Origin of the sequence: Roseateles sp. SL47 (assembly GCF_026625885.1) — a bacterium.
In the GTDB taxonomy this organism is placed as follows: Bacteria; Pseudomonadota; Gammaproteobacteria; order Burkholderiales; family Burkholderiaceae_C; genus Roseateles.
Genome location: NZ_CP113068.1, coordinates 3,022,723 through 3,253,408 on the forward strand (window position 1 = coordinate 3,022,723; position 230,686 = coordinate 3,253,408).

Consider the following 230,686-nt stretch of genomic DNA (forward strand, 5'->3'; position numbering starts at 1 on the left):
AGCCTTCGCCGTTGGCCCCGGTCCGCGCGGTGGGCGCCGCTCCTGCTCCTGCTCGCCATCCCAGTTCCGCTCTCGATTCCGGTTTCCCGGGGCATCCGCATCCGCTCCCGGATGGAATTTCTCGCGCTTTCGTCGGTTGATTTGCTCAATGCGTGTTGTCGAAGGAATCTGGTCGTCTGATCATTCCGGGGTGTGATTCATCGAGCGATATCTTGACTCCCGAGCGTTATCAGGACAGCGCCGCGCAGGCGGTCCGGCCCCGAGCCCCCGCCGCGACATCGGCCCCTTGTCCCTCCATCGTCGGCGCCCCGCTGCCGCGCCGCTGGGCCGGGCCGATGATCCCGCTCCCGCCCGGCAGCCGTCTGGCGCGGTGGGTGTTGGGCCTGTTTGGCTGGAAGGTCCAGGGGCGGGCGCTCCCTGCGCGGCAGGGCGTCGTGATGGTCTATCCGCACACGTCCAATTGGGACTTCCCGATCGGGCTGCTGTCCAAATGGAGCATGGGCTTTCAGCTGAAGTTCTGGGCCAAGGACAGCCTGTTCAAGCTGCCGCTGTTCGGCCACTGGATGCGGGCGGTTGGCGGGGTTCCCGTGAACCGCCGAGCCGCCAACGGGCTGGTGGGCGAGACCGTGGCGCAGATGCAGCGGGCACGAGCGCGTGGTGAGCAGTTCTGGCTGATCGTGGCGCCGGAAGGCACCCGTGCCTACACCGACAGCTGGAAGTCGGGCGCCTATTGGGTGGCAGTTCAGGCGCAGGTGCCGGTCGCCCTGACTGCTTTTGACTACCCCAGCCGCACGGTGGTGTTCACCGAGTTTGTGGAACTCAGCGGCGACCCGGACCTGGATTTCGCGCTGTTTGCGGAGATCCTCAAGGGCCGGCAGGGCAAGCATCCGGACCAGGCGGGTCCGATCCGGCTGCGGGGCTGACCTGCACCGCGATTTTTGACGCAATTTCCACCGTCAACCTCACCGCTTCAATTAGGACCGACAATCCGGCCATCTGGAAGACCGAACAACGGCGGGGCAGACGCGCCCGTACGTTGCTCAAAACCCCATGGAACGCCGGGCGGCTGGAGCGTCCTGAAGAAAGGTGAATCGATGAACACTCAGTTGGTGCGCGACTATCTGCTGGGTCTGCAGCAGCGCATCGTGGCCTCAATGGAGGCACTGGACGGGCATTCCTTCATCGAGGACGTCTGGCAGCGGGAGCCCGGTGGGCGACTGGAAGGTGACGGCCGCGTCCGTTTGATCGAGAATGGCGGGTTGTTCGAGCGTGGCGGGGTGAACTTCTCGCACGTGCGGGGCCGGGTGTTGCCCCCTTCGGCGACGGCGCATCGGCCAGAACTGGCGGGCGCGCCGTTTGAGGCCATGGGGGTGTCGCTGGTGCTGCATCCGCACAATCCGTTTGTGCCGACCGTCCACATGAATGTGCGGATGTTTGCGGCATTGCCGCTGGAAGCGCCGCCGGTGGTGTGGTTTGGCGGCGGCATGGATCTCACCCCCTATTACGGTTTCGAGCGAGATGCCCAGCATTTCCATCGCACTTGCCGGGCGGCCCTGGAGCCGCATGGCGAGGGGCTGTACCCACGCTTCAAGACGTGGTGCGACGAGTATTTCTATCTCAAGCACCGCAACGAGCCGCGTGGCATTGGAGGCATCTTCTTCGACGACTACGCCGAAGGCGGCTTTGACGAGGCGTTTGGGCTGATGCAGTCGGTGGGGGATGCGTTTGTGCCGGCCTATCAACCCATCGTTGAACGCCGTCACGGGGTGGCCTACGGTGAGCGGGAACGGGATTTCCAGGCCTACCGCCGTGGCCGTTATGTGGAGTTCAACCTGGTGTTTGACCGTGGCACCTTGTTCGGGCTGCAGTCGGGAGGCAGGACGGAATCCATCCTGATGTCGATGCCGCCGATGGCGCAGTGGCGGTACGACTGGCATCCCGAGCCCGGCACGCCGGAAGAACGGCTCTACACCGACTTCCTGCGTCCGCGCGATTGGGCGGATGAGGAAGCGACACATCTGTGGTTCTGACAGGCAACGGTCTGCCGGGGGCCGGTCAGTCTGGGCAGCCTGGCCAGGCCGGTCGGCAGGTCGGCTGGTTCGGCGGGTCGTTTGACCCGGCGCATGGGGCGCATCGTGCGTTGGCCCAGGCCGCGCTGGATCAACTGGGCCTGGACGAAGTGCGGTGGGTGGTGGCCGGACAGCCGTGGCAGAAGGCCGGGCGGCCACTGGCAGCCGCCGAGCATCGGGCGGCGATGGTCCGGTTGATGATCGAGGATGAAGCCCGCTTTGTGCTGGACGACAGCGAACTGCGGCGCGCCGGCCCCAGCTACACCCTGGAGTCGGTGAAGGCCTGGCAGGCACAACACCCCGGGGATGCGCTGTGGCTGATCCTGGGTCAGGATCAATTGGCGGGTCTGCCCACCTGGCGAGGGTGGGAAGACCTGATAGGACGTGTGGGGCTGGCGGTGGCCGCCCGCGCGTCCGACGAGGTAAGGGCGCCGGCGGCGCTGCTGGAACGGCCGCATCGGCTGGTCCGGCTGCAGATGCCGATGCTTGAATGGTCATCCACCGAGGTGCGCCGACGGGCGGCCTCGGGCGGGGACGTGAGGCCCGTGGTGGGCGAAAAGGTTGCGGGTTATATTGGCCTGCACCGTCTCTACAGTGAGCACTGAATGGACATCAAGAAACTGCAACGTGCCATCGTCGATGGTCTGGAAGATGTGAAGGCCCAGGACATCCTGGTGTTCGACACCGAACGGCTGTCGCCCTTGTTTGAGCGCGTGATCATCGCGTCCGGCACGAGCAACCGTCAGACCAAGGCCCTGGCGTCCAGCGTGCGGGAGACGGTGAAGAAGCGCGGCATGCAGGTCATGCGGACCGAAGGCGAAGACAACGGCGAATGGATCATCGTGGACTGCGGCGCTGCCGTGGTGCATGTGATGCAGCCGGCCATCCGCCAGTACTACCACCTGGAAGAGATCTGGGGCGGCAAGCCGGTGAAGCTGAAGCTCGGCGAGGGCGGCACGCGTCTGGTGAAGGCGTCCGAGCCGATGGACGAGGAAGATGAGGACGGCGTGGCCGTCAAGAAACCGGCTCGCAAGGCCAACAAGGGCGACAAGGGCGACAAGGGCGACAAGGGCGCCACTGCGGCGGCTGCACCCGCCAAGAAGGCGCCGAGCCGGACCGCAGGCACCAAGTCTGCGGCAACCGGGAAGGCCCCGGCGAAGACAGCCGCCAAGACTGCCACGAAGACCACTTCCAAGTCGGCTGGCAAGACCACCGTCAAGACTGGCACCAAGGCAGCCGGTACCACCGCAGCCAAGCCCGCAGCCCGCAAGACCACCGGTCGCTCGGCCCCCAAGGAAGTGATCGCGCAGACCATCAAGGTGGGCACGAAGAAGCCTGCTGCGAAGAAGGCCGCTGCCGTCAAACCTGCGGCCAAGTCCGCCGCCAAGCCGGCAGCCAAGCCCGCAGCGAAGCCGGCAGCCAAGAAGCCAGCGGCCCGCAAGACCACGGTCACCTCCGGCACCAAGTCCAAGCCCAAGGCTTGAGACCGTGCGGCTGGTCCTGTGTGCGGTCGGCCTGAAGATGCCGGCCTGGGCGGACGAAGCGTATGAAGATTTCGCCAAGCGCTTCCCGCCCGAAATGCGTCTGGAGCTGAAGGCCGTGAAGGCCGAGCCCCGGACCACCGGCAAAAGCACCGAGCAGTTGATGGCGGCCGAGGCCCAACGGCTGGAGGCCGCATGCCCCAAAGGGGCGCGCCGGGTGATCCTGGACGAGCGGGGTGACCGTGTCACCTCTCGTCAATTGGCTCAGCGCATGGAGGTCTGGCGCGGCGATGGCCGTGACGTGGCCATTTTCATCGGTGGTCCGGACGGGCTGGACCCCAGCCTCAAGGCCACCGCCGACGACATGCTGCGCCTGTCGGATCTGACCTTGCCGCACGCGTTTGTCCGGGTGCTGCTGGCCGAAGGCCTGTATCGGGCCTGGTCGGTCATGGAAGGCCACCCCTACCACCGCGAATGAGCCTTTTTGCTGCTGCCTGCTGATGCCACTTCTCTACCTCGCCTCCCAAAGTCCGCGCCGCCGCCAACTGCTCGATCAGATCGGCGTGGCGCATGAATTGCTGCTGCCTGATGCGGATGAAGATGCGGAGGCTTTGGAAGTTGTGCTGGCGGGCGAGACTCCGGACGACTACGTGCAGCGGGTGACGGCCGCCAAGCTCGATGCTGCGCTGCAGCGTCGGGAGCGGCGCCAGTGGCCGCCCGCTCCCGTACTCTGCGCCGACACGACGGTCACGCTGGACGGCGACATCCTGGGCAAACCAGACAATGCTGCCCATGCGTTGGCAATGCTGCGTCGGCTCAGTGGCCGGGAGCACCGGGTGTTGACGGCGGTGGCGCTGGGGCTGCCGGATGGGCGGTCGTTGGCAGCTTTGAGCGTGTCGACCGTCCGTTTTGATCCGGTGCCGGACGACCGCTTGCAGGCCTACGTCAACGCCGGCGAGCCGATGGGCAAAGCCGGCAGCTATGCGATACAAAGTCATGCGGCAGCATGGATCAGCCACATCGCCGGCAGTTATTCGGGCATCATGGGCCTGCCGCTGTTTGAAACGGCGGGTCTTTTGAGGGCTGCCGGCTGGGTGCTGTAGTCGCTGTCGGGCCGCTGTCGGGCCCTTGGCGGCCTGGAGGCTGCCGCCGGCCACACCACAGGACGGGCGGGCGAGTGACCGACAGGGGTGTGACCAAGGTGTGTGACCAAAGAATGGGCAGAGCGTTGCCGTGAGCCTGGAGGCTGACGGGAGCGCTGGAGCACAACAATATGGAAGATATCCTGATCAACTGGACCCCGCAGGAGACGCGGGTAGCGGTGGTCGAAAATGGGGCGGTGCAGGAACTGCATATCGAGCGCACGCTCGAGCGGGGCCTGGTGGGCAACGTGTACCTGGGCAAAGTGGCCCGGGTGCTGCCCGGCATGCAGTCGGCGTTTATCGACATCGGTCTGGAGCGGGCGGCCTTTCTGCACGTGGCTGATTTGCATCTCAACGGCGTGACGCCGCGCGGCCATCACGGGGATGGTTCCCAGCCGGTGCCGATCGAGCGGCTGGTCTATGAAGGGCAGGCGCTGACGGTGCAGGTCATCAAGGACCCGATCGGCACGAAGGGCGCCAGACTCTCCACCCAGATTTCGATTGCAGGCCGCTTGCTGGTTCATCTGCCGCAGGACAACCACATCGGCATCTCCCAGAAGATCGGCTCGCCGGAGGCGCGTGATGCTCTGCGCAGCCGCATGCAGACGCTGGCGTCGGTGGGCGTGCAGGACGGCAACACGGGGGGCTTCATCCTGCGCACCAATGCGGAAGAGGCCAGCGACGACGAGCTGGCCGCCGACATTGCCTATCTGCGCAAGACCTGGGGCTCGATCCGAGAGAAGAGCCTGCGGCAGCCGCCTGGAACGCTGTTGTTCCAGGATCTGAGCCTGGTGGAGCGGGTGCTGAGGGACCTGGCCAGCGAGCGCACCAACTCCATCCGCATCGACTCCAAGCTGCAATACGACGTGCTGCGGGGCTTCGGCGAGACCTACATGCCGGCGGCCACGGCCAAACTCGACCTCTATCGAGGTGAGCGGCCGATCTTTGATCTGCACAACATCGATGCCGAAGTGGCCCGGGCCCTGGCACGCCGGGTGGACCTGAAGTCGGGCGGTTATCTGATCATTGATCAGACCGAAGCCATGACCACCATCGATGTGAACACCGGCGGCTTTGTGGGTGCTCGCAACTTCGACGACACCATCTTCAAGACCAATCTGGAGGCGGCGGGTGCCATTGCCCGCCAACTGCGCCTGCGCAATCTGGGTGGAATCATCATCGTCGATTTCATCGACATGACGAAAGAAGAGCACAAGACCTCGGTGCTGCATGAATTCCGCAAACAGCTAAGCCGCGACCGTACCAAGGTCACGGTGGGCGGTTTCACGCAACTCGGTCTGGTGGAACTGACGCGCAAGCGCACGCGGGAGTCGTTGTCTCGCATGCTGTGCGAGCCGTGCCCCACCTGCGAGGCACGCGGTCAGGTCAAAACGGCGCGCAGCATCTGCTACGAGATCATGCGGGAGATCCTGCGTGAGTCGCGGCAGTTCAACCCCAAAGAGTTCCGCGTGGTGGCCGCCGCCAACGTGGTGGAGATGCTGCTGGACGAAGAAAGCCAGCATCTGGCTGGCCTGTCGGACTTTATCGGCAAGCCCATTTCACTGACCGCTGAGCCGACCAACCAGACGGAGCATTACGACATCGTGCTGATGTGATGGGTGATCGGGTCGGGAGATGCGGGCGATACGGGAGATGCCAGGCGGACTACCTCGATAGCCTGTCCACCTGAACCGGTAATTCGGGCGGGATCTCCTCCCAAAGGTCACTGCCGGCTTGCGCCACCGCCCAACGAACCTCCGGAAGCGCCAGGATCGTGGCGAACTGGCGTTGCAGGGCGTCAACCCGAGCTGCGGGCATCTGGGCCGACACCAGCAGACCGTTCCAATCGGTTCGGGGGACATCGTCCGGTCGGCTGAACGGGCGTGGGAATACGCTGGGGCGAGCCGCATCTGGCCGATCCGATGGGTCTGCGGACAGGTCATCCAGCCGCGACAGTGCCGCCAGTACACGCGGATCCGCTGGCTGCTCGACCTGCGGGTCGGCCCACCGGGTGGCACGCCGATCTGCAGTCTCCGCTGCACCCCCATGCAGGGCCAAGCGGGGCCGCATCGGACTGGGGCTCAGCCCATGCGGAAAGACCGACATGAAGGGCAGTTCGCCCACCCGCGCAATCAGCTTGAAGCGCTGCAGGCTCAGTGGGGGTGAGGACACTGGCCGCTGGCGCTGCGTGCGGGGCACTGCCGGCCCGGCATCCAGCATCCGCGAACTGGTGAGCAGCAGCAGCCGGCCGTCCGTGGCGTGCTCCGATACCCACCGGGCCGCCGTCCGCCCCTGGTTCTCCGGCATGTTGATCACCTGGACCGCTTCACCGCTGCGTTGGGACCACTCTCGGGCCAGCGTCCGCGCGACATGATCCGGGCCACTGCCCGGAACAAATGCGGTCACCAGCGTCAGCGGCTCGTCGGCGCTCCAGGCGGGCGCGGGCCAGAGCAGCGGGACGATCAGCCCCATGAAGGCCATCAGCGCTGCCCCGCAGTGCAGCCCCGGTCGGTGTGCTCGTCGGTGTGCCAGTCGGTGTGCCAGTCGATGTGCCAGTCGGTGCCGCAGCCACCCCCTCAGCCCAGTGGTGCCCCCACCGAAGGTGCGCAGTGCCTGACCCGCAACGCCGCTGACACCCCCGCCGCCAGTGCCTCCACCGGAGCCGGGCAGGGCGTTTGCCAAGGCAGTTGCCAGGGCCAGGGCGTTTGCCAGGACGTTTGCAAGACCGTTTGCCAGACCGTTTGCCAGACCGTTTGCCCGGGCCAGCCTGCAAACCTGAGCCGCTCGCCCAGGCGAGCCGCCTGCCAAACCGCTCAGCTGTGCGGACAGCGTCGCTGCTGCAAAACCGTGTGTGGTCCGCTGCGGACTGACAGCCGTTAAGTCTGACGACGTGGTGCGGTGTTGGAGGCAAACCTGGGCGGACATGATGAGGACGATGACAAAGGGGAGCTGATGACGAAGTGTCGTGAACGGTTAGGGACATTCTGGGCAGCGCCTCGCACCGGCAGCCATGGCCTGCTTACACAGAAGCCTCGCGCCCGCCTCCTGATCTCTTGCAGGTACGCCCCAGGAATGACTAGTCACCGTCACGGTCCCTGAGCTTCCGCCTGGACAATTCGTAGCCTCTTGCGATGCCCTGCGCGCAAACACTGCGTGCGGCTCGTGCACAATTCGGACTCCATTCATCGCGCAAGCCATGATCACCAAGACAACTGCCAAGCCTTCGACGACATTGACGCGCCGCGCCCTGCTGGGCAGCGCCGCCGCCGGGCTCGCCGTACCCGCCTGGTCTCCCGCCTGGTCCCAGTTCCGTGTGGAAATTGCTGGTGTGGGCGCAACCCGACTGCCCATCGCGATCAACGACTTCAAGGACGAAGCCGCCACTGGACAGACGCTGGGCGCCATCATCCGCGCCGACCTGGAGCGCAGTGGCCAGTTCAGCATGGTCCCGGGCCAGCCCGGCATGACCGAAACCAGCGTGCCCCAGTTTGGGGACTGGCGTTCCCGCGCGGCCGACGCATTGGTCGCCGGCTCCGCCACGCGCCTGGCCGATGGCCGGTTTGACGTGCGCTACCGTCTGTGGGATGTGGTGAAGGGGCAAGACCTGGCCAGCGAAAGCCTGCCGGTGGTTACCGCCGACCTGCGCCTGGCCGCCCACAAGATTGCGGACGCCATCTATCAAAAGCTGACCGGTGACCGCGGCGTCTTCGCCACGCGCCTGGTCTATGTGAACAAGGCCGGCCCGCGCTACAGCCTGCGGGTGGCCGATGCGGACGGTGAGGGCGAGCAAACGGTGCTGGCCAGCCCGGAGCCGATCATTTCTCCGGCCTGGTCGCCCGACGGGTCCGAACTGGCCTACGTGTCCTTCGAAACCCGCAAGGCCGTGGTCTGGATCCAGGACCTGCGCACCGGCCGTCGTCGCAAGATCGCGGATTTCCGCGGCAGCAACAGCGCTCCGGCGTTTTCGCCCAACGGCCAGCAGCTTGCGCTGACCCTCTCCAGGGACGGCGGTTCGCAGCTGTATCTCATCGGCCGCAATGGTGACGGGGTGCGCCGTCTCACCCAAAGCCAGTCGATCGACACCGAACCGGTGTTCACCCCGGACGGTGCCCAGATCTACTTCGTCAGCGACCGAGGCGGCGCGCCGCAGATCTACCGCATGCCGGCCGGTGGCGGCAGCGCCGAACGCGTCACTTTCAACGGCAACTACAACATCAGCCCCACCATCAGCCCGGACGGCCGCACCCTGGCCTTCATCACCCGTGTGGGCGGGGGCAGCTTCAAACTGTGCGTGATGGACCTGGGCAGTGGCCAGGTGCAGCAGATCACCGATACCACCGACGACGAAAGCCCCAGCTTCGCGCCCAACGGGAAGCTCATCGTGTATGCCACCCGCGCGGGCGGTCGGGATGTGTTGATGACCTCCACCCTGGACGGCAAGGTCAAGGCCAAGCTGGCCACACCCACGGTGGCTGACATCCGCGAGCCGGCCTGGGGCCCCTTCGGCAACTGAGACGCTTCGGCCTTCCTACCGTGATTTCCACACCGTCAGGCATGTTATTTGCCCAACCTACCTTCGCGCCGGTGTTCTTTGTGCGAGACGCGAATCTATCCCCTGCAGGATGGGGCGGTCTGATGCGCCTGGGTGTCACAGGATGGCCGGCGATTGCTTCACAATTCACTTTTTTCCGGCGGTTGCCGGTTTTTCGGCGTCCTGCCGACACTCGCTTGCCTTTGATCAATAGGAGCGCTTCCTCATGAAAATCGAAAAACTGATGCTGAGCCTGGTGGCTGCCGCCGCCCTGGCTGCTTGCAGCTCGACCAAGCTGGACGAAAAGCCGCCGGTCGAAACCGCCCAGCCCGTGACCCAGACGACGCCTCCCCCGGTTGCTCCGCCGGTGTCTCAGCGCCCGGTGACCACCGTGGACCTGGGTGCCCAGCTGGACGCCGCCGTTGCCAACCAGCGCGTGGTGTACTTCGACTTCGACAGCTTCGTGGTCAAGGACGACTACCGCAGCCTGATCGAAAACCACGCCAAGCGCCTGAACAACAAGAAGTCGCTGACGCTGAGCCTGGAAGGCCACACCGACGAACGCGGTGGCCGTGAGTACAACCTGGCCCTGGGCCAGAAGCGTGCGGAAGCCGTGGCCAAGTCGCTGACCCTGCTGGGCGTGGCGTCGAGCCAGGTCGAGCCGGTGAGCTTCGGCAAGGAACGTCCGGCTGACAACGGTCACACCGAAGAAGCCTGGGCCAAGAACCGTCGCGTCGAACTGCGGGACAAGTGAGATGAGCATGCTGCGTTTTCCCCGTTTCTCCACGCTGATGCTGGGCGTGGCCCTGGCCTGGACCGCTGCCGGTCCGGCGCAGGCCGCGTTGTTTGAGGACGATGAGGCCCGCAAGGCCATCCTGGACCTCCGAGCCAAGCAGACGCAGACCGAGGAAGCGCAGCGTGCACGAATCGAGCAGCTCCAGAACCAGCTGGCCACCGTTCAGCGGGGCCTGCTGGATCTCTCCGGCCAGATCGACGGGCTTCGCTCCGAGATCGCCAAGCTGCGTGGCCAGAATGAACAACTGGCCCGCGACCTGTCGGAAACCCAGCGCAAGGTGTCCGACCAGTCCGCCACCCTGGACAACCGCCTCCGTCCGCTTGAGCCTCAAAAGGTGTCCGTCGACGGCAAGGAATTCCAGGCGGATCCCGAAGAAAAGCGGCAGTTCGATGCCGCGATGGGCCTGATTCGCAACGGCGACTTCAACGAAGCCGTGTCGGCCTACTCCTCTTTCCTGCAGCGTTATCCCGCCAGCGGCTACGGTGACACCGTGCGTTTCTGGCTGGGTAATGCGCAATATGGCAAGCGCGACTACAAGGGCGCGATTGCCACCTTCAAGGCGTTTGTGGCGGGTAACCCGGACCACCCGCGCGCGCCTGAAAGCCTGCTGGCCATTGCCAACTGCCAGGTGGAGCTCAAGGACAACAAGAGCGCCCGCAAGACCCTGGACGACCTGATCAAGGCCTATCCGAACTCCGAGGCGGCCCGTGCCGCCAAGGAGCGGATCGCTTCGCTGCGCTGAAGCGCGCGGCATGATTCCGAGAAGCCGGTGTGTCTGCCGGCTTCGTGACCGAAGCCCCGCCGGACACCCAGCGGGGCTTTGCTGCTTCTGAGACGATGATCGGCATGACCGAGACTGCCCTCCCTTCCGCCGCCCCTCAGGGTGAATTCGATGCCGACAGCGAACGACGCTTCGGCGGCCTGCAGCGACTGCACGGCGAGCGGGACTATCGCCACCTGCGTGCCGGCCGCTTTGCGGTGGTCGGCCTGGGCGGGGTAGGGTCCTGGGTGGTGGAGGCCTTGGCGCGCATGGGAGTGGCCCGGCTGGTGCTGATCGATCTGGACCATGTGGCCGAATCCAACATCAACCGGCAGGTGCAGGCACTGGGCAGCACGCTGGGCATGGCCAAGGCCGAAGCCCTGCGCCTGCGGGTGGCAGACATTCACCCGGGCTGCGAAGTCATCACGATAGAAGAGTTCGTGGATGATGATAACTGGCCGGCGTTGCTGGGCGACGTGGCCATTGATGGCATCGTGGACGCCTGTGATCAGGTCCGGGCCAAGGCGCAAATTGCAGCCTGGGCTCGCAAGAAGAAGCTGGCTCATCTCTGCGTCGGGGCGGCGGGTGGCAAGCATCGTCCGCAGGATGTGGAAGTGTTGGACCTGTCCGAGACCACGCACGACCCCTTGCTCGCGAGCCTGCGCCAGCGGCTGCGCAAGCATCATGAGCTGCCGAAGCAGGGCGCCATGGGCGTGCGGTGTGTGTTCTCGCGCGAACCAGTGCGCCGCCCTGACGAGTCCTGCAATGTGGATGGCAGCCTCAATTGCCACGGCTACGGCTCCAGCGTGGCGGTGACGGCAGGCTTCGGCATGGTGGCTGCAGCGGACCTTGTGGCGCAGTATTTGAAGGCACTTGCGCGGCGCGAAAAAAGCGCTCTATAATCTGCGGCTCTGCTGAGGGGCAAACACCTCGAAGAGTAAGAACAAGTGGTGCGAAAGCTGGGCTTTTTGCGGTCAAGCACGAAAGTCAAGACACATAAAGTCAAGCACGCATCACGAGCGGGTCGTTAGCTCAGTCGGTAGAGCAGCGGACTTTTAATCCGTTGGTCGCAGGTTCGAATCCTGCACGACCCACCATGTTTTGAAGGCTTTGGTATTCAAGCATGGGGCATGTGTGGATAGTTCGCGGTTTCCTCGAGTTCTCGTAGAAGTCTGCGGAATATTTACGAAAGATGACGTCGGCAGGCCATAATATGATTCATAATATGGTTTGCAGTGGATCCAGGGGCTCTTAGCTCAGTTGGTAGAGCAGCGGACTCTTAATCCGTTGGTCGAAGGTTCGAATCCTTCAGGGCCCACCACTCCAGACGTTTCAGGCATACACCCTCGTGGCATTCCCGCGAGAGGTTGCAGCCACATACCGAATATCGGGCTCTTAGCTCAGTTGGTAGAGCAGCGGACTCTTAATCCGTTGGTCGAAGGTTCGAATCCTTCAGGGCCCACCAACATTCTCAATGGCGCGCAGTAAAGGTATCGTTCGGCAGTAGTTTCTGCCCTACCGAGCTACCGAGTTCAGCGCCCGTTGATACCCCGAAAGGGCACAGCTTGCTGTGCCCTTTTTTGCATTTGGGCGCCTAGCGCCAGCGGGTTGCCAAACCCCCGCAGTTTCGAGGCCAAGCCCCCTGGGCTAGACTGACGGCCTACATTGAGGTAACCATGTCCCAGATTCAAGAAGCCACTCTGCTGGCCGCGCTTCAACAGGTGATTGACCCCAACACCGGCCGTGACCTGGTCACGACGCGTCAGCTCAAGAACCTGCGTGTGCAAGGCGACTCCGTCAGCTTCGATGTGGAGCTGGGTTATCCCGCCGCCAGCCAGATCGACGGACTGCGCGCCGCCCTCGTGGCCGCCGCGCGCAGCGTGGCCGGTGTGGGCAATGTGAGCGTCAGCATCACCAGCAAGATCATTGCCCATGCGGTGCAGCGTGGTGTGCAGTTGCTGCCCGGTGTGAAGAACATCATCGCGGTGGCCTCCGGCAAGGGTGGGGTGGGCAAAAGCACCACCGCCGCCAACCTGGCGCTGGCCTTGGCTGCGGAAGGCGCCCAGGTCGGCCTGCTGGATGCGGACATCTACGGCCCCAGTCTGCCCCTGATGCTGGGCATCCAGGGCCGCCCGGAAAGCACTGACGGGCAGACCATGGAGCCGCTGGTCTCTCATGGCCTGCAGTTGATGTCCATCGGTTTCCTGGTGGAAGAAGACCAGGCCATGGTGTGGCGCGGGCCCATGGCCACCCAGGCGCTGGAGCAGTTGCTGCGCCAGACCCGCTGGCGCGACCTGGACTATCTGGTCATCGACATGCCGCCTGGCACCGGAGACATCCAGCTGACCCTGTCGCAACGCGTGCCGGTGAGCGGGTCCATCATCGTGACCACCCCGCAGGACATCGCCCTGATCGATGCCAAGAAGGGCCTGAAGATGTTCGAGAAGGTGGGCGTGCCCATCCTCGGCATCGTTGAGAACATGGCTGTGCATGTGTGCAGCCACTGCGGCCATGCCGAGCACATCTTCGGCAGCGGCGGTGGCGAGCGCATGGCGCAGCAGTATGGGATGGAGCTGCTGGGCTCGTTGCCCCTGGCCCTGTCCATCCGCGAGCAGGCGGATAGCGGCAAGCCCACCGTGGTGGCCGAGCCGGACAGCGCACACGCCGCTGCCTACAAGGCGATTGCACGCAAGGTGGCGGTGAAGTTGGCGGGGCAGGCCAAGGATTATTCTTCCAAATTCCCCACCATCACCATTTCCAAAACCACCTGAAGCCAAGCCGCCTGAACCCAAGCCAACTGAGCGCGTCCGAACTTTTCAGCCGCGTCGGTTTACCCGCTCTTCAGCCCGTCTGCAGCGGGTCAGGTTTTGCCTGAGTTAGAGGCTTGGTTTTTGTGCGGTGCAGTAAAGATTTGGCGTCGTTCCGGCCCCACAAACACAGCCCCAGGCGCTCTTCCAAACGGGAGAGCGCCTTTTTCATTGCACCGCACAAAATACGATGAACAGGGCCCTTTGCGCGGTCGGGCAATATTGATGCGGACGACTGTGCGGGTGGCGTGTGCCACTGCACACTTGAGTGCGCCCTGACATTGGACAAAGCGCTCGCTTTGTGTGGAAATAATGAATGCGGGCCGCGTGCCGGCCGTGATTTTTTCCCAGGTGGCCAAGAAGTCACCTCAGGAGGCATCGTCAACATGGACATGAACCGGAGGCACTTCTTCCGGGTGAGCGGGGCGGCCGTCATGGGCTCCAGCCTCGTGGCGCTGGGTTTTTCACCCACCGCTGCACTGGCGGAGACCCGCCAGTTCAAGCTCTCCCGGGCGACAGAAACCCGCAACACCTGCCCGTACTGCTCGGTGGGTTGCGGTCTCATCATGTATTCGCTCGGTGACAAAGCCAAGAACGTCAAGAGCGAGATCGTTCACATCGAAGGGGATCCGGACCATCCGGTGAACCGCGGCACCTTGTGCCCCAAGGGCGCGGGTCTGCTGGACTTCATCCACAGCCCCAACCGCCTCAAGTACCCGGAGATCCGGGAAGCGGGCGCGAAGGAATGGAAGCGCGTGAGCTGGGAAGAGGCGATGGATCGCGTCACCAAGCTCATGAAGGCCGACCGTGACGCCAACTTCATTGCGACCAATGCGCAGGGCCAGACCGTCAACCGCTGGTTGACCACCGGCATGCTGTGTGCATCGGCATCCTCGAACGAATCGGGCTACATCACCCACAAGGCGATGCGCTCGATGGGCTTGCTCGCGTTCGACAATCAAGCACGCGTTTGACACGGACCGACGGTGGCCAGTCTGGCCCCGACGTTCGGACGCGGCGCGATGACCAACCATTGGGTGGACATCAAGAACGCTGACCTGATCCTGATCATGGGCGGCAATGCCGCCGAGGCGCATCCCTGCGGTTTCAAGTGGGTGATCGAGGCCAAGCACAACAACAAGGCGAAACTCATCGTCGTGGACCCGCGCTTTACCCGCTCGGCCGCGATGAGCGACTACTACGCGCCCATCCGCGCGGGGTCGGACATCGCCTTCCTGGCGGGCCTGATCAATTACTTGTTGTCCAACGACAAGATCCAGCACGAGTACGTCAAGCACTACACCAACGCCAGCTTCATCGTCGGCGAGGCCTACAAGTTCGAGGACGGTCTGTTCTCGGGCTATGACGCGGCCAAGCGCAGCTACAACAACGCCTCCTGGGCGTATGAGCTGGACGAGAAGGGCTTTGCGAAGGTCGACCCGACGATGCAGCATCCGCGCTGCGTGCTGCAGTTGATGAAGCAGCACTACGCGCGCTACACGCCCGAGATGGTCAGCCAGATCTCCGGCACGCCAAAGGACAAGTTCCTGAAGATCTGCGAATCCATCGCAGAGACGTCGGCGCCGGGCAAGGTGATGACCATCATGTATGCGCTGGGCTGGACCCAGCACAGCCAGGGCTCGCAGATCATCCGCACGGGTGCGCTGGTGCAGCTGCTGCTGGGCAACATCGGCCTGCCGGGTGGCGGCATGAATGCGCTGCGTGGTCACAGCAACATCCAGGGTCTGACCGACCTGGGACTGCTCTCCACCGCCCTGACCGGCTACATGAGCCTGGCCAAGGACTCCGAGCAGGACCTGGACGCGTACTACAAGACCCGCGCGCTCAAGCCGCTGCGTCCCAACCAGATGAGCTTCTGGCAGAACTATCCCAAGTTCTTCGTCAGCCAGCAAAAAGCCTGGTGGGGCAAGGCCGCGACCAAGGACAACGACTGGGCCTTCCACTATCTGCCGAAGTGGGACAAGGGCTATGACATGCTGCAGACCTTCGACCTGATGCATCAGGGCAAGGTCAACGGCTACATCTGCCAGGGCTTTAACCCGGTGGCGTCGCTGGCCAACAAGACCAAGGTGGTCGAGAGCCTGTCCAAGCTGAAGTTCCTGGTCATCATCGACCCGCTCGAAACCGAGACGGCCAACTTCTGGAAGAACTACGGCGAGTACCACGACGTCAAGACCGAAGAGATCCAGACGGTGGTGTTCCGCTTCCCGAGCACCTGTTTCGCGGAAGAAGACGGTTCGCTGACCAACTCGGGTCGCTGGCTGCAATGGCACTGGCGCGGCGCCGAGCCTCCGGGCGAAGCCAAGCAGGACGCCGAGATCATTGCCGAGCTGTTCCTGCGCATGCGCAATCTCTATCAGAAGGAAGGCGGCGCGTTCCCGGACCCGATCGTCAACCTGAGCTGGCCGTACAAGATTCCCAACAGCCCCTCGGCCGAGGAGCTGGCGATGGAGTTCAACGGCAAGGCGCTGGCGGACGTGCTAGATCCGAAGGACCCGACCAAGGTACTGGCCAAGGCCGGCGAGCAGCTCTCCGGCTTCGGACTGCTGCGCGACGACGGCTCCACCTCCAGTGGCTGCTGGATCTACGCGGGTGCCTGGACGCAAGCGGGCAACCAGATGGCGCGCCGGGACAATTCGGACCCGTGGGGCATCGGCCAGACGCTGAACTGGGCCTGGGCCTGGCCGGCGAACCGCCGTGTGCTCTACAACGCGGCTTCGTGTGATACGTCCGGCAAGCCCTGGAATGCCAAGCGCCGCCTGATCGCCTGGACCGGCGACAAGTGGACCGGCTCCGACGTGCCCGACATCCGTCCGGATGCGAATCCGAACGATCCGGACGCGGTGCGTCCGTTCATCATGACCGCCGAAGGTGTGGCGCGCCTGTTCGCGCCCAGCGGCATGGCGGATGGTCCGCTGCCGGAGCACTACGAGCCGTTCGAGACGCCGCTGGAAGTCAATCCGCTGCATCCGAACAATCCCAAGGCCAAGAGCAATCCGGCCGCGCGTGTGTTCAAGAGCGACTTCGAACAGTTCGGCAAGCCCGACAAGTTCCCGTATGTCGCGACGAGCTATCGCCTGACGGAGCACTTTCACTACTGGACCAAGCATGCGCGGTCCAATGCGGTGATCCAGCCGCAGCAGTTTGTCGAGATCGGCGAGGAACTCGCCAAGGAGAAGGGCATCACCAACGGCGATACCGTGAAGGTCAGCTCCAACCGCGGCGCCATCAAGGCCGTGGCGCTGGTGACCAAGCGGGTCGCTTCGCTGGACGTGGGCGGCAAACGGGTCCATACCGTCGGCCTGCCCAATCACTGGGGCTTTGTGGGGCTTGCTCGCCCCGGCTTCCTGGTGAATACGCTGACCCCGTTTGTGGGCGACGCGAATTCCCAGACGCCGGAAGTGAAGAGCTTCACTGTCAACATTGAGAAAGCCTGATCATGTCCTCGCTTCAATCGCTCGATATCGCGAAGCGCTCGGCCACGACCACGCCCAGCCCTGACGCCCGCCGCCAGGTCATCGAGGTGGCCAAGCTCATCGACGTGTCCTCCTGCATCGGTTGCAAGGCCTGCCAGGTGGCCTGCATGCAGTGGAACGACCTCCGCGACGAGGTCGGTCACAACGTCGGTGTGTACGACAACCCCGCAGACCTGTCGCCGCAGTCCTGGACGGTGATGCGCTTCTCCGAGGTGGAGGTCCAGCAGGACCGCCTTGAATGGCTGATCCGCAAGGACGGCTGCATGCACTGTGAGGACCCAGGCTGCCTCAAGAGCTGCCCGTCCCCGGGGGCGATCATCAAATACCAGAACGGTATTGTTGATTTCATCTCGGAACACTGCGTGGGCTGTGGCAACTGCGTCACCGGCTGCCCGTTCGATGTGCCGCGCATCTCCAAGGTCGACAACAAGGCGTACAAGTGCAGCCTCTGTTCCGACCGTGTGGGTGTGGGCCTGGAACCGGCCTGCGTGAAGGCCTGCCCGACTGGCGCCATCCGCTTCGGTTCCAAGGAAGACATGCATGAGTTCGCCGAAGAACGCATTGTCGACCTGAAGGAACGCGGCTACGACAAGGCCGGCGTCTACGACCCGCAGGGCGTGGGTGGGACGCACGTCATGTATGTGCTGCAGCATGCGGACCAGCCGGAGCTCTACCACGGCCTGCCCAAGGACCCCAAGATCAGCCCGTTGGTCTCCTTGTGGAAGGGCGCGGCCAAGCCCTTGGCTGTTGCGGCCATGATTGGCGCTGCGGTGGCGGGCTTCTTCCACTACATGAAGGTGGGTCCGATCGAATCGGGGCATGACAACCCCGATGAGGACGAAGAACTGGCCGATGAACGTGCGCGCAGTGAGGCGCACAAAGCCCCGCGCGGCTGAGGAAGGAGCACATCATGTTGCAACGCTATCCTGACGCACAGCGGATGAACCACTGGCTCATCGCCCTGCTGTTCTTCGGTGCCGGCCTGTCCGGCCTGGCCTTCTTCCATCCCAGCCTGTTCTTTCTGAGCAATCTGTTCGGCGGCGGCCCCTGGGCCCGCATCCTGCATCCCTACATGGGGCTGCTGATGGTGCTGGCCTTTGCGGTGCTGGCCCTGCAGCTCTGGAAGCAGAACCGCTGGACCGCCAGCGACACCGAGTGGGTGCGCCACAGCAAGGACATGCTGGCCGGGGACAAGTCCAACATGCCGCCGGCTGGCAAGTACAACGCCGGCCAGAAGGGCATCTTCTGGCTGATGGTGGTGTGCCTGGTGGTGCTGCTGGTGACCGGGTTCATGTTCTGGCATGCCTGGTTCCCGGAAGGCAACATCCTGATGCGCCGGATGGCCGTGCTGCTGCATGCGGCGGCGGCCACCGGGCTGATCCTGGGTGTCATCGTGCATATTTATGCTGCGATCTGGGTGAAGGGCACCATCCGCGCCATGACCCGTGGTACGGTCACTGAAACCTGGGCCAAGCACAACCACCCGCTGTGGTACAAGGAAGTCAAGGAGCGTCCGCGCGCATGACGGCCAGCAGCCAAATCCGCCTGATGACACCGGAGGAGATCGCGGTGAACGCGGGGGCACGCCCCGCGCCGCTGCGACTCCCCGAAGCCGGTGTTTTTGCTGAGCGCGCCCTGCGCCTGCGCCAACTGGCGCAGGACCATCCCATGCGGGACTACCTGCTGTTTGCCGCCGAGCTGGCCCAGCGCCAGCACGATCAGCTCAAGCAGCCCCGCCCGCTGCCCCTCCCCAACGAAAGCGTCCTGGCCGAAGCCATGGCCGCCGGTGTACCGCCACTGGACAGCCGCAGCTTCCCTCGCCAGCCCGCCTGGCGTGAAGAGCTGCGTGAACTGCTTGGGCACCTGAGCACCGCCGGGGTGCCGGCTCCGGTGCAGACCCTGGCCGGTGAACTGCTGAAGCTGGATGATGCCGAGGTGGAACGTCAGGCGCAGGCATTGCTGGCGGGTGGCGGGCCGGGTCTGGACCCGGCTGCAGCGCCTCTGCTGGCGGCCGCGTTGCAACTCCACTGGGTCCGCCTGGTGCAGCAACTGCAGGACCGGTATGAACGCGCCGGCAAGACCGAACATCTGGCCCCGTTTGGTCTGATCGACGATCCGACCGTCTGCCCGTGCTGCGGCTCGCGCCCGGTAGCGTCTGTCACCCGCATTGCAGCGGACGTGTCGGGCCAACGTTTCCTGGCGTGCTCGCTGTGCGCCACGCAGTGGCATTACGTGCGCATCAAGTGCACCCACTGCCAGAGCACCAAGGGCATCAGCTTCCGCCAGTTGGTGGATGACGAAGGCCGCAAGCCCAATGAAGCCGTCCAGGCCGAATGCTGCGAGAGCTGCGGCCACTATCTCAAGCAGGTCCACATGGAAAAAGACCTGCACGTGGAGCCGTTGGCCGACGACCTGGCCTCGCTCACGCTGGATCTGCTGGTGGGAGAACTGGGCCTGGTGCGGCAGGGGTTCAATCCGCTGCTGATCCTGGGCGAGCCGGAGGCCGGCGATGACCGTCCCCCGGGCAGCGACACCGAGGCGCCAGGCACCGCTCACAGCGGCGCGGCGCCACCGGATCCCGGAGGGCACTGAGCATGAAGCCCGAGGCATCCATGGTCCATGGTCCGACGGCGAGTCTCCCGGCTGAGTCTTCCGCACTCCCGTCGGCGGCCCCCAAAGACCTTCCTTCCGTTGATCGGCTGTTGCGCGATGCGGCGGTGACCCCACTGGTCACCGCGCATGGCCACGCCCTGGTTGCCGCACAGGCGCGTGAGCTGCTGGACCACTGGCGGGCCGAGGCGCTGCAGGGGCGGCTGCCGCTCAGCCAGTTGGCCGGCATCGCAGCCGCGCTGGCCCAACGCTGCGAGGCGCGGCTCACCCCGCGCATGCGCCGGGTGATCAATCTCACCGGCACGGTGCTGCACACCAATCTCGGCCGGGCCCTGTTGGCGGACGAGGCGCTGCAGCAGGTGCTGGCCTGCATGGGCTCGCCCAACAATCTCGAATTCGATCTGGCCCGGGGCGCCCGAGGGGATCGCGACAGCCTGGTCGAAGGCTTGCTGTGCGAGATCACCGGCGCCGAAGCGGCCACCGTGGTCAACAACAATGCGGCGGCCGTGCTGCTGGGCATTGCCGCGCTGGCCGGGGGCCGTGAGGTGATCGTGTCCCGCGGTGAGCTGGTGGAAATCGGCGGCGCCTTCCGCATGCCCGATGTGATGGCCGCCGCCGGCGCGCGTCTGGTGGAAGTGGGCACGACCAATCGAACCCATGCGCGCGACTATGAATCGGCCATCGGCCCGGCCACGGCCCTGCTGATGAAGGTTCACACCAGCAACTATGCCATCCAGGGGTTCACGTCCTCGGTGGACGAAGCCACGCTGGCCCCGATCGCAAAGGCGCGTGGGGTGCCGCTGATGACCGATCTGGGCAGTGGCTCCCTGGTGGATCTGGCTCAGTGGGGATTGCCCGCCGAGCCGCTGCCGCAGCAGATGCTCAAGGAGGGGTGCGACGTGGTGACCTTCAGCGGCGACAAGCTGCTGGGCGGCCCGCAGGCCGGGTTGATCGTGGGCACCCGGGAGTCCATCCAGCGCATCCGCAAGTTCCCGATGAAGCGCGCCTTGCGGCTGTCCAAGCTGCCGCTGGCGGCGCTGGAGGCCACGCTGCGTCTGTACCTCAAGCCGGACCGTCTCACCCGCGACCTGCCCACGCTGCGACACCTCACCCGTCCGGTGGCGCAGATCGAGGCGCAGGCGGCGCGGTTGCTGTTGCCGCTGCAGCAGGCGGTGGCGCCGCGTTTTGAGGTGCGTGCCGCGTCGATGCGTGGCCAGATCGGATCGGGCTCCTTGCCGGTGGAGACCTTGCCGTCCGCGGGCCTGGCACTGGCGCCGCCATTGAACGGCAAGCGGGGCACCGGCCGCGCGCTGGATGAGTTGCAGGTCGCCTTGCGGTCCCTGCCGCTGCCGATCGTGGCGCGGGTGCAGGCCGACGAGCTGTGGATGGATTTGCGCTGCCTGGATGAAGGCCCGCGTGAGGCCGAGTTCCTGGCGCAGTTGCCCGCTCTGGCGGAGGCCCTGCGGTGAACCGGCGAGGGCGGCCATGATCATCGGGACGGCCGGTCATATCGACCATGGCAAAACCACGCTGGTGAAGGCGCTGACCGGTGTGGATACCGACCGGCTGCCGGAGGAGAAGCAGCGCGGCATCAGCATTGCGCTGGGCTATGCCTATCTCGACACACCGGACGGCCAGCGCCTGGGGTTTGTGGATGTGCCGGGCCATGAGCGTCTGGTCCACACCATGCTCTCCGGCGCAACCGGCATTGACCATGCGCTGCTGCTGGTGGCCGCCGACGACGGCGTGATGCCGCAGACGCGGGAGCATCTGGCGCTGCTTTCCCTGCTGGGGATCGATCACGGCACGGTGGTGCTGACCAAGATCGACCGGGCCGACGAGGCGCTGCGCACGCAGCGCCGGGCGGAAGTGGCGGAGCTGCTGGCGCACACGGCGCTGTGCGCATCTCCCGTGTTCGAGGTGTCTGCCGCGACCGGGCAGGGCGTGGACATCCTGCGCGCCCACCTGCTGGCGCAGGCCCGCACCTTTGGTCGGCGCGCCGTGGCCGGGCAGGGATTCCGGCTGGCGGTGGACCGGGTGTTCAGCTTGTCCGGTGTGGGCACGGTGTGTACGGGCACGGCCTATGCGGGTGAGGTGTCGATCGGCGAAGAGCTGCACCTGGTGCCGCCCGCCATCGGCCAGGCCCCACGGACGGCGCGGGTGCGCAGCCTGCATGCGCAAAATGCCGCCGCCACGCAGGCACAAGCCGGCCAGCGCGTGGCCATCGGCCTGGCGGGTGTGGACAAGGATCAGGTGCTTCGCGGGCAGTGGTGGGTGACGCCCGAGGTGGCGTTGTGGTCGGACCGCATGGATGTCCGGCTGCGGCTGTGGTTTGATGAAGCGCGCCCGCTGCGCAGCGGCATGGCGGTGCACGTGCATCTGGGGGCGTCGCAGACCACCGGGTCGGTGGCGGTGCTGGGCTCGCTGGACGGTGAGCCGATGGATGCGATCCAGCCCGGCAATGAAGCGTTGGTGCAGTTGGTGCTGCATCAGCCCTTGTGTGGCTGGGCCGGAGACCGGGTGGTGCTGCGGGATGCGTCAGCCACACGGGCGCTGGCCGGGGGCACGGTGCTGGACCCGTTTGCACCGGTGCGGTACAGACGCACGCCGCAGCGGCTGGCAGAGTTGAAGGCGCTGATGGCCCCCACTGTATCGGAGCGGCTGCAGGGGCTGCTGGCGCAGGCGCCGCTGGGGGTGGATGTGCAGCGGTTCTCGGCGGCCCAAGGGCTGGCCCGTGCGTCCCGGGCGGCGTGGGTGAGGGAAGCCCTGCCGGATGATGATTCGGTGTGTGTGGTGCCTGGGCTGGAAGGGCCGCTGTGGGCCCTGGGGCCGGTGCAGACGGCGCAGGGGCGGCAGGTGGCGCTGGAACGGTTGGCGCTGTATCACCAGCAGCAGCCGGATGAGCTGGGGCCGGATCTGGCGCGCTGGCGGCGTTTGAGCCTGCCCCGCCTGGCCGAGCCGCTGTGGCGGGCGCTGGTGCATCAGCTGGTGGCGCGCGGGGAGGTGGTGATCACCGGGGCCGCGGCGCATTTGCCTGAGCATGGGGTGCAGTTGTCGGCGCTGGATCAGCGGCTGGCGGAACGGGTGACCCCCCGGTTGCTGGAGGCCGGGTTTGAAGGTGCGTGGGCACGGGATCTGGCCAAGGACGCCGGGGAGTCCGAAGCTTTGGTGCGGACGACGTTGTCACGATTGGCGCAACGGGCAGAGTTGTTCCAGATCGTGAAGGACCTGTACTATGCACCCGCTCATGTGGAATCACTCGCCCGGCTGGCACGTGGGGAAGCAGTGGCGCACGGGGAGGTGACTGCGGCCGCGTTTCGCGATCTCACCGGGCTCGGAAGGAAACGCGCCATTCAGGTGCTGGAGTTTTTCGATCGCGTCGGGCTGCTCCGTCGCGTGGGCGATGCGCATAAGCTGCGGCCCGATTGCAGACTGTTCTTGGACGAAGATGCGGACGGGTCCCAGTGACCGACGCACCAGTTTTTACCCCGGAGGGGGAACGATCCCGGTGGATCGGCCAGGCTTCAAACCTGGTGGGTGGCGCCATGCGTTGCCGGGTAGGTTCGACTCCCACCCCCCTCCGCCGGAAGCATTGGCTTGCCTACTGCGCGGGCCGATCTTGCGTCTGCGGTGCTCGCCGTACGGGAGTACGGCTCCGCTCCTCAACGCAAGCTCGGCCCGCTCGCTACGGCAATCCAACGCTTCCGGCCCTCGGCGGGACGCGACGGCGCAGAGCGCGTCGCGTGGGCACGCTGGGCGTGACCCACTTGCGGGGATGCGACGGCGCGAAGCGCGTCGCGTGGGGACGCCGGGCGTCTAGGGTTGATCGTTGATGTGAATGGAGAGTGTGATGAGTGGGTTCAATCAAGTGAAGAAACTGTTAAGAGGCTTGGCTGTCGCCGGTGGCGCAGCGCTGGCTTTGGCCTCCGCGCACGCACAGACCGTGCTGCGAGTCACCGCTATTCCCGATGAGTCACCAACCGAGTTGGCTCGGAAGTTCGCGCCGCTGGGGAAATACCTCGAAAAAGAACTCGGGGTCAAGGTCGAGTGGACCCCAGTGACCGACTACGCCGCCGCCGTCGAGGCCGTCGTGAATAAGAAGATCGATCTGGCCTGGTTTGGGGGCTTCACCTTCGTTCAGGCCAATGTGCGGTCCGGCGGAAAAATCATTCCCCTGGTGCAGCGCGAGGAGGATGAAAAGTTCCGGTCGGTGTTCATCACCGAAGCCAGCAGCAAAATCAATAAGCTGGAAGACCTCAAGGGCCACACGCTGTCTTTCGGCTCCGCTTCCAGTACCTCCGGCCATCTGATGCCGCGCAGCTTTCTGCTCGCCGCCAAGATCAATCCGGACACCGATCTGAAACGCATCAGCTTCTCCGGCGCCCACGACGCCACCGTCGCCGCCGTCGCCGGCGGTAAGGTGGACGCCGGTGCGTTGAATATCTCCGTGTGGGAAAAACTGGTCAGCGAGAAGAAGGTGGATCCGAAAGAGATCCGCGTCTTCTACACCACGCCTCCGTATTACGACTACAACTGGAGCGTGCACGCCGAGATGCCCGCCGCCCTGCAGGAAAAGCTGAAGCAGGCCTTCCTCAAGCTGAATGACAGTACGCCCGAAGGCAAGGAAATCCTCGCCCTGCAACGCGCAACCCGCTTCGTGCCCACCAAGCCCGAGAATTACGCCGGCATCAAGGCCGCCGCCGAGAACGCCGGGCTGCTGAAGTAATCCCCATGGCCCTGCTTTCCCTGGAAAGCCTGCGGCTGGATGCAGGCACCCGCTGCCTCATCCAGCCGCTGTCCTTGCAGATCCATGCCGGGGAGCAGGTCGCCCTGATCGGCCCCTCCGGCGCCGGCAAGACGTCCCTGCTGCACGCCCTGGCCCTGGCCACCCGCCCCAGCGCCGGCCAGTTGACCCTGGACGGCCACAACGCCTGGGCACTCTCCCATCGGGACCGCCATCGCCTGCGCCGCCGCCTGATGCTGGCCCCACAGCATCCGCCCCTACCCCCGCCAACGCGTGGCCGTGTCCGTGCTCGCCGGCCAGTTGCCCGGCGCCAGCCTCGGCCGCAGCCTGCGCATGCTGTTCAGCCCCTCAGCCTCCCAAGCCCAACAAGCCCATCAGGCCCTCGCCGCCCTGGAACTCGGCGACCGGCTCTGGTCCCGCGTGGACCAGCTCTCCGGCGGCGAGCGCCAACGCGTGGCCCTGGCCCGCCTGCTGGTCTCACAAGCCCCCCTCTGGCTGGTGGACGAGCCGCTGTCGGCCCTCGACCCCCAACGCGCGCAGCGCAGCCTGTCCGTGCTTCAGGACGCCGCACGCCGCGACAGCCGCACCATCGTGTGCAGCCTCCATCAGGTCGATCTGGCCCGCCAACTGTTCCCCCGCATCATCGCCCTGCGCGATGGCCGACTGTTCTATGACGGCCCCCCGCAGGGCCTGGACAACGCCACCATCGCCGCGCTGTATGCGGGCGATGAGGCCCATGCCCTCACGCCCGGGGCCACCACCACACCCAACGGATCACCTGCGTTGGATTCCTCAGGCTCATCGTGTCCATCGGGGTCATCCGGGTCATCCGGGTCGTCCGGGTCGTCCGGATCGTCCGGATCGTCCGGATCGTCCGGATCGTCCGATGGGGTGGGCTCGGAAGTGTCCCCCGCCAGGGGCGGGGTCGACGGGGCCGCCGCACCGCATTCCATCTGCCGATGAACACCTCGGCCGTCCTGTCTTCGCCGCAGCCCTGGCAGCGGGACCCCTTGGCACTGCGCCGCACCGCTACGCTGGTGGCCCTGCTGGTGCTGATGTGGCCGCTGCTGGTGCTGTGCGAGTTCCGGCCCTGGGAATTGCTGGAGCCGCGCAGTCTGCGCGCCACCGGCCGGTTCCTGGTGCAGTTCCTGACGCCGCGCCTGGACGCGGAATTCCTGATCATGGTGGCCGGCGATACCTGGCGCACCGTGGCCATGGCCTCGGCGGGCCTCGCCCTGGCCTGGATCATCGCCATCCCGATGGCTCTGCTGGGCACGGCGCGCCTGTCGATCTCCGCACTGACCGGCCGCATGGCCGCCTGGCCCGCCACTCTGCGTTTCGTGGTCCGTGCCGTGCTGGTGATTCTTCGCTCGGTGCCGGAACTGGTGTGGGCGCTGATGCTGGTGCGGGTGATCGGCCTGGGGCCCGGCGCCGGTGTGCTGGCCATTGCACTGACCTACGGCGGCATGCTGGGCAAGGTCTATGCCGAGATCCTGGAGAGCGCCGATGGCACGCCCACCCGCGCACTGCTGCGCAATGGCGCCGGGCGCCTGCAAGCCTTTTTCTTTGGCACGTTGCCGGGTTGCGCGGATGAGCTGGTGAGCTACACGGTGTACCGCTGGGAATGCGCCATCCGGACTTCCGTGGTGCTGGGTTTTGTGGGCGCCGGGGGCCTGGGCCAGCAGCTCGACAATGCCAACAAGATGCTGGCCGGCAATGAGGTGATCACCTTGCTGCTGGTGTTTGTGGCGCTGGTGGCCGCAGCCGATCGTGTGAGCGCGTGGCTGCGTCCCAGCCGTCGGGGTCAGGAGGAGGGCGGCCCGCAGCGGCCCGCGCCGCGCTGGGGCCTGTGGCTGCTGCTTGCGGCCCTGCTGGTGATGTTTGCGGCGAGTTTCGCCACGCTGCCGATGCGCTGGTCCGAATGGCTGAGCCCGCAGGCGTTTGTGCTGATGGGCCACTTCCTGGCGGAGTTCTTTCCGCCGCAATGGGCGCCGGAGTTCCTGCAACGCGTCGGGCAGGGCGCGCTGGAAACCCTGGCCATGTCCGCGCTGGGCAGCCTGCTGGCTGCCGTGGCGGGCCTCGCCATTGCACTGGTGGCCAGCCGCCCTTCGGGGATGCTGCGCATCAGCGCCCGCATGGTGCTGAACGCCTTGCGCAGCGTGCCGGAACTGGTCTGGGCTTCGCTGCTGTTGATCTCCGCCGGCCTGGGCCCCATGCCAGGCACCCTGGCCCTGGCCTTGCACACCACCGGCGTGCTGGGGCGGCTCATGGCCGAGGCGCTGGAGAACGCGCCGCCGGCCAACGCCCTGGCGCTGCGCTGGGCTGGATCGTCTCGTTGGCAGGTGTTTTTGTATGCAACCCTGCCGCAGGCCGCGCCGCAGTTGCTGAGCTACAGCCTCTACCGCTGGGAAAACAACATCCGCGCCGCGACGGTGCTGGGCGTGGTGGGCGCGGGAGGATTGGGGCAGATGCTGACCGTGCATCTGGGCCTGTTCCAGATGCGTGAAACCGGCACCGTGGTGCTGGCCATGCTGTTGCTGGTGATGGTGGTGGACGCCTGTTCCTATGCGGCGCGGCGGCAGTTGAACCGGTGATCAAACGGTGATGAACGGATGATGACCGGCGATGAATCGGTGATCGAGCGATTTCAAGGAGCACAGTGCATGACTCTCGATGCCATGACCTTGTTGACCACGCGTGCGTCCATCGGCCCCAAGCATCTGACGGAGCCGGGCCCGGATGAGGCGCAATTGCGGCGCATGCTGGAGGCGGCGCTGCACGCCCCGGACCACGGCGAACTGGTGCCGTATCGATTCAAGGTGGTGAGCGGCGCTGCGCGGCAGGAGATGTCCCGGTTGTTCGGGGAAGCCGCGCGCCGCGCTGGCAAGGATGAACAAGGCATTGCGCTGGATGAGGAACGGGCGCTGTTGCCCCCGGTGACGGTGGCGGTGGTGGCGCGCGTGGATATGGGTCATCCGCAGGTGCCTGCGCATGAACAGTGGGTGGCGCTGGGGGGCGCCCTGGCCAACTTCCTGAATGCGGCGTATGCGTTGGGCTTTGGCGGCAAGATGCTGTCCGGCGCCAAGGCGCGCGACCCTGGCCTGGTGGCCGCCTTCTGCGAGCCCGGTGAAACGCTGGTGGGCTGGATCGCATTGGGCACCCCGGCGCGCGCACCGAAGGCGCGGCCAGCGAAGGCTGGCGCCGATCAGGCGCTGGTGCAGTGGCAAGCGGGCTAGCGGCTTAGCGGCCTGGAGCGTGCCCGATGGCCGACTTCGGCATGTGCTGGGCCTGTGAGTGATCCGTCACAGCTGGTCAAGAGACGGGGTAGACCGGACAGACACGTCTTTCGTGCGTTCAGCGGCATGGGCGTCACTTCGCCGTGACGGCTGATCGCCCCGTGGTCAGGGGTTCGGCGTCTCGTGCCCCGCAACCCGTAAAGTTTTCACCCATCGGCGGATGCGCGCGCCAAGCCTGCGCTTCTCGGCATCGTCCAGTGGCATTGACGGCACCAGAGCCAACGCTTCGGTGGCGCAGACAAAGCCATGCTTGAGAAGCCCCATGTTGAATTCCCGATCCTTGTCCCGGTCGGCTGCAGCTTTCGACATGAAGAGGTCGACGACGGCCAGGCAGTACCCCACGCGGTCATTGGTGGCCGAGCTCTGGACGCGATAGACGCTTTGCAGCCAGCCGGCTGGCAAGGTCGCCGTTTCCGGACCAACCCCCTGGGCGTAATAGCCGTAGGTCTCGTGGAACTGCGAGCCCTCGCCGATGGCCGCATCGATCTGGTCTGCCAGCTCCGGGGCGTTGAGCGGATAGATGTCGGCCTCGGCGGACATGGTGAACATCTCGGGCGGATTCGGGATCGGCCCCAGGATGGATTGACGGCCGACGATCATGAACTCGTACTGGTTCGTGATGTCGCTGCAGGCGCGGATGATGTGTTCGAGGTCTTCGCGGTTCATGGCGTGATGTCGTCGCCCAGCACGACGCCTTTCTTGAGCTCGCTGACTTGCGCCAGCACGGCTTGCCGCACCTGCTCGGGCAGCACGGTGGGCAGGGGCGAGGCCTGACGCAGTTCTTGCGCTCGCCGGGTGCGGCCCAGCGCCTTGCGCCACTTGCCCTCGCGAAGAATCTCCTGCCATTCCCTCCACAGGCCTGCGGAGCGGGAATTGCCGGCACGGAGCCAGCGTTCGAGCGTGTCCTGGGCCTGTTGCAGCAGGGCGGGGTCGGCGCGCACCAGGCGCACTGCCTCGGTGTGCAGGGCCATGCTTTGCAGGTCCTGGGCCTGGTGCCGCGAGGCGTCAGCGGACACAAGCACTTGAACGGCGGGCCGCGTGCGGCGCGATTGGGCGGCGGCCGAGCCCGGGGTAGCGGGCTGCATCACGTCGCTGGCCAGCAGCGCCAGGTCGGCGCCGACACCCAACACCGACATGACGCGCAGGTAAGTACCCATGGACGGCCCGGGGTCGCCGGACTCCACGGCGCTCAACGTGGTGCGCGAGATGCCGACGCGCTGCGCCATCTCGACGGTGCCCAGGCCTTGCGCCTTGCGCAGGCGCTTGAGCCGGTCGCCGAGTTGGAACAGCAGTTGGCGCTCCAACACGATGGAGCTGTCTTGCGGGGTTTTCATTTGTTCAGAATTTTGGTCAAAAAGCCGCCTTTTGACCAATATACTGAACAAACGATGAGGGCCATGCAGCGGGTCCAGGTGCCCCGGCAAGCTGTCCCGTACGTACCAGCCGCGCTCAACCGACTGCGCGCAATGGGCCGGCGGCGGGGTGCGCCGCATCGGCAACTCCGGCCTGTTCGAGTATCGATGCGCCCATGGTGCATGCGCAGCAGGTCCAGCGCTCGTACGGTGGAGTGCTTCTTCGCCGTCGCGCTGGGCCTGTGGCCCATGATCTGGGCGACAACGCCGGCCGGAATTTCTAGCCATTCGTGAGCTGTCGGGTATCTATCGCCCGATGCACACTCGCCAGTGGTCGTCCAGTTGGATGATAGGACAGGGACCCAAGGCCGGGTTCGAAATGGAGTATTCAGGCGTACTCGTGTTCGACATCCACAAGGTGAGTGATTTCCAGCGTGCTGAATTGAACAAACGCAGCGCCGACAAAAAGACCGATGGTTTCTGGTCACAACTGCAGAGGCGCGCCGGCTTTGAGAAGCGCCAGATCTTGTTCACGGCACCCGGCAACACGTGGGAGGGACAGGCGGACTCCACACTGAGTTGCTCCAACCTTGAATTGGTCACCAAGCCATTGACGCGTGAGCAGTGGCAGCAGCCAGGCGGCCCTGCGGAACAGGACGCAGCGGCGCTTGAGCGGTTCACACAAGGAATCAAGGGCGCAGCGGAAGGGGCCTTGCTGATGCCCAGGGAGATCGAACCCGATTTACTGCTGCAGGAGAGCGGCACGTGGCTCTACAAGAAGGGGCCTGCCGATGGGCCACAAATCCAGATGACGGCCGCCGTTGCCGCCGTCGATAACGGTGAGCCTCTACCTGCCTGGTGGTTGGAGGGCATGACAAGCACCCACTGGGGCAGGCAGAGGAATCCGAAGTCCGGCGCGTTCGGCCAGGGAGGATTCAATGTGCTGGTCAAGACTCCGATGCACAGGCTGTTGGGGACACCCAGCGGGAACGTGGACGCCGACCAGAGGGACGCCTGGGTGCAAGGCATGATGGCAAGGTTCGGGGTGGACCCGGAGGTCCAAGCCAGCGCGCTCATCAGTCAGCTCAGCGTAGATCTGAACAAAAGCAACCGCAGCATGCACCTCCGACCAGGCCACTTCACCTGGCGCCAGTATTTCCTGGCATTGATCAATGGCGAGGATTTGATTGCACAGTGGGCCGCGACCGCATTCGGTTGCGAAGAGGCCCCCGAGGACGCAGGCGTGGGTCAACTGGATGACCCGTCCTTGGATCACACCATGGTCATCGAAGAACACCGGCAAACCGAGGATATGACCTCAGGTAACTACCTCGACAAGGCACGTCATTGGGCAACACACGGCAGGGTGCCCTACAAACCCCGAGTAGAGCCGGCCGGCGATTGAATCCTTCCACGCCCGCCGCCTGGCCAATCACCCGCAGCGAAGCCACCCGCTCAGCCGTAGATATAACTCTGCAACTGCGCAATCGTCATCTCGTCGTCCGCAATGATGTCGTTCATCAGATCGCGGATGGAGAGCATGCCAATGACCTTGTCGCCCTCCACCACCGGCAGGTGGCGAATCTTGCGCTGACCCATCAGGCTCATGCAGTCCCGCATGTCGGTCGTTGGTTTGACCACCAGTACATTGGGTGTCATGACTTCGCTCACTGTCGTATGGCGTGAATCGCGACCCTGCAAGGCAATCTTGCGGGTGTAGTCGCGCTCCGAGAAGATGCCTTGCAGACGGTCGTCCTGCATCACCAGCAAGGCCCCCACGTCATGCTCGGCCAGCAGATGCAGGGCATCAAACACCGTCGCTTCCGGCGTGATGCGCCAGACGCTGGGGCCGCGGTTCTTCAGCAGTTCGGACACCGGTTTCATGGATCCTCCTGACCTGTCGTCGAAGCAGCACGATCATTGGCGATGTGCTGGCAGCCAAGATAAGCGCATGGCCCTTCGGGCGCAAGACCCGACACCGTTCGTGGCGGGCCTCCTCCCCCGCGAATCAGGCGGGGTGCGTGAGGTCGCGCAGGTGCGTCGGGCCGGCGCGACGCTCGATCTCCGCCAGCAGTTCCTGGCCCCAGCCCAGGGCAAACAGGGCTTCACCCACCACAAACATCGGGCCGACCAGCAGCCCGATCAGGTCGTCCACAAAGGCGGGCTTGCGTCCCTCGTAATAGTGGCCGACGAATTGAATGATCCAGCCCACCACGAAGCTGCCCAGGCCCCAGCCCAGCCAACTGGCCATGGTGCCCGCTGCCAGGGGATGGGCCAGTGCCATCAAGATGGCATTGACCAGGGCCGTCGCCAGGCCCAGCACCAGATTGCCCCGGGTGAGGTACCACAGGGTGGCCGCCGCCCAGGCGAGCCAGCCCAGCGTGACCGTGTAGTCGCCCACATGGAATTGGCCACGCGCCAGCAACACCCCGACTGCAAACACAATCAGCGGAATGCCGACGAAATGAGTGGCAATGTTGCGGCGGTCGCGGTGGTAGGTCGCGTACTGTGCCATCAGGTCAGTGGCTTGACGTGCCATGTCAGGTCTCCAGATTGCGTCATTGTGGCGGCGGCACTCGGCGGTGCGCCAGGGACTCGTCATCCCACCCGGTGAATGGACCAGCGGATGGGCGGCAAGAAGTCCCTGGTGATCAATGCTAGTGCGATCCCGGGCTGAATGGCGATCAAAATGCAGAAATTCGAACTCTCGGTTGTCCCTATGCGGTGCAGGAAGTCTCAATGGGGGGCAGAACCCGGGCAGCGGCTGGCCCCGACCCGGGTGGGGCGACCGACGCTGCACAGGCTCGCCGCAGCCAGCCTCGTCACCATGACGCTGGCCATGGCAGGCTGCAATCTGCCCGTCGTTTCAGGCAGCGGCGTGCCGGCCCCATCGGCGCCTGCTGTTGTGCCGCAAGCCCAATGCAGCGACTGGCTGCGCCTGCAGCACACCGGCCAAGGCACGCTGTATGGCCTGGACGCCACAGCGTCCACGCTGCGAATGCTGGTCTTTCGCGGCGGTCGGCTTGCGTCGCTGGGGCACAACCATGTGATTGCTGCAGAGCAGCATGCGCAGGGCCAGATCTATCTTCCGAAGGACGGATTGACCACTGCTGGCGCCGAACTGGCATTCCGGCTGGATCAATTGGTGTTGGATGCACCCGTCTGGCGGACCGCCATGGGCGATGAATTCGCCAAGACACTCTCAGACGCGGACATCGCCGGGACACGCGCCAACATGCTCAAGGCATTGGATGCGGACACTTTCCCGCTGGTGAAAGCGTCCACGGTGGCGGTGACCGGCGGCTGGCCCCGCCCGGTCTTGACCCTGGGCGTGTGGCTGCACGGGCAATATCGGACCGTGGAGCTGCCGGTGGAAGCCATTCGGCCGGAAGGAGAGGCCCCCCTGCGGGCCAAGGGGCGCATGGTGGTGAGGCAGTCCGACTTTGGGATTCGTCCCTTTACCGTGCTGGGGGGGCTGCTGGCGATTCAGGATGCGCTGGTGGTGGAACTGGATCTTGTTGCACGTCCCACCAGCGCCTGCGCTCCGCTACCGGACGCTTGAGCCGCATCGCTTTAGCCGCAACGCTTGAGAGCCGACGCTTGATACCGGAAGCTTGAGCTCACCAGGAGAGGCCAGGCCCTGGCGCCGCTTGGGCGGGGCCTGCCGATCAAGCGCGCAGATCCAGGCTCATCAGGTCCTTGGCGACATAGCGGCCATTGCTCAGACGCAGCGCCCGCGGCAAGTGGCCATATCGCGTGAAACCGAAGCGGCGGTAGAGCGCCATGGCCGGCGTATTGCCGGCGCTGACGCTCAGCGTCACCGTCTCCAGCAAGGGCTCGCGCCGCAGCATGTCCAGTGCCCGACCCAATAGTTCGCGCCCCACACCACGCCCCTGATGGGCGTCCGCCACCATCATGCCCACCAGGTGCGTCACATGCTGCACCTTCAGCCGGGATTCATGCTCGCAGGTGAGCGCGCCCACCAATTCCCCGTCGACCCAGGCGCCCAGCGTGAACAGCGCCCGCCCACCGGCCTGCGGATGCAGCCGGTGCCGGTAGCTGGCCGCATCGCGCTGGAGTTCGGTCGCCGCGTCCGAGGTGAACGCCGCTTCATGAGCGGCCAGCATGGCGTCGCGTAGCCGCTTGTACGCGGGCAAGTCATGCTCGGTCAGCAGACGCAGCGTCAACGGCTGTCCGGTGGACTCAAGAGGCGGGCGGGAGGCGCTCAAGCTGACTCCGATCATTGATGTTGGCAAATGCGAAGGCGTCCTCTGGCCGATCAAAAGGCACTTCTGCCAGCGGGAGCGATCGTAGCCAAGCTTCAACACGCCGCTCACCCCGCGCCAGAGCATCTGCCAGCGACTGCTGGTGCCGCGTGTGGATGAGACTGGCCAGCGGCTGGCTGCGCAGGCGCTCATCCGGCGCTTCGCGGCCCAGCGCCATGGCACTGTCTGTGGGCGCCTTTTTGTGATGGACGGCGGTGTCGCCCTGCGCAGAAAGGTCGGGCCTCGCGCCTTGGCCGTCCGCATTCGGCTGTGTGTGCGTCGCTGAACACGCGCGGGCCATCACGGCCCACAGTCGATCCACCAGATCCAGTGGCAGCCAGGGGCTGTCGCCGCTGACGCACAGCAACCAGTGGTCGCCCCCTGCGGGCAGTGACGGATGCGTCTGTGGCGCCGTCGGCCGGTGAAGCGGGTCATTCACATAGGCCAGCCCCGCCAGCAGGCCCGCCAGCGGACCTTGGAAGTCCGACAGGCTGTCGGGCAACACCGGGCACCCCAAGCGCGCATAGTCGTCCAGATGCCGGTTGGCGCTGATGAGCACGCGGCCCTGCACCTGCGGCCCGATCCGGTCCAGCACCTGCTGCACCAGCGGCCGTCCCTGAAACCGCTCCAGCGGTTTGTCCACGCCCCCCATGCGGCTGCCGCGGCCCCCGCACAGGATCAGGGCGGTGACAGGGCGTGCCACGGCCAGCCCCATCAGCCGCCGATGTAGTGCATTTCCACCCGCCGCGCACTGCCGGGCTCACTGGCCGGCAGGGACGCGCGGAGTTCGGAATAGCGGTCGGCACGGCGGCCCCACAAGGCCCCCAGTGCGGCGCTGATTTCTTCATCGCTGCGGGCCGGCGATTCGCCGCGCCCCCGCAGCAGTGCCCGCAGGTCATGCCCTTGTGATGCAAACAGACAGGTGTAGAGCTGCCCTTCGGTGGACAGCCGGGCACGGTTGCAGTCACCGCAGAAGGCCTGGGTCACGCTGGAGATCAAGCCGATTTCGCCGCTGCCATCGGCATAAGCCCAGCGCGTGGCCGTTTCGCCTTCCACCGTCGGGGCCAATGGCACCAGGTCCACGTCCTGCCGCAGGCGGGCCAGCACTTCGGAGGAGGGCAGCACTTCATCCATGCGCCAGCCGTTGCTCATGCCGACGTCCATGAATTCGATGAATCGCAAGGTCACGCCGGTGCCGCGGAAGTGGCGCGCCATCGGCAGGATCTGGTCGTCGTTGGTGCCGCGCTTGACCACCATGTTCACCTTCACCGGCGCCAGCCCCACCGCCATCGCGGTGTCGATGCCGTGCAGCACGTCGGCCACCGGGAAGTCCACATCATTCATGCGGCGGAAGATGGTGTCATCCAGCGCATCCAGGCTGACGGTTACGCGCTGCAGCCCGGCATCCTTCAGCGCCCGAGCCTTGCGGGCGAGCAGCGATCCATTCGTTGTCAGGGTCAGATCCAGCGGCTGGCCTTCGGGCGTGCGCAACGCGGCCAATTGCGCAATCAGCGCTTCAATGTTGCGGCGCAGCAGAGGCTCGCCACCCGTAATGCGAAGTTTCTGCACCCCCAAACCGGCAAAGATGCTGGCCAGCCGGGTGATTTCTTCAAAACTCAGCAGGTCGCGATGCGGCAGAAATTGATAATGCTTGTCGAAAACTTCCTTCGGCATGCAATAGCTGCAGCGGAAGTTGCAGCGGTCAGTGACCGAGATGCGCAGGTCGCGCAGCGGGCGGCCGCGCGCATCCAGGCGGCTGCTGCCGGGCGCCGAAGGGGAGGGGAGCGGAAAGGGGACGGCGGGGATGTTCCCCAACTGCCGCACATCCAGCAATGGAATGACTGCATCGGTCATGCGCGGATTGTGCCGTCCCTGGAACAACCTCGTGGAATCAGGGGCTGGCCATCTGCATCAACACGGGCTGAATGTGCTGCATTGCCGCACAGCCCCGTCCGGGCGCGCATTTCGTCACCCTGTAGGACTTGTCACTTGCGCAGCGGCGTCATAGTCGATTGAATCGCGCCATGACGTTCGCTCCCACCCCTGTGTTGCATGCAGACCTCGCGAATTTCGTGTGTTTTGGTGAAGCCCTGACGGAGATGCGGCGGGTCGGGCCGTCCGAATGGCGCAGCTACTGCGGGGGCTCGCCCTGGAAGGTGGCCATTGCTACCGCACGGCTCGGGCAACTCGGCGCCTTTGCCGGCGGCATCAGCAAGGACGCCTTTGGCCAGGAACTCTGGCAGTGCAGCGTGGATGCGGCGCTGGACCTGCGCTTCATCCAGCAGTTTGCACGGGCGCCGCTGATGGCGTTTCTTCATGACCCGGTCCCGCCGTCCTACCTGTACGTGGGCGACGACAGCGCAGACCTGCACTTCCGCCCTCATGCCCTGCCCGCCGGCTGGCGCCATGCGCTGCGATGGGCTCATTTCGGGTCGATCAGCCTGACGCGCGAGCCGCTGGCCGCACGGCTGGTGGCCCTGGCCGAGTCGCTCAAGGATGACGGCGTGCGCATCAGCTACGACCCGCTGTACCGGCTCAGCATGGACTCTCGCTACGACCGGACGCTGGAACGCATGTGCAAGATTGCCGATGTGATCCAGGTGTCGGAAGACGACCTGTGTGGGCTGTTCCGTTGCCGGGACTATCACCTGGGCCTGGGCCAACTGGCCGCCTGGAACCCCAAGGCGGTGGTGTTGCTGACGCTGCGGGAGCGGGGCGCACAGCTCTTCCATCCAAAGGGCGACGTCAGCGCGACCGGCCCGAAGCTGCCGCCCCCGACCGACCCGGGCGGCCTTGTTGACTGGATGGATGCCGGAGACGCCACCACCGCCGGGCTGCTGTTCAGCCTGATGCGCACCCCCGACGGCGAGCCGGAAGAGCACCTGCGCTGGGCCATGGCCACCGGTGCGGCGGCCAGTGATGGCCAAGGGGTGCACGGCCTGACCTACCGTCGCGTGGAAGACCTGCTGGAGCAGGTGCAGGTCGCCCGTGCTGAACTGGCATAGGCTGACCTGACCTCCGCTGCCTGAACGCTGCGGGCTGAGCTTCGCTGGGCTCACCGGAGCGGTCTTGAAAGGGCGAGAGCCCCCCGCCGTATTGGGTCAATCTCGGTACAAACCCTAAAGAATTGGGCTTGCTCCCGCTCGACTTGCGTCCTACTATCTACCGACCGGTCGGTAAATAAACTGAACACGGTGGATCAAGCCTCTGGCTGGATCTATCCGGAGGCAGCCGAGGAGACAAACCCGACATGACCAACATGACCGACAGGAGTGGCGCCCCGACCCCAGGGCCGGGGCTTGGTGTAACCCATCAGCCCGGTGAAGCGCCTCACGGCGCCGACCCGGTGCTGCTGGTGTCCACGGAAGGCGCTGTCCGTGTGCTGACGCTCAATCGTCCGCAAGCACTGAATGCCTTCACCACGCCCCTGCTGGGGCAACTGCGTCACGCGCTGGACGACGCCGCAGCGGACACCTCCATCCGGGCCGTCCTCATCACCGGTGCTGGCCGTGCTTTCTGCGCCGGTCAGGATCTGAACGACCCTTACATCAAGCCGGAGTTCGAGCCCGAGGTGGCGCCGTCGGCCGGCGCTTCGACGGCTCCTACCACTCCTACTGCTCCTACTGCTCCTACCACTCCCACCGCTCCTCCTCGACGTCCCAAACCCAAGGACATCGGCCATCTGCTCGACCACTACTACATCCCACTCGCCTTGCGCCTGCGCAGCATGCCGGTGCCCACAATCTGCGCCGTGAATGGCGTGGCCGCCGGGGCGGGCGCCAATTTTGCGCTCGGTTGCGATCTGGTGATGGCGGGCCGGTCCGCTTCGTTCATCCAGGCGTTCTCACGCATCGGCCTGGTGCCGGACTGCGGCGGGACCTGGCTGCTCACCCGCCTGGTGGGGCGCGCCCGCGCGATGCAACTGACCTTGCTGGGTGAGAAATTGCCCGCCGAGCAGGCCCAGCAGTGGGGCCTGATTGCCCGATGCGTGCCAGACGAGGAATTGGCCAGTGCTGCCATGGCCATGGCCCAGCAACTGGCCGGCATGCCCACCCGTGCCCTGGTTCAGACCCGCGCTGCGCTGGACGAGGCCATGCACCTGGAACTGGAGGACGCCCTGCGTCTGGAAGCCCGGCTGCAAAGTCAGCTGGGTTATGCGCACGACTATCTCGAAGGCGCAGCAGCCTTCCTGGACAAGCGTACGCCGCAATTCAAGGACCGCTGATTCAAGGACCCCCGGATGGCCGTACTCCCGAATGACGAGGCCCGCACCGTGGCCCGGAGGGTCTCTCGCCAGGCCCTGGCCGAAGCGGTGCGCGACGCCCTCTTTGCCAACGACCGCGCCACACGCGGCCTGGGCATCGAAGTCCTGGCCATCGCTCCTGGCAGCGCCACGCTGCGCATGGCGGTCCGCGCGGACATGCTCAACGGATTCGACATCTGCCATGGTGGTTGTGTGACCACGCTGGCCGATTCCACCTTCGCCTTCGCCTGCAACTCACACAACGAGATGACGGTGGCCTCGGGCTTCGCGATCGACATCGTCGCGCCGTCCCGGTTGGGCGATGTATTGACCGCAGTGGCCGCCGAAACCTCACTGGCCGGCCGCACCGGGGTCTACGACATCACCATCACCAACCAACGCGACGAATTGATCGCGGTCTTCCGTGGACGGTCCTATCGCCTCAAGGGCAAGCCCGTGGTGGCCGGGCTTATCGCTGGACCCAACGCGGAAGCGCCCGGAGACGAACCCTCATGCCGGTGAAACATCCCAGCCCTTCGGACCTGGAGCCGATTGAACGCGCCAGCCAGGACGAACTCCGCGCCCTGCAATTGCAGCGGCTGCGCCAGACCTTGACCCAGGCCTACGAACGGGTGCCGCATTACAAGGCCGCCTTTGAGGCCAAGGGCGTGCATCCGTCCGACCTCCAGGACCTGTCGGACCTGCGCCTGTTCCCGTTCACCACCAAGCAGGATCTGCGGGACCACTATCCCTTCGGCCTGTTTGCCGTGCCTCGCCAGGAGGTGGTGCGCATCCATGCATCCTCCGGCACCACGGGCAAGCCCACGGTGGTGGGCTACACGCGCAGAGACATCGACACTTGGGCCGACCTGGTCGCGCGATCTCTGCGTGCCGCCGGCACCCGCGCCGGGGACATCGTGCATGTGGCCTATGGCTATGGTCTGTTCACCGGCGGGCTGGGCGCGCACTACGGCGCTGAACGCCTGGGCTGCACCGTCATCCCGATGTCGGGCGGGCAGACCGAGAAGCAGGTGCAGCTCATCCGCGACTTCCAGCCGCAGGTCATCATGGTCACGCCCAGCTACATGCAGGTGATCGTCGAGGAATTCGCCCGCCAGGGCCTGGATGCGCGCGACAGCTCGCTGAAGGTGGGCATTTTCGGCGCCGAGCCCTGGACCGAAGCCATGCGCCGCGAGATCGAAACCCGGGCCGGCATGGACGCGGTGGATATCTACGGGCTGTCCGAAGTGATGGGCCCGGGTGTGGCCAGCGAATGCATCGAGAGCAAGGACGGCCCGGTCATCTGGGAGGACCACTTCTACCCCGAGATCGTCGACCCGGACACTGGTGAAGTGCTGCCCGAAGGCGCTGAAGGCGAGCTGGTGTTCACCTCGCTCACCAAGGAAGCGCTGCCGGTCATTCGCTACCGCACCCGGGACCTCACCCGCTTGCTGCCGCCCACCGCCCGCAGCATGCGCCGCATGGGCAAGATCGTCGGCCGCAGCGACGACATGCTGATCATCCGTGGTGTGAATCTGTTTCCCACGCAGATCGAGGAACTGGTGCTGGCCCAGCAGGGACTGTCTGGTCAGTACCAGATCGTGGTGTCGCGTGAGGGGGCGCTGGATGAGATGGAGGTGCGTTGCGAGCTGTCCTCCACGGCCATCGGCACCGATACGCATGCGGTGTCGACAGCCTTGCAGCATCGCATCAAGACCCTGATCGGTGTCTCCACCCGTGTGACGGTGGGTGCGCCGGATTCCATTGAACGCACCCTGGTGGGCAAGGCCCGCCGTGTGGTGGACAAACGCCCGCGCAGCTGACGCTGCGGCATCGGGCAAGGAGACGCCATGTATACCCAGGCCATGAGCATTGGTCCCCAGGACGAAGTCCGCCGGCTGCAGTCGGCGCAGGACCAGGCCCGCAATGCGGCGTTTGAGTCCCGCATCGATGACGGTGATTTCATCGAGGCCAAGGACTGGATGCCCGATCACTACCGCAAGACGCTGGTGCGGCAGATCAGCCAGCATGCCCATTCGGAGATTGTCGGCATGCTGCCGGAAGGCAACTGGATCACCCGCGCGCCGACGCTCAAGCGCAAGGCGATTCTGCTGGCCAAGGTGCAGGATGAAGGGGGCCATGGGCTCTATCTCTATTCCGCCGCCGAGACCCTGGGTACCAGCCGCGACCAACTGCTGGATGCGCTGCACACCGGCAAGGCCAAATACAGCTCCATCTTCAACTACCCCACGCTGACCTGGGCCGACATCGGCGTCATTGGCTGGTTGGTGGATGGTGCCGCGATCATGAACCAGGTGCCGCTGTGCCGCTGCTCCTACGGCCCTTATGCCCGCGCCATGATCCGCATCTGTCGCGAAGAGAGCTTCCATCAGCGCCAGGGCTATGAGAGCCTGCTGACCATGATGCGCGACGGCACGGCCGCGCAGAAGGCGATGGTGCAGGATGCGGTGAACCGCTGGTGGTGGCCGTCGCTGATGATGTTCGGCCCGGCGGACAAGGACTCTCCCAATTCCGAGCAGTCGATGCGCTGGGGCATCAAGCGCCTGAGCAATGACGAACTGCGGCAGAAGTTCGTGGACGCCACCGTGCCCCAGGCCGAAATCCTGGGCGTGACGCTGCCCGACCCGCAACTGGCCTGGAATGCCGAACGCGACCACCATGACTTCGGCCCGATCGACTGGAGCGAATTCTGGCGCGTGGTGGGCGGCGACGGCCCCTGCAACCGCGAGCGGCTGTCGGCCCGTGTGAAAGCCTGGGAAGAGGGTGCATGGGTGCGCGAGGCCGCGCTGGCCCATGCCCGCAAGAAGGCGACCCAGGCCGAGGCGGCCTGAATCAATGCTGCCGTCCCGTTGCTGCCGTCCCCGCATCCTGCACAGCCATCAGCGCCCACACGACACCTCATCCGGAACCTCACCATCATGACCACCAATCAACAGACCGGCGCCCAGGAATGGCCCTTGTGGGAAGTCTTCGTCCGAAGCAAGGCGGGCCTGGACCACAAGCATTGCGGCAGCCTGCATGCGCCCGATGCACCGATGGCGCTGCAGATGGCGCGGGATGTCTACACCCGGCGTCAGGAAGGCGTGAGCATCTGGGTGGTCCCGTCGTCCGCCATCGTGGCGTCCGACCCCGGAGAGAAGTCCATGTACTTCGACCCGATGGAGGACAAGGTCTACCGCCATCCGACCTTCTATCAGTTGCCCAAGGAACTGGACCACATGTGAGCGCCTGCCGGCCCACGATGACTACCGAGGTGATGATGGTTGCGAATGTTGTGGATCACGCCGGGGCGCGCTATTTGCTGCGCATCGGCGACGCCTGCCTGGTGCTGTCGCATCGGCTCTCCGAATGGTGCGGCCATGCCCCCATGCTGGAAGAGGACCTGGCCCTGGGCAATATCGCGCTGGATCTGCTCGGCCAGGCCCGCGCGCTGCTCACGCATGCGGGCCAACTGCCGCAATCGAAGGGGAACACCGGCGCCCCCGTGCTGGATGAAGACCAGCTGGCCTACCTGCGAGAGGAACGCCATTTCCTCAATCCGGTGCTGATGGAACTGCCGCGTGGTGACTTCGCTTTCACCCAGGCCCGCAACCTGATGGCCGCCTGCTGGCTGCTGCCGCTGTGGGACCGCCTGCGTGAGTCCAGCGACCCGGAAGTGGCCGCCATTGCAGCCAAGGCCTTCAAGGAAGTTCAGTACCACCACCAGCATGCCGCCGACTGGGTGCTGCGGCTGGGCGACGGCACCGAGGAATCGACCCGTCGCATGCAGGCCGCGCTGCACCAGCTCTGGCCCTATGTGGGCGAGTTGTTTGCGTCGGATGAGGTGGACGAGGCGGCGGTGGCTTCCGGCCTCGGCCCGGCCTGGTCCGAACTGCGGGAGGACTGGGACAGCGCCATGGCTGCCGTGCTGGCGGAGGCCCAGTTGCCCCGCCCGAAGGACACTGCACATGTCTACGCCGGCCGGCAGGGGGTGCATAGCGAGCACATGGGGCACATGCTGAGCACCATGCAGTCCCTGCAGCGCACCTACCCCGGCGGCGTGTGGTGACCCCCATGCAGCAGCCCCAGGACCGCAGCTGTGGCCGGCTCCCGGCTGCCTGGGAGGTGCTGGCGCAGGTGCCCGACCCGGAAGTGCCGGCGATTTCGCTGGTGGAGCTGGGCATCGTGCGCGACCTGCAGGAAACCGCCGACGGGCTGGAGGTGGTGCTCACGCCCACCTATTCCGGCTGCCCGGCCACTGAAGCCATTGAGCAGCAGGTGCGGGAAGCCTTGTCCCGCTTTGGCACGGTGACGGTGACGATGCGCCGCGCGCCCGCCTGGACCACCGACTGGATCACCCCGGAAGGCCGCGACAAACTGCGCGCCTACGGCATTGCACCGCCAGGGCCGGTGTCGGCGGAGGCGGGTGTCCCCATCCGGCTGCTGCGCCGCGCCAGTGCCGCGCCCGTGGCCTGCCCGCGCTGCGGCAGCGTGCAGACCGAGCGCCTGTCGGCGTTTGGCAGCACGGCCTGCAAGTCGCTGTATCGCTGCCTGTCCTGCCGTGAGCCCTTCGAATTCTTCAAGCCGTTGTAGACCTTCTTCATCATGAGCCTGCACTTCCATCCCCTGCGCCTGCGCGCCAAGCACCAGGACACCGACGATGCGGTGGTGCTGTCCTTTGAAGTGCCCGAGGCGCTGCGCGACACCTTCCGCTTCACCCAGGGCCAATACCTCACGCTGCGCGGCGAGGTGAACGGCCAGGACCTGCGCCGCTCCTACTCCATCTGCGCCGGCGTGGACGACGGCGAACTGCAGGTGGGGGTGCGCGAGGTGCCGGGCGGTGCTTTTTCGTCCTGGGTCCACCACAGCCTGAAGCCGGGTGACACCGTGCAGGTGTTTCCGCCGCAAGGCCGCTTCCATGTGCCACTGGACCCGTCGGCGCAACGCCATTACCTGGGCATCGCGGCCGGGTCGGGCATCACGCCCATCCTCTCCATCATGAAGACGGTGCTGGGCCGCGAACCCCACAGCCGCTTCACCCTGATCTATGGCAACCGCCGCCCCGCCAGCGCCATGTTCAAGGAGGAACTGGAGGACCTGAAGAATCGCTATCTGACCCGGGTGTCGCTGCACCACGTGTTTTCTCGGGAGCATGTGGATTCGCCGCTGATGCAGGGACGTCTGGACCAGGACAAGCTGCGCGACTTCCTTCAGGGCCCCGTGCCGGCCCGGAGTGTCGACCAGGTGTTTGTCTGCGGCCCGTTCGAGATGAATGAGCAGGCCCATGCTGCCTTGACCGAGGCCGGCCTTCCGGAGGAGCGTATCCACATCGAACGTTTTGGCACGCCGGACATGCAGCAAGGCCGGCCGGCCCCGCATGAGGTGCTGGCGCAGGATGCGGAAGCCGCGCGGGTGGTGGTGATACGGGACGGTGTCTCCCGTGAGATCGAATTCCGTCGCAGCGACCCCAGCCTGCTGGAGGCGGCGGCCCGTGCCGGCATGGACGTCCCGTACTCCTGCAAATCGGGCGTGTGCTCCACCTGCCGCTGCAAGCTGCTGGAGGGAGAAGTGCGCATGGACAGGAACTTCGCCCTGGAAAAACATGAGGTGGCCGCTGGCTTCATCCTCAGTTGCCAGGCGCATGCGCTCACACCGAGGGTGGTGATTTCCTTCGATGAGCGCTGAGCGCTCTAGACTCGCGGACCTTTTGCAACGGAAGAACGATTGATGGCCCGCGGACGCGCCCCCGGATTCGATGCCAGCCGCGAGGAGATCCTCGCCCAGGCGGCACGCCTGTTCGCCAACCATGGCTTTGCTGCCACCTCGATGAATCAGGTGGCGGAGGCCTGTGCGGTGTCCAAGCCCACGCTCTATCACTATGTGCGGGACAAGCATGAACTGCTGGCCCTGATCTGCCAGACGCATCTGCAGCATCTGGCTGATCTGGTCGATGAGGTGTCGGCCCGCCAACTGCCGCCACAGGAGCATCTGCGGGCGCTGATCCTGAGCTTCGTGCGGGCGTATGGGGAGTCACAACATCAACATCGGGTGCTGACCGAGGACATGAAATTCCTGGACGACACGCACCGCGCGCCGCTCATCGATGTGGAGCGCCGGGTGGTGGCCCGCTTTGCCGATGCCGTCGCCACCCTGCGGCCGGAGCTGCGCGACGTCCATCTGCACAAACCCTTGACCATGCTGCTGTTCGGCATGATCAACTGGACCTTCACCTGGCTGCGGCCGGACGGCGCCCTGACCTATGAGGCCATGGCACCGATGGTGGCGGATCTCTTCTTTGGCGGTCTCGGGTCCGTCAAGGCGGAGCTGCCCAGCTCTGCGGGCATGGCCGCACCAGCCTCATGAAGGCTGGCCCCTCCCTTGCGTTCTAGACACAAATTCCAAGGAGACAACATGAAACGCATCGAGAAGACCCTGCTGGCCCTGGCCGGTGCCGCCCTGATGGGCCTGGGCGGCAGCGCCTGGGCAGATATCAACATCGGCGTCAGCGTGTCGGCCACCGGGCCGGCCGCGTCCCTGGGCATTCCGGAGAAAAACACGTTCAGCCTGATGCCCACGACCATCGCCGGGCAGAAGGTCAACTACATCATCCTGGATGATGCCTCCGACACCACCACGGCGGTGGCCAACACCCGCAAGCTGATCACCGAGCACAAGGTGGATGTGGTGGTGGGTTCCACTGTCACGCCCAACTCGCTGGCGATGATCGACGCGGTGTCCGAGGCGCAGGTGCCGATGATCTCGATGGCCGCATCGGCACGCATCGTCGAGCCGATGGATGCCAAGCGCAAGTGGGTGTTCAAGACGCCGCAGAACGACATCATGATGGCGCTGGCGATTGCCAGCCACATGCAGGCCCAGGGCGTGAAGACCGTGGCTTACATCGGTTTTGCCGATGCCTACGGGGAAGGCTGGTATGGGGAATTCAACAAGGTGGCGGCCAGCAAAGGCCTGAGCATCGTGGCCAACGAGCGCTACAACCGCACCGACACCTCGGTGACCGGTCAGGCGCTGAAGATCATGGCGGCCCGTCCGGATGCGGTGCTGGTGGGCGGCAGCGGCACGCCGGCCGCGCTGCCGCAGAAGACGCTGAAGGAACGCGGGTATGCCGGCAGGTTCTATCAGACCCATGGCGTGGCCAACAACGACTTCCTGCGCGTGGGCGGCAAGGATGTGGAAGGCACCTTCCTGCCCGCCGGACCGGTGCTGGTGGTGGATCAATTGCCGGCCGACCATCCCGCCAAAAAGAGCGCCAAGGAGTACGTGACCCGTTATGAAGGTGCGTTTGGCAAGGGCAGCGTGTCCACCTTCGGCGGCCATGCCTGGGATGCCGGGCTGCTGCTGCAGGCGGCGATTCCGGTGGCCCTCAAGAAGGCCCAGCCGGGCACGCCGCAGTTCCGCGCCGCCCTGCGGGATGCGCTGGAGTCGGTGAAGGAACTGCCGGCCGCCCATGGCGTGTTCACCATGTCCCCCAATGACCATCTGGGCCTGGACCAGCGCGCCCGCGTGATGGTGAAGATCGACAACGGCACCTGGAAGTATCAGCCATGAGCATGTCTCCTCCCGTCCTCCAAAGCCTCATCGCCGGCCGCTGGGTCGGCGCCACCGCCGCGCGCGGGCTGCACAGCGCCATCAACGGCCGGCTGGTGGCGCAGACGCATGCGGAAGAGATCGACTTCGGTGAAAGCCTGGATTTCGCGCGGCGCCAGACCCTGCCGTCGCTGCTGGCGCTGGACTACCAGCAGCGGGCCGCGCTGTTGAAGGCCCTGGCCACCTATCTGATGGAGCGCAAGGAGGCGCTTTACGCCATCTCCGCACACACCGGGGCCACGCGCGCCGATTCCTGGATCGACATCGAAGGCGGCATCGGCACGCTCTTCGCATATGCCTCGATGGGACGGCGCGAGTTGCCCTCCAGCAATGTGGTGCATGAAGGCCCGGCGACGCCGCTGGGCAAGCAGGGCCAGTTCATGGGCACCCACGTGCTGGTGCCCCGTCGCGGCGTCGCGGTGCACATCAATGCCTTCAATTTCCCGATGTGGGGGATGCTGGAGAAATTCGCCCCCAGCTTGGTGGCCGGCATGCCTTGCATCGTCAAACCGGCCACTGCCACCAGCTATGTGGCGGAAGCCTGCGTCCGCATGATCGAGGCGTCCGGCCTGCTGCCGGCCGGTGCGTTGCAGCTGGTGATCGGCAGTTCCGGGGATCTGCTGGACCGGCTGCTGGAAACCGATGTGGTCACCTTCACCGGCTCGGCGGACACGGCAGCGCAGTTGCGGGTAAATGCCAATCTGGTGCGCCGCTCCATCCCGTTCAACGGGGAGGCGGACAGCCTGAATTGCGCCATCCTGGCGCCCGACGTGCTGCCCGGGGACCCGGAGTTCGACCTCTTTGTGAAGGAGGTCCATCGCGAGATGAGCGCCAAGGCCGGCCAGAAGTGCACGGCCATCCGCCGTGCCATCGTGCCGGCCGCGCAAGTGGAGGCCGTGGCCGCCGCGCTGCGCGAACGCCTGGCGAAGATCAAGGTTGGCGACCCGGCCATTGAAGGTGTGCGCATGGGCGCTTTGGCCTCCAAGGCCCAGCAGGCTGACGTGGCCGAACGGCTGGCGCAACTGGCGCGGGGCAACGAGATCGTGTTTGGCGAGCGGGATGGCTTTGCCCCGGTGGGGGAGGGCGTGGGTGACGGCGCTTTCTTCGCCCCGACGCTGCTGCTGTGCCGCGATGCCCTGCACAACGAAGCGGTCCACAACGTGGAGGCGTTTGGCCCGGTCTCCACGCTGATGACCTACACGGATTTCGACGAAGCCCTGGCCCTGGCTGCCAAGGGGCGCGGCTCGCTGGTGGGCTCGGTCATCACCCGTACGCCGGCCCTGGCGGCGCAGGCGGTGCTGCATGCCGGTGCCTTCCACGGCCGTCTGCTGGTGCTGGACCGCGAGGCGGCCGCCGAATCCACCGGCCATGGCTCTCCCCTCCCCATGCTCAAGCATGGCGGCCCGGGACGCGCCGGCGGCGGCGAGGAGCTGGGCGGCATCCGTGCGGTGAAGCACTACCTGCAGCGCTGTGCGGTGCAGGGCTCCCCCACCATGCTCACCGCCATCACCGGGGAATATGTGCGCGGCGGTGCGGTACACGAGGATGTGGTGCATCCGTTCCGCAAGTACTTTGAGGAGATCCAGGTGGGCGATTCGCTGCTCACCCATCGGCGTACGGTGTCGGAAGCAGACATCGTCAACTTCGGTGGCATCTCCGGCGACTACTTCTACATGCACTTCGACGAAGTGGCCGCCAAGGACACCCAATTCGGCAAGCGCATCGCCCACGGCTACTTTGTGCTGTCAGCCGCCGCCGGGCTGTTCGTGTCGCCCGCACCGGGGCCGGTGCTGGCCAACTATGGGCTGGACACGCTGCGCTTTGTGAATCCGGTCGCCATCGGGGACACCATCCAGGCACGCCTGACCTGCAAGCGCCGCATCGACCGGGGCAACCGCCCCGACCAGCCCCCCCAGGGCGTGGTGGCCTGGGACGTGCAGGTGACCAACCAGCTGGGCGAGCTGGTGGCCAGTTACGACATCCTCACCCTGGTGGCCAAACGACCGGCGGGATGACCTGTGCGGGCCGGGGGCTTGTTGTGTCCTTAGAATCGCCAGCTCCCAAGCGATGACGCCCTGTTGAACGGGCGATGACGATGAGTGCTGCTGTTCGTACCGCCGCCGCCCCGGCGCCGGTGGTGATCGTGGGGGCCGGCCTGGCCGGCTTGACCGTGGCTTTGCATCTCGCGGACCAGGTGCCGGTGATCGTGCTGGCCAAGCGTGAGCTGACCGAAGCGGCCACCGCCTGGGCGCAGGGCGGCATCGTCGGGGTGCTGGGCAGTGACGACAGCATCGACAGCCATGTGCGCGACACCCAGGAGGCTGGCGCCGGTCTGGTGGACGAAACCACCGCCCGCTTCATCGCCGAACGCAGTGCCGATGCCGTCGGCTGGCTGGTGGGGCAGGGTGTGCCCTTCACCGCCGACGAGCAGGGGCCGCTGGGCCTGCATCTCACCCGCGAAGGCGGGCATGCGGTGCGCCGCATCGCCCACGCGGCGGACGCCACCGGCAAGGCCATCCATGACGCCTTGCTGGAGAAGGCGCGGGCCCATCCCAACATCGAGCTGCGCCAGCGCTGGATGGCGCTGGACCTGATCACCTCCCGCCATGTGCAACGTGAGGAACCGTCCCGCTGTTATGGGATCTACGCGCTGGACATGGATGCACAGCGCGTGGAGGCCATTGCCGCCCGGGCGGTGGTGATGGCCACCGGTGGCGCGGGAAAGGTCTACCGCTACACCACCAATCCGGACACCTCCACCGGTGACGGCATTGCCATGGCCTGGCGGGCGGGCTGCCGCGTGGCCAACATGGAATTCATCCAGTTCCATCCCACCTGCCTTTACCACCCGCAGGAGCGCAGCTTCCTCATCACCGAGGCGCTGCGCGGGGAGGGCGGTCACCTGAAGCTGCCAGACGGCACCCGCTTCATGGCCGCGCATGATGCCCGCATGGAACTGGCGCCGCGTGATGTGGTGGCCCGCGCCATCGACTTCGAGATGAAAAAGCATGGGCTGGACCATGTCTGGCTGGATGCGACCCACCTGGGCGAAACCTTCCTGAAAGAGCATTTCCCGACCGTGCATGCCCGTTGCCTGGCCCTGGGCATCGACATCGCCCGCCAGCCGATTCCGGTGGTGCCGGCGGTGCATTTCACCTGCGGTGGCGTGGTGGCCGACCTCAGCGGTCGCGCCGACCTGCCCGGCCTATATGCGGTGGGTGAAACGGCCTACAGCGGGCTGCATGGGGCCAATCGCCTGGCCAGCAATTCGCTGCTGGAATGTGTGGTGTTGGGCCGGACCTGTGCGGACGACATCCTCGGCCAGCCCCTGGGGGAACCGGCACCGCTGCCGGCCTGGGATGAAAGCCAGGTGGAAGATGCGGACGAGCAGGTGGTCATTGCCCACAACTGGGATGAGCTGCGCCTGCTGATGTGGAATTACGTCGGCATCGTGCGCACCACCAAGCGGCTGGAGCGGGCCCTGCACCGAATTGACCTGCTGCGCGGCGAGATCGACGACTACTACGCCAACTTCCGCGTCAGCCGCGACCTGCTGGAACTGCGCAATCTGGTGGACTGCGCCGAGCTGATCGTGCGGTCTGCGTTGCTGCGGCATGAAAGCCGCGGGCTGCATTTCAGCCGCGACTATCCGCGCACGCTGCCGGCCAGCCTGCCGACCGTGCTGGTGAAGGGGCCGGGTAACCGCTGAGGGGGCGCTGAGTGCGCTGAGTGCGCTGAGGCGTCATGGACGCTTGGCACGCAGCACACTACGGGCCTGCACGAAGTTGAAGGCGTAGTTCACCGCCTCCTTGATGGCGGCGTCCACGTCCAGCCGCTCCTGTTCGGTGAGATAGAAGGAGTAGTCCACCGCATGGCGGATGTAGCGCGGGGGCAGCCGGTTCAGCGCCACGCAGGCCACGTCCGCCATCAGTTCAGGGTCCGCCTGGATGGCGGGGTAGGTGGCGGCGGTATCGATCACCGCAGCGAACACTTCACGTTCGTGATGGTTGTAGAGCGAGGTGAAATCCATGGTGGGTCTCGGCAATGCTGCCTGGCTGCAGCGATGCCCCCAGCATAGAGGCCGGATGGCCTTCATGGAAAGCCCCGGTGGACGCCAGTTTGCGCGGGGTCAGGGAAGGCGCACGGCACCATGGGGGCGCCGTGGCCCCTTGGCTTATGCGGCGCCGATACCCGGCGTCATGCCGGCGGTGCGCGCCTTCAAGGCGGCAGTGAAGTCCAGCATGCGGGTGATGCAGGACAAGGCCTGGCCGCGCACGGGTTCGGCCACCTGAATCTCACCGACACCACGCTCCAGGCACTCCACCACGCCCTGCAGCCCGTTCATGGCCATCCAGGGGCAATGGGCGCAGCTCTTGCACGTGGCGCTGTTGCCAGCGGTGGGGGCTTCGATCAGCCGCTTGTCCGGTGCCAGTTGGCGCATGCGGTGAAGAATGCCGTTGTCGGTGGCCACCACATATTCGCGGGCCTTGCCTTCCACCACGGCCTTGATCAGCGCGGAGGTCGAGCCCACCACGTCCGCCTGCGCCACGACCGACGCCGGGGATTCGGGGTGGACCAGGATCATGGCGTCTGGATGCTGCTGCCGCAGCAGTTCCAGCTCCAGGCCCTTGAATTCGTCGTGGACGATGCAGGCACCGTTCCACATCAGCATGTCCGCGCCGGTCTGGTCCTGGATGTAGCGGCCGAGGTGGCGGTCCGGTGCCCACAGGATCTTCTCGCCGCGCGCCTTGAGTTCGGAGACGATCTCCAGCGCGCAGGAACTGGTGACCATCCAGTCCGCACGGGCTTTCACGGCGGCACTGGTGTTGGCATAGACCACCACGGTGCGGTCCGGATGGGCGTCGCAGAAGGCGGTGAATTCGTCCACCGGGCAGCCCAGGTCCAGTGAGCAGGTGGCGTCCAGATCGGGCATCAGCACCCGTTTTTCGGGGCTGAGGATTTTGGCGGTCTCGCCCATGAAACGCACGCCCGCCACCACCAGGGTGCTGGCGGCATGGTCGCGGCCGAAGCGGGCCATTTCCAGCGAGTCGGAGACGATGCCGCCGGTTTCCTGGGCCAGGTCCTGCAAGTCTCCATCGACGTAGTAATGGGCCACGAGCGCGGCGCCTTTGGCAGCCAGCAGCTGCTTGGCGCGTTGCTTGAGGGACTGTCGCTGGCTGGCCGTGAGCGGCGCCGGCACCGTGGCCCAGGCCTGGGCGGTGCAGGTGGCGCCTTGGGCGTCCTGGCGGGCGAAATCGAGCAATACCTGATCCATGGTGCGATTTTAGGGAATCCCGGGAGCACTCCAGGCCGGAAGGGGTTCTGCGAGCGGGGTCACACCTGCTCGAAGAACCGGCTCGGCGGCATGCCCACGGTGCGGGTGACCATGGCGGAGAAGGCGCTGGGGCTGGCATAGCCCAGTTCGCTGGCGATCACACCCATGGGCTTGCGATGCGCAGCCAGGCGCAGCGCCTCGGCCAGCAAGGCCTGCTGGCGCCATTGCGCGTAGCTGCTGCCCAGCTCCTGCCGGAACAGCCGCGATACGGTGCGGGCACTGGCGCCCACCAGCTCGGCCCAGTCTTCCAGCGTGGCAAAGCGCTGCGGATGCGCCAGCACAGCCTCGCAAAGGCGTCGCAGGCGCTTGTCCGTGGGCAGGTCCACCCCCAGGCGCAGGCTGCGCGCACGGCGGATCTCGTCCAGGATCAGATGGGCCAGCCAGCGCTCCCGGTCGCCGACGGTGCTGTCCAGCTGCACATCGTCCTGGGCCAGTTGCACCACCAGCTCCCGCAGCAGCGGGGACACCTCCAGCACCCGGTTGTCCTGCCAGACAGCGTTCTGGCAGGGCGGGCGATGCAAATACAGCGTGCGCAGTTCACAGCGCTCAACGGCCGTGACGGCATGTTCCACGCCGGCCGGAATCCAGACCGCCCGGGACGGCGGAAGGAGAAAGGTGGCCCGCTCGGTGTTCACGCGCACCACGCCACTGACGGAAAAGACAAACTGGCCCCACTCGTGGCGATGGGCCTGGATGTCCATGTGGCTGCCCATGCTGCGGGACTTGGCCCGTACCGGCCGTTCGTCGCTGGGGGCGTAACGACGCGGGTCCAGCGGGGGCACGCTGGTGCGGGGCCGCCGGGTGTCGTCGGCCAGGGCCGCAGACGGCCGCAGGGCCTGGGAAGACCGGGGCGTGCGGGAGGGGGGACGGGCCATGGCGAGATTTCGATAGAACTTGTCCGCCTATCGTAATTGCGTCGGCGCCAGCCTGACAACATCGCCACCATGAATACCGCCACCCTGCCGCTGAGCGCCGAACAGAGCGCCAAACGAGACATCCAGACGATCAGCCTGATCGGCCTGGCCCACGGCACCTCGCACTTCTTCCACATGCTGCTGCCGCCGCTGTTCCCCGTCTTCATGCGGGAATTCGGCCTGAGCTATTCGGAGCTGGGCCTACTGGTGACCATTTTCTTTGTCATCAGCGGGGTGGGGCAGGCCTTGTCCGGCTTCCTGGTGGACCGCACCGGCGCCCGGCCCATCCTGTTTCTGGCGCTGAGCTGTTTTGTGCTGGCCTCGCTGGCAGCGGGCACGGCGCATGGGTTCATGGGGCTGGCCTTGGCTGCAGCGCTGGCCGGGCTGGGCAATTCGCCGTTCCATCCGGTGGACTTCACCATTCTCAACAAGCGGGTGTCGCAGGCCCGGCTCGGGCATGCCTTCTCGGTGCACGGCATCACCGGCAACATCGGCTGGGCGCTGGCGCCGGTGCTGCTGCTGTGGATCTACGAAGGCACCGGCGGGCAGTGGCGGCTGGGTTATGCGGCCACGGCCGCCTGGGCGCTGCTGGTGATGGCGCTGCTGGCGTTCAAGCGTGACGCCATTGACGACCGGCAGGGCAGTTGGGGCCATGAGAAGCCGGGTGCTGCGGCCGCACCGAATGAACATCCGATGGCCTTTCTGAAGCTGCCGTCGGTGTGGCTGTGTTTCTCCTTCTTCTTTTTCACAACGGCCGCGCTGAGTTCCATCCAGAGCTTTGCATCCCCCGCCTTGAATGCGATGTACGGGCTGGACCTGTCGGTGACCAAATGGGTGGTGACCGGCTATATGGTGGCCGGTGCGATCGGCATGATTCTGGGCGGCTTCTGGGTGGCGCGCTCCCAGCAGCTGGAGCGCAATATCGCCTGGGCGATGACCGGCGCGGCCGCACTGCTGGCGCTCACCGGCACGGGCTGCTTGCCCGCCGGCCTGGCCTTGGTGGCGGCGGCGTCCGCAGGTTTTGGCACGGGACTGGCCGGCCCCTCCCGGGACATGCTGATCAAGAAGGCCGCGCCCCCGGGGGCTACCGGGCGGGTGTATGGGACGGTGTACTCCGGTCTGGACACCGGTTTTGCGGTGGCCGCGCCAATTTTTGGTGCATGGATGGATCGCCAGTGGAACAACGCCGTCTTTCTGGGCGCTGCGGTGGCGCTGCTGGCCGGCATCACGGCGGCCAGCATTGTGCGCAAAGCCTGAGTCCCCCATTTCTTGATGCATTCTTGAGAGTCCGGGGCGTAGACTCAATGCCACTCAGGAGAGGCACATGGCCAACAACAGCTATTGGTTTCCGGCAAAGCGTTACGGCTGGGGCTGGGGCTTCCCCGGCACCTGGCAAGGGCAGGTGACGCTGCTGGGGTTCTTGGCGCTGCTGGTGGCGGGGATATTTGTATTCCCGCCCCAGGACTCCTACCTGGGCTTCATGACCTATGTGGCGCTGCTGAGCGCGATGCTGCTGGGCGTCTGCTACCTCAAGGGCGAGCCGCCGCGCTGGCGTTGGGGCGACAAGGGGCGCTCGGTCTGAGTTCGCAAGCTCCGCAAGGTTTGCCTCCTCAGCAGAGTCAGCAGGGTCAGCCGAGTCAGCCGAGTCAGTCGAGTCAGTCGTATTGGCCGCTTCAAGGCATCACAAGCCTCAGCCGAACACCAGGGTATGCCAGCGCGTCCCTGCGGTTTGAAGCACGGCATCACTCACTTCATGCACACGTAATGCGAGCTGGTGAGGCTGCAGGCACGCGATGATGGTGTCGGGCGGGTGGTTGTAGAAGAGCCGCCCGTCCGGATCGCGGTCCTCGCGCAGCAGGTCCCGGGACATGTCCGGGATGGACAGCAGCAACTGGCTGCCCGCCCCGGGCCGCTTCAGCAGAGCCGCCATGGCGCTCAAAGCGGCCACGAGCGAGTCAGGTGCAAGGTGCATCAGCACCGCGCTGCAGACCACCGCGTCAAAGCCATTGGGTTGAAGGTCCTCAAACGGCCGACCCAGTGCAGGCAGCGAGGCTTCCCTTAGCCGCCCGAGGAGGCCCGGGTGGCGGCTGAGCGCGACCGCTCGCATCTCGGCGCTGGGTTCCAGGCCGAAGACCTCCAGGCCGGACCACTGCATGGCGGCCATGTCCCGCCCGGCACCGGCGCCCACATCCAGCACCACGTCCCCGGGGTGCAGGCAGCGCTCCACCATGGGCAGCATCGCACTGCGGCTGGCCTCCGGGTGGGCAGTCAATCGCTGGGCGTAATCGGCATAAAAACGGGTCGTTGGGGAGTCCACGGTCGGGAGGCTGCAGCAACAGGGTGGATGGGACGGTCAGCGCTTGGGAAGTTGATAGCTGAACGCGTAGAAGTGCTGCCCGTCCTTGATGTCGATGTTGAGCGTGCCGGTGATGCCGGTGAGTTCGCCGGTGCCGGAATCGGGGACCACCTGCACATTCAGGCGCTGTTGGCCACGATTCATTTCGCCCATGTGCATGAGCACAAAACTCCCGCTGCGTCCGGCCAAGGTGGCTTCCACCCGTTCCATGGCCACATAGCCCGCGGAGCCCGGCACGGCGGTGCGCACGCCCAGCATTTCCCCGAGGCTGCTGCCGTCCAGATCCCCATGGAACTGCTTGCGAAGGGCCATGCGGCCCAGTTGCGCCGGCTCGGTGCCGTCGGCTGCAGGCGCGTTGGACAACTTGACGTCGAAGGTGCCTTTCGCGATGGCAGCAGTGCCGGCGGCAGGAGCAGCGGGGGCTGTAGCAGGAGCAGGAGCAGGAGCAGCGGGAGCAGGAGCAGGAGCGGGCGGGGGCGCCGACGGGGCCGCCTGCGCGATCGTCGGCATCAGGCTGAAGATTCCCACGGCCCAAAGCGCCTTCAGCAAGAGCCGGTGGGGTGGGGAAGACAGGGCGTTTTGCAGGGGCCAGTGACGGTTCAACATGGGCGACCTGGAAGTTATTGGATGACACCAAGCATAGTCAAAATATGTATGTAAATACAGTGTTTTTCTAGGGGTGGCCGCCATTCTTGCCGGGAGTTCATCGTCACAGCACGCACCGCAGAAGGCGGTGCATCAACCGGAGACGAAGCATGAATTACGTAGACGGATTCGTGATCCCCGTGCCCACCAGCAAGCGTGAGGCCTATCGCCAGCTGGCCCAGGACGCTTCAGCCGTGTTCAAGGACCACGGCGCGCTTCAGGTCGTTGAATGCTGGGGGGATGATGTGCCCGAGGGGAAGCTGACGTCGTTCCCGATGGCCGTGCAGCGGACGTCAGACGAGACGGTGGTCTTCTCCTGGATCATCTGGCCCTCCCGCCAGGTGCGCGATGAGGGCATGAAAAAGGCGATGGAAGACCCGCGAATGAATCATGACGTCAAGACCTTGCCCTTCGACGGCAAGCGCATGATCTTTGGCGGGTTCGAGGTGATCGTGGACGCCTGATCGGTGTTGCGTCAGAACTCGGTCTGATCGCCAGGCTGAAGGACTCGCACCTGGGTGCGGGTCTTGCCCAAGGCCTGCATAAAGGCTTCCGGCGTGCCGCTCAGTTGCGGGTTGGTGCCGTAATGCATCGGAATCACCGTCTTCGGTTTGATCATGTCCCGCGTCACCATGGCCGCATCCTCAGGGTTCATGACAAACGGGCCGCCGCCAATGGGCATCAGCACCAGGTCTGGCCGATACATCTGGGCAATGAGTTTCATGTCGCCAAAGACGCCGGTGTCGCCCAGATGCCAGACCCTGAACCCGTTCTCGAATTCAATGATGAAACCGCCGGGCTCCCCGCCCACATGCACTTCGTCCTTGCCGCTGGCCGGATTTTTCCAGAGGACTTCGCTGCTGTGCTCCGCATGCACCAGCGTCACCCGGATGCCGGCACCGATCGGCGTGAGCGAGCCGCTTTTGTTGATGCGCTGGGCTTTTGGGGCCATTTCCAGCGCCACCAGCGTCTGAGCCAGCCCGGCCGGCGCGATCAGCGGTGCGTCATTCATTCGCGACAGCGCGGGCGCATCGGCCATGTGGTCGTTGTGGCCGTGGGTCACCAGCACCAGATCCACCTTGCCCAGCGACTCCAGTGTCTTGAAGGCCGGTGGCGTCTTGGGATTGGTGGTGAGCCAGGGGTCCGTCACGATCACCTTGCCGGTGGGGCTGATGAACTTGAAGGCGGATTGGCCCAGCCATTGCACTTGTACCTTGTTCTCGGCCCAGCTGGGCAGCGCAAAGACAAGGGCGGCGAGCAACAGGACGATGCGTGGCATGGTGGAGATCCCGGTTGGCGTGAATGGAAGCGACATGCGGTGGAAGCGACATGCGGCAAATTCGATACCGCTTGGGGATAGGAGATTCCTGCCGAAGCGGACACAATGAACTGTGCCAGAGCCTTTTCGTTTCTCAATGGGAGGTATGCATGTTCCCGACGACCACGATCCGGCAGCGCATGCTGCTTCTCAGTCTGGTTGGCCTGTTCTTCGTGTTGCTCGTGGGCGGGCTTGGATATGCCGCCGTGGAACGAATGGATGCTCAGGCGCATGCGCTGATCCGTGCCGGGGCGGCACTTCGCGCGCAGGTGGAAGCCGACATGATGCATGACGCCTTGCGGGGCGATGTTTATGTGGCGCTTCGCTCGGCCGCCAACCCTCAAGAGGCAGACGAGCAGGGCGTCCGGGCCGAAACGGCCGAGCACGTCAAGCAATTCCGGGAGCACATGGCGGCTTTGAAGTCGCTGTCTCTGGGGACTGACATCGACGCGTCCATTGCCAAGACCCAGGGCAGCCTGGACGCCTACATCAACAGCGCCACGCAGATGGTCGCCTTGGCCTTCAAGGAACTGCCAGCGGCCGAAGCCCGACTCCCGGCCTTCTCCAAAGACTTCAAGGCGCTGGAGACGGAGATGGAGTCCCTGAGCGATCAGATTTCTGAACTGGCTGAAAAGACTCGGGAGAACAGTGAGTCGTCTGCGAAAGGCGTTCGCCTGCTGCTGCTGGCGGCCGTGGTGGTGGCCGCAGCCATTTTGCTGGTGCTCAACACCCGGGTCGGCCACAGCATCGCGCTGCCGCTGAACCGCGCGGTGGATGTGACACGTGCCGTGGCGGCGGGGGATCTCACGGCACGCATCGAATCCGGCAGCGGGGATGAAACCGGACAGCTCATGACGGCGTTGCGGCAGATGTCGGATGACCTGGCGCGCATTGTGGGCCAGGTGCGCGACAGTGCGGCGCTGATCGCCACGGGCTCCTCCGAGATCGCCACCGGCAGCATGGATCTCAGCCAGCGCACCGAAGAGCAGGCGGGCAGCCTGCAGGAAACGGCGGCCACCATGGAGCAACTGACCGCCACCGTGAAGGCCAATGCAGAAGCCGCAGGCCGGGCCGCCTCCCTGGCTGCCAGCGCGTCGGAGGTGGCGGGCGAGGGCGGTCGCGCCGTCAGCGAGGTGGTACAGACCATGACGGCCATTGCCGCCAGCTCGCGCCGCATTGGCGACATCCTCGGTGTGATCGACAGCATTGCGTTTCAGACCAACATTCTGGCGCTCAACGCTGCGGTGGAAGCGGCCCGGGCGGGTGAGCACGGCAAGGGCTTTGCGGTGGTGGCGTCCGAGGTGCGCATGCTGGCAACCCGCAGCGCGGATGCGGCCCACGAGATCAAGTCGCTGATTGCCGACAACGTCAGCGGGGCTGAGACCGGCACCAAGCAGGTGGATGCGGCGGGTGCCACCATGAGCCGCCTGGTGGGCGAGGTGCGGGCCGTGAGTGAGCTCATTGCCCAGATCAACAAGGCCAGCCACGATCAGAGCCAGGGGCTGGTGCAGGTCAACGAGGCCGTGACGCAACTGGACCGCATGACGCAGCAAAATGCCGCGCTGGTCGAAGAATCCGCAGCAGCGGCGGAGACATTGCGTCAGCAGTCTGAACGGCTGAGTGGTGTTGTGGGGCAGTTCCGGCTGGGCTAGCCACTCGTGGTGGCAGTTCCACATCGGGTCGTTACCGGGGGGCGGGGAGCGCTGGCGTCGATAGACTGGCGGCTGGCTTTGCAGTGGATCCCAACACCCGCGCCATGCGCCCTCCAGAAGAATTTGACTATGTCGTGATCGGTTCCGGCTTTGGCGGCAGTGTGTCTGCATTGCGCCTGGCCGAGAAGGGCTACCGCGTCGCCGTCCTGGAACAGGGGCGGCGCTGGACGCCCGAGTCTTTGCCCACTTCCAACTGGGACACCGCACGCTGGATTCACCGGCCGGCGCTGGGGCTGCGGGGCTTCTTCAACATGCGCTTCTTCCGCCATGTGGTGGTGCTGCATGGCAATGCGGTCGGCGGTGGTTCCATCACGTACGGCAACACCCTGCTGGTGCCGCCCAACCGGGTGTGGAACGAAGGCACCTGGGCGGGCCTGGCCGATTGGCAGGCGGAGATGCCGGCCCACTATGCCCGTGCACAACACATGCTGGGGGTGACCACCAATCGGCGGCTGGGGCATGCGGACCATCTGCTCAAGCGCATGGCCAAAGAGGTGGGCGCCGAGGGGACGTTTTATCCGACCGAAGTCGGCATCTTCTTCGGGGACGATGGACGCGCCCCGGGGGCGACGTATCCCGACCCCTATTTCCAGGGCGAAGGGCCGGCGCGGAAGTCCTGCATTGCCTGTGGCGGTTGCATGGTGGGCTGCCGGCATGATGCAAAAAACACACTCGACAAAAACTATCTCTATCTGGCGGAGCGCAAGGGCGCCCAGGTCTTTGCCGAGACGAAGGTGGTGGATGTGCGGCCGGTTGGCGCAACCGATGGCGAGGGCCGTGGCGCAGAACACCGCCAACATGGCGGTGTTGGTGCTGCTGGTGCTGCTGGCGCTGGTGCTGTGAGTGCGGGTGGCGAGGACGGCGCGGCGGGCTATGTGATCGATACGGTGTCCACCGTTCCTGGTGACAAGGCTTCCCGCCGCACGCTGCGGGCCAAAGGTGTCGTCTTTGCGGCCTCATCGCTGGGCACGCAGGAACTGCTGTTCCGCCTTCGCGAGCAAGGGTCGTTGCCACGGATTTCGCAGGCGCTGGGCCAGCGTGTGCGGACCAATGCCGAGTCCTTGATTGCGGTGCGTTTTCCGGGGTCGACACGCGATTTGTCGGAGGGCATTGCCATCGGCTCCGGCATCTACATCGACGAGCACACCCACATCGAAGCGGTGCGTTATCCCAAGGGCTCGGACGCGATGGCGCTGCTGACGACCGTGATGACGCTGGGCCGCCCCGGATGGACGCGCATCTTCACCTGGATGGCCACCTTGCTGCACCAACTGTTCACGCAGCCCATCATGACACTGAAGACCCTGTCGCCCTTCAAGTCGGCGCAGGAGACGGTGATCTTCCTTTGCATGCAGACGCTGGAGGGGCATCTCACCATGCGCTGGCGTCGGCGCTGGTATTGGCCGTTCTCCAAGACCTTGACCACGCAGGGTGATCGCATTCCCACCTTCATTGCGGCGGCCAATGAGTTCGCGGTGAAGGCTGCACGTGCTACCGGGGGCGTGCCGCAGACCACGCTGACGGAAATCCTCTTGAATGTCCCCATGACCGCGCATTGCATGGGCGGAGCCGCCATGGGGCGGACCGCAGAGGAGGGCGTGTGTGACCGGCACAACCGGGTGTTTGGCTATCGCAACATGTACATCGTGGATGGCTCCATGCTGGCGGCCAACCTGGGCGTGAATCCCAGCCTGACGATCACGGCATTGGCGGAGCGCGCCATGGCGTACATCCCTCCGGCACGGGTGTCGGAACCGCAGGTCTCGATGGAGACAACGCCATCGTGAAGACCGATCACCTCAGAGGATTCACCGCGCAGAAGCCCTTGGGGGGGGCGGTCCCAGTCCAGCGACCACGGTCGATGCGGCCCCCAGGGACACGGCAATGATGCCCACGCGTGGGCCAGGCTGTTCCCGTCGAAGATAGGCCCCCGCTGCCTGGACGCCGAGGCTCAGGGGGAGCCGTGGGGCGAACGAAAGCCAGGTTCTGCAGAAATAACCGCAAATTGTGTTTGCCTAATGCTGGTTTTTTCTCCCCGCTGAGGTCCTCACACTCCACCTATCCCCTTTGTCGGAGTGCGCCATGTTTTATGCCATCAGCTGGTTCTCGGTTGTTCTGCTCCTGGCCCTGTGGTCGCTGACGGCCTGGGTCTTGCATGCCGTGGCTGTGTGGGCCGTGTCTCACGCGGGTGCGTGGTCCGGCGCAGCCTCGCAGGCCATCTCGCCCACGCTGCCGGACTGGTTGTCCCCTTGGGTGCCTTCGGCGGTGATGGAAGCGCTCACGCAGTCCCTCGCCGCGCTCGGGCCGATGGTGGACAGTCTGTTGCAAGCCGCTCCGGCGCTGGCCGGCGGGCTGAGCTTCGTGACCTGGGCCGTCTGGGGGATCGGCAGCGCTTTGCTGCTGCTGATGGGCGTGGGCCTGCACCTGCTCATCGCTGCGGTGCGACGCCATGCGCGTCGCGCGGCGGAGGGTGCTTCGCAGGTGTCGCCAGCGGTGTGACGCTGGCTTCAACGCCGGTGGTCGAGCGGTGGAATAAGGCTCCAGGGCCGCGCCGGTGGAGCGGCCGCTTCCTCAGGCAAATGCCTCCACCGATGCCTCCAGCGACCGCTTCACACGCGCCAGATAGTCCGCGCGGAATCGGCGCAGCACGTAGTCCCGGTGGTTGGTCTCCGCCAGCTTGGCCCAGGCTTGCCGCCGGCCACGCTCGGAAACCTGCGCACAGCTCGCCAGCGTCGTTGCGTCCGGATAGGGCTTGGACGCTGTGGTCATGCATTCGTAGCCGTAGATCGCCATGTACTCCTGGGTCAGCGACTCGATGATCTCGATCTCGTCCATCGACAGCTGCGCCTTGAACTTGTCCGTCATTGCCGGGATGGGGGCAAAGCAGTTGGATTGCCAGAGATCGGACAACTTCGAGAGCTGGCGTGCTTCATCGGACGACGTCACATCCAGCATCTGCGGGAGGAAATCAATGCCGATGAAGCTGCATACCCGGCGCAGGATCTGCTCCTGGTCGGTGATGAAATCCTCGAAGCGGATGGTCAGCACGCGGTCCGGATGCGCCTGCGCAAGTGCATGCCCCGCGCGATGTGCGTTCAACCAGCTCAGGGCATTCAGGGTGGTGTCAAAGTCGTGAATGATGGCCCGATTCATCGACGCCACCTGCGCCCGCGGGTCTCGCACCACGTTGAGGAACCGCATCTGTGGAAACAATGCCAGTTGCTCCTCGGCGTAGTGAATGCTGTCCAGCGACTTGTCCATCACCACCGTCGCCCCATGTCGCTGCCCCGCCCGCAACAGCAGTTCCCAGGCAATCCGGTGCACGCTGCGCCCTTGGTCCTTGATGGCTTCAAAGATCTCCACGGGGTCAAACGCCATATCCGGCCACTTCACCACCCCTGAGGCCTGCAGGCCCACCACATCCACGACCAGCTGGAAATAGCGATGGTCATCGTTCAAGTCGCCGTAGAGCGGCACCAGCGGCATGAAGTCAACAATGTGCAGCGGATAGGGCGAGTAGAACTTTGGGTTGAAGTTCAATCGCAGCCGCAAGGCATGGCTGCCGCAGCGCCTCAGAGGCGTCATGAGCAGTGGCAACGGGGTTGAAACGCCGTGATCAGTCAGAGCCATTACACACCTCCCTCGATGTGTTGAAGGACGTCGCAGCTTTAGTGCAGAACGCCGGAGGACCAGAGGAGTTGCATCAATTCATCTGCCGCTTCGTCCAGGTTCATCCGCCCGGTGTCGATGCACAGGGTGGGCGCTTCTGGTTCTTCGTAGGGTGAGGTGATGCCGGTGAACTGTGAAATCAGTCCCGCACGGGCTTTCGCATAGAGCCCTTTCGGGTCGCGCCCTTCGCAGGTGGACACATCCGCGCTCATGTAGACCTCCACGAAACGCGCGTCACCGACGATGGCACGAGCCATGGAGCGATCTTCGCGGCTCGGAGAAATGAGCGCGCTGAACACAATCAGCCCCGCGTCATTCATCAGCGAAGCGACTTCGGCGGTGCGGCGAATGTTCTCCCGCCGATCCTGGGCACTGAATCCGAGGTCACTGTTGAGATGGTGGCGGAGGTTGTCGCCGTCCAGCACGTAGCTCAGGCGCCGCTGCGCGAGGAGGCGGCGCTCCATTTCATAGGCCAGCGTGGATTTGCCGGCGCCACTCAGGCCGGTGAACCAGATGGTGGTGGCGCGTTGGCCCAGGAGGCGCGCGCGGTCCGGTGGAGAGACAGCGCCTCTGTGTTTGAAGATGTCTCTGCCGAACGAGACCGACGCTTCAAATGCTGCCCGACCTTCAGTGCCGTATGGATGACCCATGACATCAGCCTCCCAGCCGTTTCCCGACCGTTATGAGGAAATTGTTGCTCTTTATGAGGAAAACGCAATACCCTTGGCCCAGGGATGGCTGGGATTCGCGATGGATTACCTGTTATTCAGCATTTGTGCCGGATTGGCCGCCTATGTGCAAACGCTCACGGGCTTCGCTTTTGCGCTGGTGCTGCTGGGATTGACGGCGTCGCTGCAATTGGGGCCGGTGGGGTGCTCGGCCGATGCTGCGAGCCTGCTGGTGCTGTTGAACGTGGCCGCTTATTTTTGGTTCCATCCCTTGACGCCCGAATGGCGGCGGGTGCTGCCCGCGCTGCCCAGCAGTGCCATTGGGGTGGCTGCGGGGCTGGTCTTGCTGCACTGGCTGAGTGCTCAGGCCGGGCGCCAATTGGCGGCCGCGCTGGGCGTGACCATCATGGTGTGTGCCGGGCTGATGTGCCTGCCGCGCCAGGCGCAGGCAACGCCGTCCGGACGATGGAGCTATGCAGTGGCGGGGGGCTTTTCGGGTCTGCTGGGCGGGCTCTTCTCTGCGGCGGGGCCACCCCTCGTGTTCCACATGTATCGACAGCCTTTGTCGACACAGGTGGTGCAGCAAGGCTTGATGGTGGCCACCGCCTTCAACAGTGCCTTGCGGCTGGTGATGGTGGCGGGGAGTGGGCAGTTGTCCGCCGATGCCCTCTGGCTCGGGCTTGCTGCAGCGCCGATGGTGCTGATCGTCCACGCACTGCATCGGCGCTTTCCGCTCCGGTTGAATTCACAGCACGTGCGCCGATTGGCGGCTTTGCTGCTGGGCGGGGCCGGACTTTTACTGGCGTTGCACGCCTGAGTGTTCAGTCAAGCCTCTCACGGAGCGCCAGCATCGCCACGATTCGAGCGAGCCCAGGCCATTCATCCAGAAACTCCGAGCAGTGAATGCTTCGAGTCAACTCAAGTCCAAGCCGAGCATCTGGCCAAAGCTGAGCGTCACGACCACCAGCCCGGCGACCAGCAGCAAGAACACAACGGCCACGATGGCACTCGTGCGTAGCACTTCGCGCTGCTTGGCCGCACCGTCCTTCTTTCTCGCCTGGTCGTAATGCCACTTGATGGCGAAGAACATGCCAATGCCCAGCACGATCAGCTTGAAGGCAATGAAGACTGTAGGGACCCATTCCATGATTTCGACGCTTCCAGGCTGTTGCTTGACACCATCTGCCGTGAGGGGAGCGACCCCGACACTCCGGTCCGGGCTGGAGCCGTGGGGCGCGCTCAGCACTGTGCGCGCGGCAGTCGGTAAAGTACAGATGCAGATTATTTAAAAAACACCAGATCAGATGGGTGGCTGGGAGGTCATTTCACTCGGGGATGCGGATGCCCATACAGTGGGGCTGTTCCACGCAGCAGGCCATATCAGCAGCCCACCCCATGAAGCGTTACGAAGTTCTTGCCGATGACCTGGCGGCGTCCATCGCTGCGGGTCAGTTGCGCCCTGGAGACCGCCTTCCATCGGTCCGCGAAGCCAGCAAGGACCGCAGTGTCAGCCCCTCGACCGTCTTTGAGGCCTACTACCTGCTGGAGGCCCGCGGCCTGATCGAGGCGCGGCCACGGTCCGGCTATTTTGTCAGCCAGGCGGCGATTTCTCACCCGGAGCCCCACGCCTCCGATCCGCTGGCCGAGGAGCGCAGCGTCGAGGTGTCAGAGCTGGTGTTTCAGGTGCTCGATGTGGCGCGCAACCGGGCTGTGGTGCCGTTGGGCTCGGCGTTTCCCAGCCCGACGCTGTTCCCGCTGGACAAGCTGGCCCTGGCGCTCGGCAAGGCCACGCGCGGGCTGGACCCTTGGCGCACCGTCGAAGACCTCTCACCGGGCAGCGCCGAACTCCGGCGCCAGATTGGTCTGCGTTACCTGAGTGCCGGCTGCAAGGTGGATGCGGATGAGGTCGTCGTGACCAATGGGGCGATGGAGGCATTGAACCTGTGCCTGGAGGCGGTCACCAAGCCCGGCGACCTTGTGGCCATCGAGTCCCCGACCTTTTATGGCGCCCTGCAGGCGCTGGAGCGGCGTGGGCTCAAGGCCGTTGAGGTGGCCACCCACGCGCGTACCGGCGTTGATGTGCCTGCGTTGGCCGCCATCATCGACCGGCATCCGGTGAAAGCGTGCTGGCTGATGCCGAATTTCCAGAATCCGTTGGGCAGCCTGATGCCGGATGCCGCCAAGGCAGCGCTGGTGGCATTGCTGGCGGAGCGAGACATTCCGCTCATTGAAGATGACGTGTATGGAGAGCTGTACTTCGGACCACGCCCACGGCCCGCCAAGGCCTGGGACAAGAGCGGCTGGGTCCTGCATTGCAGTTCCTTTTCCAAATCTCTGGCGCCTGGTTTTCGCGTCGGCTGGGTGGCCGCCGGTCGGTTCGCCCGGAACGTCAGCCGCCGCAAACTCATGAGTTCATTGGCGACACCTGTCCCCATGCAGGAGGGCCTGAGTGAATACCTCCGGCGAGGCGGTTATGACCGGCACTTGCGGCAGCTTCGGCAAGCGCTCGTGACCAACCGCCAGGTGGTGTTGAGGACGATTGCCAAAAGCTTTCCTTCAGGCACCCGAGTCACCCAGCCGGAGGGGGGATATTTCGTGTGGGTGGAATTGCCGGCCGAGATCAACACCCTGGAGTTGCACCGGGTGGCCTTGTCGCATGACATCAGCATTGCGCCGGGGCATTTGTTTTCGGCCGATCACCGCTTCACGCATCACCTGCGGCTGAATTTCGGACATCCCGACCATGCGCAGGTGGTGGAGTCGCTGAAGACGCTGGGGAAGATTGCAAAGGCGCTGGCGCAGGAGGGCTTCACCGAGCAACGGTGAGCCGCGGTGAGCAGAGGTGGGCAGCGGTGAGCAGAGGTGGGCAGCGGTGAGCAGCGCGAGTGCAGCCCTGCGGGGCACGCCCCTCGATGTCACCTCACTTCGGCCTTGCGCTCCCCCGCCCACTCGCTACAGTCGGGCTTCATGACCCTCCGCCCCAACATTTCCGGCGAGCGTCTCGCCGGTCACGCCCTCGTTGAGGCCCTCATCGCCCAAGGCGTGGACACCGTCTTTGGTGTCCCCGGCGAAAGTTATCTCGCCGTCCTGGATGGTTTGCATGAGCATCAGGAGCGCATACGCTTCATGGCCTGCCGCCACGAAGGCGGCGCAGCGTTCATGGCCGAGGCGGCGGGCAAGCTCACGGGCCGGCCCGGCGTCTGCCTGGTGACCCGGGCACCGGGCGCGACCAATGCCAGCATCGGCCTGCACACGGCATTTCAAGACTCCACACCCATGGTGCTGCTGATCGGCCAGGTGGCGTCGGATCAGCGGGACCGCGAAGCCTTCCAGGAAGTCGACTACCGCCAGATGCTTGGCCCCGGCACCCTGGGCATGGCCAAATGGGTGGCCGAAGTGCAGGACGCCGACCGCCTGCCCGAATACCTCGCCCGAGCGTTCCACATCGCCCAGCAAGGGCGGCCCGGCCCCGTGGTGCTGGCGCTGCCTGAGGACATGCTCACCACGGTCACCACAGCGCCTGTGTTGCCCCGCGTCACGCCCGCCGTGTCGTGGCCGTCCCCCAGCGATCTGCTGGCCTTGCAGGCGCGGCTGGAGAATGCCGACCGACCCTTGCTGTTGGTGGGGGGCGGGGGCTGGACGCCGCAGGCCTGCGAAGCCCTGGAGCACTTCGCACGCACCTGGCATCTGCCAGTGGCCTGTGGGTTCCGCCGCCAGGATCTCTTTGACAATCGAGACGCGCTGTATGCGGGTGATGTCGGCATTGGCATCAACCCCGCATTGGCGCAACGCGTGCGGGATGCCGACCTGATCATCGCCCTGGGCCCTCGCCTGGGCGAAATGACGACCGGTGGCTACGAACTGCTGCAACCGCCGCGCCCGCATCAGCAGTTGGTGCACATTCACGCAGGAGCGGAAGAACTCGGGCGCGTGTATGCAGCGGACCAGGTGATCCAGGCCAGCATGAGTGTGGCGGCGCTGGCCTTGCAGACGCTACGGCCCGAGGATCACTTTGTCTTCCCATGGACCGAGTGGACATGCTCGGCCCACGCCGATTACCAACGCAATCAGCAGGGGACACCGGTGCAGCCGATGGACATGACCGCCGTGATCCAGCTGCTCAACCGCCTGCTGCCGCCCGACACCATCTTCACCAACGGCGCCGGCAACTACAGCGGCTGGCTGCATCGTTTCCATCGTTACCCCGCCCTCCATCAGAGCGGACGAACCCAACTGGCCCCCACCAGCGGCGCCATGGGGTATGGGTTTCCGGCTGCAGTGGCGGCCAGCCTGCTGCAGAAGGACCGTTGGGTGGTCAACATCGCCGGCGACGGCGACTTCCTGATGACCAGCCAGGAGATGGCCACGGCCATGGCCCATGGGGCGCGCCGGCTGATCTGCCTGGTGGTGGACAACGGCAGCTACGGCACCATCCGCATGCATCAGGAGCGGGAGTACCCCGGCCGCACCAGCGGCAGCGACCTGCACAACCCGGATTTCGCTGCGCTGGCCCGCGCCTACGGCTGGGCCGCCCATACCGCCGAACATACCGAGGCGGTGGAGCCGGCGCTGCGGGACGCCGTACGGACCCAGCAACCGACGCTCATTCACATCAAGTTGCCTGTCGACATCTCCACCAGCCGCACGACACTGACCCGCATCCGGGAGGCAGCCCTTCAACGACAGGCCCGGCCTCGGGGAGAATGAGTGGATGCCTGCATCCGACTCCTCCTCCACTCCCTTCATCCCCTTCACCCTGCGCGGCGAGTTCATTGAACTGGACAAGCTGCTCAAGGTGTGTGGCCTGGTCGACAGTGGCGGCGCCGCCCGCCATCTGATCAGCGAGGGGCAGGTGCAGGTGGACGGTGCGACCGAGTTGCGCAAGACCGCCAAGATCCGCGCCGGCCAGGTGGTGGAATTCGGCGGGCAGCGCATCGAGGTGGCGGCCGCGCCCTGAGCGCGCCTGCAGCATCCGCGGACACCCCCACCATGGTCCGGCGTCGTCGCTCAGTCGAGCCTTTCAGCCGGCCGCAGCCCAGGAGTTTTCGATGACCACCCCCACACCCAGCATCGGCTTCTCAACCTGCGATCTCTGTGATTCGCTGAAGGCGGACACCAGCGGTGCCATCCGCTGGCTGCCGGGCAGCCTCTACCGCAGCTATGGCGGTTTCGCCCGCTTCGCCGGCCCGATCGCCACCGTGCGCTGTCTGGAGGACAACTCCCTGGTGAAGGCCGCCGTGGAAAGCTTTGGCGCTGGTCGTGTGCTCGTGGTGGACGGTGGCGGCTCGCTGCGCCGTTCGCTGGTGGGGGGCAATCTGGCGGCCAGTGCCGCCAAGAACGGTTGGGCCGGGCTGCTGGTTCACGGTGCCGTGCGAGACCTGCAGGAACTCAAGGCGGCCGACATCGGCATCTTTGCCCTTGGCCATGTGCCCATGCCCACCGACCGGCGAGGCCAGGGCGTGGAAGACGTGCCCGTGCAGATCGAAGGCCATTGGCTTCGTCCGGGCGAGTGGATCTATGCGGATGAGGACGGCGTGGTGGTCACCACCGGCCCGGTGCATCCGGCTGGGTGAGTGGTCGAGGCGGCCCACACGTCTACGGGACGGCGGTGACGACGGCTACGGCGATGCCGGCGGCTGCGGCGGTGACGGGCTTGGGGCTGTACGCCCACCTGCGCCCACCTGCGCCCACCTGCGCCCACCTGCGCCGACCTTAGTTGAACAGTGTCAACAACCGATCCAACCCACCGTCCTGAATGGCCACCATGGCCTGGGCGCGCACTTTGGGCTTGGCGTGATAAGCCACCGACAGCCCGGCCGCACCCATCATGATCAGGTCGTTCGCGCCGTCTCCCACCGCGATGCATTGCGCCGGGGTCGCTCCGATCTCCTGCGCGCAGGCCAGCATCATCCGGCGCTTTTCTTCACCGTCGCAAATGTCACCCCAGGCTTGCATGTGCAAGCCGCCCGTGAGCTGTCCGTCGATGATCTCCAGCGCATTGCTGCGCATGAAATCGATGCCCAAGCGCTCGGCCACATGCTGGGCAAAAAACGTGAAGCCGCCCGACACCAGCACCAGCTTCAAACCCGCCGCCTTCAGCGCGGCACACAGTTCCACCGCACCCGGATTGAACTGAAGCCGCTGGGTGAGCACCTCTTCCAGTGCCGAGGCCGGAACGCCCTTGAGCAGGGCCAGCCGGCGGCGCAGGCTGTCCTTGAAATCGGTGATCTCGCCGCGCATGGCCGCTTCAGTGATGGCGGCCACCTCGGCCTTTTTGCCGGCCACGTCTGCGATTTCATCGATGCATTCGATGGAGATCAGGGTGGAGTCCATGTCGAACGCCGCCAGGCGGTAATCGCTCAGGCGCAGCGGCGGGGTGACGTTCTGGAGGACCAGCGGAGACAGCTCGGCAGACATGCAGGATCAGCAGGTTGGGGGCAGGGAGCGTCAGCTTAACCGACGCCAGGGGTGAAGGAGGGCGGTTTCCCTCATGCGGTGGTCGTGGGGGCCCCCAACAGACGGAGTACTTCCCGCACCGCCTGGGCCCGGTCCTTCGGATCGGTCAGGGCCTTGTCGATGCGCAGCTTTTCATTGCCCACCAGCTTGATGTTGCGGTTCTTCTGCACCAGCTCAATCACCCGCAAGGCGTCAATCGGCGGATTGGGGCGGAAGTTGATGTTGATGACGGTCGGTGCCGCATCGATCTTCAAGACGCCATACGGCTTGGCCAATACGCGCAGGCGGTGGGTGTCAAACAGCGTCTGGCCTTGCGGCGGCAGCTTGCCGAAACGGTCGGTGATTTCTTCCAGCATCGCATCGATCTGGTCGGTCTTGTCCGCCGTGGCCAGCCGCTTGTAGAGCGACAAGCGTTGATGCACGTCGCCGCAGTAGGCATCCGGCAGCAGGGCCGGGGCATGCAGGTTGATTTCGGTGGTGGCGGACAAAGGGCTGAGCAGATCCGGTTCACGCCCGGCCTTCAGCGAACGCACCGCTTCCGAGAGCATGTCGTTGTAGAGCTGGAAGCCCACTTCCATCATGTTGCCGCTCTGGTTTTCACCCAGCACTTCACCCGCGCCGCGAATCTCCAGGTCATGCATGGCCAGATAGAAGCCGGACCCCAGTTCTTCCATGTTCTGGATGGCCTCCAGCCGCTGGGCGGCCTGTTTGGTCAGACCTTCGATGTCCGGCACCATCAGATAGGCGTAAGCCTGGTGGTGGGACCGGCCCACACGGCCGCGCAGCTGATGCAATTGAGCCAGCCCGAACTTGTCGGCACGGCTGATCACGATGGTGTTGGCGCTGGGGACGTCGATGCCGGTCTCGATGATGGTGGAGCACAGCAGCAGGTTGTGCTTGCCCCCCACGAACTCCCGCATCACCCGTTCCAGTTCCCGCTCCGGCATCTGGCCATGGGCCACCACGATGCGGGCTTCTGGCAGCAGTTCCTGCAGCTTCATGCGCCGGTTTTCGATGGTTTCCACTTCGTTGTGCAGGAAGTAGACCTGGCCGCCCCGCTTGAGTTCGCGCAGCACCGCTTCCCGGATGGTGCCGCTGTTTTCACTGCGCACGAAGGTCTTGATGGCCAGGCGGCGCTGGGGCGCCGTGGCGATCACGCTGAGGTCGCGCAGGCCTTCCAGCGCCATGCCCAGGGTGCGGGGGATCGGCGTGGCGGTGAGAGTGAGCACATCCACCTCGGCCCGCATCGCCTTCATGGCTTCTTTGTGGCGGACGCCAAAGCGGTGTTCTTCGTCGATCACCAGCAGGCCCAGCCGCTTGAATTTCACATCCGCCGACAGCAGCTTGTGGGTCCCGATGACGATGTCGATGGAGCCATCCGCCAGGCCTTCCATGGCGGCCTTGATTTCCTTGGTGGACCGGAAACGGCTCATCTCGGCCACCTTGACCGGCCATTTGCCGAAGCGGTCCGCAATGTTCTGGAAGTGTTGTTCGGCCAGCAGGGTGGTGGGGGCCAGCACGGCCACCTGCTTGCCACCCATCACGGCCACAAAGGCGGCGCGCAGGGCCACCTCGGTCTTGCCGAAACCCACATCGCCGCAGACCAGCCGGTCCATCGGGCGCGGGCTGATCATGTCCTGGATGACCGCGTGGATGGCCGCCCGCTGGTCGGGGGTCTCCTCAAAACCGAAGCTGGCGGCAAAGGCTTCATAGTCGTGCGGCGAGTAGCGGAAGGCATGGCCTTCACGCGCGGCACGGCGGGCATACAGGTTGAGCAGTTCGGCGGCGGTGTCACGCACCTGTTCGGCGGCCTTGCGTCGGGCCTTGTCCCACTGACCGGAGCCGAGCTTGTGCAGCGGCGCTTCTTCCGGGCTGACACCGGTATAGCGGCTGATCAGATGCAGTTGGGCCACCGGCACATACAAGGTGGCTTTGTCGGCGTATTCCAGATGCAGGAATTCGCTGGGGCCTTCCCCCAGATCGATGTTGATCAGCCCCAGATACCGGCCAATGCCGTGGCTGGTATGCACCACCGGATCACCGACCTTCAGCTCGGACAGGTCCTTGATCAACGCATTGACGTCGCTGACCTGCTCCTGCTTGCGCCGCCGACGGGTGGTCGGTGTGGTGGCAAACAGCTCGGTCTCGGTGAAGAGCTGCAGGATGTGGGGGGCGTCGCCCTCCGCCGCTGCGGGCGCAGTACCCGCCACCGCCGGATTCACCCAGCTGAAACCGGCCGCCAGCGGGGCCGCCGTGATGGCAAAGCGCTCATCGCCGGCCAGGAATTCGGCCAGGTCCTTGACCGAGGGGGGATCGATCTTGTTGTCGCGCAGCAGTTCCAGCAGGCTCTCGCGCCGGCCATCGCTTTCGGCCAGCAGCAGCACCCGATGGTCGGTGCTCTTGAGGTGGCCGGCCAGCCGGGCCAGGGGCTCCTGGGCGCCGCGTTCCACACTCACGTCGGGCAGCGGACGGGCATAGTCCACGGCGTCGCGGCCCCGCACCGACAGCACCGCATGGCGGTGCGTGGCGCCAAAGAAGTCCTCCGGCCGGAGGTAGATCTCTTCGGGCGGCAGGATCGGCCGTTCCGGGTCATGCTGCAGGAAACGATGACGCTCGCGGGTGTCCGCCCAGAAGCGCTGCAGGGCTTCATCGACCTCGCCGTGCAGCACCAGGCCGGCTTCGGCGGGGAGATAGTCGAAGAGGCTGGCGACCTGGTCGAAGAACAACGGCAGGTAGTACTCGATGCCCGCTGTGGCCAGGCCGGTGTCGATGTCCTTGTAGATGCGTGACCGGGTCGGGTCGCCGTCCATCTTCTCGCGCCAGCGGGCCCGGAAGGCCTTGCGGGACGCTTCGTCCATCGGGAATTCACGGCCCGGCAGCAGGCGCACATCCGGCACCGGATACAGGCTGCGCTGGCTGTCCGGATCGAACACACGAATGGAGTCCACCTCGTCGCCAAACAGGTCGACGCGGTAAGGCACGGCCGAGCCCATCGGGAACAGGTCGATCAGACCGCCACGCACCGCATATTCGCCGGGTGACACCACCTGGCTGACATGCTGATAACCGCCGAGCGTGAGCTGCTGCTTGAGCGCCGACTCATCCAGCCGCTGCTTCTGCCGGAAGTTGAAGGTGGTGGCCGCCAGGAAGGACGGCGGGGCCAGCCGGGTGAGCGCGGTGGTGGCGGGCAGCAGCACCACATCCAGGTCGCGGTCGGCCGTGGCCTTGTCATTGGCCTGCAGCAGGCGCCACAAGGTGGCCAGACGCTCGGAAATCAGGTCCTGGTGAGGACTGAAGCTGTCATACGGCAACGTCTCCCAATCCGGAAACACCGCGACCCTCAGCGCCGGGGCGAAGAACTTGAGCTCGTCCTCCAGCCGCTGGGTGTCACCCGGCTCTGCGGTCACCACCACGGTCAGCCGTCCGGCAGCCACCTGCTGGTGTGCAAAGGTGGCCAGCAGCAAGGCATCGGCAGAGCCGATCGGGCGGGGTTGTGTGAAGCGTTTACCAGGAGCGATGGAGGGAAGCTGCATAGCGCACAAATAAGGACAGCCCCGGGAGGGGGCCTGACGGGATTGTAGGGAGTGTGGGCAACCCGCGTGCGGGGGAGGGCTCGTCACAACATGGGGCGTGTGTGGCCGAACCTAGGGGGGGAGTTCCTAACCAGTGGGGTGGTGGCACCTGACTGAAATCCAGGAGTGCGCGGGGCATCCACACAGATGGGGGCAATTGGCCTCGCGAGGGGGAATTTCAAGAATGACCGTCATCGGCAACTCTGCTCACCAAGGTCTGAACCTCGTGTCCTCCATCCGCTTTTCACGTCCACGGGCCCCGGCAATTGTTCCTGCCGCTCCTTCCGTTCCTGCCCCTCCTTTCGCTTCCTCCGCTCCTTCCGCTGCGCCGGCCTGGTGGGCGATCTGGTCTCCCGAGCGTGCGCCATGGGGCCTCGCCGGCCACCGCCTGCGGCAGATCACGCTGGCTGCGGCTGCGGCTGCGGCTGCGGTGGCCCTGGCCCCCGCCTGGGCGCAGGCCCAGGCGCTCCCGCCCGATGCGGGCCTGCTGCAGCTGGACAAGGGGCCGATGAAGCAACCTGCTCGTCCGCAGGAGCTTCCCCGTCCGGTCGATCCACGGCTGGCGGCAGACGCGTCCCCATCTGCGCGCACCGTCGCCATTGATCGCGTGGTGGTGGAGGGCAGTTCACTGGTGTCGCAGGAAGAGTGGGACCAGCGTTTCTTTGACGTGAGTGAGCAGGCGCTGTCGCTGGCTCAGATGCGGGCGCTGGCCGCGCAGGTGCAACGGGTGGTGCAGCAGGCCGGGCGTCCATTCGCCGTAGCGTATCTGCCGCCGCAGGATCTGAGCACCCGCGAACTGGTGATCCGGGTGGTGGAAGGCCGTTATGGTCAGGTCACGGGTCAAGGCGCCCTGGCCAGTGAAGGCGCCGGCTGGATGACGCCCTTGCGTCCCGGCCAGCCGATCGGTCCCGAACTGGAGCGGCAGATGCTGCTGCTGTCGGAGTTGCCTGGGGTGAAGTCAGTGGCAACCGTCTCGCCAGGGGCGCAACCCGGGGATGCGGATGTGTCTGTCGAAGTGACGCCCGCCCGCGCCTGGGGCGGAGAGATTCGCGTGGACAACCATGGCAACCGCTACGCGGGGCGCTATCGCGTGCTGGGTTCCCTGCACGTTGACCGCCTGTTGCTGCTGGGTGACCAACTCAGTCTGGTGGCCGGTACCGGCGATCAAGGTGGTGGGCAGGGCTTGATCGCCTATGCGTTCCCCCTGGGTGCGCAAGGGGTTCGGCTGGAACTGTCCGGCGGCTTCAGCCGCTACCAGCTGGGCAAGGAATTCGACATCCTGGATGCCAGCGGCAACGTGGCCACCGTGGCGGGCACGGTGTCCGTTCCGCTGCAGGTCACGCAGCGCAGCCGTGTGACCTGGCAGACCGGTCTGCAGGGCCAGCGCATCTCCAATCGGCAGCGGCTGTTTGAGGTGGAAGACGCACGTACCGGTGTGGCCTGGCTCAACACGGTGCAGGCCACCCGTTGGTTGTCCGGCGGGGGGGCGATGTGGGGTAGGGTCTCCGCAGAAACCGGTCGGATCCGCCTGAACGACGATCTCTCACGCCAGACCGACGCGCTCACGGCACGCACCGCGGGTGCGTATCTGCTGGTGAGCCTGGATGCCTCGGCGGTGCAGCCGCTGGGGGACTGGTCCGTGTATGGCCATGTGGCCGGGCAGGTGGCGGACCGCAATCTTGATCCGTCCAAGAAATGGGTGCTGGGGGGCCCCAACGGCGTAAGGGCCTGGCCCGCCTCTGAGGGGTCCGGCGATGACGGTGCTCTGGCCCAGGTGGAGCTGCGGCGCCAGATGGGCGGCTTCCAGCCCTTCGCCTTCTTCGATGCCGGGCGTGTGCAGATCAATCACCAGCCCTGGGTCGAGGGGCGCAATTCCCGCTCGATGGCCGGCGCCGGTGTGGGCCTGCGCATGACGCAAGGGCCTTGGCAGTTGCAAAGCACAGCGGGCTGGCGCATTGGTGCCGGCCACAAGGCGCCGCAGTCCGATCCGGGGGCGGGTGCCATGCAGTTCTGGCTCAGCCTCGGTTATCAGCTGTGATGCCACAGCGGTTGTGATCCCTTCGTGATGGTCCGCCTTCGCATGGCCAGCGGCGGCATGCGGCGGCGTCAAGTTCCTGTTCTAAAGGCAATTCCATGCATCTCCTCAGCAATGCCGCTCAAGGCGGTTTGTCCTCCCATTCACGGTGGTCGCGCGGCGGCCGACATGCGTCGTCCTATGTCGGAGGCGTGTTCGCGTTGTCCGTGCTGAGCCAGGCCATGGCCCAGACCCAGCCTCCGGCACCCGCCGCATTGCCCACCATGCCCACTGTCGTGGCCGGGCAGGCGTCTCTGTCCACGGCGGGCACCACCCTCACGATCAAGCAAACCACCGACAAGCTCATCACCAACTGGGCCGGATTCAACATCAGCGCCGGCAATACGGTCAGCTTTGAACAACCCAGTGCGAAGGCGGTCGCCCTCAATCGGGTGAAGGGTACCGGCAACAGCAAGATCGACGGCACGCTGACCAGCAATGGTCGCGTGTTCCTGGTTAATCCCAATGGCGTGATCTTCGGGGCGGGCGCCAGTGTGGCGGTAGGCAGCCTGGTGGCGTCCACGCTCGACATCAAGGACGACGATTTCGTTCGCGGCAGCTACCGCTTTTCCGGCAGCGGTGGCTCGGTGGAAAACAACGCGCGCATCCTTGCCGGCACGGCGTCCAACGATGCCTACGTGGCGCTGATTGGTGGGGCCGTGACCAACACGGGTGCGCTTCATGCCGGGGAGAACGGCACGGTCGCCATGGGCGCGGGCGCGGATGTGACGCTGGATCTGGGCGGTCCCGTGAGATTGCGGGTGAACCAGGGGCTGGCGGATGCCGTGATCACCCACTCCGGCAGCGCTTATGCAGGCGGGGGCCAGGTGGTGTTGTCGGCCCTGGGAACCAGCGCGATGCATGCCGGTGTCATCAACCAGACGGGCATCCTGAATGCGGAAAACCTGGCGCAGGGGCCGGGCGGCAGTGTCCTGCTAACGGCCGATGGCGGCACGATCAACGCCAGCAACGAATTAAATGCCTCGGGTCGGACAGGGGGCGGAACGATCGACTTGCGGGCGAACAAGCTTGAGATCGCCGGCACCCTCAAGGCGGACGCCCAGAGCGGAGACGGTGGGCAGATCAGCCTGGGCGCCACGGGCGACCTGCAATTCAAGGCGGCTGGTGTGATCAGCGCCAGTGGTGACAACGGAGGATTCGCGTCGCTCCAGTCGGATGGCCAGTTGCTGGTGGCCGGCAGCATCGACGCCGCTGGTCGCGGGGCGGGGACTGGCGGCATTGTGGGCCTTGAGGCGGGCAGTGCGCTGACCTTGATGAAGAGCGCGAAGGTGCAAAGCGCTCATTCGCTGGATTCGGGCGGGTCCATCACCGTGATCGATGCGGTGCTGAAGGTGGGCAGCAACGGCGGACTGAACGAAGTGGCAGCGACCCAATTGGGCGGCTGGCTGGATGCTGGGCATGACGTGCAACTCGGCGCCCAGCAGGACCTGACGGTGGATGCTGCTGTCACGTCTACCAAACGTGGTGGGTTGGGATTGACCGCGGGGCGGTCCGTGCTGCTCAACGCTTCTTTGGACCTTGGCCAGTCCAGCGTGTCGGTGGTAGCAAATAGCCAGGACGCTGATCTGAAGGCCGGACGTGGCACCGGGCTGGGTTCGGTCACCATGGCCCAAGGGACCCATCTGGTGTCCAGTGGCGACGTGTCGCTGAAGGTCGATGGCGACGCCGCAGGGGCCCAGGCCGGTGTCATCACACTCGCCCGGGTCGAAACCGGCACGCTGAATCTGGAGTCGGTCCGCATGGCCGCCACGCTGGAAGCCAACAACAAGGTGTATGACGGCACCACGGCGGTGACGGTCAAGTCGCTCAGTACCACCGGCCTGGATTTGACGAACAGCAATCTGAGCCTGAGCAACGACCTGGCCTTTGTTAACAAACAGGTCGGTACGGCCAAGTCCATCGAGGGGCGCATTGCGGTGAAGGGGTTCGACACGGCCGATCCTTTGCGGACCGCAGCCCTGCGCAATCGCGGGGACGAGGTCACCGTGAGCGGGCAGGCGGACATCACACCCCGGCAGCTGACGCTCAGCCAACTGAGCGCCAGCGACAAAGTCTATGACGGCCAGACCACGGCGACCGGCCGGATCGGTGCTGATGACCGCATCGCAGGCGATCAACTGAGCCTCTCCTGGACAGCCGCCTTCGATAACAAGCAAGTGGGCACCAACAAGCAGGTGCAGTTCAGCAACGTCATCTTGCAGGGCGCGGACGCCGGCAACTACACGCTGGACGCCACCGGACTGGCGACGCAGGCCAGCATCACCAAACGCATGCTGACGGTCAGTGAGTTGACGGCGCAGGACCGGATCTATGACGGTACGACGGACGCTACCGTCGCCTTTGCGAAGGACAACCGCGTGGCTGGTGATGACCTGACGCTGGCAGCGCAAGGCAGTTTCGACAACAAGCGGGCGGGAACCGGCAAGCTTGTGACGGTGACCGATGTCGCGCTGTCTGGTGCCGACGCCGCCAACTACGAGCCGGACTACGAAGGTCACACCACACGCGCCAACATTGACACGCGGCTGCTCAGCCTGAATTCCCTACGAGCCCAGGACAAGATCTATGACGGCAACCGTGACGCCAAGGTCGCCTATGGTGCTGACGACCGGGTGGCGGGAGACGATCTGCGGGTGTTGGCCATCGGCAGCTTTGACGACCGGAATGTGGGTGTTGGCAAGCGGGTGACGGTCACCGATGTGAAGTTGTCGGGCGGTGATGCGGCCAACTATCGCGTCGACGCTGTGGGCGCAACCACCACGGCCAGCATCGACCAACGCCTGCTTTCCCTGAGCGACCTGGTGGCGCTGGACAAGGTGTATGACCGGACGTTGGAGGCGCAGGTGTCGGCCGGCAAGGACGACCGGGTGAAGGGCGATCAGCTGCAGGCGGCCCTGACCGGCCAGTTCGACAGCCGCCACGCGGGCCGGAACAAGACGGTGACCGTGACCGGCATCCAACTGACCGGCGACGATGCCGGCAACTATCGGGTGACGGACCAGCCGCTGACCACACAAGCGTCGGTGACACCGCGGACGCTGGGCGTCAGCATCACTGCGTCTGACAAGGTCTATGACGGCCAGGCCGATGCCACCGTCCACTTCAGCGACGACCGACTGTCTGGCGATCACCTCACCTTGGTCGGGGGGCGCAGTCAGTTTGCTGATGCCAATGCTGGCAAGGACAAGCAGGTCACGGCCTCCCAGTGGCAGTTGGCAGGGGAAGACGCTGGCAACTACGTGCTGAATGCACCCCTTTGGCACACCCGCGCCACCATGACGCCCCGTCTTTTGCAAATCACGGCGCCATCGCCGATTCCGTTCGACAAGTTCATGCGTCCGCAGACGATCGTGATCGGTCACGACGCCTTGGTTACCGACACCGTCCAGGTGGTCGCACAGGCCTTGAAGTGGGGGCCAGCGCCAGGTTTCACCCGGGCGGTCACCTTGTCAGACCTGAAGATTGAAGGCCCGGCTGCTGGCAACTATCGGCTGGACGTCCCCGGTGTGACGGCGGCGGCCACGGTGTCGGCGCCCCTTCCGCTGCCAGGCGCCAGTGGGTCGCTGTTGTGCTCAGCCCCCAGCCCATCTGCCTGCGGTGCAGGGGCCACACGCACGCCTGGCTCGACGGCGTCGCAAGCGCTGGTCATCCAGGCCGAGGGCGTGCGGGTGCCTGCGGATCGGCTGCAGATTGGGGGGGAGTGAAGCGCCTCAAGGTGCAGGCTGGATGGGCACTGTACGTCCGCGCGGCTGAGCCGCGCGGGCTCTGAGTTGCCCGCATCCGCCCTCCACATCCTGGCCAGCCGAATCCCTCAGCTTGGTCAGGATGCCCCGCTGGTGCAGCCGGCGGGCGATGTCGCGCGCCTTCTCCCAGTCGGGACGCTGGAAGGGCAGCTCCGGTACGCTGTTGTAGGGGATCATGTTCAGTACTCCGTACTTCCCCTTCAGCAGGCCGACGATGGCGTCCAGCTCATCCTCACCGTCGTTCACGCCGTCCAAGAGCGTCCACTGGTATTGAATCGGGTAGCCCGTTTCGCGGGCATACCGCTCGCCGGCGGTCACAATCTCGGCCGGGGTCAGCCGGGGTGCCCGGGGCAGCAGTTCGCGCCGAAGGTCTGCCTTGGTGGTGTGCAGCGACAGGGCCAGCGCGGGTTTCACCGCGCCGCTGGCCAGCCGCTCAAAAACACGCGGATCCCCCACCGTGGAGAACACCAGGTTCTTGTGGCCGATGTTGCCCACCGTACCCAGCAGGTGAATGGCTTCCATCACCGCCTCCAGGTTGTGGGAAGGTTCTCCCATGCCCATGAAGACCACCTTCTTCACGGCGCGCTGACGGCGCGCCAGGGCCACCTGCGCCACGATTTCGGCGCTGGAAACCTGGCGAATCAGGCCGTCCCGACCGGTCATGCAGAACTGGCACCCCACTGCGCAGCCCACCTGGCTGGAGACACACAGCCCGTCACGCGGTAGCAGCACACTCTCCACCGTCTGGCCATCCTGCAGCTTCACCAGCAGACGCGCAGAGCCGTCGGTGCCCGGGTGCGATTCCACCAACGTGGCCAGCCCGTCCAACTCCTCCATCAGACCTGGCAGAGCTTCACGCACCGCCTGCGGCAGGAAATGCTCCAGCTGGCGGCGTCCGTGGCTCAGGGGCAGGGCCTGCACCCAATGGCGCAGGACACGTTGCCGATGGGCCGGGTTGGCGCCCAAGGCGGTCAGGCGATGCTCGATGTCGGCGATGGAGAACACGGTGGTGGGAGGTGAGCGCGCGGGGCTTTGAGCCTGCGTCATGAGGGTGAACGAAACGGTGGAGCAGGCGTCCTGCCCTGGATTCTCGCCGAACTACGGTGGCGGCATTCCACCGCCGGTGCTGGCGTCAGCCCGCCAGCGCCGCTCAAGCTGAGGGGCGGACGATCGGCTCAGCCAACATGCGGCGCGCAGGTGCCGGACATGCGGCGGACATGCGGCGGACAGGCTGCGACCCGGCAGCGGTCACACAGACCGGCGGCGGACACACGGCACAATCACGCCCCATGAGCGACTTTCCGATAGGCGTGGTGCCTCGTTGTTTTGCCCTGGTGCCCGCAGCGGGTGTTGGCGCCCGGTCCGGTGCGGACCGCCCCAAGCAGTATGTACCGCTGGCCGGCCAGGCGATGATCGCCCACACGCTGGCGGCTTTGGCCGCCGTGCCTCGCATCGAGGCCACGCTGGTGGTGCTGTCGCCGCAGGACGATCAGTTCGAACAGGCGGTGCCCGGCTTCAGCGGTCCGAGGTCCTGGGTGGCCCGTTGTGGCGGAGATTCCCGCGCGGAAACCGTGGCCAACGGCCTGCAGGTCCTGCGAGCGCAGGGCGTCCAGCCCCACGACTGGGTGCTGGTGCATGACGCTGCCCGTTGCCTGCTGCAGCCGGCCTGGGTGGAACGTCTGATCGACGAATGCGAAGACGACGAGGTCGGCGGACTGCTCGCGCTGCCGGTGGCTGACACGCTCAAATCAGCGGACCCTGACGCCGCTATCGTTGCATCCACCGCATCCACCGCATCCACCGCATCCGCGAACGCTGCATCCGGCACCGCAGCCAACCCCTCGAATCCCGAGCCCGTCCCCGCACCCATCCCCGCACCGGCCCCGCGCGTGGCCGCTACGGTGGACCGTCGCGGCAAATGGGCCGCACAGACCCCGCAGATGTTTCGCTGGGGCCTCCTCGCACCGGCGCTGGCAGGATCGCTGGAAGGTGTGACGGACGAGGCCAGCGCGATCGAGGCGTTGGGACATCGTCCACGTCTGGTGGAAGCGTCGATGGAGAATTTCAAGGTCACCTGGCCAGCCGACTTTGCGCTGGCCGAGCGCCTGCTGCGAAGTCGATGAGCCGGGCCATGCCCACGACTGAACGACCGGACCCGGCAGACCTATCGGACCTATCGGACCCATCCGACGAATGGCCCGATTGAACCCGGCCCCGATCCCGCTACCGATCAACCACACTCACGAGATCTCTATGCAGACCCCATTCCGAATTGGCGAAGGTTGGGACACCCATGCCCTGGTGGCGGGCCGTCCCTTGATCCTGGGCGGCGTGACCATCCCGCACACCCACGGCCTGCTGGGCCATTCCGATGCGGATGCCCTGGCGCATGCCATCACCGATGCGCTGCTGGGTGCAGCGGCGCTGGGCGATATCGGCAAGCTCTTTCCGGACACCGCCGCCGAGTTCAAAGGCGCGGATTCCATGGTGCTGCTGGCCGAGGCCTACCGCCGTGTGAAGGAGACCGGCTGGGTGATCGGCAATCTGGACAGCACCATCATCGCGCAGGCGCCCAAGATGGCGCCTCACATCGTGGCGATGCGGCAGCGGCTGGCCGAGGTGCTGGGTATTGATGCCCAGCAAATCAACGTCAAGGCCAAGACGGCAGAGAAGATGGGTCCGGTGGGCGAATTGCGCGCCATCGAGGCCCGCGCGATCTGTCTGCTGGTGCAGGCCTGAGGGTTGCAGCCCTCAGCGCTCTGGCTGCCACCTGCCACCTGCCACCTGCCACCTGCAGACTGCACCCGCGTTTCAGGGGTTCGCGCGCTTCAACCGCAGTTGCGCCACAAACCCGCTGTCTTCCGCATTGGTCAGACGCAGTTGGGCACCCAGCCGCTGAATCGACTTCTCCACGATGGCCAGACCCAGGCCCGCCCCCGTGGCGGCCGTGCGGGCGCTGTCGCCGCGATAGAAGGGAGTGGTCAGCTTCGCCAGCTTGTCCGGCGGCACGCCCGGCCCGTGGTCGCGCACGGTCAGCAGCACCCAGGCACTATCCGCCTCGGCCGTGACTTCCACACGCGCCGGTTCGTCGGCATGCCGCCCATAACGGCGGGCGTTCTCGAACAGGTTCAGCAGGATGCGACCAAATTCCGTCGGGTCGGTCCAGATGCGCAGCGCCGCCGACAAGCGCACGCTGATCTGGATCTGCGCCGGGTCCCGGAAGCCCTGGGCTTCGCGCTCCACCAGTTCGCGCAGGTTCATGGCTGTGAGTTGCAGCTCGCTGGGGCGGGCGTAGTCCATGAACTTGTTGATGATCGCGTCCAGTTGATCGATGTCCTGGGCGATGAACTGACGGGCCTGCTCGTCCGTCACGCTCATTTCCGCTTCCAGGCGCAAACGGGCCAGCGGTGTGCGCAGGTCGTGGGAGATGCCCGCCAGCATCACGCTGCGGTCTTCTTCCATCTTGGCCAATTCCCGCGCCATCCGGTTGAAGCCCATGTTCACCTCGCGGATCTCGCTGGTGAGGGTGCTTTCGTCCAGACGGGAGTCGTATTCCCCCTCGCGGATGCGGCTGGCCGCAATCGACAACTCGCGCAGCGGTTGGTTGATCAGCCGTGCAATGGCCGCAGCGCCCAACAGCGAGGCGCCCAGCGCAATGACGATCCACCACCAGTTGCTGGACATGTTGGCCTGCAGCGGCGCGGGATTGGTCTGCAGCCAGAACTGATCAGGGCCGACATCAAAACGCACCCACAGGCCGGGCACGCCGTTCAGGCCGCTGGCCAGCACCGTCTGCGGCCCCAGGCGGGACACCAGCTCCTTGCGCAGGCGCTGGGCAAACGGCGTGTTTTCATAAGGCATCCAGCGGTCGGTGGTTTCGGCCACCTCCACCTGCACCGCCTCGCTGCGCGCCAGTGACTTGACCACCGCCACCCGGTTGATGGAGTCGGTGCTGGACAGCGCCACACGGGACAGGTTCACCAGGCCCGCCAACTGCTGCGCAGCTTCCAGGGCCTTGGGCTCCGCTTCCAGCGCCTTGAATGTCTGCTGCCACGCCAACACCCCCGCAGCCAGCAGCAGGGCCAGCAACGCGAAGGTTCGCCAGAAGAGGTTGAGCGCTAAGCGAGGTGGAGTCACGGCGGGTGAAGGCTTTCCGTCGGAGGACGTGGGGAGGGCTGGACGCGCCGCAGGGGTTCCGGTCAGCCCCCAGGGCTGGGCCGGGCCGGGTTCGTGCGGTTGAAGGCGGTCGGAAGCGAGGCTCAGGCCGCTTCGTCAGGCACGAACACGTAGCCCACGCCCCAGACCGTCTGGATAAAGCGCGGCTGGGCCGGGTCTTCTTCCAGCAGCTTGCGCAGTCGCGACACCTGAACGTCCAGGCTGCGGTCGAACGGTTCGAACTCGCGGCCACGGGCCAGCATCGCCAGCTTGTCGCGCGACAGCGGCTGACGGGGATGCCGCACCAGTGCCTTCAGCATCGAGAACTCTCCGGTGGTCAGCGGCACCGGTTCGCCGTTCTTCGACAGGCGGCGCAGCGCCAGGTCGAATTCGAACGGGCCGAAGTTCACCGTCATCGGCTCCTTCGACGGTGCGCCCGGTGCTTCCGGCGGCGGACGGCGGCGCAGCACCGCATTGATGCGGGCCAGCAGTTCACGGGGGTTGAAGGGCTTGGCCAGATAGTCGTCCGCGCCCACTTCCAGGCCGACGATGCGGTCCACCTCTTCGACCTTGGCGGTCAGCATGATGATCGGCGTGCTGTCGCCAGCGGCGCGCAAGCGGCGGCAGATGGACAAACCATCTTCACCGGGCAGCATCAAATCGAGCACGATCAGATCGACCGTCTCGCGGGTGAGCTGCTTGTTCAGCGCCTTGCTGTCTTCGGCCAGCAAGACTTCGAATCCCTCTTGCGCCAGATACCGGCGCAGCAGGTCGCGAATGCGTGCATCGTCGTCCACGACCAAGACGCGGTTGGGGCGGGTGTTGCTCTGCATGGCGGCCACTCCTGAATTTGTAACAACGGCACTGTAAGCGCGTTTTTTCGGCTTGTTTGCGGTATGCAGCAGCCCTTACGGCTTCGTTACAACTTATGTAACGCGGCCGGTCATCCTTGGCAGTCTGGGAGGTCGTTATGCTGGTTACCCCTGACTTTTGAGGATCCCGCATGACACGAAAGCAACACTGGTTGTTGATGGGCACGCTGCTGGCGGCTGCTGCGACGGCCCCGTTGGCGCAGGCGCAGGCCCCGGCCGCGCGCACCGATGTGCTCAATCTGCAGGCCTCCGCCAGCACCGAAGTAGCGCGCGACATGCTGTCGCTGACCTTTTCCACCACGCGGGAGGGCAAGGAAGCTGCAGGTGTGCAGACCGAGCTGAAGCAAGCGCTGGAAGCCGCGCTGGTGGAAGCTCGCAAGGTGGCCAAGCCGGGGCAGGTGGAGGTGCAGGCTGGGGGCTTCTCGGTCTATCCGCGGTATGGCCAGCCGAAGATCAGCAGTGCCAATGCTGCGCCGCAGATCACTGGCTGGCAGGGCAGTGTGGAGTTGGTGGTGAAGGGGCGCGACATGGAGACCATCTCGCGCCTGACCAGCCGCATCCAGACGCTGTCGATCGCCGGTGTGAGCTACGGGCTGTCGCGCGAGGCCCGTGAAAAGGCTGAGGAGACCGTGGTGGCGGATGCCATCACCAACTACAAGACCAAGGCGGGTCTGTATGCCAAGCAGTTCGGCTATCGGGGCTTCCAGATTGGTGAGGTCAGCGTGAACGCTGATGGTGGCGCGTCGGAGATGGCGGCGGCGGCGCCTCGCTTCAAGGCGATGGCGACCGCGTCGTCGGACATGGCCCTGCCTGTGGAGTCCGGCAAGACCCTGGTCACGGTCAGCGTCAGCGGCAACGTCGTGATGACTCGCTAACCCGCCTCCCCGCTGATACCCACCCCGGCGCTCGCAGCCAGACGGCTGCGAGCTGGCTTTGCCGGGCACCAGTCGCCCCTTTGGGGCCCATTGCTGGCGGCAAAAGGACTTAGCTAGGGGCCTATCCAACCAGACTGCCGGGCTCCGGCCCTGCCGGGGGGCCAGTCGCCCTTTAGGGGCCCACCAAGGTGCAGAAGGGCCTCACCGGTGCTCACCTGGGCCTTCACCCAGCCAGACTGCGGGGATCCGGCTCCGCCGGGCCCCCAGTCGCCCCCTGGGGGGCCGCCGCAGGCGGTAGGGGGGGCAAACCCTTTCACTGCGCTGTCCAGCCCCCGTCCATCGCCCACGCCTGCCCGCGCACATTCACCGCCGCATCCGAGCACAGGAAAACGGTGAGGGCGCCCAGTTCCTCTGGCGTCGTGAACTGCAGCGAAGGCTGCTTCTCCGCCAGCAGTTGCCGCTTCGCCTCGGCCACATCCAGCCCTTCCTTCTCGGCCCGCGCATCAATCTGCTTCTGCACCAGCGGTGTCAGCACCCAGCCCGGGCAGATGGCGTTGACAGTCACCGGCACGGTTGCCGTCTCCAGCGCCGCCGACTTCGTCAGACCGATCAGGCCATGTTTGGCGGCCACATAGGCCGACTTGCCTGCCGAAGCCACCAGACCGTGGGTGGACGCGATGTTGATGATGCGTCCCCAGTTGCGCTTTTTCATGCCCGGCAAGGCCAGTCGCATCGTGTGAAAGGCGCTGGACAGGTTGATGGCCAAGATGGCGTCCCACCGGTCCACCGGAAAATCCTCCACATTCGCGACGAACTGGATGCCGGCGTTGTTTACCAGGATGTCGCAGCCGCCAAAATCCTTGTCGATCGTGGCCATCATGTCCTCGATCTCCGCCGGCTTACTCATGTCGGCACCGTGATAACCCACCCGGATGGCGTGATCCTTGCCTGCTGCTTCGACTTCCTTGCGAGGACCTTCGGAATCTCCGAAACCGTTGAGCACCACATGGGTGCCCTGTCGCGCGAGTGTCAGGGCAATCCCCAAGCCGATGCCGCTGGTGGATCCAGTCACTAGTGCTGTCTTGCCTTTCAACATGCCAGGTCCTCTTCAGGGTTGTTAGGATGGAGCAAAGGATACGAGTGATGTCTGAACCCTTGTTGAAAAAAGTCCAGGCGCTGAGCCCTTGTGGTCTTCACCAGATGGCCTATTGGGAGTGGGGGCTGCCCGACAACCCTCGCGTGCTGGTGTGCGTGCACGGCCTTTCCCGCCAGGGCAGGGACTTCGATGCCATTGCGCGCCGCCTGAGCAGCCGTTACCGGGTGATCTGCCCCGACGTGGTCGGCCGGGGCGAGTCCGACTGGCTGGGCGATCCCCGCAACTACCAGTTGCCGCAGTACGTCTCGGACATGGTGACGCTGCTGGCGCGGCTGGGCGTCTCCCAGGTGGATTGGCTGGGCACCTCCATGGGAGGGTTGATCGGCCTGGCCCTGGCGGCCATGCCATCCAGCCCGGTGGCCCGCCTGATCCTCAATGATGTGGGCCCCACTATCGAATACGGGGCGTTGCAGCGCATCTCCGGCTATTTGGGGCGCGCCCCACAGTTTGAGAACTGCCAGCAGGGCGCCGAATACCTGCGCGGCATTTCCGAAGGGTTTGGACCGCATACGGACGAGCAATGGCTGGAGCTGTCCCGCCCTATGTTCAAGGCAGATGGCGATCGTTGCCGACTGCATTACGACCCCCGTATCGGCCAGGGCCTGGCCGGCCTGACGCCGGAACTTGCCAAGGCGGGAGAAGCGCAGTTGTGGGCGGCTTATGACGCCGTACGGTGTCCGACGCTGCTGTTGCGTGGCTTGGACTCAGACCTGCTCTCCGCTGCCACCGCACAGGCCATGACCACGCGCGGGCCCAAGGCCCGGGTGGTGGAGTTCGCGGGGGTGGGCCATGCTCCCACCGTGGTGACCGAAGACCAGATTGCCGTGGTGGAAGCCTTCCTGGAGGAGGGCGGGCATTGACCTGGTCCGGGCCTTGGCAGCCCGGCGCATCCAGAATCGGGATGCGCTGCACGGAGGTGCCCCGTGGGCGGGGTGATACTGAGCAGCGGTTCTCTTGCAGTATGAAGTTGGCGTTATGAAGACAGAGTTGGGCTTGCGTGCCGAGCACGCCGCTCCCATCGTGGCCCTGCTCGATGGGGACTTGCCCAGCCGGCTGCCGTCGGCAGAGCCGGTGCGAGCCGAGGCGGTGGACCCCATCCAGCGGGCCCGTGCATTTGCCGAGCCGTTGCTGGCGGACCACCGGCTGGATACCGGAGAGCCCGCCCTGGAGCATGCCGACGGCGTGGCCGCGATTCTGGCGGGTGTGGGGGCGGCGCCGTCGATGCGGGCAGCGTCCTACCTGGTGTACGCCGGCGACTATCTCAACAAGCCCGAAGAGATCGTGGCCAAGGCGTTTGGCGACAGCGATGCCAGCCTGGTCAGCCACACGCGCCGTCTGGTGCAGATCCAGCGCGCCGCCCGCGAGGCCAAGGTGGAGGAGCAGCGCCGCCAGGAACAGACCGAACTGGTTCGCAAAATGCTGCTGGCCTTCTCCCGCGATCTGCGGGTGGTGCTGCTGCGCCTGGCCTCCCGGCTGCAGACCTTGCGGTGGTTTGCCGCCAGCAAAACCGCCTGCCCTCGTGAGCTGGCGGCCGAATCGCTGCAGGTGTTTGCGCCGCTGGCCAACCGCCTGGGCATCTGGCAGATCAAATGGGAGCTGGAAGACCTGTCCTTCCGTTTCCTGGAGCCGGAGCACTACCACCAGCTCGCCAAGGGCCTGCATGAAAAGCGGGTGGAGCGTGAGCAGTCGGTGGAGGCGGTACGGTCCTCGCTGGAGCAGTCGCTGCAGGCCCAGGGCCTGCAGGCGGAAGTGCAGGGGCGGCCCAAGCATCTCTACAGCATCTGGAAGAAGATGCGCGGCAAGGGCCTCTCGCTGGAGCGGGTTTTTGACCTGCGGGCGCTGCGTGTCATCGTGCCCGAGGTGGCCGACTGTTATGCGGTCCTGGCCCGGTTGCATGAATGGTATCGGCCGGTGGATGGGGAGTTTGACGACTACATCGCCCGGCCCAAGCCCAACGGGTATCAGTCGCTGCACACTGTGGTGATTGCCGCAGATGGACGCCCGATGGAGGTGCAGATCCGCACCCGCGCCATGCATGAGCATGCGGAACATGGCGTGGCCGCGCATTGGGCCTACAAGGAGGCCGGCACCAAGGGCTATGCCGGTGTCACGGCCGCTGGCGAATTTGAAGAACAGGTGGCGCAGGCACGTAAAGCCGTGCTGCGGCAATTGCTGGCCTGGGAGCGCGATTTCATCGCCGAAAGCGGCCCGGCCTTTGATGACCGCATTTATGTGTTCACGCCGCAGGCGAATGTGGTGGAGCTGTGCGCCAATGCCACGGCGGTCGACTTCGCTTATGCGCTGCACACGGACCTGGGCCACCGCTGCCGGGGGGGCAAGGTGGATGGCCAGATGGTGCCGCTGAACACGCCGCTCAAGAGTGGCCAGACGGTGGAAATCGTGGCGCTGCGTGAAGGCGGCGGCCCATCGCTGGACTGGCTCAATCCTGAGCTGGGTTATTTGCAAAGTGCGCGCAGCAAGGCCAAGGTTCGGGCCTGGTTCAATGCGCAGGCGCAGGCCCAGACCATCGCCAAGGGCCGTGAGCTGGTGGAAAAGCTGCTGCAGCGAGAGGGCAAGACCGCCATCAAGCTGGAAGACCTGGCGGGTCGCCTCGGGTTCCGCAATGCCGATGCCTTGTTTGAGGTGGTCGGCAAGGACGAGTATTCGCTGCGCAACATCGAGACCCTGCTGCGCCCCCCGGTGCAGGACCCCGATGACGATGCGCTGCTGGCGCAGCGTCACACCCGGGGGCCCGCGACCGATGGGCGCGCCCCCAAGGGAGGGGTGCTGGTGGTGGGGGTGGACTCGTTGCTGACCAGCCTGGCCCGCTGCTGCCGCCCGGCACCGCCGGACGTCATCACTGGGTATGTCACGCGGGGCAAGGGCGTGGCCATCCATCGGTCGGATTGCGCCAATTTGCGGGAGATGGCGCGCGGCGCTCCGGAGCGGGTGATTGCCGTTGCCTGGGGAGAGCCCGCCATCGACAAGGGGGGCAAGGCGCCGCAATATCCGGTGGACCTCGTTGTGGAAGCGGTAGACCGGCCTGGATTGCTGCGCGATGTGCTGGAGCTGTTTGCCAAGGACAAACTCAGCGTGATTGCGGTCAACCAGCAAAGCGGCAAAGGTAAGCCGGCAAGGTCCGACCTCTCGCGCATGAATTTCACCGTGGAAGTGAGTGATGCGCAGCGGCTGAACCAGACACTGGCGGCATTGACGCAGGTGTCGGGCGTGCGGAGCGCTCGCCGACGATGACGGTACTGGCCGTGCGCAACAGTATGAGGCGTACGCTAATCGCGCAGATCTTCTTGTTTTGTCGCACAACCTCAATTTCCGGGCTATACTGCGAAGCTCTTCAGGCGCATAGCTCAGTTGGTTAGAGCACCACCTTGACATGGTGGGGGTCGTTGGTTCGAATCCAATTGCGCCTACCAGAATTCCGACCCCGGTCAATCGCTGCCACGCAGCAGATTGCCGGGGTTTTCGCATTTCTAGTTCGGCCTTGCGATGTTCATGATTCTCGCGAGGCGAGGCGAGGCGAGGCGAGGCGAGGCTGGCCTGGCCACGCCTGGTCTAGCCTGGTCGTAGGCCGCGCCAGATGGAGTGGATCAGGAATGCATCAGGAATGGATCAGCCGTTTACGCGCGGCGCGGCGCGGCGGGCGGAATGAGGAATGCCGGCTGCCAGGTGCCAGGTGCCAGGTGCCAGGTGCCAGGTGCAGAGTTCCTCATGTCGGTCGCCGAAGCGATGAATTGCGGGTTGAAGGGTTGCCGGGTTGTCGGGTTGTCGGGGTGATTTGATCATCCTCAACAGCTTTCAACGCTGATGAGTCACCGATTTTGTTGACGCTCGCAAAAAATCAGCCATTTCCAGCGTCTTTATCATTCATGGCGACCTGCGGGCATCACTCCTCGCAGATCGTCCCCCGTCCCCCCGTCCCCCCCCTTTCCCCATCTCCGCTCACCCGGATTCACCTCCGCACAGTCCTCCCATGTTGTCTTCTGCTGGCCTGGCATCGCTTCGCACGCTTGCACGGTATGCCGCTGCCATCGGGTTATGGGGGATGGGCTGGGGCGCTCGGGCCGCCCTGATTGGCGTCCTGCCGCCGCAAGGCTTCCCGTTTCTGACATTCTTTCCGGCGGTGATGCTGGCGACCTATCTGTTCGGCATCGGCCCGGGCCTCCTGTGCGCCGCGCTGAGTGTGGCGGCCGCCTATGCGTCGTTCTTCCCGCACCGTCCGGATGGTTTTCTGGCCCTGGACAGCGGCGACCTGATCGCCCTTGTGTTTTTCAGCTCGATCCTGGTGATCGACTGCCTGATTCTTCATTTGCTGGCCCGCTCCAAACAGCTGGCCGCCCAGCGCGAAAAGGATCTGGTGGAGATCACCAACAATTCGCCGGACATCCTGACGAGATTCGACCGGCAATATCGCCATCTGTTTGTCAGCGGCGCGGTGGTGCGCCTCACCGGCCGGCCGGTGTCCGATTTTCTCGGCAAGTCCAATCTGGAGATGGGCATGCCACCGGAGCTCTGCGCGCAGTGGCACGCGTCTCTGGAAGCTGTGTTTCGCACGGCAAAGCCGCTGACCTTGAAGTTCGACTACGCCGGGCTCACCTTTGCCACCCAACTGGTGCCGGAATTCAGCGATGTGGATGGCAGCGTGAAGTCGGTCCTGGGAGTCACCCGCGATGTGAGCGAGGTGGCTCGCCATGAGCGCGCACTGGAGGCCAATGATCGCCTCAAGGACGAACTGCTCGCCACCGTGGCCCATGAATTGCGCAATCCCATTGCGACCATGAGTTCCGGCCTGCAGGTGCTGGAGCGCGAACCCGGCTTGTCCAGCTCCGCCGCGCGATCGCTCGCGGCGATGCGGCGCCAGACCCATCAGATGACGCGGCTGGTGGGCGACCTGATGGACCTCACCCGGATTCGCGCCCGTCTGCTGGACATCTCCCAAACAGAACTCGAGCTGCGGCAGATCATCGATGCCGCCGTGGAATGCTGTCATGAGTCGAGCATGCGCAGCCAGAGCCAGATCCACCTGGCGTGGCCGGACGCGCCGATGTGGGTGATGGGCGACGCGGGACGGCTGATCCAGGTCTTCACCAACCTGTTGTCCAACGCCATCAAGTTCAGCCCGGACGGCGCAAGCGTGACGGTCAGCGGCAGCACCTCCGGCCCGCTTCATACCGTGGTGGTCAGCGACCATGGTGCCGGTATTGAAGCCGACATGCTCTACACGGTGTTTGAACCCTTTGTTCAGGCGCCAGCCGGTCGCTCCCGGCAAACCGGGCTGGGCATTGGGCTGGCCCTGGTCAAAACCCTGGTGGATGTGCATGGCGGCAAAGTCTGGGCCACCAGCGACGGACCCGGTCAGGGGGCTTCCTTCTTTGTGCAGTTGCCCGTAGCGCCGCGCTGAGGTCGGTCCTTCAGGGGCGTGCTCGCCTCGTTTGTCCCTAGTTTGATCCATCGCAATCCCATGTGAGGCGAGTAGGCCTACGCTGGAGACATTCCCGTGCTCGGGACCTTCAAGGAGTTTGCGATGATGGACGTGAACGTGGGTGCTGCCGAACGATTCCTCCGCGTCGGCGCTGGTGCGAGCCTCATGCTGGCCACTGCGCTGGGTTGGATTGGCCTCTGGGGCTTTCTGGGTGTGGTGCCGTTGCTGACCGGCCTGGCCGGGTACTGCCCCCTCTACACCGTGATTCACCGCAGCCACTGACCGGAGCAACCCATGAGAACCATGAAAGCTGCAGTTGTCCACGCCTTCGGTGAACCGCTGGTTCTGGAAGAGCGCCCCATTCCCGAGGTGCCACCGGGTCAGGTGCTCGTTAAGCTGGCCGCTTGCGGCGTCTGCCATACCGACCTGCATGCGGCCGACGGCGACTGGCCGGTCAAACCGCAACTGCCCTTTATCCCCGGCCATGAAGGCGTGGGCACCGTGGCGGCAGTGGGCGCGGGGGTGAAAGACATTCGCGAAGGAGACCGCGTGGGCGTGCCCTGGCTGCACACCGCCTGCGGCCACTGCGAGCACTGCCTCACCGGCTGGGAAACCCTCTGCGATCACCAGCAGATGACCGGCTACACGGTCAACGGCGGCTTTGCGGAGTTTGTGCTGGCCGACCCCGCTTACGTCGGCCATCTCCCTGCCCGAGGCTCGTTTGAGGCGCTGGCCCCCATCCTTTGCGCGGGGGTGACGGTCTACAAGGGGCTCAAGGTGCTGGACGCCCGCCCGGGGCAATGGGTGGCCGTGGTGGGTGCTGGCGGCCTGGGCCACCTGGCCATTCAATATGCCAAGGCCATGGGCTTCCATGTGGCTGCGGTGGATGTGGATCCGGCCAAGCTGACCCTGGCATCGCGGCTGGGCGCGGAGCTGTGCATCAATGCAGGGGACGAAGACCCCGCCGCCGCGCTGCATCGGGAAGTGCAGGGCGTGCATGGGGCGCTGGTGACGGCGGTGTCGCGGCAATCGTTCAGCCAGTCGCTGGGCATGCTGCGCAAGCGGGGCACGATGTCCATGGTCGGGCTGCCTCCCGGCGACTTCGCCTTGCCCATCTTTGACATGGTGCTGAATGCCAAGACGGTGCGCGGCTCCATCGTGGGCACCCGTCAGGACTTGAACGAGGCGCTGCAGTTCGCCGACGAAGGGAAGGTCCATGCGGAAACGACCCGCTATGGACTCGATGACATCAACAGGGTCCTGGATGCACTTCGGCATGGCCATATTGAAGGCCGTGCCGTGCTGACCTTCCCCTGAACCCTTCCAGTCCCCCGAAAGGACCTGAACATGACCTACAGAACGGTGATGGTGGCCCTGGATGGCAGCCCCGCCAGCACGGCGCGGGTGGATGTGGCCATCGGGCTGGCCCAGGACTTCGATGCCCATCTCATCGGCGTGGCGCCCACTGGGTGGGTCGATCCGCCGGTGGACCCCTCCGCTGCCGCATCGCTGGTGGAATACGGGCCCTCGGCCTGGGAACTCCTGATCGATGCAGCTGAAGCGGCCGCCGACGAATTCCGGTTGCGCTGCCAGGCATCCCGGCTTCCTTCGTTTGAGGCGATGGCAGACCAGGCTGCGGTGGCATCGTCCCTCGCCGACCGGGCGCATTGTGCCGACCTGCTGGTGATGAGCCAGCCCGACCCGGATCAACCCGGCCATCGGCAAGACCGTGCAGCGCTGGAGCAGGTGCTGTTGCACAGCGCCCGGCCGGTGCTGGTGGTTCCCTACACCCATCAAGGTCCTATGCGCTGGCAGCAGATGCTGGTCGGCTGGGATGAAAGCCGGGAAGCCGTGCGCGCCATGACGGACGCGTTGCCGTTGTTGCGCAAGGCGGAGAAGGTGCTGCTGGCCCACTGGCGGCAGGATCCGGATGGCGGGCGTGTCCTGCAGCGGCTGCACAGCATGCGGCAGTGGCTGGCGTTTCAAGGGGTGGAAGCGCAACCGCAGGACCTGGTCACCCGCCTGGCGGTGGGGGAGGCGATGCTGTCGGCGGCTGCGGACAGCGGAACCGATCTGATCGTCATGGGGGCTTACAGCCACGCGCGCTGGGCCGAAGTACTGTTTGGCGGGGCGTCCCGGACGCTGCTGGACGCCATGACGGTGCCGGTGCTGATGTCACATTGAGGCACCACCGCTGTGGGGGCCGCTGGCCGTTGTTCAAGGTGAGCGGCTGACGCAACACTTCCTCAGCGACACGTCCTCAATGTGACAGCAGCAACGGCCACCTCCTGCACGGCAATGCAGGGCCAGGGGGCCAGCGCCCGGTTCATGTCGCGGAGCTGGGTTCCTTGACGATCAGCACCGGCACCGGAGAGAGTCGGGCCACCAGTTCAGCGTCGCTGCCCAACAGCGCGCGGCTCACACCGCGCCGCCCATGCGAGCCGATGACGATCAGCCCGGCATGCTCACGCTCCGCATGCGCCACGATGACTTCCGCCGTTCGGCGCCCATCTGCTTCCAGAATGGCGCAGTCACAGGGCAGATCCGCCTGCGTCACCCGCGCGCGCGCCTTGGCGAGCACCAGCTCGGCTTCGGTTTGTCTGGCCTGCCGCGAGGCTTCCAGCATGGCGCCGCTGGACATCTCCACATCCAGTGGCAGGTCATCAAGCACCAGCGTCAGCATGAGTTCGGTGGGCTGGCCGCGAGCCAGACCCAGCGCCGTATTCAGCGCGGCCAGGGAGGGGGAACTCCCGTCGTAGGCAACCAGCATCTTGCGGAACATGGCAGTCTCCTTGAGCAAAACCATTGTTGTTCCGTGAACCACGCGGTGTCATCGCTGTGGGACCCGCAACTTTGCGATCGATCAATTTCAAATGGAACTGCCCCGCAGCGCCACTTCAATCGCTCCCGGGAGCCTCCGAAGGCCCGATGAGCAGCACTGGAACGCTGCTGTCCCGCAGCACGATCATGGCGTCCCCACCGAGCAGCATGCGGGAGATGCCTCTGCGTCCGTGGGTGCCCATGACGATGACGTCCGCCTTCAGTTCCTTCACCTGGCGCACGATCTCGGCGCCCGCATGGGGCTCCAGACATTCCTTGAGCACGTTGGACACGGGCACACCAGCCTCCTGTACCTGTGCGGCCGCCGACGCCAGCAGGTCTTGGGCGACCGCGCGCCGCGGCTGCAGCTCCATTTCCAACTGGCCGCTCCAGCCAGAGTGACCAAAAAACGGATAGACATCCAGCACATGCAGCAGCGTGATGCGGGCGCCAAGGGCCTTGGCCAGGCCAATGGCTTCCCGCAGGCCACGCCCCGAAGTTGCGCTGCCGTCAATCGGGGCCAGAAGGTGTTGGTACATGAGGAAGCTCCAGAAAGGCGGATCGGAACAGATGCGCCCTTGCGCGGTGCTTCACGGTTGCGTGACCGTCAGCGTCGCCAGGGATGGATGGGAGCATGCACCCTCGCTGCCACGGCCACAATGCGTTCGCGCAAGTTATGGCGACGCCGCTGACCCGTCTGAAGGCTAGAGGCGGCGGCTGAGAGCCGCCCATGGCCGCTCATTGCCGCTCATTGCCGCTCATAGCCGGTCATCGGCGCTCATCGGCGCTTATGGCCCTGTAGGCGACCCTTAGGGCCGCTTCATCCTGAATCGAGCACCCAACTCAAAATAATCGGCCGGACCACCGCCGCGCAGCACCGGATGCGCCGCTGCCGTGTCATAGACGCCATCCACCAGCAGGCGCTCGTCGATATGCACGCCCACCACCTCACCCAGCGTCAGCCAGGCGTCCAAGCCCTGGCCTTGCACATCCTGCAACTGCACGATCTGCGTCACGCGGCATTCAAAGCTGACCGGGCTGGCGGCCACGCGCGGCACGCCCACCACGCGGGAAGGCGCCGTGGCCAGGCCCGCCAACTCGAATTCATTGACCTCCGGCCCCACCGCTGCACAGCTGGCGTTCATCGCATCCGCCAGGTCCCGCGTCACCAGGTTCCAGACGAATTCGCCGGTGGCCTCGATATTGCGGAGGGTGTCTTTGCGGCCCAGGCTCGCGAAACCCACGATAGGCGGCGTGTAGTTGAAAGCATTGAAAAAGCTGTAGGGCGCGAGGTTGAGGACGCCGTTGGTGTCCCGGCTGGAGATCCAGCCGATCGGGCGCGGCCCGACGATCGCGTTGAAGGGGTCATGGGGCAGGCCATGCCCCTGGCGGGGTTCGTAAAAATGCATTCTCAGATGCTAACGAACTTCCTTAATACGTCTTGTAGGGAAGGAATTTACCGCTCATGACGATGCTGACCCGGTCGCCCTTCGGGTCCGGCTCTCGTTGCAGGTCCATGCGGAAGTCGATGGCACTCATGATGCCGTCGCCAAATTCCTCATGGATCAGTTCCTTGAACGTGGTGCCATAGACGCTCACCAGTTCATAAAAGCGGTAGATCAGCGGATCGGTGGGCACCGATGTCGGCAGGCTGCCTTTGTACGGGACCACCTTGAGCCATTGGGTTTCCGCTTCGGTGAGATCGAAGATGCCGGCCAACACGGCCGCCTGTGCGTCGTCAAAGCTCATCTGGCCCAGGCAGCCCGCCGTGACCCATTCCTTGCTCAGCCCGACCTTCTCGGCCACCGCAGCCCAGGTGAGCCCTTTGGCCACCTTGGTCGCAATGATTTTTTCTGTGACGGCAAGACGGTTCATGCGCAACTCCTGAGGTGTTGAGGGAAACGGGCGGTGGCTGGCGCCGGGGTCGAGGTCGGGGGCGGGGGGCGGGACACGGCAAGCACCTCGGCTGTGCGCCACCGTGCCCTGACGGGTGGCACAGCGCTGCACATCGGTGCCGGTTCGTGTGTACGCCATCAGCACAAGTCTGAAAACCGCTCGGACCCCGTCGCACAAGCGCTTGTCAACGCAGCTGCCGCAAGGTCCGTGCCACTCGATCACGGGGGATAGGCGCAGGCTGGAGCGCCAATTGCTGCGTGCCACGACACCTCCCACCGCCCCTCGCCGCGCCATCCCCGGCCCCATCAAGAGCTCATGAAAGGCCCACCATGAAGATTGCTTACCTCCTCCTGGTTCACAACGCGCCCGATCATGTCCGCCGCCTGGTACGCAGCCTCCGCCATCCGGAGGCCTTGGTGTTCATGCATGTGGACAAAAAGTCCAGGATCTCGGAGTTTGAAGAGCTGACGGCGCACGGCGTCCGGTTCACGCCGAACCGCGTGTCCGTCCATTGGGGGGACTATTCCCAGGTGGAGGCCATTTTTGAGTTGATGCGTACGGCACTGGCTGCGCCCGAACCCATTGACCGCCTGGTGCTGCTCAGCGGCGTGGACTACCCCTTCACAGCATGGCCTACATCCATGCGTTCTTCGAACAGCAGCCGGAGCGGCAGTTCATCAATCTGGTCGAGATGCCCAATGACAAGGAGGGCAAGCCGGCCTCGCGCATTGCGCGGCGGGTGCCGCGGCCCGGTCCGTTTCGGTACTTGACCTGGGCCCTGCTGAAGGCCGGCCTGGTCACGGAATGGCGCGACTACCACCAGCACCTGGAGGGGCTGCGCCCGTATGGCGGCTCCACCTGGTGGGCGCTGACCCGCCCCTGCGCCGAGCACATCCTGGATTTTGTGACGACGCATCCGGCGCTGACCCAGTATTTCTCCACCACGGTCTGCGCCGACGAGACCTTCATCCACACCATCGTTGGCAACTCCGCTTTCCTGCCACACGTGGTCCGCAATGTGACGCGCAACTACTGGCTGCCTGGCCGGTCGAGCCCGGAAACCTTCGGCATGGAACTGGTCAAGGACGTCATGCGTGAACGGCAGTTTCCGGCGGAGAGCTACCACGGCCGGGGTGACGTGCTCTTTGCGCGCAAATTCCCCAACGACTCCGATGCGCTGGTGGCGCTGATCGATTCCCTTCGCGGCCGGGTGGGCGTGCTGGATCTGGACGACGTGAAGGCCGCCTGAAGATCCCTTGCCGCACGCTGACAAGGGGCGCGGGCGAGGCCGGATGTGGCGCAAGCGCCATGGTGGAGCGACCTCCCCAGGCCGGAAGGGGTACTTCAGGCGGCTGGCGCCCCCTATGATCAGCGCCCATGTCCGATGCTGAGAGCTTTCCCCGTCCCCGCCGCCGCAAGGGCAGCGGCGCGGTCACCCTGCGTGATGTGGCCAAGCTGGCCGGTGTTGCCCCCATCACCGCCTCTCGCGCCCTGAACAATCCGAATCAGGTGTCGGCCGAGGTCCGCGAGCGGGTGGCCGAGGCCGTCCGCAACACGGGGTATGTGCCCAATCTGCTGGCGGGTGCGCTGTCGTCCATGCGCAGCCGCATGGTCGGGGTGGCCGTGCCGACCATTGCGGGCCTGGTCTTCCTGGAAACCGTGCAGAGTCTGACCGAAGCGCTGTTCCAGGCCGGCTATCAGGTGCTGCTGGGCCAGACGGGTTATGACAATGCCCGCGAGGACGCCTGGCTGGACGCCATGATCGGCCGCCGCCCGGACGGCCTGGTGTTGACGGGCACCAGCCATTCGGCCGCCGCCCGGCTGCGCCTGCGAGCCGCGGGTCTGCCGGTGGTGGAAACCTGGGACCAGAGCGAGGACCCGATCGACATGCTGGTCGGGTTTTCCCACGTGGAGGTGGGCCGCAGCGTGGCGGACTTCCTGGTCCAACGGGGGTACCGACATCTGGCCGGCGTTGCCGGTAGCGATGAGCGGGCGCAACGTCGCTTCCTGGCTTTCCAGGAAAGGGCCCGGGCGCTGGGCCTGACGGAGGTGCCGATTGCCGAAATGGCCACCCCCACCACCTTGGGCAGCGGACGACGAGGTCTGGCCGAGCTGCTGGCGCGCAACCCCGAGATCGATGCGGTGTTCTGCAGTTCTGACTCGCTGGCGGTGGGTGTGATGCTGGAAGCGCAGTCCCGGGGGATTCGGATCCCGCAGGACCTGGCGGTGATCGGGTTTGGTGACCTCTCCATGGCGGGCGATATGTCGCCATCGCTGACCACTGTGAGGATCGACGGCACCGCCATCGGCCGCCAGGCGGCCCGTTTCATCATCGAGCGCGCCGAGCGCAAGCCCGATCCGAGCGAAGGCCGACACATCGATGTCGGTTTCGAAATCATTGCGCGGGACAGCACCTGAACCCCTGGGCCCCGATGTGCGCCGCCACGCGCACATCGGGGGAAAACACGTGGCAGGACGCCGACAGGCGGCCTCCTAGAATGGCGGCATACCCCCGAGAGGAGACAACATGGTGACGGCCCGACGCGGAAAATCCGCCCCTGGCACCGATGACCCGCGTACCAAGGGCCCGCGGGTGCTGAAGAAATACCCCAACCGCCGGCTCTACGACACCCACACCAGCAGCTACATCACGCTGGCGGATGTGAAGAAGATGGTGCTGGAAGCCGCCGACTTCGAGGTGCGGGATGCCAAGACCGGCGAGGAACTGACCCGGTCCATCCTGTTGCAGATCATCCTGGAAGAGGAAATGGGCGGCATGCCCATGTTCTCCACGCCGCTGCTGTCGCAGATCATCCGTTTCTACGGGCACGCCATGCAGGGGATGATGGGCGCCTATCTGGAAAAAAACCTGCAGACCTTCACCGATATGCAGGCCCGCTTTGCGGAACACAGCCAGGGCGCGGCATTCAATCCGGAGCTCTGGTCCCAGTTCATGAGTGGACAGGCGCCAGTGATGCAGGGGCTGATGGGCAACTACCTGGAGCAGTCCAAGAACCTGTTCCTTCAGATGCAGGAACAGTTCGAGAAGGCCGGCAGCCTGTTCCCAGGGATGCCGGGAATGCCAGGCATGCCGGGGTTTCCGCCGAAGAAATGAGCGGCGGGCACTGAATGCCCGCGCTCCCGCTGGCGCGCTGGTACTCGGGCGCCAGCGTACCCGGCGCCCGGGCATCAGACTACTGAAGGCATCACGGTTTGGACGCCTCGATGCTGGCCTGCGTAAAGGCCGGATAACCCGACGGCCGATACGTGTTCAGGTTGTTCAGGAAATTGTTGTCCCGCATGGGAATGGTGGCGGAGCCGTAGTCGTAGCTATTGAGGCGGCTGCGCATCTGCTCGTTGGTCAGGCCATCGCCTTTCACCTCATACCAGCTAACGATGGCCGGGGTGACGAACTGGCCATAGCCGTTCTCGGCCACTTCATTGACCTTTGCCATCCGCATGGCATGGGTGGTGACGCCGTCCTTGTGATAGACGATCTTCACATGGCCGTTGCTGTCCAGCGGCAGATTGGCCGCCTCCACATTGAACAGGTCGCCATGGGCGCTGTAGCCGGCATGGGTGACCACGCCGTTGCGGGTCCAGACGGCGGCATGCTCCCAGTCGTGGCGATGGCCGCCGCCCAACACGGTGGCCTGGTCCTTCAGGAAGTACAACGCATAAAAATGGCCGCAATACACATCCGCCCCGCTCGTGATGCAGGCATGGCGGTGCAAGGTGTTGGCGTAGTCCATGAAGTTGTTCTTGCGGCAGCCGCCGGTGATGCTGCCGGAGGCGGCCAAGCCCCCATTCTGGGCGCCGCTGCGGCTGATGCCGGCACTGGGCAGGCAGCCGTCGGTGTCGAAGTCGAAGACCGGATAGGTGGCAGCGATGTTCACCGTGGTGGGCCAGGCGGCATCCAGACGGGGGAAATCATCGGCGCGGGCCGTGGTGGACAGGCTGGCAAGGGCCAGGGTCAGCAGGGCAGGGATCAGGCGTTGCAAGAGGGCCTCCTTGAGTTGTAGACGCCGGACACTGTGCGGCGGGCGTGCGACTCACCTGTGACCGGCGCCATGGCTCCGGTGCGCTGGCCCGCCTGTCAACGCAAAGCCTGACTCAGGCGTTGCCCCCCAATGGTGGGCCTACGAGCCCCGGCATGGGGAGATGGCGTGACGCAAGGAAACGGATTCTGGCGACTGTGCGGGCTTGCCGCCGGTCTGCTGCTGATGGCGACCAGTGGCGCTCAGGCGCAGTCATTGCGCTGCAATGACACCGGCGTGCGGGAAGGGGACTCGCGACTGTGGCTGCTGAGAACCTGCGGCCAGCCCCAACTGTCCGACTTCTATTGCGTACCCCTCTACTACCCCGGCCCGCCCAACCGCTTTGGAGTGTCGCCGCCGATTGCAGCCGGATGTCTGATGACCGATGAATGGCTGTATGAGCGTGGCCCCGGAAATCTCGTGGCCGTGGTGAAGATTCAGAACGGCAAGATCGTCTCCATTCGCTACGGCGAACAGGGGCGCTGAAACAATCTCCCTTACAAGTGTTCGTTTTCGAAAGAGGTGGTTGACGTGCTCCCGAAATCGGAAGAGCATCGCGCCATTGATTCAATTCACTGACGGGATTGAATCACTCAGGAGTCGTGTCGGGCCCATTGCCCGACGTCGTCGCCTGGTGCGTTGAAGGCTGCGTTCTCCACGCAAGTGTCAGCGCCATAGAGCAGCGTGCGGTGGATGAGGCCAAGGCAATTGGCCTTTTTTCGGCATCCATCTGACAACGTTGTCTACAACGAGCGAACCAAGCGTTTTCCATCGGGCGAGCAGTCATGCCGGAGGCACCAATCACAAGGGGCCCAGGCGGGCAGCTGCATGGATGTTTGCGGCTGTCAGATCCCACATTCAAAACCCGGAGACAAACGGTATGAGCACGTTGATTGACCGACGTCGACTTCGGACGCGCTTTGCTGCGCCATTGCTGGCCCTGAGCCTGGCTGCCTGTGGCGGTGGCGATGCCAACCGCCAGACAGCCGCTTCGATGAGCACGGATGCAGGCCCCACGGCCAAGACGTTGGCGGCCACCACGGCCGCTGCCGCCCCGGCCCATAACTACGCCGAGGCCTTGCAGAAGGCCATCCTGTTTTATGAAGCGCAGCAGTCCGGCAAAAAGCCGGAATGGAACCGCGTCAGTTGGCGTGGGGATTCACGCCTGACCGATGGCAGCGACGTGGGCCTGGACCTGACCGGCGGCTGGTATGACGCGGGTGACCACGTCAAGTTCGGCTTCCCGGCAGCCTCGACCGCCACGCAGCTCGCCTGGGGGGCACTGGAATTCGAAGCTGGCCACAAGGACGCCGGGCAGTACGACGCCTTGCTGCGCAACCTGCGCTGGATCAACGACTACTTCATCAAGGCGCATCCGAGTGCCAACGTGCTGTATGGGCAGGTGGGCAACGGCAGCCTGGACCACAGCTGGTGGGGCCCGGTGGAGGTGTATCCGAAGGAGGCGCCGGCCTACAAGATCGATGCCACCTGCGGCGGCTCGGATCTCGCCGGTGAAACGGCGGCGGCGATGGCGGCGGCATCGATGGTCTTCAAGACCAGCGACCCCACCTACGCGGCGACCTTGCTGACCCATGCGCGGCAGCTCTACACCTTGGCCGACACCAAGCGTCAGAAGTATGTCGAGTGCATCACCGATGCCCAGGGCTATTACAACTCCTGGTCCGGCTATTTTGACGAACTGGCCTGGGGCGCGTTGTGGCTCTACCGTGCCACGGGCGAAACCGCATATCTGGACAAGGCCGAGAGCTTCGTTAACACCACCTCGGGTGGCTTTGGCTCGGAAGGCCAGACGAGCTACCTGCCCTATAAGTGGACCCAGGATTGGGACAGCAAGCATTACGGCACCTATCTTCTGCTGGCACGGTTGACCGGCAAGCAGAAGTACAAGGATGCCGTCGAGCGCAACCTGGCCTACTGGACCACCGGCACACCGGAAGGCGAGCGGGTGACCTACACCCCGGGCGGGTTGGCCTGGTTGTCGCAATGGGGTTCGCTGCGTTATGCATTGAATGAATCGTTCATTGCCATGGTGTATGCCAAGGACGTGAGCGATGCCACCCAGCAGCAGCGCTATCGCGACTTCGCCATGCAGCAGCTCAACTATGCGCTGGGCAGCAATCCGCGCAACAGCAGCTACCTGATCGGCTTTGGCGCCAGCTCGCCGCAGCATCCCCACCACCGCACCGCGCATGGGTCATGGGCGGACAGCCAGACGCTGCCGACCAACCACCGCCATGTGCTTTATGGCGCCCTGGTGGGCGGGCCCGGCGCCAACGACGCCTACACCGATTCGATCTCGGACTACGTCTCCAATGAAGTCGCCATCGACTACAACGCGTCCATCGTTGGTGTGCTGGCGGGCGCGCAGCAGCTGTTCCCGGGCAGCGTGCCGCTGGCCAACTTCCCGCAAGCGGAAGTGGCGAGCGAAGACGAGTACTTCGTTGAAGCCGCGCTCAACAGCACCGGCAACACCTATACCGAGGTGAAAGCGGTGGTGAACAACCGCAGCGGCTGGCCGGCCCGTGTGACCGACAAGCTCAGCCTGCGTTATTACGTGGACCTGAGCGAGGTGATTGCCGCCGGCCGTACTGCTGCGGACATCAAGGTCAGTTCCAACTACAGCGACGGCGGTGTCGCCCGCGGCCTGGTGCGATGTGGCGCCAGCAATCTCTACTACGCCACGGGAGACTTCAACGGCACCAAGGTCTACCCCGGTGGGCAGTCTGCCTACAAGAAGGAGATCCAGATCCGCATTGCCGCCCCGGACAGCACCAGCTTCTGGAATCCGGCCAATGACCCCTCTTATACGGGGCTGGGGGCGCCGGGCAGTGCGCCGGTGAAGGTGACCGGCATCACGCTGTATGACGAGGGTCGCAAGATCTGGGGCAACGAGCCCGCAGCCTGCGGCGGCGTGGTGCTGCCTATCCCGGCCACACCGACCGGGCTGACGGCCACCGCCGGCATCGGCAGCATCAGCCTGAGCTGGGCCGCCACGACCAACGCCACCGGGTACACGCTCAAGCGCTCCACCACGGGCGCCGCGGGCAGCTTTGCTCTGTTGGCATCGCCCACGAGCAACAGCTATGTGGACGGCGGCCTGGCGGGCAGTACGCTCTACTACTACACCGTCAGCGCGCGAAATGACTCCGGTGAGAGTGTGGCCAGCGACCCGGTCTCGGCCACCACACCAGCCGGGCCTCCGGCCGCACCCGCGCCCGCAGCAAGCGCCGGTGATGGCAAGGTGACGCTCAACTGGGCGGCGGTGACGGGGGCGGCGAGTTATGAAATCACGCGGGCCAGCAGTGCCACCGGCAGCTACACCGCGCTGGCCAGCGGCCTCACTGCCTTGACCTATGTGGACAGCGGGCTGACCAACGGCACCGCCTACTTCTACAAGGTGGGCGCCCGCAATGCCGCCGGGGTGAGTGTGTCCGACCCCGTCTCGGCCACCCCGGTCGGGGCCGGCAGCGGCACCAGCAACTGCACCCTGACGCTGGACACCACCAGCGACTGGGGCAGCGGCCAGGTGCTGCGGCTGATGCTCAGCAACTCCGGCACCACGCCCATCAGCAACTGGGGCGTGAGCTTCACCGAAAGCAACAGCTTCTCGGTGAGCAACAGCTGGAGCGGCACCTTCCTCGTGACCGGCAACCAGGTGAGCTTCGCGCCTCCGAGCTGGAGCCTCACCGTGCCGGCCGGAGGCAGTACCGATGCGGGCATGCAGCTCGCCTACAGCGGGGCCAAGCCCATGCCCAGTGCTGTCGTGATGACAGGCGCGAGCTGCCAGGTCGTCATCAAGTAAGCCTCTTCTTTTCTACCCCCTGAAGCCCGCGTTTGGCGCGGGCCGGGGGGTACTCACGCCCGAATTCACGGGCAACAGGAGACTACGATGTTCCGTTTCACTCGCAAGGCCGCCCGGGCCACCCTCTTGTCCGCCGCGCTGGCACTGGCCTTTGGGGCTCATGCCCAGACCGACTACAACCAGCGCTTCCTGGTTCAATACAACAAGATCAAGAACCCGGCCAACGGCTACTTCAGCCCGGAGGGCGTTCCCTATCACTCGGTGGAGACGCTGATGGTGGAAGCACCGGACTATGGCCACGAGACCACGTCCGAGGCCTACAGCTTTTGGATCTGGCTGGAAGCGCAATACGGCCGTGTCACGGGCGACTGGGCACCGCTGAATGCGGCCTGGGCCAACATGGAAAAGTACATCATCCCCAGCAGCAAGGATCAGCCCACCAACAGCTTCTACAACGCCAGCAAACCGGCGTCGTATGCCGGTGAATATGCGCTGCCGAAGAACTACCCGTCGCCGCTGGAGTTCAACACGCCAGTGGGCCAGGACCCGATTGGCAATGAATTGGCCTCCACCTACGGCAATCGCGACATCTACGGCATGCACTGGCTGATAGACGTCGACAACTGGTATGGCTATGGATGGTGCGGGGACGGTGTGACCAAACCTTCCTACATCAACACCTTCCAGCGCGGCGCGCAGGAGTCGGTGTGGGAGACCGTGCCGCACCCGTCGTGCGAAACCTTCAAGTGGGGCCGTAGCGGCGGCACGCAGGGGTTCCTGAGCCTCTTCACGGGCGATTCCAACTATGCCAAGCAATGGCGCTACACCAATGCGCCGGACGCGGACGGCCGCGCCATTCAGGCGATTTACTGGGCCAACCTCTGGGCCACGGAGCAGGGCAAAGGCGCGCAGGTCGCGGATCTGGTGAAGAAGGCCGCCAAGATGGGCGACTTCCTGCGCTACGCCATGTTCGACAAATACTTCAAGCGCATCGGCAATTGCGTGGGTTCCACCACCTGCCCGGGTGGCACGGGGGCCGCCGACAGCAATGGCCTGCGAGACAACCAGCATTACCTGATGTCTTGGTATTACGCCTGGGGCGGTGCGCTGGATTCATCCGCAGGGTGGGCATGGCGCATTGGCTCCTCGCACAATCACTTCGGGTACCAGAACCCGATGGCGGCCTGGGCCTTGTCCACCCAGCAGGCGTTCAAGCCGCTGTCGCCCTCTGCAGCAGGGGATTGGGGCAAGAGCTTCCAGCGCCAGATGGAGTTCTACCGTTGGCTGCAATCGGCCGACGGCGCCATTGCCGGTGGTGCCACCAACAGCTGGAATGGCAACCACGAACAACCGCCGACTGGCACCCCCACGTTCTATGGCATGTTCTATGACGAGGCCCCGGTCTATCACGACCCAGCCTCCAACACCTGGTTTGGCTTCCAGGTGTGGTCGATGCAGCGTGTGGCGGAGCTGTATTACGCAAGCAATGATCCGCAGGCCAAGGCCTTGCTGGACAAGTGGGTACCCTGGGCCATTGCCAACACCCGCCTGTTGCCGGATGGCACGTATGAAATTCCATCGACGCTGCAGTGGTCGGGCAAGCCGGACACCTGGAATTCGGCCAGCCCAGGCAGCAATGCCACCCTGCGCGTGACGGTGACCGAGTTCACCAATGACGTGGGCACGGCCGCCGCCTATGCGCGCACGCTGAGCTACTACGCCGCGAAGGCCGGCAATGCTGCCGCCAAGGACACGGCGCGCGAGCTGCTGGACCGGATGTGGAACAAGTATCAGGATGCGAAGGGCCTGGCGGTTGCTGAAAAGCGCAAGGACTATCTGCGTTTTGACGACCCCTACAACGCGACCACCGGGGACGGTGTCTACGTGCCTTCCGGTTGGACCGGGACCAATGCGCAGGGGGCGGTGATTGATTCCAACGCCACCTTCCTGAGCATCCGCCCCAAATACCAGCAGGATCCGGACTGGGCCAAGCTGAGTGCTTATCTGGCCGGTGGGGCGGAGCCGTCCTGGATCTACCACCGCTTCTGGGCCCAGGCGGACATCGCGCTGGCGCAGGCGGACTATGGCCGGCTCTTCCCGGCCACGGGCCCGTCGATTGTGGTGTCGAGCAGCACCTTGACCGTGCCGGAAGAGGGCTCGGCGAGCTTCGGCGTCTCCCTCTCAGAAAAACCGAGCGCCAACGTAACGGTGGCCGTGGCCAAGGCGGCGGGTGGTGATGTCGATTTGGCGACTGCCACTCCGTCCCTGGTCTTCACGCCGGACAACTACGCCACTCCGCAGACGGTGACTGTCACGGCGGCTCGCGACGCCGATGCCATCAATGGCAGCGCCACGTTCGCCCTCAGCGCCACGGGCCTGAACGGCGCGAGTGTGCTGGCCACCGAACAGGATTCGGACATCGTGGTGCCGGTGGAACTGGTGGTGTCCAGCGCTGCGGTGTCGGTGCCTGAAACCGGCACGCAGACCTTCACGGTGAAGCTCGCGTCCGCGCCCACCGGCACGGTGTCGGTGGCGGTGGCCCGCACGGCGGGCGATACCGACATTTCGGTGTCGGCCGGTGCCAGCCTCAGCTTCACCCCGACCAACTGGAACACGCCGCAGACCGTGACCTTGGCGGCGGCCAAGGATGCCGACTCGCTCAACGGTGTGGCCACCATCAGCATCAGCGCGGCCAACGCCGCCACGCGGACGGTGACGGCGACAGAAATCGACAATGACGTGAAGACCTGCGCGGTGGTGTTTGACACCAGCAACGATTGGGGCAGTGGCCAGGTGCCCAGCATCAAGCTGAGCAACCTGGGCAGCACACCGCTCTCCAACTGGTCGATCAGCTTCACCGAAAGCAATGCGTTCACGCTGTCCAACTCCTGGAGCGGCACGTTCTCGGTCAATGGGCGCACCATCACCATCACGCCGGTGGCCTGGAATGGAACCATTGCACCCAACAGCTCGGTGGAGCTGGGCATGCAGATCTCCTATTCCGGCGCCAAGCCGGTGCCGACCGGGCTAGCCTGGGCCGGCCAGAGCTGTGACATCACGGTGAAGTAAGCAGGGCCCGGACGGCGTCCTGACGGCGCCGTCCGGTTCTTTGAATGGAGGTCATTCGATGAACAGAAGCTTTGTAGCGGTGGCGGCCGTCGCTTCGCTGGCGGTGGCGGGCTGGATCGGCTGGGTGGCGGAAGACCTGCGCCAGCAGGACCAAGGGGTGCAGGCCCGCTGGGCGGAACTGCACGCGGCCGAGCAGACGCAATTTGCCGAGGTACCGGCAGTGCTTGCCTTGGCGGACCGCCAGCCCGCCCTGGATGCCACGGTGAAGGCCGGGGCCCGATCGCGCTGCAGCCCGTTGGAACAGTTGAACAACGGCGCGTCGCTGATCGATGACGCGCAGCAGTTTGACCATTACAAGCAAGTTCGGGCCGAATGCACCGGCACGCTGTTTCGGCTGCTCGCGGCCATTCACAGCGATCCAGTGATGAGCGCAGACGGCCATGTGCAGGCACTGGGGCAATCGCTCACACACGGTCAGGCAGCCGTGGATATTGCCCGTGAGCGTTACCGGCAGGCGCTGGTGGCCTACAACCGGGGTATCCGGAAGCTGCCGCAGCGGCTGGCGGCAGGCCTGCTGGGGTACCGGGAGCGGCCGGATCTGGTGCGCTATGCGGAAGGGGCTTGATGCGTCAGCGTCGAAGGCACGACCTCGTGAGCGTGCTGCGGTGCGGACGAAGTGTGCGACCGCCTTGACCACTGCGTCGGAGATCGGCAGCGCTGGGGCGGAATGGGTGGCCATTTCTCCCTGGCGGCGAGGATGCAGACGAATCCAAAGGGGGCTGCGCGCGTTCGAACCTTGCCTCGTTGTGGGTCGTCGGCCATTGGATGATGGGCGTTATGCTCTGGATTCCCTGTTTCACACTTCCATGCGGAGCATCCACCCCGCATGGACAGCAATGCCGCTATGACAGACCCTACTCAAAAGCCGTTCCGGCTCCGCGCCGACGAGATCAAGGACCTGGCCCCGGGCCACGGCGGCTGTATTGCAACCGACATGATCACGTGCGCAGGCCGGAAGGTCGCATTCATGTACCGCGAGGAGCCGGACAACGACGTGGACAGCGGCTGGCGCTTCCTGTCTGGATATGAGTCGGACGAGTACATGGAAGATCCGGACCACCATGCGGCCTACGACGTCAACACCATTGCCAATTACGACCCGGACATCATGCCCTTCCTGGATGCTCCCGTCGGGTCTGCCTTTGAGCGTGAGAACGGGACCGGCGACTTCAGGGAAGTGGACGATTTCGAGCTGTCTGGCGATTGAACGATCCGGAGAGCGGGGGAACGAGGGCGCGTACGCTCAAAGCGGCCGAGGATCAATTGGCGCAGAGCTTGAGCGCCATGTCAGCCGTTGCGTCCTTCGGGTCGGGCTGACCGTACACCGTGAGCTTTTTGGGCATCGCGCGAGCCCATCGAGCCAGCCATGACGGTCCAAACTGGCGGCTCTCTTTGGTGGGCGTTTGATAGGCCGCATCGAGGAGCGCCGTTTCGAGGCTGACAAAGCGGTATCCCATGTCTTCAAGCTTCATCAGCATGGCGTCCAATGCATCTGCATTCAAGCGCGTGGCATGGATGAGCAGAATTTGAGGGATCTGGCGGCCGAACAGTTGATCCGACATGGATTCATAGACCCGAACCGACACTTCGAGGTGGGCGAGGTAATTCTCAATGACCGCCGATGTCCTCTCTTCGTCCTGATTCAACGTCAGCTTGTCGTAGACACAAGCGTACAGGTAGTCGTCGTGCTCAATGGTGAAGGGTGCGACCGTATAACCGCGTGCGGAGAGGAAGTCCTCAAAGGCCTGTTTCTCCTCCGCATTACGACCGGTCTGTGTGAAAGGGTGCCGGTAGTATCGCAAGGGCTTGCCGCGTGTTGCCGTGAGCCATCGGGTGATGGTCTCACCTTTGACAACAGCGTCCTGGTTCTCTTGCAGGGTCGATTTCCAAAGACCGACGTGACCGAAGTTGTGGTTGCCAAGTTCCATCCCGGCAATCAGCCATTGGTCCAGAAGATCAATGCCTGCATCGACCTGACCCCGCACCAGCAATCGGTCCTCGTTGACGAAACCTACTGCAGTCGCATGGTGCTTTTGGAGCGCAGCCAGCAGCTTCGAATTCACGGATGCAGCATCGCTGACCGAGTAGGGCGTCTTGCTTGAGATGGGCACATCATCGATGGTGATCGCGATCGATTTCGCCGCTTGAGCGGTGCCGCAGACCAGCAGGGCGATCAAGAGCAACAGAGAGGTGATTGCTCGGTGGGCCATCAAAGGTCTGACTTCGGTGTGGGATCGGGGCCGTCCGTCTGCCGGGGCTTCTGCACCAGCAGCCGCTTGCGTACCGCATAGATGTTGTTGCGCAGCGCGTAAAGCTCTTCGGCATAGGAGAGCGGCACCGCAATGCGATGGGTTACACGGTCCAGTTCGTCCAGTTCATCGAGCAGGGCGTCATGCTCGCCTGAGCCCGTCTCCAGCTTGGCCTCCACCTCGCGCAGCCGCGCATACCAGCGGAACACACGCGAGCGTACCCGGAAGGTGTAGAGCGGCGGTACCACCCGAGACAGCGGCAGCATCAGCACCAGCAGACCACCCACCACCAGCCACATGCGTTCCAGCAAATTGCCAGCCCAGAATGGCAGGTAACGCGCCCAAGCCGGCGGTGTGCCGTTGATCGCCCGGTCGCCCTCGGGGCTGACGGGCAATTCGCTGGTGCGGGTGTTGGGGAAGTCACGCACGCCATTGAACCAGCCGGCGTCACTATGTTGGCCTTGGGCCGCCTGTGCGAACAGCTGTCGCAGGGCAGGGTGCGTCTGCTCACGCGACAGCAGGGCGGTAGTGGTGGCCAGCAGCGGCACGTCATGGGGCGGCAGATCGGAGGCCAGGTCCACCACGCCGCGCGGCAGCGTCACGGTGGACAGAAAGGGCAGAAGGCGCGAATACGCTTCGTTCTGCTCAAAGGCCATCAGCGCGACGGCCGGGTCACGCAGCAGCGAGCGGATCAGGCTGGCCTGTGGCGCGGAAATCAGCACCGCCGCATCCAGCCGACCCTCGCGCAGTGCCGCGCCTGCGGCTTCGGGCGCCAGATTGGACAGCCGCCAATCCGCCGGCTTCAGCCCGTTCAGCACCATCAGTTTTTCGACAATCTGCGGCACACCACTGCCGTCCTGGTCCACATTGACGCGCAGTCCGCGGAGCTGGGTCAGGCTTTGCAGTTCGCCGCCGCGTTGGCGGCGAGCGATGGGCAGGTCGCGGCGATAAAAGATCCAGATCGGTTCGTAAAACAGGCTGCCCAGCGACACGATGCCGGCCTCGGTGTCGGCCACTGGATCCACCATGCCGCCCCGGACAAAACCGACGTCGGCCGTTCCCGCGCGCAGATGGGCCAGGTCGTCCTGCGCGCCTTCGCTGGCGATCAGCTCCACCTTGATGCGCTCACGCGCCAGCGCTTTTGCATAACCCTCGCCGAAGTTGGCATAGGCGCTACCGGCTGGGCCGGTGGCCAGCCGAACCTGGCGCGGCGGTTGCGGATCCAGCCACCAGTACGCCGCCACCAACAGACCGCCACCGAGCAGCAGCAGCGGCCCCATGGAGACCAGCATGTCGCGCAGCGTCTGGAGCAGCAGGCGCAGGCTTCGGGTGGCGTGCCAGTGCTGGATGGGGGTCATGACTGAACATTCGGTGGTTGGAGCCGCTGATCACCCGATCGTATCCGGGCCGCCATGCCCTCTTGGCGTGCGCGCAGCGATCACCGCCGGTTATCGCGGTACGGAACAGGTAATTGCTGAATCCAGGCGTTGCCGTGGATTCCGGCACACCGGCCTCAGCTTCCGGGCGGCAACGCATCGAGGACACATTCACTTTGTGCGCAGGTTGTCGAGAATGACTGACCCCTTCCATGCGCACGTCGCCCACCGCGTGCCAGCCCTGTATCCAGAAACATGCGATCAAGCACCTCCATGACTGTCGCTCAGCGACTTGCCTTCAGTTTCGGACTGATCATCATCTTTGGCATAGCGATCGCATTGATCGCCAACGTCAAGATGCGGACGCTGTCGAATGATCTGCGCGTCATCAGCCAGGAGCGAATGCGGGAGGTGAGGGATCTGGTAGCAGTCAAGGACAACCTGAATGCTGCGGCGCTGAACGTTCGCAACATCATGATCGACCCGACACAGGAGCGGCGCGGTCGCTGGAAGGCCACGCTGGAGGGCGTGCAGCAGACCAATCAGAAGTTGCTCGGCGAGATTGCCGGGCGGGCTCACAGCGACAAGGCGCAATCCCTGCTCAAAACGATCCGGGAACTTAATGACAGCTACGACAACGTGGTGACGAATGCCGCCGCCGTCGGCGTGACCGGAGACGCTGTCAGCGCGGAAAAGACGCTCTTTGCCGGCCGCGAGACCCGATTGGCGCTGTTCAATGCAGTGGAACAGGCCATCCAGGATCAGTTTGATGAAGCCCAGGCCTTGTCGGGCGAAGGGGCCGAGGGCGCGACGCGCACTGCATGGCAGATGTTTGGCCTGGCACTGGCCATGGGTGTGGTGGGGGCGCTTGTGGCCTGGCGGATCAGTGCCAGTCTGCAGAAGGCGCTGGGTGCAGAGCCCGGTGAGCTGAGTGCCTCGGCGCGCGAGTTCTCCAACGGCAATCTGGGCGCAGTGCTCACCTTGCGATCTGGGGACGAGGGCAGCACCATGGCGGCTCTGCATCGCACCCAGGAGGCGCTACGAGCCATCGTCACCGCCGTGCGAGACAACGCCGAGAGTGTGGCCACCGCCAGCTCGCAGATTGCCCAGGGCAATGCGGACCTGTCGCATCGCACTGAACAGCAGGCCAGTGCCCTGCAGCAGACCGCAGCCACCATGGACGAACTGGGCACGACGGTTCGCCACAATGCCGACAATGCGCAGCAGGCCAATCGCCTGGCGATGGATGCGTCCGGGGTGGCCTCTCGTGGTGGTCAGGTCATGGCTGAGGTGATTCAGACGATTCAGGGTATCCAGAACAGCTCCAAGCGAATCGCCGACATCGTCGGTGTGATTGATGGCATTGCGTTCCAGACCAATATCTTGGCGCTGAATGCGGCGGTGGAAGCGGCCCGGGCCGGGGAGCAGGGGCGTGGCTTTGCCGTTGTGGCTGGGGAGGTGCGTGCCTTGGCACAGCGAAGCGCCGAAGCCGCGCGGGAGATCAAGGTGTTGATTGGCGGTAGCGTTGAACAAGTGGACCAGGGGGTGGGGCTGGTACAGCGCGCGGGTTCGACCATGGAGGAGGTGGTGTCCGCCATTGCGCGTGTGACGCAGATTGTGGGGGAGATCAGTCACGCCAGCCGTGAGCAGAGCACCGGGGTGTCACAGATTGGTCAGGCTATCACCCAGTTGGATCAGGTGACGCAGCAGAACGCCGCGTTGGTGGAGGAGGGCGCTGCGGCGGCAGAAAGCCTCCAGCAGCAGGCTGAGCAACTGGTGCAGGCCATGGCCTTCTTCAAGGTGTCGAAGCGGTAGACGCTCTGTCAAAATCGAACCTATTTTTCTATCTCTGGCAGTGAAAACCTGAGTAGTCGATGTCCCTGGAAACTTCAATCAAGTACCTCACTGAGCGCGGAGTGACAGCGAAGAGGATTTCACAGACCCGATACTCGTTGCACGTCGACGGGAAGCGTGGTTCGAATTTGGATGAAGTGTCGGAAGGCTACGTCTTTCATTGCTGGGACTGCGTTCCTGGGCCCAGCAGCGACGATTTCGAAGTCACATTCCCGGAGCTTGATGACGCACTGCTGGCCGTGTGGTACTTCTACTTTGGCGAATCTGTTCAGGTCAACGGGTGGAACGTTCCCATGCATCGGCAACCACACTGGTCGCTCGGCAAAGTGGCGTATCGCATCGCGAACGCCGTCCATGTCAACTGTCCTCAGTTCAAGGCGATCGAAGAGTCGCGGGCCGCCAATTCCGTGGTGTTGAGTTCTCCAGTCGGCGGACGTCCCCGGTCAGAAGGTCGATACGCCATCGCGTTGCGGTCGCAATTCATCGCTTGCCCTGCGGCGTCGAAGGATGCACGTACATTGGTTTTGCGACGTGACTTGGAAGAAGCCTACGTTGTGGGCGACCCGCGATAGGAGTCAGACATAGGTACTCGCTTCCGAGTCGCCCCAGCTCCATGGAATGTTTCCGTCAAAGTCCTGGCCTCCAGGCGACCAGCTTGGGTCAATTGCACTGACTCTCGGAGCCCTCGCGTGTTGGCTTGAACGAAAGCTCAAACAGCACTCTGATACGTCGCATCGCCGTGTGGCGCGGCTCTGAACTGCGGCAACGACTCCGCTGCAGACGAATACGCCACCAACTGAGGGAACCTCTCGGCGGGAATCTCCTTAGGGATCATCTGCTGGGTGAAGTGCCAAGCCACAGCGACGGTAACGCCTGCCTGACTGGTGCCGGGGCTCCCCAGCGGCAGCTTCCCTGTGGAGAGTTCCCGTTCGAGTTCGCTGTAGGCAGCAAGTGCTTGACCGGTGACTCGCAGAAGCCATGGTTCATGCAGCTTTTCGGGCGGGCGAACACCGTGTTCATAGACGATTTGAACGCATTTCTCAACAGCGGCCAGGGCCAGGCCAATGATGTGTAGATCGCGCTGGAGCTCTGCGATGCCGGTAGGCAAGAGTGTCCTGGGACGAGCCAGGGCTTCCGCATACTCGAGGATGAGCGTCGAATCCATCAGAACCGTCCCGTCGTCGCACACCAGCGTAGGCGCCTTGACGACAGGGTTGATCTGGCTGAACTGGTCGAAGGTGCGGAAGACGGACAGTGACTGGTGCTCGAATTTCAGTCCAAGCAGTTGCAGTGAGATGGCTACGCGACGAACGTAGGGCGAATCGAGCATGCCGATGAGCTTCACGGGTACTCCTGTGCTGGGGAATGTCGGATCTGAGCGGCCAGTGGTGTGAGGTCCGACCGCAGGTCAAGCGCAGTATTCCGGTCATGATGCCACCGGAGAGGGCGTTCGCAGCGCTCGCTCGTCATGAGTTCGGGCAGTGGCGGCAAGGATCGAATGCGGCCAGCCACGTGTTCACAATCCCCGAGCATCTGGGCTGCCCCTGGCCCTGCGCGCGCCATACCCAAGCCTGCTCGTCTACAATACCGGCCCAGCCCACCAGCCAGTTCGCCCGGCGGAAGTCAAATGGAATCAACAACTTACACCCCCGCCGAAGCCACCAAGGCAGCACCCAAGATCGGTTTCGTGTCCCTGGGTTGCCCCAAAGCCCTGACCGACAGTGAGCTCATCCTCACCCAACTGCGCGCCGAAGGCTACGAAACGTCCAAGACCTTCGCTGGCGCCGACCTGGTGATCGTGAACACCTGCGGCTTCATCGATGACGCCGTCAAGGAGAGCCTGGACACCATCGGCGAAGCGCTGGCGGAAAACGGCAAGGTGATCGTCACCGGCTGCCTGGGCGCCAAGTCCGGCGCCAACACCGACAACCTCGTCCGTGAAATTCACCCCAGCGTGCTGGCCGTTACCGGCCCCCATGCCACCCAGGAGGTGATGGACGCCGTGCACACCCACGTGCCCAAGCCCCATGACCCCTTCATCGATCTGGTGCCCGAAGCTCGCGGCGTCGCCGGCATCAAGCTCACCCCCAAGCACTACGCCTATTTGAAGATCAGCGAAGGCTGCAACCATCGCTGCAGCTTCTGCATCATCCCCAGCATGCGCGGTGACCTGGTCTCGCGCCCCATCGGCGATGTGCTGTCCGAGGCCAAGGCGCTGTTTGAATCCGGCGTGAAGGAACTGCTGGTCATCAGCCAGGACACCAGCGCCTACGGTGTTGATGTGAAGTACCGCACCGGCTTCTGGGACGGCAAGCCGGTCAAGACCCGCATGTTCGACTTGGTCGCCCAGCTCGGCGAGATCGCCAAGCCCTATGGCGCCTGGGTGCGTCTGCACTACGTCTACCCCTATCCGCATGTGGACGAAGTGCTGCCGATGATGGCCCAGGGCCTCATCCTTCCCTATCTGGATGTGCCGTTCCAGCATGCCCATCCGGACGTGCTCAAGCGCATGAAGCGCCCCGCCAACGGCGAAAAGAACCTGGAGCGTATCCAGCGCTGGCGCGAGATCTGCCCGGAGCTGGTGATCCGCTCCACCTTCATTGCTGGTTTCCCCGGCGAGACGGAAGAAGAATTCCAGTACCTGCTGGACTTCATGCGGGAAGCACAGATCGACCGTGCCGGCTGCTTCGCTTATTCCCCCATCGACGGCGCCCCGGCCAATGAATTGCCCGGCGCGCTGCCGGACGAAGTCCGCGAAGAACGCCGTGCGCGCTTCATGGCCGTGGCCGAAGAAGTGTCGATCACCAAGCTGCAGCGCCGGGTCGGCGCCACCATGCAGGTGATCATCGACAGTGCGCCCGCACTGGGCCGCAAGGGCGGCGTCGGCCGCACCTACGCCGACGCCCCGGAGATCGACGGCACCGTGCGCCTGCTGCCCCCGGAAAAGGCCAGCAAGCAATTGCGCGTGGGTGAATTCACCCGGGCGCGCGTGGTGGCGGTCGAGGGGCACGATCTGATCGCGCTTCCGATCTGACCCATCGCCGCACACCCGCATCCCAGCGAGTCGGCCCGAGTGTCGCTCGGGCGGGGAGGGGAGCCCAGTCCCTTAGCGCTTGCGTTGCGCCTCCCCAATCTCCAGGATTTCAACGAGTGGGTTGAACCGCGATGGTTCGGCCTCGGCTACCGCCGCCGTGGCCTGCCGCAGTGAGGCAATGTTCGATGGGCTGTAAGGCTCATCGACATCCCCGTCGATCTGGCGGAGCAGGTCATCCCGTTCTTTGGCGTCCAAGGATTGGAGCACGGCGACAAAGAAGCAGTCGCCTCCGCTGCGCACAGGCACATGGCGCCCATTCTGGGTGGCGGAATAGTGCCCCTCCTGAGCATTCAATGAGAGGATGACCGGTGGCCGCCCGATCCGTCCGTTCGGCCGGAAGCTTCCAAGCGGCTGGCCGTTCTGATCCTTGATCTGCAGTTCGCGGTCTGCGGGCCAGCCCTGCACTTGGGTGATCAGATGGGGTGCCAACTCCCCACCCAGGTCTGTCCATTGGCCCGGCGTTCGAACCTCCTCCACGGCCTTCTTCAACGACGGGCTCATCCGCTCGGGCAGACGGTCCGTGGCCGCAGGCACATCGTGCAGGGGGTACGCCGCCCCAGCGTTGCGGACGATTGCATTGAGCCAGCTCAGCATGCGATAGCGCACAGCGGCATACGCATCCGATGAAGTGTCACGCATCCGGTGTCCCTCAGGACCGGGCGCGAGGTCGCTCAGCAGTTTCAGCAGCTCTTTTCCATCGCTCAGACTGGCCTTGAGCAAGTCAGCCTCTGCCGGAGACAGTTGGCGAAGATAGTCTGCGTATTTCAGCCCATCGCGGCCACCCATTTCAGCGGAACGCGGACAGCGTTTCAGACGAAGGCGGACACCATTTCAGGCTGAACGCGGACAGCGTTTCAATCTGATCCCGGACACCCCGGGCGCGCGCAAGTGACCTGAGCCGTTGGCATGCTGACCGATTTTTCGGTCCTCATGCCCACCCCCAGGATTCACATGCGCCAACTACGTCAAACCCTTCGACTGCACCTGGAATCGGGCCTGAGCATGCGCGAGTGCTCGCGCGTTCTGGGCATCGCCAAGACGACCGTCAACAGCATCGTCATGAAGGCCCGCGCCGCCAGAGTGGATTGGGCCATCGCTCAGACCTTGGACGATGCTGCCCTGGAAGCCCGCCTGTACGGCCCGCCCGTGCCGCGTGCGAGCACCCAGCTCGAACCCGACTTCGCCCTCGTCCACCAGGAACTCAAGCGCCCCGGCGTCACCCTGCAACTGCTCTGGGAGGAGTACCAGCGCAGCCTGGCCGACGCCGGCTCGCAAGCCTACAAGTACACCAGCTTCTGCGTGAAGTACCGTACCTGGGTGACCGGCCTCAAGCGCTCGATGCGCCAGGTCCACCCAGCCGGCGAGCGTCTGTTCATCGACTACGCCGGCCAGACCGTGCCGCTGATCGACGCTGCCACCGGCGAGATCAGTGCCGCCCAGATCTTCGTGGCCGTGCTCGGCGCCTCGAACTACACCTTTGCCTGTGCCACCCCGACGCAGACTGCCGCCGACTGGGTCGGTGCCATCATGGACGCACTGGAGTTCATGGGTGGCGTGCCCCGGCTGATCGTGCCGGACCAGGCTCGGGCCCTGATTGCCCGGCCGGACCGGTACGAAACCACGCCCGGCCGCCTGGTCGAGGAGTTCTGCGACCACTATGACGTGGCGATGCTGCCGGCTCGGCCCGCTCACCCCCGCGACAAGCCCAAGGTGGAGGTTGGCGTGCAGATCGTCGAGCGCTGGATTCTGGCGCGGCTGCGGCATCGACGCTTCTTCACCCTGGCCGAGCTCAACGCCGCCATCCGGGTCTTGCTGGTCGATCTGAACCAACGCCCGTTCAAGAAGCTGCCCGGCTGCCGGGCCAGCGCCTTCGCGGCCCTGGACCGACCTGTGCTCAAGCCGCTGCCGGCGGCCCGCATGCCCATCGCCCGCTTCAAACGCGCCCGCGTCAATATCGACTACCACGTCGAGCTCGATGGCCATTACTACAGCGTGCCGCACCGGCTGGTGCGCGAGCAGGTCGAGTTGCGCGTCACCTCGACCACGGTGGAGATCCTCAGCCGTCAGCAACGCGTGGCCGTGCACGCCTACAGCGAGCGGCGTGGCGCCCACACGACGGCACCGGAGCACATGCCCGCTTCGCACCGCGCCCACCGGGAATGGACGCCGGCCAAGCTCCTGGCCTGGGGGGAGCGCATCGGCGAGGCCACTGCCGCCGTGGTGCGCTGGCAGATGGAGCACCGGCCGCACCCCGAGCAGGGCTACCGATCCTGCCTCGGCCTGCAGAGCTTGGCGCGCCGATTCGGCCATGAGCGGCTGGAAGCGGCCTGCGTTCGCGCCATGGCGATCCGCTCACCGACCTATCAGAGCATCAAGTCGATCCTCACCACCGGGCTGGACCGGCAAGCCGCGTCGGCTCCAGCCACACAAGCCGCCCTGCCGCTGCACGACAACGTGCGCGGCCCCGATTACTACCATTGAAGAAGGAGAAGCTCTTGCTCAACGAACATACCCTGGATCGACTGCGCGGCCTGCGCCTGGACGGCATGGTGAACGCGCTGGCCGATGACGCCATACGCACGGCGGCGGCCGAGTTGTCCTTCGAGGAGCGGCTGGCCATGTTGGTGCAGCGCGAGGTTGACTGGCGCGACGGCAAACGCCTGGCCCGGCTGCTCAAGGCCGCCAAACTCAAGGTCAGCAGCGCCTGCATCGAGGACATCAACTGGCGCGGTTCGCGCGGCCTGGATCGCAGCCTCATCACCCAACTGGCGGGCTGCGACTGGCTGCGCCACGGCCACAACGTGCTGCTCACCGGGGCCACCGGTTGCGGCAAGACCTGGCTGGCATGCGCACTGGCTCAGCAGGCGGCTCGCCAGGGATTCGCCGTGCTGTACACACGGGCGCCTCGCTTGCTGGAGGAACTCCGGGTCGCGCACGGCGATGGTTCCTTCAGCCGGCGCCTGGCGCAACTGGCGCGCATCGACTTGTTGGTCATTGATGACTTCGCCATTGCGCCGATCACGGCGGCCGACCGCAACGACCTGCTGGAGCTGCTCGACGACCGGGTCGGCAGCCGCTCGACTCTCATCACCAGCCAGTTGCCGGTCTCCAGCTGGCACGAGTGGCTGGACGATCCGACCCTGGCTGACGCCATCCTCGACCGCATCGTTCACTCGGCCCACAAGATCGCGCTCAAAGGCGAGTCGCTGCGCAAGAAACAGGACCCGGCATGAGCATCAAACCGACCAACCCAAGGCCGTCCACGCCAGCCCGGTTCAGGCTGATCGCGGACACCTGAGCTACCATCAACCCAGGCACTTGCGCGCGCCCAAACTGTCCGCGATCAGTTTGAAACGCTGTCCGCCATCACGCTGAAATGACTGTCCGGGATCGCTGAAATCCGCAGATAGTCCATCACCACGGGGTCAATCGACGGCAGGAGGGTCATGTCGGTGTCCGCGAGCAGCCTGCGAACATCATTGCTCATGTACCAGTGCATGAACTCATGAATCAACACATTCAGGACTGTCGCGGCAGCGGGTTCGGGTGGCAGGTCAGGGGTCCGTTGAAACGCTGACATCACCAGATGTGTCGTGATCGCGTCAACGCGCCCCTCCAACAGTTCTAGGTCTCGCTGCTCGACGGGTGATAGTTCGATGACTCGCCCTTCGGATGTTTGATAGGGGCCCTGCGCCACATGCGAGAAAGTTGGAAATTGCATCATGATCGGGTCTCCTTGGGCGGCTCGTGTTGAGGGGGTGCAGTTCAGTGGTTGTCGTTTGCAACTTGATCCAACGGATACGCTGATATCCGTCATGGTTTTGTTGGATGGGGTCTTCTCGCTTCGGTTGACTGACTGATTTTTGAGGTATGGGTGACCAAGCATCAGACAATCGAGCGTTCTCCCGGCATAGATTCATCAGGAGCCCCCCTTGAGCAAGCGCGGCAAGTCCACCGAGCAGATCCACCACGCCTACCAGCCACCGTCCGGTTGGGGCGCAGTTCCGGTTCCCATCTACAAGGCCTCCACCGTGCTGTTCCCGGATACGGCGGCGCTGCATCAGCCCCGTTCCCGGGAGAAGGTGACCTATCGCTACGGCCTGCAGGGTACGCCCAGCAGCTTGACCCTCGCGGCGCGGGTGGCCACGCTGGAGCAGGCGCAGCACTGCATCCTGGTGCCAAGCGGCCTGGCTGCCATTACCTTGCCGAGCATGGCGATGCTCAAACCTGGGGACGAGGTCCTGCTGCCCGACAACGTCTACGGCCAGAACCGCTACGTGACCACCGGCCTGCTGAGCCGGCTGGGCATCACCCACCAGTTTTACGACCCGCTGGATGCGGCGGGTTTCGAGCGCCTGCTCAATGAGCGCACTCGGCTGGTGTGGCTGGAGGCCGCTGGCTCCATCACCATGGAATTCCCGGACCTGCTGGGGCTGTTGCGCGCCTGCAAGGCCCGCGGCGTGAGCACGGCGATGGACAACACATGGGGCGCAGGCATGGCCTTTAATGCCTTCGAACTCGCCCCGGGGCTGGGCGTGGACATCTCCATGCAGGCGCTCACCAAGTTCGCTTCGGGGGGCGCGGACGTGTTGATGGGGGCGGTTTGCACCCGCGATGCCCGGTTGCATCGGCGCCTGGACGAGATGTATGAATTCCTGGGTTATGGCGTCGGCCAGAACGACGTGGAGGCCGTGCTGCGCGGCTTGCCCAGCCTGCCGCTGCGCTACCGCGCGCAGGAAGCCGCCGCACTGGAGCTGGCGACGTGGATGCAACAGCAACCCGCCGTGGCCCGGGTGTTGCACCCGGCCTTGCCGGGGTCGCCGGGCCATGCGTACTGGAAGCAGGTCAGCACGGGAGGCTCCAGCTGCCTCTTCTCGGCTGTTTTCAAGCCGGGGTATTGCGCCGCGCAGGTCGATGCCTTCGTGGACGCGCTCACCTGTTTTGGCATCGGCTACTCATGGGCGGGCCCCATGAGCCTGGCCGTGCCCTACGACCTGACCCACAGCCGCGACTTGCCGCTGCCGTGGTCCCCGCAGGAGGGCGGCACGTTGGTGCGCTTCGCGATTGGCCTGGAAGAGCTTGAAGACCTGCGGGCGGATCTCGCCCAGGCCCTGGCGGTGCTGGGCTGAGGTCAGTCCTTGGACGCCGAGGGGCCGGACACCTTGTGGCGCATCAGCCGGCCTTTTTCGCGTTCCCAATCCCGCTTCTTCTCGGTTTCGCGCTTGTCGTGCTGGGCCTTGCCCTTGGCCAGGGCGATCTGCGCTTTCACTCGCCCGCCCTTGTAGTGCAGGTCCAGCGGGATCAGCGTGAAGCCGCGCTGCTCCACCTTGCCGATCAAGCGGCGGATGTCCGCACGGCTCATCAGCAGTTTCTTGGTGCGGTCGGCCTGGGGGTGGACGTGGGTGGAGGCGGTGCGCAGCGGGTTGATGCGGCAGCCGATCAGGAAGAGTTCGCCGTCCCGGATCATCACGTAGCCATCGGGCAACTGGACCTGGCCGGCCCGGATGGCCTTGACCTCCCAGCCTTCCAGCACGATGCCAGCCTCGTACTGCTCCTCGATGTGGTATTCGAATCTGGCGCGGCGGTTTTCTGCGATGGACATGCGGTAGCGAAAAATATGGGTGAGGCGGAGGGCCCGATCGGAGACCCGAGGGGCCGCCTACAATCCCGCCATTCTAAGAAGTGTCATGAAGCAAGTTAGGAAGACCGTCCTCCTCTGGTATTCACCGCGAGAGATCTACGACCTCGTCACCGCGGTGGAGCGCTATCCAGAATTCCTGCCCTGGTGCGCCGCCGCCGAGGTGTTGGAGCGCCATGACGACGGCATGACCGCCCGTCTATCGCTGGCCTACGCCGGCCTGCGCCACGCCTTTACCACCCGCAACACGCATGAAACGAACCGTCGGGTGCGCATGCAGCTGGTGGACGGACCGTTCTCCCTCCTGGATGGTGACTGGCAGTTCCTGCCGCTCAACAAACCGGGAGCCTCTGCAGATGGGGGCGAACCGCAGGCTTGCAAGATCGAATTCGAGCTGCGTTATGCGTTTTCCAGCTTCGCGCTGGAAGCCGTGGTCAGCCCGGTGTTCGACCGCATCGCCAATACCTTCGTGGACAGCTTCGTCAAACGGGCGGAGCAGGTCTATGGTCCCCGCTGAACTTGCCGTTGAGCTGATCTGGAGCCCGCTGCGGGGCGAGTGGCGCCGCCTGACGCTTCAGCTTCCGGAGGGCAGTACGGTGGTGGAGGCGCTGCGAGCCAGCCAATGGTTCAACGAAGCGGATCTGCAAGCGCTCAAGGCAGGCATCTGGAGCAAGCTTCGCCCGCTGGACACGCCACTGCGGGACGGCGACCGGGTGGAGGTGTACCGCCCGTTGACGGTGGATCCGAAAGAAGCCCGCCGCCAGCGCTATCAGGCGACCGGGCGTCGCATCGTCACCCGCCATCGTCCACTCGGAAAAAAGGCCTGACGCTGCAACAGCTCAGGCCTTCCGGGCGGGTTGTGACAGCGGTAGCCGCTGCTCACATGTCTTACTTGCAGGACACCGAAATCACGGTCTGGGCCTGTCGCATCTGGGTCTGACGGGCCGCATCGTCCAGTACTTCACGCTCACCCTTGTCGTTGATCTGACGAACCCGGACCCCGGATTCCAGCAACCTCAGCTGGTCCTGGGCCTGCTTGCAGTTGGTGGCGTTCATCTCCGCGCGCTGCTTTTCTTCGGCAGCTTTGCGCTCTTTTTCGGCCTTCGCGGCATCGCTGGCGGCCTTGCCGGGCGAGGCTGCCGAAGCCGGAGAAGATGCAGGGGCGGAAGCGGGCTGTGCAGGGCTGTTCATCGAGCGCAGAGCCGATCCCGAGGGGCGCGAGAGGATGTCCTTGTCCGCCACCGTGCCGGGGGGCGGACGGTCGCTGTATTGCACGCGACCTTCGGCGTCGCGCCACTTCCATTGGGCCTGCGCGGCCGGGGCCAGCGAGAGCAGCACAACGCTGCACAGCAGGCTCAAGGAGAGGGTCTTGGCAGTCATGGGCACTTGAAATGGACCTGGAATTAAAGGGGCTGCCGCGAGTGTACGCCGCACTTCTCTATAATGCGCCTTTGCGTCTGGAGCTTCCCATATGCGCCTACTCGGAAAAGCGCTCACCTTCGACGATGTGTTGCTGGTGCCGGCGTTCTCCCAGGTGTTGCCGCGCGACACCAGCCTTGCCACCCAATTCACGCGTGGCATTCGCCTGAACCTTCCCCTCGTGTCCGCTGCCATGGACACCGTCACCGAAGCGCGTCTGGCCATTGCCATCGCCCAGGAAGGCGGTATTGGCATCGTCCACAAGAACCTGACCCCGCAGCAGCAGGCGTCGGAAGTGGCCCGGGTCAAACGGTATGAGTCGGGCGTTCTGCGCGACCCCATCACCATCACCCCTGACACCTCCGTCCGCCAAGTCAAGGCGCTAAGCGACCAGCACGGCATCTCCGGCTTCCCGGTGCTGGTCGGGCAGAAGGTCGTGGGCATCGTCACCGGCCGTGACCTGCGCTTTGAAACGCGCATGGACGCCCCGGTCAGCGAGATCATGACTCCGGCCGAGCGGCTGATCACCGTCAACGAAGGCGCTTCCCTCACGGAAGCCAAGGCCCTGATGCACAAGCACAAGCTGGAGCGCGTGCTGGTGATCAATGATTCGTTTGAGCTTCGCGGCCTGATGACCGTGAAGGACATCACGAAACAGACGAATTTCCCCAATGCTGCCCGTGACGACCACGGAAAGCTGCGCGTCGGTGCGGCGGTGGGCGTGGGCGAGGGCACTGAAGAGCGGGTGGAACTGCTGGTGCGTGCCGGTGTGGACGCCATCGTGGTGGACACGGCCCACGGACACAGCTCCGGCGTGATCGAACGCGTGCGCTGGGTCAAGAAGAACTATCCCAACGTGCAGGTCATCGGCGGCAACATTGCCACCGGCGCTGCAGCGCTGGCGCTGGTGGAAGCCGGCGCGGATGCGGTCAAGGTCGGCATCGGCCCGGGCTCCATCTGCACCACCCGTATCGTGGCGGGTGTGGGCGTTCCCCAGATCACCGCCATCGACTTCGTGGCCACGGCGCTCAAGGGCACCGGCGTCCCGCTGATCGCGGACGGTGGCATCCGTTATTCCGGTGACATTGCCAAGGCTGTGGCCGCTGGCGCCAGCACCGTGATGATGGGCGGCATGTTCGCCGGCACTGAAGAAGCCCCGGGCGAGGTCATCCTCTACCAAGGCCGCAGCTACAAGAGCTATCGCGGCATGGGCTCCATCGGCGCCATGAAGGCCGGCTCGGCCGACCGCTACTTCCAGGAAAACGACGAGACCACCAACCCCAATGCGGACAAGCTGGTGCCCGAGGGCATCGAAGGCCGAGTTCCGTACAAGGGGTCGATGATCGCCATCGTCTACCAGATGGCGGGCGGGCTGCGTGCTTCCATGGGCTATTGCGGCTGCGCCAGCATCGAAGAGATGCATGACCGCGCCGAGTTCGTGGAAATCACTTCCGCCGGTATCCGTGAGAGTCACGTCCACGACGTGCAGATCACCAAGGAAGCGCCCAACTACCGTCTGGAGTGAGGCGTGTCCGACTCGGGTGCCCCTGACACACACGGCGGCCGCAAGGCCGCCATGTCGTTCATTCTGATCGCGGTGCTGATCGACATGGTGTCGATCGGCCTGATTCTTCCAGTGCTGCCCACGCTGGTAGGCACATTCACCGAGTCGGAAACCCAGCACACGCTGGCTCAGCTGGCCGTCGCCTTCGCGTTCGGCCTGGCCAATTTCTTTGGCTCGCCCATCCTGGGCGGGCTGTCCGACCGCTTTGGCCGCCGCAAAGTGATGCTGGTGGGCTTCAGCGGCCTGGCGCTCAGCTTTTTTGTCACTGCCATGGCGCAGGCGCTTTGGGTGCTGGTGGTGGTGCGGCTGTTCTCCGGCGCCATGCAGGCCAATGCCGCAGTCGCCAACGCCTATGTGGCGGACATCACCCCACCCGCCGACCGCGCCAAGCGCTTCGGCATGCTGGGGGCGGCTTTTGGCATGGGCTTCATCCTGGGCCCGGTCATGGGTGGGCTGCTTGGCAGCATCGACCTGCATCTTCCCTTCTTCGTGGCGGGCACCCTGGCACTGGTGAACTGGTGTTATGGGTTCTTTGTGCTGCCCGAATCCCTCCCTCCCGAACATCGCCGGCCCTTCAACTGGCGGCAGGCCAATCCGCTGGCATCGCTGTCGCGGGTGCGAAACCTGCGCGGTGTGGGCCCGCTGATCTACGTGATCGCCTGCTCCGGCCTGGCGCAGCTCATCATCCAGACCTGCTGGGTGCTCTACAACCAGCATAAATTCGGCTGGGGCCCGCGAGAAAACGGCCTGTCGCTGTTTGCCGTCGGCGTGATGGCGGTGATTGTGCAAGGCGGGCTGCTGCAGCCGCTGATGCGCTGGCTGGGCCCCCGTCGGCTGGTGCTGGTGGGGTTGGTGTCGTCCATCGCCACCAACATGGTGTGGGGTCTGGCCCAGGAGGGCTGGGTGATGGTGGGCATCATCTTCCTCAACATCGTGGGCCTGGCCGCTCCCACGGCCCTGCAAAGCCTGGTGTCCAATGCGGCCGACGCGCGCAACCAGGGTGAGACCATGGGCGCGGTGGCAGCCATCAACAGCCTGATGGCCGTGGTGTCCCCCATCTGCGGCCTGGGCCTGATGGCCCTGGTGGCTGAGCTGCCCAAGACCGACTGGCGTCTGGGCGCTCCCTTCTATTTCTGTGCGGCACTGCAGGCGGTGTCGCTCTATTTTGCGTGGCGCCATTTCCATGACGTTCCGACCGACGCGGTAGCCCCCGCCAAGGCTTGAGACGATGGACGCCCCGCACATCGCTTTCCTCGATTACCTCGCTCTTCATCGCTGACCATGCACGACAAAGTCCTCATCCTCGACTTCGGCTCCCAGGTGACCCAGCTGATCGCACGTCGTGTGCGGGAAGCCCATGTCTTCTGCGAGATCCATCCCAACGACGTCAGCGACGATTTCATCCGCAGCTTTGCGCCCAAGGCCATCATTTTGTCGGGCAGCCATGCCTCGACCTATGAGGACCACGAACTGCGTGCGCCGCAGGCGGTGTGGGACCTGGGCGTGCCGGTGCTGGGCATCTGCTACGGGATGCAGACCATGGCGGTGCAACTGGGCGGCAAGGTGGAGTGGAGCGACCATCGTGAGTTCGGTTATGCCGAGGTGAGGGCCCATGGCCACACCAAGCTGCTGTCGGGCCTGCAGGACTTCGCCACGCCGGAAGGCCACGGCATGCTGAAGGTCTGGATGAGCCATGGCGACAAGGTCACGGCTCTGCCGGACGGCTTCAAGCTGATGGCGTCCACGCCCAGCTGCCCCATCGCTGGCATGGCCAACGAAGACAAGGGCTACTACGCGGTGCAGTTCCACCCCGAGGTGACGCATACCCAGCAGGGCACGGCCTTGATCAACCGCTTTGTGCGGGACATCGCCGGCTGCAAGGGCGACTGGATCATGGGCAACTACATCGAGGAAGCCGTCCAGAAGATCCGCGAGCAGGTGGGGGACGAAGAGGTGATCCTGGGGCTCTCCGGCGGCGTGGATTCGTCGGTGGCGGCGGCGCTGATTCACCGCGCCATTGGCGACCAACTGACCTGCGTGTTTGTGGACCACGGCCTGCTGCGCCTGAACGAAGGCGACCTGGTCATGGACATGTTTGCCGGCAAGCTGCACGCCAAGGTCATCCGTGTGGACGCGAGCGAGCTCTTCCTGGGGCAGTTGGCGGGCGTGACCGATCCGGAGCGCAAGCGCAAGATCATCGGCGGCCTGTTTGTGGACGTGTTCAAGGCTGAAGCGGAAAAGCTCAAGGCGAGTGGCAGCGGCCACAAGGGCGCAAGCTTCCTGGCCCAGGGCACGATCTATCCGGATGTGGTGGAGAGTGGCGGGACCAAGACCAAAAAGGCCACCACCATCAAGAGCCACCACAACGTGGGCGGGTTGCCGGAGCAATTGGGCCTGAAGCTGCTGGAGCCGCTGCGCGAGTTGTTCAAGGATGAAGTGCGCGAACTGGGTGTGGCGCTCGGGTTGCCGCCAGAGATGGTCTACCGCCATCCGTTCCCGGGGCCGGGCCTGGGGGTGCGCATCCTGGGCGAAGTGAAGAAGGAATATGCGGACCTGCTGCGCCGGGCGGACGCCATCTTCGTTGAAGAGCTGCGCAACACCCGCGATGAAGCGACCGGCAAGAGCTGGTATGAGCTGACCAGCCAGGCCTTCACCGTGTTCTTGCCGGTGAAGAGCGTGGGCGTGATGGGAGACGGGCGCACGTATGACTACGTGGTGGCCTTGCGCGCCGTGCAGACCAGCGACTTCATGACGGCGGATTGGGCGGAACTGCCCTACAGCCTGCTCAAGCGTTGCTCGGGACGCATCATCAATGAGGTGCGTGGCATCAATCGCGTGACCTACGACGTGTCGAGCAAGCCGCCTGCGACGATTGAGTGGGAGTGATCACGCGTCTGGCATGAGCTGGCACGTGTTGGCTCAAAACGAACGTAAGCCCGCGTCACTGCGGGCTTTTTCGTGTGCGCTCAGCATGAGCGCACTCTTGCGGGTGCAAGTCCCGCCGTAAGTTGATCACAGCGAACGAAGTGAAGCGCAACTGCATGAGGGTGACCGAGTGTGGGGAGGAAGCGTGGAGCGAAGCTGCGAGCCGATGGACAAGAACCGGATAGAAGGCGCTGCCGAGCAGGGTGAGCGGGCACGTAACCGCGAAGCTCTCGTGATCAAGGCGAGGCGGTGTAGATCCGGCGGTTGTGCAGTGAAAGAGTGCGTTCTTACCTGAGGAGACCTCGCCTCATGCCTGAAAGGGCGACGGCGCTGCCGGAGCGAGGAGTCAGCAGAGATCGTAGTAGCTGGGTAGCGGGGCCGCCAAGGCCAGCAGCGAGAGGCGAAGGACCGAACGAGAGTGAGTGACCGAGGACACGGGGATGTCAAAGGCCAAGCGTCAGATGCCGGAGTCATCCGGGCGTGCAGGCGTAGCGCACGGTGAAGCCGGGCGTGATCCTGCCAGCGACGAAGCCTGCGGCCTGTTGGCGCCGAGTCGCCTGCACCGGTTGTTCAGCAACCTGGGCGAGGTCGCGCGCCGGCGGCTTCATCTCGGCCTCGCGCACCCAGCGACGCAGCAGATTGGCGTTGACGCCGTGCGCCATCGCCACGGCCGCCACCGACATGCCGGGTTGCATGCAACTGGCCACCGCGCGCGCCTTGAATTCGTCGCTATGCACACGCCGCCGCCGGCGTGGAACGGCCTGATTGTTAGGAATAGTAGTCACGTGTCCACCAAGGGTTATGGTGGACACGAGATGTAATGGATGCCTCCCTCCCCAAGGGGAATGAGACCGGAGCGCAGAGCTGAACAGCGCTGCTGTTCGTGGGAAGGCCGTTGTCGCGTGGACAAGGTGGACCCTCGAATGGATACGGCATCGAAGTGCCCAAGGCGTGATAGACCAAGGTCTTCACAAACACCATTGAGAGTCCAAGATGAATCGTAAGACAGGCATAGGTGCTGGAAAAATTATCGGCATGATCGACGGCCGGCAGGTCGTGGGTCTGGACATTGCCAAGAGCGTGTTCCAGCTGCACACCGTGGACATGGACAGCGGCGAGATCGTCAACGTCCAGCTCAAGCGCGCCAAGGTGCTGGGGTACTTCGTCAAAAAGGCGCCGTGCCTGATTGGCATCGAGGCCTGTGGCAGCGCGCACCACTGGGCGCGCAGGTTCAAGGCGCAGGGTCACGAAGTGCGGCTGATCCACGCCAAGGCCGTGCGGCCGTTCGTGGCCGGCAACAAGACCGATGCGACCGACGCGCGAGCGATCTGGCTGGCGGTCCAGCAGCCGGGAACGAAGTTTGTGGGCATGAAGACGCTGGAGCAGCAAGCCACACTGGTGCTGCACCGGCAACGGGAACTGCTGCAGAAGATGAAGGTCATGCAGACCAATGCGCTGCGTGGTCTGCTGTACGAGTTCGGCTCGACCTTTGCCCGAGGCAAGAACGCGCTATTCAGCGAGATCGAAGCGGCCCTGGAGGCACTAGTCACCGACATCCCACAGTACGTGGCCGACAGCCTGCGCGAGCAGGTGCAGCGGATCAAGCAACTGGCCACGGACATCAAGGCGATCGAAGTGCGGCTCGCGCAGCGGCTGCGCGTGGACGAGGACATGAAGCGCGTGGCCAAGATTCCCGGTGTGGGCCTGCTCACGGCCACGGCGGCGATTGCCACGATGGGCGAAGCGCAGGCCTTCAAGTCGGGGCGGGAGTTCTGCGCCTGGCTGGGCCTGGTGCCCAAACAGAGTGGCACGGGTGGCAAAGTCAAGCTGCTGGGCATCTCCAAGCGGGGCGACAGCTATTTGCGAACGCTACTGATCCACGGCGCCCGCTCGGTGCTTATGCATGCCAAGGCGCCAGAGCCGTGGCTGGAGCAGATCAAGGCCAGGCGACCGGCCAACGTGGTGATCGTGGCGCAGGCGGCCAAGATGGCCCGCACCGTCTGGGCGGTCGTGGCCAAGCAGCAGGACTATCAACGGGGCTACAAGAGCGTCAGGCCGCAAGCGGTCTGAACGCGATAGCTCACAACATCGACCCACCCGAAGATAGGGTATTGCAAGCCTTTGAAGGCGATCAGGCAGCACGAAGCAAAGTGATGTGAAACAGGTCAGACCGAGACAAGAAAAGCCTGAATAGGAGCAAGGACCTTGCAGTCCGTGCACGAGATGAGGCCCTTGTCAGCGGATTACATCAGGGCCAGTGGGCCAGCCGAGGCAACTCGGCATACCACGATCAAGGCCGGATACAAGGCAGCAGCCGACTTCTTCACAGCACGATGCGGGTTAATGCCTATCGCCGGGAGGCATCCATACAAGGCTCCTATGCTTCGGCCCGGGGTTCAAGATGGGGTGGCTGGACGCTCACTGAACTTCTCCTTCTTCCGCTGCCGAGCAGCGTTCCGTACACGGTCCAGCCCCGGTGACACGCTATCGCGGCTCTGCGTCCGTCGCGTGCGTGGATGTCCCGTGTTTCCCTTGGTCCCGGCCCTTTGCTCGACCCACTCCGCAGCCGGGTGTCCGGCCTTGTTCGTGGGCGTCTTCGCTCGTATGGCCGAGTCTGACTTCTCCAGCCCGTGCATCATCGGCTTCGGCTCCTCGCCTTCCCGATGCGGACCGTCAGCCGGCAGTAGCACCGACGGCCAGGCTGGAGATCTCCCGGTTCCCGCGCAAGGAGCGTATGCACATGCCAGGTTCTACGACCACGCCGGGTCAAACGAGCGCTTGCGATGACGCGCTTGTTTGTGTTGCCTTCCGCATTGTCGACAGCGTCAGCACCCGGGATATCAATACTATCGCGGCTCAATGGCTGGCCTATGCGTTCCCCTACCGACGCTTCGCCGACACCCTCACGGATGCCTGCGCACGGCTCGGGGCCAAATGTAGTTCGCTATTCCTTCATTGCAGCGGACTTCCACCGCCTACTCCTTGCCGGTCTCCCGGCGCACCGACAACTATTCTGACGCAGGGGGGGGGCCTGCTGGCCTCCTATCGAGGCCTTTTCAAGCAGTGCTCCAGCCCATTCGTTACCTCCTGGACCGCTCCTTGTGCTTCCGGCCGGAGCGAGAGTTGGCCGGGTCGGACTGGGCTCGGCCGAAACCTCGCCTTCACCGACGGATCAACCGTGCCTTTACAAGGCACACACAACAACCACCTGGAGCGGCAGATCAAGCCCTGGGCCATGGGCCGCAAAGCATGGCAGCTCGTGGGCAGCGAGCTCGCCGGTCAACGTGCCGCCATCATCATGAGCCTGGTGCAGTCCGCGCGGCTGAACGGGCACGACCCGTGGGCCTACCTGCGCGACGTGTTGGAGCGGCTGCCGACTCTGCCCAACACGAGGCTCGAAGAGCTGCTGCCTCACCGCTGGACACCCCCGCAGACTTGAATAACTGACAGTCGTCAAGGTGGCTTGGCGGGACCCTCACGTTTGAAACGCTGTCCGCGTTCAGCCTGAGGTGGCTCGGCAAGACGCTCACCATGCGGCTTCCAGACGCGCCACTCCATAGGGCTTGAGCAGGCTGAGCACGCCCAGTGCGGCCCGTAGCAGCGCGATCTCCGAGCTGGACAGCGTTGCCCAGCAGAACGCAGCGCTGGACGAGGAATGGACCGCCTCTGCCGTGAGCCTGCGGCAGGTCGCGATGGAGCAAACCCGCAACGTCGAGGCCTTCAGCCTGGGGCGTGACGCCTGATCGGCTGACCAGCCACGGTCAGCCCCGGCGCGGGCTCTGTCGCAGTAAGCGCCGCTAACAAAGATCTGGCAATGTGCGACGACAGATGACGCGACAGGCCAAGCTCAACAGCGCTACTGGCTGCAATCTCTATCTACCAGCCGGGACCAGCGCTCCGGGTGGCAGGAAGAATCCAAGCGGATCAACCAGCTGCTCAGATGGCGTAGTTCAGAGGCAGAGCCGTGGTGCACTTGATCTGTTCCATGGCGAAGCTGGAACTGACGTCGAACAGGTCATTTCCCGCTATCAACCGCTTGTACACACCGTCGTAGGCCTGGATGTCCGGCACTACCACGCGCAGCAGGTAATCGATGTCACCGCTCATCCTGTAGAACTCGACCACCTCCGGAATTGCCTCACAGGTAGCGCGAAAGCGCTCGAACCATGTTTGGGTGTGTACCGAGGTCTTGATGTTGACGATCACCGTTACGCCAACATTGACGCTGGCTGCGTCCACTAGCGCCACCTGTGCGGTGATCACGCCTTCGTCCTTCAGACGCTGCAGACGGCGCCAGCACGGCGTGTTGGACAGCCCGACAGCCTCCGCTAGTTGGGCCAGTGGCGTCGTGGCGTCACGCTGGACGATCTCAAGCAATTTGCAGTCGATCGCGTCGAGGGGGGCGGGTCTTTTCACGGTGGATGACGTCTGTCTATGACCTAGCAATTATGCGCTGCTGATTTGGCAGAAGGGGCAATCGATGCTCAAAGATCAGGGACCCATGGAATTCATTTCTCCTGCTCGTGCTTCACACGTGTCCGTTGAGAAACCGTTTCCAGCGCCTTTTCTCGACAATGCCCTGCATGCAAATCCAAGTTGACGATCGTGTGACAACCGCCGCGCTGCTGCGAGCGCCGGCGGTTGCTTGGCGGTTGCTGTGCATGGTCGCTGCTGTCATGGCGCTCGTCGCGAACTCGATCAATGGCATCTGTTCAGCACTGCGCTTGGCGTGGGCAGCGTTGCAGCAAGGTCAGGTACCGGTCGGTGAACATGGTCATGCCGACTCCGAGGCTCTGCTTCATACCCCTGGGTTGCAGCAATTGACCGACTTTGCCTCTCATGACGCACCAGTGCTACCCCGCAAAGCGCAGGCCAGGGATGTGGTCCGGGTGCAGGGCAGCTTTGCAGAACATCAATGGCTGGCAGTGGAGTCTCTCGATTTGCCGCGTGAAGGCCGACAGTCATCGAACAACGCCGACTCCGAAGCGGTGCATCCGGATGAGCGAGATGCGCGATATGCACACGAACTGTGCCGTGGTGCGCAATGCCGCAATATGTGCTCACACATGCATCAATGTGGTGCATTCAGCCTGGGGCTTATCGGCTTCTTGAGCAGCAACGGTAGCTGTGGATCGTCGGCGCATCAGTGCCGGTCCGCTGGAGTCTCGCGCAGGCGTCGTGCTTGGCAAGTGCTCCGTAACTGGCTGCATGCAATATCGCTGCGCTGGCGGCGATCCAATATGGCTGCTATGTCGCGCGCAGTTATGCGGACCGGGTAATACGCGACATTCTGATTTGATAACTTGCCAGTTGCCAACTTTGTTGCTGGCAATGTGCGTGCGCGCCTCAAATATTCGCAAATGCAGTTCGTGTAATTGATTTCTTGTAAACGTACTTTGGCATAGGACTTGCTAAATTATCTTTTGCCAACGTATCAAGGTCATACATGCCTCGGCATGAAAGCGGGTGTCGCCCGCGAAAGGCCTTGTGCTCTTGCATGAATGAGCTGGCAGTTCCAAGTGTTACGTTGGTGGCGATGAGAGCAGATCGCTGGAGTCATTCCTCTGCGGCGGGTGAATGGACAAAGCCTCCCAATTTCCATCGGGGGTGATTCCTCTTTAAAAAGCTGCTGCAGCCTTAAGTGCTGAGAGGTTTGGCGCTGGCGAGAGTTGGATTCGGGTCTTAATCATATGTTGCGCAACAGATGCGCGAAACGTATTGAGGAATACTATGCTAAGAAACAAGAGCTATCTGGCAAATACGACGGTTGCCATGGGAATATCGGTCCTCACTTTGAATGCGCTAACTGCTCACGCCCAAGGCGACGACGGTAAGGCGTTTGCAGTGAAGGCCGCCGCTAAAGAGGGCAAGGACGAAGAGGCTGAGAAACGCCCTGCCAAAGCGGCTAAAGAGGCCAAGGACGAAGAGGCCGCGAAACGCCCTGCCAAAGCGGTTCCGGCCGATGAACAGGGCAAGAGCGAGGAGGCTAGACAGCGGCCGCCCACGCCAGTCAAGGCCAACGAGCCGACCAACGTGCTTGACACCATGGTTGTGACCGGCAGCCGCCTGAAAACAACCACCTTCAATTCACCCTCGTCCATTCAAGTCATCACCGCCGAGGACATGAGGCTTCTGGGGCAGACGAGTATTGCCAGCGTTCTCCAGAATTCAACTGCAGCGGCCAATGCCAAGCAAATTGACGGTAACTATGGGGCCTACACGGTGGAAGGCGGTGGCGGGATCAATACAGTGTCCCTGCGTGGAGCCGGTGCGCTTCGCACGCTTGTGCTGGTCAACGGACACCGCGTCGGTCCGGCCGGTGTCCAGGGCCGGGTCGGTCCGGTCGACTTGAACACGATTCCAAGCTCGCTCATCGAGCGGGCGGAAATTCTCAAGGATGGCGCTTCATCCTTGTATGGGTCAGACGCCTTGGCGGGCGTGATTAACCTGATCACCAAGAAGAATTACCAAGGCGGCACAGTCAGCATCACTGAAAGCTTGCCGGTGCACGGAGGGGGGCGCAGCGACAATATAAGCCTCAGCCAGAGCATCGTCCGTGATCGATGGTATGGCTCGTTAGGTCTCGATTACTCGAATCAAGAGGCGCTGAATTTGGGAGACCGCGACTGGTCCAGGTGTCAGAATCCCTATGTTTATTATGACGACGGCACACGCGCCGACTTAATCGACCCGAAGACCGGAACTTACAGATGCAACACTTTGGGCACCGGCTATATGTCGGTGGGCAGCGCCGTATATGTTCCGGATGCAAGCGCAACGGTGGGCGGCGGAATAACAGGCAAGGACCTCGACGGGCTCCATCGCGTCCGCTACAGCTTCCCAACCAGCGACTCCGATTATGTTAACAAGCAGAGGCAAACAAGGGCTGAGGTCCCTGCTTATAGCCCCAGATTTGCGAATACAAACATGATTTCGCCGTCGAGAAAGTTAAGCCTTTCTGTATCGGGTGGATACAAACTGAAAGACGAGCTGGAGATATACACCGACTTGTTGTTGAATCAACGAAAATCCGGTAACACCCAATGGGTTGACCTGTTCCCCACCGTTGACAAGACGAATCCCAACAATATTTCGGTTGCCGGCAATACACTGGGCCTCACACCAGCGAACGCCTACTCCGTGGTGGCAATTCCGCAAATCACAAGGCAGCAGGTCGACTACACGCGGGGGATGATCGGGATCAAGGGCAGTCTGCCAGATGTCGGCTCGCTGAAGAACTGGGATTGGGACCTTGCGGCACAGTTTTCTCATTCGAGTGGCACCTACGGCACAAGCTTTGTTTACAGCGACCGGGTGGCGGCGACCACCGCTGCCGGCACGGTTTGCGATACCAGCAAGTTGATCTCGGCGACCAGTTGCCCGACTGGTGGAGTGCAATGGTTCCGCCCGAGCACGGTGACGGACGGGGTGTTCAGCAACGAGGAAGCGGCATTTTTGTTCGGCTATGAAGATGGGCGCACAACGTATGATCAAAAATACATTGAGGCCAATTTCCATGGAGACCTTTTCCCGCTGCCCGCTGGGATGCTCCAAGGCGCTTTCGGCCTTCAATTGCGAAAAGAATCTCTGAACGACCAACCCGGCGCGCAAGCCAAGGCCAAAAACTATTGGAACACCTCCACGGTGGGTGCCACAAAGGGCGACGATACGATCACGGAGCTATACGGCGAACTGAGTGTTCCGCTTGTCAGGAACGCATTCTTGGCCAAGTCCCTCGAAGTGGATCTGTCGTCGAGGTTATCGCGCTATGAGACCTACGGATCCAGCACCACATACAAATTAGGGCAGAACTGGGCGTTGAGCGATGCGTTTCGTATCCGCGGAACGCAGGGTACGTCATTCCGGGCTCCTGGCCTTTACGAGCACTTTTTGGCCGGCACAGAAAGCTATTGGCAGCAAAGCATCGATCCGTGCTATCAGCTACTGCAGGGATCGCTTTCAGCGCCATCGGCGAATCTCGTCGCAAATTGCGCAAAAGTGGCGCTTCCCAGTGACTATACGGGCGGATCATCGGCAGCGGTTGTTAGCGGCGGCAACGGTTCGACACTCAAGGCTGAAACGGCCCTTAACAGAACGATTGGTGCGATTTGGACGCCGTCCTTCATGCCACTGATGGTCTCTGTCGACTATTACGATATGAGGATTCGCAATCAAATTGCTGCCTATGGGCCGGCGAATATTCTCAGTCGATGCCTGAACTCGGAGAATATGTCTTCGCCGTTTTGTAGTCTGTTCAATCGTGCGACATCCACGACGGGTAGTTACGTTGCAGGCAACATAACTTATGTCGACGACAGCTACCAGAACGTCGCTGAGCAGCGGCAACGCGGCGTTGATTTGTCGTTTTCGGTCGATCAGAAGATGTTTGGCGGGACGTTCACTTTCAGTAGCGACAATACTTGGGTTCGCAAATGGACCTACCAGCTGGTGAGTAATGTAGCCCCCTCCAACCTGCTGGGAAGAATTGGTTACCCAAAGTACAACGGGAAACTTAACTTCCGTTATCAGAGGGGGGATTACACCGTGAACTGGGGGGTCGATATGGTGGGCCCCGCGTCAAATTATAGTGATCTGGGTGGGGACACGACGGCGAATTACTCCAGTACCGGCGTCACAGTTCACAATATCGTCAGCGTGCCGTTCTACAGCAATCATTCCTTGACCTTTAGCAAGAAAATGGACAAGCTGACGACCACCATTTCGGTGCGCAATTTGTTCGATCGAGATCCGCCAATTATTTCCGCAGGCACTGATGGCCGGGTCGGCAATGCGGCGCTTACCAGTCAATATGATCAGATGGGCCGCACTATTGTCGTCGGCCTCCAAAAGAGTTGGTAAGCCGGGTTGAGTGGAGCTGAATAATAGGGCATTATCGCATTCGCCCATTGATCGCGTTTGCGCAATATTGAATGCATGAACGATATCTACCAGTCAGTGCCCTAATAAACTGGCGACCAATTTATGGCATATTGAATTGAGAGCCAGTTGACTTTGGAAGAAAACCTTTTGGCGATACGCCAATAAATTAGGAAGCCGTTGAAATGATTAAACGCCACTTTGGTGCGCTCACCCTGTGCGCTGCGGCTGCAGGGCTTGCGGTCAACGCCGTGATGCCTGTTACGTCGGCGTTGGCCGCCACGCCCATTACGTCTCCTGCCGAGGCATTGATCAACGCGATCAATATCCCCTACACGACCTTCACCTTGAAGAATGGCCTGCAAGTCGTCGTGCAAACAGACCGTCGCGCGCCTGTCGTAGCTGTGGCGGTTTGGTACAAGGTGGGCTCGGGGCTCGAGCCGAAGGGTAAGACGGGCTTCGCCCATCTGTTCGAGCATTTGATGTTCAGCGGCTCAGAAAATGCGCCGGGCGACTTCATGCAATCCCTGCTGGGATCTGGGGTGACGGAGTTGAATGGCACTACCTCGTTCGATAGAACCAACTATTTCGCGACAGTGCCGACGCCGAATCTGGACGCGGTTTTGTTCCTCGAGAGCGACCGCATGGGGCACCTCTTGGGGGCCATGACGCAGGCCAAGCTCGACAATCAGCGCGGAGTTGTGCAGAACGAAAAGCGCCAGGGCGACGACCGGCCTTATGGTCTTGTGCAATACGCCAAACTCGAAGGACTGCTGCCTGAGGGACATCCTTATCACCACTCCACCATCGGCTCCATGGCCGATCTGGACAAGGCCAGCCTGGACGATGTAAAGGCTTGGTTCAAAGACAATTACGGTCCCAACAACGCTGTGCTGACCTTGGCGGGGGATATCGATATCGCCACTGCAAAGGCGAAGGTGGAGAAATGGTTTGGCGCCATCCCGAGGGGGAAGGATGTGGTCCAAGCCAAAGTTGAGGTGCCATCGCTGCCGACCCGTAAGGACATGGTGATCAAGGATCGGGTGGCGCAAGCGCGTATTTACCGCTATTGGGCCGTCCCGGGCGGTGCAGAGCCCGATCGCATCCCGCTCGATGTGGGTGCCTATGCGCTGGGAGGACTGGCCAATTCGCGCTTGAACAACGCCCTGGTGCGCGATGAAAAGCTGGCGGTTAACGTTGTCTCATATGTGGACGCCTACAAGCATATGAGCTTTTTCGAGATACAGGTCGATGTCAAGCCTGGCGTGGATGTGGATCTCGTGTCCAAAAGGCTGGACGAGATGGTGGCCAGCTACATCAAAACTGGTCCGAACCAGGAAGAAATTGATCGGGCGGCGATGAGCAATGCCGTTGATTACATGCGTGCGCTGGAAACCGTAGGCGAGCGCGCCGTCGTGATGACCGATGGGCTGCTCGGGCGAGGTAAGTTGGATGCCTTCAAGGACGAGTTGCGGGCATTTGCGAATGTTTCCCCCGCGACGGCCACCGCCGCTTTGCAAAAATGGCTGTCTCGACCTGTGTTGGCGTTGACGGTTCTCCCGGGCGAACGAGAGGCCTACGAAGAGTCCAAGGTCGTCGGCCCGACTGCCGGCACTGGCGCGGCTTTGCCGGCTACGGCGCCCGGAGTTTCGCCGACCATGGCCTCCGCCGCATCTCCATCCACCGCAGCCGCCATCTCACAGGCCGGAGCGCCCAAGGCAGAGGGGGGCGCTGGCGTTGGGCAGGCTGTTGCTGGCAGCCAGAAGATACCCGCCTTCCGCGAGGTTGCCGACGTTGATTTCCCGGCGGTGGAAAGCGCCACTCTCTCGAACGGCATCAAGGTTCACTTTGCGCGTCGCGACGTGGTGCCCTTCGTCAATGTGTCCTTGTCGTTTGATGCCGGCATCGCTTCGGACAGTGCGGGCCGCCTCGGTGTGCAATCCCTGATGCTGGCCGCCATGGAGCAAGGGACAAAGTCAAAGAACGACATCGAGCTGGCTTCAGCAAAGGAAAAGTTGGGCGCGTCGCTCCAATTCCGCAGCACGATGGATAGAACCCAGATTGACTTGACCGCCCTGACGGTGAACTTGAGCCCGTCGTTGGACTTGCTGGCGGATATCGTTATGAACCCTGCCTTTGCAGACCAGGCGGTGGCGCGTGTGCGCGATTTGCGCCTGTCTGCGATCAAGCAGGAACTGTCGCGGCCCCACGCGATCGCTTCCCGCACGCTGGCCGCCACGCTGTTTGGCTCGCAGCATCCATACGGGCGCCCCTCTTCAGGCAACGGCTCAGCGGCTGTGGTTGGTGCATTGAAACCGGCAGATCTGGCTGCATTCCACCAGGCCTGGATCCGTCCGGACAAGCTGGAAATCTTCGTGGTGGGCAAGACGACGCTAGCCGAAGTCAAGGGCGAGCTTGAGGCCCGCTTTGGGCGCTGGAGGACAGCGGCTGTTTCGGCGGGTGAAAAGAACTTCGCGGCTGCCATTCCGGAAAACAAGCCGCGAGTCCTGTTCGTGGATGTTCCGAAATCGTCCCAGTCCGTCATTTACGGTGGCAAGGTGTTGCCGGTGAAGGGTTCGGCAAACTTGCTTGCATTCACTCAGGCCAACAAAGTCCTCGGGGGCGACTATCTGTCGCGCATCAACAAGGATTTGCGGCAGGAGAAGGGCTGGACCTATGGTGCGCGTTCCAACATCTATCGCTATAAAAATCAGGTTCAGTTTGCGGTTGTCGCCCCGGTGCAGGCGGATCGGACTGGCGATGCCATTGCTGAGCTGCGCACTTTGGTGAGGGATTTCCTGCGTGACAAGGGCGTGACCGAGCAAGAACTCCACGAGACTATCGGCAACAGCATCCGCGAAAAGCCAAGCAGCTTCCTGCGGTCGCTGCAAATCATGTCGCAAATGCGCAATGATGTTCTCTATCAGCGTCCATTCCACTACATCACCACGGAAGCGTCAAACCTCCGGTCGTTGAAAGTGGAAGACCTAAATGACGCCGCACGCAATCTGATCGTGAACAATGAGTTCACCTGGGTGGTTGTCGGGGACAAGGCTAAAGTCCTTCCGCAACTTCAAAATCTCGGTCTGCCCGTGGAAGTGATTCAGTCTCCAGAATGACTGCCTAGCTTGAGACCGTGAGCGCATGGTTTGCGGTAGATAGACCGCAAACCTGCGCATTCATGCGCGGTCGTCAATCCTAGGTGCGGTGCTTCGCTGACAAGGGTGGGGGCTCCGAAATCTCCGGTACATATGCGCAAACTCTCCGCGAGCCGCCGCGTGTTTGGAATCGGGCTGGAGGGGCGGGTGGCCGCGAAGCGTCGGCCTGCGTGGACGCGACTCGCGTGCCCAGGCCGCCAAGCTGATCCTGCCGAGCTAGGAAGTTGTCGCCAAACCTCTCGGTTGGAAATTCCATTTTATGACTGGCCGATTGGGTGCATATTTTTTGCGCATGTAGCTGGTCATGCCACCCCTATAGGGAACAGGAATCTACACCCGCGTCGCTACAGTGACGTGTGCTGTTTTTGTCCATGGAACTAAAGAAGTGCCTACAGAAATTTATCTAGACGCCAACGCGACGACGCCAGTCAGCTGCAAGGCACTCGATGCCGCGATCGAGGTCATGTCGGATCGCTTCGGCAACCCCAGCAGCGTTCACGGCACTGGCCTGAAGGCACGCGTAATCATCGATGTGGTCAGGGCGAGTGCCCGTCGCGTATTGAATATCCGCGATGGCCAGTTGCTGTTCGTGAGTGGCGCCACGGAAGGTATCCAGACGGCAGTTCTCTCGGCGCTGTCTTCATTGCGTGAGCGTCGACACAAGGGCGGAGATGGCTACTCTCTCTTGCTGTACGGCGCGACGGAGCACAAGGCGGTTCCCGAGGCTATCAAGCACTGGAACGCGCTGCTGCAACTGAATTTCGAAGTGCTTGCCATCCCCGTCGGAACAGACGGCCGTCACGATTTGGGCTGGCTGCGCGCTCATGCACCCCGAGCCGGGCTTGTCTGCACCATGGCGGCCAACAACGAGACTGGCGTCATCAGCGATCTGGATGGCATACGGGACGTGCTGGAACACAGCCCCGCCTTATGGATGGTTGACAGCGTCCAGGCGCTAGGGAAGCTTGATCTGCAACTGGCCCGGCGGCGGATCGACTATGCACCGTTCTCGGGACACAAGCTTTACGCCCCCAAGGGGATTGGCATGTTGTACGTGCGTGAAGGCGCTCCGATAACGCCGATTATGGCTGGTGGCGGCCAGGAAGGGGCGATGCGCTCAGGCACGGAAAACATGCCGGGCATTGCAGCCCTGGGCGCGGTGCTGGACGAACTGGAAAGCGGGGAGATGTTCAAGCCGCTTGCGAAGCTGGAGGAGCTTCGGGGCCGACTGGTGGCGGCGCTCCGCGAAGCTTTTCAGGGGATTGTGTTCAATGCCGATCCCCACCTGAGCCTGCCGACGACGATCAACTTCTCGGTTCCTGGCGTTAGTTCCAAGGTCTTGCTGGACCTGTTCGACGCGGCGTCGATCCGCGTCAGCGGTGGCTCTGCATGTGGCGCGTCGGCGGCTCAGCCGAGCTACGTGCTGCAGGCGATGGGGCTGGAGCACTGGCGCTGTGGTTCAGCGGTGCGCATGTCGTTTGGTCCGACAACGTCCGAGTCTCTGATCGGTGAGGCCTGCCAGCGAATCCTCCAGTGTGGCCAGGCTCTGCGCGACAGCGGCATCACCGTGGACGGTCAGCGGCATTCATTGCCGCCTGACGGCATCATCCGCCATGTCGTGGACGGCGCCGTCTGCTACGTGGTCGCCGACTCAGCCTCAAAGCGTTGCTTGGTCATCGACCCGCTGCCGGAACTGACGGATCGACTGGCGCAGTGGGTGCGCTGCCGCGGATTTATGCTGGTCGCCGTGCTGGATACGCATTCCCATGGGGACCATGCCTCCTCTGCGCAAGACCTGTGGCGAGCGCTTCCGGCCGAGCTGGCGGAGCCGGTCGCCAGGTCGCCGTTGGGCTGGCCCCTGCATTGCGAAGCCATCCAGTTGGGAGCGCGCCGCATCACCAAGTTGGCGATACCGGGGCACACGAAGGATTCCTGCGCCTACCTGCTGGTGGAAGGGGATCGGCTGCTGGCCGCCTTCGTCGGCGACACCGTAATGCCGGGGGCGCTTGGCCGCAGCGACTTCAGCGTCAGCGCGCCGTTGGTGTTTGCCTCTTCATTGAGGCTGCTTGACCGGGTCGCGGGGCGAGAGACTCTGTTGTTTCCCGGGCATGACTATGACGATCGGATCGCCAGCACGCTGAGCGTCGAGGCCGCTCGCCTTCCGCTGCTGGACGCCGTTCTGAACGGTCACATGGATGCTCAGGCCTTTGCTACCGCCAAGGCTGCATTGGAGCGGGACATCGGCCCGACGCAGTACCAGACCTTGGCTTGTGGCGCACGCACAGATGTTTGCGAGGCTGTCGCCGTCGAGATTCGCCCGGAGGCACTGCTGCAGCAACTGCAGGACGGGCTGAAGGTGGTGTTGATTGATGTTCGCGAGCGGTACGAGTACTGCTTGAGTCCATCGCTGTCTCTTGGCGCTGGCTGTGACCGGCAGCCCGTGCCTCTGTCCTCGCTGCCTGGCGTGCTTTCTGACTGGTTGGCGGCCGGCCCCGGTGTCAGCCGAATTTTGGTGTGTCGAAGCGGTGCGCGCAGTGCGAAAGCAGCGCAGGCGCTGCGCCGCCTCGGTCTAGGGCGTACTTGGAGCGTGGCTGGCGGTCTGGCGCTCTGGCCCGAGCTGGCCATTTTGGCCGATGCTGAATTTACAGCTTGACCTGCCCTCCCTACCACTCAACCTTTTTTGCATCTACACGCATGAAGCTCATCAAACCTGCGCCCGTCATTGCCGCCTGGGCTGCGGCGATCGTTCTGCTGGCCTGCCCCGCCGCCCACGCCGTGGCTGGGGCAGGTGTCGCTTGGCAAGCACCGGCGGGTGACGGCGACATCGACCGATTCTTCGCGCAGGCAAAGGCGGAAAAGAAGCCGGTGCTGCTGTATTGGGGCGCCAAGTGGTGCCCGCCGTGCAACCAGCTCAAAGCCACGCTTTTCAACCGGGCGGACTTCATCGAGCAAAGCAAGGCCTACATTGCCGTGGGCATCGATGGGGATGCACCGGGCGCACAGAGGCTCGGCACCCGATTCAAGGTCAGTGGGTATCCGACGCTGATTCTGTTCAATCCAGGCGGTGGCGAGATCACCCGTTTGCCAGGGGAGATGGATGCGGTTCAGGTGATGAGCGTCCTGCAGCTTGGCATTTCGGGTGGTCGCACGGTCGGTGCCATTATTGCGGACGCACTGGCGGGCAAAAAGTTGTCGGCCAACGAGTGGCGCCTCTTGAGCTTTCATGAATGGCAGTCCAACGAGCAACTGGTGCCGAGCACCGAGCGGGCGGCGGTGCTCGCTCGGCTTGCGAAAGCCAGCGAAGGCGGTGATGCGCAAACCACAACCCGCCTCTGGTTGAAGTCCATCAGTGCCATGGCACCGGGAAGTACAGCGGCTCCAGACCAACTGCCTCGGCTGCAGGCTATCTTGAAAGACCCGGTGCAAACGCTCGCGCAGATGGGCGTGCTGGTGGAGCGCGTGCCCACGTTTGTCCAGGCGTTTGCACCGCAGAAGGGTGAGCGTCGCGCGTCTCTCATTGCCGATTTCGAGGTCGCGCTGACCAGGCTCAACAAGGATGAGACCTTGTCACGGGCTGATCGGCTGAATGCTCTGCTGAGTCGGGTCGAGCTTGCGCGCATCGACGCTGCGCGGGATGAAATGCGGCCCGCGATCCCCGCCCCGCTGCTTGCCGAAGTGCGTGAGCAGGTCGGCAGGATCGATCGCGAAGTCACGAACGCCTATGAGCGTCAATCGATTATCTCTGGCGCGGCCCAGGTGCTGGCGCGTGCAGGTCTGTGGACCGAGAGTGATGATTTGCTCAAAGCGGGTCTCGCTCGCAGCCACTCTGCCTACTACCTGATGAGCCATTTGGCCGGTAACGCCATGAAGCAGGGCAAGAAGGCGGAAGCGTTGCGGTGGTATGGAGAGGCGTTCAGCAAGAGTGAAGGAACTGCCACCCGATTGCAATGGGGCTCGGCCTACCTTCGCGCACTTATGAGTGTCAGTCCGGATGACGCCGCGCGCATAGAGAGCACGGCATCCCAGTTGCTCAGCGACGCAGCGAAGGACCCGGGCGGGTTTTACGGCCGCAGCGGAGCCTCACTCAAGCGCGTCGCCGGTGATCTTGCAAAATGGAACCAGGGGCCAAAGCAAGCGGCCGTCGTGGACCGTCTCAAGAGGCAGCTCGACAGCGTGTGCGTGAAGCTAAGCGGCGACGAAAGGGCCAAAGCCGCTTGCGAGGACCTGATGACACAGCAGGCTATCGACAAGATCTGATAACCCCCCGCGTGGTCGCTGTTCACTGCCGCAGCGCGGCCCGGCGCTAGATTGATGGGCATGGTTCAGAACGCCCTGGATTCACGTCGGCCCCGGTCCGGCGCTTTACCTATCTGAGATCGTTTGAGTATGCGAATTTCTAGTCTTGTAACGCTCGCCTCCGTAACCGCCGCGTTGATCTTCCTCGCCCCGGTCTGCGTCCAAGCGCAGGTCAAGGCCTCGCTGGTGGCGGCCGCGGAGTCGGTGCAGCCGAGCCGTGCCATCACGGTGGCCCTTCGGCTTGAGCATGAGCCACATTGGCACAGTTACTGGCTCAACCCTGGAACCGGCTATCCCACCACGCTTCAGTGGAACTTGCCTGACGGCTGGAAGGCCACAGGTTTCAATTGGCCGACGCCCAGCTTGATCAAGGACAAGAAGGGGGACATCACCGGTTACGGTTACGACGGTGTGATCTACCTGCCGCTCACCGTCAGCGCACCGGCGATGGCTAAGGTTGGCGAGCAGGTTACCCTGCGTGCCAAGGCGAACTGGCTGATGTGCAACGATGTGTGCGTGCCCGGGTCGGACGAAGTGTCCGTCACGCTTCCGGTGGTCGCCACCGAGCCGATCGTGAACGCTGCAGTGCAATCGGAGCTCGCCAAGCTGGAGATGCCTCGCAAACCCGAGGGTTGGAGCTTAGTCGCGTCGCGCGGCAAAGGCACTGTCGAGCTGACGATCGCAGGTCAGCAGGTTGCGGGCATCACGTCCCCTCACTTCATCAGTGCTGACGGCTACATTAAGTACGATAAGGCGCAAGAGACCTCAAATGGCGACACGCTGCGTATGCTGTTGCCCATCGATGACGAAGCCCCATTGTCCGCAGCGAAGCTGGTCGGAGTCTTGACATACACCGATGAAAAGGGGCGATACCGAGGAGTGTCGGTCGGCGTGCCGTTTGGTCCGCCGGGTGTTACCGTGCCGTCCGGCGCCGTACAGGCGGATGCCGCGCTTGCGAGCGAGCCGGATGATCGGCCTTCCGCAACCTTCGCGCAAACGTCCGCCTCAGAAGGCGCGAGCGCCGCGCAAGCGAAATCGTCCGAAGCGCCTGCGGCTGCGGGCGCGCTGATCTTTGTGCTGGCGTTCGCCGGTGGCTTGATCCTGAACCTAATGCCGTGTGTGTTCCCTGTGCTTGGTATCAAGATCCTGGGGTTCGTCAATGAGGCGGGCAACGATCGGCGTAAAGTGACGATGCACGGCGTGATGTTCACACTCGGTGTGCTGTTGTCCTTTTGGGTGCTGGCGAGTGCGCTCGCACTGTTGCGCGCAAGCGGGCAGCAGCTTGGCTGGGGTTTCCAATTGCAGTCGGCTCCGTTTGTGTTCGGCCTCACCGTTGTGATGCTTATCTTCGGAATGAGCCTAAGCGGCGTGTTCGAGTTCGGGCTTAGCGCCACTGGTGTCGGTTCAGGCCTGCAGCAGCGCAGCGGAGTTCATGGCTCGTTTTTCGCCGGGATCCTGGCGACGGTTGTCGCGACCCCTTGTAGCGCGCCGTTCCTCGCGCCCGCGCTTGGTGCAGCACTCACGCTACCGATTGTCCAGTCATTTGGCGTCTTCACCGTGATCGGCTTGGGGCTCTCGGCGCCCTACTTGCTGCTTGCCCTGTTCCCTAAAACTGTGCAGAGGCTTCCGCGCCCTGGTGCATGGATGAACACCTTCAAGCAGGCGATGGCCTTCCCCTTGTATGCAACGGTCGCGTACCTAGTGTGGGTACTAGCGGGTCAGACAACCGAGAGCGGGTTGCTTACCGTGCTGCTCGGTTTGACCGTTGTGGCGCTGGCAGTCTGGCTCTACGGGCACTACCAGCATCCTGGCACCTCACCGGGCCGAGCTCGCGCGTTCACCGCAATGTCTGTTGCCTTGCTTGCGCTGGGGTGGGGGATGGGCTGGCCTCGCCCGCAGTCTCCGAACGAACTTGTGTGGGAAAATTGGAGCCCTGAACGTGTCGCCCAGCTTCGCATGGAGGGGCGTCCGGTCTACCTCGACTTCACGGCACGCTGGTGCGCTACTTGCCAGGCCAACAAAAAGCTGGTCTTCTCATCCAGCGAAATGAAGGACTACGTTCGGGACCACAAGGTAGCCCTGCTCAGGGCTGACTGGACAAATGCAGACCCGCGCATCACTGCGGAGCTCGCCAAGTGGAAGCGTGGTGCCGTGCCCTTCAATCTCGTATATGGATCAAAGCACGCTGAGCCCGTGATCTTGCCGGAAGTGCTCACGCCTGAAATTGTTCTTCGCGCATTCAAGAATTGACGTGTTCAATGGGATGGACGCCCCCACCCGTAGACGGCATCGAAGTGCCACAGTGGATGTGTCAGCAACCACTTGATCGGAAGGAGCGTCCGCCATCGAGATTATGATGATCGGCCTCGATCTGGCCAAGAACGTGTTTCAGGGTATGCGTCCGCCCAAGTCAGCTTGAAGTGCTGCAGCCCAGCTTGGATGCTTGTCTCCACGACAAACATTCGAGGACTGAGGTTGCCCCTGGAAATCAGTCGATAGCCACCGCGCCATCTTCGAGGTGGCGGGTGAGGGCCATCCAGTGTCCGAGCGTGTTGTCGATCGCTTTGGCCGTGGCGCCGCCATCGGCAACGAGGCGTCGCTCCAGACTCAGCCATTGATGTAGCTCCTCCCACAGCGGCTTGGCCAGTCGTTGCTGACGAGCTTGAGCAGATCATTGGGGAAGAGGCCGAAGTGTTGATTGACGAGTTCTTGGCTGGCGACACTAAGAAGTTCGTGTACGTCTAGGCTTGAACCGTCCCATTTCGGCCCGGAACGCCGCTATCGGGGTCAGTTTCCATGGAAATGACCAGTCGACCCTGAAAAACTCCGCCAACCCGCATGAATGCTGGGGTTTTGGGGTGAATGCCGATGGTGTGATTTGCAGGATTGAGGTCGAATCGATATCAATTCCTTGCAAACTGCACTGAGGTATTCATGGGTCCCAAGCCTGCCGACGAACGCGCCGATCAGGACTTGTTCCGCACTGAGTTGCTGAACCTGATCAACCAGCGTCACGAACTGGTTCGTTTGGCGGCGCTGATTGACTGGCAGGCGTTTGAAGCCGAGTGGAGTCCCCAATTTGTCTCCACCACTGGCCGCCCTGCGTTGCCCACACGGCTGATGGCCGCCCTGCTGTACCTCAAGCACATGTACGCGCTGAGCGACGAGGACGTGTGTGAGGGCTGGCGTGAGAACCCGTACTGGCAGCATTTCAGCGGTGAGCGTTATTTCCAGCACGAGTTGCCTTGCGATCCCTCCAGCCTGGTGCGCTGGCGCCAGCGCATCGGCGAGGCCGGCTGCGAATGGCTACTGGCCCACTCCATTGAAGCTGCACGCAAGGGCGGCGTGATCAAGCGCCAGAGCCTGGACCACGTGGTGCTGGACACCACGGTGCAACCCAAGGCGATTGCGCACCCGACCGATAGCCGACTGCTCAACCGCGCGCGTGAGCAACTCGTCGAGGCTGCGCAAGACGCCAGGATCGAGTTGCGCCAGAGCTACGCCCGGGTCGGCAAAGCAGCCGAGCACCAGGCCGGGCGTTACGCCCATGCCAAGCAATACCGGCGCATGCAGCGCGAGATCAGGAAGCTGAGAACTTGGCTGGGCCGTGTCATCCGCGACGTGCAACGCAAGGCTGGTGAGATCGGGCCCGAACTGAAGGCCAAACTCGACATTGCGACTCGACTGCACGCCCAAAAGCGTGGCGACAAGAACAAGCTGTATGCGCTGCACGCGCCCGAGGCGGAATGCATCGCCAAGGGCAAGGCCAGAACGCCCTACGAGTTCGGCGTGAAAGTGTCCATCGCAGTGACGGCCCAAGAAGGGCTCGTCGTGGGAATGCGATCGATGCCGGGCAATCCGTATGACGGACACACGGTGGGCAGCCAGTTGGAGCAGGTGGGCATCCTCACGGGGCAAGCACCCAAGATCGTGTTGGCGGATCGGGGCTACCGCGGCGTGGAGCCGCCCGAGGGCACGCGGCTGCTGATCAGCCACACGCGCAGACTGCCCAAGCGTTTGAAGAAGTTGCTCAAGCGCAGACAAGTCGTGGAGCCCATGATCGGGCACATGAAGTCCGACGGGCTGCTGGCCAAGAACTGGCTCAAGGGCGCGAGTGGCGATGCGCTGCACGCGATCCTGTGTGGCGCTGGGCACAACCTGAGGATGATCCTGGCGCACCTGCGGGTGCTTTATTGCGCCCTGTTGGGGCTGATCGCGACGGCGGCCACGCTGGCCCTGCGTAAGGCCGCCCCAATATCAGCACCCAAAGCCTTCATCGCACGGCGCGCCGTGCTGGCTCAGGGCTGAAAACGAGTTGTTCAGGGCCGACTGACCAGGGTCAAACACGGCCTGAGCGCAAGCAACATGCACCTTACCGGCCGCCATCATTGCTCCTAGCCCGGATATTTCATGAGCATCAGGTCGGCAGCCTCGTGCCGAGGCGCGTTTTCATAGGTATCTCACCCCCTATGGAAACCGAGGACTGCCGATGCCAAAGTGTACCGATGCGACCGTTGAATTCGGACGGGTTGGAAGGCGTGTAGTCCAGGCCGCCTTCGATGGTGGTGACATCGTCAGTGACGGCGGCGTGCTGTTGCTCAAGCGGGTCGATGAGCGCCTTGGTCTGACCCGCGCGGCTGCCCTGGCGCTGGGCGACGGGCGTCGCCTCGCCAGTGTCCAGCACGACCTGCGCAGCCTGCTGGCGCAGCGCATCTACGGTCTGTGTCTGGGCTGGTCGGACGTGTGCGACCACAACGTGTTGCGCAGCGATCTGTTGATGCAAACGGCCGTGGGTCGTGCCGAGCCGCTGGCCAGCGCGCCCACGCTCAGCCGCCTGGAGACGGCGGCCACGGCCGAACATGCGGCGGTGCTGCACGACGTGCTGATGCAGCAGTTCATCGCCAGCCACGCCAAGGCGCCCAAGGAGCTGGTGCTCGATGTCGATGCCACCCATGTGCCGCTGCACGGCCAGCAAGAGCGCGGCCACTTCCACGCCTACTACGACAACTACTGCTACTTGCCGCTGTACGTCTTCGCCGGGCAGGACCTGCTGGCCTGCGTGCTGCGCCCCAGCGACCGGGACCCGGCCAGCGTTGTCAGTGCGCTGATCAAGCGCTTGCTGGTGCCGCTGCGCCGCGCGTGGCCGAAGACCAAGATCATCGTGCGGGCGGACTCGGGGTTTTGCCGCCCGCGCGTGCTGCAGCGCCTGGAGCGCTGGCGCGTGAGCTACATCATCGGGCTGCAGAAGAACTCGCGTCTGAACGATCAGGTAGCACTGGCAGAACTGGCGCTGGCCGAGCAGTTCTCTGCCAGGCGCAGCAAGCAACGGATGTTCGGCGAGTTCCAGTACGCGGCCCACACCTGGGACAAGGAGCGTCGCGTCATCGCGCGGCTGGAGCATGGCGAGCAAGGTGTCAACCCACGCTTCATCGTCACCGACCTGCCGGGATCGCCCAAGGCTCTGTACGAGCGCCGGTACTGCGCCCGTGGCGAAGCCGAGAACCGCATCAAGGAAGCGCAACTCGATCTGTTTGGCCGGCGTGCGAGTTGCCACCGCTTCCGGGCCAACCAGCTGCGGCTGCTGCTGGCGGCGCTGGCGTACACCTTGATGATCAACCTGCGCCGACTGGCGCTGCAAGGCACCGAGCTGGCCCAGGCCTGCACCGCCACCATCCGCACCAGGCTGCTGAAGATTGGCGCGGCCGTGCTGCGCAACACCCGCCGCGTGCGGGTCCTGCTGGCATCGGCTCACCCGATGAAGCATGTCTTCCTGGCCGCTGCTGGCGCCCTCAGCCCCTAGCAACTCATCCAGTGCCTGGCCCGCGCGTTGACACCAAACCGGCCCGCAACCCAAGCCGGGGAAGGGGTAATCGCGCCTGGGTGTGTGTCATCAACCAAGCTCAACGCAGCAAACGGCCACGACGCGCCTCAAATCGTCGTTCGGACAAGCAAATCAGCGCCGCGAACCCATCCAGTACGCTACTCGTGAAAGATCCGGGCTAGTGCAGTGCGCCTCACTGTTCTGTACTTATTCGGCCGAATTCAAAAGGGCTGCCTTGGCCCGCGTGACCTTGGCGAGGATGTCGGAAGCGCGAGCCGTCCAGATGAACGGTTTGGGATCGATGTTGTGATGAGCAACATAGAGATCGATGGCCAGCTCGAGTTCGGCCACGCTGGTGAAGCTGTCACGTCGAATGCGCTTGTCGGTGATATCGCGGAAGAAGCGCTCGACCATGTTCAACCAGGAGGCGCTGGTGGGCGTGAAGTGCATGACAAACCGCGGATGTCGAGCCAGCCATCTCTGGACATCGGGATGGCTGTGAGTGGCGTAGTTATCCAGGATCAGATGCAGACCCAAGTCCTTGGGCGTGCAGCGATCGATGTGCCGCAGGAATTTGAGCCACTCGCTGTGACGGTGTCGCGGCTGGCACATCGAGATCACGCGGCCGTCCAAGGTGTTGAGCGCAGCGAACAGCGTCGTGGTGCCGTGGCGCTTGTAGTCGTGGGTGACAGTGCCGGCGCGCCCGCGCTTCATGGGCGTATGCGTCCGCCGAAGTCACCTTGAAGTCCGGTGACCGGAGTTGGATGCTTGTGTCCACGACCAAATTCGTGGACATATGGGCACTTCAGACTTGAGCACAGAGGAACCGAGGACACCGACTGGGCGTAGCTGGCGCCGGCATTCGGAAGAGTTCAAGACGCGAGTCATCGAGCTGGCGCGCCAGCCCGGCGTCTCGACGGCGGCGGTGGCTCTGGCCAACGGCCTCAACGCCAACATGCTGCGCCGCTGGGTTCGAGAGGCCGATGAGTGCGCCCCGAGCAGTGGACACAACGACACTGTGGCGGTGGTGCCGGCGTTTGTGCAGCTACCCATGCCGCAGGAGACGCCGCCCACCTTGCCACTAGCGTCGACGCAAGCGCCGAGCACCGTTGCGGTGGAGATCCGCCGTGGCGACACCACTGTTCAGGCCGAGCTGCAGATGGACGCGCGCAGCGCTGCCTGGCTGCGCGAGGTCCTGGGTTGATCCGCGTCGATGCCGTCTGGTTGGCGGTGCAGCCCTTGGACATGCGGCTGGGCACCGAGGCCGCACTGGCCCGCGTGGTCGGCATCTTCGGTGCCGCGCATCCTCACCACGCCTACCTGTTTGCCAACCGTCGCGCCAACCGCATGAAGGTCCTCGTGCACGACGGTATCGGCGTGTGGCTCGCGGCCAGGCGGCTCAACGCCGGCAGGTTCGTGTGGCCACTGGACGGTGCGAGCACGCTGAGCCTGACGCGCGTGCAGCTCGACGCGCTGGTGCTGGGCCTGCCCTGGCAACGCCTGGGCGAGGCCGGCATCATCCGCACGATATGAGCGTAGCTGCCCGAGGTCGGGCAATTGCGGGATATGCCGATGCGCTGAGTCGCTGCCTTCGGCACCATGACTCTCCATGATCAGCGCGCAGCAACTGGAAGCCTTGGACCCGCAGACGCGGCAGGCCGTGCAGTCGCTGCTCGCCCAGGTCCAGCAGCGTGACCACGAGCTCGCCTTCAAGCAGGCGCTCATCGACAAGCTCACGCACGAGATGGCGATCCTCAAGCGGATGAAGTTCGCCGCCACGAGCGAGCGCTTCGCCAGCACCCTCTCGCCCGAGCAGAGAAGCCTGCTGGAGGAGACGCTGGACACCGACATCCATGAGCTCGACGTCGAGCTGCAGCGTCATCGTAAGAAGGCCGACAAGAAGGACGAGGACGAGAAGAAGGCGCCCAAGCGCGCCCAGCTTCCCGCCCACCTGCCGCGCCGCGACGTGCCGCACGAGCCGGCGGATACGGCCTGTGGTTGCGGCCAGGCCATGCAGCGCATCGGCGAGGACGTGGCCGAGAAGCTGGACTACCAGCCCGGCGTGTTCACCGTTGAGCGCCACGTGCGTGGCAAGTGGGTCTGCAAGTGCTGCGAGCGCATCGTGCAGGCACCGGTGCCGGCCCACGTGATCGACAAGGGCATCCCGACCACCGGCCTGCTGGCCCACGTGCTGGTGGCCAAGTTCATGGACCACTTGCCCCTGTACCGGCAGGAAGCTGTGTTCGCGCGGGCCGGCCACGTGATCGCCCGCTCGACGCTGGCGGAGTGGGTGGGCGCCTGTGGCGCGCAGCTGCAGCCGCTGGTGCAGGCCCTGGCCGACGAACTGCGGCGCCACCTGGTGCTGCATGCGGACGAGACGCCGGTGGCCATGCTCAAGCCGGGCAACGGCAAGACTCACAAGGCCTACATCTGGTCGTACTGCACGCCGAGCACTAACCCCGTCAAGGCGGTGGTGTTCGAGTTCAGCGAGACCCGCAGCGGCGAGAACGTGCGCGACTTTCTGCAGCTTGAGACGCCCAACGCCTGGAAGGGCACGCTGGTCACCGATGGGTTCAGCGGCTACTCGGCCTGCGTCGACAAGGGCGTGACGTCGGCACAGTGCATGGCGCACAGCCGGCGCAAGTTCCATGAGCTGTGGGCCAACCATGGCAGCAAGGTCGGCGAGCAAGCGCTGCGCTTCTACCAAGCCCTGTTCCGCATCGAGCGCCAGGCCGAGAGCCTCACCAGCGAGGAGCGGCAGAGGATCCGGCAGCGCAAGTCACGACGGATCCTCGCCGTGTTCCACCGATGGTTGCTCGCACAGCGGCAGCTGGTGCCGCCCGGCTCCGCGACCATCAAGGCCATCGACTACAGCCTGAAGCGCTGGAAGGAACTCACGCACTTCGTGGGCGACGGCGACGTGCCGATCTCCAACAATTGGGTCGAGAACCAGATCCGCCCGATCGCGATCGGCAGATCGAATTGGCTCTTCGCCGGCAGCCTGCGAGCGGGCAAGCGCGCGGCGGCCATCATGAGCCTGCTGCACTCGGCCCGCATCAACGGGCACGACCCGTACGCCTATTTCAAGGACGTGCTGGATCGCTTGCCGACGCACCCGGCAAGCCGGATCGACGAGCTGCTGCCGCACCGCTGGTCACCGAGCTGAAGCCTCTTCGCCGCTGGACGCTGATTCCCACCCACGGTTTCAGGGGCGGGGCATGCGCGCCATATTCCGAACCGCAGCCGTCAAGGTGTGTTCGGCGGACGCATACGCCCATGAAGCGCGGGCGCGCCGGCACTCTCACCCACGACTACAAGCGCCACGGCACCACGACGCTGTTCGCTGCGCTCAACACCTTGGATGGCCGCGTGATCTCGATGTGCCAGCCGCGACACCGTCACAGCGAGTGGCTCAAATTCCTGCGGCACATCGATCGCCGCACGCCCAAGGACTTGGGTCTGCATCTGATCGTGGATAACTACGCCACTCACAGCCATCCCGATGTCCAGAGATGGCTGGCTCGACATCCGCGGTTTGTCATGCACTTCACGCCCACCAGCGCCTCCTGGTTGAACATGGTCGAGCGCTTCTTCCGCGACATCACCGACAAGCGCATTCGACGTGACAGCTTCACCAGCGTGGCCGAACTCGAGCTGGCCATCGATCTCTATGTTGCTCATCACAACATCGATCCCAAACCGTTCATCTGGACGGCTCGCGCTTCCGACATCCTCGCCAAGGTCACGCGGGCCAAGGCAGCCCTTTTGAATTCGGCCGAATAAGTACAGAACAGTGAGGCGCACTGCACTAGGCAGGACCGCAGTTGGGAGGTCCACTGGCCCCGTCAGGAGAGGTTCATGTTCCCCAGCTCGTTCTACATTTGTAAGCGGTCAATTACCTGCATCTTGAGACGAGGCGACTGAACTGACAGTCTTCGTCCCCACTTAACCGTGAGCGTCTGGTCCGACCATCTTGACGCGCCGGACGTCATTGGTCAGAGGTCGTAGACCTCGTCGATGATTTGACCGCTTTCGAAGTATTTCCCCACGGCACGATCAAGCCGTCGCAGTAACGCCGTCAGCGTCTCACCTTCGCGACGGACGAGCATGGCGACGACGTCCTCGTCAGTCGCTATAGCGACGAAGGGGTGTGAGCGTCTGGAGACGCCACCTTGACCTGGCCCGAAGGCGGGGCTATCTCGCCGCAGCGGTCGATCCGACGAAGGCGATGCACTCCACGAGGTTGAGCGTGGCAAGCACCAGGTACTTCTCAGCCTCGGTACGCACAGCCCAGAGGTCGTGGTCGCCGAGATAGCCGTAGACGAACGCAAGCAGGAAGCGCTCGGAATGCTCGTCACAGAACTGCTGCACGATCTGGGCAACCAACGCGGGCGGCAGCCCCTCGTTGAAGCGCATACGGGCCGTCAGGCGCTGCAGGCATCCTTCCTGGATCGCCTCCGTGACGGCGGGCCACTTATGGTCGCTGCGCTTCATCGCCTGGAACGTGACCAGCAGTACGTGTATCGCCACATCCAACTGCTCCATGGCCACGCCCATGCGTGGCAACACCAGGATCGAGGCCAGCAAGGTGGGCTGCTCCTTGAAGATCTCGTCGGTCAGCGCCACCTTCTGCGCCAAGCTCATCCGCTGGACACCGACGTGGGCCTGCGCGATCACAGGGGCCGTGATCCTTCCCATCGTCACGCGGGCCGCCAGCGGTGCGGCAGCAGTTCTTCCAGGAGGTGGTTCGGGTGCGTGTGGATGCGCGCCAGCACGTCGCGCAGGTAGGCCCACGGATCCAGACCGTTGAGCTTGGCCGACTGCACCAGGCTCATCACCACGGCCGCGCGCTGGCCCGCCAACGCGCTGCCGGCGAACAGCCAGTTCTTCGCCCCGAGTTTCCAGGGCTTGATCTGCCGCTCGATGAGGTTGTTGTGTGTGCCTTGCTAAGGCACGGTTGATCCGTCGGTGACGGGAGAGGTCCTTGGCCGAACCCGAAGTCCGACCCGGCGAACTCGCGCTCCAGCCGGAAGCACAGGGAGCGGTTCAGGAGGTAACGAATGGACTGAAGCACTGCCTGAAAACGCCTCGTTTGGAGGCAAGCAGGTCATGCGGGCCGCAACGTGAGTGAACACTGAGCAGGCCTCGAAAATTCGTCGTGGATGCCGACTCGCCATAACAACGAGGAAGGCCGACGGCGGTGCCCAAGCGAGCGTGAAATGCAGGCACCGCGTCCACCGGGGTAGTGGTGGCAGCACGCATGACAACCGATCGACCGTGCAACAAGGGAAGTCCGTGGTGGTGCTCGGCTGGCTGCTGGGCAACGACGATCTCGTGAGGGATGGAAGTCGGCCGTTGCGGATGGCGGATGGGGGTGTAGTAGTGATGAAGCTGGGTAACGCTGGTGGAGCGAAGGCCCCCTGTTCCGATGCGAAGGTGCAAAGCGGGAAGAGCCCGGGGATTGGCGCAAGCCTAGCAACCCCGCTCGATTCGGTTCGAACCCTGCAGAGCACGTTACAGGCGAAAGCCAAGAGCGAAGCAGCTGCAAAGTTCTACAGCCTGTGGGACAAGGTGTGCCGGGAAGATGTCTTGCACGAGGCGTACCGGAGGTGCCGCGCCAATCGCGGTGCGCCGGGCGTGGATGGCGAGAGCTTCTCGATCATCGAAGACCGAGGGCTGAAAGACTGGCTGCAAAGACTGAGGCAGGAGCTGCGCACCAAGCAGTACCGGTGCGCGCCCCTGCTGCGTGTATGGATCCCCAAGGCAAATGGTGGGCAACGCCCCCTGGGCATTCCAACCATCCGCGACCGGGTCGCGCAAATGGCGGTGCTGTTGGTTCTTGGACCGATCTTCAACGAAGATTTGTTCCCCTGGCAGTACGGCTTCCGCGAAGGCCTGGATGCCAAGATGGCGCTTCGCCGCATTCACTTCGGCATTGCCGATCGTGGGGCGCGCGAGGTGGTAGACGCCGATCTGGCTGACTACTTCAACACAATTCCGCATGGAGACCTGCTGCGCTGCGCCGCACGTCGGGTCTCAGATGGGACGGTGCTGGCGACGATACGCCAGTGGCTTGACGCGCCGGTGGTTGAGCGCGTGGCCGGCGGCGGCGAAATCCGCACGACGGTCGCGCGCGACACAAACCGTGGCACGCCCCAAGGGGGAGTGATCTCGCCGTTGCTGGCCAACCTGTACTTCCGTCGCTTCATGCTGGCGTGGTATCACGGTGGGTACGCGCGGCGGCTGCAAGCCGAGGTGGTCAACTATGCCGACGACTTCGTCATCCTGTGTCGTGACGGCATGGGGGAGGAGGCGATGGCAACGATGCGGCGACTGATGTCCAAGCTCGGCCTGACGGTCAACGAAACGAAGACTCGACTGGTCAAGCTGCCCGACGAGCGATTCGACTTCCTGGGCTACACCGTGGGCAAGTTCTACGGGTTCCGGGGCCGACCCTACTGGGGCACGGCGCCGTCGAAGAAATCGATCAAGCGCCTGCGGGGACGCATACACGACGAGACGACCAACCGGTGGAACGCCACGACGCCGGCGGACCGGGTTGAAGAACTCAACCCCATCTTGCGCGGCTGGGCGAACTACTTCGATCAAGGGCCTGTTAAAGATATTTACAAGTCCGTTGACGACTACACCGCGAGGCGTCTGAGGATCTGGCTGCGAAGACGAAGCGGCAAGCGGGGGACGGGGTACCGCCAATACTCCGACCAGTACCTCTACCAAAAGTTGGGGCTGATATGCCTGCTGCCGATTAAGCGCGGCCGCTCGAACGCGAAGGCTTGATGCGTCGGAAGAGAGCCGGATGCGGGAAATCCGCACGTCCGGTTCGACGAGGGGGATGTGGAGACGGAGTTACGGTCGGGCTCATAGGGCACCGCCAACCGAAAGGGGCGGAAACAGCGATGCCTTGACCTACTGCCACCGCGCCACATCTCTACTCTACCGATGGCCACCGCGCCATCTTCGAGGTGGCGTGTGAGCGCCACCCAGTGCCCGAGCGTGTAGTCGATCGCCTTGGCCGTGGCGCCGCCATCGGCAACGAGGCGCCGCTCCAGACTCAGCCAATGATGTAGCTCCTCCCACAGCGGCTTGGCCAGTCGTTGCCGCTGAGCTCTTCGTTGTTCGTCATCGAGGCCCTTGAGTTCACCCTCGACTTCGTAGATGCGAGCGAAGCGCCGCAGCGCATCCAGCCCGACGGGACTGGTGCCGACCTTGGTCAGTTCTTCGAAGTTGCGGCGTGCATGCGCCGCGCAGGCAGCGCTGATGCGACCGGGGTAACGCTGCGGGTCGACCACGGTGTCGTAGGCACCGTAGCGGTCGGTGAGCAGTGTCCCGGTCCATCGTCGCAAGCCGAGCCTGTCGTCGCCGCCCAGGAATGCCACGGGGTACTGCGCCCCGCGGCCTCGGCAGAATTCGTAGACGACACCCGGCATCGCGTCGTGCCAACTTCGCGCGTAGGCCCACATGTAGGCCTTGCGGGTCTTGCCCGCTCCGGGGTCCAGCAGGGCCACCGACGTCTCGTCCGCATGCAGCACCGGGCAGTCCAGGACGAAGTGCTTGTGCAGCTCGTACAACGGTTCCAGCGCTGCGCCGACCTGGCCCGCGCCGGCCGCCAAGGTCGAGCGCGGGGTGTGCACGCGTGAACGGGCGTTGATGCTCTCCTGCCGGTAGTACGGCAGGTGGTCCACGAAGCGGCTGATGGCGGTGTGCGCGAGGAACCCGCTGGCGGCGATGCCGCCCTCGACGATCTCCGGCACGCTGGGCGCCTGCTTGAGCACCTGGCAGTGCCGGCATGCCCACTTGCCGTAGATGTGGCGATGCACGAAGAACTCCGCCGGCACGATGTCCAGCCGCTCGGTGACGTCTTCGCCGATGCGCTTCATGGCGCGTCCGCAGCCGGGCTCCTGGCAGTCGGTGCTGTCGGGTCAGCAACTTGAAAGACCGCCCCCGCTGTTTCGGCCGCCGCTGCAGCACGTCGCGCAGGTGGGCTGAAATACGCACAGAGGGGGCTTTCCGAATTTCGGTGTGCAAGGCCAGGTAAGCCTTCACTGAATTCGTGAAGTGCCCCCACCAGTTCTGCGATCAAACGCCCAGCGCCGTACAGATCGCCTCAGCGTTGTGCGCAAAAAGCTGGAGGAAGGTCGCCGCTGGGCCCGAAGGTCCGGACAGCGCATCTGAATACAGCCGGCCGCCAACACGCACACCGCCTTCGCGGGCGATACGTTCGATGAGTCGAGGGTCGCTGATGTTCTCAACGAACACCGCCCGCACCTGCTGCCGACGGATCTGCTGGATGAGGCGGGCCACGGCGGATGCAGACGGCTCGCTGTTGGTGCTCATGCCCTGTGCGCTGAGGAAGTCCACTCCGTAGGCATCACCGAAGTATCCGAAGGCGTCATGCGAGGTCACCACCCGGCGCTGTTCGCGGCTCAGGCGGTCGAGACGTTTGCGCAGCGCGGCATCCATGGACTGGAGCTGGCCAAGGTAGGCGTCAGCGCGTGCCCGTAGGGCTTGCTGGTCGTCGAGGCGCATGTCGATCAATGCAGCGGTCAGCGTCTTGACGTAGCGCTGGACCATGCCCAGATCCTGCCAGGCGTGCGGATCGGGCTCACGACCCAGGCGCCGCGGTTGAATGCCGACACTGGCCGTCAGCAACGTGCCGCGAAAGCCGCTGGCCTGCACCAGCCGGTCCAGCCATCCCTCGAAGCCCAGGCCGTTGACGACCATCAACTGCGCGTCGGCCAGACGACGGGCGTCGGCCGGGCTGGGCTGATAGACATGGGCATCGGCATCAGGCCCGACCAGGCTGCTGACCGCCACAACCGGGCCGCCAATGGCCCGGATCAAATCAGCCAGGATGGAGAAGCTCGCCACCACCCGCAGCGGCGGCGGTGCGGCCAAAGCCAGTGCCGGCAGAGCGGCGGAAAGAATCAGACCACGACGCCGCATCAGGCCTCCTGGTTGCGTTGATGACGCAGGGCTTGCCAGACGAGGCCTTCCCGGCTGCCGCAAATGAGTGAGAGTGCATAGAGTCCGCCCGCGACCAGCACGATGGCCGGTCCGCTGGGTTGCTGGGTGTGGAAAGAGATCAGCAATCCCAGCACGCCGGAGAGCATGGCGATGACGCCCGCAGCAAGCATCTGCGGGCCCACGCGGGCCACCCAGAACCGCGCTGCGGTGGCCGGCAGCATCATCAGGCCCACGGCCATCAGGGTGCCGAGCGCAGCAAAGCCGGCGACCAGGTTCGCTACCGCCAGCACCAGCAGCAGCGCATGGGCACGTGCACCCGGGCCACGCGGCCCGCCCACATGGCGCAGAAAGCCGGGGTCCACACATTCCGCCAGGATCGGCCGGTAGGCATAAGCGAGCACCAGCAGGCTGACCGAGGCCACCGTGGCGACCATCAGCAGGGCTGGGTCATCCACCGCCAGGATGCTGCCGAACAGCACATGCATCAGGTCGACGCTGCTGCCCTGGGTGGAGACCAGCATCACGCCGGAGGCCAGTGCGATGAGATACAGGGCCGAGAAGCTCGCGTCCTCGCGCTGCGCGGTGCGCCGGGTCAGCCAACCAGCGCCCAGGGCCACAGCCAGGGCCGCCAGAAAGCCGCCCAGGCTCATGGCCAACAGCGAGAAGCCTGCCATCACAAAGCCCAGCGCCGCGCCGGGCAACAGCGCATGCGCCATGGCGTCTCCCACCAGGCTCATCCGCCGCAACACCAGCAGGACGCCCACCGGAGCGCTGCCCACGGAGATTGCGGCACAGGCCACGAGGGCACGTCGCATGAAGCCGTAGTCCACAAACGGAGCGGCCAGCCATTCATAAGGCGTCATGCGGCCTCCTTGCGCAGGGGCGCGTCATCATCCCAGGCTTCTGCCACCAGGCGGGCTTGCATCAGGTGTTCCGGGGTCAACACCGCGTCGGTGGGGCCCCAGGCCATGCATCGGCGGGCCAGCAGCAGGGTGCGATGAAAGTGGACGCGGACTTGTTCGAGGTCATGCAGCACCGCAATGACGGTGCGAGACTGGGCGTGCCAGTCCGCAACCAGGGCCAGCAGGTCGGCTGTTGTGCGGGCATCGATGGCGTTGAACGGCTCGTCCAGCAGGATGACCGGCGCGTCCTGCAGCAGGACACGGGCAAACAGCGCCCGCTGCATCTGCCCCGCAGACAGCTCGCCAATGAGCCGATGCTGAAAGCCCCCCAGCCCCACCGCCTCCAAGGCCGCATCCACACCGCGCTGCAGGGCTTGGCTCACCGCACGCGTGCTGCCGATCTCTGCCCAGGCGCCCATCGCCACCAGGTCGCCCACCTCCAGCGGCACGCTGCGATCCACGTGGGCCTGCTGGGGCAGCCAGGCCATACGAGGCCGAAGTTCGGGCGGCACCAGCACCTCGCCTGTCACCGCTTTGAGCTGGCCGGCAATGGCGCTCAGCAGGCTGCTCTTGCCGGCGCCGTTCGGGCCGACGATCGCAGTGAGCGACCCCGGCTCGAAAACGCCGGACACGTCCTGCACGGCCGGATGCCCCCGGTAGGCCACGGTGAGGTGGCGAAGTTCGATCCGGCTCATGTCGCGCTCATCGCCCAGGCCACCGCCAGCCAGAGCAGGATCACCGGAACAACGGCGCTGGTGACGCGCCGCGCTGCGCTTTGGTTCATGAGGGAGGCGCCGGGGTAGCGCCGTGACGCGCCGGGCGGTTGGATATTCATCATCTTCATGCAATCACGCGGTGTGCGGTTCAGCCGGCCGCTCGTCAGAGGGCGCTCAGCCGTTGTTCCAAGCGGTCCGCGATTCATCTATCTTTTTAATGATAATGCATTTGCAATAATGATGCGGTTTAATCGCCCCCATGGAACGGCACACACGCGGGAGCGCTGGCACCCGGCGGGCCATTGCGGAGGCTCGGCGGTGGGCGCAGGCACCCCGTGCGTCGGGACATTGAGGGATCAGACCGATCGAGTAGGAATGCGAAGATGGACAGCTTGCCAACCACAGACAATGAAGAGATCGACCAGGAACGCAGGCGGCTGCTCGCCGGCCTGGCCATGGCGGGGGCAGGCTTGCCCCTGTTGGTCGAGCCCGCCGAAGCCGCGCAGTCGGTTGATGACGAATGGTTGCGTGCTGCGATTCGATGCGTGGTGGTGATCTACGCTGAGAACCGCAGTTTCAACAATCTCTTCCACGACTTTCCCGGGCTGCAACGCCCGCTGTCCGCGCTCAAGCCGGCGGACTATCTGCAACTCGACCGTGACGGCCAAACGCCGCTCAAGACCTTGCCTCCGATCTGGGGTGGCATGGTGCCGCAGAGCCAGACGCTGCAAGGCCAGCGCTACTACCTGGACGAGAAAGCCATCACCGGCCTGCCCAACCAACCCTTTGCCCTGAAGGGGGCGGACGGCAAGCCGCTGCCTCTGGGCCTGGTGACGCGAGACCTGACGCATCGCTTTTACGGTAATCAGATGCAGATCGCTGCGGGGCGATGCAATCAGTTTGTCGCCTGGGGTGATAGCGGTGCGCTGGTCATGGGGCACTACGGGCAGGCGGCGCAGTCATTGAAGCTGCGGCGCATTGCCTCGCGCTACACGCTTTGCGACAACTTCTTCATGGCGGCCTTCGGGGGATCCTTCCTCAACCACATCTTCCTGGTCGCGGCGGAGCCTCCGGTCTATCCGGACGCGGCCAACAGCCCAGCGCGACACAAGATCAGCCTTCTGGAGGGCGACGACCCGACCGGCACCCGCTTGAAACTGTCCGACAAGAGTCCGGCTTCCTGCCTGGAAGGCCCACCGGTCTACGAGCACGACAGCATGCTGACGCCGGACGGTTATGCGGTGAACAGTGCCGCACCGCCGTATCAGCCTAGTTATGCCAAACCCGCGCCGGGCGGAGACCCGCGCCTTGCCAACCCGCAGGATCCCAACGTGCTGCCGCCGCAGCGTGGGCCCACCATCGGCGACCGCCTGTCCGACAAGGGGGTGACCTGGGCCTGGTACGCGGGCGCGTGGCAGGCGGCGCTCGACGGTGCCCAAGGCAAGGGCTTCCCGCCGGTCCCGAATTTCCAGGCGCATCATCAGCCCTTCAACTTCTTTGCGAACTTCGCGCCCGGCACGGAGGCCCGAACCCAGCATCTGCGTGATGGCGGTGTGGGCAACACGCCGGAGACCAACCGCTTCCTGGCGGATGTGGATGCAGGCCGCCTGCCGGCAGTCACCTTCTACAAACCGCAGGGCAATCTCAACCTGCATGCCGGCTATGCCGACGTGGCCGCAGGCGACGAGCATCTGGCGACGGTCATTGAACATCTGGAGCGCAGCCCTCAGTGGCCCAATATGCTGGTGGTGGTGACTTTCGACGAGAACGGCGGCTGGTGGGACCATGTCAGCCCGCCGGTGGGGGACCGCTGGGGGCCTGGCACGCGCATCCCTGCGCTGCTCATCTCGCCGCACGCCCGACGGCGCCATGTGGATCACACGGTCTACGACACCAACTCCATCCTTCGTTTCATCACACGGCTGCACCGGTTGGAGCCGCTGCCCGGCGTGCAGCGACGCGACGCCGCGATGGCCGCGCGCGGCCAGCCGGTGTTGGGAGATTTGACTCACGCACTCGCTCGCCGCCGCTCGGGGGAGGCGACCTAGTCCAGACACCGCACGCTCATCGAGATCGCTCGTCTGCGCGGGACGCGTTGGTGTCCGGCCGGTCGAGCAGCCCATCGCCCCCACATCCACGCCACCATGTCCACAATTGTTTTCCGCGCTGTTTTCGGCCTGCTGCTGGTCACCACGCTCAGCCTGCAACCGGCGCGGGCGGATTTCTCCGTGCCCGGCTTCGAACTCGTTCACACCTCGCCTGTGGAGACGACGCTCGCCAATCCCGACCTGCGCGAGCCCGCTACCGTCTGGGTCGAGATGATCGACTCTGCCAAGCGCCAGATTGACTTCGGCGAGTTCTATGCCAGCGGCGGAGGGGCACTGGACCCCGTGCTCTCGGCGATGGAGGCGGCCGGTGCTCGCGGCGTCAAGATTCGTTTTCTGCTCGAGGCGAAGGGCGTGAGGATGTCCAGCCCGCAGACGCTGGAGCGCCTGCAGAAGATTCCGGGCCTGGAGTTCCGCACACTGGACTATTCGAAGGTCACGGGCAACGGGATCATCCACGCCAAGTACTTCGTGGTCGACCAGCGCGAGGCGTTTGTGGGCAGCCAGAATTTCGACTGGCGCTCGCTGGAGCACATCCACGAAACCGGCCTGCGCATCACCGATGCCACGGTGGCGGCGGGGGTGCAGGCCATCTTTGAGCAGGACTGGAAGGCCCAGGCGATGGTGGCGGCCGGCCAGCCGGTGCCGCCCTTGCCGCAGCCCTCGACGGAGTTTGATGTCCAGCGGCCGGTCCTCTTGCTGTCCAGCCCACGGGCCTACAACCCACCCGGTGTTGGCGATTCGGAAACCGTGCTTCCGCGCCTGCTGGCCCAGGCCCGACACGAGGTGCGCATCCAGTTGCTCGACTACGCACCGTTGAGTTACGCGGCGGGCAAGCGCCCGTATTACGGGGTGATCGACGAAGCGATCCGTGCCGCACTGGCGCGCGGCGTCAAGGTGAAGCTGATGGTGTCCGACTGGAACACGGAGGCGGCCCAACTGCCTTGGTTGAAGAGCCTGGCCGTTCTCCCCAACATGGCGCTGAAAGTCGTCACGCTGCCGCAGCCCAGTACCGGCTTCGTGCCATTCGCCCGTGTGATCCACACAAAGGCCATGGTGATCGACGACCAGGTCGCCTGGATCGGCAGCAGCAACTGGAGCGGTGGCTACATGGACAAGTCGAGGAACATTGAGGTGGTGCTGCGCGATGCGGCTTTGGCTGCGCGGCTGGCTGTGTTGCACGAACAGACCTGGCGCTCACCTTATGCGGCCGACTTGGACATCAACAAGGCCTATCCTCCGCCGGCCAAGGCCGCACCGGCGGCCGCGCCCAAAGGAAACGGCACCCCCTGACCCCGGTGTGAGGGGCTCCTGACCGGCCACTGTTCGATTGGCGCCTGGGGCTGGTAAAGCGGCCAAGTGCCGCACCGTTCAGCGGGAAGGCGAAGGGCGAGGTGGTGGCTGTTGGAAGGCTGTTGGAAGGCTGTTGTTGTTGCCGACGGTCTTGGTCGTGGTCCAGGGGGTGTTGTCCTCGGGCCTCTGCAGCAGATACGTTGTCGCGTGGGCGTTTTCCCAGTTGATGCGCACCCGTGAGATGTTGACGCTGCTGCGGTAGTCCAGCGTCAGCCATTCGTTGTCGGTGAAGGCGGAGCCCCAGCGGCTGGTGTCTTGCTTGTTGATGGCCTGGGCGCCGTTCAGGTCGCCGCGCTCCATCGAGCTGCCGGTGGCGGAGACGGGCGTGAGCGCCGTTGCAGTGCCGCCCTCGCCGGACAAGCGTTTGGCGCGGGCCGCGCTGTCGGCGATGTCGCTCCCGCCTGCTGTCTGCCGGATCAGCGCAGGGCCGGCAGCAGTGGCTCCAGATGACCATCGGAGGGGAGCGGCTTCAGACCCACCAATTGCATCAGCAGCGGGTAGACATCCACGTTGTCGAAGGGCGGCAGCACCACCCCGTTCCTGAAGGCGGGGCCTGCGGCAATGAAGGTCGCGCGCATGTCCGGGGCGCGGTGATCGTAACCGTGGGCACCGCCCTTGGTCTTCTGCGCCGACTTGTCGTTGGTGGCCAAGGTCCAGCCCGGTTCGGCCAGGCAAAAGTAGGTCGGCACCCGGGCGTTCTTCCCAAACTCGAAGCGCGCTGGAATCTCAGCCTTGCGCCAGCATTCCACGTGCTCACGCGGTTGCAGCAGGGCCTGTTCCAGCACGGCCGCCTGGCCCTCTACCGGTTCCAGGCCGGCGAAGGTGCCGCTGCTGATCACGCGGTAACTGCCGGCTGGCGCCATCTGGTCAATCCGGATCACGCGCGTGTTGCTGACCGAAGCCATGCCGTGATCGGACACCACGATGATGTTGGCCTCCAGCTTGCGCGCCGCCAGGCCGTCCAGCAGTCGCCCCAGGGCCTGGTCGACCTTGGCCAATGCGTCATTCACCATCGGGCTGTCCGGCCCCTGCTCATGGCCGGCATGGTCCACGTCATCAAAGTACAGCGTGAGGAAGCCCAAGCCCTGCGCCTTGCCGCCGTCGAGCCAGCCCAGCAGCGTGTCCGTGCGCGCATTGGCCGAGACCTTGCCGTCGAAGGTCGCGTAGCGGGTGGGCCGCACGCCGTGGATGGCCGCTTCGGACCCCGGCCAGAACATCGTGGCCGTGCGGACCTTGTGCTTTTCAGCGGTCACCCAGACAGGTTCTGCTCCATCCCACCAGCGGCGGTCGCCGACGGCCGTGGTGTTGCTCAGCGTGAAGCGTTCCCCAGGGATGCGCGGATCTTCCATCGTGTTGTCCACCACGCCGTGATGGTCCGGGCGAAGGCCGGTGACCAGGGTGTAGTGGTTGGGGAAGGTCTTGGACGGGAATGACGGAATCATCGCTTCCGCGCGCACGCCGTTCGCCGCCAGTCGGCTCAAATTCGGCGTGATGCTCCGGTTGAGGTAATCCGGGCGCATGCCGTCGATGGAGACCAGAATCACCGGGGGGCGTGTGGCCGCAGCCGGCCCGGTAGAAGGTGGCTGCAGGGGCGCGCAACCGGCGGCCATCAGCAGCAGGCTCAGGGCCGCCAGTCTGTTACGCCAAGGGGCGAGCCGCAGAGGGCTCAGGCCGAGATCGGAAATGTGCATGGGACGTCAATCGTCAATCGTCAATCGTCAATCGCTTGGGACGATTCTCGCTGGCTGATTTGACAGTGCCATGGCACCCATCCAAGCCCACCGGTGCTCATGGCGCAGTTGGACAGGCTTGCCCGCCCGACGAATCGGCTAGTGCAGTGCGCCTCACTGTTCTGTACTTATTCGGTCGAATTCAAAAGGGCTGCCTTGGCCCGCGTGACCTTGGCGAGGATGTTGGAAGCGCGAGCCGTCCAGATGAACGGTTTGGGATCGATGTTGTGATGAGCAACATAGAGATCGATGGCCAGCTCGAGTTCGGCCACGCTGGTGAAGCTGTCACGTCGAATGCGCTTGTCGGTGATGTCGCGGAAGAAGCGCTCGACCATGTTCAACCAGGAGGCGCTGGTGGGCGTGAAGTGCATGACAAACCGCGGATGTCGAGCCAGCCATCTCTGGACATCGGGATGGCTGTGAGTGGCGTAGTTATCCACGATCAGATGCAGACCCAAGTCCTTGGGCGTGCGGCGATCGATGTGCCGCAGGAATTTGAGCCACTCGCTGTGACGGTGTCGCGGCTGGCACATCGAGATCACGCGGCCGTCCAAGGTGTTGAGCGCAGCGAACAGCGTCGTGGTGCCGTGGCGCTTGTAGTCGTGGGTGACAGTGCCGGCGCGCCCGCGCTTCATGGGCAGCCCCGGCTGCGTGCGGTTGAGCGCCTGGATCTGGCTCTTCTCGTCGCAACTCAGAACGAGGGCTTGCTCGGGAGGATTCAGATAGAGCCCGACGACATCCAGCAGCTTGTCCTCAAAGCGCGGATCGCTTGACAGCTTGAAGGATCGACTCAGATGAGGCTTGAGCCCGTTGCTGTGCCAGACGCGGCGGATCGTCGTGGCGCCGACGCCCAAATGGCTCGCCAGGGTACGAGTGCTCCAGTGTGTCGCGTCCACCGGCCTCTCATGCAGCGTGGCGTGCACGATGCGTGATTCCACTTCCGCAGTGACTGTGGCCGGCCGTCCCGAGCGTGGTGCATCCTTGAGAAGCGCCGGGACGCCACCGTCGAGGAAGCGCTGGCGCCACAGCGCGACCTGGCGCCGGTCCAACTCGACCTTGTCGGCAATGTCCTTGTTCTGGAGGCTTTGCGCTGCCAGCAGGATGATTTGCGCCCGCTGCTGAACCCGAGCTTCGACCCTGCGGCCCTTGGCCAGCGCGCGAAGCGCGCGCTCGGTGTCTTCGTCCAGTCCAATGGTCTGTGCAACTCGCATCGCTCGGCCTCCTGAGCGATTAATCGGCCTCCTGAGCGATTAAAACACGCAAGCCATATTAGGTTCCAATACTTTACGCGCACCGCACTAGCGCGTAAGCGGCCAGACCTGCCGGGTCATGCACTACCCGAGGAGCCCGGCCTCTGGCAGCCTGATCTGGCATACCACTTGTGGCGTGGCATGCCGCTGATCAACGAGACGGTCTGGTTTCACGCACGCAGTGGCACGCTGATCCTCACGGACGTGTGTCAGTGGTGGAGGGGGGATGCGTTGCCCTGGAAGGCAGCACTTTGGGCGCGGCTGACACATGTGCGGGGCCGCATGGGTGTGCCACTGCATGTCCGTGCCATGGTGCGTGACGCCGAGGCCGCCGCCGCCAGCGCTAGGCAAATCCTGAACTGGCCGATTCGGCGCATCAGCTTGGCGCACGACGCGCTTGTCGACGTGCAGGCCCAGGAACAACTGGCGCTGGCACTGGGCCCCCTGCTTCGGCGAGGGTGATGAGTTTTGCCGTCCGCCTCCAGCTTCATTCGGCAAGCCCTTACTGCCCACGAAGAGTGATCGATCACACGTCACTGCTAAAGCGTTCTCCCGACAGTATCGCGAGACGCACTTCAATCGCTCAGGTGCGATTGCTTCATTACTCGTAATGAATTGGAAGTCGGGGCGGGTAGCTGCGAAGGGGCAGGGCCTTGACCTGCAGGTAGTACACGCTGCGCCGCGGCACGTGGAACGTTTTCCATCCCCTTGCGACCGTCTTCTACCCAGCTCTCAATCTCATGGCGTGTTCCTCTCAACGGCAACACCTGAGCAGGTTTTCACTGGGTCAATACATAACCGCGGCCGGAGCGCAGCGGAAGGAACCAAATGCATGGCATGTTGCGTCCCGTTGACGGACGGGTCAGCGAGCGGCTTCGGTAAGCTGGATGACATTGCCGTCGCCCCAGCCGTCGTGAACCGCTAGCGTTGTGGGAAATGAGTATGTCCACCCGCCAGCCTTCCACCAGCATTCGGCCAGCCACCCTTTGATAGTGTTGCCAGCCAAGAAATGCCCCGGAAATTCAACCTCATCATCCTCCAGCGAAACGAAATACCTCTCGTCGAATTCTGACAATCCAGATAGCGGTAGTTGCAATGCGAGGGAACGGCCTGGGAATAGGGATTGGTCCGTTTGATCTACCTTGTTATTCTGGCCGCAATAGTAGATCCATACAGTCGGCGCACCACCATCTTCGTCTAGAAAGACCTCAACTTGCGCGTTCTTCACTTCACCATTGACGGCACGACCTAGCAGCGAGCGGAAGGTTTCGATGGCCGCAGAAGAAACTCGGTCGAGCTCTCGCCTGTAGCGAGATACAAACTGGGACTCAGAAAGGCCAAACGGAATCATTTTGCTCGCTAACGTTGAAATTGAGCCGTGAGCGCCGGCTTGGCGACGCCAGTCGGCTTGAGCGCCTGGTTAGGCATTCTGGCTCGGAGGAGATGACTTGACTACGACGGTGCTGGCAATCATGTCGCCAAGCCGCATGCGTCTATTGCTGAGAAGGAAGACCGCATCGACTATGAAGAAGAAGTGCGTCAGGTTGCGCCAGAAGGATTGGAACCACGAGCATTTCTGCCCGGTCTCGACGCCAACGACCCGCAGATTCAGAACCTTCTTCCCGAAGCCTTGTCCAGTTGGTGCAGCACGGAACAGCATGTACAGCCACCAAGCAAGCACGACAGCGAACTGATGTGCCTCTTCGGAAATCGATCGTAACGGGAAGAACAGGACGAAAGCCAAAATGCTGCAGCCGACAGTGTCGATCAGAAAGGCCACCAGTCGCGCGGAAGGCTCGCCAAGTAGCTTGTTGAGTTGACGTTCATGTGCATGCCGCTGTGGGACGCGCTCCTGAACCTTCTCGACAGCGGCTGGAGCCACACCGCGGGATTTCAGCACTTGAGCAAGGACGACCTGAGCCTCTTCGGTGAGACCCCGCGCAGACAGTTCTAGCAGTTCCTCGGTGTCTTGACGCTCGTAGTACTCACGCAAATGATTCATTTGTTCTGACATGTCGAATGCATAACGTTGAAGCTGAGGGCCTAGATTCAACTGGCCGCGCGGAGCTGAAAATATCCATGCAGCGTAGCGCGGCAAGCTGGCGTACGTCCATTCAAGCGACATGTTAGGGAAGGCCTGCACAAAGCACAGGCATCTGTGCCGGCCACGACCTGAAGTCGAATATTGAAGACATGCGCGTCATCGAGGACTGGTTTTCCCGCATTTCGCTGCGCATTTGTCGCCTCCGCGGCGGATCTCGCGCTTTGCAGGCGCACTCATGCCTGCACCCCGCCCAATTGGCGGCGCAGCATCCACAGGTTGGACAGCGCGAACAAGGTGTGCAACTGCGTCGTGTTCTTCGCCAGCCCACGGTAGCGCACCTTCACATGGCCGAACTGGCGCTTGATCACCCGGAACGGGTTCTGCACCTTGGCCCGGATGCTGGCCTTGAGCCACTCCAGCTCATCGATCAGGCGATGGGACTCCAGGCTCTTGTCCAGTGCTCGGCGCTTTCCGGCTCGCATGGCGATGTTCCAACGGACATCCGGTTTCGCGTCGGCTCGCTTGTCCGCGCCCTGGTAGCCCGCATCACCGAAGTATTCGGTCTCTTCGCCGTGCAGCAGCGCATTGGCATCGGGCACATCATTGACGCTGCCCGTCGTGCCGCGCACCGTGTGCACCAGGCCCGAGTCGGCGTCTACGCCGATGTGGGCCTTCATGCCGAAGTACCACTGCTCTCCATTCTTGCTCTGCTTCATCTCCGGGGCGTGCTCGCCCTGGGCGTTCTTGGTCGAACTCGGCGCGGCGATCAGCGCGGCGTCCACCACCGTGCCCGCACGCAGCATCAAACCCTCGCTGCGCAGCAAATCGTTCATTGTGGGGCACGACGCGGCGGCAGTGGTCGGCAACATGTCGACAGAAATGGCTTTTGAGGGGCAGATAAGTGTTTTTTCCGAAGCTGTAGAGCGGGGCATAACGCAGGCGGTGATCCCGAGAAACATGACTTTCGGCCTGTACCGACAGCGGGTACTGCTGCTACCTTCCGGGAAGTAACAACTGCGCCAAAGCGGTCACCCTTCGAGGGTCTGCCGTTCCTTCCCCATGCTTCGCACGTCACATTCGCAAGACGCTCGACTCTTCAGCCTCAGCACGGGCGGTTCGATCTACGTGAACTGAGTCCGCGCCGAATGCAGTTGCACATTGGCTCCAAGCACTTTAACGCCCAGGTGATCGTGGCTCTGGACGTGGCAGGCGCAGAGCACTTGGTCATCATGGCCAAGGCCAGTTGGCGCATCCCGGAGCCGGGTCAGCGCCCGCGCCCCTTGCTGCCACCGGCCTTCGTCCTCAGCGACGCGTATCGGGGCGAGCCCGGGCAAAGCGCCCTGCGCTACGGCGACGACCTGGCGCGGTTCAAGCCCCGCTGCGATGTGATCCTGGACGCTCACGCGCACAGCCCCGGCGGTGAGCCAGTGACCAGCCTCATCGCAGGCATCGAGGTGGATGGCTGGCGCAAGCATGTCCGTGTTCACGGGCCCCGGCAGTGGCGCAGGAAAGGGGGAGGTTGGGGCCTGACACCCGCACAAAGCTTCTCCAGCATGCCACTGCACCACGGTCTGGCTCTGGGCGGTACCCGTGAGTACCAGCAACAGAGCCAGACCCTGACCGAAGCCCATCTGCACAACCCCGTCGGCCAAGGCTGGGCGACGCCACACACGTTGGACCAGTTCGACGGACAAGCGGCTCCGCAGCTTGAGCATCCGGACCAGCCCATCCAGCGGCCCGATGCGGCACTGCTCCCCCACGCCCTCAGTCCCATCGGCCGGCACTGGATGCCTCGGCGCCAACTTTCCGGCACCTACGACGAGGCTTGGCAGCGCGACGTGTTTCCGCTGCTGCCCCTGGACTTTGATGAGCAGTTCAACCAATGCGCGCCGCTGGATCAGCAGTTGCCGTACCTCAGGGGCGGCGAGTCGGTTCGGCTCATTCACCTGATAGCCGGCCGGCCTCACGTGAGCTTCACGTTGCCAAAGTTTCAGCTACCCGTGCGCATCCTGCGCACCGACTACACCCGAGAAACGCCTGACCCTGTCGTGGATACCTTGTTTTTTGAGCCTGACGAAGGGCGCTTCAGCGTCGTGTGGCGAACCAGCGTCCCCATTCGGCGGAGGCTCCAGGAATTCTCTGCAGTGGCTGTTGGTCCAGTGAATCAGGCATGGTGGGAGGCCAAGTCCCTCGGGCTGGATGAGGCCGGGTGTCCAAGCTGCCGGTCTGAGACGGTGCAGTCCCCGATGTCGTTGCAGGAGGCGACATGATCCTGTGGCGCCATCTGCTCCCACAGGATCAGCAAGCTGCGCCCGCGCAGTTCCCCACACCGTCCACACCACAACCGTTTGCAGCAGTGGAGGTGATCGCGGCGGGTCTCTGCTGTGCGGTCGGGCATCAACTGGCAGCGGCCAGTTGTGCATTGCGCGCCAACATGGATCACTTTCAGGCCGGCAAGTTCATGACGCCCAAAGGGGATCCACTGCTTCTGGCGCGTTTACCTGACGACAAGCTGTGGGGGCGGCCGCGAATTGTGAAGTGGCTGATCGAAGCGGCGCGGGACTGTCTTGGAATCACCGCGCATGACGCGTCTGAGGGGGCGGACGCGGTGGTGGCCGAGAAGCAAGGCCCATGGCACTCTGATGACACGACTTGCGCGTTGTTGGTTCTTGCGCCACGCCCGGATCCTCACGCCCCACAGGCCGGTCCACCAGGTTCGGCCGAAGCGCAGGCCGCCAACATGGCGTTGCAGGTGGCGCAGGCGCTCAACTTGAACCCGCATCCTGCCTCCGGTGTTCTATTCACAGGACGCGCGGGCTTGGCGCAGGCGCTCGAACTGGCGTCTTCGTGGCTGGCAGCCGGTGAGCTACGCGGCCAGCCTTTGAATCGTGTGCTGGTCCTCGCGGCCGACAGCCTGTTGGATGTCGACCTCATTGACCGGTTTCTGGCGGAGCAGCGGCTACTTTGCCCAGGCAACAGTGATGGCTTCATTCCGGGCGAAGCGGCTGCGGCCCTGTTGCTGAGGGCTGCCCGTGTCCCACCCGCCATGGGTCACGCACAGCCTACCGACACGGATCAGCGGCGGCTACGCATCGTGGGAGTGGCAGAAGGCCAGGAGCCCGCTCGCTGGGGCGGAGGAATTCCCAACCGAAGCAAAGGCTTGACCGAGGCGGTGCGCAGTGCCTGCGAGCGTTCCGGCGGTGTGCTCCCTCAGGCGCTGAGTTTTCGGGTCAGCGACCAGAATGGCGAGAGCTTCTATTCACGCGAGGCCGCAACCGCATTTGCGCGCCTGCGTGTAGGGGCATCTCCGCAGGCCTCGTTCCCTCACGTCACGCTGGCCGACAAGATCGGCGAGGTCGGCGTCGCCACGGGTGTGGCTGCACTGGCCTGGCTGAGTCATTTGTGGGAGCGACAGCAGCGTCTTCCCGGAGCCCGCCGGCTGGGCGAATGGGGCATGGGGGTCGTTCATCTGTCCCAAGACGACGGGCGGCGCGCCGCTGTGATCGTGGAACCGAGATAGCACATGGAAACACACGTCTACGCCAACGGCGCCGAGATCTGTTCCAAGGCAGCGGACGGCAAAGCCATCTGTGGGCCCGACTCCTGCTGGAGTCCACCAGCACCAGCGGCCGGGCCTGTGGTGCTGCCGTATGTCAACACTGCCAAGGCTGCCGACCTGCGGGAGGGGAGCCAGACCGTTTTCATCTGCGGCACCGCCATGGCGCTGCGCGACCAGTCGTATCTGGCTAACAGCACGGGTAATGAGCCGGCGACGCGTAGTTTTCCCATGGGCGTGGCCAGCCACGTCATTCAAGGTAAAGCTTACTTTGTGGGCTGGTCGACGAACGTCAAGGTCGAAGGGCTGAACGTGGATCGACACGGGGACCCAACCACTCACAACCACGCATGAAAATGCCCAATCCCGCCTGAGTCTCCGACCCTGTATTGCTCCATGGCCACTACTCCCAATACCGGCACCAGCTACTACCTTGACACACCGGCCGTGCGCTCGGCGTGCAAGGATGACTTTGCAAAGATCGACAAGGCTTGTGCCCCGGAGACCGAGCGATCCGACAAGAACAAGCATCCCGTGCTGCGCAAGATGCTCGGTGCCGATCGGGTCAAGAAGCTCGACGCCATGGCTGACAAGATCAAGGGCAAACACGGCTTCAAGGGCAGCACGGACAACGCCTGGATGTCGCACTGCGACGGGCTGTGGATCAAGCCGGGGACGGACGCGGAAGAACTCAAGAACTTCAACGACCAGATTCAGCACTTGTCCGACGACCTCGGCGGCGCCATTCAGAGTCAGCTCAAGCCGCTGATGGACAAGGTGGGACAGGAGATCAAGGAAAAAGCCATTGCCGAGGCCAAAGAGAAAGCCCTTAAGGCGGGTGGCAGGGCGGCGGCAAGGTGGGGTGTGGCTGCGGCAGGCGTTGCGGCTGGGGGTGTCGGTGGGGTTGTCACTGAAGCGGTAGCCACTGCTTGGAACATCTGCGACTGGGCGATGACCGGCTACGACGCGGTCAAGACTACCTCCGCAGCCTGGGGCGCGATCAGCGAAATGAAGACCCTGCTGGGCGTGGCTCAAACTGCGCAGAGCGAGCTGCAATCGCTGGCGGGCAACATGGCCAACAAGACGCCCACGGAGTTGATGGCCGATGGCATGGGGGTGCTCTCACGCCTGAACGCCTGTACCCGTGCACGACGCTGCCTGTTGGTGCCCTATGGCAAGACGGATACCAAAGACAGCCTGGGTGGCAAGGGATGCTGCCCCGGGCAGACGGGTCACCACGTGCTGCCGGATGAGATGACCAAGGACGATAACTGTCCAGGGTACACCAAGGACGGTGCGCCTACGATCTGCGCCGAAGGAGCCAACAATAGCAATGGTACGCACGGTAGCATCCATCGTCACTTGGAAGTCAATATAAATAGGCATCGCACCAGCTTGTTTGGTGGTCCTACGCTGAGCTACGGCAAGGCCCGCGATATGGGCATCAAAAGCATCCATCAGACGTTTCCTGAATCGAAATGTGATGCCGCTTGCCTTCGTGCTCAGCTGGATGCGTACTACAAGGACAAATGCAAGTCGACGTTGCCTGCAGTGGCGGGAGTGCCGAGAGCGGGTGATCGCGCTGATTCGAGAGCACGATAGGAAGAAGATGATTACAACCACTGAGTACAAACAGCACCTGACGGGCTACAGCATCGTCGACTGTGCGGTCAGAGCCAGAGATTTGTATTACTTCGTTGCGCGGAATGATGAGCAAGCAGCAGCCGCTAGCGCCATCTCGCAGGCTCGGGTGATAAAGCGCATCGTTTCTTGCTTCTTGGATGAACCGCTCGGAAAGGCACTCAGCGATGCTGAGTTGACAGGGTTTACAACCATCTGCGCGGGAGCCACGCAGAAGCCCCTGTCACAGTTCGTCGGTGCGGACAGTAGTGGCAAGGTGTATGCAATCGGCAGTGGCGTCAGCGAGATGCAGGCCGACATTCCCAGAGCCCTGGAGGGCCCATTGCGCGGCGGTGTTCGCCGCCTGCGCACCATTGATGGCTGGCTTTTTGTGGCCGGAGACTTTCATTCCGTCGCCAAGCGTTTAGGCAAGGATCAATGGCAAAACCTCTGCTTGAACCTGCCGCAGCCCACCCAGGCCGACTCGGACGATGTGGACCGCTCCGACAACATGTCCTTCTGCGACATCGACGGATTCTCTGGCGATGAGCTGTACGCCATTGCAGGCCAGGGGCGCGTGTGGAGGCTCAAGGACGGTGCCTGGGCACGAATGCCATTCCCGTCCAACATGTACCTGGAGTCCGTGTGCTGCGCGGGCGATGGCTTCGTCTATATCGGTGCACAGTCGGGCGCGCTCTACAAGGGCCGCGATGAACAGTGGGAACTCATCCACCCAGGGGCGATGACATTGCCGTTCCAGGACATCGTCTGGCACGCGGGCCGTCTGTGGTGTACCTCCAGCTATGGACTGTGGACACTGGAGGGGGGGCGTCTGGTGGAAGCCGATGTCCCTCCCAAGGTGAAGGTGTGCGCAGGTCACCTCTCCGTGGCGGATGGTGTGATGCTCATGGCTGGCACACACGGTGCCGCTTTGCACGATGGTCAGCAATGGCAAGTGATCTTCAATCGCCTGGAAATGGAACAGGCCATCAAGGGGTGAGTCGTGCAAGCTGTCGCACCTGAGCGCTTGGGGCCTATTCAACCGCTGGTGTTTCGTCACGCGGAAGACGCCGCCTTCTATTGGCAGCAGTTGGACACGGGAATGACCAGCTATTCGCTGCGCGCATTCCGCGTCCAGCAATTCGGCGAACTGCTGAAAGCCCACCTGGACGGGTTGCGAGAAGCGAAGGCTGTGGGCGCAAGCAAGACTCTGGAGGCATTGGTCCGCTGGCGCAAGCCTGGCGAAGCTTTCGCAGCCATGTACGCCTCTCTCCTCCTGCCCAGCGGCAGCGAGGTTCAGGCGGAAGCGAGAACTGCAGCCATCGAGCGCGTGCTACAAGTGGTGCGGAAATTCCCCGAACTGTTGCTGCGGGGCGTCATCTCTGCCCTGGCGTGGGCGCCATGGCCTCCGGTGGAATCTTGGCTGCTCAATGCATTGGTGGGCAGCGACGCTGTGGACCGCGTAGCGGCCCTGCGTGCTTACGCTTTGATTGGCGAGCCAGTGCCGCAATGGCTTGTGCACGCGCGGCATGCCAACCCCCACGTTCGTGCTGCAGCCTGCCGTGCCGCCAGCCTTGAACACCTGGAGGCACTCGAGTTACTCGCGGCAGACCCCGACCTCGCTGTCCGCGCTGAAGCGGCTCTGGCGTGGGCGCGCCTCGTGCCTAGCGCGGATCGTGGCATTCCTGCTACCACCCAAGCTGCAAGCCGGCTTTGGCAGTGCGTGAACACGCAGCTCAAACATCTCGACACCACGACTGGTTGGGATCGAGTCCAGGCACAGCGTCGCCTCGACCGATGGCTACGCCACCTGGCCTGGCTCGCCCCGCTGGGTCATCCAGGTATTCCTCAGTTGGTAGCGCTTTTACCCACTCGGCTCGCGCTCAATCTTCTCCTGCATCATGGCGACGCCGCCTTGATGCCGAGCGTATTGACCGCCATGGGCTCGGCCGAGGAGGCCCGTCTGGCGGGCTGGGTCTGGCAGTGCATGACCGGCGTGGACTTGGCCGGCAGCGGCTTGACCTTGCCCAGTCCTGCAGTGGACCTGAACGCCGCGCTCAGCCCGGCTCAGCAAGACGCGGACCACGGTCTGCCGCTTCCCAATCTTGACGCCATTGCGGCACATCCGGCGACCCACCGTCGGCTCCAGCCCGGCGAGCGGATGCTGCAAGGTCAGGCGCTGCATCCGCATCGTCTGCGGGAACTGCTTGACCCAGCGTCGAACAAACCCCAGGCACTGCGCGCATTGGCGGCACAAGCCCTGGCCCAGTTGTATCCTGACTACGCCTTGAACCTGCGGGCGAGCCCCGAAGCGCAGTCCGTCATGCTGGCTCGCATGGGCGTGAGTGTTTAATCTTACTGTGTGACAAGAATAGCGACGTCCGGCCGCAGCACGTGCATGGGCCCAATCGAAGGTTCAACTCATAGCTCAGCAGGTGCCGCAAGGACGTGATTGACGTCGACACGTGGCGCTGAGCGCGCTGGGCTACTGCCCCTCGGGACGTAATCTTTGGGAAGGTCAGGCAACGCGCGGATTGCGAAGTTTTTTTTGCCGCCGATTGGCTTCTCGGCAGTCAGTCGTTCGGCCATCAGAAACCCATATGCCGCGATGCACAGGGCGGCGTGATGGTGAAAGCCGCGCCAGCCGCGACCTTCGTAGTGATCAAGACCGAAGTCCTGCTTCAGGTCTTGATAGTCGCGTTCAATGCGCCAGCGCTGGTGGGCGGCGCTGACAAGCTCGTTGAGCGACGTCGTTGCTGGCAGCGTAGACAGGAAATACTTGGTCGGCTCGGCTTGCCCATGCGGCCACTCGATCAGCAACCACTGTTGCGCACGAAGCCGTGCTTTGCCGGAGTTCCCGCCAGCGTGACGCACGCGCACCGCCGCGAAGCGATCGCTGAGCGTGTGATTCGTGCCCTCGCGCCAGCTGATCGTTTGAAAGGCCGAGGCGGGCAGAGACATCGCCAACGATTTGACGCTCAGGGGCTGCAACTCTGGCGTGCGTCGAGGCATCACAGGCGGGCGGCCGTTACCGCTGTAGGGTGCGGGCGGCAACGGCTCAACGCCGGGTGGCCACACCACGACTGCGGAGGTCACGCCGACTACGTACTCAAGCCCCATCTCGGTCAACGCTCGGCGGAATTCGGTGTCCACGCCATATCCGGCATCGGCCAGAACGCAGTGCTTCGGCGCGCCCTCAGCAAGCAAGCGCCGCAACTGTTGCAGCGCGATCTCGGTCTTGGTTGCGAAACGCATGGCCTCAGGAACCCCTGCCTTGCGCCGGCGCTCATCGTCGGCAATCCAGTCCTTGGGCAAATAGAGCTGCCATGCCACCGGCAGGCTGCCCTGACTGCACGACAGCGAGACGCTGACCGCCACTTGGCAGTTGTCTTGCTTGCCCAGGACCCCGCAATACTGGCGAGCGACGCCTACCGAATGGCGCCCCTTCTTCGGAAATCCTGTGTCGTCGATGATCCACCAGCCACCTTCGCTGAAGTCCATCTTGGGCACGACCCACTGGCAGACGCGACGAAGCATTTGCTCGTCGGACCACTCAGCCTTCGCCACGAAGTGATGCAGCGACTGATGTCGCGCACTGGCATGAACCGGGTCCACACGAGCGGCCATGGGCTCAACGCTCTTGCGCGTCAGCGGCAACATCAGCCCCGTGCAATAGCCACGAAGCCCCTCGTGGCGGTCGGTGTGTCCCAGGCCGGAAGCCAAATGCTCCAGGTATTCCTCAAAGCGGTCTGCGGTGTTCATCGATCCTCAACCAAAGAACCAAGAAGTCCTCATAATGCCTTGATTTTATTGACACAGTAAGATTAACACTGCTGCGGAGCATCTGCGATCAGCCCCGGTGCCGTCCGGATGCACCTTCACGCTGGCGCTGCCCAGAATGAAAGCTACTGCCACGACGGAGGAACTTCGCACCACCACGTGCATTCACGCGGCGCCTGCATACGCAGACTGTTGCGTGGGCCCGCCTTCATGGCTCGCTCCACATCCGCAGCAGGTTGTGATACTGCGCCGTCAGGGCGAGCGTCTCCCGGCATTCGCCGTGGCGCTGACGCAATGAATCGATGGCGAGGTCCATCTCATAGAGCATTGCGCGCTGTCCGTTGTCTCGTATCAGGCTCTGGGTCCAGAAGAAGGAGCACACCCTCTCGCCGCAGGTGACGGGCGCCACGCGGTGAAGGCTGGTGGAGGCATAGAGGATCAGATCGCCTGCAGGCAACTTCACCTCGTGCGCACCATAGGTGTCCTCCACGATCAACTCGCCGCCCTCATACTCGTCCGGGTCACTGAGAAAGAGCGTGCTGGAGACATCGGTCCGCAGCCATACCGGGGAATTCGGTACACCGCGCAATGAGCCGTCCACATGCAGTCCATACCCCTCCTGGTCGTCGCCCGCATAGCGGTTGAACAGCGGCGGCATGTAGCGGGCCGGCAGCGCTGCCCGGAAGAAGGTGGCGTGGGCCTGCAATGCCTGCAGGACCCGCCGACCTTGCTCAAGTGCCACCGGACTCTGTTCCGGCAATTGCCGATTGCGCTTGACCTGCGCGCCCTGACTGCCGACCGTCGCCCGGCCGTCAATCCACTCGGCTTGATCAAGGGCCAGCCGCATGTCGGCCACCTGCGCGCTCGTCAGCACGCCGGGAATGTGCAGCATCATGAGGGTGCTCCTGAGATGAAAACGCCCCCGCCGCGTCTGGCGCGGCAGGAGGACGTCAAAGGGATGACGCGACGATCAACGACGATCAGAAGTGGTAGTTCAGATTCACACGGGCCGAGCGTTCCAGCCCTGGTGTGTACCGATAGCCCAGGTAATTGATGGCGGTGATGTAGCGCTTGTCAAACAGGTTGAAGACGTTGAGCTGCGCATCCCAATTCTTGTTGATCTCGTAAGTGGCCACGGCGTCGAACACCCAGTAGGAGGGGATGTGGTCGGGTGTAGTCGCCAGCTTGGTCTGGCGCTTGACGATGCCGGTATAACGAGCACCTCCGCCCAGCGTGAGGCCTTGCGGCAGCCGATACGTGGTCCACAGGGAGAGCGCATTGTCCGGGGCATAGGGCAAGGTGGACGTGCCGTCCTGCGCCGTGGCGGCGCCGGTGACGATCTTCGTCTTCTGATGGGTGTAGGCCGCCACCACGTTCCAGTCCTTGGTGATCTGGCCGGTGGCAGACAGCTCAATGCCCTGCACCCGCTTCTTGCCGATCTGCGAATAGGTGCCGTCGTCTTCGGCGTAGACCTCGTTTTCCACATCGGTGCGGAACAGGGCGCCGGTGATCAGCAGGCGCTTGTCAAAGAACTCCCACTTGGTGCCGAGCTCGTAGGTCTTGGACTTCTGCGGATCCATGTCCGGGTTGCTGGCGCTGCTGGCCGTGGAGGACAAGGAGTAGGCGCCGAAACTGCTGGTGCTGCCGGGGGGCTGTTGGGACAGCGCATAGTTGGCGTAGACGTTGCCTGTAGGCGCGACCTTGTAGAGTGCCCCCACCTTGTAGGTGACCAGATTCCCGTCGGCCTCCAGTTCGGTATTGCCAGTGGTGGCTTCCGACAGGTAGGACGTCTTGTAGTGATCCACTCGCAGAGCGCCATTGACCTGCCAGTCACGGTTGAGCTTGACGGTGTCAAACACATAAGCGGCCGCCGTATCGGTCTGCCAGAAGGCGTCCAGGCCGGACCGTGTGATGGTCAGACCGCTGGCGGTCAGGGTCGGGTTGTACAGGTTCACCGAGCTGAGGCTGCCGGTGCGGGTCAGGCCGTAGTTGGTCTGTTTCTCACGGGTCCATTCCACGCCGGTGCTCAGGCTGTGTTCGAAGGTGCCGGTATTGAATTTGGTGGTGAGGCTGGTCTGATTGGTGAGTACCTCATTCTTGAGCTGCTTGGCGGCGCCCAGCCGTGTGGTGGTCCACGTGCTGGTGTCGCTGCCGGAGAGAGAGGCAACACCAGCGGTCACCGCGAGGTAGTCGGACTCGTTTTTGCCCCAGCGGGTGAGATTGCGCAGCGTGGTGGTCGGCGACAGGTCATGCTCGACGCGTAGGGTCGCCATGGTGGCGGTGGCGTCGTCGTGTGAGTCGGTGGAGCCGTAGTAGTTGCTGGTGTCGACCTTGCTGGCGCTGCTGAAGGTGGTGTCCGAGAAGCCGGAGAGACCCACCGTGGGCAGTCCGCTGTCCGGCGTGTTGGTCTGCTTCACATGCAGGAGGTTCACATACACGCGGGTGTCGGTCTTCAGCCCGAAAGCGATGGAGGGCGCCACGCCCCAGCTTTTGTTCTTGACCTGATCACGGCCCGCGACACCAGCGTCCTGGCCCATCACATTCAAACGGACGGCTGCTCCATTGTCGAAGCCGCTGAGCTTCTGGTTCCAATCGAGCGTTGAGCGCTTGTAGGAACCGCTGCCCAGCCCCAGCGCCGCGTTGAGGTGGTCATCCAAGTTGGGCTGCTTGCTCACCAGGTTGATCTGGCCGGACGGGGCGCTGCGGCCCGTGTCGGTGCCTGCGGCGCCCTTGGTGATTTCCACCTGCTCGATATTGAAGACGTCCCGCGTGATGGAGCCGAGGTCCCGCACGCCGTCCACGAAGATGCTGTTCGAAGCGTCGAAGCCGCGCATGTACAGCGCATCGCCCATGTTGGGCCCGCCATTGCCTTCCCCGGCATTGAAGGTGCCGACACCCGGCACATTGCGCATGGCTTCGGTGAGGGTGGTGGCGCCCTGCGTCTTGAGCAACTGGCTGTCGATCACCTGAATGGTCTGCGTCGTTTCCGCCAGCGGTGCGGTGTACTTGGGCGAAGCCAGCGTCTTGGCCTTGCTGGTTTCCACATTCACTCGCGGCAAGGTCGTTGGGTCTTCGGTGGTGTCGGCGGCGCTGCCAGAAGCTGCCTGTGCAACGGACATCGACAGCGTCACGGCCAGTCCTGCCAGCACGGCAGCGTTGCCTCGGTTCATGGACATCTCAGCCACGGGATGCTTGCGGCTTTTTACGTAGGTCATCGGAGGGCGTTCTTCTTCAAGTGAATGAAAGGGCCTTGGGGCCCCTGGGGCGTCAGGGGACGATGCCGATGGCTGCCTACGTATCGGGGTGGCTGGTGGCGACTCGAACTCTGGGAACGTATGCACTCGCGACTGCTGGCTGCAAAGGCTGGCGGGAATGCGCGGCGTCATTCGCGAATGGATGCGAATGAGCCGTTAATGAATTGGGAGCTCTTCGGCTCGATGTGAACTTTAAATGAAAGTAATTCTCATCGTCGTATGGAAATGGCCGATTGTTCGGCTTTCGCTCTGTATCAGCAGTATTACTGCCGCGCGGTGTCGTCGCCTCACGTACGCGACGGCGTTGGAGGCTGGCCCCCGGGCTGAACGCTCTGTTCAAAGCCGCTGTAGCGGAAGCCTCCAAAACGCGCACCGATGTCCTGCTCGCTGCCGTTGAGCGTGAGATAGAGCAGGTAGAGCTGATCTTGCGATTCGCTCCTGGCTGCGCGGTCAAGGTCATCCCGCAACAGGCGGTACGACCCGTCACTGTTGCGATGGATCCGGCCGACCAGCACGCATTCTTTGTAGTCCGCTTCGATCAGATCGACGTGGTCGTCGGCATCGGTGTCATAAAGACGCACTTCCTGGCCGGGGACGATCCCGGTGGCGACCGCGAGCGCCGCAGCCGCATATGTCGCGGCTGGCTTCTGGGCCTTGTACCCGCCTTTCCCTGTGCCGTTGGCAGCGTCGCGCAGCAACCAGGGTGTCTGGTTCACCAAATAGCCGTTGGGCGCGCGCACGGCGTAATTCCCTTGATTGGCTGGCAGGGCCCAGCCATTGATGAAGAACCGCCCCTTGGCAATGACGGTGGAGACGCCCGTTGCGGCGCGGTTCTCGGTGAAGTGTCGGTCGTAACGCGCGTCCACGACGGATGTGGAGTCCCGGCCCATGCCCCGCATGACGGTGGTGAGCGGCTGTCTTTCTCTGGGAAGCGTTGATGCATCGACGGCGGCGATGCCGAGCACGGACCACGCACCCAGCAACAGGGCGAGTGGTCGTGCGAGGCGGTGGGCAAACGGGAGGGAAGGGCGTTGGACATGCATGGTGATCGACATCAGAAAGCTGGGTGTGCCGTCAAAGCCGTCAGCCCAGTTGCACCACCGGTTTGCCCGCGAAGCGCCGATGGCGAAGATCGTCCAGGAACTGCGGCAACGCATCGAACGCACGGACTTCGCGCGCAGGGACCAGCAAGCGGCCTTGTTGCACTTGCGACAGCAGGGACTCGCCCGCCTCGGTCAAGTGCCGCCAAGCCAGATCGTCCCCATGCACATGCAGCGCGCCCAGGGCCACTTCATGCATCGACAAGGTCAACCCAAATGCCGCGCAGGGCCAAGTGGTCACGCGGTCCTGAATACAGACGAGGTGGCCGTTGGCCTTCAACGCAGCCGCCATCCGTTCGGCGTGATCCCCACTGACGGTGTCGATCACCGCATTAAAGCAGCGGCGATCCGTCCACGATTGCCTCTCCGGCAAAGGCCCGACCTTCCATTCATCGGCGCCGATGGCCTTCAACGCTTCCTGGTGTCGAGCGTTGGCCATCGCGGTCACAACAAACGCCCGGCACTTGGCCAGTTGCACCAGATAGTGACCGACCGATCCACCGGCGCCTGTGACCAGCAGCGACTGCCCGGGCCGAGTGGGGAGCTTCTCCAGCGCGATCCATGCCGTGAGCGCAGGGCAGGGCACCGCAGCCGCCGTTTCAAAGCCCAGTCCATCAGGCATGACCAGCAGCGCGCGGGCCGACACAGGCGCATATTCCGAGAAGCTGCCGTGGCCGTGCAGGCTGGTGTGATAAGCAACGCGGCGCCCCAGCCAGGACTCGGAGACTTGCGGCCCGATAGCCACCACTTCTCCGGCTCCATCGACGCCAGGAATGTGTCCAGCCTGCCACGTGGTGAGTCCGCCCCCGAGCACCTTCCAGTCCACCGGATTCAAGCCAATGGCGGCATTGCGCACGAGCACCTCACCGGCGGCCAGGAGCGGCATGGGTACGGACTGCAAGGTCAGCGCCAGCGGCTCGGCGCTGCCTTGCCAGGTCCAGGCCTGGTAGTGGCTGGGTAGTGGGGTGGACCCGGGATTGGGTGATTTGTGCTGCATCGGACGGGCCTCAGTCAAGACGATGGATACGCGCCCGCCGCGTAGGTCAGTTCGTAGCTATGGCTGTAGATTTCCAGAATGTTGCCGAACGGGTCTTCCATGTAGACCATGCGGTACGGCTTCTCGCCGGGGAAGTACTCGCGCACCGGCATGCGCTGCTTGCCACCGGCCGCGACGATCTTGGCGGCAAGCCCTTCCACATCCGGGTCCTGGACGCAAAAGTGGAAGACGCCGGTTTTCCAGTACTCGAAGTTGTTGGCTGGCTTCTGGGCATTCGGGAACTGGAAGATTTCGACACCAATGCGGTCGCCGGTGGAGAGATGAGCGATGCGGAAAGCGCCCCACCCCGCCCCAAACACGTCGGTACACATCACGCCAATGGCGCTGCTGTCTTCGTGAATGGTGGTGGGCGGCATGATGAGGTACCAGCCCATGATCTCGGTGTAGAACCGGACTGCGGCGTCGAGGTCGGTCACGGAAAGACCGATGTGGGAGAAGCTCCTCGGATAAGGCTGGGGAAGCTTGGACATGAACATCTGCGTGGCTGTTGACATGCCCAGGGCACGAGGGACCCTGGACGAAACGAGGGAATATCCATCAGCGTAGGCGCATCCAACTCATGCTTGCTCTAATGGAGCCTTATATATTCAATAAGAATCTGTGATGGTCAACCCACAATGGGCACGTTCCTTCGTCACGCTGGTGGAGACCGGTGGCTTCACGCGCGCTGCGGACCGGCTGGGCCTGACGCAAGCAGCCGTGAGCCAGCATGTGCGCCATCTGGAGGATGAGTTCGGGCCGCTGCTGATCCGTCGGCCTCGCCAGATCGAGTTGACCCCGGCCGGACAGGCGTTGCTCGAGTACTGCCACGAGGTGGCTAGTGCCGCCAAGCGGATGCAGCTGCGGCTCAGTGATGCCGGCGATGCCAGCGCCCGCTGTGGCGAGGTGAGCTTCATCACACCGGGCAGTGTGGGTTTGGCGCTGTACCCGCTACTGCTGCGCTTGCAGCTCGCACACCGTGGCCTCGTCATTCGCCACCGGTTCGCGCCGGACGTTGAAGCACGGCAGGCGGTGTTGAGTCAGCAGTACGAACTGGGCTTGGTCACACTCAGGCCAAGCGACCGTCAACTCAGCGCCACGCCGTTTCTGGAGGAGACGCTGGAACTGGTGGTGCCCGCAGGTGAAACCGTGACCGGCTGGGAGGACCTGGCGCGAATCGGTTTCATCGACCATCCGGACGGCCAGGCCATGGCCACCCGACTGCTGATGCGCCATCTGCCGGGCAATCCCGGCATTCGCAATATTCCTTGTCATGGCTTCAGCAATCAGATTGCGCTGATCCTGGAACCGGTGGCACGAGGTCTCGGATTCACGGTGATCCCAAGGCATGCGCGACAGGCTTTTGCGCGGCCCGATGCGTTGCAGGTGATTGAACTGGGGCCGCCGATGGTGGACACGCTGTGGCTGATTCACCGCGCCGAGTGGCCGCTGTCGGCCCGTTCGGTCTGGGTGCTGAATCAGATTCGGGAGGCTTGGCCGGCGACCGGCACCTTGCCCCGCTAAGTGCGAACGACCACGGGCCGCGTCATAGCCAATCATGGCCCGTCATGGCCCGTCATGGCGCATCAACCGGGTGCGGCCGAAGGCTGCCCGCTGCCTGCGCTCCCCGCATCCCCGGTGGTCACACCAGAATCTCCACCCGGACCGTCGTCTCCCGGGGGTGTGCTGTCCACCGCGATGCGCAACGAGTCCAGCGAATCAATGAAATCGCTGGACCCGCAGAGGCATTGCCTGCGTGCAAGGAGTGTTGGCAGTCCCTAGATGGTTTCTGGCTCGCGCAGGATGTCCGGCCGATTGAGCGCAAAGCGGACGATGTCATCCTTGCGCATGAAGGCGATGCCGGGCTTGCGCCGGACGTAGGTGAGGAACTCGTCCCACGCGCTCACCATCTGGGGAGAGCCGCTGATACGGTCATGGGCGCTGATCGACATCATGCGGCGCCTGAACCCCGCCTCCTCATACATCGCATCAAACTCTCGTTTGATCTGCGAAAGGAATTGATCCGGCGAATAGTACCGTCCCTCCACCAACAGAATGTCGTTGTTTCGCAAGGTGTAGGGCACCACCACGAAGTCCTTGCCATTGACCAGTTCGATGAACGGTTCGTCGCGGCTCAGGTCATCGATGTGATAGAGATAGCCCATTTCCTGCAGCAGAGACAGCGTATTCGGGCTACGGCGCATCCAGTTGCAGTTGTAGCCGGACGGCCGCTTCCCCGTCACCTCCTCGACCATGCGGGTGCCCTCCGCAATGAATCGCCGTTCGTCGTCTTTGCTCAGTGCATATTGGGAGCTCCAGCGAGGCCCGTGGGCGGCCGCCTCATGCCCTCTGGCGACGATCTCTCGAGCCAGCGCCGGATGCTTCATGGCCGCCTCTCCGATCATGTGGGAGGTCACTTTCACACCATGCTTGTCCCACAAGTCCAGCATGCGAGGAATGCCCTCGCGGTATCCATACGCAAACCACGTATTGGCGCCCGGGTCCGACATGACATGGGCGGGGAAGTCCACTTTCGGGAACGGGCTGTCCGTGCCCTTCAGGGGCTGGCCTCCGGCCTCAAACTGCATCGAAATGGAAATCACCAGCCGAATGTCGTCGGGCCAGAAGTTGCGCTTGGCATCGCGTGGGGCAGGGGAGGGGGTCATGGGGGTCTCGGTTTGAGCTTGGGCGCTGGACAGCATCGACGTGGCCACCATGCCACTGGCGACGCTACCGGCTTGCTGAAGGAAGTGGCGTCGCTGCCGGTTGGGCGCGACAGCAGGCGTGTGGGCAACGGAAGGGGGCGGGACGTTTGGAGCGTCTGGATCAATCAATTGGATGTCCTTTCAGAAGGGGTGTCCGGGTGGGCCCTGTGGACCGGACGCCAGCCATGTTCACCGGGGAGCGCTCCAAGACATACTGGCGGGCACTTAAGGCATTTTTTCCAATCCTTCAAGAACCAAACGGAGGCTGGTTCAGTCGGCGACATGAGTTCGGTCCATCGGCTCATCCCTTGGGCGGGGCATACCAATTTCGCGGCATCCAAGGGCGGGGTGGACCTGTTCATGCGCAGTCTCGTGCGGGCGGTGTCAGGCGAGGGGATTCGCGTCAACGCGATTGCGCCTGCCGCCATTGCCACGGCCATCCATCAGGCGTTCGTGGATGACCCGGAAGCGCGGGACCCACTTCTCACCATGATTCCCTACGGCCGCATCGGGGACGTGAGCGACGTCGCACAGGCGGTTGTGTGGCTCGCCAGCGATGCGGCGGACTTTGTCGTGGGCACGACGCTGTTGGTGGATGGCGGGATGTCTGGGTCCAAACAGGAATGATGGTTCCTGCGGTCAGGCGTCCGGCAGGCCCTGCAGCAGTTTGGCGTTTTCCTTGCGGATCAGCTCGCCATAGTCCTTCAGTCCCAGCACGCGTTCGGAAAACAGGCCGAAGATCGGCGGTTCGATGCGTGGCGTGGCGTGGCGTGGCGCTTGAGTGCATCAACGAAGTCATCCGCCACCATCCGCCACCAGACGAGCCGGTTGGACGCGTTCACTTCCTCAACCGCCGCAGGACAACTACCGTCAATGATTGAATGCACCCTTTGCCATTGTTCAGAAGCCCGATGATCAACAACCTGCCAAGCCTGCGCACCTTTGTACGGGTGGTGGCCACCGGAAGCCTGTCTGCGGCGGCGCGGGACATGGACCTCTCGGTGGCCATGGTCAGCAAGCGGCTGACTCAACTGGAGGAGGAACTGGGCATCCGTCTGCTGCAACGCACCACACGCAAGCAGGTGCTGACGGAGGAGGGTGCCCTGTTCCATGCCGAGGCGCTGCGCATTCTGGCCGCCATTGAACAGGCGGAGGCGGTGATCTCCGGCCGCACCCATGCGGTGGAGGGCACGATCCGGCTGAGTGCGCCCGTTGAGTTCGGTCGGCAGTGGGTGGCGCCGGCCCTGGCGGCGTTTCAGAAGAAGCACCCCAAATTGCGGGTGCAACTGGAGCTGTCAGACGTGCTGGTGGATCTGCTGGACGCCAATGTTGATCTGGCCATCCGGTTTGGAACGCTGGCGGATTCGTCGCTGATCGCCAGTCCACTCGCCCCCAACTTTCGGGTGTTGTGCGCCTCTGCGGCCTATCTGAAGCGTTGCGGCACCCCGCAGCACCCACAGGAGCTGGCCCACCATGCCTGCATCCTGATCGGCCATCACGCCCGCGCGGCCTGGGTGTTCGACGGAGATGAGCCCCTGTCGGTCGAGGTGGTGGGGACCTTCGTCACCAACGACGGCAGCGCCGCCCACGCGTTGGCACTGGAGGGCGTTGGCATTGTCCGCAAGTCCATCTGGGATGTCGGGGACGATCTCGCCGAAGGCCGGTTGAAGCAAGTGCTTCCCGCGTTTGTGATGCCTGCGACGCCGTTGAATGCGCTCTATCCGTCAGGCCGACTGCTGGCTCCGCGCGTACGGGCGCTGATTGATTTTCTCGGTGCCCGCCTGCGCAAGGCCTGGCGGTGGGATGCGATGCAGAGTGCCGCAGGTCAGGACTGAGTTCCTGCGGAGCCCCGTTCACAGGTTTCGTCCACGGCCGGTTGCGCCCGGTCCCGGACTGCTTCGGCCAACGCGCGGGCACTCAATGGCGCCGACCCCTCCGCGTGATTCGAGACGGTCACCAGCACTTCATGCCCCGCCTCGGCGGTCGCCTGCATCACCTTGGCCAGGACGGCCCGGGTGTCGGGATCGGGGTCCAGCATCTGGTCGTAGCGTCCATACAGGCGCTGAGCGTCCTCATATCCGTAAGGCCCATGCTTGCGATGCAGGTTCCAACGCGCCACCAGCGGCCCCGGCCACATGGCTCGCAACAGGGGCAGTTGCTCCTGGATAGGGGGGAGCTTGGGATGCAGCCCCAGGCAGTAGCAGGCGCCAGTGTCCTTCAACAGGGCCACCAGGTCCGGACACAGCCATTCCGGATCCCGCACTTCCACCGCCAGCACGGCCCCGGTGGGCCGGGACGCGGGTGCAGGCATCGCCTTGAGCATCCGCCACAGCCGGTCCAGCTGTTCCGACATGCGCGCCAGCATGTCCAGCGGCAGGGGGCTCAACTGGAAGACCAGGGCACCCGCCTTGTCGCCCAGCCCTTCCAACGCAGGCTCCACGAAACTGCCCAGCGCCAGCCGGGGATCGAGGAAGGCCTCATTCGTCTGCCGTCCGCGTCCGTCTTCCGTCCGCACCACCGCGTCGGTCACGGCACTGGGCGCCTTGACCAGGAAGCGGAAGCCCTCCGGCACCAGATGGGCATACCGCTCGAACTGGCTGGCCGTGAGGGACTGATAAAACCCCCGGTCGATGCTCACCGCTCGCAGCAGCGGATGCTGGGCATAGGCCGTCAACCCCTGGCGGGACAGGACCGACTCGCTGTGCTCGCCCGCCCACACGTGGCCCTGCCAGCCCGGATAACTCCAGGAGGACGTCCCGATGCGGATGTGCGGCGACAAGGCAGCGGCCAGGGCCAGGTCCGATTCCAGCGCGGATGCGGGCAACACGCCGCCACGGCGCCGGCCTTTGGCGGGGCTGGTTCCGGCCACTGCCGTCGGCGCTGGTGTGCCCTCCGGATCTTGCTCCGTGGGTGCCTGCGTCGGGCCCGCCGGCACCATCACTGGATGCCCAAACAGATCGACCTGCCCGGCAGGGGCAGGCGGTGAGGTCGGCACGGTCGGATCCGAGGTCATGGGCCGGCAGCATAGCGCCGCGGGCTACACTGCCGCGCGAACAGCACACTATGACGGACTTTCTTTCGATTCCCCCGCCAGGCGCCGCTCCTGCGGCCCCGGTTGACCCCGCCGACGAGTACGCCATGCGGCTGGCCCTGGACCAGGCGCAGAACGCCTGGCTCGTGGGCGAAGTGCCGGTGGGCGCGGTGATCATGCGCGCTGGCCAGATCATCGCGACCGGCTACAACCGGCCCATCACCACCCACGACCCGACGGCTCATGCCGAGATCGTGGCGCTGCGTCACGCCGCCCAGTTGCTGGGCAACTACCGGCTGCCGGAGTGCGAGCTGTTTGTGACGCTGGAGCCTTGCGCCATGTGCGCCATGGCCATGATGCATGCGCGCATCAAGCGGGTGGTGTTTGCTGCCCACGACCCCAAAACCGGTGTTGCCGGTTCCGTGCTGGACCTGTTCGCGCAGAAGCAGCTGAATCACCACACGGCACTGGTCGGTGGTGTGCTGGCCGACCCGGCCTCGCAACTGCTGCGGCAGTTCTTCGCGGAACGCCGGGAAGCCGCACGCCAACGCCGCGAAGCCCAACGCGCGGCCGAGCGGCCCGACCCGCTGGCCATGTTCCGCTCACCCGGCCCCGCGCCGGGTGCCGCCGGCACCGATATCCCCGTGGGCGAGGCGCAGTACCTGCCCCTGGACCCTGATTCGTCCCCAACCGAGCCCCAGCCATGAGCGACCTGATTCTCTACACCCCCTCCGGCGTTCTGGCCACCACCCCACCGCTGCGCCGTGCAGCCAAGCGCCTGGGTGCGCTGGGCTTCAAGGTCTCGATCGACGAAGCGGCCACCGCCAGACATCAGCGATTTGCGGGCGATGACGACACCCGCCTGGCGGCCTTGCACCGGGTGGCCAAGGCGGCGCCGGACGTGGCCCTCGCCACTCGGGGCGGCTATGGCCTGACCCGGCTGCTGGACCAGTTGAACTGGAAACTGATGGGCCGCAGCGTGGAGAAGGGCACCCGCTGGGTGGGGCAGAGCGATCTGACCGCGCTGCAGCTGGGCCTGCTGGCCCACACCCAGCAGGTGAGCTGGGCGGGCCCGCTGGCCTGTGATGACTTCGGCCGCACCGAAGACGAGGGCGGCGTGGACGACATCACCCGCGACTGCTTCCTGGAAGCCATGGACGGTTCGCTGGAAGCCGTGGGCTTCCGCACCGAGGCCGGTTTTGATGGCCTGGGCGTGCGCGGTACGCTGTGGGGCGGCAACCTGGCCGTGCTGTGCTCGCTGCTGGGGACCCCGCATTTCCCGCGCATCAAGGGCGGCCTGTTGTTCCTGGAGGATGTGAACGAGCATCCCTACCGGGTCGAACGCATGCTGCTGCAGTTGCAGCAGGCCGGTGTGCTGGATGCCCAGAAGGCCGTGATTCTGGGCTGCTTCAGCGGCTGGAAGAAGTCGCCGCTCGACCGGGGCTACAACTTCAAGAGCTGCGTCGAGGCATTACGTGCCCGCTGCAAGGTGCCGGTGCTCACCGGCCTGCCGTTCGGCCACGTGCCCACCAAGGTCTGCCTGCCGGTGGGCGCCAAGAGCGAGTTGCTGGTGGAGGGCCGGGACGTGTTTGTGGCCTGGGGGCATGTGGGGCATGGGCATGACCATCCCCATCATGCGCATGACGACTCGCACGGGGACCGGCATGACCACGGTCACGCCCCTCACGACGGTCATGACGACCACGACGATGACCACGACCATCACCACCACGGTCATTGAGTCACGGCCCGCACATCGCTGCGGCGGCTGATCCACAGATCGCCCCGCAGGCGCCGCTGCACAGCACGCATGCCGGCGAAGCTGTCTGAAAGCTGTAGGGAAGCTGTTGGAACGCGGTTGGAGACACATCTCCAGACGGCGAGCGACCAGGGCTCACGTATGATTTGAGAAGGGCGCCTTCGCGGGAGTTCCACCATGCTTGGTGGTGTTCCATGCGGGCGGCCCGGCAACCATTTGGCAATGCCGCGTCCAGAGGATGCGGCTTTGTGTTTTGAGGGGTGACGAATGTCGTCGGGACGGTGGAGTGAGGGATTCGGCGGGCTGTTGGGCCTGGCCCGGCGGATGTTGGCCCTGGGCACGGCCGTCCTGCTGATCGGGCTGCTGGGCGCCTGCAATAACAGCCCGTACTGGGCCGGTGCCGGCAAGGAAAACACGCTGTTCATCTCCTTTGATGAACGCTCCCCGCGCTACCTGGACCCGACCGCCTCTTACACGGCGCCGGAAGGCGTCTACGTCTACCAGATCACCGAGCCGCTCTACGGCTACCACTACCTCAAGCGCCCGTATCAGCTGATTCCACGCGCGGCCGCCGAGGTGGTGCATCCCTATTACCTGGACCACAAGGGCGAACGCCTGCCAGACAACGCGCCGGCAGACCAGATCGCCCAGAGCGTGTATGAAGTGCCCATCCGCCCTGGTGTGATGTATGCGCCCAGCCCCGCCTTTGCCAAGGACGCGCAGGGGCAGTATCTCTATCACCACCTGACCCCTGCACAACTGGGCAGCAAGCGCTCGCCGTGGGAGTTCGAGCACCAGGGCACTCGCGAGCTGGTGGCGGATGACTTCGTTTATGCACTCAAGCGCCATGCCACGCCGCGCATCGAAGCACCGATCTTCGGCCTGTTTTCCGAACGCGTGCTGGGCCTGAAGGACTATGGCGAGCTGATCCGCAAGGAAAACGCCAAGCTGCTGCAGGGCCTGCCGGAAAGCACCAAGGACAAACCCTTCCTCGACTTCCGCAAGTGGCCGCTGGCCGGAGCGGAAGCCGTCAATCCGCATCTGCTGCGGATCCGCATCAAGGGTAAATATCCGCAGTGGTCGTACTGGATGGCGACCAGCTTCCTGTCCCCGATCCCCTGGGAGGTTGATGCCTTCTATGCCCAGCCGGGCATGGCCGAGCATGGCCTCTCCTGGAATCAGTGGCCGGTGGGCACCGGGCCTTTCATGATGACGGAGTACCAGCAGGACCGTCGGCATGTGATGTCCCGCAACCCCAACTATCACCTCGACACCTACCCCTGCGAGGGCAGCGAAGCCGACCGCGCAGCAGGCCTGCTGGCGGACTGCGGCAAGCGTGTGCCCTTTGTGGACAAGGTGGTGGCGACGCTGGTGAAGGAACGGGTGCCGCGCAAGGAGCTTTTTAAGCAAGGCTATCTGGACGTCCCTGACCTGGAGCGTGGCGACTGGGGCGTGGAGTTCACCGCCGACCAGAGCGACTCCGATGAGGTGGCCGCCTTTTTCCAGCAGCGCGGCTTCAAGTTCCCGCGTGATACCGACCCCAACAGTTGGTATCTCGGGTTCAACTGGTTGGACCCGGTCGTCGGCAAGGGCCATACGCCGCAGCAGCAGGAGCGCAACCGCAAGCTCCGCCAGGCGCTGTCGATTGCCATCGACTGGGAAGAAGGCTACGGGAAGATCTTCAAGAACCGCGGGGGCGTGGCCGGCTATGGGCCTGTACCGCCCGGCGTGTTCGGCTCACGCGAGGCCAAGCCGGGTTACTTCAACCCGGTCACGCACAAGCTGGTGGATGGCAAGGTGGTGCGCCGCTCCCTGGAAGAGGCTCGCCAGCTGATGGTGGAAGCCGGTTATCCCGATGGGCGCGACGCCACCACCGGCCAGCCGCTGGTGCTGAACTACGACTTCATGCGCACGGTCACGCCCGAGGTGAAGGCGGAAAACGACTGGATGGTCAAGCAGTTCGCCAAGCTGGGCATCCAGCTGGATGTGCGGGCGACCGACTACAACCAGTTCCAGGAAAAGGTGCGTCAAGGCAAGCATCAGATCTTCTGGTGGGGTTGGTTTGCCGACTATCCGGATGCGGAGAACTTCCTCTTCCTGCTGTACGGACCCAACAGCAAGTCGCTGCATGAAGGCGAAAACTCCGCCAACTACCAGAACGACGAATACGACAAGCTCTTCAGGACCATGCAGACGCTGGAGGATGGGCCCGAGAAGCAGCAGGTGATCGACCGCATGCTCGAGATCGTGCAGAAAGACGCGCCCTGGGCCTGGGGCTACTGGCCTTACACCGGCCAGGCCTTCCAGCACTGGGTCTACAACGGCAAGCCCAGCATCGTGGTGCGGGACCCGGTGCGCTTCTACCGGCTGGATGCCGCCGAGCGGGCGCGCCAGCAGGCCGCCTGGAACAGCCCCGTGTGGTGGCCGCTGGTGGTGCTGGTGCTGGGGGCGCTGGCCATTGTCTGGGCCACTCGTCGCAGTTTCATGGCCCGGGAGACCGCCACCGCGCGCGGCACGGCCGCTGCCCCCGGAGGGGCTGACTGATGTTCAAGATCATTGCAAGGCGGCTGGGGTATGGCCTGGCCATTCTGATCGGGGTCAACCTGCTGACCTTCTTCTTGTTCTTCACCGTCAACACGCCGGACGACATGGCCCGGCTGAACATCGGTGGCAAGCGCGTCACGCAGGAACAGATCGACAAGTGGAAGGCCGAGCGCGGCTACGACAAGCCGCTGTACTGGGACGACAGCCAGCAGGGCAGCGCACGCCTGACCCACACGGTGTTCTGGGAGCGCTCGGTCTCCCTCATGCTGATGGACTTTGGCCGCTCGGACGCGCGCCAGGCGGTGGACATCGGCCACGAGATCAAGCAGCGCATGGGGGTGAGCCTGCAGTTGGCGGTGCCGCTGTTTGCGCTGCAGTTGATCATCAGCGTGGCGTTTGCGCTGTTGCTGACCTTCTTCCGCAACTCCCGCATCGACTTCTGGGGCGTGGTGCTGTGTGTGCTGATGCTGTCGATCTCCAGCCTGTTCTACATCATCGTGGGCCAGTTCTTCTTCTCCCGCATCCTGCGCCTGGTGCCGATCAACGGCTATGCGCCTGGGTTGGATGCCATCCGCTTCCTGGCTTTGCCGATTGCGCTGTCGCTGCTGTCCCGCCTGGGCGGTGAAGCGCGGCTGTACCGCGCCATGCTGCTGGAAGAGGTGGGCAAGGACTATGTCCGGACGGCCCGCGCCAAGGGCTTGTCCGAGCCGGTGGTGCTGCGCCGCCATGTGCTGCGCAATGCGCTGATCCCCATCATCACCAGCGCAGGGGCCTATCTGCCTTATGTCTTCCTGGGCAGCCTGGTGTTTGAAAGCTTCTTCGGCATTCCTGGCCTGGGCGCGTTTGTCATCGACGCCATCACCGGCCAGGACTTCGCCATCGTGCGCACCATGGTGTTTTTGGGAGCGCTGTTGTACATCGCCAGCAATGCGCTGATCGACGTGGTCTACACCTGGGTCGATCCGCGGGTGCGGCTGAGCTGAGGTCCGGAGGACGTCATGGGATTCAAGTTCGTCGTCCTGTGGACCGATGCAGCGCTGTGGGCGCTGATGGCGGTGCTGCTGGCCTATGTGCTGCGACTGGTGCGCCGGCCGCATCTGCGGACCCACTGGCAGCGGGTGCTGCGCGACCCGGCGGCCCTGAGCGCCGGTGTGGTGTTGCTGCTGTTCATTGGCGTCACGGCGCTGGACAGCGTGCATTTCCGGCGCGCACTGCCGGACAGCCCGTCCGGTCAGCGCTTTTACGAGACCCGCACCGAGTCGCTGCTGGACGTGGTGCTGGCGCGGCAACTGGAGATGCGTGAGACCAGCTACTCCGCACCGCTGGCCTATACCGGCTTCAACAAGGACAGCGTGGTGCACGGCAGCGAAGTGGTGCGGGAATTCCCCCGCCTTGCCTATGGCGGCGCTCATCTGAAAGACCCGGCCACCGAATGGGTCGGTGATGTGACCCGCCGCGCCGCGACCGGCCTGGCCGGTGGGCTGCTGGTCTGCCTGCTGCTGGCCGCCGCCATGGCCGCGCTGCTGGCGCGCCACCATGGCGGCTGGCGCCAAGGACTGGCCGACCTGCTGGCCGACCGCACCCACTACCCGTGGCGGGCCGCATGGGCCACGCTCGGTGTGGTGGCCCTGCTGGGCGGGCCGGTGGTGGCGCTGATGGGGCACTATCACGTGTTCGGCACCGACCAGACCGGCAACGATGTGCTTTACCAGGCGCTCAAGAGCGTGCGCACCGCCTTTGTGATTGGCGCGTTGTCGACGCTGGCCACGCTGCCGTTTGCGCTGGTGCTGGGCATTCTGGCCGGCTACTTCAAGGGCTGGGTCGATGAGGTGATCCAGTACTTCTACACCGTGCTCACCTCCGTGCCCAATGTGCTGCTGATCGCCGCCTGTGTGCTGATGGTGCAGGTGTTCCTGGACAAGCATCCCGAGGTGTTCCAGACCGGTGCGGAGCGCTCCGACCTCAAGATCTTCCTGTTGTGCGTGATCCTGGGCGTGACCGGCTGGGCCACCTTGTGCCGGCTGGTGCGCGGGGAGACGCTCAAGCTGCGCGAATCCGATTTCGTGCAGGCCGCCACCGCCTTCGGCGTGTCCGACACCCGCATCATGGTGCGTCACATCGTGCCCAACGTGATGCACCTGGTGCTGATCAGCCTGGTGCTGAACTTCTCCGACCTGATCCTTTATGAGGCGGTGCTGACCTACGTGGGCGTGGGCGTGGACCCCACCATGAACAGCTTCGGCGGCATGATCAACCTGGCGCGCTCGGAGATGAGCCGTGATCCGGTGGTGTGGTGGAGCTTTGCCGCCGCCTTCGGTTTCATGGTGAGCCTGGTGCTGGCGGCCAACCTGTTTGCCGACGGCGTGCGGGACGCCTTCGACCCGCGCTCCCGCAAGCTGCGGCCGCAGGTGATGGCCCTGAAAGCGCGCAAGGCGCTGGCCGAGCAGGCGCAGCGCGCCGGCAACCCCCATCAGCAAGCCTGAGGCCGACATGCTGAAGATTGAAGACATCAAGGTGCATCTGGATGCGGAGGCCGGCCTGGTCCGGGCCATCGACGGCATGCGCCTGACCCTGGCCCGCGGCCAGACCTTTGCCCTGGTGGGTGAGTCCGGCTGCGGCAAGAGCATGACAGCGCTGGCATTGATGCGCCTGTTGCCGGACAACGGCCGCATCGCCGGTGGGCGGCTGGACCTGGACGGGCAGGACCTGTTCGATCTGAGCGAAGCCCGCATGCGCGCGGTGCGGGGTGGCCGCATCGGCATGATCTTCCAGGAACCCGGCACCAGCCTGAATCCGGTGATGAAGGTCGGTGACCAGATCGTTGAGGCCATTGAGGCGCATACGCCGCTGCGCGCTGCGGCGGCCCGCGCCAAGGCGGTGGACTGGCTGCGCCGCGTTGGCATCCCCGAGCCGGAGCGGCGCATCGACGACTATCCGTTCCGGATGTCCGGCGGCCAGAAGCAGCGGGTGATGATCGCCATGACGCTGGCGGCCGAGCCGGACTACCTGATTGCCGACGAGCCCACCACCGCACTGGATGTCACCATCCAGGCGCAGATCCTGGACCTGCTGAAGGATCTGCAGCGGGAGCGGGGCCTCGGGCTGCTGCTGATCACCCACGACCTGGGCGTGGTGTCGGGCATGGCCCATCAGGTGGCGCTGATGTATGCCGGGCAGATCGTTGAGGTGGCGCCAGCCGCCGACTTCTTTGAAGCGCCCAAGCACCCGTATGCGCGGCTGCTGCTCAAGGCTCTGCCGGATGCGCAGCGCCGCGGCGAGCCGCTGGCCGCGATTCCCGGCACGGTGCCGCCCCTGTGGCAGGACTTCGACGGCTGCCGCTTCGCGCCCCGTTGTGATCGGGCGATGGTGCATTGCGGCCAGACCGCGCCGGCACTGGCCAATCCGCCGGACCGTCCGGCGGGCCACGAGGTGCGGTGCCTGCTGTACACCGATGTGCGCGAGTCCCTGGGCCGCCCGCCGGCCGTGCCTGCGGCGGTGGAAAGCCATGCAAGCCCGGCCGGGCAGCGGCTGCTGGAGGTCAAGGATCTGCGGGTGCGTTATGCCCTGAAGCGCGGTTTCCTGGGCGGGGCCAAGCGCTACTTCAATGCGGTGGACGGTGTGTCCTACAGCATCGACGCAGGGCGGACGCTGGCGCTGGTGGGCGAGTCCGGTTGCGGCAAGACCACGTCGGGCAAGGCCATCGTCCAGTTGCTGCGTCGTCAGGCGCTGATCGAGGGCCAGGCCCTGCTGCATGGCCCCACAGGCCAGGTGCAGGACCTGTTCCATCTGGAAGGCACCGCCCTGCGCGAGGCCCGTCGCCAGGTGCAGATCATTTTCCAGGACCCCTTTGCCTCGCTGAATCCGCGCCTGCGGGTGCAGGAGCTGCTGGAGGAGGGGTTGCAGGCGCTCCGGCCCGAGTTGGATGCCGGTGCCCGTCTGACGGTGCTGCATGAGCTGGTGGATCAGGTGGGTCTGCGGCGGGATGCCTTGAACCGGTTCCCGCATGAATTCTCTGGCGGACAGCGGCAGCGGATCGCCATTGCCCGCGCGCTGGCGGTGGAGCCGCGGCTGATCGTCTGCGACGAACCGACGTCGGCGCTGGACGTGTCGGTGCAGGCGCAGATCCTCAACCTCCTGCGGGACCTGCAGCGGCAGCGGGGGCTCTCCTACCTCTTCATCACCCACAACATCGGCGTGGTGGAGTACATCGCCGACCAGGTGGCGGTGATGCAGTCCGGACGCATCGTCGAGGCCGGTCGTTGTGACCAGGTGTTGGGCCAGCCTGAGCAGGCGTACACCCGAACGCTGCTGGCGGCGGTGCCTCGCGTGGAGCGAAAACCGGCGGCCGCCTGAGCGCAGAGCGGCAAGGCCTGACCCCGCCAAGACCGGGGTGACGGCGTCAACCACAAACAAAAAGGCCTCGCGGTATCCACCGCGAGGCCTTTTTGTTTGTAGGGTGGCGCGCCGTTGATATGTCGGTGAGTGTCTGGCGCGACATATTAAATACCCCATCCAAACGTGCGACTGCCGCGCGACATATTCAATTCTGCAATATTTGAAATTGGAAATATGTCGGCGCGCCCACGCCCGGTGCTGATGAATGACGCACCGCCACCGCCGTGATGCCGCCGTGATGCCGCCGTTTCAGCACAAGGAGTGTGCGGAGCGCCCAAACTCGGGGCGATCGACCGCATCCTTTTGGTGAATACGTGGGCGATATGCGCGCCGCGCATCCTCAAAATCGCGTCAATCGAAAACAAACGCACGATTCAAAGTGGCTAGTCGCCCGTTCGTGCGATGTGTGTCGTCGCTTCAACGCAACGGAAACCATCCCTCGCACACACGTACTTACCCGCATAAAACCATGACTTCGGCCACTTCCGCCGGCCTCTCTAGGGGTTCACCTGAGGAGTCTTCACTAGCCAGAAAAGACACTGCAACAACCTAAATCTGAGACGGATGCTCAGGCACAGGTCTGACCTTTACCGAGGTCTGCCGCGTGTTCACAACACGTCACGAGTGTTTCTGGAAAAGGAGTTTCCAATGTTCAAACGCAAGAGCGTCAACCTTGCCGCTTTGCTGGCCCTGGGCGTGGCGCTGCCCGCCGTGGCCCAGCAGCAACTCGACAAAGTCGAAATCACGGGTTCCTCGATCAAGCGCATTGATGCTGAAACGGCCCTGCCGGTCAGCGTGATTTCGCGCGACAACATCGACAAGAGCGGTGTGTCCAACGTCCAGGAGCTGGTGGACCGCCTGAGCTACAACAACGGTGGCGGCATTTCGCTGGGCCAGTCGATCGGTGACTCGTCGGCCACCGGCCAGACCGGTGCTTCGCTGCGTGGCCTGGGTCGCGCCCGCACTCTGGTGCTGTTGAACGGCCGTCGTCTGCCGGTTTACCCGTTCAGCGGACAGGGGGTGGACTTGAACTCGGTGCCTCTGGCGGCGATCGAGCGCATCGAAGTGCTGCGTGACGGCGCTTCGGCCACCTACGGTTCCGACGCCATCGGCGGCGTGATCAACTTCATCACCCGCAAGGACTGGCAAGGCGGCGAAATCAGCGCCAGCCTCGAAGTGCCACACAGCGTGGGTGATGTGGCCTCGCTGGCGGGCGGCTTCGGCGTGGGCGACCTGTCCAAGCAGAAGTTCAACGTCCTGGGGACCTTCAACTATCAGAAGTACGACCCGATCCGCGCCAAGGACCGTGGTTTTGCCTCCACCGGCAACCGTCCTGACCTGGGCATCGTCAAGGATTCCGGCAACACCTTCCCGGCCAACGCCTCCATCGTGCAGGCCGACGGCACCCTGAAGTACGTGCCGGGCGCCGCGAACTATCCGCTGTGCAATGCACCGGACAGCTTCAAGGGCTCCGCCAACTGCCGCTACGACTACACGCACTACATCGACCTGGTCCCTGAGCAAGAGCGTTATGGCGCACTGCTGAAGGGCACGCTGGCTGCCGACGAGAACAACACGCTGTTTGCCGAGTTGATGTACAGCCGCAACGAGATCACGCTGGGTTCGTCGCAGACCCCGTCGACCACCACCGGCAAGTCTTCCTACGTGTACCCGGGTGGCGGCAAGTGGTACCCCACCGCTGCCGTGGACGCGGTGCAACCGGGCTACCGGGGTGACCTGGTCATCAACTGGCGTATCGTGGACGGCGGTCAGCGCCGGGACAAGGTCACCAATGAGGTGACCCGCACCGTGCTGGGTGCCGATGGCACGCTGGCCGGCTTTGACTACAAGGCCGCCTTCACCTATGCGGAAGGCAAGGCGCGTGACGACTTTGTCAGCGGCATCTACTCGGACACCCGTCTGCGTACGGCACTGGCCACCGGCCTGATCAACCCGTTCGGCCCGAACGACGCAGCCGGCCTGGCCGCGCTGAAGTCGGCGGAACTGTCCGGCAACAACCGCAAGTCCAAGACCAGCAACACCGGCGTGGACTTCACGCTGTCGCGTGAGCTGTTCAATGTGGGCGCCGGCAACCTGGGTGCGGCCCTCGGTGGCGAATTCCGCAAGGAAAAGTACAACGACGGCTACTCCGACATCGCCGGTTCTGGCGACATCGTGGGCGGTTCCGGCAACGCCGGCAAGGTGACCGGCCAGCGCGACATCTCCGGTGTCTTCACCGAGTTGAACTTCCCGGTGCTGAAGTCCCTGGAACTGAACGCTGCCGTTCGTTATGACCGCTACAGCGGCACCAAGGGCGAGTCGCGCGACGGGTCCTTCAGCTCGCCGGCCGTCTCGGCCACCAGCCCGAAGATTGCGCTGCGCTTCACACCGATGACCGGTCTGCTGCTCCGCGCGTCCTACGGCAAGGGCTTCCGTGCCCCGGCCCTGGACAACATGTATGCACCGTCGGCCGCCACGAACACCGGCAGCAACTACACCGATCCGTTCTATGACGCGATCGTGGGCTGCACGAACTCGCCCAACACCGACCACTGCAACACGCAGCTGACCGCCGTCAACAACAGCAACCCTGACCTGAAGCCCGAGAAATCGAAGTCCTTCAACCTGGGTCTGGTGTTCGAGATGATCAAAGACACCACGATGGAGGTGAACTACTTTGACATCAAGATCACGAACGGCATCCGCTCGCTGACCGGCGACGACATCCTGAAGGACTGGTTTGCCAAGCGGACCGGCCCGACGACCAGCAGCTCGGTCTACGCCAGCCGCCTGGTCATCGACCCGACCACCGGCTACCTGAACTACGTGAATGCCTCGCAGGAAAACGTGGGCCAGGCCCGCGTGGCCGGCTTCGACCTGAATGCGAAGACCCGCCTGCGTAGCGACTACGGCACCTTCACGCCGGGCTGGGAAGGCACCATCCTGACCAAGAGCACCGAAACCAACATCGTCACTGGCGATGAGGTGGACAACCTGGGCAAGTATGCCGTGGGTGGGCCGGTGATCAAGTTCAAGCAGACCTTCACGCTGGACTGGGACAAGGGCCCTTGGGGCGTTGGCCTGCGCTACTACCGTCAGAACTCCTACAAGGACTACGACGAAACCCGCACCGTCAAGGCCTACGACCTGTGGGACCTGCAAGGTCTGTACCGCGGGATCAAGAACATGACGTTCACCGTGGGCTTCCGTAACCTGTTTGACAAGAAGCCCCCCGTCACCGTGCAGGAAGACTACTTCCAGGTCGGTTTCGACCCGACCTACGCCGATGTGAAGGGCCGCACCTTCTATCTGCGTGGCAAGTACGCGTTCTGATCGCTGAACCGTTCTTGGACCGCTTCCCCCTGAAAGGCGGGGTGTGGGTCTGAACTCAGGGCAGGTCCTCCGGGGCCTGCCCTTCTTTTATGCGTATGCTTATCCAGGTGGCCATCGCGATGGATGGCGACCGACTGCAACCGGTGTCATGAACTATCTCAACCCCGATCTGGACTTCGATGCGCTGGGCCACACGCTGCGCACCACCGGCCGTGTGCTGATCCGCAACTTCTTTTCAATGGAAGTGGCGAATGCACTGGACCAGGCCCTGCAGCGCATTGACTGGCAATTGGCCTATCGCGACTTGAACGGCGATCGCCGATTGACCGGTGAGCAGTTGCGCAGCCTGACGCCCGAGCAGCGCTGGCAATTGACCGAAGGCATTCATTCGGTGGCTCGCGAGGGCTTTCAGTTCTCGTTCTTTTCGGATTCATTGGTGGAGGCTCTGCAGCAAGGGCGGACCGACCTGCTGGCGCGCTTCATGCGCTACATGGCGGAGGACGATTTCCTCTCCCGCATGCGCACCCTCAGCGGGGATGCATCCATCAATGGGGTGTATGCACAGGCCACCATGTATTCACGTGGCAATTTCCTGACGGCCCATGACGACCATGTGGAGCGTGAGGACCGTCGTCTGGCGTACGTCATCAACCTGACGCGGCAGTGGAGCCCGGATTGGGGAGGGCTGCTGCACTTCACGGGTGAGGATGGTTCGGTGCTGGACACCTTCTACCCCCACTTCAATTCACTGTCCTTGTTCACGGTGCCGCAGCCTCATTTCGTGTCGTATGTGCCGCCCTTTGCGATGGGCGAGCGTCAGGCCATCACAGGCTGGTTGATTGCAGCGGAACGTGGGGCAACAACAGCCTGACCGGGGCTTTGTGCTTGTTGAACCCGTCCCTGCACCCCCCGATCCCGGGAGCGTGTTTTGCCCCTACGCGAATGGCTGTGCAGGGCAGGGCGCCTATCCGGAGAAACCTGATGGTGCCGTCAAAGATTTTTCGCTAAATTGACTCCGTTGCTGACTTGAGCGACATCCGCACGCATCATGGCCGCAACCGTTTTCCAGGTGCGAAAATTGCGTTCGTGTTGGACATGGTGGGGTGGCGGCCTGGCTGAAAAGCCGGGCGCATGGGGAAAGCACTCATTCGGTGCAATCACCCCGTCGCCACCATACCAGTAAGATACCAGGTGATCCGGCAGAGGCGGGGTCCAGGGGCCTAAAAGCCCCTATCCATCCTCTCTGAAGGGGCTTGGGCGCAGTGTGAAATCCTTCGGGCAAACCCCAGGGAAGAGCGCAAGTCCAAGTCGTTTATGATCAGCGTCGCGCAAGGTGGTCAGCGATGTAGTTTCACTACAGAACTGGATCGGTCCTTGAGACGCCCGCGGCCACAAGCCGACGGGCATTTTTGTTGAGTCGGGTTCGTATCGTGCCCAGGGTTTCGGTTCTTCGTGTTGTGTCCATCCTGCATTCGGCGGGGCGGCGATCTTCGGCACTGACGGCCGTTGCACCACCGTTCCCTGCCGTCCGCACAGCCGGCAAGGCAGGCGCTGCTGACCCCCTTGGTTGCGGCGCGAACGCCTGATCAGCCTGGCTGTGTTGAGTCGAACTCCCCTTTAGTCTCGATGAAAGATATTCGCAGTTTGATGAAGGAGCGCGCATGAACTTTGCGCAGGATAAAGGCGGGTCGTCGCGCCTGACGGGCTTTGGCCTCGTCGTACTGGTGCACGTCCTGATCATCGGCGCCCTGGCGAGCGGTCTGGCGACCAAAGTCAAGGAAGCCATCAAGGGCCCCATCGATGTGAAGGTCGTCGAGGAAAAGGTCAAACCGCCGCCTCCTCCCGAGAAGGTGGTGCCGCCTCCGCCCGATATCAAGGCCCCACCGCCGCCGTTCGTGCCGCCGCCCGAAGTGGTGGTGACCGCGCCGCCGCCGATCAACACGCCTGCGCCGACGGTCTCCACGACGCCGCCGCCGGTCACGGACTTCAAGCCCACGCCGCCGCCGGCTGCTCCTGCACCCCCGGCACCGCCGCGCACGGGCCCGATGAAGGCCGTGGGTAACTGCACCAAGATGGGCAAGCCTGAAATGCCGGCCCTGAACTGGTCGGGTCAGGCTTCTTACAAGGCTACCTTCACCGTGAAGGGCGGCCGCGTGACGGAAGTGCAATTCACGACCATCCGTGGCGCGAACGACCGCAAGGCAGAACGCGCCATGAAGAATGCCATCCAGTCCGCGCTGACGGAAACCTACGAATGCCCGGGGGATCTGCTCCTCGAGCAGGAGTTCGTTTTCAGCATGGATTGATACGCCGGCCCCCCACCGGCCCCAGATCGATCACGGGGCGCCTGACGCGCCCCGCCCCTCTCAACCTGAGTTCAAGACTTTTTGCGTAGGAGCTAACTCCATGATCTCTCGTCTGTCTGCCTTGTTTGCGGCCGTTGCGTGCGCCGCGACCCTGGCCGTGTCCCCCCTGGCCGCTCAAGCACAGGACGCCGCATCCGCTGCTGCTTCCGGCGCTGAAGTGACCGCAGCTCCCGCCGCTGACACTGCTGCTCCTGCCGCTGCTCCCGAAGCTGCTGCTCCCGCTCCTCACACCGAGAAGGTGGACAACCCCTACAGCCTGGGCAACATCGTCGCCCACGGCAACATCGTGGACCAGATCGTTCTGGCGATCCTGTTCATCATGTCGCTGGGTTCGTGGTACATCCTGTTCACGAAGCTGTGGGACACCTCCAAGATTGCTCGTGAAGCCAAGGACGTCCGCGCCACCTTCTTCAAGAAGGCTTCGCTGGCTGAAGGCATCAAGGGCCTGAGCGAAACCGGTGCCTTCCGCTTCATCGCCCAGACCGGCGTGGAAGCTTCGGATCATCACGAAGGTGCGCTGACCGAAAACATCGACCACAACACCTGGGTGACGATGAACATCGACCGCGCTGTCGGCGAAGTGAACTCGCGCCTGCAAGGCGGCCTGGGCTTCCTGGCCACCGTCGGTTCGACCTCTCCCTTCATCGGCCTGTTCGGTACCGTGTGGGGCATTCTGCAAGCGCTGACCCAGATCGGTGTGGCTGGCCAGGCTTCGATCGACAAGGTCGCCGGCCCCGTGGGCGCCGCGCTGATCATGACCGCCATCGGTCTGGGCGTGGCTGTGCCGGCCGTGCTGGGCTACAACTGGCTGGTCAACCGCAACAAGTCGGTGATGGGTCAAGTGCGTGCCTTTGCTGCTGACCTGCACGGCGTGCTGATGGGCAGCCGCAAGGTCGCCAGCCGTTAATACTCGAAGTCCCGGAGACTCAATATGGGGATGAACGTAGGTTCGTCCGGTGGCGATGACGAGGTGGTCTCCACCATCAACACCACGCCCCTCGTGGACGTGATGTTGGTGTTGTTGATCATCTTCCTGATCACCGTTCCCGTGGTGACGCAATCGGTAGGGGTGACCCTGCCGAAAGAGACGAATGCCGTCCGCGTCACGAAGCCGGAGAACATCGAAATTGCGGTGACCAAGGAAGGCGACATCTACTGGGGCGTGCAACTAGTGCCGGATACCGAGACACTGGTCAATCGTCTGAAGAAGGTGGCGGTTCTGAATCCTCAACCGGAAGTCCACATCCGTGGCGACGAGAAATCGCGCTATGAGAATGTGGGCAAGGTGATGTTTGCGTGCCAGCGCGCAGGCATCATGTCCATCAAGTTTGTCACTGAGCCCCCGGCTCGTGGCGGTTGAAGGAGCTGAACAATGGGTATGAATGTTGGAAGCTCCAGCGGCAGTGACGAGCCAGAAACCATGCTGGACGTCAACACCACGCCGCTGATCGACGTGATGCTGGTGCTGCTGGTGATGCTGATCATCACCATCCCGATCCAGCTGCACTCGGTCAACCTGGACATGCCGCCGCCCAGCAAGAACACTCCGCCGGAGCCCCCGGTCGTCCACGAAGTGGCGATCGACTTCGACGGCACGGTGTTGTGGGACGGTGTGGCACTGGCCAGCAATGCAGCGCTGGAATCCAAGCTGTCTGAAGTGGTGGCGATCCCGGACCAGCCGGAAGTGCACATCAAGCCGAACAAGCTGGCCGAATATGGCTACGTGGCGGCGGTGATGGCTTCTGCGCAGCGCCTGGGCGTCAAGAAGATGGCCATGGTCGGGAACGAACAGTTCATCAACTGATGACGGCCTGATTTGGTGTTAGAACAGAACGCGCTGCCCGCGAGGGTGGCGCGTTTTTCTTCGTAGGAGAGCAAGCGAATGAAACTGAAACTGCTGGCCACTGCCGCCGTGGGTGCCGCGGCCCTGGTGCTGGGTCAAACGCCCGAGGGCACGCTCGGTGTGATGTCCCAGGCGGCTGCCCAGGTGCGCCCCGATGTGGGCAAGCACCTGAAGGCCGCCTCCGATCTGCTCAAGGCAGGCAAGGCGGTCGAGGCCATGGCCAAGATCCGCGAAGCCGAAGCCGTGCCGGGCCGCAATGCCGATGAGAACGCAGCGCTGGAAGGCCTGCGCATCTCCGCCGCTTCGCGGACTGGGGATGCAGATGCCATGGTCAAGGGGTTTGATGCCCTGAACGCCGCTGGCCGCCTGCCGGCTGCCCAGAAGTTGCCGATGATGGAAGCCATCGCCGGCACCTATCTGCGTGCGGGCAACACCGCCAAGGCCCTGGACTGGGCCAACAAGTACTTCGCTGCGGGTGGCACCAGCGCCTCCGTGAAGCAGATCCAGACCAGTGCCCAGATGAAGTCGGGCGATGTGGGTCCGATGCTCAAGGATGCACTGGCCGAGATCGCTGCCGATGAAAAGGCCGGTCGCGCGCCGTCGCAACAAGCGCTGAACACCGCACAATGGGCTGCGAACAAGAAGGGCGACAGCGCCACTGAATCGCAGATCATCCAGAAGCAGCTGAGCTACTACCCGACCAAGCAACTGTGGTCGCAAGTGCTGGGCACGCTGCAGAGCAAGAAGGGCTTCAACGCCTCGCGGTATCAGACCGACATCCTCCGTCTGCGTCTGGCCACCGACAACATGACTGGCGCCAACGACTACATGGAGTTGGCTCAGTTGGCGGGTGCCGCCGGTTATCCGGAAGAAGGCAAGAAGGTGCTGGACAAGGGCTTCTCGAGCGGCGTGCTCAAGCCCACCGACGACAACGGTCGTCCGAAGCGCCTGGCGGATCTGCTGGCCAAGCGTGTGGCGGATGCCGTCGCGGCGCAGGCGTCCAATGAGCAGGCGGCTCGCGCCTCTCGTGAGGGCGACGATCTGATCAAGGTGGGCCTGGCGCAAGTGCAGCGTGGCCAGAAGGCCGCCGGCCTGAAGCTGATCGACGAAGGCTTGGCCAAGGGCAACTTCAAGCGTCCGGACGATGCCAAGCTCTACCAGGGTCTGGCGCAGTACCTGGCGGGTGAAACCGCCAAGGCGCAGGCCACCTGGCGCACTGTGAAGGGCACCGACGGCTCGGCGGACATCGCCGGCATGTGGCTGGTGGTGTCGCGCTCCGGCAAGAAGTGATCTGACGTGGTGGCGGCCGGGCTTTGGTCCGGTGGCCGCGCGACACAACAAAACCCCCGGGGCTCACGCTCCGGGGGTTTTGTCTTTGGTGCTGCGCTAACGGTCGGTGCAAGCGCGGCTCGGCTCGACCCGGGCTCAACTGGCCCCGGCTCGCGTCGACCCGGTTTAGCGCGGGTTGGTGCGGTTTGGCGTGGTTTAGCGCGGGGCCAGCCGGATGGCGCCGTCCAGCCGGATCACTTCGCCGTTGAGCATGTCGTTGGTGATGATCTGGTGCACCAGCTTGGCATAGTCGTCCGGGCGGCCCAGCCGGGACGGGAAGGGCACGCTGGCGGCCAGCGCATCCTGCACCTCCTGCGGCATGCCAAACAGCATCGGTGTTCCAAAGATGCCGGGAGCGATGGTCATGTTGCGGATGCCGTTGCGGGCCAGGTCTCGGGCGATGGGCAGCGTCATGCCCACCACGCCGCCCTTGGAGGCCGCATAAGCCGCCTGGCCGATCTGGCCGTCATAAGCAGCCACCGAGGCCGTGGAGATCATCACGCCGCGCTCGCCGGTGGCTTCGGGCTCGTTCTTGCACATGGCCTCCGCCGCCAGCCGGATCATGTTGAAGCTGCCAATCAGGTTGACCTGGATGACCTTGGAGAAGGCGGCCAGCGCATGGGCGCCTTCCTTGCCGACGGTCTTGGCCGCCGGCGCGATGCCGGCGCAGTTCACCAGCCCCATGAGCTTGCCGCGACCGACGGCGGCATTCACCACCGCCTGGGCATCGGCTTCCTGGCTCACATCGCACTTCACGAACAGCCCGCCCAGTTCGCGGGCCAGTGCTTCACCGCGCTCGACTTGCAGGTCGGCAATCACGACCTGTGCGCCTTCGCGCGCCAGCATCCGTGCCGTGCCTTCACCCAGCCCCGAGGCGCCGCCGGTGACGATGAAAACCTTGTTGGCGATGTCCATGCTTGTCTCCTTGTTTGACTTCCGTTGACGTTAACGTCAATTGTTATGCGTAAAAAAGGCGGCCGGAAGAGGCCGCCTGTGTCTGCAAGACCGATCAGGCCAGCGCAGCCAATGCGCGCGAGGTGATTTCGTCCACCGAGCCCAGGCCTTCGATGCGGCGGTATTGAGGGGCTTGAGCGTCACCGCTGGCAGCCCAGCGGGAGTAGTAATCCACCAGCGGCCGGGTTTGCGACTGATAGACCTCCAGGCGTTTCTTGACGGTTTCTTCCTTGTCGTCGTCGCGCTGGATCAGGTCTTCACCGGTCACGTCGTCCTTGCCATCGGCCTTGGGCGGATTGAACTTGAGGTGATAGCTGCGGCCCGAGGCGGGGTGCACACGGCGGCCGCTGATGCGCTCGATGATGGCTTCATCCGGCACGGCGATCTCCAGCACGAAGTCCAGCTTCACACCGGCGTTCTTCATGGCGTCCGCCTGCGGAATGGTGCGGGGGAAACCGTCGAAGAGGAACCCCTTGGCGCAATCCGGTTGGGTGATGCGTTCCTTGACCAGGCCGATGATGATGTCGTCACTCACCAGCCCGCCGGCGTCCATCACCTTCTTGGCCGCGAGGCCCAGTTCGGTGCCAGCCTTCACCGCCGCACGAAGCATGTCGCCGGTGGAGATTTGCGGGATGCCGAACTTTTGGCAGATGAAGGCCGCCTGGGTGCCTTTACCGGCGCCAGGGGCGCCCAGAAGAATCAGTCGCATGTGTCTCCTCGATACAGGGAAGAAGGCGCGTCACGGTTGCAGCAAACGTGACGCGCCCTCGATAACTGCGGGCGAGGATAGCATGGGCTGGCCTTCACCCCGCTGACGTTCCGCAGGAATGACCAAGGGCTGTAACCCGGCCGGGCTACGGAGGGTCAGCCCATCAGGGCACGAACGCGCGCCAGGTCTTCGGGCGTATCGACGCCGGGACCCGGCCGTTCCTCGCTCACATGCACGGCAATGCGCTCGCCATGCCAGAGCACCCGGAGTTGCTCCAGCGCCTCGATCTGCTCCAGCGGGCTCACCGGCAGGGTGGGGAAGCGGCGCAGGAAACCGGCGCGGTAGGCATACAGGCCGACATGGCGCAGCACGGCACCGGGCCGGATGCGGGCACCACCGCCGGGCGCATCGCGCCACCATGGGATGGGCGCGCGGGAGAAATACAACGCCAGGCCTTGTGCGTCGGTCACCAGCTTCACCACGTTGGGGTTGGCGAATTCGGCGTCGTCGTCGATGGCATGGGCCACCGTGGACATCTGGCATTGCGGACGCTGAGCCAGCAGTTCGGCACACGCGCGGATCATGCCGGGGGCAATCAGCGGTTCGTCGCCCTGCACATTCACCACCACCGCGTCGTCCGCCAGGCCCAGCGCCTCGCTGGCCTCGGCCAGACGGTCGCTGCCGCTGGCATGGTCGGCGCGGGTCATCAGGGCGCGCACACCGTGGGCGTCACAGGCGGCCTGCACCGCCGAGGAATCCGTGGCCACCACCACCTGGGCGGCGCCGGCCATGGCGGCCCGACGGGCCACCTGGACGATCATCGGGGCGCCGGCAATCTCCGCCAGGGGTTTGTTGGGCAGCCGGCTGGAGGCCAGCCGGGCCGGGATGATGATGTGGAAGGGCAGGGCGCCCGCCTCCGCACTCATGCCGGCTCGCCCTCGCCATCCAGCGCACGGGCCTCGTTGGCCAGCATCACCGGGATGCCGTCGCGCACCGGAAACGCCAGGCGGTCGGCCGGGCACACCAGTTCACGGGCGGGCAGGGGGCGGGCCGCACCGGTCTCGGCATGGCGGCGGTCTTCCAGCGGGCCCTTGCAGACGGGGCACACCAGCATGTCAATCAGTCTATGGTCCATCGGGCAGCAGGCGCTTGAGCTCGGGGAGCAGCGCCTCCTCAAATGCAGGTTCGGGCTGGAAGTCTAGCGCCACCACCCAGATGCGGCAGCCTTGCAGCGCTTCCGGCCGCAATTTCACGGCGTCTTTTTCGGTGATGACGACTTCATCGGTGCGGGCCCAGGGCAGTGGGTCCAGCGCGGCGTGGTCGGGCAGGGGCAGGGCGCGAAAGTTCAAGCCCTGGTCGCCCAGCATGTCGAAAAAGCGCTGCGGACGTGCCAGGCCAGCGGCGGCGATCAGCGGCTTGTTGCGCAAGGCATGCAGGCGTTCCATGCGCGGGGCTTCGCCGCGCCACCAGTCGGCCAGCGCGGTGGCGCCGGCGAGCTGGCGCACCCCTACAAAGCCGGGCAGGCCGGTGCTGCGTAACCCGGTTGAGTACAGCACCAGTTGCCGGTCACTGCTGCCCGGGGGCGGCGGCAGATGGCGCGACTGGCGGAGCGGGCCGGCAGGCAACAAGCGGCCATTGGCCAGGCCCCGTTCATCAAACACCAGCACGCTGAGTTGACGTGGCAGGCGCCAGTGCTGGAGGCCGTCGTCGGAGAGGAGCAGTTGCAGGTCGGGATGGGCCGCCAGCAGGGCCTGCGCCGTGGCCACGCGGTCACGTCCCACGGCCACCGGCACCCGGGCACGCAGCGCGATCATGAGCGGCTCATCACCAACGTCGGCGGCGCGATCGCCGTCCTGGATGACACGGATGCGTTGGTCGTCCACGCGGCCGTAACCCCGCGAGATGACACCGGCACGAATGCCGGCCCGTTGGAGGATGGCCAGGATGGCGAGTGTGGTGGGGGTTTTTCCGGCGCCGCCGACCACCCAGTTGCCCACCACAAGGACAGGCACCGGCAAGCGTGCGGCGCGCTTCAGCCCGAATCGGTAGAGGGCCACCCGCAGCCGCAGTACGGCGGCATGCAGGGCACCGAGCGGCCGGAGCAACTGGGCCAGGCGGTCGTTGTCCCGCCAGGCCCGCTGGAGCCGCGCCTCCAAGGAACCGGGGTTCATTCCCGGGGCTTGTTGGCGGCGAAGGTCAGCCGCGGAAGGTTGGCGCGGCGGGCCGCGTCCATGACATTGACCACGGCCTGATGGGGGGTGGCGGCATCCGCCGAAATGATCAGCACTGGGTCTTGCTTGCCCTGCGTGGCCGCCTGCAGCGCGGCGGTGAGCAGATCCACGCTGCGGCCTTCCACGGCCTGGCTGTTAATGGCGTAGCGGCCATCGGCCGAGATCGCAACGATGATTTCCGCCGGGCGGTCCTTCATCGTCTGCGCATCGGCGGTGGGCAGGGTCACCTGGAGTTCCGTGAACTTCGAGTAGGTGGTCGAGAGCATCAGGAAGATGAGCACGACCAGCAGCACGTCGATGAACGGGATCAGGTTGATCTCCGGCTCCTCGCTCTGGCGACGGCGGAACTTCATTTGGTGGCAGCCTTGGACGAGGCGCGCATGGCCGGCGCGGAGGCCGCAGGTGCGCCCGATGCAGTGCTGGCGGCGCCTGCGCCCCGGCTGGTGAGATGGTTCAGCAGACGCTCGCTGGCCTGTTCCATGTCCACCACATACGCTTCCACACGGCCGCGGAAGTAGCGGTAGAACATCAGCGCCGGGATGGCGATGATCAGGCCGAACGCGGTGTTGTAGAGCGCAATCGAAATGCCATGCGCCAGCATCGTCGGATTGTTGCCCGTGGGGCCCTGGCTGCCGAAGATCTCGATCATGCCCACCACCGTGCCCAGCAGGCCCAGCAGCGGCGCCGCCGCCGCAATGGTGCCCAGTGTGTTCAGGTAGCGCTCCATCTGATGGATGGCATGGCGGCCGGCCAGTTCAAAGGCCTGGCGCATCCGGGGCTCTGCCATGCGGGCGTCGGTCTGCGCGGCGCGCAGGCCGGCGGCCAGCACCTGGCCCAGCAGGGAGTTCTCGGCCAACTTGTTGACCACGTCGCCGCTCGGAATCTGCAACTGGGTCACGCCCAGCACTTCGTCGATCAGGCTGTCCGGTGCCACGCGGCTGGCGCGCAGGCTGACGAGACGTTCGATGATCAGGGCCAAGGCCACCACGGAACACAGCAGCAAGGGCCAAATGGGCCATCCAGCGGCTTGTATGATCGAAAACAAGGCAATCCCTCCGTTCGGGCCATTCTCAGCCCGGCGGCGCATTATGGCGCCAGGAGCGCCCGCCGCCGAGCATCCTCCGGGTCTCTCACAAGCCCTTACAAACATCCACGATTCCTGTGGATAACTTTGTGGGCAACCGCGTGATCAAGCGTCCGATGGCCCGTCTCCAAGGGACAAAGATTGGCTTGCTCAAAATTTCAGCAGGAAAAAGCTTTTGAAAAACAACCGCTTATCGATATGTGACGGCCGCATGACGGGCGATGTGGCCCGCAGGACCAGCATTGGCGCGGCTGTGGAGTTCCGGACCCGCGTCCTGCTTGGGTTTGCACGTGATTGACGCGCCACAAGCCGCATCACCACGCATGGTGTGGGGCGTGGCCGCCCTGTTGACGGCACTTTCCGACGCATTGCAGGCGCGCTTCCCCGTGCTGACGGTGCAAGGCGAGCTGTCCGGGTTTACCCGGGCGTCCAGCGGCCACTGCTATTTCAGCCTGAAGGACGGCGATGGCCAGGCGGCCATGCTGCGTTGTGCGATGTTCCGGCGGGCCGCCAGCCTGATGGACTTTTCGCCCCGGGATGGCCATGCGGTGGAGGTGCGGGGCCGGATCGGGCTGTATGAACCGCGCGGTGAACTGCAGTTCATCGTGGAATCGATGCGGCGGGCGGGTGAGGGCGCGCTTTACGAGCAGTTCCTGCGGCTGAAGGCCCGGCTGGAGGCGCAAGGGCTGTTTGATGCCGACCGCAAGCGCGTGCCGCCACCGTACGCCCGCCGCATCGGGGTGATCACCTCGGCCGCTGGCGCCGCGCTGCACGATGTGCTCACCGCACTGGCGCGCCGCGCGCCGCATGCGCAGGTCTTCCTCTACCCCAGCCCGGTGCAGGGCGCGGATGCGCCGCCCGCGCTGGTGCGCGCGCTGGAAGTGGCGAATGAACGGGCCGATGCCGACGTGCTGCTGCTGGTCCGGGGTGGCGGGTCGCTGGAGGACCTGTGGGCCTTCAACGACGAGCGGGTGGTGCAGGCCATTGCCCGGTCTGCGCTGCCGGTGATCTGCGGGGTGGGCCATGAAACCGACATCACGCTGGCCGACCTGGCCGCCGACGTGCGCGCGCCCACGCCCACCGCTGCAGCGGAGCTGGCCACCGTTTCCCGGCAGCAGTGTCTGGACACCCTGGCCGCCTTGGAGCGTCAACTGCATCGCCGGCTGGAGCAGCGCCTGGACAGTGCTTCGCAGCGCCTGGACCGGCTGGCCTTGCGTCTGGCCCGCCCGGGGGACACCCTGAGCCGCCAGCGCCGCCGCCTGGACCTGTACGGTCAACGCCTGGGCCAGTTGCTGCCTCGGGTGGCGGCCCAGCGTCAGCAGCGGCTGGACCTGCTGGCCCAGCGCCTGGGGCAGCTCCTGCCCCGGGCTGCCGCCCATCGGCAGCAGCGGCTCGACCCTCTGGAGCAGCGGCTGGCCCGCGCCTTGCCCCAGCAGGCCGGACGGGAGGCGCAGCGGCTGGCCTCCCTGGCCGCCCGTCTGCAGGCCCTGGACCCGCGGCAGGTGCTGCAGCGGGGCTTTGCCTGGCTGGACGATGGCCAGGGGCGGGCGCTGACCTCCGTCAACCAGTTGCGCGAGGGTCAGGCCTTGCGGGCGGTACTGGCGGACGGTGCGGCCGAGCTGACCGTGGACCGGCTCAGCCCCACCACCCGCCCGCCCCGGCGAAAGAAGACCCAGGGCGACTGACGCGCCCGCTTAATCCCCTGCCGTTGGCGAGGGCGATTAGCTGCCTACAATCGCCGCGATCTTTGTCCAAACTCAACAAGAGGAGTGCCTCATGGAACACGTTCTTCCCGACCTGCCCTACGACAAGAATGCCCTGGCCCCGCACATCAGCGCCGAGACGCTGGAGTACCACCACGGCAAGCATCACAAGGCGTACGTGGACAACCTGAACAACCTGCAAAAGGGCACGGAGTTCGAGTCCAAGACGCTGGAAGAAGTCGTCAAGACCTCCAGCGGTGGCATTTACAACAATGCCGCCCAGATTTGGAACCACACCTTCTTCTGGAGCTGCCTGCGCCCGAACGGCGGCGGCGCCCCGACCGGTGCCCTGGCGGATGCCATCAATGCCAAGTGGGGCAGCTACGACGCCTTCAAGGAAGCTTTCCAGAAGAGCGCCGTGGGCAACTTCGGCTCCGGCTGGACCTGGCTGGTGAAGAAGGCCGACGGTTCGGTGGACATCGTCAACATGGGCGCTGCCGGCACCCCGCTGACCACCGGCGACAAGCCGCTGCTGACCATCGACGTGTGGGAACATGCCTACTACATCGACTACCGCAATGCCCGTCCGAAGTTCGTCGAGACCTTCCTGAAGAGCCTCGTGAACTGGGAGTTCGCTCAGGCCAACTTCGCCTGAGCTTCGGGTTTCCCGACAGCACAAGCACTTCGCTGAGCGGAGTGTTTGCCACCAGCGCCCCGCACTGCGGGGCGTTTTTGTTGGTGGCAGAGTTTGATAGGGCAGGCGCAGGGGATTCGTCAGAACCCGGTTGGTGCTATTTGTCGTCCGGCCGTCTTGACTCAGATCAAGGGGTTGTCCCGGCACAATGGGGGTATCTGATTCGCCCTGCGGTAGTTATCTGTCAAATTATTGATGGATCGCATCAAGCGATCTTGCGCTTTCCACCATCATCGCAGGCATGCCGCCCGCCGATGCTGCCGAAGCGGTCCTGCCTGCCGCCGCCCAGACGGCCGGGGCGGGATGCTCCGCCGACCCTTCTGTCAACCTACTTGCTGAGCGCTCTGTTGAGGGCTCTGTGGACGGCTCGGCTGAGCGTTCCGATGAGCGTGCCCATCAGCACGCCGCCGCCGCCGAGGCTGCGGCGGCCACCGCGTCCCCGCCCGACGCATTCCCCGATTTCCTCTCCTACAGCGACTGGACCAGCGACACCGACGCCCGCTCGCGGCTGCGCCTGTCTGGCATGCACTGCGCGGCCTGTGCGGGCCTCATTGAAGCGCTGCTGATCCGTCAGCCGGGCGTGCGCTCGGCCCAGGTCAGCCCCGCCACTCAGCGCCTGACCTTGGACTGGGCCCCCGCCGAGGTCTCGCTGCCCCAACTGCGCCGCGAACTGCGCCGCGCGGGATATGACTGCGCACCCGACCTGGCGGCCCCCACCAAAGACCTGCGTCGCCGCGAGCACCGCCAGGCCATCTGGCGCCTGTTTGTGGCGGGCTTCCTGATGATGCAGGTGATGATGCTCGCCTGGCCCGCCTATGTGGCGGCTCCCGGCGAGATGACACCGGATGTGCAGGCCCTGCTGCGCTGGGGCCAATGGGTGCTCACCCTGCCGGTGATGCTGCTGGCTGCCGGCCCGTTTTTTCAATCCGCCTGGACGCAACTGCGCAGCGGCCGCCTGGGCATGGATGTGCCGGTGGTGCTGGGCCTGGGCGTGGCCTTTGTGGCCGGCACCGGGGCCACGCTGAATCCCTCCGGCCCGTTTGGCCACGAGGTGTATTTCGATTCCATCACGATGTTCGTTGCCTTCCTGCTGGCGGCTCGTTATCTGGAGCTGCGCGCGCGCCACCGCGCCATGGAGGCGCTGGAGCAGGTCGGTGGGGCGATGACGGATCTGGTGGAACGGTTGCGGCCCGAAGGCGGGAGTGACTGGGTGGCGGCCGAATCCTTGCAGCGTGACGACCTCATCCGCGTGCTGGCCGGGCAGCGCATTCCGGCGGACGCCGTGGTCACCCAGGGCGAGGGTGCGGCCGATGAGTCGATGCTCAGCGGCGAATCCCGCCCTGTGGCCAAGGGGCGCGGGGACGAGGTGCTGGCGGGCAGCGTGAACCTCCACGGTGTGTTGTTGCTGCGCGTGCAGCAGGTGGGGGCGGGCACCCGGCTGGCCGGGCTCCAGCGGCTGATGGAACAGGCGTTCCAGGAACGGCCGGCGTTGCTCAAGGTGTCGGACCGCATGGCCGGCGTCTTCCTGGTGGGGGTGCTGGTCCTGGCGCTGGGCGCCGCACTCGCGTGGCAGTTCATCGACCCCGACCGGGCCGTGGCCGTCGCCGTGTCGGTGCTCATCGTCACCTGCCCGTGCGCCTTGTCGCTGGCCGCTCCGGCCGCCTGGGTGGCGGCCGCTGGGCGGATGGCCCGGCAGGGGCTGCTGCTGTCGCGTCTGGAGGCAATTGAATCCCTGGCGCGCACCACGCATGTGGTGCTGGACAAGACCGGCACGCTGACGGACACCCGGCTGGCGCTGGCCGAGCAATGGCCCGTCCGGCTCCCATCCGCCGACGCGGACATGGCCTTCGCCCTGGCGGCGGCGTCTCATCATCCCTTGTCACGCGCGCTGCTGCTGACGCTGCAAAGTCAGGCTGAAGCCGGCGGTTCGGGTGAAGCCCGCAGTGCGGGCCGTTCAGGGGAAGCCGGCGATGCCGGTGCCGGAGCCGTCGTGCAAGCCGACTCCGCGTCACCAGCCAAAGCGTCACCGGTTGCCGCGTCAGCCGCCACCACCACCACCACCACCACCACCACCACCACCACCGCCACCGCCGCCGCCGCCACGGCCGCCGCCGCCACGGCCACGGCCACCGCCGCCACGGCCACCGCTGCCACCGCCGCCACCACCACCGAGCATGCTGGTCGCGGTCTGGAGGCCGTGGAGGGGGCGGGCGTGTCTGGCGCCTGGGGGCGCCGCACTGGGCCAGCCAGACCTCCGCCCCAATGGCCGATGCCCAACTCGTGCTGGCCTGTGACGGCCGCCCCCTGGCCGCCTGGCGCTTCGACGAGCAACTGCGCGACGACGCCCGTGAGGCGGTGGCGCATTGCCAGGCGCTCGGTCTGGCGGTGGAGTTGCTCTCCGGAGACCGCGGCGGCCGGGTCGAGCTGGCCGCGCAACGGGCGGGCATCCGCCATTGGCAGGGGGCCGCCACGCCGGAAGACAAGCTGGCCCGGGTGACCGAGCTGCAGGCGCAAGGTGCCCATGTGCTGATGCTGGGCGACGGCATCAATGACGCTCCCGTGCTGGCGCGCGCCCATGCCTCCATCGCCATGGGGCAGGGCGCGGATCTGGCCAAGGCCCGTGCGGATGCGCTGCTGGTGCAGCCTCGCCTGAGCACCGTGCCGCAGGCCGTGGCGCTGGCTCGCCGCACGGTGACGGTGGTGCGCCAGAACCTGGGTTGGGCGCTGTTCTACAACGCGTCCTGCGTGCCGATGGCCCTGGTGGGCTGGCTGCCGCCCTGGGCGGCGGGCTTGGGCATGGCGCTGAGTTCCTGCGCGGTCATTGCCAACGCGGCGCGGCTGGGCCGCGTGCCGGTGGACGGTCGCCACACGGGCACCCCCTCCGGCGCGCCCGCTTCATCCGGCTCGTTTGCAGCATCCGGTTCATCCGCTGCATCCGCAGGACTCGCTGGATCCGCTGCATCCGCTGGATCCGCTGCATCCGCCACCGCTGCGGACCCCGATCCTCACCTCCAACAAGGCTGAATCCTGTGGACATTCTTTTTCTGCTGATTCCGATGTCGGTGGTGCTGGTGCTGCTGATTCTGGGTGTTTTCGGGTGGGCTTTATACAACGGTCAGTGGGAATCTGAGGATTTGGATCGCGAAGGGCGACGAATCCTGGAGGACGAGTCATAAGGTTGATTCCCATCAAAGCACTCCCAGTGCCGCTGCCAAAAAATGACTGTGAGATCCAAATAGATTGGTCAAGGAGCGTCAATGAGTGGGGTTCTAAGCAAGGACGGGATGGCACCTCCCAGCTATGACGATGGCGTGGTACGCGCCTTCGCTCTGGCTTCGGTGCTGTGGGGGGTTGTGGGCATGTTGGTGGGGGTGATCATTGCCGCCCAACTGACTTGGCCGGAGTTGAACTTCGGCATCTCCTGGTTGAGCTATGGCCGCCTGCGGCCGCTGCATACCAATGCAGTCATCTTCGCCTTCGGCGGTTGTGCCCTCATGGCCACCGCCTTTCATGTGGTGCAGCGCACCTGCCACACCCGGCTGTTTGCCCCCAAGCTGGCCTGGTTCACCTTCTGGGGCTGGCAGACCGTCATCGTGCTGGCGGCCATCACCCTGCCGCTGGGCATCACCAGCGGCAAGGAATACGCTGAACTCGAATGGCCCATCGACATCCTGATCACCCTGGTCTGGGTGAGCTATGCGGTGGTGTTCTTCGGCAGCGTTGGCATCCGCAAGGTGCGTCACATCTATGTGGCCAACTGGTTCTTCGGCGCTTTCATCATCGCCGTGGCCCTGTTGCATGTGGTGAACAGCGCGGAAATCCCGGTCAGCCTCTTCAAGAGCTACTCCGCCTATGCCGGCGTGCAGGACGCCATGGTGCAGTGGTGGTATGGGCACAATGCCGTGGGCTTCTTCCTCACGGCCGGCTTCCTGGGCATGATGTACTACTACATCCCCAAGCAGGCCAACCGCCCGGTCTACAGCTACCGGCTGTCCATCGTCCACTTCTGGGCGCTGATCTTCACCTACATGTGGGCGGGCCCCCACCATCTGCACTACACGGCGCTGCCGGACTGGGCGCAGAGCGTGGGCATGCTGTTCTCGCTGGTGCTGCTGGCGCCGAGCTGGGGCGGCATGATCAACGGCGTCATGACCCTCAGCGGTGCCTGGCACAAGCTGCGTGACGACCCCATCCTCAAGTTCCTGATCGTGGCCCTGTCGTTCTACGGCATGTCCACCTTCGAGGGCCCGATGATGTCCATCAAGACGGTGAATGCGCTCTCGCACTACACCGACTGGACCATCGGCCACGTGCACAGCGGTGCGCTGGGCTGGGTCGGCCTGATCTCCATGGGCGCGCTGTACCACCTCATCCCGCGCATGTATGGCCGCACGGCGATGTACTCCACCCGGGCCATTGAACTGCACTTCTGGATTGCCACCATCGGCATCGTGCTCTACATCGCCGCCATGTGGATTGCCGGCGTGATGCAGGGCCTGATGTGGCGCGCGGTGAACCCGGACGGCACGCTGGTCTACACCTTCGTGGAAAGCGTCAAGGCCACCTTCCCGTTCTATGTGGTGCGTCTGCTGGGCGGTCTGCTCTACCTGAGCGGCATGTGCCTGATGGCCTGGAACGTGGTGATGACGGTGCGTGTGGGCACGGTGCGCCCGCAGCCTATCCCCGCCCAAGGGATGACGCCGGTGGCGGTGGGTTCCGCTGCTGCTGCCGCCTGAGCCCACCACAAGAACAAGGAGAGAGTCATGGCACAAGCCCATGCAAAGCCGGTTGGTCACGAGCGCATCGAGACCAGCAACTTCCTGATGATCGTGCTGGTTCTGCTCACCGTGGTGGTGGGTGGCCTGATCGAGATCGTGCCGCTGTTCTTCCAGCGCTCGACCACCCAGCCGCTGGAAAACCTCAAGCCCTACACCGCGCTGCAACTGGCCGGGCGGGACGTCTACATCCGCGAGGGTTGCTACAACTGCCACTCGCAGATGATCCGCCCGCTGCGGGCCGAAACGCTGCGCTACGGCCACTATTCGGTGGCTGGCGAGTCGGTGTATGACCACCCCTTCCAGTGGGGCAGCAAGCGCACCGGGCCGGACCTGGCCCGTGTCGGCGGCAAGTACAGCGATGAATGGCATCGCCTGCACCTGAACAACCCGCGCGACCTGGTGCCCGAGTCCAACATGCCGGCCTATCCGTGGTTGACCACCGGCCAGATCGACCCCGCCAGCATGGCGCCCCGCATGAAGGCGCTGCGCACCGTGGGTGTGCCCTACACCGATGCAGAGATCGCCGCTGCGGGCGACGAGGTGAAGGGCAAGACCGAAATGGAAGCCGTCATTGCCTATCTGCAGGTGCTGGGCACCGCCATGAAGCGCTGAGGAGGATGTGATGCCAAGCTTTGATCTCAACCTTCTGCGCGCGGCGGTCACGCTGCTGTCTTTTGTGATGTTCCTGGCCATCGTCGTCTGGGCCTACTCGAAGCGCAACAAGCAAGAACTGCAGGCGCTGGGTCAGTTGCCTTTCCTGGGCGACGAACAGATGCCCGAAGGAGTCCGACATGAGTGATTTCTTTTCCAACGGTTGGTCGGTCTTCATCATTGCCGGCACCATCGGCGGGCTGGTGTTCTGCCTGGCCCTGCTCATCATCGCCAGCCGTCGCCGTGTGATGGCCAACGATGACACCACCGGCCATGTCTGGGATGAAGACATCCGTGAAATGAACAACCCGCTGCCGCGCTGGTGGATGGGGCTGTTTGTGCTCACCATCGTCATTGCAGGCATCTACCTGGCGCTGTATCCCGGCCTGGGCAGCTATGCCGGCACGCTGGGCTGGTCCAGCGACCGTCAATATCAGGACGAGCAGGCCAAGGCGCAGCTGGCCATGCATCAGGTGTATGCCCGGTTTGACGGCATGCCGGTGGAAACGCTGGCCCGCGATGCGCAAGCCCAGGGCATTGGGGAACGCCTGTTTGCCAACAACTGCGCGGGTTGCCATGGTGCGGATGCCAAGGGGTCCAAGGGTTTTCCCAACCTGACCGACAACGACTGGCTGTATGGCGGCGACGCCGACACCATCATCCAGACCATCACCCAAGGCCGTCAGGGCATGATGCCCCCGATGGCGGCGGCGGTGGGCACGGGTGAGGATGTGCGCAACCTGGCCAACTATGTGCTGAGCCTCTCCGGCAGCCCGCACAACTCGGTGGCGGCTGCGCTGGGCAAGCCCAAGTTCGCGGCCTGCGCCGCCTGCCACGGCATGGACGGCAAGGGCAATCAGGCCCTGGGTGCCCCTAACCTGACCGACAAGATCTGGCTGCACGGCTGGGGCGAAGACGCCATCGTGGCGATGGTGAACAACGGCAAGCACAACGTGATGCCGGAGCATGGCTCCCGGCTGAGCGGCGAGCAGATCCGCGTGCTGGCGGCCTATGTCTGGGGCAAGTCGCACAGCGCAGCCGCCAATACGGCCGAAGCTGCACCGGCAGTGTCCGTCGCGGCCAAGCAGTAACCAGGCTGTGTGATGCACAAACCGCTTGAGGTGAATGAGCGCAAGACTGTGTCGCTGTATGCGGCACAGCCCAAGATCTACCCGCGCGCTGTCCACGGCTGGTTTGCCGTTTGGCGCTGGGCGCTGGTGTTCGCCACCCAGGCGGTGTTCTACGGGCTTCCCTGGTGGAACTGGAACGACCGCCAGGCCGTTCTGTTCGACCTGGAAGCCCGGCGATTCTTCATCTTTGACCTGGTCCTGTATCCGCAGGACCTGGTCTACCTCACGGCGCTGCTGCTGATTTCAGCCTACGCGCTGTTCCTGTTCACGGCGGTGGCCGGTCGCTTGTGGTGCGGTTATGCCTGCCCGCAGACCGTCTACACCGAAATCTTCCTCTGGATCGAGCGCCACACCGAAGGGGACCGTGGCGCCCGCATCCGCCTGGACCGCGCGGGGTGGGGCGCCGAGAAGCTGCTGCGCAAGGGTGCCAAGCATGCCGGCTGGCTGGCCGTGTCACTCTGGACCGGCTTCACCTTCGTCGGTTACTTCACCCCCATCCGCACGCTGGGCGACGTCACCCTGCAAGGCCTGCTCGGCGGCTGGCAGACGTTCTGGATCCTGTTCTATTCGCTGGCCACCTACGGCAATGCCGGTTTCCTGCGGGAACAGGTCTGCAAGTACATGTGTCCGTATGCGCGCTTCCAGAGCGCCATGTTCGACAAGGACACGCTGGTCATCAGCTACGACAACAGTCGCGGCGAGCCGCGGGGCCCACGCTCCAAGAAGCAGGGCGTGGCCGACTTGCAGGCTGCGGGTGTGGGCAGCTGTGTTGATTGCAAGCAATGCGTGCAGGTGTGCCCCACCGGCATCGACATTCGCAACGGCCTGCAATATGAGTGCATCGGCTGTGCCGCCTGCATTGACGCCTGCAACGGCGTGATGGACAGCTTTGAATATCCCCGCGGACTGATCCGCTACGCCACCCAGAACGGCATCAACAAGGGCTGGACGGCGGCGCAGCAATGGCGCCGGGTGTTCCGCCCCCGTGTGCTCATCTACACCACCATCCTGCTGCTGCTGTCGGCCGGCATGGTGTTCAGCCTCGCCACCCGGTTGCCGTTCCGCGCCGACATCGTGCGGGACCGCGCCGCGCTGGCGCGCCAGGTGGAAGATGGCTACATCGAAAATGTCTACCGGCTGCAGCTGATGAACGCCAGCGGCGACACGCTGCGTTTGAAGCTGGAAGTGACGGGCCTCCCCACGCTGGCCTTCAGCAGCCCGCCCGCCATACATGCGCTGGCGCCGGCAGAAGCCCGCTGGGTGACCGTGGCCCTGCGTGTGCCACCGGAAACGGCGGCGCAGCTCAGCGCGGGTGCGCACCCCATGCAATTCCGCATCCTCCAGGTGGCGCCCGATGGCACACCGGGTCGGGTGCTGGTCGAGAAGTCGACCTTTGTCATTCCCCGTTGAAGGAGTCCCACCATGTCCCTGGCCGCCTCTGCACCCTCCGCAGCTCCTGCCGTGCTCGCATCGTCCCTGGGGGACGCGGGCCGGCAGGCCTCGTCCGGCCCCTGGTGGCGGCATCCGATGATGTGGCTGGTGGTGGGCGGGCCCACTCTGGTGGTGGCAGCCAGTGTCATCACCCTGACCCTGGCCATCCGCCATGCGGACCCGGTGGTCAACCATAGCGACCAGGGCGGTTCAGCCCATGTGTCCGCCGAGGACGCGGGGACTGACGAACATGCGCGCACGGTGCGTACCTTGGGCACCGTCAGCGCCACCAGCACCAGCACCAGCACCACCACCACCACCACCACGACGCAGGCGCCGGACCCCGCCCTGCAACCGGCCATGAAGGCCCGCAACCATGCGGCCACCGGCGGCCAGGAGCACTGACATGACCCAGCGCCTCGCCACCCCAGACACCCCAGACACCCACGCCTGCAGCAACACTTGCGCGAACCGCTGCCACTGCAGCAAGGCGCAGGCCCCGGCCGAGGGGGCGTCTCCTCCACGCACCCGCAGCCTGGTGGACGCCGAACTGCTGCGCCGTTTTGACGTCTCCGGCCCGCGCTATACCTCGTATCCGACAGCGGACCGGTTCTCCGATCAATACACGGCGGACGGTCTGGTCCAGGCGTTCCGCGAGCGTGCCGTCTCCGAGCGTCGGGACGAGCCGGTGTCGCTGTATGTTCACATCCCGTTCTGTGAATCGGTCTGCTACTACTGCGCCTGCAACAAGGTCATCACCAAGCACCATGACCGGGGTGCCCCGTATCTGGACAAGCTGCAGGCCGAGCTTCGGCTGATTGCCCAACACCTGCCCGCTGGCACCCCGGCGAGCCAACTGCACCTGGGCGGTGGTTCTCCCACCTTCCTGTCCGACGCCGAAATCGTGCGCCTGATGGACCTGCTGCGCCAGCAGTTCTGCCTGACCGACGATGCGGAAATCTCCATCGAAGTCGATCCCCGCACCGTGGACGCCACGCGGCTGGCGGCCCTGCGCGAGATGGGCTTCAACCGGTTGAGTCTGGGCATCCAGGACTTCGACGCGGATGTGCAGCGCGCCGTGCACCGCGAGCAGTCGTATGACAGCGTGGCTGCGCTGATGAGCACCGCACGGGCGCTGGGTTTCCAGTCCATCAATGCAGACCTGATCTACGGCCTGCCCAAGCAGACTGCGGCCTCCTTCGCCCGCACGATTGCGCAGGTTTCGACCCTGCGGCCGGACCGCATTGCCTTGTATGGCTACGCCCACCTGCCGGAGCGCTTCAAGCCGCAACGTCGCATCGATAGCGACGCCCTGCCAACGGCCGGGGACAAGCTGCAGATGCTGTCGCACGCGCTGAGCGGCTTGCTGGGCGAGGGCTACACCTACATCGGCATGGACCACTTCGCATTGCCGGAAGATTCGCTTGCGGTGGCCAAGCGGGAAGGGCGCTTGCAGCGCAATTTCCAGGGCTACAGCACCCAGCCGGACCGCGACCTGATTGCGCTGGGCGTGTCGGCCATTTCTCGGATCGGCGCGCACTATTCGCAAAACGCCAAGGAACTGGACCTGTATGAAGAAGCCTTGTCCTCCGGCCGTCTGCCGGTGGAGCGTGGCCTGACGCTGGATGCCAACGACCTTCGCCGCCGCGACATCATCATGACGCTGATGTGCCAAGGCCGGTTCGACATGGCGGCCTTTGAGCGTCAGCACGGCTTGCCGTTTGCGCAGGAGTTCCAGCCCGAGCTGGAGCGACTGGCCCAACTTCAGCACGACGGCTTGGTGACCGTGTCGGACACCCTGATCGAGGTCACCCCGCTGGGCTGGTACTTTGTCCGCGCGGTCGCCATGGTGTTTGATCAATACCTGCGCCGTCCGCGTGCAGCCCAGGCTGAAGCGGTGCCTGTGCGCTTCTCGCGCATCCTCTGAGCCAAGTCGCCGCCATGCTGGACCTCGCGCTGATGGGCTCGGCCTTCCTGATGGGGGTGGCGGGCAGTGTGCATTGCGTGGCGATGTGTGCTGCCCCCTGTGCGGCGGTCACGGGCGGGCGGGGGGCTCCGGCGGTGGCCTTCCAGACCGGGCGGCTGCTCAGTTACGCGCTGGCGGGGGCGGTAGCGGCCTCCAGCATCGGGTTGCTGTGGCAGTGGGAACAGGTGGCGGCCTGGCTCCGGCCGCTGTGGCTGGCACTGCATCTGGCGGTGCTGGCGCTGGGGCTGTGGCTGGTCTGGCGCGGGGAGCAACCCCTGTGGATGCAGCGGCGTTGGGGCGGTTGGACATCTTCGGCCGCAGCGCAGCGCTGCGCTCCAGTGGTGGCGACCCCACGGTCGAACGGCGGGGCGGGCAATGGGGCGAAAAATGGGGCGGGCAAAGGGGCGAGCAAGGGGATGATCCCAGGGGCCGCCGAGGTTTCCCGATCGGGGGCCGATAGAGCCGGGGGGCGTTGGGTCGTCCCCATCCTCCCTGTGCTGGCGACAGCGGGGCCTGTGGGCACCGCTGCGGGCGTCTCTCTGGCTTCTCCGATGTCCACCGCGTCCTTGTCGACCTCGGCATGCACGGCATCAACGGCATCCACGGTGTCAACGGCTTGTACGGCAGCAACGGCATCATCGGTGGGGCCGCCAGCCCAGCGGTCCGCGGGCGCCTGGCGGCCTGCCTTGGCTGGCCTGGCCTGGGTGGCATGGCCATGCGGTTTGTTGCAATCAGCCTTCCTGGTGGCGGCTTTGGCCACCAGCCCGGTGACAGGGGGGCTGGTCATGGCGGCCTTCGCCTTGGGGTCTTCTCCCGGCTTGTGGGCGGGCCCGTGGCTGCTGCGCCGGCTGACTGTATGGCGTACGGCGCAGAAGACCCGCCCCCCATCTGGCGACCTTTCCAAGGACTCCGGCGCTTCCGACATGTCCGGCGATTCCGGCGATTCCGGCGCGGCCGGTCTGCGCTGGGCCACACGGCTGTCGGGGCTTTTCCTTACGGCGGCGGCGCTGTGGGCCCTGGGGCATGGGCTGTGGATGCAGATCCGCGCGTATTGCGGTTAGGGCCATCCGAGACATCCGGCAGCAGTGGCGGCTGCTGTCATAGAATCGGCGCTTCCGGTTAATCACCCACCACCACGCGATTCGCGGAGACGACTCCATGTACCAGCACATCAAGGTGCCCGAGGGCGGGCAGAAGATTACGGTCAACGCCGACTTCTCGCTCAACGTTCCCAACAACCCCATCATCCCGTTCATCGAGGGTGACGGCACTGGTTTTGACATCACCCCGGTGATGATCAAGGTGGTGGACGCTGCTGTGGCCAAGGCCTACGGCGGCGCCAAGAAGATCCACTGGATGGAAATCTACGCCGGTGAGAAGTCGACCAAGGTCTACGGCCCGGACGTCTGGCTGCCGGAAGAGACCCTGAAGGTCCTGAAGGACTACGTCGTGTCCATCAAGGGCCCGCTGACCACCCCGGTGGGTGGCGGCATCCGCTCGCTGAACGTGGCGCTGCGCCAGGAGCTGGACCTGTACGTCTGCCTGCGCCCGGTGCGTTGGTTCAATGGCGTGCCTTCTCCGGTCAAGGAACCCGAGAAGACCGACATGGTCATCTTCCGTGAGAACTCGGAAGACATCTACGCCGGCATCGAATTTGAAGCCGAGTCGGACAAGGCCAAGAAGCTGATCAAGTTCCTGCAGGAAGAGTTCGGCGTCAAGAAGATCCGCTTCCCGGAAACGTCGGGCATTGGCGTGAAGCCGGTGTCGCGCGAAGGCACGGAGCGCCTGGTGCGCAAGGCCATTCAATACGCCATCGACAATGACAAGCCCAGCGTGACCATCGTTCACAAGGGCAACATCATGAAGTTCACCGAAGGTGGCTTCCGTGACTGGGCCTATGCGCTGGCACAAAAGGAATTCGGTGCTGAGCTGATCGACGGCGGCCCGTGGTGCAAGTTCAAGAACCCGAAGACCGGCAAGGACATCGTGGTGAAGGACAGCATCGCTGACGCGTTCCTGCAGCAGATCCTGCTGCGCCCGGCCGAGTACTCGGTGGTGGCCACGCTGAACCTGAACGGCGACTACATCTCCGACGCGCTGGCAGCCCAAGTGGGCGGCATCGGCATCGCCCCGGGCGCGAACCTGAGCGACTCCGTCGCCATGTTCGAAGCCACCCACGGCACGGCTCCGAAGTACGCTGGCAAGGACTACGTGAACCCCGGTTCCGAAATCCTGTCGGCTGAAATGATGCTGCGCCACATGGGCTGGACGGAAGCGGCAGACCTGATCATCTCGTCGATCGAGAAGGCCATCCTGTCGAAGAAGGTCACCTATGACTTCGCCCGCCTGCTGGACGGCGCCACGCAAGTGTCGTGCTCTGGCTTTGGGCAGGTGATGATCGAGAATATGTGAGCACCTGCCCGGTGGTGAACCGGGTTGGCTCTGAAACCCCAGTGCATTGATTTGCCTGGGGTTTTTTCATGTCTGTCGGTGACTGATTGTGAAGGGTCATGCCCCTAAAATGGGGCCATGATCGGGGCCACTAAAAAGCGCCATGGCCCCATTGGGGAGGAACATGGCCCAATTGCGGCACGTCAACTACACACTGAAGCCAACTTCTATCGAGGCCGCGAAGCCCAAGGAAAAGGCCTACAGCCTCACTGATGGTGGCGGCTTGATCCTAGAAGTGCTGCCCGGCGGCTCAAAGGTGTGGAGGTTCAAATACCACCACCTCGGCAAGCGGGAGAAGGTGACCATTGGGCCTTACCCCTCGTGGAGCATCAAAGACGCCAGGAACGAGCACGAGAGGTTGCGGGAGCAGCTGCACAAGGGAGAAAGTCCGGCGAAGGCCAAGCAGTCCCAGAAGGCGGAAAGGCTCGCAGCGGAAGCGCGGGCGGTGACCTTCAAAGCATTTGCGCAGGAGTGGGCAGAAGAGAAGTTGATGCACCTGAGCGAGGCCTATCGAGCCAAGACAATTGGTTGGCTAGATTCGGACATCTACCCTGCGATTGGTCGGCTGCCCCTTGGGGAGGTGACAGCGCACCACATCCTTGACCTGATCGAAGGTCGAAAGGCAACGCCTGTCACCGCAGACCGCCTTCGCGCCGTCGTTCAGCAGATCTTCGCGTTTGCTGTGATCAAACGCCGTGTCACGAGCAACCCTGCAGTCGGACTGGTTGGTGCGGTGAAGGTCCCTCCGGTGAGACACCACACGCACCTCACCGAACTACAGCTCGGCGCCTTCTGGCGAACTGTCGATCTGCAGGGTGCCCACGCCTCGACCGTTTTGGCCACAAAGTTGCTCGCGTTGACGATGGTGCGCAAGATGGAGTTGCTCCGGGCGAAAAAGACCGAATTCGACTTGGAGGCAGCAATCTGGGATGTGCCTGCTGAGCGGATGGAGATGCGCCGGCCGCATCGCGTCTATCTCTCCCGCCAGGCGGTTGAATTGCTCCAGCAACTCTTTCACTTCACCCAAGGCAGTCCCTACCTGGTGCCGTCCATCCATCGAAACACCACACATATGGCAGAAGCGACGCTCAATCACTTCTTCAAGCGAATGGATATCGGTGTCGAAGACTTCAGCCCTCACGGCCTGCGAGGAACCGCGGCAACGATGTTGCGGGAGGCCGGGTTTGGCAAGGACGTTGTCGAACTTTTGTTGGCCCATGCCGAGCGCGACAAAACGGTCGCTGCCTACAGCCATCATGAGTTGCCCGAAGAACGTCGCCGTGCACTTCAGTGGCTGGCGGATCGCATCGAGCTGCTGGCCTACGGCGCGAAGGTCGTTCCCATCGCGGCGTAGGGTGACGGGGATCCTCCAGCGATCAGGCAGCCCCTGTCATATCGTTGTCTGCGCTGCCGATCTTTAGTACGACCTCGATTGGCCATACCCGAGTCTTTCGACCGAGGAGTTGGCCAGGGGGCACCTTGCCCTGTTCCACCCATTTCAGCCAGGTACGAGGCACGATTGGAAGAAGTCCGGGTCGGCCGGCTTTGCGGTCCCCACAGATGTCCTTGACGCGCAACAGAGCTCCGGCGGGGTATTTGATGAGAGATTGCGACATTAGTGGTCTATCAAAGGTTGGCTGATTTCAGAATGCGGCTGGTCTTGGCGGGGTCGCTCGCTTGCCCGAGCCCTGGGATGCACCCGGAGGCAAGGCAGCGCACGTAAGGGTCATCAGAAGCACGCATAGCAGCGATGCGCTCGCTGGATTTTCGAGATGCAGCGGAAGCCTGGCGCCCTTTGGGACTGGTCGCCTCCAAGGCGATCTGGCCGACGTAGTTGCGGTCGAACGGGCTCAATTGGCCACCCCTTGATATAGCTCCACGCCGGCGACGTCGTCCAACCGCACGGCCCCGGCTCGCACTCTTGCTGCGAGGTAGTCCGCGCCAGCCTGCGCACGGAGCCCTGCCAACGGGAACCTCATCAGCAACTCGCTAGCCTCCTGCACTGCCGCCCAAATGGGCTCAGCAAGCACAGCTCGCCAGCGGCAGTCGTTGACCGCAAGCTGCACGAGGTTGCGCAGGACTGTGTGCTGGTGGCGTGCAGTCTCGCTGCCCTCCAGTTCCTGCAGCGCGATCTCGGCGCCCATGCCGACGATCCATGCGAGGTGTGACAACAGGCCCTTGGCCTGTTCGCCTTCATTCGTCAGGAACAGCTCGATGCCGACGCTGCGGACATGGGGGCGCGGCGCCGTGGTTCTTCGTTGTCTTGCATGGTTGCCGTGGGGTTGCCTCTCCTTGCTTTTGGGTTGCCGACTGGTTGCCGACGGGTTGCCGGGCAGTTGCCGGATGGTTTGCGAGTGCCTTGGTGATGGCCTGTCGAGAAACGGTGACGCCCTGGCTGGCCAGCCATGTCCGCATCTCCTGATGCGTGTAGCCGGCCTGGTCGAGTTGCTGCAGAGCGTCGAGGTAGGTGCTCAGAAGCCCCCGCCGCGCAGGGGGATGGGCCTGCATCCACTGGTCAAGCTCCGGAGCGCTCATGTGAGGCCCTCCTGCTTCCTGCTGGCTGTGACGGGTGGGTGGCGGACCAACTCGGCGAGGGCTAACCCCAGCGAGGCGCCGAATGCGGCGTTGACCTGGTCAAACTGATTGACCCGCAGCCGTTGACGTTCCAGGTCGAAGGTCTGCCGAACATCGGTGGCGTGCCACGGCGTGTAGGGCTTGTTGAGAATGGGCATGGCCATGCTCGGGCTCCTCAGGATTTGGACTTGTTGCGCTCAAAGACCCAGCACCAGACAGCGGTGGACTTGACCTCCCGCTGCTCGTCGAGCTGGGCCCGGATGGCACTGTTGACGTTGCGTGTATCGACAAAGCGATGCCGGCGGCTGGTCCGCAGGTACTTCTTGAGGTCCCCGATGGAGGGAACCTGTTGACCGCGCTCGCGGGCCACCTGGATGAAGTGATTCAGGCTGACAGCGATTTCGTCATCCGGCTTGCGCGAGTGATTCAGCGGTGCGCCGCCGCTGTCCAGGTAATCGAAGGCCTCCCAGAACTCCTGCACCAGCGGGTGGTCGCTGTTGATCGCCTGTTGTCGCTGGACCGCCATGGCCACGATCTGGCTCTGGAGCGCAGCGTGCTGATCGTCGGTGAGGGGGACAACAAGGCGGAGCGCATCGGACAGGGCGAGTAGCTGTGCGTGGTTCTTCGCAACGCGCGTGCTCTTGATCTCCGGGTTGGCTTGCAGCGCGGCCTCATGTTCAGGCGTCCGCGCGGCCAGCGTCTTGAGGATCTCTGCCTCGCGCTGCGCTGCCAGGAGGATGAACCCGCTGACCTCCTCCACGGGGAGGCTTTCCAGTTGAACGGCAGCTTCGCGAGTCTTGGGTGTCTGGCCCTTGCGGTCGAAGGTGAGATGCACGATCCGCTGCAGGATGGCGTCGGATGCTGCAACCTCGTTGTTTTGACTGATGACGATGGCGCCTCGGAAGGGCGGCTCGTAGGTTTCATTGCCGCCTGTCGCCATGCCACGGGCCCGCACCGAGCGGCCGTTGAAGGCGGTCTTCAGCTCGTCCCAGTCGAAACCCTTCACGTGGGGGCCCTTGTCGCCGCCCACACGCTCACGGTCGCTCTCGATGAGTACCACCGGGAGGTTGGAGACCTGCGCGAAATTGCGGGCGCGTGCAGCGAGGGAAGACTTGCTCGGGTCGAAACCCTCGTAATCGCGCCGGCCACACAGCTTCCACATGAACTCGATCAGCGTGGACTTGCCCGCGCCGGCCTCGCCGACCACCTCCAGGAAGGGAAACGACTTCTGGGTGGCGCGGATCTGCTCGGCGAATAGAGCGCCCAACCAAAAGGTGAGGGCATGTAGACGTCCGTCAGGCGGCCAGCACCATCCCTGGCGCCATTGACCTGGCGGGCCACTCCCAGCATGTGATCTTCAAAGCTGGCGAAGTCACGAATGGCGACGGCGATAGGCGCCCCTATGGCGGCCCCAGTCGCTCCCATGGCGACCCCTGCACCGGCTACCTTCGCTTGAAGCGCCTGGGAGCGCTCCAGGGCGTGGGAGGCGGCTGCGCTGCGCCGTTTGTGTTCGGCCTGGCTCTGAAGCGCAGCAGTCTGCCGCTCGATGCTGGCGGTGGTCGCTGCCATGTTGGCCCGCAATTCGCGCTCGTGGGTCGCGAGCGCGCTGGTGCTGACTCCCGCAGCAGAGAACCGATCCCGCAGCACCTGGACCTGTGCGGCTTGGCGTTGCTGCTGTTCGCTAAGTTCGCGGGTTGCCTGGCGCGCGGCCTGGAGCTGCGCGACCATGGCCTTGGTGGGAGGGCCGGATTGGTTCAGCTCCCGTGCCAGGCGAGAAGCCTTCTCGCGAGCGTTCTCTAGCCTGGCGCTGGTGGCCTCCAGGCCGGTGCGCAGCTCCCGGAATTCGCCGATGGCCTTTTGCTGCGAGCTGAGTTCCTTGAGCCTCTGGCGGGTATCCCGTAGCGCCTTGGCGGTTGCTGTGCTGTCGCTGTTGATGCGCTTGAGTGGCGCTGTGGCGCGGTCGATTGCTTGCAGGATCACCTGCAGGCGCAGGTCGCTCATGGCCATGGCGAGTTACTCGGTCTGTTCGTGGCGGGATCTGGCGCGCTCGCGCCAGTCCATCAGCTCGGCGAGGGAGAAACCGTCCATGTCGGACGGCGCCCAGTGAAAGACGATGGCCAGGTCAGCCATCGCATCCTCTACGCGGTCGGGGATGCCTGCTCCTGCGCCGCTTTCGGCGACAAAAAAGCCGACACCTCGGCGGCGAGCTGGAACAGATCCGCCGGATCCAGACCGTCCACCTCCTGTCGGGTGAGGGTCGGGATGGTGATGCGAGGCAGTACGGTCTGCGCGGCGGAGACGTCCATGCGCACCAGGTCGAAGAGAGACACGCCACGCAGCTCGCCGGCGCGCGGCTTGCGCAGCTCGACGGTGGTGATGGTCTGATCGCCACGCTGGATGGGTTGGTCGAGAGTGATGGAGGTGGTGGTCATGATGGAAAGAATTCAGAGGGGGAAGTCAGAGCTGCAGGGCGGAGCGGACCGAGGCGAGCATGTCTACGCCATCCACGATCTCGATCATGTTGACGAAGTCGATTTCGATCACGACGGAGCCGTTGAGCGTGAGCTTGTAGTAGCTCAGGGCCGTCTTGATCTTGATCTCGGTCTTGTCACCGGCCTTGGCCTTGCCCGGGTCAATCTCGGTGTGGCGTCCGCGAACGACGATCTCCAGCGACTCGGCGGTTTCGGAGTCCTCGCCCTGCAGAGCGCCTGCAAAGCGCAGCAGGATGCCATCGTGCTGACGCGTGCCCCACTGAGCGAAAACGTCGCGCAGCCAGCCGGAGGCGGTCCATTCCATCTCCATGGCCTCCATGCCCAGGTCCAGCTTGATGGGGCCGTTCATGCCGCCAGCCTGGTGGTCCTCGGTCTTGCGGGACAGCTTGGGCAGGGTGATCTCATCGACCTCGCCCAGGTAGCGGACGCCGTCGTTGAAAAGAATGAAGTTCTTGAGCTTCTTGGGCAGTGCCATGACTTAAACCTGCGAAAAAGGGGGGAAGGGCGCCGCGATGGAGCGGCGCAACGGCGTCAGCTATTGACGCGAGCAGCAAAGTCGCTGAAGTACTTGTCGGTGATGCGCTGGCGGAACGACAGGTCTTCCACCGGGGGGATCGGCGTGTAGTCGTAGTCGATCACCAGTTGGCCGCTCTTGAGCGTTGAGGCCTCGTTTGCGGTTTCGTCGTACCAGGCGGAGCCGTCGAGGATGTAGCCGTTCTGCTTCAGCGAGCGGAACTTGGCATTGACGCCTTCCAGGATGTCCTTGACCAGGCTGGGGTGCAGCGGCTTGTCCACAGCCCAGAAATGGGCCTCGGCAATCGTGTCCGCGAGGATCTGCGCGGTGCGGGTTGCGCTCTCGAAGGCGAACAGCGAGTCGTCCGTGCAGGTACGCGAGCCCCAGAAGCGAAAGCCCGAGTAGTTGATCAGCGCGGTGACCTCGTTCTCGT

Annotated in this window: 201 protein-coding genes, 5 tRNA genes and 10 pseudogenes (1 of these 216 cut by a window edge); 140 read left to right on the forward strand and 76 right to left on the reverse strand. The window is 64.3% G+C overall.

Annotated features, from left to right (window positions below):
* The first annotated feature begins 212 nt into the window (after positions 1–212).
* From OU995_RS13220 to rng, 7 genes are all read left to right on the forward strand, one after another.
* Entirely contained in the window at positions 213–923 is a 711-nt protein-coding gene (locus tag OU995_RS13220) for a 1-acyl-sn-glycerol-3-phosphate acyltransferase (RefSeq protein WP_267836009.1), read from the forward strand.
* 171 nt (positions 924–1,094) lie between these two features.
* The gene (gene hemF / locus OU995_RS13225; protein WP_267836010.1) at positions 1,095–2,030 is read left to right on the forward strand and encodes an oxygen-dependent coproporphyrinogen oxidase; all 936 of its coding nucleotides are present in this window, start codon (positions 1,095–1,097) and stop codon (positions 2,028–2,030) included.
* Positions 2,021–2,674 (forward strand): nicotinate (nicotinamide) nucleotide adenylyltransferase, encoded by a 654-nt coding sequence (nadD, locus tag OU995_RS13230; RefSeq protein ID WP_267836011.1) that lies wholly within the window; start codon positions 2,021–2,023, stop codon positions 2,672–2,674. The genes hemF and nadD overlap by 10 nt, the downstream gene beginning before the upstream one ends.
* Positions 2,675–3,553: a ribosome silencing factor gene (gene rsfS, locus OU995_RS13235; RefSeq protein ID WP_267836013.1), complete on the forward strand. Its 879-nt coding sequence runs from the start codon at positions 2,675–2,677 to the stop codon at positions 3,551–3,553.
* A 4-nt stretch (positions 3,554–3,557) separates the two neighbouring features.
* Positions 3,558–4,028: a 23S rRNA (pseudouridine(1915)-N(3))-methyltransferase RlmH gene (gene rlmH / locus OU995_RS13240; RefSeq protein ID WP_267836014.1), complete on the forward strand. Its 471-nt coding sequence runs from the start codon at positions 3,558–3,560 to the stop codon at positions 4,026–4,028.
* 22 nt (positions 4,029–4,050) lie between these two features.
* Positions 4,051–4,653, forward strand: a complete 603-nt coding sequence (locus OU995_RS13245; protein ID WP_267836016.1) for a Maf family protein — start codon at positions 4,051–4,053, stop codon at positions 4,651–4,653.
* Between the two features lie 170 nt (positions 4,654–4,823).
* Positions 4,824–6,308 (forward strand): ribonuclease G, encoded by a 1,485-nt coding sequence (gene rng, locus OU995_RS13250; protein ID WP_267836017.1) that lies wholly within the window; start codon positions 4,824–4,826, stop codon positions 6,306–6,308.
* A gap of 49 nt (positions 6,309–6,357) precedes the next feature.
* On the opposite strand, the gene OU995_RS13255 is transcribed toward rng, so the two are convergent.
* A complete protein-coding gene (locus OU995_RS13255) occupies positions 6,358–7,164 on the reverse strand; it encodes a hypothetical protein (protein WP_267836018.1) in 807 nt (268 codons plus the stop codon).
* Positions 7,165–7,888: 724 nt separating this feature from the next.
* Between OU995_RS13255 and tolB the strand changes: the two genes are divergently transcribed.
* From tolB to OU995_RS13355, 20 genes and pseudogenes are all read left to right on the forward strand, one after another.
* Entirely contained in the window at positions 7,889–9,205 is a 1,317-nt protein-coding gene (tolB, locus tag OU995_RS13260) for a Tol-Pal system beta propeller repeat protein TolB (protein WP_267836019.1), read from the forward strand.
* A gap of 244 nt (positions 9,206–9,449) precedes the next feature.
* Positions 9,450–9,977, forward strand: coding sequence for a peptidoglycan-associated lipoprotein Pal (pal, locus tag OU995_RS13265; protein WP_267836020.1), 528 nt, complete (start codon positions 9,450–9,452; stop codon positions 9,975–9,977).
* A gap of 7 nt (positions 9,978–9,984) precedes the next feature.
* The gene (gene ybgF / locus OU995_RS13270) at positions 9,985–10,761 is read left to right on the forward strand and encodes a tol-pal system protein YbgF (protein WP_267836021.1); all 777 of its coding nucleotides are present in this window, start codon (positions 9,985–9,987) and stop codon (positions 10,759–10,761) included.
* Between the two features lie 104 nt (positions 10,762–10,865).
* Complete coding sequence (locus OU995_RS13275; protein WP_267836257.1) at positions 10,866–11,681, forward strand: tRNA threonylcarbamoyladenosine dehydratase; 816 nt, start codon at positions 10,866–10,868, stop codon at positions 11,679–11,681.
* Positions 11,682–11,800: 119 nt separating this feature from the next.
* Positions 11,801–11,876 (forward strand) — tRNA-Lys (locus OU995_RS13280).
* Positions 11,877–12,024: 148 nt separating this feature from the next.
* Positions 12,025–12,100, forward strand: a tRNA-Lys gene (locus OU995_RS13285).
* A gap of 68 nt (positions 12,101–12,168) precedes the next feature.
* Positions 12,169–12,244 (forward strand) — tRNA-Lys (locus OU995_RS13290).
* A gap of 211 nt (positions 12,245–12,455) precedes the next feature.
* Positions 12,456–13,550, forward strand: a complete 1,095-nt coding sequence (apbC, locus tag OU995_RS13295; RefSeq protein WP_267836022.1) for an iron-sulfur cluster carrier protein ApbC — start codon at positions 12,456–12,458, stop codon at positions 13,548–13,550.
* A gap of 422 nt (positions 13,551–13,972) precedes the next feature.
* Positions 13,973–17,044, forward strand: a complete 3,072-nt coding sequence (gene fdnG / locus OU995_RS13300) for a formate dehydrogenase-N subunit alpha (RefSeq protein WP_267836023.1) — start codon at positions 13,973–13,975, stop codon at positions 17,042–17,044.
* Between the two features lie 2 nt (positions 17,045–17,046).
* Positions 17,047–17,979: a formate dehydrogenase subunit beta gene (gene fdxH, locus OU995_RS13305; protein WP_267836024.1), complete on the forward strand. Its 933-nt coding sequence runs from the start codon at positions 17,047–17,049 to the stop codon at positions 17,977–17,979.
* Between the two features lie 14 nt (positions 17,980–17,993).
* Positions 17,994–18,608 (forward strand): formate dehydrogenase subunit gamma, encoded by a 615-nt coding sequence (locus tag OU995_RS13310; protein ID WP_267836025.1) that lies wholly within the window; start codon positions 17,994–17,996, stop codon positions 18,606–18,608.
* Complete coding sequence (fdhE, locus tag OU995_RS13315; protein ID WP_267836027.1) at positions 18,605–19,675, forward strand: formate dehydrogenase accessory protein FdhE; 1,071 nt, start codon at positions 18,605–18,607, stop codon at positions 19,673–19,675. The genes OU995_RS13310 and fdhE overlap by 4 nt, the downstream gene beginning before the upstream one ends.
* 2 nt (positions 19,676–19,677) lie before the next feature.
* On the forward strand, positions 19,678–21,162 hold the full coding sequence (selA, locus tag OU995_RS13320) for an L-seryl-tRNA(Sec) selenium transferase (RefSeq protein ID WP_267836028.1): 1,485 nt from the start codon (positions 19,678–19,680) through the stop codon (positions 21,160–21,162).
* Between the two features lie 16 nt (positions 21,163–21,178).
* The gene (selB, locus tag OU995_RS13325) at positions 21,179–23,161 is read left to right on the forward strand and encodes a selenocysteine-specific translation elongation factor (protein WP_267836029.1); all 1,983 of its coding nucleotides are present in this window, start codon (positions 21,179–21,181) and stop codon (positions 23,159–23,161) included.
* A gap of 22 nt (positions 23,162–23,183) precedes the next feature.
* Positions 23,184–23,276: transfer RNA gene (locus OU995_RS13330), tRNA-Sec, on the forward strand.
* Positions 23,277–23,543: 267 nt separating this feature from the next.
* On the forward strand, positions 23,544–24,419 hold the full coding sequence (locus tag OU995_RS13335; RefSeq protein WP_267836030.1) for a putative selenate ABC transporter substrate-binding protein: 876 nt from the start codon (positions 23,544–23,546) through the stop codon (positions 24,417–24,419).
* Positions 24,420–24,424: 5 nt separating this feature from the next.
* A pseudogene (locus OU995_RS27575) lies at positions 24,425–24,649 on the forward strand (ATP-binding cassette domain-containing protein); the annotation flags it as partial.
* A 67-nt stretch (positions 24,650–24,716) separates the two neighbouring features.
* The gene (locus OU995_RS27470; protein WP_324288751.1) at positions 24,717–25,400 is read left to right on the forward strand and encodes an ATP-binding cassette domain-containing protein; all 684 of its coding nucleotides are present in this window, start codon (positions 24,717–24,719) and stop codon (positions 25,398–25,400) included.
* Positions 25,397–27,031, forward strand: a complete 1,635-nt coding sequence (gene phnE, locus OU995_RS13350) for a phosphonate ABC transporter, permease protein PhnE (protein WP_267836032.1) — start codon at positions 25,397–25,399, stop codon at positions 27,029–27,031. The genes OU995_RS27470 and phnE overlap by 4 nt, the downstream gene beginning before the upstream one ends.
* 69 nt (positions 27,032–27,100) lie before the next feature.
* Positions 27,101–27,673 (forward strand): nitroreductase family protein, encoded by a 573-nt coding sequence (locus tag OU995_RS13355; RefSeq protein WP_267836033.1) that lies wholly within the window; start codon positions 27,101–27,103, stop codon positions 27,671–27,673.
* A gap of 165 nt (positions 27,674–27,838) precedes the next feature.
* Here OU995_RS13355 and OU995_RS13360 read toward each other — a convergent pair whose 3' ends face one another.
* On the reverse strand, positions 27,839–28,399 hold the full coding sequence (locus tag OU995_RS13360) for a hypothetical protein (protein WP_267836034.1): 561 nt from the start codon (positions 28,397–28,399) through the stop codon (positions 27,839–27,841).
* Entirely contained in the window at positions 28,396–29,067 is a 672-nt protein-coding gene (locus OU995_RS13365; RefSeq protein ID WP_267836035.1) for a helix-turn-helix transcriptional regulator, read from the reverse strand. Before OU995_RS13365 ends, OU995_RS13360 begins: the two co-directional genes overlap by 4 nt.
* A 418-nt stretch (positions 29,068–29,485) precedes the next feature.
* Here OU995_RS13365 and OU995_RS13375 point away from each other — a divergent pair, with 418 nt between their 5' ends.
* Complete coding sequence (locus tag OU995_RS13375) at positions 29,486–30,490, forward strand: hypothetical protein (protein WP_267836432.1); 1,005 nt, start codon at positions 29,486–29,488, stop codon at positions 30,488–30,490.
* Between the two features lie 50 nt (positions 30,491–30,540).
* On the opposite strand, the gene OU995_RS13380 is transcribed toward OU995_RS13375, so the two are convergent.
* Positions 30,541–30,969, reverse strand: a complete 429-nt coding sequence (locus tag OU995_RS13380) for a CBS domain-containing protein (RefSeq protein ID WP_267836036.1) — start codon at positions 30,967–30,969, stop codon at positions 30,541–30,543.
* A 124-nt stretch (positions 30,970–31,093) separates the two neighbouring features.
* Positions 31,094–31,624: a DUF962 domain-containing protein gene (locus tag OU995_RS13385; RefSeq protein ID WP_267836037.1), complete on the reverse strand. Its 531-nt coding sequence runs from the start codon at positions 31,622–31,624 to the stop codon at positions 31,094–31,096.
* Between the two features lie 288 nt (positions 31,625–31,912).
* Between OU995_RS13385 and OU995_RS13390 the strand changes: the two genes are divergently transcribed.
* Positions 31,913–32,647 carry a hypothetical protein gene (locus OU995_RS13390; protein ID WP_267836038.1) on the forward strand — a complete coding sequence of 245 codons (735 nt, stop codon included), beginning with the start codon at positions 31,913–31,915 and terminating at the stop codon, positions 32,645–32,647.
* Positions 32,648–32,753: 106 nt separating this feature from the next.
* On the opposite strand, the gene OU995_RS13395 is transcribed toward OU995_RS13390, so the two are convergent.
* Genes OU995_RS13395 through moaA form a run of 3 tightly spaced genes read right to left on the reverse strand, consistent with a single transcriptional unit; the run spans position 32,754 to position 35,204 of the window.
* A complete protein-coding gene (locus OU995_RS13395) occupies positions 32,754–33,314 on the reverse strand; it encodes a GNAT family N-acetyltransferase (RefSeq protein WP_267836039.1) in 561 nt (186 codons plus the stop codon).
* The gene (gene mobA / locus OU995_RS13400) at positions 33,289–34,053 is read right to left on the reverse strand and encodes a molybdenum cofactor guanylyltransferase (RefSeq protein WP_267836040.1); all 765 of its coding nucleotides are present in this window, start codon (positions 34,051–34,053) and stop codon (positions 33,289–33,291) included. Before mobA ends, OU995_RS13395 begins: the two co-directional genes overlap by 26 nt.
* Before the next feature lie 11 nt (positions 34,054–34,064).
* The gene (moaA, locus tag OU995_RS13405; RefSeq protein WP_267836041.1) at positions 34,065–35,204 is read right to left on the reverse strand and encodes a GTP 3',8-cyclase MoaA; all 1,140 of its coding nucleotides are present in this window, start codon (positions 35,202–35,204) and stop codon (positions 34,065–34,067) included.
* A 170-nt stretch (positions 35,205–35,374) separates the two neighbouring features.
* Between moaA and OU995_RS13410 the strand changes: the two genes are divergently transcribed.
* The 13 genes from OU995_RS13410 (at position 35,375) to nadB (ending at position 48,910) form a co-directional block, all read left to right on the forward strand.
* Positions 35,375–36,355, forward strand: coding sequence for a PfkB family carbohydrate kinase (locus tag OU995_RS13410; RefSeq protein WP_267836042.1), 981 nt, complete (start codon positions 35,375–35,377; stop codon positions 36,353–36,355).
* A 245-nt stretch (positions 36,356–36,600) separates the two neighbouring features.
* Positions 36,601–37,575 (forward strand): enoyl-CoA hydratase-related protein, encoded by a 975-nt coding sequence (locus OU995_RS13415; protein WP_267836043.1) that lies wholly within the window; start codon positions 36,601–36,603, stop codon positions 37,573–37,575.
* 15 nt (positions 37,576–37,590) lie between these two features.
* A complete protein-coding gene (gene paaI / locus OU995_RS13420) occupies positions 37,591–38,115 on the forward strand; it encodes a hydroxyphenylacetyl-CoA thioesterase PaaI (protein ID WP_267836044.1) in 525 nt (174 codons plus the stop codon).
* Positions 38,106–39,416 (forward strand): phenylacetate--CoA ligase PaaK, encoded by a 1,311-nt coding sequence (gene paaK, locus OU995_RS13425; protein WP_267836045.1) that lies wholly within the window; start codon positions 38,106–38,108, stop codon positions 39,414–39,416. The genes paaI and paaK overlap by 10 nt, the downstream gene beginning before the upstream one ends.
* Before the next feature lie 27 nt (positions 39,417–39,443).
* On the forward strand, positions 39,444–40,445 hold the full coding sequence (gene paaA, locus OU995_RS13430) for a 1,2-phenylacetyl-CoA epoxidase subunit PaaA (protein WP_267836046.1): 1,002 nt from the start codon (positions 39,444–39,446) through the stop codon (positions 40,443–40,445).
* A gap of 87 nt (positions 40,446–40,532) precedes the next feature.
* On the forward strand, positions 40,533–40,838 hold the full coding sequence (gene paaB, locus OU995_RS13435; RefSeq protein ID WP_267836047.1) for a 1,2-phenylacetyl-CoA epoxidase subunit PaaB: 306 nt from the start codon (positions 40,533–40,535) through the stop codon (positions 40,836–40,838).
* A 32-nt stretch (positions 40,839–40,870) separates the two neighbouring features.
* Positions 40,871–41,662 (forward strand): 1,2-phenylacetyl-CoA epoxidase subunit PaaC, encoded by a 792-nt coding sequence (gene paaC, locus OU995_RS13440; protein WP_267836048.1) that lies wholly within the window; start codon positions 40,871–40,873, stop codon positions 41,660–41,662.
* A gap of 5 nt (positions 41,663–41,667) precedes the next feature.
* Complete coding sequence (gene paaD, locus OU995_RS13445) at positions 41,668–42,186, forward strand: 1,2-phenylacetyl-CoA epoxidase subunit PaaD (protein ID WP_267836049.1); 519 nt, start codon at positions 41,668–41,670, stop codon at positions 42,184–42,186.
* A gap of 12 nt (positions 42,187–42,198) precedes the next feature.
* On the forward strand, positions 42,199–43,278 hold the full coding sequence (paaE, locus tag OU995_RS13450) for a 1,2-phenylacetyl-CoA epoxidase subunit PaaE (protein ID WP_267836050.1): 1,080 nt from the start codon (positions 42,199–42,201) through the stop codon (positions 43,276–43,278).
* 42 nt (positions 43,279–43,320) lie between these two features.
* Positions 43,321–43,956 (forward strand): TetR/AcrR family transcriptional regulator, encoded by a 636-nt coding sequence (locus OU995_RS13455; RefSeq protein ID WP_267836051.1) that lies wholly within the window; start codon positions 43,321–43,323, stop codon positions 43,954–43,956.
* A gap of 48 nt (positions 43,957–44,004) precedes the next feature.
* Entirely contained in the window at positions 44,005–45,162 is a 1,158-nt protein-coding gene (locus tag OU995_RS13460; protein WP_267836052.1) for an ABC transporter substrate-binding protein, read from the forward strand.
* Positions 45,159–47,216, forward strand: a complete 2,058-nt coding sequence (paaZ, locus tag OU995_RS13465) for a phenylacetic acid degradation bifunctional protein PaaZ (RefSeq protein ID WP_267836053.1) — start codon at positions 45,159–45,161, stop codon at positions 47,214–47,216. Before OU995_RS13460 ends, paaZ begins: the two co-directional genes overlap by 4 nt.
* An 80-nt stretch (positions 47,217–47,296) precedes the next feature.
* A complete protein-coding gene (gene nadB / locus OU995_RS13470; protein ID WP_267836054.1) occupies positions 47,297–48,910 on the forward strand; it encodes an L-aspartate oxidase in 1,614 nt (537 codons plus the stop codon).
* Positions 48,911–48,943: 33 nt separating this feature from the next.
* Here the strand turns inward: nadB and OU995_RS13475 are convergent, their stop codons facing one another.
* From OU995_RS13475 to OU995_RS13485, 3 genes are all read right to left on the reverse strand, one after another.
* On the reverse strand, positions 48,944–49,231 hold the full coding sequence (locus OU995_RS13475) for a late competence development ComFB family protein (RefSeq protein WP_267836055.1): 288 nt from the start codon (positions 49,229–49,231) through the stop codon (positions 48,944–48,946).
* A 144-nt stretch (positions 49,232–49,375) separates the two neighbouring features.
* Positions 49,376–50,476 (reverse strand): quinolinate synthase NadA, encoded by a 1,101-nt coding sequence (gene nadA / locus OU995_RS13480; RefSeq protein ID WP_267836056.1) that lies wholly within the window; start codon positions 50,474–50,476, stop codon positions 49,376–49,378.
* Between the two features lie 59 nt (positions 50,477–50,535).
* Positions 50,536–51,411, reverse strand: coding sequence for an AraC family transcriptional regulator (locus OU995_RS13485; protein ID WP_267836057.1), 876 nt, complete (start codon positions 51,409–51,411; stop codon positions 50,536–50,538).
* 69 nt (positions 51,412–51,480) lie between these two features.
* Here OU995_RS13485 and OU995_RS13490 point away from each other — a divergent pair, with 69 nt between their 5' ends.
* Both OU995_RS13490 and OU995_RS13495 read left to right on the forward strand, forming a co-directional pair.
* The gene (locus OU995_RS13490) at positions 51,481–52,707 is read left to right on the forward strand and encodes an MFS transporter (protein ID WP_267836058.1); all 1,227 of its coding nucleotides are present in this window, start codon (positions 51,481–51,483) and stop codon (positions 52,705–52,707) included.
* Between the two features lie 67 nt (positions 52,708–52,774).
* Positions 52,775–53,032, forward strand: coding sequence for a hypothetical protein (locus tag OU995_RS13495; RefSeq protein WP_267836059.1), 258 nt, complete (start codon positions 52,775–52,777; stop codon positions 53,030–53,032).
* Positions 53,033–53,140: 108 nt separating this feature from the next.
* On the opposite strand, the gene OU995_RS13500 is transcribed toward OU995_RS13495, so the two are convergent.
* Both OU995_RS13500 and OU995_RS13505 read right to left on the reverse strand, forming a co-directional pair.
* On the reverse strand, positions 53,141–53,767 hold the full coding sequence (locus OU995_RS13500; RefSeq protein ID WP_267836060.1) for a class I SAM-dependent methyltransferase: 627 nt from the start codon (positions 53,765–53,767) through the stop codon (positions 53,141–53,143).
* A 36-nt stretch (positions 53,768–53,803) separates the two neighbouring features.
* Positions 53,804–54,334 (reverse strand): DUF3224 domain-containing protein, encoded by a 531-nt coding sequence (locus OU995_RS13505; RefSeq protein ID WP_267836061.1) that lies wholly within the window; start codon positions 54,332–54,334, stop codon positions 53,804–53,806.
* A 227-nt stretch (positions 54,335–54,561) separates the two neighbouring features.
* On the opposite strand from OU995_RS13505, the gene OU995_RS13510 reads away from it, so the two are divergent.
* Entirely contained in the window at positions 54,562–54,915 is a 354-nt protein-coding gene (locus OU995_RS13510) for a DUF1428 domain-containing protein (protein ID WP_267836062.1), read from the forward strand.
* An 11-nt stretch (positions 54,916–54,926) separates the two neighbouring features.
* Here OU995_RS13510 and OU995_RS13515 read toward each other — a convergent pair whose 3' ends face one another.
* Complete coding sequence (locus OU995_RS13515) at positions 54,927–55,730, reverse strand: metal-dependent hydrolase (protein WP_267836063.1); 804 nt, start codon at positions 55,728–55,730, stop codon at positions 54,927–54,929.
* 149 nt (positions 55,731–55,879) lie between these two features.
* Between OU995_RS13515 and OU995_RS13520 the strand changes: the two genes are divergently transcribed.
* The 3 genes from OU995_RS13520 (at position 55,880) to OU995_RS13530 (ending at position 59,980) form a co-directional block, all read left to right on the forward strand.
* A complete protein-coding gene (locus OU995_RS13520; RefSeq protein ID WP_267836064.1) occupies positions 55,880–57,421 on the forward strand; it encodes a methyl-accepting chemotaxis protein in 1,542 nt (513 codons plus the stop codon).
* A 104-nt stretch (positions 57,422–57,525) separates the two neighbouring features.
* A complete protein-coding gene (locus OU995_RS13525; protein WP_267836065.1) occupies positions 57,526–59,268 on the forward strand; it encodes a GMC family oxidoreductase in 1,743 nt (580 codons plus the stop codon).
* 295 nt (positions 59,269–59,563) lie between these two features.
* Positions 59,564–59,980 (forward strand): hypothetical protein, encoded by a 417-nt coding sequence (locus OU995_RS13530; protein ID WP_267836066.1) that lies wholly within the window; start codon positions 59,564–59,566, stop codon positions 59,978–59,980.
* Between the two features lie 72 nt (positions 59,981–60,052).
* Here the strand turns inward: OU995_RS13530 and OU995_RS13535 are convergent, their stop codons facing one another.
* Together OU995_RS13535 and cysC are read right to left on the reverse strand one after the other, a co-directional pair.
* Positions 60,053–61,111 (reverse strand): sulfotransferase family protein, encoded by a 1,059-nt coding sequence (locus OU995_RS13535; protein WP_267836067.1) that lies wholly within the window; start codon positions 61,109–61,111, stop codon positions 60,053–60,055.
* Positions 61,112–61,149: 38 nt separating this feature from the next.
* The gene (gene cysC, locus OU995_RS13540) at positions 61,150–61,800 is read right to left on the reverse strand and encodes an adenylyl-sulfate kinase (protein WP_267836068.1); all 651 of its coding nucleotides are present in this window, start codon (positions 61,798–61,800) and stop codon (positions 61,150–61,152) included.
* Here cysC and OU995_RS13545 point away from each other — a divergent pair.
* A complete protein-coding gene (locus OU995_RS13545; protein ID WP_267836069.1) occupies positions 61,799–62,635 on the forward strand; it encodes a TSUP family transporter in 837 nt (278 codons plus the stop codon). The two genes, cysC and OU995_RS13545, sit on opposite strands and share 2 nt — an antisense overlap.
* Before the next feature lie 96 nt (positions 62,636–62,731).
* Here OU995_RS13545 and OU995_RS13550 read toward each other — a convergent pair whose 3' ends face one another.
* Positions 62,732–62,965 (reverse strand): hypothetical protein, encoded by a 234-nt coding sequence (locus OU995_RS13550; protein ID WP_267836070.1) that lies wholly within the window; start codon positions 62,963–62,965, stop codon positions 62,732–62,734.
* A gap of 248 nt (positions 62,966–63,213) precedes the next feature.
* Between OU995_RS13550 and OU995_RS13555 the strand changes: the two genes are divergently transcribed.
* The 4 genes from OU995_RS13555 to rraA all read left to right on the forward strand — a co-directional run bounded on the left by OU995_RS13555 (position 63,214) and on the right by rraA (position 67,391).
* Entirely contained in the window at positions 63,214–64,644 is a 1,431-nt protein-coding gene (locus OU995_RS13555) for a PLP-dependent aminotransferase family protein (protein WP_267836071.1), read from the forward strand.
* Positions 64,645–64,785: 141 nt separating this feature from the next.
* Positions 64,786–66,525 carry a thiamine pyrophosphate-binding protein gene (locus tag OU995_RS13560; protein WP_267836072.1) on the forward strand — a complete coding sequence of 580 codons (1,740 nt, stop codon included), beginning with the start codon at positions 64,786–64,788 and terminating at the stop codon, positions 66,523–66,525.
* A 4-nt stretch (positions 66,526–66,529) separates the two neighbouring features.
* Complete coding sequence (locus OU995_RS13565) at positions 66,530–66,775, forward strand: RNA-binding S4 domain-containing protein (protein ID WP_267836073.1); 246 nt, start codon at positions 66,530–66,532, stop codon at positions 66,773–66,775.
* A 91-nt stretch (positions 66,776–66,866) separates the two neighbouring features.
* Entirely contained in the window at positions 66,867–67,391 is a 525-nt protein-coding gene (gene rraA, locus OU995_RS13570) for a ribonuclease E activity regulator RraA (protein WP_267836074.1), read from the forward strand.
* 139 nt (positions 67,392–67,530) lie between these two features.
* On the opposite strand, the gene serB is transcribed toward rraA, so the two are convergent.
* Positions 67,531–68,235 (reverse strand): phosphoserine phosphatase SerB, encoded by a 705-nt coding sequence (gene serB, locus OU995_RS13575; RefSeq protein ID WP_267836075.1) that lies wholly within the window; start codon positions 68,233–68,235, stop codon positions 67,531–67,533.
* 71 nt (positions 68,236–68,306) lie between these two features.
* Positions 68,307–71,807 carry a transcription-repair coupling factor gene (mfd, locus tag OU995_RS13580; RefSeq protein WP_267836076.1) on the reverse strand — a complete coding sequence of 1,167 codons (3,501 nt, stop codon included), beginning with the start codon at positions 71,805–71,807 and terminating at the stop codon, positions 68,307–68,309.
* A gap of 223 nt (positions 71,808–72,030) precedes the next feature.
* On the opposite strand from mfd, the gene OU995_RS13585 reads away from it, so the two are divergent.
* Together OU995_RS13585 and OU995_RS13590 are read left to right on the forward strand one after the other, a co-directional pair.
* Entirely contained in the window at positions 72,031–73,884 is a 1,854-nt protein-coding gene (locus tag OU995_RS13585; protein WP_267836077.1) for a ShlB/FhaC/HecB family hemolysin secretion/activation protein, read from the forward strand.
* A 95-nt stretch (positions 73,885–73,979) separates the two neighbouring features.
* Positions 73,980–77,645, forward strand: a complete 3,666-nt coding sequence (locus tag OU995_RS13590) for a YDG domain-containing protein (RefSeq protein ID WP_267836078.1) — start codon at positions 73,980–73,982, stop codon at positions 77,643–77,645.
* Between the two features lie 6 nt (positions 77,646–77,651).
* On the opposite strand, the gene OU995_RS13595 is transcribed toward OU995_RS13590, so the two are convergent.
* The gene (locus OU995_RS13595) at positions 77,652–78,731 is read right to left on the reverse strand and encodes an RNA methyltransferase (protein ID WP_267836079.1); all 1,080 of its coding nucleotides are present in this window, start codon (positions 78,729–78,731) and stop codon (positions 77,652–77,654) included.
* Positions 78,732–78,973: 242 nt separating this feature from the next.
* Here OU995_RS13595 and OU995_RS13600 point away from each other — a divergent pair, with 242 nt between their 5' ends.
* Together OU995_RS13600 and ispF are read left to right on the forward strand one after the other, a co-directional pair.
* Positions 78,974–79,807 carry an IspD/TarI family cytidylyltransferase gene (locus tag OU995_RS13600; RefSeq protein ID WP_267836080.1) on the forward strand — a complete coding sequence of 278 codons (834 nt, stop codon included), beginning with the start codon at positions 78,974–78,976 and terminating at the stop codon, positions 79,805–79,807.
* Positions 79,808–79,937: 130 nt separating this feature from the next.
* Positions 79,938–80,423 carry a 2-C-methyl-D-erythritol 2,4-cyclodiphosphate synthase gene (ispF, locus tag OU995_RS13605; protein WP_267836081.1) on the forward strand — a complete coding sequence of 162 codons (486 nt, stop codon included), beginning with the start codon at positions 79,938–79,940 and terminating at the stop codon, positions 80,421–80,423.
* A 72-nt stretch (positions 80,424–80,495) separates the two neighbouring features.
* Here ispF and OU995_RS13610 read toward each other — a convergent pair whose 3' ends face one another.
* Entirely contained in the window at positions 80,496–81,821 is a 1,326-nt protein-coding gene (locus tag OU995_RS13610; RefSeq protein ID WP_058935903.1) for an ATP-binding protein, read from the reverse strand.
* Positions 81,822–81,943: 122 nt separating this feature from the next.
* Entirely contained in the window at positions 81,944–82,672 is a 729-nt protein-coding gene (gene ompR / locus OU995_RS13615; protein WP_092943060.1) for a two-component system response regulator OmpR, read from the reverse strand.
* 170 nt (positions 82,673–82,842) lie between these two features.
* On the opposite strand from ompR, the gene OU995_RS13620 reads away from it, so the two are divergent.
* Positions 82,843–83,586, forward strand: coding sequence for an SIMPL domain-containing protein (locus OU995_RS13620; protein ID WP_267836082.1), 744 nt, complete (start codon positions 82,843–82,845; stop codon positions 83,584–83,586).
* 313 nt (positions 83,587–83,899) lie between these two features.
* On the opposite strand, the gene OU995_RS13625 is transcribed toward OU995_RS13620, so the two are convergent.
* Positions 83,900–84,682: a 3-hydroxybutyrate dehydrogenase gene (locus tag OU995_RS13625; RefSeq protein ID WP_267836083.1), complete on the reverse strand. Its 783-nt coding sequence runs from the start codon at positions 84,680–84,682 to the stop codon at positions 83,900–83,902.
* 47 nt (positions 84,683–84,729) lie between these two features.
* Between OU995_RS13625 and OU995_RS13630 the strand changes: the two genes are divergently transcribed.
* The 7 genes from OU995_RS13630 (at position 84,730) to OU995_RS13660 (ending at position 92,363) form a co-directional block, all read left to right on the forward strand.
* Positions 84,730–85,602, forward strand: a complete 873-nt coding sequence (locus tag OU995_RS13630; protein ID WP_267836084.1) for an alpha/beta fold hydrolase — start codon at positions 84,730–84,732, stop codon at positions 85,600–85,602.
* A gap of 115 nt (positions 85,603–85,717) precedes the next feature.
* A complete protein-coding gene (locus tag OU995_RS13635; protein ID WP_267836085.1) occupies positions 85,718–87,994 on the forward strand; it encodes a RelA/SpoT family protein in 2,277 nt (758 codons plus the stop codon).
* A 102-nt stretch (positions 87,995–88,096) separates the two neighbouring features.
* A tRNA-Val gene (locus OU995_RS13640) sits at positions 88,097–88,173 on the forward strand.
* A gap of 557 nt (positions 88,174–88,730) precedes the next feature.
* Entirely contained in the window at positions 88,731–90,158 is a 1,428-nt protein-coding gene (locus OU995_RS13645) for an ATP-binding protein (RefSeq protein ID WP_267836086.1), read from the forward strand.
* Between the two features lie 96 nt (positions 90,159–90,254).
* A complete protein-coding gene (locus OU995_RS13650) occupies positions 90,255–90,461 on the forward strand; it encodes a DUF2892 domain-containing protein (protein ID WP_324288752.1) in 207 nt (68 codons plus the stop codon).
* A gap of 12 nt (positions 90,462–90,473) precedes the next feature.
* Positions 90,474–91,496: a zinc-dependent alcohol dehydrogenase gene (locus OU995_RS13655; RefSeq protein WP_267836087.1), complete on the forward strand. Its 1,023-nt coding sequence runs from the start codon at positions 90,474–90,476 to the stop codon at positions 91,494–91,496.
* A 30-nt stretch (positions 91,497–91,526) separates the two neighbouring features.
* On the forward strand, positions 91,527–92,363 hold the full coding sequence (locus OU995_RS13660; protein WP_267836088.1) for a universal stress protein: 837 nt from the start codon (positions 91,527–91,529) through the stop codon (positions 92,361–92,363).
* 142 nt (positions 92,364–92,505) lie between these two features.
* On the opposite strand, the gene OU995_RS13665 is transcribed toward OU995_RS13660, so the two are convergent.
* From OU995_RS13665 to cynS, 4 genes are all read right to left on the reverse strand, one after another.
* Entirely contained in the window at positions 92,506–92,961 is a 456-nt protein-coding gene (locus OU995_RS13665; RefSeq protein ID WP_267836089.1) for a universal stress protein, read from the reverse strand.
* Between the two features lie 115 nt (positions 92,962–93,076).
* Entirely contained in the window at positions 93,077–93,538 is a 462-nt protein-coding gene (locus tag OU995_RS13670; RefSeq protein ID WP_267836090.1) for a universal stress protein, read from the reverse strand.
* Between the two features lie 270 nt (positions 93,539–93,808).
* Entirely contained in the window at positions 93,809–94,408 is a 600-nt protein-coding gene (locus tag OU995_RS13675; RefSeq protein WP_267836091.1) for a flavin reductase family protein, read from the reverse strand.
* A gap of 22 nt (positions 94,409–94,430) precedes the next feature.
* Complete coding sequence (cynS, locus tag OU995_RS13680) at positions 94,431–94,874, reverse strand: cyanase (protein ID WP_267836092.1); 444 nt, start codon at positions 94,872–94,874, stop codon at positions 94,431–94,433.
* A gap of 350 nt (positions 94,875–95,224) precedes the next feature.
* Here cynS and OU995_RS13685 point away from each other — a divergent pair.
* The 3 genes and pseudogenes from OU995_RS13685 (at position 95,225) to phaR (ending at position 98,010) form a co-directional block, all read left to right on the forward strand.
* Positions 95,225–96,144 (forward strand): annotated as a pseudogene (locus OU995_RS13685) (beta-1,6-N-acetylglucosaminyltransferase).
* Positions 96,145–96,272: 128 nt separating this feature from the next.
* The gene (locus OU995_RS13690; protein WP_267836093.1) at positions 96,273–97,313 is read left to right on the forward strand and encodes a LacI family DNA-binding transcriptional regulator; all 1,041 of its coding nucleotides are present in this window, start codon (positions 96,273–96,275) and stop codon (positions 97,311–97,313) included.
* 109 nt (positions 97,314–97,422) lie between these two features.
* Entirely contained in the window at positions 97,423–98,010 is a 588-nt protein-coding gene (gene phaR, locus OU995_RS13695; protein ID WP_267836094.1) for a polyhydroxyalkanoate synthesis repressor PhaR, read from the forward strand.
* A gap of 91 nt (positions 98,011–98,101) precedes the next feature.
* On the opposite strand, the gene OU995_RS13700 is transcribed toward phaR, so the two are convergent.
* On the reverse strand, positions 98,102–98,896 hold the full coding sequence (locus OU995_RS13700) for an NPP1 family protein (RefSeq protein ID WP_267836095.1): 795 nt from the start codon (positions 98,894–98,896) through the stop codon (positions 98,102–98,104).
* Positions 98,897–99,061: 165 nt separating this feature from the next.
* Between OU995_RS13700 and OU995_RS13705 the strand changes: the two genes are divergently transcribed.
* The 5 genes from OU995_RS13705 (at position 99,062) to OU995_RS13725 (ending at position 107,091) form a co-directional block, all read left to right on the forward strand.
* A complete protein-coding gene (locus OU995_RS13705) occupies positions 99,062–99,418 on the forward strand; it encodes a DUF2845 domain-containing protein (RefSeq protein WP_267836096.1) in 357 nt (118 codons plus the stop codon).
* A gap of 394 nt (positions 99,419–99,812) precedes the next feature.
* Positions 99,813–102,755, forward strand: coding sequence for a glycoside hydrolase family 9 protein (locus tag OU995_RS13710; protein ID WP_267836097.1), 2,943 nt, complete (start codon positions 99,813–99,815; stop codon positions 102,753–102,755).
* Positions 102,756–102,842: 87 nt separating this feature from the next.
* Complete coding sequence (locus OU995_RS13715) at positions 102,843–105,824, forward strand: glycoside hydrolase family 48 protein (RefSeq protein WP_267836098.1); 2,982 nt, start codon at positions 102,843–102,845, stop codon at positions 105,822–105,824.
* 58 nt (positions 105,825–105,882) lie between these two features.
* A complete protein-coding gene (locus OU995_RS13720; protein WP_267836099.1) occupies positions 105,883–106,449 on the forward strand; it encodes a LemA family protein in 567 nt (188 codons plus the stop codon).
* 261 nt (positions 106,450–106,710) lie between these two features.
* Positions 106,711–107,091 carry a DUF2185 domain-containing protein gene (locus tag OU995_RS13725; protein ID WP_267836100.1) on the forward strand — a complete coding sequence of 127 codons (381 nt, stop codon included), beginning with the start codon at positions 106,711–106,713 and terminating at the stop codon, positions 107,089–107,091.
* A 52-nt stretch (positions 107,092–107,143) separates the two neighbouring features.
* On the opposite strand, the gene OU995_RS13730 is transcribed toward OU995_RS13725, so the two are convergent.
* Positions 107,144–108,061, reverse strand: a complete 918-nt coding sequence (locus OU995_RS13730; RefSeq protein WP_267836101.1) for a polysaccharide deacetylase family protein — start codon at positions 108,059–108,061, stop codon at positions 107,144–107,146.
* A gap of 32 nt (positions 108,062–108,093) precedes the next feature.
* Positions 108,094–109,491, reverse strand: coding sequence for a TAXI family TRAP transporter solute-binding subunit (locus OU995_RS13735; RefSeq protein ID WP_267836102.1), 1,398 nt, complete (start codon positions 109,489–109,491; stop codon positions 108,094–108,096).
* Positions 109,492–109,782: 291 nt separating this feature from the next.
* Between OU995_RS13735 and OU995_RS27475 the strand changes: the two genes are divergently transcribed.
* Both OU995_RS27475 and OU995_RS13750 read left to right on the forward strand, forming a co-directional pair.
* Positions 109,783–111,324: a methyl-accepting chemotaxis protein gene (locus tag OU995_RS27475; protein WP_324288753.1), complete on the forward strand. Its 1,542-nt coding sequence runs from the start codon at positions 109,783–109,785 to the stop codon at positions 111,322–111,324.
* Positions 111,325–111,383: 59 nt separating this feature from the next.
* Entirely contained in the window at positions 111,384–111,935 is a 552-nt protein-coding gene (locus OU995_RS13750; RefSeq protein WP_267836103.1) for a hypothetical protein, read from the forward strand.
* Positions 111,936–112,072: 137 nt separating this feature from the next.
* Here the strand turns inward: OU995_RS13750 and OU995_RS13755 are convergent, their stop codons facing one another.
* Positions 112,073–112,708, reverse strand: a complete 636-nt coding sequence (locus OU995_RS13755; RefSeq protein ID WP_267836104.1) for a glutathione S-transferase — start codon at positions 112,706–112,708, stop codon at positions 112,073–112,075.
* A 282-nt stretch (positions 112,709–112,990) separates the two neighbouring features.
* Between OU995_RS13755 and rimO the strand changes: the two genes are divergently transcribed.
* The gene (gene rimO / locus OU995_RS13760) at positions 112,991–114,397 is read left to right on the forward strand and encodes a 30S ribosomal protein S12 methylthiotransferase RimO (protein WP_267836105.1); all 1,407 of its coding nucleotides are present in this window, start codon (positions 112,991–112,993) and stop codon (positions 114,395–114,397) included.
* Positions 114,398–114,469: 72 nt separating this feature from the next.
* On the opposite strand, the gene OU995_RS13765 is transcribed toward rimO, so the two are convergent.
* Complete coding sequence (locus OU995_RS13765; RefSeq protein WP_267836106.1) at positions 114,470–115,177, reverse strand: hypothetical protein; 708 nt, start codon at positions 115,175–115,177, stop codon at positions 114,470–114,472.
* 210 nt (positions 115,178–115,387) lie between these two features.
* On the opposite strand from OU995_RS13765, the gene istA reads away from it, so the two are divergent.
* Both istA and istB read left to right on the forward strand, forming a co-directional pair.
* A complete protein-coding gene (gene istA / locus OU995_RS13770) occupies positions 115,388–116,938 on the forward strand; it encodes an IS21 family transposase (RefSeq protein WP_267836161.1) in 1,551 nt (516 codons plus the stop codon).
* Positions 116,939–116,952: 14 nt separating this feature from the next.
* The gene (gene istB / locus OU995_RS13775; RefSeq protein WP_267836107.1) at positions 116,953–117,690 is read left to right on the forward strand and encodes an IS21-like element helper ATPase IstB; all 738 of its coding nucleotides are present in this window, start codon (positions 116,953–116,955) and stop codon (positions 117,688–117,690) included.
* A gap of 110 nt (positions 117,691–117,800) precedes the next feature.
* Here the strand turns inward: istB and OU995_RS13780 are convergent, their stop codons facing one another.
* Positions 117,801–118,181: a hypothetical protein gene (locus tag OU995_RS13780; RefSeq protein WP_267836108.1), complete on the reverse strand. Its 381-nt coding sequence runs from the start codon at positions 118,179–118,181 to the stop codon at positions 117,801–117,803.
* Positions 118,182–118,389: 208 nt separating this feature from the next.
* Between OU995_RS13780 and OU995_RS13785 the strand changes: the two genes are divergently transcribed.
* Entirely contained in the window at positions 118,390–119,586 is a 1,197-nt protein-coding gene (locus tag OU995_RS13785; RefSeq protein ID WP_267836109.1) for a PLP-dependent transferase, read from the forward strand.
* A gap of 2 nt (positions 119,587–119,588) precedes the next feature.
* Here OU995_RS13785 and smpB read toward each other — a convergent pair whose 3' ends face one another.
* Positions 119,589–120,059, reverse strand: a complete 471-nt coding sequence (smpB, locus tag OU995_RS13790) for an SsrA-binding protein SmpB (protein WP_267836110.1) — start codon at positions 120,057–120,059, stop codon at positions 119,589–119,591.
* 85 nt (positions 120,060–120,144) lie between these two features.
* On the opposite strand from smpB, the gene OU995_RS13795 reads away from it, so the two are divergent.
* On the forward strand, positions 120,145–120,612 hold the full coding sequence (locus OU995_RS13795) for a type II toxin-antitoxin system RatA family toxin (protein WP_267836111.1): 468 nt from the start codon (positions 120,145–120,147) through the stop codon (positions 120,610–120,612).
* Positions 120,599–120,922: an RnfH family protein gene (locus OU995_RS13800; RefSeq protein ID WP_267836112.1), complete on the forward strand. Its 324-nt coding sequence runs from the start codon at positions 120,599–120,601 to the stop codon at positions 120,920–120,922. The genes OU995_RS13795 and OU995_RS13800 overlap by 14 nt, the downstream gene beginning before the upstream one ends.
* A 61-nt stretch (positions 120,923–120,983) precedes the next feature.
* On the opposite strand, the gene OU995_RS13805 is transcribed toward OU995_RS13800, so the two are convergent.
* Positions 120,984–121,475, reverse strand: coding sequence for a DUF4124 domain-containing protein (locus OU995_RS13805; protein ID WP_267836113.1), 492 nt, complete (start codon positions 121,473–121,475; stop codon positions 120,984–120,986).
* Between the two features lie 91 nt (positions 121,476–121,566).
* Between OU995_RS13805 and guaB the strand changes: the two genes are divergently transcribed.
* From guaB to guaA, 3 genes are read left to right on the forward strand one after another with little or no spacing between them, the layout of a single operon-like run.
* Positions 121,567–123,039, forward strand: a complete 1,473-nt coding sequence (gene guaB / locus OU995_RS13810) for an IMP dehydrogenase (protein ID WP_267836114.1) — start codon at positions 121,567–121,569, stop codon at positions 123,037–123,039.
* 3 nt (positions 123,040–123,042) lie between these two features.
* Positions 123,043–124,302 carry an MFS transporter gene (locus OU995_RS13815; RefSeq protein ID WP_267836115.1) on the forward strand — a complete coding sequence of 420 codons (1,260 nt, stop codon included), beginning with the start codon at positions 123,043–123,045 and terminating at the stop codon, positions 124,300–124,302.
* 57 nt (positions 124,303–124,359) lie between these two features.
* Positions 124,360–125,964 (forward strand): glutamine-hydrolyzing GMP synthase, encoded by a 1,605-nt coding sequence (guaA, locus tag OU995_RS13820; protein ID WP_267836116.1) that lies wholly within the window; start codon positions 124,360–124,362, stop codon positions 125,962–125,964.
* Between the two features lie 509 nt (positions 125,965–126,473).
* Here guaA and OU995_RS13825 read toward each other — a convergent pair.
* Positions 126,474–126,788, reverse strand: a complete 315-nt coding sequence (locus OU995_RS13825) for a transposase (protein ID WP_267836117.1) — start codon at positions 126,786–126,788, stop codon at positions 126,474–126,476.
* Positions 126,789–127,038: 250 nt separating this feature from the next.
* On the opposite strand from OU995_RS13825, the gene OU995_RS13830 reads away from it, so the two are divergent.
* Positions 127,039–128,073, forward strand: coding sequence for an IS110 family transposase (locus OU995_RS13830; RefSeq protein ID WP_267830900.1), 1,035 nt, complete (start codon positions 127,039–127,041; stop codon positions 128,071–128,073).
* A gap of 350 nt (positions 128,074–128,423) precedes the next feature.
* Here the strand turns inward: OU995_RS13830 and OU995_RS13835 are convergent.
* Positions 128,424–128,639, reverse strand: a pseudogene (locus OU995_RS13835) (group II intron reverse transcriptase/maturase); the annotation flags it as partial.
* A 524-nt stretch (positions 128,640–129,163) separates the two neighbouring features.
* On the opposite strand from OU995_RS13835, the pseudogene OU995_RS13840 reads away from it, so the two are divergent.
* Both OU995_RS13840 and OU995_RS13845 read left to right on the forward strand, forming a co-directional pair.
* Positions 129,164–129,442: pseudogene (locus OU995_RS13840) on the forward strand (transposase domain-containing protein); the annotation flags it as partial.
* A gap of 124 nt (positions 129,443–129,566) precedes the next feature.
* Positions 129,567–129,746, forward strand: a complete 180-nt coding sequence (locus OU995_RS13845; RefSeq protein WP_267836118.1) for a hypothetical protein — start codon at positions 129,567–129,569, stop codon at positions 129,744–129,746.
* Positions 129,747–129,939: 193 nt separating this feature from the next.
* Here OU995_RS13845 and OU995_RS13850 read toward each other — a convergent pair whose 3' ends face one another.
* Positions 129,940–130,419, reverse strand: a complete 480-nt coding sequence (locus OU995_RS13850) for an Lrp/AsnC family transcriptional regulator (RefSeq protein ID WP_267836119.1) — start codon at positions 130,417–130,419, stop codon at positions 129,940–129,942.
* Between the two features lie 167 nt (positions 130,420–130,586).
* Here OU995_RS13850 and OU995_RS13855 point away from each other — a divergent pair, with 167 nt between their 5' ends.
* From OU995_RS13855 to OU995_RS13880, 6 genes are all read left to right on the forward strand, one after another.
* A complete protein-coding gene (locus OU995_RS13855) occupies positions 130,587–131,282 on the forward strand; it encodes a hypothetical protein (RefSeq protein ID WP_267836120.1) in 696 nt (231 codons plus the stop codon).
* A 451-nt stretch (positions 131,283–131,733) separates the two neighbouring features.
* Positions 131,734–134,862 (forward strand): TonB-dependent receptor domain-containing protein, encoded by a 3,129-nt coding sequence (locus tag OU995_RS13860; RefSeq protein ID WP_267836121.1) that lies wholly within the window; start codon positions 131,734–131,736, stop codon positions 134,860–134,862.
* Between the two features lie 203 nt (positions 134,863–135,065).
* Positions 135,066–137,999 (forward strand): M16 family metallopeptidase, encoded by a 2,934-nt coding sequence (locus tag OU995_RS13865; RefSeq protein WP_267836122.1) that lies wholly within the window; start codon positions 135,066–135,068, stop codon positions 137,997–137,999.
* Positions 138,000–138,423: 424 nt separating this feature from the next.
* On the forward strand, positions 138,424–140,691 hold the full coding sequence (locus OU995_RS13870; RefSeq protein WP_267836123.1) for an aminotransferase class V-fold PLP-dependent enzyme: 2,268 nt from the start codon (positions 138,424–138,426) through the stop codon (positions 140,689–140,691).
* Between the two features lie 41 nt (positions 140,692–140,732).
* The gene (locus OU995_RS13875) at positions 140,733–142,295 is read left to right on the forward strand and encodes a thioredoxin family protein (RefSeq protein ID WP_267836124.1); all 1,563 of its coding nucleotides are present in this window, start codon (positions 140,733–140,735) and stop codon (positions 142,293–142,295) included.
* Between the two features lie 129 nt (positions 142,296–142,424).
* The gene (locus OU995_RS13880; protein WP_267836259.1) at positions 142,425–144,584 is read left to right on the forward strand and encodes a protein-disulfide reductase DsbD family protein; all 2,160 of its coding nucleotides are present in this window, start codon (positions 142,425–142,427) and stop codon (positions 144,582–144,584) included.
* Positions 144,585–144,822: 238 nt separating this feature from the next.
* On the opposite strand, the pseudogene OU995_RS13885 reads toward OU995_RS13880, so the two are convergent.
* A pseudogene (locus OU995_RS13885) lies at positions 144,823–144,987 on the reverse strand (IS66 family transposase); the annotation flags it as partial.
* A gap of 281 nt (positions 144,988–145,268) precedes the next feature.
* On the opposite strand from OU995_RS13885, the gene OU995_RS13890 reads away from it, so the two are divergent.
* Positions 145,269–146,642: an IS5 family transposase gene (locus tag OU995_RS13890; RefSeq protein ID WP_267835475.1), complete on the forward strand. Its 1,374-nt coding sequence runs from the start codon at positions 145,269–145,271 to the stop codon at positions 146,640–146,642.
* A 181-nt stretch (positions 146,643–146,823) separates the two neighbouring features.
* A complete protein-coding gene (locus OU995_RS13895) occupies positions 146,824–148,134 on the forward strand; it encodes an IS1380 family transposase (protein WP_267831753.1) in 1,311 nt (436 codons plus the stop codon).
* A gap of 228 nt (positions 148,135–148,362) precedes the next feature.
* Here the strand turns inward: OU995_RS13895 and OU995_RS13900 are convergent.
* Positions 148,363–148,872: pseudogene (locus tag OU995_RS13900) on the reverse strand (IS630 family transposase); the annotation flags it as partial.
* A 94-nt stretch (positions 148,873–148,966) separates the two neighbouring features.
* Between OU995_RS13900 and OU995_RS13905 the strand changes: the two are divergent.
* The 4 genes from OU995_RS13905 (at position 148,967) to OU995_RS13920 (ending at position 151,938) form a co-directional block, all read left to right on the forward strand.
* Complete coding sequence (locus tag OU995_RS13905; RefSeq protein ID WP_267833237.1) at positions 148,967–149,359, forward strand: transposase; 393 nt, start codon at positions 148,967–148,969, stop codon at positions 149,357–149,359.
* Positions 149,356–149,688, forward strand: coding sequence for an IS66 family insertion sequence element accessory protein TnpB (gene tnpB / locus OU995_RS13910; protein WP_267833238.1), 333 nt, complete (start codon positions 149,356–149,358; stop codon positions 149,686–149,688). Before OU995_RS13905 ends, tnpB begins: the two co-directional genes overlap by 4 nt.
* 76 nt (positions 149,689–149,764) lie before the next feature.
* The gene (gene tnpC / locus OU995_RS13915; RefSeq protein ID WP_267833239.1) at positions 149,765–151,321 is read left to right on the forward strand and encodes an IS66 family transposase; all 1,557 of its coding nucleotides are present in this window, start codon (positions 149,765–149,767) and stop codon (positions 151,319–151,321) included.
* A 23-nt stretch (positions 151,322–151,344) separates the two neighbouring features.
* Positions 151,345–151,938: an IS630 family transposase gene (locus tag OU995_RS13920; RefSeq protein ID WP_267836260.1), complete on the forward strand. Its 594-nt coding sequence runs from the start codon at positions 151,345–151,347 to the stop codon at positions 151,936–151,938.
* A gap of 411 nt (positions 151,939–152,349) precedes the next feature.
* Here the strand turns inward: OU995_RS13920 and OU995_RS13925 are convergent, their stop codons facing one another.
* The gene (locus OU995_RS13925) at positions 152,350–152,832 is read right to left on the reverse strand and encodes a hypothetical protein (protein ID WP_267836125.1); all 483 of its coding nucleotides are present in this window, start codon (positions 152,830–152,832) and stop codon (positions 152,350–152,352) included.
* A gap of 23 nt (positions 152,833–152,855) precedes the next feature.
* Positions 152,856–153,089 (reverse strand): annotated as a pseudogene (locus tag OU995_RS13930) (transposase domain-containing protein); the annotation flags it as partial.
* Positions 153,090–153,432: 343 nt separating this feature from the next.
* On the opposite strand from OU995_RS13930, the gene ltrA reads away from it, so the two are divergent.
* Complete coding sequence (gene ltrA / locus OU995_RS13935) at positions 153,433–154,953, forward strand: group II intron reverse transcriptase/maturase (protein ID WP_267836126.1); 1,521 nt, start codon at positions 153,433–153,435, stop codon at positions 154,951–154,953.
* On the opposite strand, the pseudogene tnpC (OU995_RS13940) reads toward ltrA, so the two are convergent.
* The 4 genes and pseudogenes from tnpC (OU995_RS13940) to OU995_RS13955 form a co-directional block, all read right to left on the reverse strand.
* Positions 154,887–156,062 (reverse strand): annotated as a pseudogene (gene tnpC / locus OU995_RS13940) (IS66 family transposase); the annotation flags it as partial. The gene ltrA and the pseudogene tnpC (OU995_RS13940) overlap by 67 nt on opposite strands.
* Before the next feature lie 190 nt (positions 156,063–156,252).
* The gene (locus tag OU995_RS13945) at positions 156,253–157,119 is read right to left on the reverse strand and encodes a metal ABC transporter solute-binding protein, Zn/Mn family (RefSeq protein ID WP_267836127.1); all 867 of its coding nucleotides are present in this window, start codon (positions 157,117–157,119) and stop codon (positions 156,253–156,255) included.
* Positions 157,119–158,003 carry a metal ABC transporter permease gene (locus tag OU995_RS13950; protein ID WP_267836128.1) on the reverse strand — a complete coding sequence of 295 codons (885 nt, stop codon included), beginning with the start codon at positions 158,001–158,003 and terminating at the stop codon, positions 157,119–157,121. The genes OU995_RS13945 and OU995_RS13950 overlap by 1 nt, the downstream gene beginning before the upstream one ends.
* Positions 158,000–158,737: a metal ABC transporter ATP-binding protein gene (locus OU995_RS13955; protein ID WP_267836129.1), complete on the reverse strand. Its 738-nt coding sequence runs from the start codon at positions 158,735–158,737 to the stop codon at positions 158,000–158,002. The genes OU995_RS13950 and OU995_RS13955 overlap by 4 nt, the downstream gene beginning before the upstream one ends.
* Before the next feature lie 404 nt (positions 158,738–159,141).
* On the opposite strand from OU995_RS13955, the gene acpA reads away from it, so the two are divergent.
* Positions 159,142–160,806, forward strand: a complete 1,665-nt coding sequence (acpA, locus tag OU995_RS13960; RefSeq protein ID WP_267836130.1) for an acid phosphatase — start codon at positions 159,142–159,144, stop codon at positions 160,804–160,806.
* 96 nt (positions 160,807–160,902) lie between these two features.
* Positions 160,903–162,156, forward strand: coding sequence for a phospholipase D-like domain-containing protein (locus OU995_RS13965; RefSeq protein ID WP_267836131.1), 1,254 nt, complete (start codon positions 160,903–160,905; stop codon positions 162,154–162,156).
* Between the two features lie 78 nt (positions 162,157–162,234).
* On the opposite strand, the gene OU995_RS13970 is transcribed toward OU995_RS13965, so the two are convergent.
* The 3 genes from OU995_RS13970 to OU995_RS13980 form a co-directional block, all read right to left on the reverse strand.
* Complete coding sequence (locus tag OU995_RS13970; protein WP_267836132.1) at positions 162,235–162,576, reverse strand: discoidin domain-containing protein; 342 nt, start codon at positions 162,574–162,576, stop codon at positions 162,235–162,237.
* A 56-nt stretch (positions 162,577–162,632) separates the two neighbouring features.
* A complete protein-coding gene (locus OU995_RS13975; protein ID WP_267836133.1) occupies positions 162,633–163,907 on the reverse strand; it encodes an ectonucleotide pyrophosphatase/phosphodiesterase in 1,275 nt (424 codons plus the stop codon).
* A gap of 167 nt (positions 163,908–164,074) precedes the next feature.
* Positions 164,075–165,157, reverse strand: coding sequence for an IS630 family transposase (locus tag OU995_RS13980; RefSeq protein ID WP_267836134.1), 1,083 nt, complete (start codon positions 165,155–165,157; stop codon positions 164,075–164,077).
* A 180-nt stretch (positions 165,158–165,337) separates the two neighbouring features.
* On the opposite strand from OU995_RS13980, the gene OU995_RS13985 reads away from it, so the two are divergent.
* Positions 165,338–165,658 (forward strand): hypothetical protein, encoded by a 321-nt coding sequence (locus OU995_RS13985; protein WP_267836135.1) that lies wholly within the window; start codon positions 165,338–165,340, stop codon positions 165,656–165,658.
* Between the two features lie 400 nt (positions 165,659–166,058).
* On the opposite strand, the gene OU995_RS13990 is transcribed toward OU995_RS13985, so the two are convergent.
* From OU995_RS13990 to OU995_RS14000, 3 genes and pseudogenes are all read right to left on the reverse strand, one after another.
* Positions 166,059–166,547 (reverse strand): hypothetical protein, encoded by a 489-nt coding sequence (locus OU995_RS13990; RefSeq protein ID WP_267836136.1) that lies wholly within the window; start codon positions 166,545–166,547, stop codon positions 166,059–166,061.
* Positions 166,548–166,616: 69 nt separating this feature from the next.
* The gene (locus tag OU995_RS13995; RefSeq protein ID WP_267836137.1) at positions 166,617–167,321 is read right to left on the reverse strand and encodes an RDD family protein; all 705 of its coding nucleotides are present in this window, start codon (positions 167,319–167,321) and stop codon (positions 166,617–166,619) included.
* 152 nt (positions 167,322–167,473) lie between these two features.
* Positions 167,474–168,076: pseudogene (locus OU995_RS14000) on the reverse strand (IS5 family transposase); the annotation flags it as partial.
* Positions 168,077–168,385: 309 nt separating this feature from the next.
* Here OU995_RS14000 and OU995_RS14005 point away from each other — a divergent pair.
* The 6 genes from OU995_RS14005 to OU995_RS14030 all read left to right on the forward strand — a co-directional run bounded on the left by OU995_RS14005 (position 168,386) and on the right by OU995_RS14030 (position 174,769).
* Entirely contained in the window at positions 168,386–169,510 is a 1,125-nt protein-coding gene (locus tag OU995_RS14005) for a DUF2169 family type VI secretion system accessory protein (RefSeq protein WP_267836138.1), read from the forward strand.
* On the forward strand, positions 169,507–170,760 hold the full coding sequence (locus tag OU995_RS14010) for a hypothetical protein (RefSeq protein WP_267836139.1): 1,254 nt from the start codon (positions 169,507–169,509) through the stop codon (positions 170,758–170,760). The genes OU995_RS14005 and OU995_RS14010 overlap by 4 nt, the downstream gene beginning before the upstream one ends.
* A 3-nt stretch (positions 170,761–170,763) precedes the next feature.
* A complete protein-coding gene (locus OU995_RS14015) occupies positions 170,764–171,150 on the forward strand; it encodes a DUF4150 domain-containing protein (RefSeq protein WP_267836140.1) in 387 nt (128 codons plus the stop codon).
* Between the two features lie 42 nt (positions 171,151–171,192).
* Positions 171,193–172,398 carry an HNH/endonuclease VII fold toxin-2 domain-containing protein gene (locus tag OU995_RS14020; protein ID WP_267836141.1) on the forward strand — a complete coding sequence of 402 codons (1,206 nt, stop codon included), beginning with the start codon at positions 171,193–171,195 and terminating at the stop codon, positions 172,396–172,398.
* Positions 172,399–172,405: 7 nt separating this feature from the next.
* Positions 172,406–173,416, forward strand: coding sequence for a WD40/YVTN/BNR-like repeat-containing protein (locus OU995_RS14025; protein ID WP_267830657.1), 1,011 nt, complete (start codon positions 172,406–172,408; stop codon positions 173,414–173,416).
* A 102-nt stretch (positions 173,417–173,518) separates the two neighbouring features.
* On the forward strand, positions 173,519–174,769 hold the full coding sequence (locus tag OU995_RS14030) for a hypothetical protein (RefSeq protein WP_267830658.1): 1,251 nt from the start codon (positions 173,519–173,521) through the stop codon (positions 174,767–174,769).
* Between the two features lie 68 nt (positions 174,770–174,837).
* Here OU995_RS14030 and OU995_RS14035 read toward each other — a convergent pair whose 3' ends face one another.
* The 6 genes from OU995_RS14035 to OU995_RS14060 form a co-directional block, all read right to left on the reverse strand.
* Positions 174,838–176,178 carry an IS701 family transposase gene (locus tag OU995_RS14035; protein ID WP_267830659.1) on the reverse strand — a complete coding sequence of 447 codons (1,341 nt, stop codon included), beginning with the start codon at positions 176,176–176,178 and terminating at the stop codon, positions 174,838–174,840.
* Positions 176,179–176,404: 226 nt separating this feature from the next.
* The gene (locus OU995_RS14040) at positions 176,405–177,091 is read right to left on the reverse strand and encodes a Fe2+-dependent dioxygenase (protein ID WP_267830660.1); all 687 of its coding nucleotides are present in this window, start codon (positions 177,089–177,091) and stop codon (positions 176,405–176,407) included.
* An 85-nt stretch (positions 177,092–177,176) separates the two neighbouring features.
* Positions 177,177–179,366: a catecholate siderophore receptor Fiu gene (locus OU995_RS14045; RefSeq protein ID WP_267830661.1), complete on the reverse strand. Its 2,190-nt coding sequence runs from the start codon at positions 179,364–179,366 to the stop codon at positions 177,177–177,179.
* Positions 179,367–179,737: 371 nt separating this feature from the next.
* Positions 179,738–180,415, reverse strand: a complete 678-nt coding sequence (locus OU995_RS14050; RefSeq protein ID WP_267830662.1) for a hypothetical protein — start codon at positions 180,413–180,415, stop codon at positions 179,738–179,740.
* A 118-nt stretch (positions 180,416–180,533) separates the two neighbouring features.
* Positions 180,534–181,547: a zinc-binding dehydrogenase gene (locus OU995_RS14055; protein WP_267830663.1), complete on the reverse strand. Its 1,014-nt coding sequence runs from the start codon at positions 181,545–181,547 to the stop codon at positions 180,534–180,536.
* A 14-nt stretch (positions 181,548–181,561) separates the two neighbouring features.
* A complete protein-coding gene (locus OU995_RS14060) occupies positions 181,562–182,077 on the reverse strand; it encodes a lactoylglutathione lyase family protein (RefSeq protein ID WP_267830664.1) in 516 nt (171 codons plus the stop codon).
* A gap of 133 nt (positions 182,078–182,210) precedes the next feature.
* Between OU995_RS14060 and OU995_RS14065 the strand changes: the two genes are divergently transcribed.
* Entirely contained in the window at positions 182,211–183,110 is a 900-nt protein-coding gene (locus OU995_RS14065) for a LysR family transcriptional regulator (protein WP_267830665.1), read from the forward strand.
* 254 nt (positions 183,111–183,364) lie between these two features.
* On the opposite strand, the gene OU995_RS14070 is transcribed toward OU995_RS14065, so the two are convergent.
* Positions 183,365–184,252: a polysaccharide deacetylase family protein gene (locus OU995_RS14070; RefSeq protein WP_267830666.1), complete on the reverse strand. Its 888-nt coding sequence runs from the start codon at positions 184,250–184,252 to the stop codon at positions 183,365–183,367.
* A gap of 189 nt (positions 184,253–184,441) precedes the next feature.
* On the opposite strand from OU995_RS14070, the gene OU995_RS14075 reads away from it, so the two are divergent.
* Both OU995_RS14075 and OU995_RS14080 read left to right on the forward strand, forming a co-directional pair.
* Positions 184,442–184,918, forward strand: a complete 477-nt coding sequence (locus OU995_RS14075) for an SDR family oxidoreductase (RefSeq protein WP_267836261.1) — start codon at positions 184,442–184,444, stop codon at positions 184,916–184,918.
* Between the two features lie 284 nt (positions 184,919–185,202).
* Positions 185,203–186,126: a LysR family transcriptional regulator gene (locus OU995_RS14080; RefSeq protein ID WP_267830667.1), complete on the forward strand. Its 924-nt coding sequence runs from the start codon at positions 185,203–185,205 to the stop codon at positions 186,124–186,126.
* Here OU995_RS14080 and OU995_RS14085 read toward each other — a convergent pair.
* Positions 186,117–187,304 (reverse strand): DUF72 domain-containing protein, encoded by a 1,188-nt coding sequence (locus tag OU995_RS14085; protein WP_267830668.1) that lies wholly within the window; start codon positions 187,302–187,304, stop codon positions 186,117–186,119. The two genes, OU995_RS14080 and OU995_RS14085, sit on opposite strands and share 10 nt — an antisense overlap.
* A gap of 50 nt (positions 187,305–187,354) precedes the next feature.
* Here OU995_RS14085 and tadA point away from each other — a divergent pair, with 50 nt between their 5' ends.
* From tadA to OU995_RS14150, 13 genes are all read left to right on the forward strand, one after another.
* On the forward strand, positions 187,355–188,029 hold the full coding sequence (gene tadA, locus OU995_RS14090) for a tRNA adenosine(34) deaminase TadA (RefSeq protein ID WP_420714728.1): 675 nt from the start codon (positions 187,355–187,357) through the stop codon (positions 188,027–188,029).
* Entirely contained in the window at positions 188,026–189,063 is a 1,038-nt protein-coding gene (locus OU995_RS14095) for an LD-carboxypeptidase (RefSeq protein WP_267830669.1), read from the forward strand. The genes tadA and OU995_RS14095 overlap by 4 nt, the downstream gene beginning before the upstream one ends.
* 285 nt (positions 189,064–189,348) lie before the next feature.
* On the forward strand, positions 189,349–191,625 hold the full coding sequence (locus tag OU995_RS14100; RefSeq protein WP_267830670.1) for an ABC transporter substrate-binding protein: 2,277 nt from the start codon (positions 189,349–189,351) through the stop codon (positions 191,623–191,625).
* Positions 191,625–192,608, forward strand: coding sequence for an ABC transporter permease (locus OU995_RS14105; RefSeq protein WP_267830671.1), 984 nt, complete (start codon positions 191,625–191,627; stop codon positions 192,606–192,608). The genes OU995_RS14100 and OU995_RS14105 overlap by 1 nt, the downstream gene beginning before the upstream one ends.
* Before the next feature lie 15 nt (positions 192,609–192,623).
* The gene (locus OU995_RS14110) at positions 192,624–194,108 is read left to right on the forward strand and encodes an ABC transporter permease (RefSeq protein ID WP_267830672.1); all 1,485 of its coding nucleotides are present in this window, start codon (positions 192,624–192,626) and stop codon (positions 194,106–194,108) included.
* A gap of 7 nt (positions 194,109–194,115) precedes the next feature.
* The gene (locus OU995_RS14115; RefSeq protein WP_267830673.1) at positions 194,116–195,978 is read left to right on the forward strand and encodes an ABC transporter ATP-binding protein; all 1,863 of its coding nucleotides are present in this window, start codon (positions 194,116–194,118) and stop codon (positions 195,976–195,978) included.
* A 690-nt stretch (positions 195,979–196,668) separates the two neighbouring features.
* On the forward strand, positions 196,669–199,353 hold the full coding sequence (locus OU995_RS14120; protein WP_267830674.1) for a TonB-dependent receptor: 2,685 nt from the start codon (positions 196,669–196,671) through the stop codon (positions 199,351–199,353).
* Between the two features lie 148 nt (positions 199,354–199,501).
* A complete protein-coding gene (locus tag OU995_RS14125) occupies positions 199,502–200,224 on the forward strand; it encodes a 2OG-Fe(II) oxygenase (protein ID WP_267830675.1) in 723 nt (240 codons plus the stop codon).
* Positions 200,225–201,014: 790 nt separating this feature from the next.
* Positions 201,015–201,659 (forward strand): energy transducer TonB, encoded by a 645-nt coding sequence (locus OU995_RS14130; protein ID WP_267830676.1) that lies wholly within the window; start codon positions 201,015–201,017, stop codon positions 201,657–201,659.
* 100 nt (positions 201,660–201,759) lie between these two features.
* Entirely contained in the window at positions 201,760–202,626 is an 867-nt protein-coding gene (locus OU995_RS14135) for a MotA/TolQ/ExbB proton channel family protein (protein ID WP_267830677.1), read from the forward strand.
* Between the two features lie 24 nt (positions 202,627–202,650).
* Positions 202,651–203,079 carry an ExbD/TolR family protein gene (locus OU995_RS14140; RefSeq protein ID WP_058935833.1) on the forward strand — a complete coding sequence of 143 codons (429 nt, stop codon included), beginning with the start codon at positions 202,651–202,653 and terminating at the stop codon, positions 203,077–203,079.
* A 12-nt stretch (positions 203,080–203,091) separates the two neighbouring features.
* The gene (locus OU995_RS14145) at positions 203,092–203,523 is read left to right on the forward strand and encodes an ExbD/TolR family protein (protein WP_267830678.1); all 432 of its coding nucleotides are present in this window, start codon (positions 203,092–203,094) and stop codon (positions 203,521–203,523) included.
* A 78-nt stretch (positions 203,524–203,601) separates the two neighbouring features.
* Entirely contained in the window at positions 203,602–204,852 is a 1,251-nt protein-coding gene (locus OU995_RS14150) for a hypothetical protein (RefSeq protein ID WP_267830679.1), read from the forward strand.
* Between the two features lie 195 nt (positions 204,853–205,047).
* Here the strand turns inward: OU995_RS14150 and OU995_RS14155 are convergent, their stop codons facing one another.
* The 7 genes from OU995_RS14155 to OU995_RS14185 form a co-directional block, all read right to left on the reverse strand.
* Positions 205,048–205,806 (reverse strand): 3-hydroxyacyl-CoA dehydrogenase, encoded by a 759-nt coding sequence (locus tag OU995_RS14155; RefSeq protein ID WP_267830680.1) that lies wholly within the window; start codon positions 205,804–205,806, stop codon positions 205,048–205,050.
* Positions 205,807–205,900: 94 nt separating this feature from the next.
* Positions 205,901–206,554 carry an adenylate kinase gene (gene adk, locus OU995_RS14160; protein ID WP_267830681.1) on the reverse strand — a complete coding sequence of 218 codons (654 nt, stop codon included), beginning with the start codon at positions 206,552–206,554 and terminating at the stop codon, positions 205,901–205,903.
* Between the two features lie 155 nt (positions 206,555–206,709).
* On the reverse strand, positions 206,710–207,480 hold the full coding sequence (gene kdsB / locus OU995_RS14165; RefSeq protein WP_267830682.1) for a 3-deoxy-manno-octulosonate cytidylyltransferase: 771 nt from the start codon (positions 207,478–207,480) through the stop codon (positions 206,710–206,712).
* Positions 207,477–207,689, reverse strand: coding sequence for a Trm112 family protein (locus OU995_RS14170; RefSeq protein WP_267830683.1), 213 nt, complete (start codon positions 207,687–207,689; stop codon positions 207,477–207,479). The genes kdsB and OU995_RS14170 overlap by 4 nt, the downstream gene beginning before the upstream one ends.
* Complete coding sequence (lpxK, locus tag OU995_RS14175; RefSeq protein ID WP_267830684.1) at positions 207,679–208,725, reverse strand: tetraacyldisaccharide 4'-kinase; 1,047 nt, start codon at positions 208,723–208,725, stop codon at positions 207,679–207,681. The genes OU995_RS14170 and lpxK overlap by 11 nt, the downstream gene beginning before the upstream one ends.
* On the reverse strand, positions 208,722–209,138 hold the full coding sequence (locus OU995_RS14180) for an ExbD/TolR family protein (protein WP_267830685.1): 417 nt from the start codon (positions 209,136–209,138) through the stop codon (positions 208,722–208,724). The genes lpxK and OU995_RS14180 overlap by 4 nt, the downstream gene beginning before the upstream one ends.
* Complete coding sequence (locus OU995_RS14185) at positions 209,135–209,830, reverse strand: MotA/TolQ/ExbB proton channel family protein (RefSeq protein ID WP_267830686.1); 696 nt, start codon at positions 209,828–209,830, stop codon at positions 209,135–209,137. Before OU995_RS14185 ends, OU995_RS14180 begins: the two co-directional genes overlap by 4 nt.
* A 329-nt stretch (positions 209,831–210,159) precedes the next feature.
* Between OU995_RS14185 and xseA the strand changes: the two genes are divergently transcribed.
* The 15 genes and pseudogenes from xseA (at position 210,160) to OU995_RS14265 (ending at position 226,027) form a co-directional block, all read left to right on the forward strand.
* Positions 210,160–211,554 carry an exodeoxyribonuclease VII large subunit gene (gene xseA, locus OU995_RS14190; RefSeq protein WP_267830687.1) on the forward strand — a complete coding sequence of 465 codons (1,395 nt, stop codon included), beginning with the start codon at positions 210,160–210,162 and terminating at the stop codon, positions 211,552–211,554.
* Between the two features lie 91 nt (positions 211,555–211,645).
* Complete coding sequence (locus OU995_RS14195) at positions 211,646–212,227, forward strand: superoxide dismutase (RefSeq protein ID WP_267830688.1); 582 nt, start codon at positions 211,646–211,648, stop codon at positions 212,225–212,227.
* A 280-nt stretch (positions 212,228–212,507) separates the two neighbouring features.
* Positions 212,508–214,085 (forward strand): annotated as a pseudogene (locus OU995_RS14200) (heavy metal translocating P-type ATPase); the annotation flags it as partial.
* Between the two features lie 443 nt (positions 214,086–214,528).
* On the forward strand, positions 214,529–215,290 hold the full coding sequence (locus tag OU995_RS14205) for an HAD-IC family P-type ATPase (protein ID WP_267830689.1): 762 nt from the start codon (positions 214,529–214,531) through the stop codon (positions 215,288–215,290).
* A gap of 5 nt (positions 215,291–215,295) precedes the next feature.
* Positions 215,296–215,442 carry a cbb3-type cytochrome oxidase assembly protein CcoS gene (gene ccoS / locus OU995_RS14210; protein WP_267830690.1) on the forward strand — a complete coding sequence of 49 codons (147 nt, stop codon included), beginning with the start codon at positions 215,296–215,298 and terminating at the stop codon, positions 215,440–215,442.
* 81 nt (positions 215,443–215,523) lie between these two features.
* Positions 215,524–217,002, forward strand: coding sequence for a cytochrome-c oxidase, cbb3-type subunit I (gene ccoN / locus OU995_RS14215; protein ID WP_267830691.1), 1,479 nt, complete (start codon positions 215,524–215,526; stop codon positions 217,000–217,002).
* Between the two features lie 27 nt (positions 217,003–217,029).
* Entirely contained in the window at positions 217,030–217,656 is a 627-nt protein-coding gene (gene ccoO / locus OU995_RS14220; RefSeq protein ID WP_267830692.1) for a cytochrome-c oxidase, cbb3-type subunit II, read from the forward strand.
* 10 nt (positions 217,657–217,666) lie between these two features.
* The gene (locus OU995_RS14225; RefSeq protein WP_267830693.1) at positions 217,667–217,843 is read left to right on the forward strand and encodes a cbb3-type cytochrome oxidase subunit 3; all 177 of its coding nucleotides are present in this window, start codon (positions 217,667–217,669) and stop codon (positions 217,841–217,843) included.
* On the forward strand, positions 217,836–218,786 hold the full coding sequence (ccoP, locus tag OU995_RS14230; RefSeq protein WP_267830694.1) for a cytochrome-c oxidase, cbb3-type subunit III: 951 nt from the start codon (positions 217,836–217,838) through the stop codon (positions 218,784–218,786). Before OU995_RS14225 ends, ccoP begins: the two co-directional genes overlap by 8 nt.
* Before the next feature lie 12 nt (positions 218,787–218,798).
* Positions 218,799–220,235: a cytochrome c oxidase accessory protein CcoG gene (gene ccoG / locus OU995_RS14235; protein ID WP_267830695.1), complete on the forward strand. Its 1,437-nt coding sequence runs from the start codon at positions 218,799–218,801 to the stop codon at positions 220,233–220,235.
* Positions 220,236–220,247: 12 nt separating this feature from the next.
* The gene (locus tag OU995_RS14240) at positions 220,248–220,661 is read left to right on the forward strand and encodes a hypothetical protein (protein ID WP_267830696.1); all 414 of its coding nucleotides are present in this window, start codon (positions 220,248–220,250) and stop codon (positions 220,659–220,661) included.
* Between the two features lies 1 nt (position 220,662).
* Positions 220,663–222,183, forward strand: a complete 1,521-nt coding sequence (gene hemN / locus OU995_RS14245; protein ID WP_267830697.1) for an oxygen-independent coproporphyrinogen III oxidase — start codon at positions 220,663–220,665, stop codon at positions 222,181–222,183.
* 14 nt (positions 222,184–222,197) lie between these two features.
* Positions 222,198–223,283, forward strand: coding sequence for a sulfite exporter TauE/SafE family protein (locus tag OU995_RS27580; RefSeq protein ID WP_420714729.1), 1,086 nt, complete (start codon positions 222,198–222,200; stop codon positions 223,281–223,283).
* A 97-nt stretch (positions 223,284–223,380) separates the two neighbouring features.
* The gene (gene icd, locus OU995_RS14260) at positions 223,381–224,634 is read left to right on the forward strand and encodes an NADP-dependent isocitrate dehydrogenase (protein WP_267830698.1); all 1,254 of its coding nucleotides are present in this window, start codon (positions 223,381–223,383) and stop codon (positions 224,632–224,634) included.
* A 163-nt stretch (positions 224,635–224,797) separates the two neighbouring features.
* Positions 224,798–226,027 carry a tyrosine-type recombinase/integrase gene (locus OU995_RS14265; protein WP_267830699.1) on the forward strand — a complete coding sequence of 410 codons (1,230 nt, stop codon included), beginning with the start codon at positions 224,798–224,800 and terminating at the stop codon, positions 226,025–226,027.
* 496 nt (positions 226,028–226,523) lie between these two features.
* Here OU995_RS14265 and OU995_RS14270 read toward each other — a convergent pair whose 3' ends face one another.
* The 9 genes in view from OU995_RS14270 to OU995_RS14310 are tightly spaced (at most 56 nt apart) and all read right to left on the reverse strand, a layout consistent with a single transcriptional unit that may run on beyond the window.
* Positions 226,524–226,817, reverse strand: a complete 294-nt coding sequence (locus OU995_RS14270) for a hypothetical protein (RefSeq protein WP_267830700.1) — start codon at positions 226,815–226,817, stop codon at positions 226,524–226,526.
* Between the two features lie 49 nt (positions 226,818–226,866).
* Positions 226,867–227,208, reverse strand: a complete 342-nt coding sequence (locus tag OU995_RS14275; protein WP_267830701.1) for a hypothetical protein — start codon at positions 227,206–227,208, stop codon at positions 226,867–226,869.
* Entirely contained in the window at positions 227,205–227,411 is a 207-nt protein-coding gene (locus OU995_RS14280) for a hypothetical protein (protein WP_267830702.1), read from the reverse strand. The genes OU995_RS14275 and OU995_RS14280 overlap by 4 nt, the downstream gene beginning before the upstream one ends.
* Positions 227,412–227,422: 11 nt before the next feature.
* Positions 227,423–228,514, reverse strand: a complete 1,092-nt coding sequence (locus OU995_RS14285) for a hypothetical protein (RefSeq protein WP_267830703.1) — start codon at positions 228,512–228,514, stop codon at positions 227,423–227,425.
* Positions 228,418–229,254: a hypothetical protein gene (locus OU995_RS14290; protein ID WP_267830704.1), complete on the reverse strand. Its 837-nt coding sequence runs from the start codon at positions 229,252–229,254 to the stop codon at positions 228,418–228,420. The genes OU995_RS14285 and OU995_RS14290 overlap by 97 nt, the downstream gene beginning before the upstream one ends.
* Before the next feature lie 6 nt (positions 229,255–229,260).
* Entirely contained in the window at positions 229,261–229,377 is a 117-nt protein-coding gene (locus OU995_RS14295) for a GpE family phage tail protein (RefSeq protein WP_267830705.1), read from the reverse strand.
* An 8-nt stretch (positions 229,378–229,385) separates the two neighbouring features.
* On the reverse strand, positions 229,386–229,679 hold the full coding sequence (locus tag OU995_RS14300; RefSeq protein ID WP_267830706.1) for a phage tail assembly protein: 294 nt from the start codon (positions 229,677–229,679) through the stop codon (positions 229,386–229,388).
* Between the two features lie 25 nt (positions 229,680–229,704).
* On the reverse strand, positions 229,705–230,214 hold the full coding sequence (locus OU995_RS14305; protein WP_267830707.1) for a phage major tail tube protein: 510 nt from the start codon (positions 230,212–230,214) through the stop codon (positions 229,705–229,707).
* 56 nt (positions 230,215–230,270) lie between these two features.
* Positions 230,271–230,686, reverse strand: partial view of a phage tail sheath protein gene (locus tag OU995_RS14310; protein ID WP_267830708.1) — the 3' end only. It continues 778 nt past the right edge of the window; the window shows 416 of its 1,194 coding nt (coding positions 779–1,194); the start codon falls outside the window, past its right edge; the stop codon is at positions 230,271–230,273.

Excerpts from the sequence above, each read along its gene's own strand:
- hemF (WP_267836010.1), top strand. The coding sequence starts at position 1,095 with ATGAACACTCAGTTGGTGCGCGACTATCTGCTGGGTCTGCAGCAGCGC.
- rsfS (WP_267836013.1), top strand. The coding sequence starts at position 2,675 with ATGGACATCAAGAAACTGCAACGTGCCATCGTCGATGGTCTGGAAGAT.
- OU995_RS13245 (WP_267836016.1), top strand. The coding sequence starts at position 4,051 with ATGCCACTTCTCTACCTCGCCTCCCAAAGTCCGCGCCGCCGCCAACTG.
- rng (WP_267836017.1), top strand. The coding sequence starts at position 4,824 with ATGGAAGATATCCTGATCAACTGGACCCCGCAGGAGACGCGGGTAGCG.
- OU995_RS13255 (WP_267836018.1), bottom strand. The coding sequence starts at position 7,164 with ATGGGGCTGATCGTCCCGCTGCTCTGGCCCGCGCCCGCCTGGAGCGCC.
- tolB (WP_267836019.1), top strand. The coding sequence starts at position 7,889 with ATGATCACCAAGACAACTGCCAAGCCTTCGACGACATTGACGCGCCGC.
- pal (WP_267836020.1), top strand. The coding sequence starts at position 9,450 with ATGAAAATCGAAAAACTGATGCTGAGCCTGGTGGCTGCCGCCGCCCTG.
- ybgF (WP_267836021.1), top strand. The coding sequence starts at position 9,985 with ATGCTGCGTTTTCCCCGTTTCTCCACGCTGATGCTGGGCGTGGCCCTG.
- OU995_RS13275 (WP_267836257.1), top strand. The coding sequence starts at position 10,866 with ATGACCGAGACTGCCCTCCCTTCCGCCGCCCCTCAGGGTGAATTCGAT.
- apbC (WP_267836022.1), top strand. The coding sequence starts at position 12,456 with ATGTCCCAGATTCAAGAAGCCACTCTGCTGGCCGCGCTTCAACAGGTG.
- fdxH (WP_267836024.1), top strand. The coding sequence starts at position 17,047 with ATGTCCTCGCTTCAATCGCTCGATATCGCGAAGCGCTCGGCCACGACC.
- OU995_RS13310 (WP_267836025.1), top strand. The coding sequence starts at position 17,994 with ATGTTGCAACGCTATCCTGACGCACAGCGGATGAACCACTGGCTCATC.
- fdhE (WP_267836027.1), top strand. The coding sequence starts at position 18,605 with ATGACGGCCAGCAGCCAAATCCGCCTGATGACACCGGAGGAGATCGCG.
- selA (WP_267836028.1), top strand. The coding sequence starts at position 19,678 with ATGAAGCCCGAGGCATCCATGGTCCATGGTCCGACGGCGAGTCTCCCG.
- selB (WP_267836029.1), top strand. The coding sequence starts at position 21,179 with ATGATCATCGGGACGGCCGGTCATATCGACCATGGCAAAACCACGCTG.
- OU995_RS13335 (WP_267836030.1), top strand. The coding sequence starts at position 23,544 with ATGAGTGGGTTCAATCAAGTGAAGAAACTGTTAAGAGGCTTGGCTGTC.
- phnE (WP_267836032.1), top strand. The coding sequence starts at position 25,397 with ATGAACACCTCGGCCGTCCTGTCTTCGCCGCAGCCCTGGCAGCGGGAC.
- OU995_RS13355 (WP_267836033.1), top strand. The coding sequence starts at position 27,101 with ATGACTCTCGATGCCATGACCTTGTTGACCACGCGTGCGTCCATCGGC.
- OU995_RS13360 (WP_267836034.1), bottom strand. The coding sequence starts at position 28,399 with ATGAACCGCGAAGACCTCGAACACATCATCCGCGCCTGCAGCGACATC.
- OU995_RS13365 (WP_267836035.1), bottom strand. The coding sequence starts at position 29,067 with ATGAAAACCCCGCAAGACAGCTCCATCGTGTTGGAGCGCCAACTGCTG.
- OU995_RS13380 (WP_267836036.1), bottom strand. The coding sequence starts at position 30,969 with ATGAAACCGGTGTCCGAACTGCTGAAGAACCGCGGCCCCAGCGTCTGG.
- OU995_RS13385 (WP_267836037.1), bottom strand. The coding sequence starts at position 31,624 with ATGGCACGTCAAGCCACTGACCTGATGGCACAGTACGCGACCTACCAC.
- OU995_RS13390 (WP_267836038.1), top strand. The coding sequence starts at position 31,913 with ATGACGCTGGCCATGGCAGGCTGCAATCTGCCCGTCGTTTCAGGCAGC.
- moaA (WP_267836041.1), bottom strand. The coding sequence starts at position 35,204 with ATGACCGATGCAGTCATTCCATTGCTGGATGTGCGGCAGTTGGGGAAC.
- OU995_RS13410 (WP_267836042.1), top strand. The coding sequence starts at position 35,375 with ATGACGTTCGCTCCCACCCCTGTGTTGCATGCAGACCTCGCGAATTTC.
- OU995_RS13415 (WP_267836043.1), top strand. The coding sequence starts at position 36,601 with ATGACCAACATGACCGACAGGAGTGGCGCCCCGACCCCAGGGCCGGGG.
- paaI (WP_267836044.1), top strand. The coding sequence starts at position 37,591 with ATGGCCGTACTCCCGAATGACGAGGCCCGCACCGTGGCCCGGAGGGTC.
- paaK (WP_267836045.1), top strand. The coding sequence starts at position 38,106 with ATGCCGGTGAAACATCCCAGCCCTTCGGACCTGGAGCCGATTGAACGC.
- paaA (WP_267836046.1), top strand. The coding sequence starts at position 39,444 with ATGTATACCCAGGCCATGAGCATTGGTCCCCAGGACGAAGTCCGCCGG.
- paaB (WP_267836047.1), top strand. The coding sequence starts at position 40,533 with ATGACCACCAATCAACAGACCGGCGCCCAGGAATGGCCCTTGTGGGAA.
- paaC (WP_267836048.1), top strand. The coding sequence starts at position 40,871 with ATGATGGTTGCGAATGTTGTGGATCACGCCGGGGCGCGCTATTTGCTG.
- paaD (WP_267836049.1), top strand. The coding sequence starts at position 41,668 with ATGCAGCAGCCCCAGGACCGCAGCTGTGGCCGGCTCCCGGCTGCCTGG.
- paaE (WP_267836050.1), top strand. The coding sequence starts at position 42,199 with ATGAGCCTGCACTTCCATCCCCTGCGCCTGCGCGCCAAGCACCAGGAC.
- OU995_RS13455 (WP_267836051.1), top strand. The coding sequence starts at position 43,321 with ATGGCCCGCGGACGCGCCCCCGGATTCGATGCCAGCCGCGAGGAGATC.
- OU995_RS13460 (WP_267836052.1), top strand. The coding sequence starts at position 44,005 with ATGAAACGCATCGAGAAGACCCTGCTGGCCCTGGCCGGTGCCGCCCTG.
- paaZ (WP_267836053.1), top strand. The coding sequence starts at position 45,159 with ATGAGCATGTCTCCTCCCGTCCTCCAAAGCCTCATCGCCGGCCGCTGG.
- nadB (WP_267836054.1), top strand. The coding sequence starts at position 47,297 with ATGAGTGCTGCTGTTCGTACCGCCGCCGCCCCGGCGCCGGTGGTGATC.
- OU995_RS13475 (WP_267836055.1), bottom strand. The coding sequence starts at position 49,231 with ATGGATTTCACCTCGCTCTACAACCATCACGAACGTGAAGTGTTCGCT.
- nadA (WP_267836056.1), bottom strand. The coding sequence starts at position 50,476 with ATGGATCAGGTATTGCTCGATTTCGCCCGCCAGGACGCCCAAGGCGCC.
- OU995_RS13485 (WP_267836057.1), bottom strand. The coding sequence starts at position 51,411 with ATGGCCCGTCCCCCCTCCCGCACGCCCCGGTCTTCCCAGGCCCTGCGG.
- OU995_RS13490 (WP_267836058.1), top strand. The coding sequence starts at position 51,481 with ATGAATACCGCCACCCTGCCGCTGAGCGCCGAACAGAGCGCCAAACGA.
- OU995_RS13495 (WP_267836059.1), top strand. The coding sequence starts at position 52,775 with ATGGCCAACAACAGCTATTGGTTTCCGGCAAAGCGTTACGGCTGGGGC.
- OU995_RS13510 (WP_267836062.1), top strand. The coding sequence starts at position 54,562 with ATGAATTACGTAGACGGATTCGTGATCCCCGTGCCCACCAGCAAGCGT.
- OU995_RS13515 (WP_267836063.1), bottom strand. The coding sequence starts at position 55,730 with ATGCCACGCATCGTCCTGTTGCTCGCCGCCCTTGTCTTTGCGCTGCCC.
- OU995_RS13520 (WP_267836064.1), top strand. The coding sequence starts at position 55,880 with ATGTTCCCGACGACCACGATCCGGCAGCGCATGCTGCTTCTCAGTCTG.
- OU995_RS13525 (WP_267836065.1), top strand. The coding sequence starts at position 57,526 with ATGCGCCCTCCAGAAGAATTTGACTATGTCGTGATCGGTTCCGGCTTT.
- OU995_RS13530 (WP_267836066.1), top strand. The coding sequence starts at position 59,564 with ATGTTTTATGCCATCAGCTGGTTCTCGGTTGTTCTGCTCCTGGCCCTG.
- OU995_RS13535 (WP_267836067.1), bottom strand. The coding sequence starts at position 61,111 with ATGGCTCTGACTGATCACGGCGTTTCAACCCCGTTGCCACTGCTCATG.
- OU995_RS13545 (WP_267836069.1), top strand. The coding sequence starts at position 61,799 with ATGACATCAGCCTCCCAGCCGTTTCCCGACCGTTATGAGGAAATTGTT.
- cysC (WP_267836068.1), bottom strand. The coding sequence starts at position 61,800 with ATGGGTCATCCATACGGCACTGAAGGTCGGGCAGCATTTGAAGCGTCG.
- OU995_RS13550 (WP_267836070.1), bottom strand. The coding sequence starts at position 62,965 with ATGGAATGGGTCCCTACAGTCTTCATTGCCTTCAAGCTGATCGTGCTG.
- OU995_RS13555 (WP_267836071.1), top strand. The coding sequence starts at position 63,214 with ATGAAGCGTTACGAAGTTCTTGCCGATGACCTGGCGGCGTCCATCGCT.
- OU995_RS13560 (WP_267836072.1), top strand. The coding sequence starts at position 64,786 with ATGACCCTCCGCCCCAACATTTCCGGCGAGCGTCTCGCCGGTCACGCC.
- OU995_RS13565 (WP_267836073.1), top strand. The coding sequence starts at position 66,530 with ATGCCTGCATCCGACTCCTCCTCCACTCCCTTCATCCCCTTCACCCTG.
- rraA (WP_267836074.1), top strand. The coding sequence starts at position 66,867 with ATGACCACCCCCACACCCAGCATCGGCTTCTCAACCTGCGATCTCTGT.
- serB (WP_267836075.1), bottom strand. The coding sequence starts at position 68,235 with ATGTCTGCCGAGCTGTCTCCGCTGGTCCTCCAGAACGTCACCCCGCCG.
- mfd (WP_267836076.1), bottom strand. The coding sequence starts at position 71,807 with ATGCAGCTTCCCTCCATCGCTCCTGGTAAACGCTTCACACAACCCCGC.
- OU995_RS13585 (WP_267836077.1), top strand. The coding sequence starts at position 72,031 with ATGACCGTCATCGGCAACTCTGCTCACCAAGGTCTGAACCTCGTGTCC.
- OU995_RS13590 (WP_267836078.1), top strand. The coding sequence starts at position 73,980 with ATGCATCTCCTCAGCAATGCCGCTCAAGGCGGTTTGTCCTCCCATTCA.
- OU995_RS13595 (WP_267836079.1), bottom strand. The coding sequence starts at position 78,731 with ATGACGCAGGCTCAAAGCCCCGCGCGCTCACCTCCCACCACCGTGTTC.
- OU995_RS13600 (WP_267836080.1), top strand. The coding sequence starts at position 78,974 with ATGAGCGACTTTCCGATAGGCGTGGTGCCTCGTTGTTTTGCCCTGGTG.
- ispF (WP_267836081.1), top strand. The coding sequence starts at position 79,938 with ATGCAGACCCCATTCCGAATTGGCGAAGGTTGGGACACCCATGCCCTG.
- ompR (WP_092943060.1), bottom strand. The coding sequence starts at position 82,672 with ATGCAGAGCAACACCCGCCCCAACCGCGTCTTGGTCGTGGACGACGAT.
- OU995_RS13620 (WP_267836082.1), top strand. The coding sequence starts at position 82,843 with ATGACACGAAAGCAACACTGGTTGTTGATGGGCACGCTGCTGGCGGCT.
- OU995_RS13625 (WP_267836083.1), bottom strand. The coding sequence starts at position 84,682 with ATGTTGAAAGGCAAGACAGCACTAGTGACTGGATCCACCAGCGGCATC.
- OU995_RS13630 (WP_267836084.1), top strand. The coding sequence starts at position 84,730 with ATGTCTGAACCCTTGTTGAAAAAAGTCCAGGCGCTGAGCCCTTGTGGT.
- OU995_RS13635 (WP_267836085.1), top strand. The coding sequence starts at position 85,718 with ATGAAGACAGAGTTGGGCTTGCGTGCCGAGCACGCCGCTCCCATCGTG.
- OU995_RS13645 (WP_267836086.1), top strand. The coding sequence starts at position 88,731 with ATGTTGTCTTCTGCTGGCCTGGCATCGCTTCGCACGCTTGCACGGTAT.
- OU995_RS13655 (WP_267836087.1), top strand. The coding sequence starts at position 90,474 with ATGAGAACCATGAAAGCTGCAGTTGTCCACGCCTTCGGTGAACCGCTG.
- OU995_RS13660 (WP_267836088.1), top strand. The coding sequence starts at position 91,527 with ATGACCTACAGAACGGTGATGGTGGCCCTGGATGGCAGCCCCGCCAGC.
- OU995_RS13665 (WP_267836089.1), bottom strand. The coding sequence starts at position 92,961 with ATGTTCCGCAAGATGCTGGTTGCCTACGACGGGAGTTCCCCCTCCCTG.
- OU995_RS13670 (WP_267836090.1), bottom strand. The coding sequence starts at position 93,538 with ATGTACCAACACCTTCTGGCCCCGATTGACGGCAGCGCAACTTCGGGG.
- OU995_RS13675 (WP_267836091.1), bottom strand. The coding sequence starts at position 94,408 with ATGCATTTTTACGAACCCCGCCAGGGGCATGGCCTGCCCCATGACCCC.
- cynS (WP_267836092.1), bottom strand. The coding sequence starts at position 94,874 with ATGAACCGTCTTGCCGTCACAGAAAAAATCATTGCGACCAAGGTGGCC.
- OU995_RS13690 (WP_267836093.1), top strand. The coding sequence starts at position 96,273 with ATGTCCGATGCTGAGAGCTTTCCCCGTCCCCGCCGCCGCAAGGGCAGC.
- phaR (WP_267836094.1), top strand. The coding sequence starts at position 97,423 with ATGGTGACGGCCCGACGCGGAAAATCCGCCCCTGGCACCGATGACCCG.
- OU995_RS13710 (WP_267836097.1), top strand. The coding sequence starts at position 99,813 with ATGAGCACGTTGATTGACCGACGTCGACTTCGGACGCGCTTTGCTGCG.
- OU995_RS13715 (WP_267836098.1), top strand. The coding sequence starts at position 102,843 with ATGTTCCGTTTCACTCGCAAGGCCGCCCGGGCCACCCTCTTGTCCGCC.
- OU995_RS13720 (WP_267836099.1), top strand. The coding sequence starts at position 105,883 with ATGAACAGAAGCTTTGTAGCGGTGGCGGCCGTCGCTTCGCTGGCGGTG.
- OU995_RS13725 (WP_267836100.1), top strand. The coding sequence starts at position 106,711 with ATGGACAGCAATGCCGCTATGACAGACCCTACTCAAAAGCCGTTCCGG.
- OU995_RS13735 (WP_267836102.1), bottom strand. The coding sequence starts at position 109,491 with ATGACCCCCATCCAGCACTGGCACGCCACCCGAAGCCTGCGCCTGCTG.
- OU995_RS27475 (WP_324288753.1), top strand. The coding sequence starts at position 109,783 with ATGACTGTCGCTCAGCGACTTGCCTTCAGTTTCGGACTGATCATCATC.
- OU995_RS13750 (WP_267836103.1), top strand. The coding sequence starts at position 111,384 with ATGTCCCTGGAAACTTCAATCAAGTACCTCACTGAGCGCGGAGTGACA.
- rimO (WP_267836105.1), top strand. The coding sequence starts at position 112,991 with ATGGAATCAACAACTTACACCCCCGCCGAAGCCACCAAGGCAGCACCC.
- istA (WP_267836161.1), top strand. The coding sequence starts at position 115,388 with ATGCCCACCCCCAGGATTCACATGCGCCAACTACGTCAAACCCTTCGA.
- OU995_RS13780 (WP_267836108.1), bottom strand. The coding sequence starts at position 118,181 with ATGATGCAATTTCCAACTTTCTCGCATGTGGCGCAGGGCCCCTATCAA.
- smpB (WP_267836110.1), bottom strand. The coding sequence starts at position 120,059 with ATGTCCATCGCAGAAAACCGCCGCGCCAGATTCGAATACCACATCGAG.
- OU995_RS13795 (WP_267836111.1), top strand. The coding sequence starts at position 120,145 with ATGAAGCAAGTTAGGAAGACCGTCCTCCTCTGGTATTCACCGCGAGAG.
- OU995_RS13800 (WP_267836112.1), top strand. The coding sequence starts at position 120,599 with ATGGTCCCCGCTGAACTTGCCGTTGAGCTGATCTGGAGCCCGCTGCGG.
- OU995_RS13805 (WP_267836113.1), bottom strand. The coding sequence starts at position 121,475 with ATGACTGCCAAGACCCTCTCCTTGAGCCTGCTGTGCAGCGTTGTGCTG.
- guaB (WP_267836114.1), top strand. The coding sequence starts at position 121,567 with ATGCGCCTACTCGGAAAAGCGCTCACCTTCGACGATGTGTTGCTGGTG.
- guaA (WP_267836116.1), top strand. The coding sequence starts at position 124,360 with ATGCACGACAAAGTCCTCATCCTCGACTTCGGCTCCCAGGTGACCCAG.
- OU995_RS13830 (WP_267830900.1), top strand. The coding sequence starts at position 127,039 with ATGATCGACGGCCGGCAGGTCGTGGGTCTGGACATTGCCAAGAGCGTG.
- OU995_RS13855 (WP_267836120.1), top strand. The coding sequence starts at position 130,587 with ATGCAAATCCAAGTTGACGATCGTGTGACAACCGCCGCGCTGCTGCGA.
- OU995_RS13860 (WP_267836121.1), top strand. The coding sequence starts at position 131,734 with ATGCTAAGAAACAAGAGCTATCTGGCAAATACGACGGTTGCCATGGGA.
- OU995_RS13865 (WP_267836122.1), top strand. The coding sequence starts at position 135,066 with ATGATTAAACGCCACTTTGGTGCGCTCACCCTGTGCGCTGCGGCTGCA.
- OU995_RS13875 (WP_267836124.1), top strand. The coding sequence starts at position 140,733 with ATGAAGCTCATCAAACCTGCGCCCGTCATTGCCGCCTGGGCTGCGGCG.
- OU995_RS13880 (WP_267836259.1), top strand. The coding sequence starts at position 142,425 with ATGCGAATTTCTAGTCTTGTAACGCTCGCCTCCGTAACCGCCGCGTTG.
- OU995_RS13890 (WP_267835475.1), top strand. The coding sequence starts at position 145,269 with ATGGGTCCCAAGCCTGCCGACGAACGCGCCGATCAGGACTTGTTCCGC.
- OU995_RS13895 (WP_267831753.1), top strand. The coding sequence starts at position 146,824 with ATGCCAAAGTGTACCGATGCGACCGTTGAATTCGGACGGGTTGGAAGG.
- tnpC (WP_267833239.1), top strand. The coding sequence starts at position 149,765 with ATGATCAGCGCGCAGCAACTGGAAGCCTTGGACCCGCAGACGCGGCAG.
- OU995_RS13945 (WP_267836127.1), bottom strand. The coding sequence starts at position 157,119 with ATGCGGCGTCGTGGTCTGATTCTTTCCGCCGCTCTGCCGGCACTGGCT.
- OU995_RS13950 (WP_267836128.1), bottom strand. The coding sequence starts at position 158,003 with ATGACGCCTTATGAATGGCTGGCCGCTCCGTTTGTGGACTACGGCTTC.
- OU995_RS13955 (WP_267836129.1), bottom strand. The coding sequence starts at position 158,737 with ATGAGCCGGATCGAACTTCGCCACCTCACCGTGGCCTACCGGGGGCAT.
- acpA (WP_267836130.1), top strand. The coding sequence starts at position 159,142 with ATGGACAGCTTGCCAACCACAGACAATGAAGAGATCGACCAGGAACGC.
- OU995_RS13965 (WP_267836131.1), top strand. The coding sequence starts at position 160,903 with ATGTCCACAATTGTTTTCCGCGCTGTTTTCGGCCTGCTGCTGGTCACC.
- OU995_RS13975 (WP_267836133.1), bottom strand. The coding sequence starts at position 163,907 with ATGCACATTTCCGATCTCGGCCTGAGCCCTCTGCGGCTCGCCCCTTGG.
- OU995_RS13980 (WP_267836134.1), bottom strand. The coding sequence starts at position 165,157 with ATGCGAGTTGCACAGACCATTGGACTGGACGAAGACACCGAGCGCGCG.
- OU995_RS13985 (WP_267836135.1), top strand. The coding sequence starts at position 165,338 with ATGCCGCTGATCAACGAGACGGTCTGGTTTCACGCACGCAGTGGCACG.
- OU995_RS13990 (WP_267836136.1), bottom strand. The coding sequence starts at position 166,547 with ATGATTCCGTTTGGCCTTTCTGAGTCCCAGTTTGTATCTCGCTACAGG.
- OU995_RS13995 (WP_267836137.1), bottom strand. The coding sequence starts at position 167,321 with ATGTCGCTTGAATGGACGTACGCCAGCTTGCCGCGCTACGCTGCATGG.
- OU995_RS14005 (WP_267836138.1), top strand. The coding sequence starts at position 168,386 with ATGCAGTTGCACATTGGCTCCAAGCACTTTAACGCCCAGGTGATCGTG.
- OU995_RS14010 (WP_267836139.1), top strand. The coding sequence starts at position 169,507 with ATGATCCTGTGGCGCCATCTGCTCCCACAGGATCAGCAAGCTGCGCCC.
- OU995_RS14015 (WP_267836140.1), top strand. The coding sequence starts at position 170,764 with ATGGAAACACACGTCTACGCCAACGGCGCCGAGATCTGTTCCAAGGCA.
- OU995_RS14020 (WP_267836141.1), top strand. The coding sequence starts at position 171,193 with ATGGCCACTACTCCCAATACCGGCACCAGCTACTACCTTGACACACCG.
- OU995_RS14025 (WP_267830657.1), top strand. The coding sequence starts at position 172,406 with ATGATTACAACCACTGAGTACAAACAGCACCTGACGGGCTACAGCATC.
- OU995_RS14030 (WP_267830658.1), top strand. The coding sequence starts at position 173,519 with ATGACCAGCTATTCGCTGCGCGCATTCCGCGTCCAGCAATTCGGCGAA.
- OU995_RS14035 (WP_267830659.1), bottom strand. The coding sequence starts at position 176,178 with ATGAACACCGCAGACCGCTTTGAGGAATACCTGGAGCATTTGGCTTCC.
- OU995_RS14040 (WP_267830660.1), bottom strand. The coding sequence starts at position 177,091 with ATGATGCTGCACATTCCCGGCGTGCTGACGAGCGCGCAGGTGGCCGAC.
- OU995_RS14045 (WP_267830661.1), bottom strand. The coding sequence starts at position 179,366 with ATGAACCGAGGCAACGCTGCCGTGCTGGCAGGACTGGCCGTGACGCTG.
- OU995_RS14055 (WP_267830663.1), bottom strand. The coding sequence starts at position 181,547 with ATGCAGCACAAATCACCCAATCCCGGGTCCACCCCACTACCCAGCCAC.
- OU995_RS14060 (WP_267830664.1), bottom strand. The coding sequence starts at position 182,077 with ATGTCCAAGCTTCCCCAGCCTTATCCGAGGAGCTTCTCCCACATCGGT.
- OU995_RS14065 (WP_267830665.1), top strand. The coding sequence starts at position 182,211 with ATGGTCAACCCACAATGGGCACGTTCCTTCGTCACGCTGGTGGAGACC.
- OU995_RS14070 (WP_267830666.1), bottom strand. The coding sequence starts at position 184,252 with ATGACCCCCTCCCCTGCCCCACGCGATGCCAAGCGCAACTTCTGGCCC.
- OU995_RS14080 (WP_267830667.1), top strand. The coding sequence starts at position 185,203 with ATGATCAACAACCTGCCAAGCCTGCGCACCTTTGTACGGGTGGTGGCC.
- OU995_RS14085 (WP_267830668.1), bottom strand. The coding sequence starts at position 187,304 with ATGACCTCGGATCCGACCGTGCCGACCTCACCGCCTGCCCCTGCCGGG.
- tadA (WP_420714728.1), top strand. The coding sequence starts at position 187,355 with ATGACGGACTTTCTTTCGATTCCCCCGCCAGGCGCCGCTCCTGCGGCC.
- OU995_RS14095 (WP_267830669.1), top strand. The coding sequence starts at position 188,026 with ATGAGCGACCTGATTCTCTACACCCCCTCCGGCGTTCTGGCCACCACC.
- OU995_RS14100 (WP_267830670.1), top strand. The coding sequence starts at position 189,349 with ATGTCGTCGGGACGGTGGAGTGAGGGATTCGGCGGGCTGTTGGGCCTG.
- OU995_RS14105 (WP_267830671.1), top strand. The coding sequence starts at position 191,625 with ATGTTCAAGATCATTGCAAGGCGGCTGGGGTATGGCCTGGCCATTCTG.
- OU995_RS14110 (WP_267830672.1), top strand. The coding sequence starts at position 192,624 with ATGGGATTCAAGTTCGTCGTCCTGTGGACCGATGCAGCGCTGTGGGCG.
- OU995_RS14115 (WP_267830673.1), top strand. The coding sequence starts at position 194,116 with ATGCTGAAGATTGAAGACATCAAGGTGCATCTGGATGCGGAGGCCGGC.
- OU995_RS14120 (WP_267830674.1), top strand. The coding sequence starts at position 196,669 with ATGTTCAAACGCAAGAGCGTCAACCTTGCCGCTTTGCTGGCCCTGGGC.
- OU995_RS14125 (WP_267830675.1), top strand. The coding sequence starts at position 199,502 with ATGAACTATCTCAACCCCGATCTGGACTTCGATGCGCTGGGCCACACG.
- OU995_RS14130 (WP_267830676.1), top strand. The coding sequence starts at position 201,015 with ATGAACTTTGCGCAGGATAAAGGCGGGTCGTCGCGCCTGACGGGCTTT.
- OU995_RS14135 (WP_267830677.1), top strand. The coding sequence starts at position 201,760 with ATGATCTCTCGTCTGTCTGCCTTGTTTGCGGCCGTTGCGTGCGCCGCG.
- OU995_RS14140 (WP_058935833.1), top strand. The coding sequence starts at position 202,651 with ATGGGGATGAACGTAGGTTCGTCCGGTGGCGATGACGAGGTGGTCTCC.
- OU995_RS14145 (WP_267830678.1), top strand. The coding sequence starts at position 203,092 with ATGGGTATGAATGTTGGAAGCTCCAGCGGCAGTGACGAGCCAGAAACC.
- OU995_RS14150 (WP_267830679.1), top strand. The coding sequence starts at position 203,602 with ATGAAACTGAAACTGCTGGCCACTGCCGCCGTGGGTGCCGCGGCCCTG.
- OU995_RS14155 (WP_267830680.1), bottom strand. The coding sequence starts at position 205,806 with ATGGACATCGCCAACAAGGTTTTCATCGTCACCGGCGGCGCCTCGGGG.
- adk (WP_267830681.1), bottom strand. The coding sequence starts at position 206,554 with ATGCGACTGATTCTTCTGGGCGCCCCTGGCGCCGGTAAAGGCACCCAG.
- kdsB (WP_267830682.1), bottom strand. The coding sequence starts at position 207,480 with ATGAGTGCGGAGGCGGGCGCCCTGCCCTTCCACATCATCATCCCGGCC.
- OU995_RS14170 (WP_267830683.1), bottom strand. The coding sequence starts at position 207,689 with ATGGACCATAGACTGATTGACATGCTGGTGTGCCCCGTCTGCAAGGGC.
- lpxK (WP_267830684.1), bottom strand. The coding sequence starts at position 208,725 with ATGAACCCCGGTTCCTTGGAGGCGCGGCTCCAGCGGGCCTGGCGGGAC.
- OU995_RS14180 (WP_267830685.1), bottom strand. The coding sequence starts at position 209,138 with ATGAAGTTCCGCCGTCGCCAGAGCGAGGAGCCGGAGATCAACCTGATC.
- OU995_RS14195 (WP_267830688.1), top strand. The coding sequence starts at position 211,646 with ATGGAACACGTTCTTCCCGACCTGCCCTACGACAAGAATGCCCTGGCC.
- OU995_RS14205 (WP_267830689.1), top strand. The coding sequence starts at position 214,529 with ATGGCCGATGCCCAACTCGTGCTGGCCTGTGACGGCCGCCCCCTGGCC.
- ccoN (WP_267830691.1), top strand. The coding sequence starts at position 215,524 with ATGAGTGGGGTTCTAAGCAAGGACGGGATGGCACCTCCCAGCTATGAC.
- ccoO (WP_267830692.1), top strand. The coding sequence starts at position 217,030 with ATGGCACAAGCCCATGCAAAGCCGGTTGGTCACGAGCGCATCGAGACC.
- OU995_RS14225 (WP_267830693.1), top strand. The coding sequence starts at position 217,667 with ATGCCAAGCTTTGATCTCAACCTTCTGCGCGCGGCGGTCACGCTGCTG.
- ccoP (WP_267830694.1), top strand. The coding sequence starts at position 217,836 with ATGAGTGATTTCTTTTCCAACGGTTGGTCGGTCTTCATCATTGCCGGC.
- ccoG (WP_267830695.1), top strand. The coding sequence starts at position 218,799 with ATGCACAAACCGCTTGAGGTGAATGAGCGCAAGACTGTGTCGCTGTAT.
- OU995_RS14240 (WP_267830696.1), top strand. The coding sequence starts at position 220,248 with ATGTCCCTGGCCGCCTCTGCACCCTCCGCAGCTCCTGCCGTGCTCGCA.
- hemN (WP_267830697.1), top strand. The coding sequence starts at position 220,663 with ATGACCCAGCGCCTCGCCACCCCAGACACCCCAGACACCCACGCCTGC.
- OU995_RS27580 (WP_420714729.1), top strand. The coding sequence starts at position 222,198 with ATGCTGGACCTCGCGCTGATGGGCTCGGCCTTCCTGATGGGGGTGGCG.
- icd (WP_267830698.1), top strand. The coding sequence starts at position 223,381 with ATGTACCAGCACATCAAGGTGCCCGAGGGCGGGCAGAAGATTACGGTC.
- OU995_RS14265 (WP_267830699.1), top strand. The coding sequence starts at position 224,798 with ATGGCCCAATTGCGGCACGTCAACTACACACTGAAGCCAACTTCTATC.
- OU995_RS14270 (WP_267830700.1), bottom strand. The coding sequence starts at position 226,817 with ATGGGCGCCGAGATCGCGCTGCAGGAACTGGAGGGCAGCGAGACTGCA.
- OU995_RS14275 (WP_267830701.1), bottom strand. The coding sequence starts at position 227,208 with ATGAGCGCTCCGGAGCTTGACCAGTGGATGCAGGCCCATCCCCCTGCG.
- OU995_RS14280 (WP_267830702.1), bottom strand. The coding sequence starts at position 227,411 with ATGGCCATGCCCATTCTCAACAAGCCCTACACGCCGTGGCACGCCACC.
- OU995_RS14290 (WP_267830704.1), bottom strand. The coding sequence starts at position 229,254 with ATGGCCATGAGCGACCTGCGCCTGCAGGTGATCCTGCAAGCAATCGAC.
- OU995_RS14295 (WP_267830705.1), bottom strand. The coding sequence starts at position 229,377 with ATGGCTGACCTGGCCATCGTCTTTCACTGGGCGCCGTCCGACATGGAC.
- OU995_RS14300 (WP_267830706.1), bottom strand. The coding sequence starts at position 229,679 with ATGACCACCACCTCCATCACTCTCGACCAACCCATCCAGCGTGGCGAT.
- OU995_RS14305 (WP_267830707.1), bottom strand. The coding sequence starts at position 230,214 with ATGGCACTGCCCAAGAAGCTCAAGAACTTCATTCTTTTCAACGACGGC.